General features: G+C 47.5%; 170 protein-coding genes and 1 other annotated feature (1 of these 171 only partly in view). Of the genes, 128 read left to right on the top strand and 42 right to left on the bottom strand.

All coding sequences use genetic code 11. The features are described 5' to 3' along the window. Positions 1 to 295 precede the first annotated feature (295 nt). From GUA98_RS01085 to infC, 5 genes are all read left to right on the top strand, one after another. Positions 296 to 1,303 (top strand): LLM class flavin-dependent oxidoreductase, encoded by a 1,008-nt coding sequence (locus tag GUA98_RS01085; protein ID WP_095287568.1) that lies wholly within the window; start codon positions 296 to 298, stop codon positions 1,301 to 1,303. 68 nt (positions 1,304 to 1,371) lie between these two features. Continuing rightward, positions 1,372 to 2,145, top strand: a complete 774-nt coding sequence (locus tag GUA98_RS01080; RefSeq protein ID WP_227779328.1) for a metallophosphoesterase family protein — start codon at positions 1,372 to 1,374, stop codon at positions 2,143 to 2,145. 107 nt (positions 2,146 to 2,252) lie between these two features. Continuing rightward, the gene (locus tag GUA98_RS01075; RefSeq protein ID WP_153980669.1) at positions 2,253 to 2,576 is read left to right on the top strand and encodes a (2Fe-2S) ferredoxin domain-containing protein; all 324 of its coding nucleotides are present in this window, start codon (positions 2,253 to 2,255) and stop codon (positions 2,574 to 2,576) included. 169 nt (positions 2,577 to 2,745) lie between these two features. Then, positions 2,746 to 3,678 carry a manganese-dependent inorganic pyrophosphatase gene (locus tag GUA98_RS01070; protein ID WP_153978149.1) on the top strand — a complete coding sequence of 311 codons (933 nt, stop codon included), beginning with the start codon at positions 2,746 to 2,748 and terminating at the stop codon, positions 3,676 to 3,678. Between the two features lie 97 nt (positions 3,679 to 3,775). After that, on the top strand, positions 3,776 to 4,267 hold the full coding sequence (gene infC / locus GUA98_RS01065; RefSeq protein ID WP_193721804.1) for a translation initiation factor IF-3: 492 nt from the start codon (positions 3,776 to 3,778) through the stop codon (positions 4,265 to 4,267). 172 nt (positions 4,268 to 4,439) lie between these two features. Here infC and GUA98_RS01060 read toward each other — a convergent pair whose 3' ends face one another. Next, a complete protein-coding gene (locus tag GUA98_RS01060) occupies positions 4,440 to 5,270 on the bottom strand; it encodes a protein-glutamine gamma-glutamyltransferase (protein ID WP_193721803.1) in 831 nt (276 codons plus the stop codon). Between the two features lie 283 nt (positions 5,271 to 5,553). Between GUA98_RS01060 and GUA98_RS01055 the strand changes: the two genes are divergently transcribed. Then, positions 5,554 to 8,295, top strand: coding sequence for a PAS domain S-box protein (locus GUA98_RS01055; RefSeq protein WP_193721802.1), 2,742 nt, complete (start codon positions 5,554 to 5,556; stop codon positions 8,293 to 8,295). Positions 8,296 to 8,400: 105 nt separating this feature from the next. Here the strand turns inward: GUA98_RS01055 and GUA98_RS01050 are convergent, their stop codons facing one another. Both GUA98_RS01050 and GUA98_RS01045 read right to left on the bottom strand, forming a co-directional pair. Further along, positions 8,401 to 8,613, bottom strand: a complete 213-nt coding sequence (locus GUA98_RS01050) for a hypothetical protein (protein WP_095358458.1) — start codon at positions 8,611 to 8,613, stop codon at positions 8,401 to 8,403. Between the two features lie 136 nt (positions 8,614 to 8,749). After that, positions 8,750 to 9,490 carry a hypothetical protein gene (locus GUA98_RS01045; RefSeq protein WP_193721801.1) on the bottom strand — a complete coding sequence of 247 codons (741 nt, stop codon included), beginning with the start codon at positions 9,488 to 9,490 and terminating at the stop codon, positions 8,750 to 8,752. 707 nt (positions 9,491 to 10,197) lie between these two features. On the opposite strand from GUA98_RS01045, the gene GUA98_RS01040 reads away from it, so the two are divergent. The 15 genes from GUA98_RS01040 (at position 10,198) to GUA98_RS00970 (ending at position 30,555) form a co-directional block, all read left to right on the top strand. Then, positions 10,198 to 11,892 (top strand): M3 family oligoendopeptidase, encoded by a 1,695-nt coding sequence (locus tag GUA98_RS01040; protein WP_193721800.1) that lies wholly within the window; start codon positions 10,198 to 10,200, stop codon positions 11,890 to 11,892. A gap of 285 nt (positions 11,893 to 12,177) precedes the next feature. Continuing rightward, positions 12,178 to 13,329, top strand: a complete 1,152-nt coding sequence (locus GUA98_RS01035; protein WP_193721799.1) for an iron-containing alcohol dehydrogenase — start codon at positions 12,178 to 12,180, stop codon at positions 13,327 to 13,329. Between the two features lie 555 nt (positions 13,330 to 13,884). Continuing rightward, a complete protein-coding gene (locus tag GUA98_RS01030; RefSeq protein ID WP_193721798.1) occupies positions 13,885 to 15,054 on the top strand; it encodes a glucose-1-phosphate adenylyltransferase in 1,170 nt (389 codons plus the stop codon). A gap of 26 nt (positions 15,055 to 15,080) precedes the next feature. Further along, positions 15,081 to 16,184: a glucose-1-phosphate adenylyltransferase subunit GlgD gene (glgD, locus tag GUA98_RS01025; RefSeq protein WP_153978155.1), complete on the top strand. Its 1,104-nt coding sequence runs from the start codon at positions 15,081 to 15,083 to the stop codon at positions 16,182 to 16,184. A 298-nt stretch (positions 16,185 to 16,482) separates the two neighbouring features. Further along, on the top strand, positions 16,483 to 18,915 hold the full coding sequence (locus GUA98_RS01020) for a glycogen/starch/alpha-glucan phosphorylase (protein WP_193721797.1): 2,433 nt from the start codon (positions 16,483 to 16,485) through the stop codon (positions 18,913 to 18,915). Positions 18,916 to 19,094: 179 nt separating this feature from the next. Further along, positions 19,095 to 19,961, top strand: a complete 867-nt coding sequence (locus GUA98_RS01015; RefSeq protein ID WP_193721796.1) for an AraC family transcriptional regulator — start codon at positions 19,095 to 19,097, stop codon at positions 19,959 to 19,961. Positions 19,962 to 20,002: 41 nt separating this feature from the next. After that, on the top strand, positions 20,003 to 20,464 hold the full coding sequence (locus tag GUA98_RS01010) for a VanZ family protein (protein ID WP_193721795.1): 462 nt from the start codon (positions 20,003 to 20,005) through the stop codon (positions 20,462 to 20,464). Positions 20,465 to 20,636: 172 nt separating this feature from the next. After that, positions 20,637 to 22,346, top strand: a complete 1,710-nt coding sequence (locus tag GUA98_RS01005) for a glycoside hydrolase family 13 protein (protein WP_227779341.1) — start codon at positions 20,637 to 20,639, stop codon at positions 22,344 to 22,346. Positions 22,347 to 22,475: 129 nt separating this feature from the next. Continuing rightward, positions 22,476 to 23,168, top strand: a complete 693-nt coding sequence (locus GUA98_RS01000; protein WP_153978159.1) for a metal-dependent hydrolase — start codon at positions 22,476 to 22,478, stop codon at positions 23,166 to 23,168. Between the two features lie 357 nt (positions 23,169 to 23,525). Continuing rightward, a complete protein-coding gene (locus tag GUA98_RS00995; RefSeq protein ID WP_227779326.1) occupies positions 23,526 to 24,809 on the top strand; it encodes a cation:dicarboxylate symporter family transporter in 1,284 nt (427 codons plus the stop codon). 317 nt (positions 24,810 to 25,126) lie between these two features. Continuing rightward, a complete protein-coding gene (gene treC / locus GUA98_RS00990; RefSeq protein WP_193721794.1) occupies positions 25,127 to 26,848 on the top strand; it encodes an alpha,alpha-phosphotrehalase in 1,722 nt (573 codons plus the stop codon). Between the two features lie 29 nt (positions 26,849 to 26,877). Continuing rightward, a complete protein-coding gene (gene treP, locus GUA98_RS00985) occupies positions 26,878 to 28,893 on the top strand; it encodes a PTS system trehalose-specific EIIBC component (protein WP_153978162.1) in 2,016 nt (671 codons plus the stop codon). Positions 28,894 to 29,120: 227 nt separating this feature from the next. After that, complete coding sequence (locus tag GUA98_RS00980) at positions 29,121 to 29,972, top strand: chemotaxis protein (protein ID WP_193721793.1); 852 nt, start codon at positions 29,121 to 29,123, stop codon at positions 29,970 to 29,972. Between the two features lie 42 nt (positions 29,973 to 30,014). After that, entirely contained in the window at positions 30,015 to 30,275 is a 261-nt protein-coding gene (locus GUA98_RS00975; RefSeq protein ID WP_095287548.1) for a YkgJ family cysteine cluster protein, read from the top strand. A gap of 67 nt (positions 30,276 to 30,342) precedes the next feature. Next, positions 30,343 to 30,555, top strand: a complete 213-nt coding sequence (locus tag GUA98_RS00970) for a hypothetical protein (protein ID WP_193721792.1) — start codon at positions 30,343 to 30,345, stop codon at positions 30,553 to 30,555. A 111-nt stretch (positions 30,556 to 30,666) separates the two neighbouring features. On the opposite strand, the gene GUA98_RS00965 is transcribed toward GUA98_RS00970, so the two are convergent. The 3 genes from GUA98_RS00965 to GUA98_RS00955 form a co-directional block, all read right to left on the bottom strand. Continuing rightward, positions 30,667 to 31,788, bottom strand: coding sequence for an AbrB family transcriptional regulator (locus GUA98_RS00965; protein WP_227779325.1), 1,122 nt, complete (start codon positions 31,786 to 31,788; stop codon positions 30,667 to 30,669). A gap of 163 nt (positions 31,789 to 31,951) precedes the next feature. Further along, a complete protein-coding gene (locus GUA98_RS00960; RefSeq protein WP_193721791.1) occupies positions 31,952 to 33,280 on the bottom strand; it encodes an MFS transporter in 1,329 nt (442 codons plus the stop codon). 76 nt (positions 33,281 to 33,356) lie between these two features. Then, entirely contained in the window at positions 33,357 to 34,046 is a 690-nt protein-coding gene (locus GUA98_RS00955) for an O-methyltransferase (protein ID WP_193721790.1), read from the bottom strand. 138 nt (positions 34,047 to 34,184) lie between these two features. On the opposite strand from GUA98_RS00955, the gene GUA98_RS00950 reads away from it, so the two are divergent. Then, complete coding sequence (locus GUA98_RS00950; RefSeq protein ID WP_193721789.1) at positions 34,185 to 35,096, top strand: LysR family transcriptional regulator; 912 nt, start codon at positions 34,185 to 34,187, stop codon at positions 35,094 to 35,096. 91 nt (positions 35,097 to 35,187) lie between these two features. On the opposite strand, the gene GUA98_RS00945 is transcribed toward GUA98_RS00950, so the two are convergent. Together GUA98_RS00945 and GUA98_RS00940 are read right to left on the bottom strand one after the other, a co-directional pair. Next, positions 35,188 to 35,904 carry a YoaK family protein gene (locus tag GUA98_RS00945; RefSeq protein ID WP_193721788.1) on the bottom strand — a complete coding sequence of 239 codons (717 nt, stop codon included), beginning with the start codon at positions 35,902 to 35,904 and terminating at the stop codon, positions 35,188 to 35,190. Positions 35,905 to 35,996: 92 nt separating this feature from the next. Next, positions 35,997 to 36,869, bottom strand: coding sequence for an alpha/beta hydrolase family protein (locus tag GUA98_RS00940; RefSeq protein WP_227779323.1), 873 nt, complete (start codon positions 36,867 to 36,869; stop codon positions 35,997 to 35,999). Between the two features lie 243 nt (positions 36,870 to 37,112). Here GUA98_RS00940 and GUA98_RS00935 point away from each other — a divergent pair, with 243 nt between their 5' ends. Both GUA98_RS00935 and GUA98_RS00930 read left to right on the top strand, forming a co-directional pair. Next, on the top strand, positions 37,113 to 37,859 hold the full coding sequence (locus GUA98_RS00935; RefSeq protein ID WP_095287774.1) for a GTP pyrophosphokinase family protein: 747 nt from the start codon (positions 37,113 to 37,115) through the stop codon (positions 37,857 to 37,859). 42 nt (positions 37,860 to 37,901) lie between these two features. Then, positions 37,902 to 39,128 (top strand): multidrug effflux MFS transporter, encoded by a 1,227-nt coding sequence (locus tag GUA98_RS00930; protein WP_193721787.1) that lies wholly within the window; start codon positions 37,902 to 37,904, stop codon positions 39,126 to 39,128. A gap of 54 nt (positions 39,129 to 39,182) precedes the next feature. Here the strand turns inward: GUA98_RS00930 and GUA98_RS00925 are convergent, their stop codons facing one another. Then, positions 39,183 to 39,773: a hypothetical protein gene (locus tag GUA98_RS00925; protein ID WP_193721786.1), complete on the bottom strand. Its 591-nt coding sequence runs from the start codon at positions 39,771 to 39,773 to the stop codon at positions 39,183 to 39,185. 249 nt (positions 39,774 to 40,022) lie between these two features. Between GUA98_RS00925 and GUA98_RS00920 the strand changes: the two genes are divergently transcribed. The 4 genes from GUA98_RS00920 to GUA98_RS00905 all read left to right on the top strand — a co-directional run bounded on the left by GUA98_RS00920 (position 40,023) and on the right by GUA98_RS00905 (position 45,581). Next, on the top strand, positions 40,023 to 41,024 hold the full coding sequence (locus tag GUA98_RS00920; RefSeq protein WP_321573817.1) for an iron-hydroxamate ABC transporter substrate-binding protein: 1,002 nt from the start codon (positions 40,023 to 40,025) through the stop codon (positions 41,022 to 41,024). Between the two features lie 166 nt (positions 41,025 to 41,190). After that, complete coding sequence (locus GUA98_RS00915; protein WP_193721813.1) at positions 41,191 to 41,808, top strand: flavin reductase family protein; 618 nt, start codon at positions 41,191 to 41,193, stop codon at positions 41,806 to 41,808. 257 nt (positions 41,809 to 42,065) lie between these two features. Then, positions 42,066 to 44,264, top strand: a complete 2,199-nt coding sequence (locus GUA98_RS00910) for an MMPL family transporter (RefSeq protein WP_153978172.1) — start codon at positions 42,066 to 42,068, stop codon at positions 44,262 to 44,264. Between the two features lie 297 nt (positions 44,265 to 44,561). Further along, positions 44,562 to 45,581, top strand: coding sequence for an alpha/beta hydrolase family protein (locus GUA98_RS00905; RefSeq protein ID WP_193721784.1), 1,020 nt, complete (start codon positions 44,562 to 44,564; stop codon positions 45,579 to 45,581). Between the two features lie 114 nt (positions 45,582 to 45,695). Here the strand turns inward: GUA98_RS00905 and mnhG are convergent, their stop codons facing one another. The 6 genes from mnhG to GUA98_RS00875 are packed head-to-tail and all read right to left on the bottom strand — an operon-like array spanning position 45,696 to position 51,601. After that, the gene (gene mnhG / locus GUA98_RS00900) at positions 45,696 to 46,088 is read right to left on the bottom strand and encodes a monovalent cation/H(+) antiporter subunit G (RefSeq protein WP_110822468.1); all 393 of its coding nucleotides are present in this window, start codon (positions 46,086 to 46,088) and stop codon (positions 45,696 to 45,698) included. Further along, positions 46,072 to 46,356, bottom strand: a complete 285-nt coding sequence (locus tag GUA98_RS00895) for a Na(+)/H(+) antiporter subunit F1 (protein WP_095287537.1) — start codon at positions 46,354 to 46,356, stop codon at positions 46,072 to 46,074. Before GUA98_RS00895 ends, mnhG begins: the two co-directional genes overlap by 17 nt. Further along, on the bottom strand, positions 46,356 to 46,832 hold the full coding sequence (locus GUA98_RS00890; RefSeq protein ID WP_095287536.1) for a Na+/H+ antiporter subunit E: 477 nt from the start codon (positions 46,830 to 46,832) through the stop codon (positions 46,356 to 46,358). Before GUA98_RS00890 ends, GUA98_RS00895 begins: the two co-directional genes overlap by 1 nt. A gap of 6 nt (positions 46,833 to 46,838) precedes the next feature. Beyond that, on the bottom strand, positions 46,839 to 48,317 hold the full coding sequence (locus GUA98_RS00885) for a Na+/H+ antiporter subunit D (protein ID WP_193721783.1): 1,479 nt from the start codon (positions 48,315 to 48,317) through the stop codon (positions 46,839 to 46,841). Next, entirely contained in the window at positions 48,310 to 48,648 is a 339-nt protein-coding gene (locus tag GUA98_RS00880; protein WP_095358434.1) for a Na(+)/H(+) antiporter subunit C, read from the bottom strand. Before GUA98_RS00880 ends, GUA98_RS00885 begins: the two co-directional genes overlap by 8 nt. Position 48,649: 1 nt before the next feature. Next, positions 48,650 to 51,601, bottom strand: coding sequence for a Na+/H+ antiporter subunit A (locus tag GUA98_RS00875; protein WP_193721782.1), 2,952 nt, complete (start codon positions 51,599 to 51,601; stop codon positions 48,650 to 48,652). Between the two features lie 269 nt (positions 51,602 to 51,870). Between GUA98_RS00875 and GUA98_RS00870 the strand changes: the two genes are divergently transcribed. Beyond that, positions 51,871 to 53,586 carry a diguanylate cyclase domain-containing protein gene (locus GUA98_RS00870; RefSeq protein WP_227779322.1) on the top strand — a complete coding sequence of 572 codons (1,716 nt, stop codon included), beginning with the start codon at positions 51,871 to 51,873 and terminating at the stop codon, positions 53,584 to 53,586. 27 nt (positions 53,587 to 53,613) lie between these two features. After that, the gene (locus tag GUA98_RS00865) at positions 53,614 to 54,135 is read left to right on the top strand and encodes a hypothetical protein (protein WP_193721780.1); all 522 of its coding nucleotides are present in this window, start codon (positions 53,614 to 53,616) and stop codon (positions 54,133 to 54,135) included. A gap of 86 nt (positions 54,136 to 54,221) precedes the next feature. Here GUA98_RS00865 and GUA98_RS00860 read toward each other — a convergent pair whose 3' ends face one another. Continuing rightward, positions 54,222 to 55,346 carry a GGDEF domain-containing protein gene (locus tag GUA98_RS00860; RefSeq protein ID WP_227779321.1) on the bottom strand — a complete coding sequence of 375 codons (1,125 nt, stop codon included), beginning with the start codon at positions 55,344 to 55,346 and terminating at the stop codon, positions 54,222 to 54,224. Between the two features lie 231 nt (positions 55,347 to 55,577). Here GUA98_RS00860 and GUA98_RS00855 point away from each other — a divergent pair, with 231 nt between their 5' ends. The 7 genes from GUA98_RS00855 (at position 55,578) to GUA98_RS00825 (ending at position 67,414) form a co-directional block, all read left to right on the top strand. Continuing rightward, complete coding sequence (locus GUA98_RS00855; protein WP_193721811.1) at positions 55,578 to 62,288, top strand: DUF11 domain-containing protein; 6,711 nt, start codon at positions 55,578 to 55,580, stop codon at positions 62,286 to 62,288. Then, positions 62,285 to 63,976, top strand: coding sequence for a DUF11 domain-containing protein (locus tag GUA98_RS00850; RefSeq protein ID WP_193721779.1), 1,692 nt, complete (start codon positions 62,285 to 62,287; stop codon positions 63,974 to 63,976). The genes GUA98_RS00855 and GUA98_RS00850 overlap by 4 nt, the downstream gene beginning before the upstream one ends. 156 nt (positions 63,977 to 64,132) lie before the next feature. Next, on the top strand, positions 64,133 to 64,390 hold the full coding sequence (locus GUA98_RS00845; RefSeq protein WP_095287528.1) for a YolD-like family protein: 258 nt from the start codon (positions 64,133 to 64,135) through the stop codon (positions 64,388 to 64,390). 93 nt (positions 64,391 to 64,483) lie between these two features. Further along, positions 64,484 to 64,603, top strand: coding sequence for a hypothetical protein (locus GUA98_RS00840; protein WP_017688846.1), 120 nt, complete (start codon positions 64,484 to 64,486; stop codon positions 64,601 to 64,603). A 191-nt stretch (positions 64,604 to 64,794) separates the two neighbouring features. Next, a complete protein-coding gene (locus GUA98_RS00835) occupies positions 64,795 to 65,298 on the top strand; it encodes a ferritin (protein WP_095287527.1) in 504 nt (167 codons plus the stop codon). A 390-nt stretch (positions 65,299 to 65,688) separates the two neighbouring features. Further along, complete coding sequence (locus tag GUA98_RS00830) at positions 65,689 to 66,429, top strand: polysaccharide deacetylase family protein (protein ID WP_193721778.1); 741 nt, start codon at positions 65,689 to 65,691, stop codon at positions 66,427 to 66,429. A gap of 73 nt (positions 66,430 to 66,502) precedes the next feature. Continuing rightward, positions 66,503 to 67,414 (top strand): hypothetical protein, encoded by a 912-nt coding sequence (locus tag GUA98_RS00825; RefSeq protein ID WP_193721777.1) that lies wholly within the window; start codon positions 66,503 to 66,505, stop codon positions 67,412 to 67,414. An 84-nt stretch (positions 67,415 to 67,498) separates the two neighbouring features. Here the strand turns inward: GUA98_RS00825 and GUA98_RS00820 are convergent, their stop codons facing one another. The 3 genes from GUA98_RS00820 to GUA98_RS00810 form a co-directional block, all read right to left on the bottom strand. Next, complete coding sequence (locus tag GUA98_RS00820) at positions 67,499 to 68,098, bottom strand: response regulator transcription factor (RefSeq protein WP_153978182.1); 600 nt, start codon at positions 68,096 to 68,098, stop codon at positions 67,499 to 67,501. A gap of 2 nt (positions 68,099 to 68,100) precedes the next feature. Beyond that, entirely contained in the window at positions 68,101 to 69,231 is a 1,131-nt protein-coding gene (locus tag GUA98_RS00815; protein ID WP_193721776.1) for a sensor histidine kinase, read from the bottom strand. A gap of 111 nt (positions 69,232 to 69,342) precedes the next feature. Beyond that, positions 69,343 to 70,401 (bottom strand): fatty acid desaturase, encoded by a 1,059-nt coding sequence (locus tag GUA98_RS00810; protein WP_193721775.1) that lies wholly within the window; start codon positions 70,399 to 70,401, stop codon positions 69,343 to 69,345. Positions 70,402 to 70,777: 376 nt separating this feature from the next. Between GUA98_RS00810 and GUA98_RS00805 the strand changes: the two genes are divergently transcribed. Next, positions 70,778 to 71,617 (top strand): YitT family protein, encoded by an 840-nt coding sequence (locus tag GUA98_RS00805; protein WP_095358422.1) that lies wholly within the window; start codon positions 70,778 to 70,780, stop codon positions 71,615 to 71,617. Positions 71,618 to 71,981: 364 nt separating this feature from the next. Here GUA98_RS00805 and GUA98_RS00800 read toward each other — a convergent pair whose 3' ends face one another. Together GUA98_RS00800 and GUA98_RS00795 are read right to left on the bottom strand one after the other, a co-directional pair. Then, complete coding sequence (locus tag GUA98_RS00800) at positions 71,982 to 72,569, bottom strand: AAA family ATPase (RefSeq protein ID WP_193721774.1); 588 nt, start codon at positions 72,567 to 72,569, stop codon at positions 71,982 to 71,984. 100 nt (positions 72,570 to 72,669) lie between these two features. Further along, on the bottom strand, positions 72,670 to 74,400 hold the full coding sequence (locus GUA98_RS00795; protein WP_193721773.1) for an ABC transporter substrate-binding protein: 1,731 nt from the start codon (positions 74,398 to 74,400) through the stop codon (positions 72,670 to 72,672). Between the two features lie 136 nt (positions 74,401 to 74,536). Between GUA98_RS00795 and GUA98_RS00790 the strand changes: the two genes are divergently transcribed. The 3 genes from GUA98_RS00790 (at position 74,537) to yidC (ending at position 77,411) form a co-directional block, all read left to right on the top strand. Next, the gene (locus GUA98_RS00790; protein ID WP_193721772.1) at positions 74,537 to 76,162 is read left to right on the top strand and encodes a DUF4153 domain-containing protein; all 1,626 of its coding nucleotides are present in this window, start codon (positions 74,537 to 74,539) and stop codon (positions 76,160 to 76,162) included. A gap of 92 nt (positions 76,163 to 76,254) precedes the next feature. Then, positions 76,255 to 76,605 (top strand): hypothetical protein, encoded by a 351-nt coding sequence (locus GUA98_RS00785; RefSeq protein WP_193721771.1) that lies wholly within the window; start codon positions 76,255 to 76,257, stop codon positions 76,603 to 76,605. Continuing rightward, positions 76,542 to 77,411 (top strand): membrane protein insertase YidC, encoded by an 870-nt coding sequence (yidC, locus tag GUA98_RS00780; protein ID WP_193721770.1) that lies wholly within the window; start codon positions 76,542 to 76,544, stop codon positions 77,409 to 77,411. Before GUA98_RS00785 ends, yidC begins: the two co-directional genes overlap by 64 nt. A gap of 123 nt (positions 77,412 to 77,534) precedes the next feature. Here yidC and GUA98_RS00775 read toward each other — a convergent pair whose 3' ends face one another. Then, the gene (locus GUA98_RS00775; protein WP_193721769.1) at positions 77,535 to 78,641 is read right to left on the bottom strand and encodes a helix-turn-helix transcriptional regulator; all 1,107 of its coding nucleotides are present in this window, start codon (positions 78,639 to 78,641) and stop codon (positions 77,535 to 77,537) included. Positions 78,642 to 78,769: 128 nt separating this feature from the next. Between GUA98_RS00775 and GUA98_RS00770 the strand changes: the two genes are divergently transcribed. The 8 genes from GUA98_RS00770 to GUA98_RS00735 all read left to right on the top strand — a co-directional run bounded on the left by GUA98_RS00770 (position 78,770) and on the right by GUA98_RS00735 (position 86,784). Next, positions 78,770 to 79,480, top strand: coding sequence for a class I SAM-dependent methyltransferase (locus GUA98_RS00770; protein WP_193721768.1), 711 nt, complete (start codon positions 78,770 to 78,772; stop codon positions 79,478 to 79,480). Beyond that, complete coding sequence (locus GUA98_RS00765) at positions 79,464 to 80,561, top strand: saccharopine dehydrogenase family protein (protein ID WP_193721767.1); 1,098 nt, start codon at positions 79,464 to 79,466, stop codon at positions 80,559 to 80,561. The genes GUA98_RS00770 and GUA98_RS00765 overlap by 17 nt, the downstream gene beginning before the upstream one ends. A gap of 225 nt (positions 80,562 to 80,786) precedes the next feature. Then, positions 80,787 to 81,080 (top strand): hypothetical protein, encoded by a 294-nt coding sequence (locus GUA98_RS00760; protein ID WP_153978194.1) that lies wholly within the window; start codon positions 80,787 to 80,789, stop codon positions 81,078 to 81,080. Positions 81,081 to 81,157: 77 nt separating this feature from the next. After that, a complete protein-coding gene (locus GUA98_RS00755) occupies positions 81,158 to 82,450 on the top strand; it encodes an amidohydrolase (RefSeq protein WP_193721766.1) in 1,293 nt (430 codons plus the stop codon). 307 nt (positions 82,451 to 82,757) lie between these two features. Next, positions 82,758 to 84,593: a UbiD family decarboxylase gene (locus GUA98_RS00750; protein ID WP_193721765.1), complete on the top strand. Its 1,836-nt coding sequence runs from the start codon at positions 82,758 to 82,760 to the stop codon at positions 84,591 to 84,593. A gap of 276 nt (positions 84,594 to 84,869) precedes the next feature. After that, a complete protein-coding gene (locus GUA98_RS00745; protein ID WP_153978197.1) occupies positions 84,870 to 85,973 on the top strand; it encodes an HD-GYP domain-containing protein in 1,104 nt (367 codons plus the stop codon). Positions 85,974 to 86,127: 154 nt separating this feature from the next. After that, positions 86,128 to 86,589, top strand: a complete 462-nt coding sequence (locus GUA98_RS00740) for an SRPBCC family protein (RefSeq protein WP_321573819.1) — start codon at positions 86,128 to 86,130, stop codon at positions 86,587 to 86,589. Positions 86,590 to 86,622: 33 nt separating this feature from the next. Beyond that, entirely contained in the window at positions 86,623 to 86,784 is a 162-nt protein-coding gene (locus tag GUA98_RS00735) for a hypothetical protein (RefSeq protein ID WP_167301695.1), read from the top strand. A 1-nt stretch (position 86,785) separates the two neighbouring features. On the opposite strand, the gene GUA98_RS00730 is transcribed toward GUA98_RS00735, so the two are convergent. Beyond that, on the bottom strand, positions 86,786 to 88,039 hold the full coding sequence (locus GUA98_RS00730) for an MFS transporter (RefSeq protein ID WP_193721763.1): 1,254 nt from the start codon (positions 88,037 to 88,039) through the stop codon (positions 86,786 to 86,788). Between the two features lie 222 nt (positions 88,040 to 88,261). Between GUA98_RS00730 and GUA98_RS00725 the strand changes: the two genes are divergently transcribed. The 4 genes from GUA98_RS00725 to GUA98_RS00710 all read left to right on the top strand — a co-directional run bounded on the left by GUA98_RS00725 (position 88,262) and on the right by GUA98_RS00710 (position 91,415). Next, positions 88,262 to 88,855, top strand: a complete 594-nt coding sequence (locus tag GUA98_RS00725) for a TetR/AcrR family transcriptional regulator (RefSeq protein ID WP_193721762.1) — start codon at positions 88,262 to 88,264, stop codon at positions 88,853 to 88,855. Then, positions 88,852 to 89,940, top strand: coding sequence for a hypothetical protein (locus GUA98_RS00720; protein WP_193721761.1), 1,089 nt, complete (start codon positions 88,852 to 88,854; stop codon positions 89,938 to 89,940). The genes GUA98_RS00725 and GUA98_RS00720 overlap by 4 nt, the downstream gene beginning before the upstream one ends. A 118-nt stretch (positions 89,941 to 90,058) precedes the next feature. Beyond that, entirely contained in the window at positions 90,059 to 90,316 is a 258-nt protein-coding gene (locus tag GUA98_RS00715) for a hypothetical protein (RefSeq protein WP_193721760.1), read from the top strand. A gap of 124 nt (positions 90,317 to 90,440) precedes the next feature. Continuing rightward, positions 90,441 to 91,415, top strand: coding sequence for a D-2-hydroxyacid dehydrogenase family protein (locus GUA98_RS00710; protein ID WP_227779320.1), 975 nt, complete (start codon positions 90,441 to 90,443; stop codon positions 91,413 to 91,415). A gap of 141 nt (positions 91,416 to 91,556) precedes the next feature. Here GUA98_RS00710 and GUA98_RS00705 read toward each other — a convergent pair whose 3' ends face one another. Then, the gene (locus GUA98_RS00705; protein WP_193721758.1) at positions 91,557 to 92,588 is read right to left on the bottom strand and encodes a LacI family DNA-binding transcriptional regulator; all 1,032 of its coding nucleotides are present in this window, start codon (positions 92,586 to 92,588) and stop codon (positions 91,557 to 91,559) included. Between the two features lie 352 nt (positions 92,589 to 92,940). Here GUA98_RS00705 and GUA98_RS00700 point away from each other — a divergent pair, with 352 nt between their 5' ends. From GUA98_RS00700 to GUA98_RS00640, 13 genes are all read left to right on the top strand, one after another. Next, positions 92,941 to 93,990, top strand: a complete 1,050-nt coding sequence (locus GUA98_RS00700) for a 2,3-butanediol dehydrogenase (protein ID WP_153978204.1) — start codon at positions 92,941 to 92,943, stop codon at positions 93,988 to 93,990. A gap of 215 nt (positions 93,991 to 94,205) precedes the next feature. Then, entirely contained in the window at positions 94,206 to 95,519 is a 1,314-nt protein-coding gene (locus GUA98_RS00695; protein WP_193721757.1) for a hypothetical protein, read from the top strand. Between the two features lie 263 nt (positions 95,520 to 95,782). Then, positions 95,783 to 96,886 (top strand): NADH:flavin oxidoreductase, encoded by a 1,104-nt coding sequence (locus GUA98_RS00690; RefSeq protein WP_193721756.1) that lies wholly within the window; start codon positions 95,783 to 95,785, stop codon positions 96,884 to 96,886. Between the two features lie 457 nt (positions 96,887 to 97,343). Beyond that, positions 97,344 to 98,639 (top strand): beta-N-acetylhexosaminidase, encoded by a 1,296-nt coding sequence (gene nagZ, locus GUA98_RS00685; protein ID WP_193721810.1) that lies wholly within the window; start codon positions 97,344 to 97,346, stop codon positions 98,637 to 98,639. A 78-nt stretch (positions 98,640 to 98,717) separates the two neighbouring features. Continuing rightward, positions 98,718 to 99,422 (top strand): response regulator transcription factor, encoded by a 705-nt coding sequence (locus tag GUA98_RS00680; RefSeq protein ID WP_153978207.1) that lies wholly within the window; start codon positions 98,718 to 98,720, stop codon positions 99,420 to 99,422. Continuing rightward, complete coding sequence (locus GUA98_RS00675; RefSeq protein WP_193721755.1) at positions 99,419 to 100,402, top strand: sensor histidine kinase; 984 nt, start codon at positions 99,419 to 99,421, stop codon at positions 100,400 to 100,402. The genes GUA98_RS00680 and GUA98_RS00675 overlap by 4 nt, the downstream gene beginning before the upstream one ends. 276 nt (positions 100,403 to 100,678) lie before the next feature. Further along, positions 100,679 to 101,449, top strand: coding sequence for an ABC transporter ATP-binding protein (locus GUA98_RS00670; protein WP_193721754.1), 771 nt, complete (start codon positions 100,679 to 100,681; stop codon positions 101,447 to 101,449). After that, positions 101,424 to 103,385, top strand: a complete 1,962-nt coding sequence (locus GUA98_RS00665) for an FtsX-like permease family protein (protein WP_193721753.1) — start codon at positions 101,424 to 101,426, stop codon at positions 103,383 to 103,385. Before GUA98_RS00670 ends, GUA98_RS00665 begins: the two co-directional genes overlap by 26 nt. A 191-nt stretch (positions 103,386 to 103,576) precedes the next feature. Continuing rightward, positions 103,577 to 105,016, top strand: a complete 1,440-nt coding sequence (locus tag GUA98_RS00660; protein WP_193721752.1) for a 4-hydroxyphenylacetate 3-hydroxylase family protein — start codon at positions 103,577 to 103,579, stop codon at positions 105,014 to 105,016. Positions 105,017 to 105,203: 187 nt separating this feature from the next. Further along, positions 105,204 to 105,911 (top strand): response regulator transcription factor, encoded by a 708-nt coding sequence (locus GUA98_RS00655; RefSeq protein ID WP_154893420.1) that lies wholly within the window; start codon positions 105,204 to 105,206, stop codon positions 105,909 to 105,911. Further along, positions 105,889 to 107,328, top strand: a complete 1,440-nt coding sequence (locus GUA98_RS00650; protein ID WP_193721751.1) for a sensor histidine kinase — start codon at positions 105,889 to 105,891, stop codon at positions 107,326 to 107,328. The genes GUA98_RS00655 and GUA98_RS00650 overlap by 23 nt, the downstream gene beginning before the upstream one ends. Positions 107,329 to 107,421: 93 nt before the next feature. Next, positions 107,422 to 108,501, top strand: coding sequence for an AI-2E family transporter (locus GUA98_RS00645; RefSeq protein WP_193721750.1), 1,080 nt, complete (start codon positions 107,422 to 107,424; stop codon positions 108,499 to 108,501). Between the two features lie 234 nt (positions 108,502 to 108,735). Then, on the top strand, positions 108,736 to 109,134 hold the full coding sequence (locus GUA98_RS00640) for an Asp23/Gls24 family envelope stress response protein (RefSeq protein ID WP_095358391.1): 399 nt from the start codon (positions 108,736 to 108,738) through the stop codon (positions 109,132 to 109,134). A gap of 95 nt (positions 109,135 to 109,229) precedes the next feature. Here GUA98_RS00640 and GUA98_RS00635 read toward each other — a convergent pair whose 3' ends face one another. After that, a complete protein-coding gene (locus GUA98_RS00635; RefSeq protein WP_193721749.1) occupies positions 109,230 to 110,072 on the bottom strand; it encodes an AraC family transcriptional regulator in 843 nt (280 codons plus the stop codon). Between the two features lie 202 nt (positions 110,073 to 110,274). Here GUA98_RS00635 and GUA98_RS00630 point away from each other — a divergent pair, with 202 nt between their 5' ends. The 3 genes from GUA98_RS00630 (at position 110,275) to GUA98_RS00620 (ending at position 114,357) form a co-directional block, all read left to right on the top strand. Beyond that, entirely contained in the window at positions 110,275 to 111,279 is a 1,005-nt protein-coding gene (locus GUA98_RS00630; RefSeq protein WP_193721748.1) for an aldo/keto reductase, read from the top strand. A gap of 181 nt (positions 111,280 to 111,460) precedes the next feature. After that, entirely contained in the window at positions 111,461 to 113,071 is a 1,611-nt protein-coding gene (locus tag GUA98_RS00625) for an acyl-CoA synthetase (RefSeq protein ID WP_193721747.1), read from the top strand. A 41-nt stretch (positions 113,072 to 113,112) separates the two neighbouring features. Beyond that, positions 113,113 to 114,357, top strand: coding sequence for an aminopeptidase (locus tag GUA98_RS00620; protein ID WP_153978218.1), 1,245 nt, complete (start codon positions 113,113 to 113,115; stop codon positions 114,355 to 114,357). 76 nt (positions 114,358 to 114,433) lie between these two features. On the opposite strand, the gene GUA98_RS00615 is transcribed toward GUA98_RS00620, so the two are convergent. Further along, positions 114,434 to 114,892, bottom strand: coding sequence for an AraC family transcriptional regulator (locus GUA98_RS00615; RefSeq protein ID WP_193721746.1), 459 nt, complete (start codon positions 114,890 to 114,892; stop codon positions 114,434 to 114,436). Positions 114,893 to 115,036: 144 nt separating this feature from the next. Between GUA98_RS00615 and GUA98_RS00610 the strand changes: the two genes are divergently transcribed. Further along, on the top strand, positions 115,037 to 115,228 hold the full coding sequence (locus GUA98_RS00610) for a hypothetical protein (protein WP_193721745.1): 192 nt from the start codon (positions 115,037 to 115,039) through the stop codon (positions 115,226 to 115,228). Positions 115,229 to 115,272: 44 nt separating this feature from the next. Here the strand turns inward: GUA98_RS00610 and GUA98_RS00605 are convergent, their stop codons facing one another. Beyond that, positions 115,273 to 115,887 (bottom strand): nitroreductase family protein, encoded by a 615-nt coding sequence (locus tag GUA98_RS00605; protein ID WP_227779319.1) that lies wholly within the window; start codon positions 115,885 to 115,887, stop codon positions 115,273 to 115,275. Positions 115,888 to 116,037: 150 nt separating this feature from the next. Here GUA98_RS00605 and GUA98_RS00600 point away from each other — a divergent pair, with 150 nt between their 5' ends. Continuing rightward, positions 116,038 to 116,277, top strand: a complete 240-nt coding sequence (locus GUA98_RS00600) for a hypothetical protein (protein WP_127536043.1) — start codon at positions 116,038 to 116,040, stop codon at positions 116,275 to 116,277. Positions 116,278 to 116,424: 147 nt separating this feature from the next. Here GUA98_RS00600 and GUA98_RS00595 read toward each other — a convergent pair whose 3' ends face one another. After that, positions 116,425 to 117,201, bottom strand: a complete 777-nt coding sequence (locus tag GUA98_RS00595; RefSeq protein WP_095287482.1) for a D-alanyl-D-alanine carboxypeptidase family protein — start codon at positions 117,199 to 117,201, stop codon at positions 116,425 to 116,427. 260 nt (positions 117,202 to 117,461) lie between these two features. Continuing rightward, complete coding sequence (locus tag GUA98_RS00590; RefSeq protein ID WP_193721743.1) at positions 117,462 to 117,824, bottom strand: iron-sulfur cluster biosynthesis family protein; 363 nt, start codon at positions 117,822 to 117,824, stop codon at positions 117,462 to 117,464. Positions 117,825 to 117,991: 167 nt separating this feature from the next. Between GUA98_RS00590 and GUA98_RS00585 the strand changes: the two genes are divergently transcribed. The 7 genes from GUA98_RS00585 to GUA98_RS00555 all read left to right on the top strand — a co-directional run bounded on the left by GUA98_RS00585 (position 117,992) and on the right by GUA98_RS00555 (position 124,761). Next, entirely contained in the window at positions 117,992 to 118,576 is a 585-nt protein-coding gene (locus GUA98_RS00585) for a TetR/AcrR family transcriptional regulator (protein WP_193721742.1), read from the top strand. Positions 118,577 to 118,678: 102 nt separating this feature from the next. Further along, on the top strand, positions 118,679 to 119,110 hold the full coding sequence (locus GUA98_RS00580) for a nuclear transport factor 2 family protein (protein ID WP_193721741.1): 432 nt from the start codon (positions 118,679 to 118,681) through the stop codon (positions 119,108 to 119,110). Between the two features lie 46 nt (positions 119,111 to 119,156). Beyond that, positions 119,157 to 120,008, top strand: coding sequence for an NmrA family NAD(P)-binding protein (locus GUA98_RS00575; protein WP_227779318.1), 852 nt, complete (start codon positions 119,157 to 119,159; stop codon positions 120,006 to 120,008). 214 nt (positions 120,009 to 120,222) lie between these two features. Next, positions 120,223 to 121,233 (top strand): ABC transporter ATP-binding protein, encoded by a 1,011-nt coding sequence (locus GUA98_RS00570; RefSeq protein ID WP_193721740.1) that lies wholly within the window; start codon positions 120,223 to 120,225, stop codon positions 121,231 to 121,233. Beyond that, entirely contained in the window at positions 121,226 to 122,740 is a 1,515-nt protein-coding gene (opuFB, locus tag GUA98_RS00565; protein WP_193721739.1) for an osmoprotectant update ABC transporter permease/substrate-binding subunit OpuFB, read from the top strand. Before GUA98_RS00570 ends, opuFB begins: the two co-directional genes overlap by 8 nt. Before the next feature lie 36 nt (positions 122,741 to 122,776). Next, positions 122,777 to 124,120 (top strand): dihydrolipoyl dehydrogenase family protein, encoded by a 1,344-nt coding sequence (locus tag GUA98_RS00560; protein WP_193721738.1) that lies wholly within the window; start codon positions 122,777 to 122,779, stop codon positions 124,118 to 124,120. A 29-nt stretch (positions 124,121 to 124,149) separates the two neighbouring features. Beyond that, entirely contained in the window at positions 124,150 to 124,761 is a 612-nt protein-coding gene (locus tag GUA98_RS00555; protein WP_193721737.1) for a DUF1349 domain-containing protein, read from the top strand. 180 nt (positions 124,762 to 124,941) lie between these two features. Here the strand turns inward: GUA98_RS00555 and GUA98_RS00550 are convergent, their stop codons facing one another. Next, positions 124,942 to 125,394 carry an SET domain-containing protein gene (locus tag GUA98_RS00550; protein ID WP_153978227.1) on the bottom strand — a complete coding sequence of 151 codons (453 nt, stop codon included), beginning with the start codon at positions 125,392 to 125,394 and terminating at the stop codon, positions 124,942 to 124,944. A gap of 160 nt (positions 125,395 to 125,554) precedes the next feature. On the opposite strand from GUA98_RS00550, the gene GUA98_RS00545 reads away from it, so the two are divergent. The 6 genes from GUA98_RS00545 (at position 125,555) to GUA98_RS00520 (ending at position 137,665) form a co-directional block, all read left to right on the top strand. Beyond that, positions 125,555 to 127,111 carry an ABC-F family ATP-binding cassette domain-containing protein gene (locus GUA98_RS00545; protein ID WP_193721736.1) on the top strand — a complete coding sequence of 519 codons (1,557 nt, stop codon included), beginning with the start codon at positions 125,555 to 125,557 and terminating at the stop codon, positions 127,109 to 127,111. A 487-nt stretch (positions 127,112 to 127,598) separates the two neighbouring features. Next, positions 127,599 to 131,666 carry a fibronectin type III domain-containing protein gene (locus tag GUA98_RS00540; RefSeq protein WP_193721735.1) on the top strand — a complete coding sequence of 1,356 codons (4,068 nt, stop codon included), beginning with the start codon at positions 127,599 to 127,601 and terminating at the stop codon, positions 131,664 to 131,666. 9 nt (positions 131,667 to 131,675) lie between these two features. Next, entirely contained in the window at positions 131,676 to 132,797 is a 1,122-nt protein-coding gene (locus tag GUA98_RS00535) for an S-layer homology domain-containing protein (protein ID WP_193721734.1), read from the top strand. A 254-nt stretch (positions 132,798 to 133,051) separates the two neighbouring features. Further along, positions 133,052 to 134,887, top strand: coding sequence for an assimilatory sulfite reductase (NADPH) flavoprotein subunit (locus tag GUA98_RS00530; protein WP_193721733.1), 1,836 nt, complete (start codon positions 133,052 to 133,054; stop codon positions 134,885 to 134,887). 50 nt (positions 134,888 to 134,937) lie between these two features. Next, positions 134,938 to 136,659, top strand: coding sequence for an assimilatory sulfite reductase (NADPH) hemoprotein subunit (gene cysI, locus GUA98_RS00525; protein WP_193721732.1), 1,722 nt, complete (start codon positions 134,938 to 134,940; stop codon positions 136,657 to 136,659). A 289-nt stretch (positions 136,660 to 136,948) separates the two neighbouring features. Then, positions 136,949 to 137,665: a YebC/PmpR family DNA-binding transcriptional regulator gene (locus tag GUA98_RS00520; protein ID WP_095287765.1), complete on the top strand. Its 717-nt coding sequence runs from the start codon at positions 136,949 to 136,951 to the stop codon at positions 137,663 to 137,665. A gap of 90 nt (positions 137,666 to 137,755) precedes the next feature. On the opposite strand, the gene GUA98_RS00515 is transcribed toward GUA98_RS00520, so the two are convergent. The 4 genes from GUA98_RS00515 to GUA98_RS00500 all read right to left on the bottom strand — a co-directional run bounded on the left by GUA98_RS00515 (position 137,756) and on the right by GUA98_RS00500 (position 140,477). Next, a complete protein-coding gene (locus GUA98_RS00515) occupies positions 137,756 to 138,241 on the bottom strand; it encodes a DMT family transporter (RefSeq protein ID WP_193721808.1) in 486 nt (161 codons plus the stop codon). A gap of 17 nt (positions 138,242 to 138,258) precedes the next feature. After that, positions 138,259 to 138,957: a Crp/Fnr family transcriptional regulator gene (locus GUA98_RS00510; RefSeq protein ID WP_193721731.1), complete on the bottom strand. Its 699-nt coding sequence runs from the start codon at positions 138,955 to 138,957 to the stop codon at positions 138,259 to 138,261. A gap of 43 nt (positions 138,958 to 139,000) precedes the next feature. Further along, positions 139,001 to 139,426: a DMT family transporter gene (locus GUA98_RS00505; protein ID WP_110822416.1), complete on the bottom strand. Its 426-nt coding sequence runs from the start codon at positions 139,424 to 139,426 to the stop codon at positions 139,001 to 139,003. 253 nt (positions 139,427 to 139,679) lie between these two features. After that, the gene (locus GUA98_RS00500) at positions 139,680 to 140,477 is read right to left on the bottom strand and encodes a Nif3-like dinuclear metal center hexameric protein (protein ID WP_193721730.1); all 798 of its coding nucleotides are present in this window, start codon (positions 140,475 to 140,477) and stop codon (positions 139,680 to 139,682) included. A 416-nt stretch (positions 140,478 to 140,893) separates the two neighbouring features. Here GUA98_RS00500 and GUA98_RS00495 point away from each other — a divergent pair, with 416 nt between their 5' ends. The 14 genes from GUA98_RS00495 to GUA98_RS00430 all read left to right on the top strand — a co-directional run bounded on the left by GUA98_RS00495 (position 140,894) and on the right by GUA98_RS00430 (position 160,790). Continuing rightward, positions 140,894 to 141,487, top strand: coding sequence for a biliverdin-producing heme oxygenase (locus GUA98_RS00495; RefSeq protein WP_193721729.1), 594 nt, complete (start codon positions 140,894 to 140,896; stop codon positions 141,485 to 141,487). Positions 141,488 to 141,586: 99 nt separating this feature from the next. Then, complete coding sequence (locus GUA98_RS00490; protein ID WP_193721728.1) at positions 141,587 to 144,127, top strand: diguanylate cyclase domain-containing protein; 2,541 nt, start codon at positions 141,587 to 141,589, stop codon at positions 144,125 to 144,127. Positions 144,128 to 144,333: 206 nt separating this feature from the next. Beyond that, on the top strand, positions 144,334 to 145,923 hold the full coding sequence (locus GUA98_RS00485) for a TerB N-terminal domain-containing protein (RefSeq protein ID WP_193721727.1): 1,590 nt from the start codon (positions 144,334 to 144,336) through the stop codon (positions 145,921 to 145,923). A gap of 7 nt (positions 145,924 to 145,930) precedes the next feature. Continuing rightward, positions 145,931 to 147,274 carry an ATP-binding protein gene (locus GUA98_RS00480; RefSeq protein ID WP_193721726.1) on the top strand — a complete coding sequence of 448 codons (1,344 nt, stop codon included), beginning with the start codon at positions 145,931 to 145,933 and terminating at the stop codon, positions 147,272 to 147,274. Next, positions 147,271 to 149,478, top strand: coding sequence for a DEAD/DEAH box helicase (locus GUA98_RS00475; protein WP_193721725.1), 2,208 nt, complete (start codon positions 147,271 to 147,273; stop codon positions 149,476 to 149,478). The genes GUA98_RS00480 and GUA98_RS00475 overlap by 4 nt, the downstream gene beginning before the upstream one ends. Before the next feature lie 346 nt (positions 149,479 to 149,824). Next, the gene (locus GUA98_RS00470) at positions 149,825 to 150,778 is read left to right on the top strand and encodes an EamA family transporter (protein ID WP_193721724.1); all 954 of its coding nucleotides are present in this window, start codon (positions 149,825 to 149,827) and stop codon (positions 150,776 to 150,778) included. Positions 150,779 to 151,008: 230 nt separating this feature from the next. Continuing rightward, a complete protein-coding gene (locus GUA98_RS00465; RefSeq protein ID WP_193721723.1) occupies positions 151,009 to 151,434 on the top strand; it encodes a cupredoxin domain-containing protein in 426 nt (141 codons plus the stop codon). A 97-nt stretch (positions 151,435 to 151,531) separates the two neighbouring features. Beyond that, positions 151,532 to 152,548: an SDR family oxidoreductase gene (locus tag GUA98_RS00460; protein ID WP_153978240.1), complete on the top strand. Its 1,017-nt coding sequence runs from the start codon at positions 151,532 to 151,534 to the stop codon at positions 152,546 to 152,548. A gap of 16 nt (positions 152,549 to 152,564) precedes the next feature. Continuing rightward, entirely contained in the window at positions 152,565 to 153,218 is a 654-nt protein-coding gene (locus GUA98_RS00455) for a prolyl oligopeptidase family serine peptidase (RefSeq protein WP_193721722.1), read from the top strand. A gap of 112 nt (positions 153,219 to 153,330) precedes the next feature. Further along, entirely contained in the window at positions 153,331 to 154,041 is a 711-nt protein-coding gene (gene treR / locus GUA98_RS00450; RefSeq protein WP_193721721.1) for a trehalose operon repressor, read from the top strand. Positions 154,042 to 154,314: 273 nt separating this feature from the next. Further along, entirely contained in the window at positions 154,315 to 155,295 is a 981-nt protein-coding gene (locus tag GUA98_RS00445; protein WP_193721720.1) for a glycoside hydrolase family 5 protein, read from the top strand. 256 nt (positions 155,296 to 155,551) lie between these two features. Then, complete coding sequence (locus GUA98_RS00440) at positions 155,552 to 157,621, top strand: bifunctional aldolase/short-chain dehydrogenase (protein ID WP_193721719.1); 2,070 nt, start codon at positions 155,552 to 155,554, stop codon at positions 157,619 to 157,621. 17 nt (positions 157,622 to 157,638) lie between these two features. Then, positions 157,639 to 158,910 (top strand): L-rhamnose isomerase, encoded by a 1,272-nt coding sequence (gene rhaA / locus GUA98_RS00435; RefSeq protein ID WP_153978243.1) that lies wholly within the window; start codon positions 157,639 to 157,641, stop codon positions 158,908 to 158,910. Positions 158,911 to 159,116: 206 nt separating this feature from the next. Next, positions 159,117 to 160,790: a ribonuclease J gene (locus GUA98_RS00430; RefSeq protein ID WP_193721718.1), complete on the top strand. Its 1,674-nt coding sequence runs from the start codon at positions 159,117 to 159,119 to the stop codon at positions 160,788 to 160,790. Between the two features lie 124 nt (positions 160,791 to 160,914). Here the strand turns inward: GUA98_RS00430 and GUA98_RS00425 are convergent, their stop codons facing one another. Next, the gene (locus tag GUA98_RS00425) at positions 160,915 to 161,994 is read right to left on the bottom strand and encodes a bifunctional 3-deoxy-7-phosphoheptulonate synthase/chorismate mutase (protein WP_153978245.1); all 1,080 of its coding nucleotides are present in this window, start codon (positions 161,992 to 161,994) and stop codon (positions 160,915 to 160,917) included. 558 nt (positions 161,995 to 162,552) lie between these two features. Between GUA98_RS00425 and GUA98_RS00420 the strand changes: the two genes are divergently transcribed. The 3 genes from GUA98_RS00420 (at position 162,553) to GUA98_RS00410 (ending at position 167,169) form a co-directional block, all read left to right on the top strand. Beyond that, on the top strand, positions 162,553 to 163,542 hold the full coding sequence (locus tag GUA98_RS00420) for a LacI family DNA-binding transcriptional regulator (protein WP_153978246.1): 990 nt from the start codon (positions 162,553 to 162,555) through the stop codon (positions 163,540 to 163,542). A 160-nt stretch (positions 163,543 to 163,702) separates the two neighbouring features. Beyond that, positions 163,703 to 165,178: a glycoside hydrolase family 32 protein gene (locus GUA98_RS00415; protein ID WP_193721717.1), complete on the top strand. Its 1,476-nt coding sequence runs from the start codon at positions 163,703 to 163,705 to the stop codon at positions 165,176 to 165,178. Positions 165,179 to 165,204: 26 nt separating this feature from the next. After that, on the top strand, positions 165,205 to 167,169 hold the full coding sequence (locus GUA98_RS00410; protein WP_193721716.1) for a sucrose-specific PTS transporter subunit IIBC: 1,965 nt from the start codon (positions 165,205 to 165,207) through the stop codon (positions 167,167 to 167,169). A gap of 84 nt (positions 167,170 to 167,253) precedes the next feature. On the opposite strand, the gene GUA98_RS00405 is transcribed toward GUA98_RS00410, so the two are convergent. Continuing rightward, entirely contained in the window at positions 167,254 to 167,559 is a 306-nt protein-coding gene (locus GUA98_RS00405; RefSeq protein WP_193721715.1) for a hypothetical protein, read from the bottom strand. 562 nt (positions 167,560 to 168,121) lie between these two features. Here GUA98_RS00405 and GUA98_RS00400 point away from each other — a divergent pair. Then, positions 168,122 to 168,511, top strand: coding sequence for a hypothetical protein (locus GUA98_RS00400; RefSeq protein WP_193721714.1), 390 nt, complete (start codon positions 168,122 to 168,124; stop codon positions 168,509 to 168,511). A gap of 71 nt (positions 168,512 to 168,582) precedes the next feature. On the opposite strand, the gene GUA98_RS00395 is transcribed toward GUA98_RS00400, so the two are convergent. Beyond that, on the bottom strand, positions 168,583 to 169,482 hold the full coding sequence (locus GUA98_RS00395) for a manganese catalase family protein (RefSeq protein WP_095358352.1): 900 nt from the start codon (positions 169,480 to 169,482) through the stop codon (positions 168,583 to 168,585). 127 nt (positions 169,483 to 169,609) lie between these two features. Beyond that, positions 169,610 to 171,334 carry a cellulase family glycosylhydrolase gene (locus GUA98_RS00390; protein WP_193721713.1) on the bottom strand — a complete coding sequence of 575 codons (1,725 nt, stop codon included), beginning with the start codon at positions 171,332 to 171,334 and terminating at the stop codon, positions 169,610 to 169,612. Between the two features lie 448 nt (positions 171,335 to 171,782). Between GUA98_RS00390 and GUA98_RS00385 the strand changes: the two genes are divergently transcribed. The 6 genes from GUA98_RS00385 to GUA98_RS00355 all read left to right on the top strand — a co-directional run bounded on the left by GUA98_RS00385 (position 171,783) and on the right by GUA98_RS00355 (position 180,107). After that, the gene (locus GUA98_RS00385) at positions 171,783 to 173,585 is read left to right on the top strand and encodes a sensor histidine kinase (protein ID WP_153978252.1); all 1,803 of its coding nucleotides are present in this window, start codon (positions 171,783 to 171,785) and stop codon (positions 173,583 to 173,585) included. Positions 173,586 to 173,603: 18 nt separating this feature from the next. After that, the gene (locus GUA98_RS00380) at positions 173,604 to 174,365 is read left to right on the top strand and encodes a response regulator (RefSeq protein WP_153978253.1); all 762 of its coding nucleotides are present in this window, start codon (positions 173,604 to 173,606) and stop codon (positions 174,363 to 174,365) included. A 153-nt stretch (positions 174,366 to 174,518) separates the two neighbouring features. After that, a complete protein-coding gene (locus tag GUA98_RS00375) occupies positions 174,519 to 175,832 on the top strand; it encodes an ABC transporter substrate-binding protein (protein ID WP_321573818.1) in 1,314 nt (437 codons plus the stop codon). A gap of 264 nt (positions 175,833 to 176,096) precedes the next feature. Next, positions 176,097 to 176,978 (top strand): carbohydrate ABC transporter permease, encoded by an 882-nt coding sequence (locus tag GUA98_RS00365; protein WP_153978254.1) that lies wholly within the window; start codon positions 176,097 to 176,099, stop codon positions 176,976 to 176,978. A gap of 22 nt (positions 176,979 to 177,000) precedes the next feature. After that, entirely contained in the window at positions 177,001 to 177,846 is an 846-nt protein-coding gene (locus GUA98_RS00360; protein ID WP_153978255.1) for a carbohydrate ABC transporter permease, read from the top strand. 5 nt (positions 177,847 to 177,851) lie between these two features. Next, positions 177,852 to 180,107, top strand: a complete 2,256-nt coding sequence (locus GUA98_RS00355; RefSeq protein WP_153978256.1) for an FAD-dependent oxidoreductase — start codon at positions 177,852 to 177,854, stop codon at positions 180,105 to 180,107. 236 nt (positions 180,108 to 180,343) lie between these two features. Here GUA98_RS00355 and GUA98_RS00350 read toward each other — a convergent pair whose 3' ends face one another. Beyond that, positions 180,344 to 180,934: a biotin transporter BioY gene (locus tag GUA98_RS00350; RefSeq protein WP_153978257.1), complete on the bottom strand. Its 591-nt coding sequence runs from the start codon at positions 180,932 to 180,934 to the stop codon at positions 180,344 to 180,346. Between the two features lie 113 nt (positions 180,935 to 181,047). Here GUA98_RS00350 and GUA98_RS00345 point away from each other — a divergent pair, with 113 nt between their 5' ends. The 7 genes from GUA98_RS00345 (at position 181,048) to GUA98_RS00315 (ending at position 186,063) form a co-directional block, all read left to right on the top strand. Next, positions 181,048 to 181,893 (top strand): energy-coupling factor ABC transporter ATP-binding protein, encoded by an 846-nt coding sequence (locus GUA98_RS00345; protein WP_153978258.1) that lies wholly within the window; start codon positions 181,048 to 181,050, stop codon positions 181,891 to 181,893. Continuing rightward, a complete protein-coding gene (locus GUA98_RS00340; RefSeq protein ID WP_153978259.1) occupies positions 181,890 to 183,620 on the top strand; it encodes an ATP-binding cassette domain-containing protein in 1,731 nt (576 codons plus the stop codon). Before GUA98_RS00345 ends, GUA98_RS00340 begins: the two co-directional genes overlap by 4 nt. A 143-nt stretch (positions 183,621 to 183,763) precedes the next feature. Beyond that, positions 183,764 to 184,057 carry a hypothetical protein gene (locus GUA98_RS00335; protein WP_153978260.1) on the top strand — a complete coding sequence of 98 codons (294 nt, stop codon included), beginning with the start codon at positions 183,764 to 183,766 and terminating at the stop codon, positions 184,055 to 184,057. Between the two features lie 182 nt (positions 184,058 to 184,239). Next, positions 184,240 to 184,815, top strand: coding sequence for a GNAT family N-acetyltransferase (locus GUA98_RS00330; protein WP_153978261.1), 576 nt, complete (start codon positions 184,240 to 184,242; stop codon positions 184,813 to 184,815). Then, on the top strand, positions 184,812 to 185,162 hold the full coding sequence (locus GUA98_RS00325) for a VOC family protein (protein WP_153978262.1): 351 nt from the start codon (positions 184,812 to 184,814) through the stop codon (positions 185,160 to 185,162). The genes GUA98_RS00330 and GUA98_RS00325 overlap by 4 nt, the downstream gene beginning before the upstream one ends. 40 nt (positions 185,163 to 185,202) lie before the next feature. Beyond that, positions 185,203 to 185,754 (top strand): hypothetical protein, encoded by a 552-nt coding sequence (locus GUA98_RS00320; RefSeq protein ID WP_153978263.1) that lies wholly within the window; start codon positions 185,203 to 185,205, stop codon positions 185,752 to 185,754. 27 nt (positions 185,755 to 185,781) lie between these two features. Next, positions 185,782 to 186,063, top strand: coding sequence for a hypothetical protein (locus GUA98_RS00315; protein WP_153978264.1), 282 nt, complete (start codon positions 185,782 to 185,784; stop codon positions 186,061 to 186,063). Positions 186,064 to 186,120: 57 nt separating this feature from the next. Here GUA98_RS00315 and GUA98_RS00310 read toward each other — a convergent pair whose 3' ends face one another. Continuing rightward, positions 186,121 to 187,668 (bottom strand): sensor histidine kinase, encoded by a 1,548-nt coding sequence (locus tag GUA98_RS00310; RefSeq protein WP_153978265.1) that lies wholly within the window; start codon positions 187,666 to 187,668, stop codon positions 186,121 to 186,123. Beyond that, complete coding sequence (locus tag GUA98_RS00305; protein ID WP_153978266.1) at positions 187,668 to 188,351, bottom strand: response regulator transcription factor; 684 nt, start codon at positions 188,349 to 188,351, stop codon at positions 187,668 to 187,670. The genes GUA98_RS00310 and GUA98_RS00305 overlap by 1 nt, the downstream gene beginning before the upstream one ends. A 196-nt stretch (positions 188,352 to 188,547) precedes the next feature. On the opposite strand from GUA98_RS00305, the gene GUA98_RS00300 reads away from it, so the two are divergent. From GUA98_RS00300 to GUA98_RS00275, 6 genes are all read left to right on the top strand, one after another. Continuing rightward, positions 188,548 to 190,797, top strand: a complete 2,250-nt coding sequence (locus GUA98_RS00300) for a glycosyltransferase family 39 protein (protein ID WP_415752987.1) — start codon at positions 188,548 to 188,550, stop codon at positions 190,795 to 190,797. 46 nt (positions 190,798 to 190,843) lie between these two features. Next, entirely contained in the window at positions 190,844 to 191,830 is a 987-nt protein-coding gene (locus tag GUA98_RS00295) for a glycosyltransferase family 2 protein (protein WP_153978267.1), read from the top strand. Further along, positions 191,823 to 192,260 (top strand): GtrA family protein, encoded by a 438-nt coding sequence (locus GUA98_RS00290; RefSeq protein WP_193721711.1) that lies wholly within the window; start codon positions 191,823 to 191,825, stop codon positions 192,258 to 192,260. Before GUA98_RS00295 ends, GUA98_RS00290 begins: the two co-directional genes overlap by 8 nt. 1 nt (position 192,261) lies before the next feature. Further along, positions 192,262 to 193,134, top strand: a complete 873-nt coding sequence (gene galU, locus GUA98_RS00285; RefSeq protein WP_193721710.1) for a UTP--glucose-1-phosphate uridylyltransferase GalU — start codon at positions 192,262 to 192,264, stop codon at positions 193,132 to 193,134. Positions 193,135 to 193,318: 184 nt separating this feature from the next. Next, positions 193,319 to 193,589 (top strand) — a binding site (T-box leader). Between the two features lie 168 nt (positions 193,590 to 193,757). Then, a complete protein-coding gene (asd, locus tag GUA98_RS00280) occupies positions 193,758 to 194,843 on the top strand; it encodes an aspartate-semialdehyde dehydrogenase (protein ID WP_127535993.1) in 1,086 nt (361 codons plus the stop codon). A 140-nt stretch (positions 194,844 to 194,983) separates the two neighbouring features. Further along, complete coding sequence (locus tag GUA98_RS00275; RefSeq protein ID WP_193721709.1) at positions 194,984 to 195,655, top strand: SGNH/GDSL hydrolase family protein; 672 nt, start codon at positions 194,984 to 194,986, stop codon at positions 195,653 to 195,655. A 108-nt stretch (positions 195,656 to 195,763) separates the two neighbouring features. On the opposite strand, the gene GUA98_RS00270 is transcribed toward GUA98_RS00275, so the two are convergent. Continuing rightward, positions 195,764 to 196,732 (bottom strand): bile acid:sodium symporter family protein, encoded by a 969-nt coding sequence (locus GUA98_RS00270; RefSeq protein WP_153978271.1) that lies wholly within the window; start codon positions 196,730 to 196,732, stop codon positions 195,764 to 195,766. A 142-nt stretch (positions 196,733 to 196,874) separates the two neighbouring features. Here GUA98_RS00270 and GUA98_RS00265 point away from each other — a divergent pair, with 142 nt between their 5' ends. The 7 genes from GUA98_RS00265 to GUA98_RS00235 form a co-directional block, all read left to right on the top strand. Further along, positions 196,875 to 197,345, top strand: coding sequence for a DUF6376 family protein (locus GUA98_RS00265; RefSeq protein WP_193721708.1), 471 nt, complete (start codon positions 196,875 to 196,877; stop codon positions 197,343 to 197,345). A gap of 447 nt (positions 197,346 to 197,792) precedes the next feature. Then, positions 197,793 to 198,590: a sulfite exporter TauE/SafE family protein gene (locus GUA98_RS00260; RefSeq protein ID WP_153978273.1), complete on the top strand. Its 798-nt coding sequence runs from the start codon at positions 197,793 to 197,795 to the stop codon at positions 198,588 to 198,590. A 189-nt stretch (positions 198,591 to 198,779) separates the two neighbouring features. Further along, a complete protein-coding gene (locus GUA98_RS00255) occupies positions 198,780 to 201,164 on the top strand; it encodes a polyprenyl synthetase family protein (protein ID WP_153978274.1) in 2,385 nt (794 codons plus the stop codon). A gap of 275 nt (positions 201,165 to 201,439) precedes the next feature. Further along, entirely contained in the window at positions 201,440 to 204,073 is a 2,634-nt protein-coding gene (locus tag GUA98_RS00250) for a PAS domain S-box protein (protein ID WP_193721707.1), read from the top strand. A 196-nt stretch (positions 204,074 to 204,269) separates the two neighbouring features. Then, positions 204,270 to 205,097 carry a copper amine oxidase N-terminal domain-containing protein gene (locus tag GUA98_RS00245; protein WP_193721706.1) on the top strand — a complete coding sequence of 276 codons (828 nt, stop codon included), beginning with the start codon at positions 204,270 to 204,272 and terminating at the stop codon, positions 205,095 to 205,097. Between the two features lie 444 nt (positions 205,098 to 205,541). Next, positions 205,542 to 206,273 carry a Stf0 family sulfotransferase gene (locus tag GUA98_RS00240; protein ID WP_193721705.1) on the top strand — a complete coding sequence of 244 codons (732 nt, stop codon included), beginning with the start codon at positions 205,542 to 205,544 and terminating at the stop codon, positions 206,271 to 206,273. A 140-nt stretch (positions 206,274 to 206,413) separates the two neighbouring features. Beyond that, on the top strand, positions 206,414 to 207,998 hold the 5' portion of the coding sequence (locus GUA98_RS00235; RefSeq protein WP_193721704.1) for an ABC transporter ATP-binding protein. It continues 161 nt past the right edge of the window; the window shows 1,585 of its 1,746 coding nt (coding positions 1-1,585); its start codon is at positions 206,414 to 206,416; its stop codon lies off the right edge, out of view.

Below are 207,998 nucleotides of genomic sequence, written 5' to 3'. Positions count from 1 at the left end.
AAGCCACCGATGAAAATGCCTTTTGCGAAAGTCGAACCGCTTTGTACAGGATATTGATCTTCTGCTTTATTCATGTCTAATCACTCCCCAGCGGCTGCTGGTGGCACTTTTTTATTCACTGTAAACGGGACCGTGTATATTAAGGAAGAAAGAGAACATGTATCTAATTGCAATTCCACAGATACGAATAAAGAGATTTTGAAACTGTAATTAATAATGTTACAATGAAGTGTGTGTTAATTTTGCATTCGAAAAATATGGCCAGCAGCCCATTCGACGAGAGGAATGAATATAGATGAAACTTAGTGTACTCGAACATGGACATATCAATGAAGGACGCAGTGTACAGGACACACTGCAGGAGACTGTGACGTTAGCGAAGCATGCCGATGAACTGGGGTACTCCAGATTCTGGATGTCCGAGCATCATGGCGGCGGAGCATTGTCCTTCTCCAGTCCGGAGGTTATGATCGCTCATGTCGCAGCTCATACCGATCGGATTCGGGTTGGTTCCGGTGGTGTTATGCTGCCTCATTACAGCGCCTACAAAGTCGCGGAGAACTTCCGTCTGCTGGAGGCACTGCACCCTGGACGGATTGACCTCGGCATTGGCAGAGCACCAGGCGGCATGCCGATTGCGAGCCGGGCTCTGAATGAGGGCAAGGCTTCCAATGTACAATTTTTCCCGCAGCAAATTGCTGACCTGGGCGGTTATTTCCACGAGCAGCTGCCAGAGGATCACCGTTTTGCATCCCTGGTAGCCGGCCCGTCTGTACCAACGGTGCCTGAAGTATGGCTGCTGGGCTCCAGTTCGGAAGGTGCCCGGATTGCGGCAGCACAGGGAACGTCCTATGCATTTGCACAGTTTTTCGGAACACCTGGCGGGGAAGAAGCGATGAAATACTATCGTAGACATTTCAAACCATCGATTCTGAATGACAAACCTCATTCCATGATTGCCGTAGCGGCCTTCTGTGCAGAGACGGAGGAGGAAGCAGCAGAGCTGGCCCGTAGTAATGAACTGTTCTTTTTGCGTCTGGGCAGAGGATTAGAGCAGAGTTCATTTCCTTCGCTGGAAACAGTGCACAATTATCCTTATACAGCGATGGAAATGGAACAGATTCGCCAGCGCCGCTCCTTCTCCATTATTGGTACACCGGATCAAGTGAAGGACAAAATTACGGCCATGGCAGAACGTCATGAAGCAGACGAGGTCATTATTGCATCAGCCATTCATTCGTTTGATGCACGCCTACGCTCTTTTGGCCTTATTGCTGAAGCTTTTGGTCTCAAGAAGGATTAGAGCCGGTTGAACTGGAATTTATATTCTAAGGGGTTGGAGTCCCGCTATGCGGGGCTTCAATTGTATTCTTGTGTAAGCAGAGAGGAGGAATTCACATTCGCAGATGTATCATAAGTGATATTCATGGCTGTTATGATGAATTCAATGCGCTGCTTCGTCAAGTACATGTTGACCTCAATCAGGATGAACTGATTCTCCTTGGAGATTATGTGGACCGGGGACCGAAAAGCCGGCAGGTGGTTGAGCAGATCATGGAACTTAGGGAGAAGCATGGTGTAGTGGTGATCAAGGGAAATCATGATGCGATGATGGTCAAAGCTCTGATGAATGACGTGGAGGAGTATGATCTGCACTGGATTCGCAATGGCGGATTGCAGACACTGGGCAGTTATGTGGAGATTGATTTTGATGAACAAGAGATCGATTGGACTGCCTACACGGAAGCCAAGCAATGGATTCGCAGCCAATACGAACATCATCTCCGTTTTCTGAATGAACTCCCCCTTGTTCATGAAGTACCCGGTTATATCTTTGTGCATGCAGGAATTAATCCGGATGTAGAGGATTGGCGCAGCCAGCCTGAACGGGACTTTATTTGGATTCGGGAGGACTTTTACTCCAGGCCCACATCCATCCCGGATACGGTGGTATTCGGACACACACCAGTGAAGCACCTGCATGAGCGTGCAGATATCTGGTTTGACCCTAGTGGTGACAAGATCGGCATAGATGGCGGATGCGCGTACGGTGAGCAATTGAACCTGCTTGAGATCGGTGAGGATGGCCGTTTACAGACGTTTCATGTGAAAAGGGGAGAGACTGGAGAAGGCTTGGCAGATTAATATTTGCATTGCGTATCCAGGTTCCGTGTGCTACTTTATATTTTTATGAAAGATACCTGATTATCAATCAATACATATCATAGAAGTCGAGGGGAATGAACTGAGTTTTGGCTATTTATAATCTGGATCAACTTCAGCACCACATCCTGCTCTGCAACGGTGGTACTTGCATGCGGAACGAAGGAGAGGAAGTCACTCAGGCTGTACGGGATGAAATTCAGAAGCAGCAGGCCGGTGGATTTATTCATACAACACGAACACGCTGTAACGGGCAGTGTGACGATGCTTGCGTGACGATCGTGTATCCGCAGGGAGACTGGTATGGCAAAATGACCCCGGAATCCGGCCGTGCATTGGTACAGGCGCTCTGTGAAGGGGAGAAGCTGGAGAGTCACCTGATTGCGAACGTGGCTCAACCGTCTTCCAAATAGTACTGCAGGCTTTCTTCCTTTTACAGTGATGAAGCAGACCTTGAGAACGAATTTCAATCAATTCGCTGTTAAGGGTTTGGAATTAAGTCTTATTGACGCTATAATCAGTAAGGTATGATTTGAATTATGACATGATTATTCTAATCACAATTGACGGAGGGCTATAAATATGGAAAAAGCGTTAATCTTTGGTCACAAAAATCCTGACACGGATACGATCTGTTCTGCAATTGCGTATGCGGATCTCAAAACTAAACTGGGACAGGACGTTGAAGCTGTGCGTCTTGGTGAAGTGAACGGTGAAACCCAGTTTGCACTGGATCATTTCAAGGTGGAAGCTCCACGCCTGATCAAAACGGCTGCGAACGAAGTAAACAAGGTTATTCTGGTCGATCACAATGAGCGTCAGCAAAGTGTAAGCGATATTGAGGAAGTGACTGTTGCTGAAGTTATTGACCATCACCGCATTGCTAACTTCGAAACAAGCCAGCCTCTGTATTTCCGTGCAGAACCAGTAGGCTGCACAGCAACCATTTTGAATAAATTGTACAAAGAAAATGGCGTTGAAATTAGCGCACCGATTGCAGGACTGATGTTGTCCGCGATCATTTCGGATTCCCTGTTGTTCAAATCCCCAACTTGCACAGAGCAGGATGTAGCAGCAGCACGTGAGCTGGCTGCCATTGCAGGTGTGGATGCTGACAGCTATGGTTTGGATATGTTGAAAGCCGGTGCGGATCTGAGCCAGAAAACCATTGCAGAACTGATCTCCCTGGATGCCAAAGAGTTTGCCATGGGACAAGCCAAAGTGGAAATTGCACAAGTAAACGCCGTTGACGTTAACGATGTGCTTGTAAAACAACCGGAACTTGAAGCAGCGATTGAAGCGATTATTTCAAGTAAAGGGCTGGATCTGTTCCTATTCGTCGTAACGGACATTCTGAATAATGATTCCGTTGCACTGGCTTATGGTAAGTCTACCAAAGCGGTTGAACAAGCATACAATGTGACACTTTCCGATAGTAAGGCATTGCTGAAAGGCGTCGTGTCTCGCAAATCGCAAATCGTCCCTGTTCTGACCGAAGCATTCAATAACCTGTAATTGAACCATCCGGCACGAACATAGCAATAGTCTGATCCAAGCCTGCTCTGATCTGTCATAGGTCAGGACAGGCTTTTGCCGTAAAGGAGGATACACCATGATCAAGAACGAAAAGATCAAAGCATCCGAGATTGAACTGACCGGACTGAACGGTGAAGATCTCGGTATTATGTCCACAAAAGAAGCTTTGGCACTTGCCAAGCAGCATAAAGTGGATCTGGTATGCCTGTCCCTGATGACAAGCCCGCCACCCTGCAAACTCATCCGTGCTGGAGCAGCGAAAGAGGAAGCTCAGCAGGAGAAGAAAAAATCCGGTAAATCGCCGGACAAACGCAAGGTTAAGGAGATTCGTCTCAATTTGCAGATGGAAGACCATGACCGGGATACAAAACAAGCTCAGGCGGAGCGTATCTTGAAAAAAGGGGACTCGGTTAAGCTGGTCATACAGGTACACGGAAGCAAAGAAGGCGCCGCAGGTAAGGAGTGGGCAGAGCAGCTAAGCAAGTCGCTGGCTGAATATGGAACGAAAACAACAGGTATTCAGGTAAGTGGTAAGCAGGTTGTTGTCCAGTTGGACCCAAACACATAATAACAGGTTGATTTATGCCTGGCATGCGTAAAAATGGAAAGCCCGTGAGGTTTCCCAATAAGTTTACGCGAAGAAGCCCAATGAAAAGGCAGTGAATCTGCTTTTCCATTGGGCTTTATTTATGTTGTGGTCAGACGTTTTTCTATTCTCAGAATCCTCGTTAACCAAACGTTCAGCTTCCTGTTCGGAGATACCGACTGCCGCCAATCCGTACATATAATTGTCCGGGCAATACAGGCGTCGTTCCTGCAGGTGCATTCAGATCACTATTTTCGGCAAATCGGGAGAGATAATAAAAATCGGGATAAATCACATTATCCATCAAGTACGCTGAAACTTGGCTTCCGGGAGTACGAAATTGATTCAAAGTGCGAATAATCTGTCCCCCGGAGGCAATACCGATGCCATGACCATAATACAGATTTTCACGGAGCATAATCGTATTTTCCCCTTGCCACTCTGGCGTTTCTGAAGAGACATCCGGGTTTTTGAAATAAAGTACATCGCCGGGAAGTGCGTTATGGCTGCCGTTCTTCTCGGTTAATCGTAGATCGCTGTCATAGTGCCAATCGAAGAGCAGTAAGTCGCGAAAGAGTGAATTGAAGGCCTCCTCGCGAATACTTTCGAGTACTCCTCCGTACAGTACAATGACGGTTGCAGTTGCGCATTCAAATGCATACAGGGAGCCATTCCTCCAAATATCCCGAATGCCCTCAGCCGGAGTTACGTTCGGTTTGAGTTCAAATCCTCCCTCATTGTTGAGATTCCAGTAGGCGGGATTACATCTTGATTTCTCAAATGAAGCAAAGCTGACTCCGCTGGCATTCAATCCCTCAGCTGCATGAACCAGAGAGGCGCGAAGCTTCCATTCGAATTGCAGATGATCCAGGGTCTGATAGGAATATAGGGTCGGTCTGTTCTGAAGCTGCTGCAACCAATGCCATTCAAAAGCAGACCACTGAGAAGGTACCAAATCAAGCGGTTGATTCGCAACGATGATCATAGATGACAACCTCCGTTTCGTTAGGTGTTCAGGCTTGTGTGAACGGAACCTTACGTGTATCTTTTCATCTATATGACGATTGGTACCCGGAATTGTTCTCGGTTTGAACAATCCTTGTGTGAAAGCACACATAAAATGTCGATTCATGCAAAAGATTTCAGTCGATATCGTTTAATCAACATCCTATTTGGGGTACTACTCTATAGATGAAGTTATGTACAGCACAGGCTGTTAATTACGAATAAAATGGATTAAGAATAATTTGAAAAAAGGAGGATAAGCGGTGTCGAATCCAATTACAGAGAGCCGCTCTCTGTTTGAGCAACTATACAAATATGCACCAATCGGCATTGCTGTTGCTTCACATGTGAACGGACGTTGGCTTCAGCTAAATCCTGCGTTTTGTGAAATGCTGGGATTCAGTGAAGATGAGCTAATCGACTCACCGATTGAACATTTGATCCATGATATAGATCAGGAGATGGAGAGATTCAGGTCCAACTTCTGGGATATGACGAATGGGGTAAGCCAGATGTATGAGACGGAAGTCCGGTTAAAGCGTAAGGACGGTTCTCTTCTGTGGTCGAGCATACGGGCCTGCATTGTTAGGGATGAGGAGAACAACAATCCCCTTTATTTGCTTGTACAGGCAGCCGATATTACGAGACAAAAGGATGCGGAGCAGCACTTGATTGAACAGCGCAGACAGTTGGAAGAAAGTACCCGAATCTCTCGTATCCTTACGGAATCTTCTCTCGATCTTATTGCCATACATCACGCTGATCAGGAACGTACCTTCAAGTATGTGTCACCCGCCAGTCTGGGGATGCTGGGGTACAGGCCTGAAGAAATCGTGGGTCAATCCGGACTGTTCTGCATTCACCCGAACGATATTCCATTCGTGGAAGCGTATGTTGCAGGACAGATGCAGGGTCTGGCACCAGACCGTATTAACTACCGTCTGCTGCATAAGGATGGTTCAGTGGTGTGGGCTGATACAATCACTCACTACATCTATGACAAGCAGGGAAATCTGCAGGAGATGATTGCAGTGACCCGAGATATTACGGCGAGCAAAAAGCAGGAGCAGAGTCTACAGGAGTATCAATCACTCTTTGACTGTAACCCGTTAGGCGTAGCTTCGCTTGATTTGGATGGGAATTTGCTGAAGGCGAATGTCAGTCAAGAGCATCTGACGGGACATTCCAAGGCTGAGCTGCTTAGCCAATCTTTTGATCATCTCATAGATCCGGTGGATCTGGCCAAGACCCGATACCATTTTGAACAATCCGTCAAAGGTGAAGCTCAGAGTTATGAGATCGGACTCATTCACCAGGACGGACGCCGAATTGAAACCAGAGTGATCAACGTTCCTATTATTCTTGAGGATCGAGTTGTCGGTGTGTACGGCATTACAAGTGATATCACGGAGTCCAAGAGATATGTAGAAGAAATCGAGAATCTAAGCTACGAACGTGCCCTGATTCTGAATGCGATGTCTGAAGGTGTAATTGGACTGGATCCAAACGGAACATTGATATTTGCCAACCCGGCTGCAGCTGAGATGATGGGTTTCTGTCCAACCGAGATGAATGGGGTACATTTCGAGCAGATTATTCTGCAGATGCAAAACGAAGCAATCCCTTACCCGGTCAATGAATCACCGATTGTAAAGGCAGTACGGGAAGGTCGCAGTCTGCCTAGATCGCAATCTGTTTTCTGGAGGCAGGATGGTTCAAGCTTCCTCGCGGAATTTCAGCTCAAACCGATTATGGATCAAGGAAATACCCGCGGAGGAGTGCTGGTGTTTCGGGATATGACTTCGGTGAATGATATCATTCGTGCCAAGGAGCTCGCTGAACAGGCGGACCGTGCCAAATCCGAATTTCTCGCGATTATGAGCCATGAGCTGCGCACTCCACTGAATGGGATTATGGGCATGGCCCATCTTTTAAAAGAAACAGAGCTTGATGAAGAGCAATCCGGCTTCGCTGAGATCATCATTGATAGTGGGGAGTCACTGCTTCACATTCTCAACGAGATACTTGATTTCAGTAAAATTGAGGCTGGTAAGATGGATCTGTCACGCGACGCCGTGGATATCCAGGACATGCTGGCGAGTGTGGTTGAGCTGTTTGCCCTGAAAGCAGCCGAGAAAAATATAGAGCTGTATTGTGAGATGTCTGACCAGGTTCCTGAGCGTGTCAGAGGGGACGAAACCCGAATTCGTCAGATTCTGATCAATCTTGTGGGCAACGCGGTTAAATTTACGGAGAAAGGCAGCATTCAAATTCGTGTGAGTGTGAATGTCCCCGAAGATGGTGATCCGAACAAACTCCAGCTCTCTTTTGTCGTAAAGGATACGGGAATCGGCATCGCCATGGACAAACAGCATCAATTGTTCCAGTCCTTCTCCCAGCTTGACCCGGCCATTAACCGCAAATATGGTGGTACCGGTCTTGGACTTGCGATCAGCAAGAAGCTGGTTGAATTAATGGATGGTGCGATTGGGGTGCATAGTGAAATGGGCAAGGGAGCCGAGTTTCATTTTACCCTGCTGCTTGAGAAATGGCAGGACGAGTCTGGTGACGGAATGGAAGCTTCAGACCATACTTGGGTTGAAGATGATCAATCCCTGCTCGCAGCAAATATTCGCATCCTGATTGCGGAGGATCAGGCGGTGAACAGCCACCTGATGGAGGAGCTGCTGCGCAAGCTGGGAGGCGTCTGTGATATCGTTGAGAACGGAGAGGAAGCGGTACGCGCACTCGAAAGGGAATCTTACGATATCGTCTTCATGGATATCAAAATGCCCATCATGGACGGGATTGAAGCAACCTGCAAAATAAGACAAAGCCATCCTGAGATTCCGGTCATCGCAGCAATAACAGCATTTGCGGGTGAGAGTGATCGTGAAGCATGCCTGGAATGCGGAATGCAGGATTTTATTAGCAAGCCGTTCAGCTCATCCGAAATTACCCGTGTTCTTCGCACCTGGGTACCTTATATCCGGGCTCATCGGTAAATGCTGGATACATGAAAGCGTAAGATGAAACCTCAAAAAAACCTGCTCCCGATTAAAGGGGCAGGTTTTTTGAGGTCTATAACCGTAGTCCATGACCAAACAGGATCAGGACCATCCTCCGATCAACCCGGAGAGGGTTACGCATTCATCATCTTCCAGTTCCGCAATCAATGTAAGTTCTTCGTGATCACTTGGATCAACAGAGAACAATTCGCGGCGTCCATCTTCGTGTTTAATAATAACCAGTTGGTTGCCGCTTTTTGTATCAAACTGGTACTTAACTCCGATACCAGGCAGTGGGCATTCCCGGATATTCATGAAACCTGTCACCTCTTTAGCTATGCCATAATGAATTTAACCGTTCACACAGTACGGATGTATTCTACTATCCATAATACGGTTTGGCAAGTCAAACATCCAATTATACTCCAGTATTCACATTAAACGGCTGAAGTTATCCCTTGTGGCGGCGTCTTGTCCGTCTGCGGTGGACAAAAAACCAGATAAGCAGTGCAGCGACGGCAATTAAAGCGATGACTCCGGTAATGATAATGTTACGAATATTTGGTACCTGTACCGTCAAGTCCAGTGTATTCGAATTGAGGGGAGAAATGTGCCAGGTCAGTGTCTTCCCCTGATCTTCAACCAGGTCCGCGTTGGAATCTTGCGCTTTGATTGGCAAACTCAGTTTAAAGTCGAAGTTCACATCTTTGAGCAGCAGGTTCTTAAGAAAGCTTGGCACCTTGTTGATCTGATCCTTAATCTCCCCATCCGGCATGGATTCCATCAGGTCAGCGGTGGCAGTAACATGGAATCTGGAAGTGAAGAAGCCTGGCTCCGTGGACTGCTCGACCTGGATGCCTTTTGGAAGCTTGGACAGATCGAAGCTAGCGGCGGTATTGCTTTTCTCATAGTGGGTTGTTGCCGAGAGCTGCTTCCGTTCTCCTTCGTCTACGACCTCGGCCTGAAAGTTGTTTTTCTTCAGGGCTTCTTCGAGGAGGGGCATCAGATTGTCCTGTCCAATCTTTCCGAGCGCGGATTCGGTTACACCGAGACGGATATCCAGGTCGGTTGAACCATCCATATTGACGGTCAGATGGGCTTCTCCATCGGCACAAGCGGATAGAATGATCAGCATGAGGCCAAGCATAAATGTAAGAAATAGATGGCGTAAGGGAATACGAGTCGACGACATTGATTTCAACCTTTCTACGTAAGCGATTTGCATAAGTCCATGCTACAAGCTGCATTCAAACCATTACTTAATAAATAGATTTATAGTATACACCGGAAATATGTCAGATGAAACTTCTGGTAAGTCATCCTGACTTGATAACCATTTCGATACGACGAATGGGATGCAGATCGAATCGTTGTGCAATACTAGTTTATGTAAAAATTAAAGATGTCGTATTTTTGTCAATGTTGGGACAATTCAAAAGGCGTTTCACCGTGTAAACTGTAAATAGTATGTTGATCAATCGGATGCAGGGAGGGGTACATTCATGACATACATCATTATTCTAATTGCAGTAATGGTTGTGGGAATGATCGGAATGGGCTGGTTCTTTCAGATTCTTGACAAAGACAATAGCTAAACCATAAAAGACATGGATGACATGGACATGAGACAAGCCATAAGCTTGCTTCGCGCGTTTGCGAGGCAGGTTTATTTGTTTTGGAAAGATGTTATCCTGATGTTCTGTACAATACATCACTTACATATCAGTTTGTACCTTACATAAGCACGTAATATATATAACGAAAGGTGTCGCACAATTTGACCGATGGACAAATATTTTTCGTAAAGATGGGATTTTTAGGCTGCTCTTTTGTATAATAGGGATTAGTCCAACTCGGGATATTTCCCGAAATATGCCTAACAGGAAAGGGTGTACATAAATGAAATTTAGTGAATATACGTATACACGTCCCGATCTGGAAAAAATCAAAACTTCTTTCCGTGAGCTGTTGAAAGGTTTCGAAGCTGCGGCTACGGTGGATGAGCAGAGCGGATTTATGGATCAGATTAACGCATTGCGCAGTGATTTTGAGACTATGGCGCAGCTGGTCTATATCCGTCATTCGATTGACACGAATGATACGTTCTACAAAGCAGAAAACGAATTTCTGGATGAAAGCTCCCCGATCATTCAAGAGTACATCACCGATTATTACCGGGCACTGGTGAATTCGAAATTCCGTGCGGAACTGGAGCAAAAATGGGGAACTCAGCTGTTCCAGCTGACAGAACAGTCCCTGAAAACCTTCAGCCCGGAAATTATCGAGGATCTTCAAAAAGAGAACAAGCTGTCCACAGAATATAATCAATTGATTGCTTCTGCAAAAATTCCGTTTGAAGGCGAAGAACGTACCCTGCCACAGCTGCATCCGTTTGAACTGTCTACAGATCGTTCCATGCGGGAACGCGCTTCCGAAGCAAGATATACATTCATGGCTGAGCACGAAGCGGAATTTGACCGCATTTACGATGAGCTTGTAAAAGTACGCACGCAAATTGCCAAAAAATTAGGCTATCCATCCTATGTGGAACTTGGTTATGATCGCATGAATCGTACCGATTATAACGCGGAGATGGTTGCCAATTTCAGAGCGCAGGTGCGTGATTATATTGTGCCTGTGGCTACGAAGCTCAGAGAGCGTCAGCGCAGCCGGATCGATGTAGATACGCTCTATTTTTATGACCAGGGCTTCAGCTTCAAGACAGGTAACCCGACTCCAAAAGGGGATCCGGACTGGATTATTGAGAATGGTAAAAAAATGTACGCTGAGCTGTCCCCTGAGACAGATACATTCTTCCAGATGATGACGGAGAACGAACTGATGGATTTGGTTAGTAAAAAAGGCAAGCAGGGCGGCGGATATTGTACCTTCCTGAATGATTATAAAGTACCGTTTATTTTCTCAAACTTTAACGGTACATCCGGAGATATCGATGTCCTGACACACGAAGCCGGTCACGCGTTCCAGGTTTATGAGAGCCGTCACTTTGAGGTGCCGGAATACAACTGGCCGACGTACGAGTCGGCAGAGATTCATTCCATGAGCATGGAATTTTTCACATGGCCGTGGATGGAATTGTTCTTCAAGGAAGATACGGACAAATACAAGTTTGATCACCTGTCCTCCGGTTTGCTCTTTATTCCTTACGGCGTTGCCGTGGATGAATTCCAGCACTTCGTCTATGCCAACCCGGATGCAACACCGACTGAGCGCAAGCAGGCATGGCGCAACATAGAGAAAACGTACCTGCCACACATCAACTACAAGGATAATGCCTATCTGGAGCAAGGTGGATTCTGGCACAAGCAGGGGCACATTTTCTCCTCGCCGTTCTATTATATCGACTACACGCTGGCTCAGATCTGTGCCTTCCAGTTCTGGAAACGCAGTAACGAGGATATGAAGTCTGCATGGGCCGACTATCTGACCCTGTGCAAAGCGGGAGGAAGCCTCTCCTTCACAGGATTGGTTGAACTGGCTGGTCTGAATTCTCCGTTTGAGGATGGCTGTGTCTCTTCTGTAATAGGTGATATTGAAGCATGGCTGGATGGGGTAGACGATAAAGCGCTGTAAGCAGGTTTTCTGCGAAAAGATAACAGATACTAATCGTTTCACACCATGTTGATGGTAAATGACAGGATGAAAACATTCATAAAAAGCGGCTTTGAAACCTCTGGTTTCAGGCCGTTTTTTTTGTACTCAGCTAACCTGTGAAATAAAGATGGAGAGGAGACTCGGCATCTGTAGAAAAGGGAAGTGTAACATTTCTGCACTGAATGTGATTTATTTCACTATATCTGAAAACGGATTCAGGTACAATGGAGACAGTAAATCAGGGGTTACAGGAGGCTGGTTCAGATGGCAACACATGCTTATTATGTTCCGCCCGTGAACTTGATGGGCAGAGGATGTTTACAGGAAGCAGGCAAGATGATTCAGGACATGGATATTCGTAAAGCACTGGTTGTCAGCGATCGGCAGCTGATCTCTTCCGGTGTAGCTGAGCAAGTACTGTCTATATTAAGAAAATCAGGGCTAGACTACGTGGTATATGATGACGTACAGCCCAATCCTACGTGTCAAAATGTGCATGAAGGTCTCCAAGTGTATCAGGAACATGACTGTGATGCCATTATATCGATCGGCGGAGGTTCGCCTCAGGACGCAGCGAAAGCCATCGGCATCGTCGCTACCAATGGAGGACATATTCGGGACTACGAAGGATTGCATCAATCGCATCATAAGTCTGTACCGCTTGTAGCGATCAATACAACTGCCGGTACATCGAGTGAGGTGACCATTAATTACGTGATTACAGATGAGGAACGCAAGGTAAAAATGGTAATGGTGGATCGAAACAGTCTGGTCTCTCTGTCAGTCAACGATCCGGAATTGATGCTCAGCAAGCCAGCCAGTCTGACAGCTGCAACAGGCATGGATGCTCTGACTCATGCGGTGGAAGCGATGGTGACGCCTGGCGGATTCACAGTGACCAGTGCGACCGCTGCAGCAGCGGTTGAACTGATCTTTGAATATTTGCCGCGAGCGGTCAGAGACGGGAGCGACCTTGAAGCCAGGGAGCACATGACCTATGCCTGCTTCCTGGGAGGGATGGCTTTTAATAATGCGGGTCTCGGCTATGTGCATGCCATGGCACATCAACTTGGAGGGGTGTACGATCTGCCGCACGGCGTATGTAACGCCATGCTGCTCCCTTATGTGGAGGAGATGAATGCGAAGCATGTTCCCGGCAAATTCAGGCATATCGCCAAAGCTATCGGCATGAATGTGAAGGATAAGAGTGATGAAGAGTGCTCCATGTATGTCATTGACGCTATTCGCCAGCTCTCCAGGGAAGTGGGCATTCCCGAGAAATTGTCCGAGCTGGGCGTAACGGATCCCGATCTTGAGCTGCTTGCAGATAATACGATGAAAGATGCCTGTGCCCCCGGCAATCCATATCAGCCTTCGAGAGAAGAAGTGATGGAGCTTTTCCGCAAAATTATATAGATACGAGTATCAACACGAGGAACAGTATTTCTTCACAAACGATAAATGAGCAGGCGAAGAGCCGGGTACAGTCCTGGCTTTTTGTCATGCCCCAAGGTGATAAGTTACTTATTTTTCCATTTTAATCAATCGTACAAAAGCAAAAGGATTTTGAATCCCTACAGCGAATACAATAATCTAATCACAGCAGCATCAAAAAGGAGTGATAACAGCCTGAACTTTTGTCTTACGTTTCCCAGCAAGATTCCCCAGCCCGTTTCGTGTTTAATGTTAATTAGGGATAATGGATTGCATTTCTCACGGGGTACATCTTAATTTCAATTCCACCAATCACCTCTGCACGGCAAGTCAAGGCTACTCTGTAATGATCATCCTACTCAGACATCACAATGAATGACGTTCCGCTACAGTCTCGGGCGAGATTGCGATATCAAAGGATATGGTTTGTCTGTACAGCGTGCTCCTAATCATGACAACGGCGTCCAAACAAACAGAATATTGGATTATGGGCTCTGAAATGTACCAGAAAGAATGCGCGTGGAGGAGGCTGTAATGATGGCAAAAAAAGAAGTTGTAGCGATGCTGCTCGCAGGTGGGCAAGGCAAAAGGTTAAAAGGGTTGACCAAATCACTGGCGAAGCCTGCTGTATATTTTGGCGGGACATACCGGATTATTGATTTTCCTCTAAGCAACTGCTCCAATTCAGGCATCGACACCGTTGGTGTACTGACACAATACGAACCTCTCGTACTGCACTCATACATCGGCATCGGCAGCGATTGGGATCTGGACCGCAAAAATGGCGGGGTATACGTTCTTCCACCGCATGAGCGTGAAGACGGGAGTAACTGGTACCGAGGCACAGCCGATGCGATTTACCGGAACCTGAATTTCATTGAACAATTCGATCCAGAGCATGTACTCATTCTTTCAGGGGACCACATTTACAAAATGGATTATGAAAAAATGCTCAGGTATCACAAGGAAAAGGACGCGGATTGCACCATATCGGTCATTGACGTTCCGCTCGAAGAAGCCAGCCGATTCGGGCTGCTTAACACCCACGATGATTACCGCATCTACGAATTCGAAGAAAAGCCTCCAGAACCCAAAAGCACACTTGCTTCCATGGGTATTTATCTCTTCAAGTGGGATGTACTGAAGCGTTTCCTGATTCAGGACGAACAAGAGGCATCCACCTCATACGACTTTGGCAAAGACATCATTCCCTTATTGCTTGAAAATGAAAAATCCTTATACGCGTATCCGTTTGAAGGCTATTGGAAAGACGTAGGAACCATTCACAGTTTGTGGGAGTCCAACATGGATCTGCTGGATGAGGAAACACCGCTCAACCTGAATGATCCCAATTGGCGCATTTACACCCGTAATCCGAATCAGCCTGCACAGTATATTTCACCTGCGGCGAAGGTGCGAAATTGCATTATAAGTGAAGGCAGCATCGTACACGGAGAGGTTAACCACTCCATACTGTTCTACGGGGTGGAGGTTGGAGAGCACAGTTCCGTCATAGATTCTGTCGTCATGCCACGGGTGAAGATCGGGAAGAATGTGCACATTCACAGAGTGATCATTGCGGAAGGCCTGGTCATTCCGGATGGAACCTACCTATCCCCTGCGCCTGAGGATGAAAGTGACGTATTGCTTGTGGACCATGAAGAATTGGAACGTCAGCTTCAACAGGGAATGACAACTAAAGTCTAATCTGAGCTCAAAGGACGGTGCATGCGATGAAACCATTAATCGGTGTTATTAACCTTGATCATGAACTTGAGGAATTGAAGGAATTGACGTACTTTCGCTGCGGAGCCGCGGTTCCTTACGCCGGGCGTTACCGTCTAATCGACTTTGTATTATCCAATATGATGAATGCGGGCATAGAGAGTATTGGGGTGTTTGTCCGCCGTAAATATCGTTCGTTAATGGATCACCTGAGTGACGGCAAACCCTGGGATCTGGATCGCAAGCATGGAGGCATGTTTATCTTGCCGCCGGACTGGAATGATCCAACGGATACGTCACAGGGGGATTTGCAGCATTTTCACAACAATCTTGATTTCTTTCACCGCGGTTCGGGTGAATATGTGGTTCATGCCGGTAGTCGGCATGTGACCAAAGTAGATCTGCAGGATGCCTATCAATATCATGTGAATAAGGGAGCAGACGTGACGCTGATTTGCAAAAGAGTGGACCAACTGCTGCCTGAGCACGATGCCTGTGTCAAAGTTGAACATGACGGGAACGGTAATGTGGTGGACATTCACCAAAGCGCCGATCACCCGAATATATATACAGAAATTTTCATCATGAAAAAGGAGTTGTTCCTGCGTCAGGTTCAGCGCTGCATTGATCATGGCGAGAGCCATTTCTTCCGTGATGTTATTCAGAAAAATCCGGATGGTTTAAATATTGCCGCATATGCTTATGAAGGCTACCATGCCGTGATTAATTCCATTGACAGTTATTATCGCAACAGTATGGAGCTGCTGAATACGGGGCTTTATGAACAACTTTTCAGAGAAGAACCCGTGCAGACCAAGATTAAATACGAGGCACCTGCGAAATACCTCGACTCGGCCGAGGTCAAACATTCCCTGCTTGCCAATGGATGTATTGTCGGCGGAGAAGTGGAGAACAGCATTTTGTTCAGGGGTGTGCAGGTAGCGAAGGGAGCCAGAATTAAAGGCTCAATTATCATGCAGAAATGTTACATCGGTGAAGATGCGGTACTGGAGAATGTCATTCTGGACAAAGACGTGAAACTGACAGGTGGACAGACGCTCATCGGGGACCCGTCGAACCCGTATATCTTGGCGAAGAGTACTATTATCTAATACCTGCTGTTAACCGATATCATCTATAAATAAAATATAAATTCTGAAGGATGGTTATACGCGCAATTACAATGCTCAAGCAGAAAGAGCAGAAGTAGTGAAGGGGACGAAGTCGATTCTGGAGAAGCAACGCGTTCGCATTTATCCCTGGATTTTCACCTTATTAATAGTTGAAAAAATCCAGGGATAACGGCGATCGGAAGAACGATTCGTAACCGGAACGGGCACTTGCTGGATTTGAGCAACGAAGCGTATGAAATAAACCATCCTGCAGAATTTCACCGGGAGGAACCTGCTTTTGTTTGACAACAAAGAAACATTCAAGAGTATTTTTGGACGGAATCTGGTCAGCAAATTGGGCAAACCACTTGAAGAAGCCACGAACGAAGACGTCTATCACGTTCTGGGCAGCATGATTCGCGAGTATGCGGGTCAGGACTGGGCAGCGTCGAATCAGGGATTCAAGCAGCGCCAGGATAAACAGGTATATTACTTCTCGCTGGAATTCCTGATTGGACGTCTGCTGGGCAACAATTTGTTGAACGTGAACGAACTGGAACTGGTACGCGACAGTCTCGCCGAGCTGGGCTTCTCATTGGAGGACATTGAGGAACAGGAATCGGATGCCGGGCTGGGGAATGGCGGATTGGGCCGTTTGGCGGCGTGCTTTCTGGACTCACTCGCATCCCTCGGCTATGCTGGCCATGGCTGTGGTATCCGGTATAAATACGGATTGTTTGAGCAAAAAATCATCGGTGGCAATCAGGTCGAACTTCCGGACAACTGGCTAGATAAGGGCAATGAATGGGAAGTTAGACGCCCGGACAAAAAGGTCGAGGTTCAGTTCTGGGGCCGGGTAGAGGCCTATGAGCAGGACGGACATTATCATTTTGTCACCAAGGATGCCGAATCCGTCGTAGCGGTACCCTACGATACTCCGGTTCTTGGATACGGTCAGCCGCATGTGAACACACTTCGCCTGTGGAGTGCAGAGCCGAAGAGGGAAACCTCGATGGATACCCCTTCGAACTATTACGGTTACCTGGATTACAGCCGGTCCGTGGAATCGATCTCCGAGTTTCTATACCCCGACGATTCCCAGTACGAGGGCAAGCTGCTTCGTTTGAAACAGCAATACTTCATGTGCTCTGCTGGCGTGCAGAGTGCATTGCGTACATTTAACAAGCTGGAACTATCATATGACCGTTTACCTGACAAGGTGGCATTCCACATCAATGATACCCACCCAACGCTGGTCATTCCGGAACTGATGCGGATTCTCATTGATGTGAAAGGTTATGGTTGGGATGATGCATGGGATATTACAACGCGTACCGTCTCCTATACCAATCATACAACGCTAAGTGAGGCGCTGGAGAAATGGCCGGTATCCATGATCAGCAAGCTGCTGCCACGCATTTATATGATCATTGAAGAGATTAACAAGCGATTCTGTGGCATGCTTCTGGATCGTTATCCGGGAGAGCAGGAGCGGATTCAGCATTTGGCTATCATTGCGAACGATCAGGTTCGTATGGCACATCTGGCGATTGTCGGCAGTCACAGCATTAATGGTGTCGCTGCATTGCATACCGAAATCCTGAAGGAGCGGGAGATGGCGCCGTTCTATGCCTTGTACCCGGAGCGTTTTAACAACAAAACGAACGGGATAACGCATCGTCGCTGGTTAATGCATGCAAATCCCAAACTGTCCAGTCTGATTACCGATACGATCGGTAGTGAATGGATCACAGAGCCAGGCAGATTGAATGAACTCGCCGAATTTGCTGGCGACGCGTCATTCCAGCAGCAGTTCAGGTCCATTAAACACGATAATAAGGAACGGCTCGCGGCATACATTCTGGATCATACCGGAACGGCAGTTAATCCGGATTCCATTTTTGATGTACAGGTGAAAAGGCTGCATGGCTACAAGCGCCAGCTTCTCAACATTTTACACGTCATGCACCTGTATAACCGTCTTAAAAATGACTCGTCATTCGATATCGTTCCACGCACCTTCATCTTTGGAGCGAAGGCTGCACCAAGTTATTATTTTGCGAAAAAAATCATCAAGCTGATCAACACGGTTGCGGATACCGTGAACAAGGATAAGGCGGTAAATGACCGGCTGAAGGTATTTTTCCTCGAAAATTATTCCGTCTCTCTGGCAGAAAAAATCATCCCGGCCGCAGACGTCAGTGAACAGATCTCCACTGCAGGGAAGGAAGCTTCGGGTACGGGCAATATGAAGTTTATGATGAACGGCGCATTAACCATTGGTACGATGGATGGGGCTAATGTGGAGATGGCTGAGCAGGTTGGAGAAGAGAATATGTTTATCTTCGGTCTGCGTGCGGATGAAGTGATGGATTATTATCGTTCGGGCAGCTATCGTCCTAACGAAATTGTGCAGCAGGATGAGCGCATTCGCGAAGTAGTGGAACAGCTGGTTCATCCAGGACCGTTCTGTTGTCGGGAAGGCGAATTCTGGGATATTTATGATTCATTGCTGGCACATGGAGATGAGTATTTTGTACTGCGTGACTTTGCTGCCTATGCCGATGCCCACGCGGCCATTGATAAGGCTTATCGTGATGTGCCCGGCTGGTCACATAAAGCGATTCTGAATACGGCTCAATCCGGTATCTTCTCCAGTGACCGTACCATTAGCGAATATGCTACCGATATCTGGGGCATTCATCCGGTTTCGGGACACTGGAAAGGCTGAGGTAAATAAGTCAGAAGATGAAGTCCCCTTGATGCAAGGGGACTTTGTTGTGTTATTTTTATTGGAAAAGAGTTTAATACCGCACGCAATATCAAAAAAATAAACTTCCGTTAAGTGATAATCAAATCAAGGAGACGGTGTTCATCTCCATTTTTATGAAGAAAGGGAAATTACTCGTTATGGATCATTACTCGCAAATACAACGGGCTATTGGATATCTTGAAGAGCATTTGCAAGATGAATTTAACATGAGGGAGGCAGCGGCAGCCGCGGGTTTTTCCGCGTTTCATTTTCAGCGTTTATTCCAGGCGATCACCGGGTTTACCGTACTTGAATATGTGCGCAAGCGCAGGCTGACAGAAGCAGCTCGGCAATTGCTGGACTCGGCAGATGGCATCCTCCATGTGGCCTTGAAGTGGGGATATCATTCGCAGGAAGCTTTCACCAGGGCATTCACTGCCCATTGGGGGACGACACCAGCTCGCTTTCGCAAGCTGAATGAGCTGCCCGCTTCTGCTAAGATTCAGCAGAGTATTGACTTTAATGACTATCGTACCCGGCTGGGAGGAGAGTTTATCATGAACAAACCACGCCTTGTTACCATGAAGGCCATCCAGATCATAGGTTACGCGTACCACACGAATTTGAATAACGACCAGCACTATAACGAAATTCCGGGATTCTATCATGATTTTGGTGCAGAACAGAAATTTATGAATATCCCTGAACGAGCACGTCCTGATTTGGCCTATGGCGTCGCCTGTCAATTTGAGGATGATGGTGCATTCACATTTCTTGTTGGTGAGGAAACTTCATCTGACGAGGCACTGCTTCAACCAGGTTATACAGCATTTGAGATCCCGGGTGGATTGTACGCCGAATTCACCGTGGATGGTTCCGGACAGGATATTCGCAAGATGATTTATGGCAGCTGGCTGCCCCAATCCAATTATGAACGCAGGGAAGGTCCTGATTTTGAGATAACCGATGTGTGGAAATCGACCCCTGAGCAGTTGGACATGAAGATCTATATTCCGGTAAAATAAGGGAGCCGTGCTGCGGTAATCATTCCCGGAGGAATACAGTCATGCAAAAAGGTAGGGGAATATACAAGCCCTGGGTCGTGCTCCTGGTTGCCGTTTTTGCAATAGCATACCTATGGATTATGGGGGATTTGTTATTTATCCATGGAAGGGTCACAGGGGAGCGTTATCAATACAATCTTGTTCCGCTCGATACGATCGGACCCTTGTTACTAGAGAGGGAAAGATACAGTACGGAGGCTTGGGTGAAAAATCTGTTCGGTAATATTGTATTGTTTATCCCACTGGGCATATGGATTCCCTGGTTGTTCCGTTCATGCCGAACGGGGTTGAAATTTACATGGACCGTTATTTTGCTGCTGCTTGCCGTTGAATTGGCGCAGCTGCTTTTGCGTGTGGGTTCGTTTGACGTGGATGACATCATCCTCAATACCCTTGGTGCCTGGATCGGTTATATTGCATTTCGTCTGTTCATACAATTCATAATGAGAAGGAGATCGGAATAGAAGTCTGCCACTCAGGCGGGATTCATTTTGGTCTTTTTTTGTGTGCTTCGGGACACGTTTGTGTTTATACAGTCGGCATTTCGGATAAAACATATTAACGGGTTGTTCTGTACCTAAATGACCTATGTTCATGACAGATATCGGAATAAAGCGAATGTGCGGACAAAAATTAATGAAGAGCGGAAACGGGGTGATCCACATCGTGTGGTGGAAAGAGAGTGTTGTATATCAGATCTATCCCATCAGTTTCAAGGATTCGGATGGTGATGGTCACGGGGACTTGCAGGGCATTTATGAAAAGCTTGATTATTTGACGGATCTGGGGATCGACGTCATCTGGATCTGTCCCATTTATGAATCTCCCGGACATGATAACGGTTATGATATCAGTGATTACTATGCCATTATGCGCAAATTCGGTACGATGGAGGATTTTGACCGGTTGCTCGCAGCGGCTCACAGCAGAGGACTCAAAATCATGATGGATCTGGTACTGAATCACACATCGGATGAGCATGCTTGGTTTGCTGAATCCCGCTCCTCCAAGGTCAATCCCAAACGGGATTATTACATATGGCGATCAGGTAAGAACGGTCAAGTACCGAATAACTGGGAATCCTATTTCGGTGGGTCCGTGTGGAAGCATGATCCCGAAACGAACGAATACTATCTGCACTTGTACTCCGAGCATCAGCCTGATTTGAATTGGAACAATCCACAAATGGCCGAGGAGATGTACGAAATGGTGCATTGGTGGCTGCAAAAAGGGGTGGACGGGTTCCGTTTTGATGCGGTAGCCCATATTGCCAAGGCTGAAGGACTGCCCAGTGCACACAATCCTGACAATCAGCCGGTTGTCCCAGCATATCAGCTGTTCTCCAACCTGGAACAAGTCCATTCCATATTGAACAAGCTAAACGACATGATTCTGAAGCCGTATGGTCCCATGACCGTCGGAGAAACATCAGGTCTGGGCCCGGAGCAGGCCCTTGCTTACGTGGGAACAGATCGCAACGAGCTGAACATGGTGTTTCAGTTTGAGCATATGTTTGTGGACGCCAAATCTTCCGGGATAGGGAAGTGGAATTACAAGGAGTGGAAGCTGACCGAACTGAAAGAAATCATGAGCCGCTGGCAGACAGTCCTGCACGGTAGAGGCTGGAATGCCAACTATATGGGCAATCATGATCAGCCGCGTCCGGTTTCCCGTTTCGGAGACGATGGCCGTTACAGGGTTCGGTCTGCTCAGATGCTGGCTACCTGGATGCTTACCCTTGAAGGAACGCCTTACATCTATCAGGGTGAGGAGATCGGCATGACGAACGTTGCATTTCCCAATATCGAGCAGTATCGAGACATTGAAACGATGAATTATTACAGGCATTATATCGCCCAAGGGCGGGACAAAAATGACATTATGAAGGCGATCTGGCTGAAAAGCAGGGATAACGCACGTACACCCATGCAATGGGATGACACGAAGCATGCAGGGTTTACGGAAGGCGAGCCATGGATTCAGGTCAACGATAACTACACAGAGATCAATGTGGCTTCTGCTGAAAATGACCCCGGGTCCGTATTGCATTATTATCGCAAGCTGATTGCCCTCCGGAAGAAGAGCAAAGTGCTGATCTACGGTGAGTATGAACTGCTCTTGCCAGATGATCCGGACATCTATGCCTACACACGTACGCTGGATGACGAGAAGATGCTTATCATTCTTAATTTTCGAGGGCATGAACCAGAGATGCACTGGCCAGAAGGCTGGACAGAGGAACGTGCGAAGCTGGTCATCAGCAATGTGAAAAGACGGTATTCAACGGATGAAGGTACCATTTTACTGCAACCGTATGAAGCCAGAGTCTACCGTTTGCAATCCTGAAAGCGACATTTTGCTTCCCGCAAACAGTATGATTTATAATAAAGTAGGTAAATGCCATTATGATGGATGTGAACACAGCGGAACTTGAGAAATGAGGCTGCTCACATCCAATCGTCAGGAGGACTTAAGATGTTGAAAATAACGTACCATGGACACTCCAGCGTACAATTGGGTACGGAGGAGAAGTCTTTAATTATCGATCCGTTCCTGCGTGGCAATGAACTGGCCGTGACCAAGCCGGAAGACATCAAAACCGATGCCGTTTTGCTGACGCATGCACATATGGATCATATTCTCGACGCCGAACCGATTGCCAAGGCAAATAATGCCAAGGTCGTCGCCATCGTGGAGCTGGCTACATACATGTCCTGGAAAGGGCTGGACACCATTGGCATGAATATGGGCGGAACAGTAGATCTGGATTTTGCTCAGGCCAAAATGATTCAGGCGTTCCATTCTTCGGGGATTGTGCTTGAAGAGGAACAGCGAATCATGTATGCAGGAATGCCTGCAGGATTCATCATTAAAATAGGTGGTAAAACCATTCTGCATGCCGGAGATACAAGCTTGTTCAGCGATATGAAAATGATTGGTGACCGTCATCAGATCGACGTCGCTTTTCTGCCGATTGGCGGGCATTTCACAATGGGCCCAGAAGACGCACTGCAAGCTGCGGAGTGGTTTAATGCAGAACTGACCATTCCTGTGCACTATGATACATTCCCGTTGATCCGTCAGGATTCTGAGAACTTTGTACAGCAACTTGCTGCCAAAGGACTGAAAGGTCAGGTCCTTGCACCAGGCGAATCCATCACGCTTTAATTGAATGGAATGATTATTATGGTCAGCACGTAATGTCCCATTCCGTAATCGTTTTTGTACATGAACACTATTTTATAAAATTTAAATATACGGCCAAAGGCGAATATCACGTTATGATAACTGACGTGATATTCGCTTTTTTTCGGTTTCAGGTTCAAAAAGTGGACTTGCAGTTGGTAAATATCACAAAAATATTGATTTTTCATTGTTGCAGGCTGGTTGAGGATGTTATAAAAAACTACACGTAAACAACGTTCTGAATGGAACGGAAAATAGGGGGAACATTCATGTCATTTATGAAATCATTGTTTTTCCAAATTATTGTCGCGGTGATCATCGGGATAGGTGTTAGGTATCTTGTGGCCTGATTTGGGCAGCTTACTGCAACCGCTTGGAACAGGCTTCATCAAATTAATTAAAATGATCATTGCACCTCTTATTTTCATGGTGATCGTTACAGGTATTGCTAAAATTGGTGATTTGAAGTCGGTCGGGCGAATTGGACTCAAAGCGATTCTATGGTTTGAAATTGCAACGACCATTGCTCTCGTCCTTGGTCTCGGTACAGCCAACCTGCTCCGTCCCGGTGCAAGCATGAATGTTGATCCTTCAACACTTGATGCGAGCGGCGTTGAAGCCAAAACGAACGGATCCGAGCTGCCGCATGTGGTTGATTTTATCATGAACATCATTCCGACCAGTGTTGTGGACGCTTTCGCACAAAATGCATTGTTGCAAGTACTGCTTGTAGCCTGTCTGTTTGGAGTGGCACTGGCGGCAACCGAGAACAAAGCAAAGGAAAATGTGCTCACATTGATTGAGAATATACTGGGAATTCTGTTCCGGATTATTGGATACATTATGAAACTTGCTCCAATTGGAGCGTTTGGTGCCATGGCCTACACGGTTGGAGCGTATGGAGCCTCGACGCTCTCCTCATTCGGGATGCTTATTATTGCCTGCTATGGAGCGGCCTTGTTGTTCCTGGTGATGCTTGCACTTGCGGCTTGGTGGATCACCGGTCTTAATTTTTTACAATTTGTAAAATATACCCGTTCTGAAGTCATGCTGGCGATTGGAACGGGTTCATCCGAAGTAGTTATGCCGCGTATGATGGATAAGCTGACGAAAGCGGGATGTGACCGAGCCGTTGTTGGTCTCGTGGTTCCGACAGGGTACTCGTTCAATCTGGATGGTGCTTCAATCTATCTATCCCTTGCAACTGTATTTCTGGCTCAAGCTGTAGGCATCGACCTGACGCTTGGACAAGAGATCACGATCCTTCTTGTGTTGATGCTAAGCTCTAAGGGGATGGCTGGTGTTCCCGGTTCTGCCTTTCTTGCATTATCGGCTACTGCCGCTGCGCTCAATGCATTCCCGGTTGCAGCAGTTGCGCTGCTGCTTGGAGCAGATCGTTTCATGGACACGATGCGTGTCTTCACTAATCTGATGGGCAATTGCGTGGCCGCATTCGTCGTAGCGAAATGGGAAGGCCTGCTGGATCAGAAGCGCATGCGTGCCGTTCTTTCGGGTGAGATTAGCGCCGCCGAACTGGAACGTGAAGAACAGGCCTCGCTATCATCAAAGTCAGTAAGTAGGTCTGAACAAGGGAAAAGAGCTGTATCGCCCGAAATGCTTTAGAAAGGCCAGAGTCTTGATTCACAAGTATCTACCTTACAAGGGGGAACCTACCAACCATAAAGGCGTCTGTTTTTGCAGTGCAGTCACTGCGGAAGCAGACGTTTATTTGCGTTCACCAATACATGTATCAGGGAGTTGCCAAACGCAAACCTGCTATTTTATGTTACAGGGCGATTATTAATGGGGAATGTGTAGAAGAGGAATATTCTAGGTATGATGCAGTTTCAACTTGTATATACATGTTTACTTATGTAATATAGAAATGTAGTTAACTGAAATCTTGATCATGTGCAATACAACTTATTGGAGGCGTTAACATGAGTTCAAACGATACAACTTCCTCATCGTGGTGGAGAACCTCCACGGTGTATCAGGTATATCCCAAGAGCTTCAACGACACCACGGGTTCAGGTACCGGGGATATTCGGGGGCTGACCGAGAAGCTCGATTATTTGCAGCACCTCGGAATTGATATTGTGTGGCTGCAGCCGGTATATGTATCTCCGCAGAATGATAATGGTTACGACGTAGCGGACTATTACGAGATTAATCCGGACTTTGGTACGATGGAAGATTTTGATGAATTATTGAAGGGCCTGAAGGCTCGTGATATGAAACTGATGATTGATATTGTGGTGAACCACTCGTCCACGGAACATGAATGGTTCAAGCAAGCGCGTTCATCCAAGGATAATCCGTACCGGGATTATTACATTTGGAAAGATCCGGCTCCGGACGGCGGCGTACCGAACAACTGGCAGTCCAAATTCGGTGGACCGGCTTGGCAGTACGACGAGCAGACAGGGCAGTACTTCCTGACTTTGTTTGACAAAACCCAGGCCGATCTGAACTGGGAAAACGAACAGGTTCGCAAGGCGGTAAGGGACATGATCAAGTTTTGGGCAGAAAAGGGTGTAGATGGTTTCCGGATGGACGTCATTAACCTAATCTCCAAGGATCAGCGTTTTCCGAATGATGACGGCAGCGAAGGCCCAGGCGATGGACGCAAGTTCTATACGGACGGACCACGTGTTCATGAATATATCACCGAGATGTATGAGGAAGTATTTGGTCCTTACAACATGGTAACGGTTGGAGAGATGTCTTCCACAACACTGGAACATTGCATCCGCTACTCGAATCCGGCTTCCCGTGAATTTTCAATGACGTTCAATTTCCATCACCTGAAGGTGGATTACCCGAATGGGCAGAAGTGGGAATTGATGCCTTATGATTTTGAAGCGATGAAACGTTTGTTCAGTGAGTGGCAGACAGGAATGCAGGCAGGTGGCGGCTGGAATGCACTCTTCCTTAACAACCATGATCAGCCGAGAGCGTTGTCCCGTTTCGCGGATGATGGGGACTACCGTGCCGAGAGTGCCAAAATGCTGGCAACAACCATCCACGGCATGCAGGGTACGCCTTATGTCTATCAAGGTGAAGAGATCGGAATGCCGAATCCCGTCTGGAATGACGTAAGCGAATTCCGTGACATTGAATCCACGAATATGTATCGTTTGCTTCAGGAAGAACGCGGAAAGTCAGCGGAAGAAGCCTTTGCCATCGTGAAAGAGCGCTCCCGAGACAACTCCCGAACGCCGATGCAATGGGATGACAGCAAGAACGCCGGATTCACAACAGGTACACCTTGGATCAAAGTAGATGAACGTTACCCTTCGACAAATGTAGCTGAACAATTGGCTGATCCGAATTCGATCTACTATCACTATCGCAAGCTCATTGCGCTGCGCAAACAGATCCCCGTACTGACAGACGGTCTGTATGAGCGCCTGGATGATGCACATCCCGAAGTATTCGCTTATGCCCGGACAAATGGCAATGCAACATTGATCGTTGTGTCCAACTTCAGCGAGAGAGAAGTATCCTTCTCACTCCCAGCAGCGGTCTGGAATGATCATGTATCCGGTAAAATGGCTGAACTGCTTATTGGCAACACAGACGTGGCACCTGCTCTGGATCAAGTGATCTCACTTAGTCCGTACGCTTCTTATATGTGGCTTGTACCACAACAGGACTAAATTACATTATCTAAATAGGAAGTGACAACATGGCAATCGATAGAAAACAGGTTGAGGAGATCGTACGGGCAGTCGGTGGAAAAGAAAACATCGAAGCTGCGACGCACTGTGTCACACGACTCCGGTTCGCCTTGTATGATGAGAGTAAAGTGGATACTGAAGGTCTGGATCAGAATGACCTGGTCAAAGGGCAATTTTCATCGCAAGGACAATTCCAGGTTGTTATCGGACCTGGACTTGTCGATAAGGTATACGATGAGATGATCCAGATTACCGGCGGTGACCGTGCGTCCAAGGACGATGTGAAGGCAGCTGCCGGCAAAAAGCAAAATCCGATCCAACGCGCAATCAAAACGCTGTCAGACATTTTTATTCCGATCCTGCCTGCCATTATTACGGCAGGTCTCCTGCTCGGAATCAACAATATTTTGACAGGACCGGGCATATTTTTTGATGAACAATCGCTGGTTGATGTCTACCCGGCATGGAAGGACCTGGCGTCCATCATTAATACCATTGCAAGCACTGCCTTTACCTTCCTTCCTGCCTTAATTGGATGGGCAGCAGTAAAAAGATTCGGCGGAAGCCCGCTGCTGGGGATTGTGCTTGGGCTGATCCTGGTGCACCCTGATCTGCTGAGTGCTTACAGCTATGCGAATGCAGTAAATGAAGGTACCGTGCCGACCTGGAATCTCTTCGGCTGGCACATTGAGAAGATTGGTTATCAAGGCCAGGTTCTGCCGGTATTGGTTTCAGCTTACCTGCTGGCCAAAATTGAGATTTTCCTGAACAAAAGGGTGCATGACTCCGTCAAGCTGCTAGTCGTTGCCCCTATAACGTTACTTGTTACCGGATTCCTTGCATTTACCATCATTGGTCCCGTTACATTCGCCATTGCGAATGCGATTACATCTGGCCTGATTTATATTTATGAATCCTATGCGGCCCTTGGAGGTCTAATCTATGGTGGTCTGTATGCATTGCTGGTTATTACCGGTATGCACCATACGTTCCTGGCGGTCGATGTACAATTGATTGGTAGTCAGGGAGGTACATTCTTGTGGCCGATGCTGGCGCTGTCCAATATCGCCCAAGGCTCTGCAGCACTTGCGATGATGCTGGTTCTACGCGAACAGAAGATGCGCGGGCTTGCGGCTACTTCATCCGTATCAGCTTTCCTCGGTGTTACGGAGCCTGCCATCTTCGGGGTAAACATCCGTTATCGTTATCCGTTTATCTTCGGTATGGTAGGTTCAGCCATTGGTGGCGTTCTGTTGACCATGAATAATGTCCAGGCGACCTCCATCGGTGTAGGTGGAGTTCCCGGATTCCTGTCCATCTTCCCGAACAAATGGGGAGTGTTCTTCATTGGCATGGCGATTGTGCTCATCGTTCCATTCGTTCTGACGGTGATTTTCGGCAGAGCGAAGTTGAGAAAGCAAGATCGCAGCACTAACGCTGAAGCAGTAACCGGAAGCAAAACAACCGCAGTCTCTGCGAGCAATACAGCGGTTTCGGGTGAGGAAGCAGCCGCAGCCGAACGGACACGCACAAATGCACAAGTGGGAGACGAACCGGTGAACACGCTGGAAGTCATGGCCCCATTAACAGGAACAGCGGTTCCGCTGGACCAGGTACCGGATCCGGCTTTTGCCGAGAAACAGATGGGTGAAGGGGTAGCCATTGAACCTTCAGGCAATCGAGTGGTTGCCCCGTTTGATGCCCAGGTTGCACATGTTATCAAGAGCAAACATGCGGTCATTCTGGAACATGCAAGCGGCTTGCAAATTTTGATCCATGTTGGGATCAACACGGTATCACTGAAAGGCGAGGGCTTCAACATGCACGTCGAAGCTGGTGAACATGTTAGAGCCGGACAGACGCTGCTCGAATTTGATCGTAATGTCATTGAAGCTGCTGGACATCCGCTCATTACACCAATCATTATTCCGGATGGTCAGGATATGGTTGATCGGGTAGAAGTCACTACTGGTGACGTTTCATCGAATCGCAATGGTATACTAACCGTTCATTTGAAGGGATAATTACCCACCTGAGCTTTTAAAATATTTGCTTTCTTCTATTCAAAACGAACCAGTACAGGTCTGCGAGCCTGGAACTGGTTCGTTTTTCTTTGGGGTCATGATACACTATGTATAACTAAAATTTAAAATAGACTATCGTTGATCACCGCGTGTATGCATGTTACGGATGAATTATTCATATGGTTCTGAGGAGAGTTCCTAGTGCGAAGAACGATAGGAGGAGAGCCATGACGCGTGTAGCAGTGATGGTTATACATGGACTGGGTATGCAAAAGGATGATTATGCGGATAAATTGATTTCACGTTTGCATAAGGAATTTGACCAAGTGATGGTCATGCGTGGAGCAGCGGAGAAATATTTGGACATTGAGCCGGTCTTCTGGGCGGATGTCTTTGAAGAGAGGGAAGAGGCGCTGTTCCAACAGCTGGTAAGCTCTCAGCAGTTGAATTATCAGGTGCTGCGCAGATTTGTGATCCACTATCTGGCGGATGCTGTCGCCTATCAGCCAGTTGAGCATCAAGGCCATAATTATGACGCTGTACACAGGACCCTCAACCGAGCCATGCATGTACTCGCACAGCGCAACGGTCCCGAAACTCCGCTCTGCGTGATTGCTCATAGCCTGGGTGCTGTCATTGCCAGTAATTTTTTTTATGATCTCCAGTTTCCATCGAGCCGCGTTCCATCGATCGTGGATGTAACCTCTGCATTGGAGCGGGGAGATACATTAACCAATTTCTATTCGTTTGGAACGACGCTGCCACTCTGGAGTCTACGTTATCATGACTTTAGCAGTCCGATTCAGGTACCTTCCTCCATGGCTGCACAGCAGTACTTTCCCGGGCTGGAGGGGGAATGGGTTAATTTTTATGATCGGGACGATATTCTCGGATATCCATTACGACCTATCGATCCGGCTTATGAAGCCGCGGTCAAGGAAGATATAGAAATTAACTCAGGTGGTTTGATTGGGAGCTGGAATCCACTCAGTCATGGGGGATACTTCGTCAATCGTGCCATGAACCGCAGGATTGCCCAAGGACTGGCACGTACCTGGACTTGGGTGAATCGTGAATGATATCTATGTATTAGGATACAACTGTTGGAAGGGGGAGTTACTTTGGAATGCAGGACAGGCTGTGCCGCATGTTGTATCGCCATATCCATCTCTTCACCGATACCAGGCATGGAAGATGGTAAACCGGCAGGTGTACGGTGCGTACAACTGACAGCCGATAATCGATGCAGCATCTTTGGTCATCCGGATCGTCCGGCTGTTTGCAGTGGATTACAGGCTTCGGTTGATATGTGTGGAGATTCGGATCAGGAGGCTTTTCATATTTTGAAACGATTGGAAGAAGAAACGAAACCCGGATTCTAACGTGAAGTTGTTTTATTGAAAAAGGGTAATTATACTTATTATGGAAGTTATATGAGTAGAGAGGAGCATGGGATTAATGCATCTGGTCAAACAATTTCTGGTCATGACAGCGAATATGATCGCTGAACTGTGGATGGGATTCTATCGACGAAACTCGGACTTCTATGATAAGCAAACTTCTGGATCGAAAAGTAAAACGCGCTATTATGTTTTTGTTATTACTTCTGCAGTGGTTGCAGTAGGTGTGGTCAGCTGGATGTATAATCGTATGTACTCATAAGTGTCTAAGAAGAATGAACCCTGTACGAAACAAGTTCAACGTGTAAAATCAAACCAAAGAGTATCCATGGATAACAACCAAGGGATACTCTTTTTTTGGTGTGCTTGTCCCTCAGGATCTGGAGGAATGAGCACGCTCTTCTTTATTCTTCAGCATGTGTGTGAGAAGCAGCTTTAGCACGGAGGATACAATGAAGAAAATAAAAAGGATCCTGAACAGCTGATAGCCTGACACCACGGACAAGTTGGCATTTACTTCATGAGCCATGATACTCATCTGATCCATTCCACCTGGCGCCATGCTTAGCAGGGAGGTAGCGGCTGAAAGAGAAAACAGCTGCATCAGTACATAACTTAACCCAAGCGAGCCCGCAATGAGGAGAACACTGCTGAGCACAGCGAGGGTAATGGTCTGTGTTTTGCGCTGTAGATGCTGAGGCCTTAGCATGAGACCCACATGACTGCCAATCATCAGCTGCGAAACATTCAGCAAGGAGGAAGGCAAGGGTGATATTTGCATGGTTGTAGTCAGATGAATGACACACATAACAATCATTGGCCCGAGCATAAACGCTGTAGGAAAACGAAGCTTACGAGCAGCCCAGGCACCAGCTATACAGAGCGGACCATAGAGTAGAATCTCCGGAAAGAGATTCATCCATGACGCAGCCTGGGCCGCTTGAGGATCAGCTGCAGCGCTCGCCGCACCGCCAATCCATGGACTGAACACCAGGAAAGGCACACAGAATACAATCAAGATCAACCGAGTCACTTGCAAGAAGGTGACCAGCGTCAGATTAATGGACTTCATTTCTTCCGCAAGCGATACCATTTGGGACAACCCGCCTGGAATACTACCGACCAGGAGAGAAGGGAAGTCAAAATCAGTCAGCTTGGATGCGATGTATGCGGTTAGCGTACATAATCCAATCAACAGCAGGGTCATGAGCAGCATCACGGGAAGCTGGTGGAGAATGCCCTGTAATGCATCTGCTGTCAGAGACAACCCGATCGAATAACCGACGATCAGAATCCCATAATCCCGGATGGATGTAGGCCACAGGAGCGGCAGTTTAACGACCTGAGATCCAAGCAGCATAAATACCATGGGGCCGAGCAGCCAGGGAATCGGGGTGTGGATAGCAGTGAACAGAAGTCCGCCGAGTACCGAGACGCACAGACTAAGAATGAACCGGTAAAAGGCGGAGGGACTGAGCTTATGCATCAGTTCCATCCGCTTGGTCTTTCTGCTGGATCAGGTTGTATCGATAGTAAGTATGAGTCTGAACTAAGAGTATGAACCATGTGTGATCACTCCTGATGATAAAATACGTCCTCTGAAAGTTCACTATTTATGGACGGACTACGACATGTTAAGCGAACTTGCTACAGCTTGATTAGTTTAACCGAACACGTGCTGAAGGTTTGGGTTCTTTAAACATCATATAGTACATCAGCGAGGAAATCACGTATAAACCGCCCGTAATACTAAACGTAATGGCGTATCCCCAGTACGTGCCGTATGTGGTTACGAGGTAGGATTGGACAGGCCCCATCGTTGCCCACCCAATCATAAATGCAGTTTGCATCAGGGAATTGGCAATTCCGCGACGCTTGTCGGAAACTCTGTCTACCAGAATGGCAGATTGAATCGGATTCGCTGCATTCATCAAAGCTTGTCTGAACAAAAAGCTGACCGAAGCAATGAAAAGTACGTTAGTGAAACCGGTCAACAACAAAAATGGAAGGGAAAACACCTGAAATAGGACTACAGCTCGGACACTTCCGACTTTGGCGGCAAGCGTCGGCCCGATGAGCATGGAGACGATCGTCATAATTTGTCCAAGCGAAATAAGTAAGCTCATCGCACTTAGCGAAACGGAAAAGCGGTTGGTAAAATACAAATTCAGGTAAGGGACAACCAGCCCGGAGCCGAACCCAATCAGTAATTGAGTAATAACAAACTGACCAATCAGTCGGGAGTCATTCTTTTTGTCCGGTAATTTCCCAGGCTGTTCGGTAGCAGGCAGATTTTTATCCTCAGAGGCAACCACCGCAGGAACCGCACCAGTAGTGACAGTCTGTGCGGGAGTTTTATCATCGGATACAAACAGCATCGGAATAAATGCGGCCAGAGTTGCTGCACCCCCAATGAACAATACGGTTTGCAGTCCAGTAACCTTGGCGATTCCCAGTGTGTGCAGAAGGTCGGCAAACACCCCACCGCCTAGACTTCCAAGCACCTGCGAGGCAAGCACAAGGGAGGAGTAGTAGCTGAACATCTTCAACCGCTGACTCTTCTTCACATTTTCGGCGAGAAAAGGAATGGCCAGGACCTGAAATACGCCTGCGAATAGTCCTGAAAATACAGCGAACCAGATCAGGCCGCTCGCCGAATAATCAAACGACCGGCCGATAAGAAAGATTCCGCTGAATAAAGCCCCTGCGATTAGCAGTCTTTTTCGGCTGAAACGATCACCACCAAGTCCGATAGGTACAAACATGATCGCTGTGGCTAACGATTGAATACTTACGATCTGGCCGTTCATTGTATCATTGTAGCCTAGACCCTGAATGTACAGATTGTACAAAACCGAGAACATGCCATTTCCGATCTGATACAGGATGCTTGCCAGAAAAAAGAGTTGAATATTTCGGGACCAACCCCGAATCTCAGCATGAATCTGTCGTAAAACTCTCAATTGTAATCCCCCAGTCGTTACCATTGCAGTGATTCCAGTGTAACAGGAAAGGGGGATTTGCGGAAGAATTGACCACTGTTTATTTTGTCATAAGACAGAATTACGCAATGACACGAGCGATGACCAATCCATCATACCCTTTGCTGCCTACCGTTTGCAGTGCAGTTGCTTCAAGACGAGGGTGATCGGCGATCAGCTTCAGGAACTGACGTACGCCCTGAACTCTGGGGTCTGCACTCTCTGCATGGATCACTTCGCCATCTCTGACGATGTTATCCCCGATAATCAGACTTCCCGGCCGGGACAGACGGAGCGCCCACCGGAGGTAATCGGGATTGCTCGGTTTGTCTGCATCAATGAAGATCAGATCAAAAGGCTCTCTGTAGTCTTCTTGAACGTCAGGAAGGGTTGTTAATGCAGGTCCAATTCTCAGATCAACCTTGTCGATCAGCCCGGCCTGCACCAGATTGGTGCGTGCGATTTCCGCATGATGTGGATCAGCTTCTAGCGTAACGACTTTTCCGTGCTCAGGCAGTGCTCTTGCCATCCAGATCGTGCTGTAGGCACCCAGCGTACCTATTTCAAGCACACGTGCTGATCCATGGATTTGAAGCAGCAGTTGAAGGAATTTACCTTGGTTAGGGGCAACATCATGGGCTGGCAATCCGGCTTCCGTGTTCCTGCGAAGCGTTTGTTCCAGCAGAGGATCCGAGGGAATAAGCAATTGATTCAAATAGTCGTCGACCTGACTCCAAGTGTGCTCAAGAGAAGAATGTTCAGTGTTTTTCATAAAGGCTTCTTCCTTTCCAAAAACGATAGTTTGAATTTCATAATTCAACTATAATGATTACAAATGTATAAATAAAATATATATAATATATGAAAACATAAATTAAACTTATGTATCGAAGACATAGGAGTGACGGAAATGAATTTGCACGGACTACGACTATTCCATGCCATCGTAAGATATGGCGGCGTTACCCGCGCCGCAGAAGAACTGAATATTAGCCAGCCTGCGGTCTCGTCACAGGTGAAGAAATTTGAACATGAGCTGGGCATTCGTTTATTTGTTTCAGAGGGTAGACGACTGGTGCTTACCGATGTGGGTGTGCAGTTAAAAGAATACGCAGAACGTCTGTTTTTGCTTGAACAGGATGTGGAAAACTTTGTGCAGGATATGCGGGAAGGGAAAAAAGGCATCATTCGATTAACGGCAACGTACTTGCCTTCTAATTTTTTGCTGCCTGGGTGGATTGCGAAGTTCAAGCAAACGCACGAAGATGTAGAACTTGTGGTCAGTACGACCAATACCCGGATGGCTTTTGATCAACTGCTGCGATATGAGGCTGAGATTGCCGTATACGGTGGAAGCGGAGTTACACATCAAGGGGTACATTGGGATGAATTGTTTGAGGATGACATGTGGTTTGTCGTGCATCCAGCGCATCCGTATGCGGATCGGGAAGTAGACTTGGCCCAGATGGTAGCAGAACCCTTCATCATGCGTGAAGAAGGCAGTGCGACGCGTGAGCGGCTAATCTCACTATGCAGTATGAACAACGTGGCTGCTCCTCGGATTGCGCTGCAGTTCAACGGGTTGAATGAAACGATCAGTGCGGTAAAGGCCGGTTACGGAGCCAATTTTATATCCTCATTGGTCGTAAAGGAAGATGTGCGTGAGGGCCGTCTTTCACGTGTATATGTCCGAGGAATTCATCTGAAAAATAAGATTGCCGTGTGTACCCGAGCTGGTGAGGTGTTATCACCTGCAGCGCAGCATCTGGTACAGCTAATTCGGAAGGAGGCATCCCGAATAACCGGAGATGGTAACCGATAAACGAATGGAGAATATCTGAAATGAATACTAATACTCCATGCCTCCCAGAATGTTTCGTATGAAGATTGACATGTCAGATCAAACTCGAATGTTAACGTTCTGCTGTACCATCTTGCTGATCGTTAAACCGGTCTAGGGCAAGCAAAGTCACGCCTCCAACCACGACAACAGGTATCCAGACCGCAATCATAGGAATGTTATGAAACATAAGCGCCGCGACAATGACACCAATCAGATAAATGATTACGGCAAACACCCGCAAGTACGAGTCATTGGATAAAGCCTTCATCAGTGAACCTATACTCGTGTGCCGGAGACGCTGCATAATGCTTACGGCATCTTCGACGACTGCGGCAAGATTGTTTGTCAGCACAGTGGTGGAGATCCCGGCGATACCGATCCGCCGTGCAGCTGTAGTCTGCATTCCCATAGCAGCAGCTAGTATGGCGATTAACAGATAGGCAAGCTGTTCTGAATAAGGGCTGACCATAACGATCGCGAATATCAGAAGCAGGATGCTTTCGACAACAAAAACACGGGTTACACGGGGTGACCATCCGTTTTTGGTATGGTTGGTACCGATCATGCGTGCGGCAATGGCATTGCCGGCAATGAAGCCCGCCAGAGCAATAAGGGAACGCAGCACGATAAACTCCTGCGCACGGGCTATCGCGATTCCAAGCAGTACGATATTGCCGGTCATATTCGCGGTAAGTACATGCCCCAGTCCCAGATATCCAATGACATCGACCATTCCGGCCGCTAGACATAGAAGCAGAAGTGAATACTTTTGCAGAGGTTGCTGCATGGTGAATCCGTCCTTTCAAGAAATGCTCAACCCCTCAAGTATACAGCATCATCTCATAAAATAAAGACGGTACGTTCACTTATGGTGTGGAATTAAGGTGAAGCAAGCCAATCAAACATGTTGTTTACCGCGGCTGCATGGATACGGTCATGGAACAAGTGATTCTGTCCCGCATAGGCATGAAAGGTCACTTCGATTCCTCTTCGCTTCAACCAATGATACATCCGGGTTCCATGACTATAGTTGACTTGAGTATCTTCTGTACCATGCATGATCAATACGGGACAGCGAAGCTTGGAGGCGGCAGCCAGCGGAGAACGGGCAAGATAGGCTTCGGGAACAGCACGGGGCGATCCGCCCAGAATCCGTTTCAATGTGCGTCTTAGGTCGGTTCGTTCCTGATATGTCCGTTCGACATCGGCAACTCCGCTCCACAACACAAGTTTATGTACATGGTGGGGGCCTTCGTTGAAAAAGGTAGCTGTATGCACGGCATTGATGGCCCCGCGGGAGAATCCCATAAGCGAAATACGCGAGGAATCGGCATATGGAAGTGCTTGTACTAGCCGGTATACGGCTCGCACGTCTTCAATATCATGTCCACCATACTCGTCCCGCCCTTCGCTGCCCTCATTCCCGCGATAGGAGGGAGCGAACACGATGTACCCTTTGTGCGCAAACTGCTCCACCCAGGCCGTTTTTACACCGCCATAGTTGCCAAAGCCTCCGCGACAATAGATAAGAACAGGCCAACTTTCTTGCTTAAGGTTATTGATTTGCGTTGGAGGATAACGAGTTGCCAGCAGCCGGAATTTCACATCATGTAATAAGTCCGTGCTGCATGCTTCAATATGTTCCTTCGTCTCTTGCTTGTGGCAAGAAGAAGAGATTATACAGCCTTCGGGCAGATACATATACGCTTTAACCCGGAATTCATTAGAGGAATAGGTCACTTGATACAGCAAAAAAAATCAGCCTCTTTCATGGTCAATAGATGTAGATATGACAAGGTATAGAGCATGGAATACCATGTAGCATGTGTCAAAAATCTGATCCCATACCTCTTGTTCATGCTAACTGCCCACGTGACACAAATTCGTTTATTGGCTCCATATGTTTTATAATGAATCAGAGACAGGTGCGGGCCGCCTGAATTCTTATATCTGTAAATTACTCAAGTGTGCATAAAAGAAAGGAAGAAAACGATGATGAACGCTCCACATCCGATTGACCAATTCAAGAAATTCAAATACGAAATTACCAGATTCATGATGATTTATAAATTTGCTCTCGATCAGATGGAAACCAAAATTGAAGTTTTAAAGGAAGAGTTTCAGTCCTTGCATGATTACAGCCCGATTGAGCATACGAAATCCAGGTTGAAGTCTCCCGAAAGTATCATGAACAAGATGTTTCGCAAAAATCACGAGCTGACCTTCGAAAGCATCAAGAAAAACATCAAGGACATTGCCGGCGTTCGTATCACATGCTCCTTTATCTCGGACATCTATCGGATCAAGGATATGCTGTGCAATCAAAGTGATCTGCGTGTGCTTGAAGTGAAGGACTATATCCAGAATCCGAAGCCCAATGGCTATCAAAGCTTGCACCTTTTGGTGGATGTGCCTGTTTATATGTCCAATGGTGAAGAGCGTGCCTGCGTTGAGATTCAGATCCGTACCATTGCCATGGATTTCTGGGCGAGCCTTGAACATAAAATCTTTTATAAATACAATAAGGACGTTCCTGAACGTCTGACCAAGGAATTAAAAAGTGCAGCAGATTCCGCCAATGCGCTTGATCAACAGATGGAGAGGCTTCATCGGGAGATACAAGAGATCAAGGATGCAGAGAATGAACGGGATGAGGAGGAGCTGCGCCGCATTATCATTAACAATCAGCAGTTTACACTGCCATCCAACCTGCTTCGGCTGCTTGGAGATGGAGAACACTAAGTAAACAGGAAACATCGTAAGGAAAGGAACAGTTTAATCCCTATGAATAGTTCATCAGCATCCTTAAATAACCAATCATCATCACGTGTGCGTATGGCATTAATATTGGGGACACTGTCGGCCTTCGGTCCGTTGTCCTTGGATATGTATCTGCCCGCACTGCCTACACTGGCTGAGAATTTCAATTCCTCTCCTTCGTATGCACAGCTCAGCTTAACAGCCTGTATGGTCGGGCTTGCTGCCGGGCAGCTGCTGGCAGGTCCCCTTAGTGATGTACGAGGACGTCGTACGCCGCTCATTGCAGGACTTGTGCTATATACGATTGCTTCTATACTATGTCTGGTGAGTCCGACAATGGGTTCTTTTGTTGTGCTGCGTTTTATTCAGGGGGCTGCAGGCGCAGCCGGAATTGTTATATCCCGGGCAGTGGTAAGAGATGTGTATTCGGGTCCGGAGTTAACCCGGTTCTTCTCCCTGCTGATGCTTATTAACGGGGTAGCGCCTATCGCAGCACCGATTATCGGTGGACAGCTGCTTGCTTATACTTCATGGCGTGGTGTCTTTATCTTATTAAGTCTTATTGGGGTGCTTACGTTACTGGCCGTTATTTTTGGACTTGGAGAGACCCTGCCGTCCGAACGAAGATCCAGCGGAGGGTTGAAGCAGACTCTGGTCACATTCCGGCAGATCGCAGCGGACCGTCTGTTCATGGGATATGCATTGACTCAAGGATTTGTAGCAGCGGGAATGTTTGCGTACATATCGGGTTCACCATTTGTACTGCAAAAGATTTACGGCGTCTCTCCGCAAATGTTCAGTATCTGCTTCGCCGTTAATGGTCTCGGAATCATTCTGGCAAGCCAGATTGCTGGTAGATTGGCGGGGAAAGTGTCCGAAACGCGTTTGCTCATAGCAGGCCTCGTGGCCGCTGCTGTGGGAGGCACATCTCTGCTCATTGCGATCCTAATGGGAGGCAATCTGATCTCCATCCTGGTTCCGTTATTTCTTGTCGTTTCCAGTGTAGGTCTCGTCAACACGGCTTCCTTCGCGCTGGCCATGGCTAACCAGGAGAAGTCAGCTGGCAGTGCCTCTGCACTTATCGGGGTCATGACATTCCTGTTTGGCGGGATCGTAGCTCCCCTCGTCGGTTTGGGAGGAGAGGGAACCGCCGTACCAATGGGGATCGTTATCGCATGTGCGGATCTTGGTGCCTTACTGATCTATTTGGTTATGGTCGGTAAGCGTGGGCACCCTCAGCAGACCCAATAAACAATTTAAGTGCCCCATTCGAAGCTCAATACTTCGGGTGGGGCGCTTTGTGTGCTAGCAAAGAGCGAACAAGATTTGTGTATTAAGCAGAATGCCAGGGGTCAGGAACGGATAGAAGTAACCGACGACAAAACCAAAGATATTAGTGACAGGCCACATAAGAAAGACGTCATTGGTTGTGAATACAAGGGACCACCGGTTGTAACAGAAATTCGGCAGTACACGCTGATTCTGATCCCTTGGGGCAGTTACGCCTGTTTGGGCGAATTGCACAGCCTGGGTCAAATTCTGTGGTTGCTGCTGGATAAACAATGGCAGAAGACCGGGGCTGCTTTTGATCAGATTATATAGAAATACCATCTCAGCTGGTGGCTGCCCAACCGGACGTGGATAGGCGCTTAACAAGGTGGGCAGATTGCCTTGCGACAACTGTGCGGGAACGCCTGGAACCGTACCTTGGCCTCCTCCTGGAAAGAACGGCGGCTGTCCGCCGGTGGTTCCACCTGGAAAGTATGGGGGAAACGATCCCTGTCCACCGGGGATTCCTTGAATAGGCTGCCCTCCCTGGCTGCCACCCGGGAATAATGGAAATTGAACAGAGCGGTCTTCTCCGTAACCTGCATAAGTATGATTGATGTAATCCATCTATGAACATCCTTCCTGTCGTCATATTCTGAAAACATCATATGGCGGCATTCGCCCAAAGGTGAATGGAGCACGAGATAATGAACGTGGTAATGGTAAAACCGGATTGACAACTCAGTTGATAACAATTATCATTGTCAATGGAAATGGACAAGTACATACAGGGATTATATACCGAAGGGTATAGGGCTCTTTTACATTGCCATACCAGCTCATATTGAGGTGTTCATCATGAAAGGGGATAATCACGTGTTGAAGAACAATAGAAAAGGGATCATGCTGCTAATCACGATTATGGTCATGTCATTGTGGCTGGCTGCATGCGGAACGAAATCTGCAGATAATGGAACTGCAGCAGGAGAGACGAATACAACATCGGAGACGGAGACACAGACAGAAGCTCCAACAGAACGCACTGTAAAAGATGCACAGGGTCATGATGTGACGATTCCAGCTAATCCACAGCGCATTATCGCTTCCTATCTGGAAGATCATCTGGTAACACTTGGCGTTAAGCCAGCTGCTCAGTGGTCAGCACGTGATGGCAGCAGTGTGCAGGATTATCTTCAAGGAACTCTGAATGGAGTCCCTACTATTGCAAGCGAACTTCCTTTTGAAGCTGTTGCCAGCTTCTCGCCGGATCTAATCATTATGGGTTCGGAGAGTACAGTAGAAGGGGAGAAGTACGAACAATACAATAAAATTGCCCCAACGTATGTACTTGGTGATGATGTGAACAAGGATTGGCGTCAGGCCCTATTGAAAATAGGTGAGCTGTTGAACAAATCAGATGAAGCTCAAAAAGCGCTTGACGATTATGATGCAAAAGCAAAAGAAATTAAGGAAAAGGTGGCTGCCGCAACAGGTGGTACGAAAACTGCAGCAGCACTCTGGCTCTTCAATAACAAGTTTTATGTGGTTAGTAACAATGTCTCCAGTGGTGAAGTCATGTACAATGAGCTCGGACTGCAGCAGCCAGAAGTTGTGAAGGAAATATCGGCAAAAGCAACAGGGAACTGGTCCGAGGTTTCCTTGGAAAGAATCGCAGATATGAATGCTGACTATCTCTTCCTGGTTAACAGTGATAAGGGAACAGGAGCAGAAGCGTTGAAGGATGCAGTCTGGCAAAGTATTCCTGCTGTGAAAAACGGAGAAGTATACGAGTTTGAGAGCACAAGCAGCTGGTTGTATAGCGGAGTGCAAGCAAACACGCAAATTCTGGAAGATATCCAGAAGAGCATTGTTAAATAAATGAAATGGCACATGATATGTGCTGCATATCATCTTACAACTCTCTGGTGTCCATGGGCATCAGAGAGTTTTTTGTTTTTTTAGTATGACCCGATATATACTTACGAAGTAACAGTGTCCGTAGGGGAACCATCCGTTCCCGATTAAGAAAGGGGATAGGTCGATGATGTATACATTGAATCCAAATGATCTGACGAGCAGGGATAATTATAAATTAATGAGTGGTTCGGTCGTTCCGCGACCGATTGCTTTTGTGACAACCATTTCAGAGGACGGCAGCGTCGTGAATGCAGCTCCGTTCAGTTTCTTTAATGTCGTTAGCTCCGATCCGCCACTGTTGTCCATTTCTATTAACCGTAAGGATGGAGTGATGAAAGATACCGCCCGCAATGCGATTACAGGGCAAGAGCTGGTCGTACATATCTGCGATGAATCGATTGTTAACGATATGAACGAGACAGCAGCACTGCTTGAGCCGCATGAGAGCGAGCTGGAGCGAACCAGCCTGACCACGGTGCCCAGTTCAGTTGTGGCGGTTCCCGGAATACAGGAACTGATCCGCATGGAATGCCGTCTGTATCAGCATATTCCGGTGTCTAATGACGAAGGAAAACCTGTAACGGATCTGCTTCTCGTTCGCATCGTACAGTATCACTTTAATGAAAAAGTGTATGACCCCGCGCATCACTACATTTTGATGGATCATCTTAAGCCTGTAAGCCGGCTTGCGGGCAATGATTACGCTAAACTTGGTGAGCGATTTACGGTAGTTCGGCCTGTATAAGGTATTCACTTGGTGATTCACTTTTCATCTTTTCATATGGGATCCCTCATGTTAATTATCTAAATCGATTAATCAAGACGGACAACCTGTGCGAACGTGCAGGTCTTGTCCGTCTTTCCTTGTTTGCTGAACATAAACTCATTCTGGGTTGAATAGACTTGTACTATTCTGGTGTGTTACTTGATTGTATTGTACGGCCCTGCTAGCCATCATAAATGATGAATGAAATGCCAATCTGATAGAAGAGGAGCTTGGATATGGTTTATCGCAGCCTTGCTTACCTCATAGGCCGATATCCACGGTTCATCATGATCAGCTGGGTTTTTATTATCGGGGTATCCGCCGTATGGGCATGGAATCTGCCCGGTGTTCTTCAGGATCATGGGTTGAAACGGATTCATGGAGATGCACAGCATATTGAACGTATTCTCAAGGAAGACTTCGGAATTCCGGATGATCCGATTATTGTCGTTTATGAAAAACAGACAGGCACTTCTCCAGCAGAATTTCGGAATTGGGTCAACCGACATTTACAGGAGGTAGCCACGCTGCCCCATATTACAACCATAATCTCTCCGCTTGAGGCTGGAAGAAGCGCAATGATGCGGGATGGCACGGCATATGCACTCCTGGATTTTGATGTACCGGCGCACCGGATGAATGCTCCCACCCAGCAGCTTCGTTCCCTGAATACAGCAGGTGACCAAGGAAAGATTCGTTTAACCGGCAAACCTGTCGTTCAGCAGGATGTGAATCAATTGAGCTTTTGGGATCTGGAGCGTGCGGAAATCGTTGGCTTACCCATTGCCCTGGTTATTCTGTTTTTTGCTTTTCGAGGTTTATATGCAGCCCTTGCTGCTGTATTTATGGGTATCGTCGGTGTGGTCACAGCCATGGGTATGACCTCTCTCATGGGGCATTACGTGGAACTTTCGAATTTCGTTATTAATGTCATACCGATGGTGGGAATGGCGTTAAGCATCGATTTTGCACTGATCATTCTAAGCAGATTCAGGGATGAGATGCAGTTGTCTCCGCATGATCATGGACATGGTTCGTATGAGATTATCCAGAGGACACTGCGTACAGCCGGAAGGGCTGTTTTATTTTCTGCTGCTTGTGTGCTGCTTGGTCTGTTGTCCCTCGTCTGGATCAGACTTCCCATGTTTTTGAGTGTCTCGCTTGGTGCCATGACGGTGCTGATGATATCCGTGTTAATCAATGTGACCTTGCTGCCAGCCATTCTTACCCTCTATGCCCAGCGGATCTTTAAACGAAAAAAGCAATTTTCAAACCGTACGCCGCTGCGTAAGCCCTCCATATGGTTTCGATGGTTTGGCACAGTGATGAAACGACCGATACGGATGACCTTGTTGGGTACAGGTATTCTGCTGTTCTGTGTGCTTCCGGTTAGGCAGTTGGAGATGGCGATTCCGGACGCAACCTCACTACCAGCAACCATAGAATCCAGACAAGCTGCTGAGAGGATGCAGCAGGTTTTCGCTCAAAAGGACATCGCTTCGGTTGACATCCTCATCGGAGGAACGGGAGAGAGGTTAACCGCATCACACTGGAACATGGCACTTCGAAAGGTAAGGGAATTGCAAAAGGATGAGAATGTTCTTCAGATTGAATCCGTCTGGGGAACGGATCAGAAGTACAGGTCAGGACAAAACAGAACCTCGCCGATTGGAGGAGCGAGTAGCGAGCTGATCTTGCACGATTCGCTTCTCTCCTCATATGTATCGGAGGATGCTATTCGATTGGTGGTGACCATTAAGGGAGCAGCCGGATCGGAACAGGCTGCAGACTGGCTGAACATGATGAAGGAACGGGACGCGCAACAAGGTGCTCAGGGGATACCTATTCGTTATGGCGGAGAAGCTGCTTCCCAAGTTGAGATTATGCAGGAAATTTTGGGACAGCTGCCCAAGGTGCTGGTTTTCGTAATTGTATCTAATTACATGGTACTGCTGATGGCATTTCGTTCGCTGCTGATTCCAATCAAAGCAATACTGATGAATATACTCAGCCTGACAGCTTCTTTTGGAGTGTTGGTGCTGGTCTTCAATCAGGGTCATCTGGGAATGGAGCCCTCGGCGATTGCTATCATGATTCCAGTGTTTATCGCTGGACTTGTCTTCGGTATTTCGATGGACTATGGCGTATTTATGCTCAGCCGGATACAGGAGCTGTATCGTCTGACAGGAGATAGTGACCAGGCGGTCATGCAGGGACTTGCTTCAACAGGTCGTCTGATTACATCGGCTGCTGCTATTCTGCTTGCTGTGACAATACCTTTTGCCTTTGGAGATGTGGAAGGAGTGAAGCAGCTTGGCGTTGGCATTACTGCTGCGGTGTTCATTGATGTCACAGTTATTCGTTTGCTGCTCGTGCCAGCACTAATGAAGCTGATGGGAAGATGGAATTGGTGGCTCCCAGGACAAAAAACATAACGCTTGGTCAACATGGATCTGATTCCCCGGCATGCAAAATGTTCCTAGTTTCTATAAGGTAGCTACTTTATGATAAAGGGAGATTCCTGAAGTCTGCATTGCAGGCTAGGGGAATGTCTCTTTTTTTATAAGAATAGCAGGGTTTCGGGGTAATGCGGCATGAATATTCAATTCATGGGCCATGGGCTTGAACTATAATGTACTGGAAAATAGTACGGATGTTGATCCATTAGTTCATCTAGTATGTTCTAATTCATATGGATTGGTGCAGCGAATGAACCAGGAGGTATACCATTCATGACTGCGATTGAATCTTATCTGGTACAACAAACGACTGAGCGCGGACGTTATGCATATCAGGCAGGAAAGCCTTTGGAACAATGGAGTGGACAGCTGCGTTCGGCAATACGTGCACGACTTGGTGGTTTCCCGGCTGATGATGCAGAGTTGAATGCTGTCGTGCTGGAGCGTATTGCCTGCGAGGGTTACGTGAGGGAACGCGTGGAAATTACGACCTATGCAGGCTTGCGCATGCCAATATACGTATTGATTCCTAATGAGGTAAGTAACACAAATACACCTGTGCCTGCCATGATTGCCTGTCATGGACATGGTTATGGGAGCCGGGAGATATGCGGCATGGAGCCTGACGGCTCACCGCGAGCCGCCGCGCCGGGATTGCATAAGGATTTTGCCGTATCCCTGGTCCAGCGAGGGTACATGGTTGCCGCACCAGAATTGCTCGGATTCGGTGATCGAAGACTAGATGAGGACAAGGATGAAGCGCCAGGAATCAGCTCCTGCACGAAGATTGCAGCTCATCTGCTCATGGCCGGACGGACACTGGCCGGACATCGTGTCTACGAGACGATGAGGGTACTCGATTATTTGTCTACCCGCCCCGAAGTTGATGCAGATAGGATTGGAATCATGGGCATTTCGGGTGGAGGGCTCGTTGCTGCCTTTACGGCTGCGCTGGATGTAAGATTCCGGGCGGCGATAATCAGCGGATATGCCAGTACCTTTCAAGCAAGTATTTTGGACCGAAATCACTGTCTTGATAATTACATTCCAGGTATCTTGCGGGAAGCGGAGCTGCCGGATATCATCGGTCTGATCGTGCCAAGACCATTATTCATTGAAGCAGGAACAGACGACCGGGTATTTCCGCAGGCCGCGGCCAGAGAAGCATTCACCAGATTGGAGAAGATCTATGCGCAAGAGGGTGCGCTGGATGTCCTGGGTGCCGACTTCTTTTCAGGCGGGCACGAAATCAGCGGTGCCAAGGCGTATGATTGGCTGGACAGGTTTTTATAATTTAGCCGCGTCACTGAAGCCGAAAACAACCCCGTAACAACACGACCTTGTGCGGTTGCTGCGGGGTTGTTTTTGATTTTTTTAATAGGAATTGAAGTGGTCTTCATCATTTCATTATTCCATCATATCCTTGGCTTCATGGTTGACTTTTTTACCTTTGAGCAGCGGTTCAAGCTCATCCTGTACGCTCTGTTCCCAGAGTGGAACGTCTGTCCGATAGGCTGCGCGTGCATTTAGATGCCCGGCAACCGGAGCGGTAATAAAGACAAACACAATGCCAAGAAGTACGCGCGCACTAATGTAGTTGTCGAAGTACCAGAAGAAGAAAAATGTTCCGATGAGTACGCAAAACACACCGAGTGTTGTACTTTTAGTCGCAGCATGCGCACGCAGGTAAACGTCTGGTAATCGTATGAGTCCAAAGGCGCTAAGTGCACTCAGTAAAGCTCCGCACAGAACAATCAGACCGATAGCAATTTCGGCGGTTCCATTAACGATCTCCTTCATTTTTGAATACCGCCCCCCGTTCAATGTAACGTGCGAATGCGACTGTACTGAGAAAAGCAAGAATACCAATCAGCAGAATGATATCCAGATAGGCTTGCGTGTGAAGCATCATGGACAGCACAGCTACAATGGCGATGACGTTAATGCCGATGGTATCCAGGGCCGTAATCCGGTCAGCCATGGAAGGACCGCGCAGCACACGGTACAAGCAACCCAGGATGGCCAAGGACAGTACAAGCAGGGATATAAATAACATTGAGGATAGCATTATCGCGTCACCTCCATAATGGCTTTTTCAAACGTATTTTTGATATCATCCCTCATTTTTTGTTCATCCTTGATATCCAGTGCATGAATGAACAGCTTCCGTTGGTTCCCAGATATCTCAAGTGGTAACGATCCTGGTGTCAGCGAGATGAGCAGGCATAAAAAGGTAACCTCCCAGTCGGAGGACAATTGAGTCCGGTAGGTAAAAATGCCAGGACGAATTTCAAGCCTGGGCTTGATAATCTGGCGAATAACCTCAATACTGGCTCGTATTAATTCCTTGAACAGCAGATAGAGCAGCTTCATGATGGCCCAGACTCGAACGATATAGAAGCGCTGGGGGAAGAACCGCCGCATACTTCCGATTAACAGCAGACCGAGCAGGTAACCAATAAGAAAACCAACGCCATTCCAGGCATTGTTCAGAAACATCCATACAAAGGCAATGATAAGATTCAGTATGATCTGAAAGGCCATAAGCATCTACTCCTTCAATACTGCATCAATATAAATATTGGGATGCAGTAGAATGTCGCCTGCGCGGGAGGTTAGCTGAAACATTCCTTCAGCCCCCAAGCCCATGACGATAATAAATACGAACAGGATGCCGGCAGGGATCAAGAGTCCGTTTACCGCGTAAGGCCGTCTAACGATACCTGCTGGCGGTTCGCCCCAGAAGGCCTGAATGAAAATACGCAGGACCGAGTAGAGCATCAGCAGGCTGGAGAGCACCGCAATTCCCGTAAGACCGTAAAGGCCAGCCTGCAAGCCACCCTCGAAGAGCAGCAGCTTACCCGGGAAACCACTGAATGGAGGAATACCTGCCAGTGCAAGTGCGCTGATGAAGAACATCCATCCAAGCAGTGGATAACGATGGAGCAAGCCACCCATGTTCTCAAGTTTGGATGTACCCGCAACGGCGATCAGGGCACCTCCCAGCAGGAAGAGCAGCGTTTTGATCAACATGTCATGCAGCATGTAGAAGAGCAGCCCTTCCAGAGCCTGACGACTCGCAGCGGCCATGCCGAAGGCCACAAACCCGACACCTGCAACCACGTTATAAACCAAAATTTTGTTCACGTCACGATAGGAGATGGCGCCAATAACCCCGAGAATCATGGTTGCACCAGCCATCCAGCCGATTAGGGCATTGAAGAAATCCGGATCATGATAAAAAATGAGCGTGAATGTGCGCACAATCGCATACAGGCCTACTTTGGTCAGCAATCCGGCGAACAAAGCCGTTACCACTGCAGGAGGAGCTGCATACGAACCTGATAGCCAGAAGAAAAGGAATAGGCCGGCCTTGATGCTGAACACAATGAGAAACAGGACTGCAATCAGTGTAATTACACCACTCTGACCCACCTCGGAAATCCGATTGGACAAGTCCGCCATATTCAGTGTGCCTGTTATCGAATAGAGGAAGCCGATGGAAGCGACAAACAAGGCGGAAGAAACAATGTTGATCAGGACATACTTAATCGTTTCGCGAAGCTGTCTTTCCGTTCCTCCCAGCACAATTAGCGCATAGGAAGAGATCAGCATCAGTTCAAAACAGACAAAGAGATTGAACAGGTCGCCTGTCAGAAAAGAACCGTTCACGCCTGCAATCAGAAAGTGAAAGAAAACGTAAAAATGATGTTCTTCTCTCTCTTTGTTAATGCTTCGAAAAGCATACAGCAGACATGCCAGAGCAATGATGGAAGCAGCCACAACAAGCAGGGCAGATACCATATCCGCTACCAGAACGATACCGTATGGCGGGGCCCAGCCGCCCATATTAAGGGTTTGTACGCCCGAGCTTGCGACCTGTGTAATTAATACGGTTGATGCAGCAGCAGTCAAAAGCGTCCCCATGACACTAACCGTGCGCTGAATGCGGACATTACGGAAGAACAAAATGGTAATAACACTAGTGATCAGCGGCAGCAGCAAAGGTAGAACCACAAGATTATTCATATGGACGCCCCCTTACTTCTTCCATGTCGTCTGTTCTCAATTTCAGATAAGAGCGGTAGGACAGAACAAAGAAGAAAGCGGTTAGCCCGAAATTGATGACAATGGAAGTCAAAATCAGCGCTTGGGGCAGCGGATCGACATAGCTTTCTGCATTTTCTCCCAGCAAGGGAGGAGCACCAGTCTTCAGACGTGACATTGTAATCAGCAGCAGATGCACCCCATGCGTGAGGATGGACATGCCTAGTACGATTCGGAGCAGGCTCCGTGACAAGATTAAAAAGACGGCGACGGCAAACAGTATGCCAACGGCAACGCACATCAATATTTCCATATCAGCGATCCTCCCCGATCTGTAGAATGATGGTCATGGTGACACCAAGGACAGCGATATACACGCCGAGATCGAACAGCATCGCGGTAGCAAGCTCGGTCTCTCCCAGCAAAGGAAGTTCGAAATAACCGAAGGTCTGGCTGAGGAAGGGAACCCCAAATAAAAAGGAGCCGGCCCCCGTCAACAGGGCAATAACTAATCCAATGGCCGTCAACATACGAAAATCAATGGGCAGCGCCTTGCGTACCGTATCGGTACTGAATGCAAGAGCAATCAAAACCAGAGCAGCGGCTGTGACCAATCCACCAATGAAACCGCCGCCGGGGTTATGATGTCCTGCGAAGAACAAATGCAGCGCAAACGTCAAAATGATAAAGACTACGACTTTGGTTGTCGTTTGCAGCAGCACATCGTTACTCTGTAAGGGAACGGTATCCCAAGTGGAGGAGCTGCGTTCCTGATTGCCATATTTTTTCGTATTATCTGCTTCTTCATCCAGATTATCGTTATCTTTGGTTTCTTCTTTTTTGCGGAATTTCAATCGCGCTCCAAGATCCCTGGCTTCAAGATTCAGATTAATCATGGAATAGATGGATAGTGAGGCTACCCCCAGCACCATGATTTCCAGAATCGTATCGAATCCCCGGAAGTCTACGAGCAGTACATTGACGACGTTTTTACCGCCTGCAAGGTCATAGCTCTCCTGAATGAAGAAATTGGAGATGCTCTCCAGCGAGGCTGTTCCACTTGCGGCAAGAGCTACGAAAGTCATTACAATACCCACTGCGATGGCGACAATCATGTTAACACTGAGATACCTGCGGCTGGACCGTCCACGTCGAAGCTCAGGCAGATGGTAGAAGCACAGCAGGAACAGCGCAACCGATACGGTCTCCACGATCATCTGGGTCAATGCCAGATCGGGTGCACGGAACAATACGAATAGCAATGTGACCAGATACCCGACAGCACCCGTCATAATGACCGCAGAGAGTCTGTTTTTCGCAAAAGGAATGGAGACTGCAGCAGCAATCAGGGCGACAAGCAGGGCTGCTTCATAGAATGAGAAGGGAGCATGCCCTTTGAAATTCCAGGTAATATTCTCGCCTGAGCGGAAAAAGGCATATCCAAGCAGTGCAACCGTGAACGAGAAGATGTACACCAGATAATTGCGGACAGATCCGTTCATGTAAGCTTCTGTCCATTTGCGGGCATAATGCTGCACATTATCCAGAATGATGTGATACATATTGTTAATGGTCAGGCCCTGCGGGTAATGTTCATACACATTTCTCCAGCGAGGTAATAGTTTATACAACGTGATACCCAGAATAATGACACCGATGGTCATGATTAATTCCGGTGTGATTCCGTGCCATAAGGAGAAGTGAACATCAAAATGCTCGTTTCCGTCCAGCAGCGCTGGAAGCACGGAGGCCATTGCAGGCTCAATAAGCGATCCAGCCAGCATATCCGGGAAAAGTCCGAATGTAATGACAAGTACACCGAGGATTACCGGAGGAATCAGCATACCAACCGGCGCTTCATGCAGCTTCTCCGCCGGAAGCTCCGTGCGGCGGTTACCGAGGAACGTTTTGAACACGATGATCAGTGCATAGATTAAAGTAAATACGCTGGCGAGCCAGGCGAGTACAGGCAGCAGGATGCTCCACGAGCCAAGTCCGAAGATGCGCAGATGTGTCACTTCAACCATGGCTTGGAAGAACAGCTCTTTACTCAAGAAACCGTTGAAAGGCGGAATACCCGCCATGGCAAGTGCTCCTACAAGCGCTACAGTGAACGTGATTGGCATAAAGGAAGCCAATCCTCCGAGCTTGCGAATATCGCGGGTCCCTGTTTCATGATCGACAATGCCGACGACCATAAATAGTGCTGCCTTGAAGGTTGCGTGATTGAAGAGATGAAGCAGGGCCGCTGTGATGGCAACGGTATAAACGGCAGAAGACTCGCCATATCCGAAGTAGAGTGCAGCGGAGCCGACGCCAAGCAGGGACATGATTAATCCAAGTTGTGAGATCGTGGAATAGGCGAGAATGGCCTTCAGGTCGTTCTTTTTCACAGCAAGGAACGATCCGTAACACAAGGTCAGAAGACCTACGCCAGTGACCAGCCAAAACCAGGTTCCCTCTCCCCCAAAGATGGGCGTGAAGCGGGCTATAACGTACAAGCCAGCCTTAACCATTGTGGCCGAATGCAGATATGCACTGACGGGAGTTGGAGCTTCCATCGCATCCGGCAGCCAGATGTGGAAGGGAAACTGCGCGGATTTGGTAAATGCACCGATCAGGATCAGCACCAATGCAGGCAAAAATAATGCACTATCCTGAATCTGTCCCCATTCCGTAATGGTTGCACGGATACTAAACGTTCCAGTCATCAAGTACATCATCATAAATCCCGCTAACATGGCAAACCCGCCAAACACGGTTATCAAAAATGACTTTTGTGCGCCTGAAGTGGAAGCCTTGCGTTTGTAATGAAACGCGATCAGCAAGAATGACGTGATACTTGTAAGTTCCCAGAATCCGTACAATACAATCATGTTATCGGACAGTACAACGCCCAGCATGGCCCCCATAAACATGAGCAAATACAGATAGAAGCGGTTCAAATCTTCTTTTTTGTCCATGTAGTAGATGGAGTAAAACACCACCAGAACCCCGATTCCGGTAATAAGTAGTGTTAGCAGCAGACTTAAGCCATCCAGATATAGATTAAATCCGATGTCCAGTGACGGAATCCAGGGCACATAGCCGGATATCATATTTCGCTGAGACACGGAAGGTATGAGGCTTGCAAAATAACCGAACAACAGCACCGGAACGATAAGAACCGGCCACCCCATATGTATTCTACGGAAAAAGCGGTTCAGCATCATAAGCAAAATCCCCATGGCAAAAGGGAAAATAACAGCAAGATGAAGCAGGCTCAATATTACACCCCCAATTTCTAGTTGAAGTTCTCTCTGTGCGACAGACATGCTGAATGTTCATCTCATCATTGGATGATATGCTTGCTCTCTATATTCATAACCCAAGTATGTATATACAGAATCGTGACTATTCTTTGAATGGAAGAAACACAGTAATATGGACGGAGCATATGGAATCGAAAGATGCATAAGGCATGTATAATAAAACAAGTCATTATTTCCGATAAAGATGAAAACGAATAGGTGACATCGCGTGTGCCCTTTACAGCATGTTTCGTGTTAAAGAAGCAGGATGGTTTCACCGATTATTGGAGGCCAACATGTCTTACAAACTCAGAACCATACTTACCGTGACCTTCGCTATATTGTCTTTGCTGGTGACATTAACGATCGGTTATATTTTCAGTCAAAAATCAGCAGTCGCTGTTGAAACCGAGATCGGTCATTCACTAACCGGCACGGCTTCTCAAACAACAGACAAGCTGGATCGCTTCATGTGGGCGCGTTCCGGAGAACTGGAACTGCTTGGCCAGATGGCTGCACTTAAAGATCGCTTCGAGCCAGCTGAGATCCAGATGCTGCTGGATCAGCTACAAAATAGCTTTCCCTCATTCTCCTGGGTTGGATTCATGGATCCGAAAGGAAAAGTGTTAGCCTCAACGGATGGTATATTGCACGGTGAAAATTTATCCGAACGGCCTGTGTATCAGGAAGGCATCAAGGGTAAGTTTATTGGAGACGTACATAACGCAGTGCTGCTAGCCAATCTGCTTCCGAATCCAACAGGAGAACCACTGCAATTTGTCGATATCAGCTTTCCTTTGAAATATAAAAATGGTGAGGTTGCAGGTGTACTGGCTGCGCATTTAAGCTGGGAATGGGCTAAAGAAGTGGAGAAAGGCGTCTTGGAGCCTTTGAAATACCGGGAGAAGGACATTGAATTGTTCATTGTAAGCAAGAGAGAGCATACGGTGCTGCTTGGTCCTGACGAATGGGTTGGCAAACCGTTGAAGTTGTCCGGAATGGAAACAGCGGAGATCAACAAGACGAGCTGGTTCATAGAGAAGTGGGCTGACGGAAAGGAATACGTTACTGGACTCGCATACAGCCAGGGTCATCTGGATTATCCGGGTCTTGGCTGGACTGTTGTTGTTCGCCAGGTCAAATCAACGGCTTTTGCTTCCGTATCCGACATGTTATGGTTTAACGTGTGGGCTGGGCTTGCCGTTACCGTGTTGTTTGCGCTCATTGGATGGCTGGTTTCTCGCCTAATCTCATCGCCAATCACCCGATTAACCAAAGTGGCAAACCAACTTCGTGAAGGTGATCAGGTACAGATTCCTGAGAACAAGGGGATTAAGGAAATTGAAGTGTTGTCCCGCTCGCTGGGGGGCATGCTAACTGCGCTTACCAATAAAGACTCGGAACTTGTTTTCATGCAGAACTTGGCCCATTACGATCAACTGACAGGTTTGCCGAACCGGACAGCGCTCGAAGTTTATCTGGAGGAATCACTTGAGACGGAGAGTACGGATCACACATTGACTTTCCTCTATCTGGATTTGGATGGATTCAAAAGTGTGAATGATACCCTTGGACACCAAACCGGAGACGTCCTGCTGCAAAAAGTGGCCCAGCGTCTGATGGCCCTCAGCCACGACAAGGGAATTACGGTTCGTTTGGGCGGCGATGAATTTCTCATTGTACTCCGCTCCATTGGGCCTAATCCCAAAGAAGAGGCAAGAGCATATGCGCATGAGATTATCCAGAGCTTGAATAAACCATTTATCATTGAGTATGAGCGCATCCACATTGGATGCAGTATCGGTGGTGCCGAGTATCCGACAAACAGCGGCAATCCGAGTGAAATTATCCGTATGGCTGATGAAGCCTTGTATGAATCGAAGCGTTCGGGCAAGAATAAAATGACATTCTATGTGGATTTGAACAAGGATCAGGATGAGCAGGATACCCAAAGCAAATAAGCATTTATAACGGACTGGAGGAAGATCATGTCTGCAAATTATACAACGGTTCCTTACGGTTACGAACCCCCTGCAGCAAGCCGGAAAGGGACACTGATTTTCTACGATTCATTCGAGCATGTGACCGATGAACAGCTTCAACATGCAGCAGTCACTTCAGATACGCGCGCATTTACACAGTTGGTCCTTTATCCGCTGCATGAGAACACGGTTAAGCGTATGAGCAAGGAAGGGGTACAGCCGTATTATAAGAGAGAGGACCGCTTGCATGAGTGGAAGCGAGATCATACGGTGTACCGCATTAAGGTGGAGGGACTGGAAGGCAAGAGGAAGAAGTACACACCAATGGATTCGGCTCTGCGTCATCTGACGGCTGAATATCCGGCGCCTCATTTTCTGTACCTCACCTCTGAAATGGCGAATCTGTTTGCATCGTTCGACTCGTTCAAGGACTGGATTACGAAACTTCGTCTGCTTATTGATGGCCAGCCGGGTACACTTCATCCCAAGTTGGAGCAGTATGCCCATCGCTGGGAATGGGCCGAGTAACACGAATATTCTGGATGTAAAAAGAGTTGCACTGCACAACCGAATTCGGTGTGCGGTACAACTTTTTTTGATGTCTCTACTATTTACTAAACCTCAACGAGGTCAAGGGAAGTCACGGTTTTGTTTTTACCGGTCCGTTTGGCAGCGTATAGACAGGCATCCACCTCTTCAAACAGCTTTTCTTTGGTCAGCCGGGCATTGAAACTTTTGAGTCCCACACTGACCGTGATGGAATTTCCCCCCAGTTCCAGATGGCCCATCAACGCTATTTTCTGACGAATCTGTTCCACGAGCGCGTAAGCCTGATCGAAGGACTGTTCAAACATAAGCAATGCGAATTCCTCACCGCCATAACGGGCTGCAATATCACTTGAAGTGATGTTCTCCTGAATGACGTGCGAAACTTTCTCCAGAATGATATCACCTACCCGATGTCCATAGGTGTCATTAATTGATTTGAAATCATCAATATCAATGAGAGCCAAATGTAGGCTCATACCGCTCTTGGCATACTCATATGCTTTATCGTAATAGTCTTTGAATGAGCTCTGGTTATACAGATTAGTAAGCCCATCCGTTTTGGACTGTTTGGTCATAATGGCATTTCGTACAATCAGTTCCTGCTTGGCCAACATGCTGTCCTTGAGATCATCCAATACCTCAACACCACTTGTGACAATGACCTGAGCTACATATGTACCGACAATGAGAAAGGCTGGGATGGAGACCATGTCAAAGGAAGTCAGATAGGAGCGATAGCCTGAATCAAACAGAACCAAAACATAACCCGTCGTTTGCATCAAACATGCGGTCCAAACCCGTTTTCTGCTAAAAAACAAAACCGACGTGAAGATGGGCAGCAGACTGATCGCTTGAATAATTCGAATGTCATAATTGACATGAATGATCGTCCAGGCAACAACTGTGCTGGCTGCTGACATGGCATAGAACGAAAGGGCACTGAAGTGCCGGTCAATCCAGCTGGCAATCAAAATGGAAGCAACACCTGAGGCTGTCGGCCAGATTAGAACATGAATGATAAAATCCTCAGGAGTGCGATCATAGTCCAGGAATAGGAAACAGCCGATCTGAACAACGAAATGTGTGATTACAACAACCCAATAAGCATGAAGCATTTTTTTGATCCACTTGGAATGCTTGAATTCATATTCTGTTGGAATATGGTTGCTAGGTGTAGACAAACTCTTCATATATCACCGCTGACTGCATCATAATGGTACGACAGAATGACTCTCGTATTAGTTGATTATAAAACAGATTGTGCAAAACGCAAATGTTAATTAAATGGGTGAAAACAAAGTGACATAAACGCAGAACCCAAGCAGAAACTTTTCACAGGGACAAACAAATTTCGGAATGAACCTCATAGACTGATACAAGGCTCCGCCCTTATACGATGATTACAATCCTTGATGAAGGAGGTGATCTCTATTCCTCTTGTCGTTCGTTCAACCGTCAACGCTACGGGAGCAATTACGTTTACAGGCAATACACTTGGTTTGAGTCGTTCTGAAACGGCAGGGGTACCCGGAACACTGGACAGTATTGGGGCATTCACAACGACCAATACGGCATTGACTTATGGGACATATCCAGCAGGGACGACAAGCTTATATCAGAGCAACAGCTCAGCTGCAATACTTGTCCTTCCTGCAGGCAGTACCGTTCTATACGCAGAGTTGATCTGGGGCGGAAGCTATATTAATGGCAATGTGAACCTGAGTGCGGCCATCAACAATCCGGTCACATTTATCACCCCGGCAGGGACATCCAGCGTTACTCCTGACCCGGCGACATACAATCAATTCGATCTGGGGAACGGCGCTGCCGGATATGTGCGTTCGGCCAATGTTACAACGCTGGTGCAAAATGGGGGAGCGGGTACATACATCACCGGTGCGGTCGTCGGAACGATCGTTATCAACAATGATTCCACGGCCAACCATGCAGGCTGGACACTAGGCGTCATTTATCAAAATCCGGCCCTGCCTTTCCGTAACATGTCACTCCGGGCTGGCGGGGTGCTCGTCCAAGCGTCTTCAGCGCCGGTAGTGACCACACTGACCGGATTTGCGACTCCAATCTCTGGCACGCTCGGAGGAAGAGCGCTTTTCAGTGCGCAGGAAGGAGACGCGAATCGGACCGGAGACCAGGCTTTGTTTGGACCTACGTCGGCGACTTCGGTTGCCTTATCAGGGCCTAACAACCTGGCTGCCAACTTTTTTGCATCCCAAATCAACGGAGACACCGGAGCACTTAACACGACAGGAACTTTCGGAACCCGGAACCAAATCAACGGTGCACCAGGCTCCAACATTTCTGGTGGACGACAGGGTTGGGACATCACCAATGTGGATGTGTCAGCCAGACTGATTAACAATCAATCTTCAGCCGTGTTGACATTAACCACATCGGGAGACGCCTACATCGTCAACGGCAATGCCATTCAGGTCGATATTAACGCACCAAGAATTACCGTATCGAAGGGATCAACGGCCACTGGTGCGGTAGCAGGGGATAGTATTCTCTATACAGTTACCGTTGCCAATGCAGGTACGGCCAGCGCCGCCAGTGTGGTGCTATCGGACTCATTGCCTGCAGGGCTTACTTTTATTCCAGGAAGTGTCACCGTTGCAGGTGTATCCCGTCCAACACTGGATATAACGGCAGGTGTTCCGCTGGGTTCATTAAACCTGTCCAGCAGTATTGTTGTAACCTACCGGGCGCTTATCGGACAGGATGCAAGCATCCTGCAGCTTGTGAATTCGGCCAATGCGGCTTTTACGTTTCAGAGTGTGGCGGGAGGTCCGACCATAACAGGTGTGATTCCCTCCAACAACTCCACACTTCCTGTATATTCACCGAACCTGTCCATTGTGAAGTCGGGGAGTACCACCAATGCCACGGTGGGTGACACGGTAACGTACACGCTTCAGGTCAATAACGGAGGGAATGTTGCGGCGAACGTCACATTGACTGATAACATCCCTAGTGGCAGTTCGTATGTAGCAGGCAGCTTCCGCCTGAACGGAAATGTCATTGCAGGTGCCAATCCGGCGACGGGTGTGAATTTGGGCAGCCTTGCTGCAGGCAGCGCGAATACCGTCACCTTTCAAGTGCTTGTCACAAGCTTGCCTACACCGCCAACCCTTGTGGATCAGGCTACCGCTTCATATTCGTTCAGCTCGCCTGACGGACGGACCATAACAGGAACAGTAGCATCGAACACCTTGACGATCCCGGTGACATTGCCCAATGTAACCGCGGTTAAATCCGCTTCCGTCATTGACGTAGCCGTAGGGGAGACATTCACCTACACCGTGGTTACCATGAACGGTGGCATTCAGCCGATTAACAATGTAATTCTGACGGATGCTCTCCCTGCAGGAACCATATTTGTTCCAGGGAGTGTGACCGTAAGAGGCACTGTCGTTGCATCGGCTAATCCCAATAGTGGCATATCTGTTGGAACATTGACTGCGGGAAGTTCCGCGACGGTGACGTTTCAGGTTACGGTTCAATCCTTGCCTTCATCAGGCTCGCTGCTTAATCGCGCTTCTGTGTCCTATAGTTCGGGTGCCTTTACGGGCATTTCCAACTCCAATTCAATTACTACACCTGTGTACCAGCCGATCATTGCGATTAACAAGTCAGCGAGTCAAACGAATGCAACGCTGGGAGATCAGCTTGCATATACACTGGTGGTGACAAACAGCGGTAACATAGCAGCTCAAGTTACGGTAACCGATACCATCCCGGCAGGACTGACATTTGTTCCGAATTCGGTAACCGTGAATGGTACTGCGCGTCCAGGAACCAGCCCCTTAACGGGAATAACGCTGGGCAGTCTTTCGGCAGGAGCCACGGCAACGGTCGTGTTTCGCGCAACACTGAATACACTTCCATCTCCGCCAACACTGGAGAATCAGGGTACCGCAGCTTATACGTACCAGCTTCCGAGCGGACGGAATCTCTCAGGCTCAAGTCAATCCAATATCGTTCGCATACCTGCATCGGCTCCTAATATCTCGATTAGCAAAACGGTAAACACACCTGACGCGACTGTAGGTGACATCCTTACCTATACCGTTATTGCGACCAATGCTGGAAGTAGTGCGGTCCAAAATTTGGTGATTTCAGATACGCCGACCGGCTCGGAGTTTGTGCCTGGCAGTGTCACCATTAACGGAACAGCTTCCGGAAGTGCAAGTCCGGTCTCAGGTATTGTTGTCGGAACCTTGAACAGCTCAAGCAGCGTCACCGTGACCTATCAGACCAGAGTGACGTCTGTTCCTTCGACAGGATCAGTTACCAACCGTGCCAGCGCCGCCTTTACGTCAGGCAGTTTTAATGGTGTCTCTTCATCGGTTACGGTTAGTACACCCATATTTCAGCCCGTCATTCAAGTGGTGAAATCAGCAAGTACAACCAATCTGACGGTGGGAGATACCTTTAATTACAGCATTCAGATTAACAACACAGGTAATATCGCGGCTTCGGTTACCTTGACGGATCCGATTCCTGCGGGAGCTGTTTTCAGTACGAACAGTGTCATCATTAATGGTGTACCTACACCAGGTGTAAGTCCGGCAGCAGGTATTAGCTTGGGATCCATTGCAGCGAACTCAAGTACAACCGTTACTTTTGTCGCAACGGTCACAAGTTTGCCTGATTCAAGACAGTTGACTAACCAGGCGGTTGCTTCATTCTCCTACACACTTCCAAGTGGAAGAACAATTGCCGGCTTCTCGTCATCCAACACCATCACGATTCCTGTCTCTCTGCCCAATGTAACGATTGTTAACAGTGACAATGTAGAATATGGCGTAGTCGGGGATGTCATCAGGTACACATCTGTTATTCGCAACAACGGAACCGTAGCCGTTAACAATGTGGTATATGTCAACCCTCTTCCTCCGAATACCCCATTTGTACCCGGAAGCGTCATTGTGAACGGGACTTCATTCCCGCTCTCCAATCCGACCGCCGGCATTCCAATCGGTACTTTGGCTCCAGGAGCTGAGGTTACCGTAACTTTTGAGGTGACGATTACCATGCCGATCCCTTCGCAGATTAACAATCAGTCGACGGTCAGTTTCACATCCGGTTCGTTTTCGGGGTCATCTTCGTCCAATACAACACAGACTCCGGTTATCCAACCGCAGATTTCACTCGTCAAAACGGCCAATACAGTCAATGCAACCGTAGGTGATACAGTTGTATACACGGTGACTGTCAGCAATACCGGAAATTTGCAGGCCAATGTTACGGTTACAGATACCATTCCTGCTGCGACTTCTTTTGTAGCCAACAGTGTTGTGGTATCAGGTGTACCGCAGCCGGGAGCGACGCCGGGAGCAGGTATTCCGGTAGGCATTGTTGCAGCTGGAGCAACCGCAGTTGTTACGTTTGCTGTGGTTGTGGATACACTTCCGTCTCCGCAGCAGCTCAGCAACTTTGCAACGTCCACCTTTACCTTTACACCTCCTGACGGACGTACGTTGACAGGAACAGCCACCTCAAATACGCTGACGTTTCCGGTTTCTTCTCCTAACGTTGCTGTCGTTAAAAGTACACCTTCCACTGCGGCAGCGGTAGGCGATACCGTCACGTACTCCGTTCAGGTAACGAACAGCGGTATAGCTCCTGTAAACAATATTCAGTTTTCGGACCCGATTCCTGCCGGTGCCTCCTTTGTCACAGGAAGTGTGACCGTGAATGGAGTGCCACAACCTACAGCCAACCCGGCAGGGGGGATATCACTCGGCACACTCGCTCCAGGAGCGTCCGCAACCGTAACTTTCAGCATCCGTGTGGATGCTATACCGCCAAGCGGCCAGCTGAGTAATCGATCGACAGTCAGTTTCACTTCAGGGGCATTCTCAAGCACGACGTTTTCCAATACGGTGGTCACGCCGGTATTCCAGGCCATTCTCTCTGCAACCAAGACGGCAAGCACACAGAACGCTACCGTAGGCGATACCGTTAGCTACACTGTCACTGTCTCCAACACAGGTAACTATGGGGCCCAGATTAACCTGACGGACAATATCCCGGCAGGAACCATACTCGTTCCGAACAGTGTCATTGTGAATGGCCAGCCGCTGCCAGCCGCCAATCCAGCCACTGGCATTTCGGCAGGCACTGTCGGTGCCGGTGCGACAACAACCATTACTTTTTCCGTGGTTATTGATACCTTGCCGTCTCCACAGCAGCTGGTGAATCAGGCTTCGGTCGCTCTGTCCTTCATATTGCCGGACGGCCGGACGATTACAGGCTCTGTTCTGTCCAATGTACTTACCATCACCGTGTCGGCTCCGGATGTCGATGTAGTGAAATCGACTACATCAACATCGGTATCGGTTGGTGATATTGTGACATACAGCGTAGCAGTGACAAATAACGGAATTGCGACGGTCAATAATGTAGTCTTCACGGACCCGATTCCGGCAAGCACCGTTCTTGCACCGACCGGCGTATTTGTGGATGGGGTTCTCCGACCAGGTGCTAACCCTTCAACAGGGATTACCATTGGTTCCATCGCACCTGGGGCTACCGTCACCGTTGTATTTAGTGTGCAGGTTACAGCTCTTCCGGCAAGTGCAGTTTTGAACAATCAATCCACGGTCAGCTTTACATCAGGGGCGTTCTCGGCCACCACGTTCTCCAATACGGTTACAACGCCTGTGTTCCAGCCGATTCTGACGGCGGTCAAAACGGGAGATCAGGCGATTGCCACGGTAGGGGATACCGTAGTGTACAGCATCGCCATCTCCAATGCCGGGAACTACGGGGCCACCGTTACGTTGACCGATACGATCCCTGCCGGAACCGAACTTGTACCCAATAGCGTTATCGTCAATGGTGCATCTGTACCGGGTGCCGATCCGGCTTCGGGCATTCCGCTGGGCGTCGTTTCAACAACAACCATGGTTATGTTCTCGGTTGTCATCGTCACTCTTCCGTTGAGCCAATCCATTACGAATCAGGCTTCTGCTACATTTACGTATACACTGCCCGATGGAAGAACACTGGGAGGCAGTCTAACATCCAATACCCTTAATATTCAGGTATCCGCTCCAGATGTGAGTGTAACGAAGACAACAACATCGGTAGATGCAGTGGTTGGTGACACGATTGTATATCAGATGGTTGTGACCAATAATGGAATCGATCCTGTTAACAATGTCGTACTAACTGATCCCATCGATCCAGCCACCACATTTGTCGCCGGTAGTGTTCTGGTGGATGGTGTTCCGCGTACCTCGGCTAACCCGGCACTGGGTATCGCCATTGGATCACTGGCTCCGGGTGCCTCAGCAGCAATATCCTATGCAGTGCGAGTCAATACGCTGCCTACACCACCTGTTGTGAGCAGTCAGTCTGCTGTAAGCTTCACATCGGGTGTTTTCTCGGGTGCTTCATATTCGAATATTGTAGTAACCCCGATCTATCAACCGATCATAGCTGTAACAAAGACGGCCAATACATCCAATGCAACGATTGGCGACACCATCGTATACTCTTTCTCCATCAACAACAGCGGAAATCTGGCTGCCAATCTGACCTTGACGGATGACATTCCAGATTGGGCTGTGCTTCTTCCAAACAGTGTATTGATTGATGGTGTTCCGCAGCCAGGAGCCAATCCCGAAACAGGCATTGTTGTAGGGACCATACCACCAGGAGGATCAGTTAATGTGACTGTCACCCTCGAGGTTACGGTGGATTCGCTGCCGCAGAATCAGCGGTTGACCAACCAAGCCGTGGCCAATTATACATTTAGTCCACCGGATGGCCGTCAGTTGACGGGTACGGTGTCTTCCAACGTTCTGGTCATTCCAGTATCTGCACCTAACGTGACGGTTGTCAAAAGTACAGACGCCATTGATGCTGTTGTTGGTGATGTCATCACTTATACGGTTGTTGTTACAAACGCTGGTATTGAAGTGGTCAATAATGTGGTTATGGTTGACCCTGTACCGGTAGGAACGGTGTTTGTACCGGGAAGTGTAACGGTAGATGGAGTGGCAAGACCAACTGGCAATCCGAATACGGGAATCACGCTTGGATCGATTGCTGCTGGTGCTTCCGTTACGGTTACATTCAGAGTAGAGGTCGTGGTGATATGAGCCAATCCTCCGGTCCGTTGTCCCACTGGCTACAGAATCAGTCCCTGGTTCGGTTCAGCTCGGGTACGACTGAACTGGAACAGGTGGCCTACTCGAATACCGTTGTTACACCATGGGTTGGACCCAGACTTGCAGTAAGAAAGGAAGCCAATGTCACAGTTGCTGCACTGGGACAGTCGATAACTTACCAGATTGAGATTATGAATTCCGGTAATCGAACCGCCATCGTGTACGTATTAGATCCGCTCTCGGAAGATACGTCACTGCTTCTGAATAGTGTACTTCGTGATGGCGTTCCATTACCCGGTGCATCACCTCAGCTTGGGCTGCCTCCTGCAGAGGTTACGCCGGGAGCTACACTGCGCTACCACTTTCAAGTTGCCATCGTGCGTTTACCTCCGACATTGAAGCTGCTCAATCAGGCACAGGTTAACTATGAATTTCTAACACCGGAAGGCAGGACGGTTACAGGCCGAGAACTATCCAATACGGTTGAGGTCACTCTGGCCTCATCCCGTCTGGAGGTTGCCCTTCAGTCGGACCATATCCCGACCTTTTCAGGGGATATTGTTTTGTACAGTGTGGTTGTGAGCAATCCAGGATTTTTGACAGCTACAGGTGCCAAGGTGACCATCGCTTTGCCTGCTGGCCTTGGGTTTATTCCGGCAAGTGTTGTAATCAATGGAATGTTTGCCCCCCAGATGACCCCGGATTCTGGAATAGAGATCGGTGACATTGAGCCCGGAAGTACGGTAACCATTCAATATCGGGTACAGGTTGTTTCGGTAAAAGATGCTGAAAGCATTCCAAGTCAGGCGGTGCTGGAGTATACTTCTGCAGGCAAGCAGGAGATCGTGTATTCCAACGAAGTTACACTTGAAGTCATTCAGCCTTTGATTTCGATCCAAAAGAGGGTATATCCAGTAGTCGCTGCAGTCAATGACACCATACGATATGACATTACCATAGCGAATGAAAGCAATTATGCGGTGGATGCCAAGGTGTCTGATTCATTGCCAGCCGGCATGACTTTTGTGGAGGGGAGCCTAAGCTGGAATGGAGTCAAGCGGCCCGGGGCCAATCCGGTCAAAGGCGTTAGCCTGGGAACATTGACTGCAAGGTCTGTCATTAACCTTCAGTTTGAAGCCCAAATTAATGAACACGGGGCCGCAATGCCTGAATCATTCGAGCTGGTTAACCAGGCGCGTCTCTTGTATACGTATCGATTGCCTGATTCACGTACGGTGCAGCGCATGGCCGCTTCCAACGAAGCAACAGTCTACCTGAAGAGCCCAATGATTAAGGTCCATGTTGAAGTAAATCCCAATTTAGTCGAGCAGGGGGGATCCGTCATTTTTCAGGTCCGCGTCGAGAATACAGGCTCTCTGTCTGCTCGTGTACAGTTGACAGGCGTTCTTCCACCAGGAGCCAAATGGCGCGGTCAAGCCGAAGGTCAAGTTCAATGGAACATACCGGAATACTCTTCGCCAAGGTATCTGCATCTGGGAGAGCTGGCCCCGGGTGCAGAGAAAAACATCTCTTATGTAGCGCAGCTATCGCCAGAGGAGACGGGAACGCTGAATGGTTTCCTGACGGCCCTGTACACCTATGAACTGAACGGACAGAGAAGAAGCGGGGAAGCGCGATCGAACGAGTACACGATTGTGATCGAATACCGTGATGAATAACGTCAATCCACCTACCGTGATGAATTGGGAAATTTGCTCCAAATGACTTCCATGACATTACACGAACGCAAATGAATGGTATACTAATTGAATATGCCCTCGGCAAACAACCCGTGGAATCGGGACGTCGGATTAGCTGTAGAGGAGGCCTCCACATTGGCAAAAGCAAAAGTTGCAAAAAGACCTACCCGGGATGAATTTGAGCTGGAAGAGCTGGGGAATCAATTGGTTGAAGCGTACCATGAGCGTTCGGAAGTGCTGTTGACGGTATGGGGGAAAGAAGAGCAAGTGCAAGGGGTTATTGTGAAGCTGGATTCCCGTACTCGGCTGGTACATGTAGAACACACCGAAGAGGAGTTCATGGCAAAAGTACCTTTTCTCGATATCATGCGGGTGGAATCTCCCCGTTATTAAGAAGTGCAATTTTAAATAATAGGGCATTCGCCCGGTCAAACCCGTTCTTCCTGCATAAGATATCCCATACCTGTTGCAGAGGAGGTACGGTCAATGAGCGAAGTATTAGGTGGAGAAACAAGAGGCTACGGATACGGAGGTTTCACTTCTGTAGGTGCCATTCTGGTTCTGTTCATCCTGTTGGTTATCATCTCCAAAGCGTTCTTGGTATAATTCATTTCTCCAAATGAATGAAGAGAGCTCTGCCATTCCGGCAGAGCTTTCTTTTATTCTGATTCGCTGCACATCTCATATGAAGAACATAAATTCATTCATTAGCTGATTAGGTAGATAATCCATGTCAGTCCAACGTTCATTATGATAGAATAGGACCATTCCTAGAGAAAGCATGAGGTGTGTCGAGCATGAGTAAAGAGCTAACACAAGCATTGAACCAACAGATGAACTTTGAATTTTATTCTGCCCATGTATACCTCGCGATGGCAGCATACTGTTCCAGTGAAAGTCTGGACGGCTTCGCGAATTTCTTCATTGTACAGGCTGAAGAAGAACGATTCCATGGCATGAAAATATACAAGTTCCTGAATGATCGCGGACAACGCGCGACGCTGGAAGCTCTGCCAGAACCGAAAAATGAGTATACTTCCATGCTGGATGTGTTCGAGCACGGATACGCACATGAACAGCAAAACACCAAAAAATTCTACAATCTGGCTGACCTTGCCTTGAATGAACGCGAGCATGCCACAATGTATTTCCTGAAATGGTTCATTGATGAGCAGGTAGAGGAAGAAGCGTTGTTTGACAGCATCATTCAGAAGCTGCGCCGAATTGAAAAAGACAGCAATGCCTTCTACATGCTGGACGCTGAGTTCGGTAAACGTTCATTCACCGCTCCTGCAGAGTGATAGCGAGTTCATAACGTATTCCATGTTCATGGAGTATACCGGTCTACATATGAAAAGTCTGCCTTTGTGCAGGCTTTTTTTTGCTGTCTTTTTTAGTTCTAATGGATCAAAGAAGAAACAACTTCTAACTTGAATCTATCAAATCATTCATAATAGGTTAATGAAACATATGTCAAAAAAGATCTATCCTGACGGGCATGATTTTCACTGCAAATCTATCAATTTCGTTTTATTTCCATGGCTAATCTGACAAAAGTGTAACTCGAACGTAGCATTTGAAGCGAGAATGAGGCGTGTTCTTTTTGTTAGTATTAGGATTATCGCCAAGGGATGCAATGAGAGATTCGAAGACACCCGGGGAAATACGAGACACAAGGGAGATTTATATTTATGCTACATATTCGCAAGTCATTTATTGCTGCACTCGCCATCTTACTTATGATTCCACTCCTGCTGCCTCAGTCGGCATCTGCGAAGCCAAGTGCTTCAAGCTCTGCTGGAGCAAAAGCGAATGCGAAGATCATATATCTTACTTTCGACGATGGGCCTACAGCTCATACAGGACAACTGCTGGATATCCTGGATCAGTATCATGCCAAAGCGACATTCTTTATGCTCGGACCAGAAATGAAGCAATTTCAAAAAGCGACGAAACGTATTGTTGCGGATGGGCATGGCCTGGGACTTCATGGTGTGACACACGTTCCCAGCAAGTTTTATCAATCGGCATATAGCGGCTTAAAGGAAATGCAGCAGGCCAATATGACGCTGAACCAAGTTGCTGGAGTGAAAACAAGTCTGGTTCGTACACCTTATGGCAGTAAGCCATATCTCAAATCATCTTACCGTAAAGTACTGCTTTCTCAGGGTGGATTCCACCTCTGGGATTGGAATGTGGACTCTGAGGATTGGAAATACAAGAAAGATCACCAAAAGGTCTACAACAGTGTAATGAAACAGATCCACACGGTCCAAAAGAGCGGTACAACACCGGTTGTACTCATGCATGATCAGGAAGCGACGTTAAAAGTGCTTCCGCAATTGTTGAAAACATTGAAAGCAGAAGGATACCAGTTCAAAGTTTTGACCAAAAAAGTACAGCCGGTTAACTTCTGGAACGATAAACGTTAATCCAGTTACACTTTATGCAACTTGTAATGAAACTTAATTCACTGGAAATAAAGACATCAAGGAGGCTATCATCATGAAAAAGCAAAAACGTTGGGTTATCATTCCTGTTACCACTGCTGTGTTACTGGCGCTAGCAGGTTGTGGAGGGCAGGATAACAATACGTCAGAGGCAAGCAATACGCCTACCTCGACTTCAGGAGAGCAAACTCAGTCTGGAAGCGGTGGGGCTGATTTTTCGAACACTTCAGAAGGAAACAATGCGGCGGCAGGTACGGCTAATAGTGAAAATAGCTCAGAGGGTACCACCAGTACTTCTGGGGGTGAAACAACCGGAACACAAGGGCAGTCCGGCGTGAACGATGTCCTTCAGGAAATTCGCAGCCAGCTCAAGATGAAGGATGCTGTTCTGCCGACTTCATTCGCCCTGGATAAAGGTAAACATCTGGCAGCTGCCATTCCTGTCAATTCGTCAGATGCTTTCAAAGTAAATTTCTATTCCGTAGATCAATCTATTCCCGTCAATGATGCTTCATTGACGTCTTCCAACAACTCACCAGATGTGCTCGCATCCTATGAAGTGAAAACCTATAAGGATCCGGATAGTTCAGGGATTTTCCCGGATACGGATCTGGATAACATTCCCGATGACATGTCAGTTGATCTGGGACATGGAATCAAAGGCATGGCCGAAGGAGCCGCAGGGAGCCAGTATCTAACCTGGAAGGAAGGCAGATGGACGCTGCAGATCCAATCGGTTTCCGAAGATAAGATGAACAATCCGGGAATTGCCAAGAAAATGGTCGAGTACCTGGAATCACATACCCTACCTGCTCCCAAGGATAAAGGCTTCGTAAACGTAGAATATCCGAGTGGCGGGAAAACAGTGAATGTCACGATCTCATGGCAGGAAGGCAAGCAGATCCATCAGCTGCAAACGAACCAGGTGCCGAATGAAGCATTAGGTATGGTTGCGTCGGTCAAATAATATACGTAAATGAAATAGCTTGGCTGGGAGTGAAAGCTCCTGACCAAGCTATTATTTGTGTCGTAATGGGTTGAAGCGGTACTTTCATTTGAACCAGCCCTTCTCCTTGGAACGGGTGATGGCTTCAATCCGATTGCTTGCATTTAATTTGTTCAAAATGATGGAGATATAGTTGCGGACGGTACCGGTTGTAATAAAGAGGTGTTTGGCAATTTCCTTCGTGTTCTTACCATCAGCCATGAGGCCGAGAACGGCATTCTCTCGCTCCGTAAGCGGATTTTCCTCTACATAGGCCTCGTCCACCAGATCAGGGGCGAAGATCCGGCGTCCGTTCATGACCTGGCGAATGGCTTCAGCCAATTCCTCGATCGGACTATCCTTTAACAGGTAACCTCTTACCCCACCTTTTAGTGCACGTTCGAAATACCCTGTGCGAGCAAAGGTCGTTAAGATAATAACCTTGCAGTTCATTCCTTTCAGTTCCTCTGCTGCTTCCAGACCACTTTTGATTGGCATTTCAATATCCATAAGGCATATATCCGGTGTATGCTCCTGGACGAGTTCAAGCGCCTCCTGCCCATTGCTTGCCCGTCCAACCACTTCCATGTCTTCTTCCAGATTAAGCAGGGAGGAGAGGGCACCCAGCATCATGCGTTGGTCTTCGGCGATGACGATTCTGATCATGTTTATTCCTCCTTGATTGGTTTGCGAACCAGCTTCGGTACCTGAATCATAAGCTGCGTTCCGTCTATATTTGTTCCCGAGCGAATATCCAGACAACCATTAACAAATTCCAGTCGTTCCTTCATGCCAAGAATTCCTGTACCGCGGCGTTCCTTGTTATTACTGTGTTCCATGCCAATTCCGTTGTCATGAACAGTCAATATGTTATCGGAAGGTGTTTCTTTCAGGCTGATGGTACATAGGGTTGCCTGGCTATGCTTGACCACATTTGTAACGGCCTCTTTCAGACACATCCCCATCACATTTTCGTTAAGCTGAGAGGTGTCCTGCAGCTTGGGGTTGCCATCCAGCTTGAACTCGATTGCAGCAGCCTTCAGGATCTGCTCGGCACGGTACAATTCATCAACCAGCTGTGTTCCGCGCATGGTCGTAACCATTTCCCGAACTTCCTTGAGTGCTGTGCTTGCCGTTTGACGCAAGTCGTTTAGCTCCATCTCGGCTTGCTCGGGATTGACACGAAGCAGGCGTTTCGCCAGATCGGTTTTGAGGCCGATCAAGGAGAGTTTCTGTCCAAGGGTATCGTGCAGATCACGAGCGATTCGCTGGCGTTCTTCCATTTTGACCAGATCATCCAGTCGTTTGTTGGCATTCTCCAGCTGTCCCTCCAACTGCTCCCGTTTGTTTTTGTTATAGGTGCTTACCGGAAGAAGAATGGATGCCATCAGACTGATGAATACAAAAGGGAATTGACTAAGCAGCCGGGAGCTCTGAATGATAAACCCGTAATTTATGGTCAGAAAACTGGCCGCCAAATTGACCGTATAGAGCGTAATGAAGCCAGCTTTGTTTTTAATATTTCCAATGAAAAAAGCAAGAAACAGCGAGAAATACGCATAATCATAGGCGATCGTCATGGTAATCGAAATGGCAATCAGAAAACCGATCCACATATATACCTGCCAGCCCTTGGTGATGAAGGCGAGTAAATAACAGACAAAGAAGACTAGAATGATCACAATTCCGGTCACCAGAGTCCACAGTTTCGAGTATTGCGAAATATAATAGAAGGGCAGGATGAAAAAGACGAGCCACACGTACGGATTCAATCCTGTATTTTTATAAAAGAGCTGCATCCACTTTTGAATGAAAATTCTCCTCCTTGCACGACAAAGCGCTGTATTCCAACTTTAGCCTGACTGTAGCACGACTTCAGCCTGAATACAAGAAAACGAATCCGACAGAGTTTAAGGCTTCTCTGTCAGACCCGCTTGATTGGTTACGCGTATAGGTGGCTGAGTATAAGGTTTACGGTATAGCGATTTGATTTCCTTGAAGCTGATAAATCGTTTGGATTCCTCATCCCACAGACGGAAGCGAAGGGCTGCCAGACTGGAACGAAGGGTAATGGTCGTTGCCTTTTGCAGCGGTGGTGTCGCATTATGTGCCTCTTCCAGGTAATAGTTCGGTACACGCGGACTCAGGTGATGCACATGGTGAAATCCGATATTACCGCTGATCCATTGCAGCAGCTTCGGCAGCTTGTAGTATGAACTGCCTTCAACAGCAGCCTTGACGTAACTCCATTCATCCTCATGCTCGAAGTAGGTGTCTTCAAACTGATGCTGAACGTAGAACAGCCAGATGCCGAAGAAGCCGGAGAAGAAAAAGACGGGTGCCTGCACCATAACAAAGGCCTGCCATCCAACCAACCAGGACATGAATGCATAAAGTGCAACGATCAATACCGTAGTCAGATGTGTGTTGATGCGTTCTTTGCGACGAGCAGCCTTGCGGTTAAAACGATATGCAAGCAGGAATACATAGATTGGACCGAGTCCAAACATGACAGCCGGATTACGATAGATGCGATACCACAGCCGTCCCCAAGGGGATGCTGCCTTGTATTCTTCAACTGTCATGACCCAGATATCGCCTACTCCACGTTTGTCGAGATTGCTGCTGGTGGCATGGTGGATGGAATGCTCCGCTTTCCATTGTTGGTACGGAGTAAGGGTCAAGACGCCCGTAATGGTACCCAGAATGTCATTGGCCCGTTTGTTTTTGAAAAAGGAACCGTGACAGCAGTCATGAAAAATAATAAAGGTTCGAAGTACAAATCCGGATGCGACCAAGGCAATCGGGAAGGTTAGCCAATACGAAACGGATAAGCTGTAATAAGCGGCGGCCCACAATAAGAAGAGTGGAAGGATCGTATTTATAATTTGTCGGATACTTAATCGTAGATCGTTTTTCTCGTAAGGGGTAACTTCTTTTTTCAGTGCCATCTCTTTTGCTCTGCTCATGAATGATAGTCCTCCTTCAGTCGTTATAACCAAGCACGGCTATAACCCGGCGTTTCCCCTGATGTATCTTGGAGGGAAGCGTTTTTATCATTGTAAAAGAATCCATTTCATCCGGTAAGTCATAAACGTCAGCCATGTGTAATGATGAATATCAAGGATGGCACATGACATTTGTCATGGTTAGAATCTAGTTCGAGCTCCGGATTTAGCTGCCCAGAAGGCAATTTACCGAATCCTTTGCACATTTCGTGCAACAATTTGTATTATGTATACAAATTTCGCTGGTGACATGGTAGAATCTATCATTGTGAGTGCATATGACAACTTATGAGCCTGCTGGATAGGTTGATTTCTGAAGGATTGGAAGGAATACATGATGAAGAAACGAATAACGGATATTTTATTTATTATGGCGGGGGCATTTTTATTTGCCCTGGCGGTGAATCTGTTCGTCATTCCAAATGATCTTGCTGAGGGTGGCGTAACGGGGATCACCATTATTTTGTATTATCTGTTCGAATGGTCACCAGGTTTAATGAACTTGATTCTGAATGGGATTTTGTTAATTGTGGGTTACCGGTTTCTGGATAAGACCACAACGGTATATACCATTATTGCAGTGGTATTCAATTCCTTGTTCCTGCATCTGACCGAGAGCTGGACAATTGATTCGCATGAGCTGTGGATCAATACGATTTTTGGGGGACTATTTGCCGGTCTCGGGATTGGTTTGATTGTGAGAGTTGGCGGCACAACCGCGGGAACCGTCATCTTGGCGAGACTCGCCAATAAGTATCTGGATTGGAACATCAGCTATGGACTTCTGTTTTTTGATCTGATCGTGGCGTTCTCCTCTTTCTTCATTATCGGGGCACAGGGACTCATGTGTACGATTGTCATGCTGTTTGTTGGAACCAAAACGATGGAGTTTATTATAGAAGGGCTGAATCCAAAAAAGGCGGTTACCATCATCTCGACAAAGCAGGATGCGATTGCGAAGCAGGTCATCGAGAAAATGGATCGCGGTGTAACGGTTCTGTCGGGCCATGGTTACTATACGAAAACACCTAAAGAAATTCTCTATATTGTCATTAGCAAACAGGAAGTTCCCATGTTGAAGAAAATTGTACGTGCTGAGGATGAGATCGCGTTTATCACGATTCACGATGTTCGCGATGTGTTCGGTGAAGGATTTATCGAACTATCCAAAACCTAATATCATGTGGAAGAAAAACCGGAGGCATCATGCCCCCGGTTTTTTTGGTACTAAGAAAGCCCTTCTCCATCGAGAAGGGCGGAAGGCTGGTATTAATGATGATTTCTTTTTCGGATTACACCATATTTAACAGTAACATGACAGTGCTTTTTAACCTTGGTGGGAACATATTTGATTTTAGTTACACAAGTTTTGGTGATCTTTTTGTAATAGCATTTCGTTACGGGTGGATGACATCTATGCTTCTTTCTATTCATTGCGACCCCTCCTGACTAGTGATAGTTCATTCTATGTAAGGGTCATCATTTCGGAAACATATAAACGTCTAAAAGAGTATAAAAAAGTTTACGAGAAATGTATGGCTCTAGTTACCGTACAAGTGTCTCTCAACTTCGGATAGAGCCACATTCACATCTTCCTCTGAATTATCGATATAAACGACGGACGAAGCAGGCAGCGGCCAGGCCACTTGCTTGCGGGCAAGGGAAGCCGTAAAGCTGTCCCAGTTAGCCAGCTTATATTCATCAAGAGGAGATTGTCTTGCCACAATCCGCTTGTGATACAACTCTTCGTTTGCCAAATAAATGTACGCTACGCGAACATCCGTATCTTCCAACGAACGTCCGATTCGGCTGAGCTCTTGCTCAATCCAATTCGTTGTTTCGGTTTCTTTGGTAAACGGTCCGACGACCACGGTATCAATTCCTAATTGAACGTTATCCAGTGCCGCATCCATTGTAATGCGATATCCCAGATCACGACATAAGCGTTTGTATTCAGGTGAATCCCTGTCAGATGGATCCAGTCCCTGAAGCGTCATGATTGCCTCGGCTGCCGGGCGGAGCAGGATATCCATATCTAAGAAGGCTGCCTTATATTTGCGGGAAAGGGCTTTGGCCAGGGTCGTTTTGCCGCTGCCGGCACCGCCGAGAAAGAAAATCAGTTTGCTCATGAGAGTCACCCTCCTTAATAGGGTTATTTTATCACAAAGCAGATGAAACGATGGGTAGACAGAAAAGGACTACTCACGTAATTGTAGTCAAATCATTAGATTAATACCCTGCAACGTCGATAGAGGTGTCAGACTGCGGAAACCAGATATGGCGCAAGTTGACCCAGCCCTGACTATTAAACGAAAGGCCGCGCACAGAAGGCAAATAGGCGGTTTCCACAGGTTTCTCAGATAAATGAAACATCAGATGATGATCCAGCAAAAATTGTTCAATCCGGTCAAGGCCTGCAGTTCGTTCTGTCATTAATGGTGACTCGATAACGGTTTGCAGCATCATCTGCACACGCCATTGTGAGGATTCATCCAGATGCTCCGACAGGGTTAGATAGAGGTCTGTCCTCCGCAATTCTTCATCCTGATCCCGGATCAGGGAGAATAATATGAGATCGGACTCCAGCCGCAGTTGACCTTTGAATTGTTCCATCGTTGCCGTATGAATCTTGCAAGTATATCCGCATTGTTCGAGTTTGGCTGCGATGACAGCAGCATCCTTGCGATATTGTGGAATGGTAGCCAGCTGTAAAGGAATTGACTGATCCTTGACCAAGGGATTATCAGAGGATTGAATCAAGCCAGAGATACATTCGTATAGATGAGTACGTACAGCCGGATCGCTTAGCGGTCCGGTTTTTTGCGTGTTACAAGTGAGCAGCTTGTTCACCATGACACCTGCACTAATCTGTGTCCAGTCAGCCCCCTTAGCGGCAGCTGGATTCGGAACAAGATGGAAGAAAGGCGTTTCCGCTTCGGCATGTTCTCCCCATTCGGTCTCGGCACTCCAGGGAATCTGCAGAATATCCACCCGGTCCAGATGGGCTCTTCCTTGAAAGTAGGCCGGGAATGCTTCCAGTCTGCACAGGTGTTCATCCCATAAGGTCACCTTGAAGGGGCCTGTTCCTACAGGCTTTTGCATGGACGTGGATTCAGCTGACTTGTCATCACCAGGCTTCATGGTGCTGTTCGAAGGGACTATGACTGCACGGCTTGTGGCTAGAAAGGACAGGAATAATTCATGCGGTGCTTTGAGGCGGAAAACTACGGTGAGCGTGTTCAGGGCTTCGACAGACAGAATCTGTTTGCTCACATCCCGATACAATGTCCGTCGCTCGGTAGCCTGCAGCCTGGCAAACGTATGCACCACATCTCCTGCAGTCAATTGTCCTCCATGGTGAAACAAGACACCTTTTCGCAAATGAAAAAGCCAGGTTTTCCGATCTGGGCTAACATCCCAAGTGTGGGCAAGACATGGAACGATGTCCCCTTGCTCATTACGCTGAACCAGCCCATCAAACACATGACTGGTGACAAAGGACTCGGCAAGCAGGTTAATATACAGCGGATCAAGAGCATGAAGCTGCTGCTGCAGTGGCAGTCTCAACGTATCAATTCGTTCGTTATGCTCACCTGCTTCCGTATGATGGCCTGAGTAACCGAGCAGCCAGTGGTTTAAATGCTCCCGCATCATGGTCGAGGTGGAGAAGGCGCGCACCTGTTCAGCGGCTTGATGCAATTCCCGGCGATTGAGGGCTTGCATCATATATTCCGCTGCGATCTGTTCGGCAGGTACGAGCAGCGTGAGTGTTGACCTGCGACCTCGGCCACGCTGGGAGATCCAGCGAATCCAATCGCAGGCCGCCATTTTTTTGACAATGGTAAGCGTATTTCGATGTGTGCAATCGAGCAGTTCTGCGAGCTCGGAGAGTGTAGCTTCATGCTCGGACATATCACCAAAGCGGTTATGTAGCAGCAAATATTGTTGATGCAGTTTCACGATTTCAAGCCTCCTCGGGAAAAGAGCTGTTGGTGCAACCGGACTAAAATAAGAAATTTTATCTCCTATAATTTCTCTTTATCTTCTTATTTTATCATTTAGAATAAAGTCTAGAAAGATAATGGAGGTTTTTCCCATGATTCAGAAAATACTGAATTCACCGAATCGCGCTTTGATTACGCTGTTGTCTGCCTTGATACTGGCGGTTGTTCATCAGTATTTGTTTTATGGAAGAGAGCCAGGCGTATCGTATCTGCTCTTTGTGCTTCTCTTTTATGCATTTATGTATGTGTTTGCGAGGGATCGAATCCGGACATTAACCCTGATTGACGCATGGATGGCTGCAGTCGTACTCATGCTCGCGCTAACCTTTTTACTTTTTGACAATGAACTTCTGCGCGTTCTCAATTTACTGTTCGTCCCCGGTTTGATTATTTTACATATGACTTATTTGGCAGGACGAAAGCGGAAGCAGTGGTGGGATCTCCGAATTATCGGTACCTCCCTGGATCATTTGCTGCCACAATCGATTCGCCACTGGGGGACCATCGGGGGCATTGTGGTAAAAGCGGGGGGACGTGGGATGGAGAAGTCCCAGAGAGCAGTTCTGGTCAAAGTTCTTATTGGACTGGCCGCATCATTCCCGATCCTGATTGTGGTGGTTGCATTGCTGACTTCCGCAGATGGTGTATTCAATCAATATTTGTCCGGTTTTCCGGAATGGTTGAACCATCTGACTCTAACACCCGGATTTCCGAGAATGATCTGGATTATCATAGGCGGCATTTTGCTGTTTAGTTATGTATGGGGATTCGTTCAACCTATGGAGTACGAAGCCGAGAAGAGGGAGAACGCACATTGGAAAAATGAAGCCTTGTTATCACCTGCAGCAGTGAAGGACACCGATCATGTCCATGCAGGCCAGCAGAATACGGAAACTGAATCGAGCAAGACGGGTGAAGCCAAAACCCATGTGCAAGCCATCCGTACCGGCAGGGAGACAGTGAAGCTGGATCCCATCATCGTGGGTACCATGCTGTTCGTTATAAACTGTGTGTATGTGCTGTTTGTTTTTGTACAATTTTCCTACCTGTTTGGAGCAGGGAGTGGGCATCTTCCCTCTGACCTGTCATACGCAGAATATGCCCGCAGTGGCTTTGCCGAACTTGTGCTGGTCACCAGTATTAACTTTTTGATATTGATTGTTGCACTCCAATGTACTAGACCTAGCGGGAGAAGAGCTTCGATTATTCATCAGCTGCTTCTGCTTATTCTTGTGGGATGCACAGCCATCATGCTGTATTCTGCGTTTATGCGTCTTCATCTGTACGAACAGGCTTACGGGTACACGTATATTCGATTCTTGGTACATGCATTCATGATTTTTCTGGCATTGCTGCTTCTCATCGCTGGTTTACGCATTCGATATACATCCATTCCGCTGCTTCGCTGGTACATTGTACTGTCAATTACAGCTTATACAGCCGTCAATTATGTGGGTATGGATAACCGAATCGCCGAGTTGAACGTGGAACGTTACCATAAGACAGGCAGCATTGATACAGCTTATCTGGCGAATTTGTCAGCGGATGCAATTCCGCAGTTACGGAAGTTTGCGCAAGAGGAATTTCCGGCGCTGAAGGATCATTTATTGGAGCGTGAAGCTTACATGAATGAGAGAGAAAACAGCAGTTCCTGGCCCTCTTATAACGTGGCAAGACATCGGGCTGCGAAGGAATTGTCCAAATTGAGAACGGAATAGTGATGGATTATAACATCTGAGCCGTGAATTTATGCAAAACAGATATGTAAGTGTTATAATATAAAAATGAACCTATAAAGGGGGTGAATCCCTTGTTTGAACTTCAGGAGTTATTACCTTATTTATTCTCAATAGGGCTTATTTTCACCGTGAGCTATGCCTACATTGCCCATCTGCACTGTGGATTGACAGAGTACTGGATGGAAGGCGGAGGCGGAGACGGCGTTGAACCCGGACTCCCAACACTGACGCTGGATGGACAGCATAGACCTGAAGATTTAACCAGGATGATCAGACGTAGAGAAGCACCGGATGAAGATGAGCCAGATTGTACATCCTCGTTGGACACATGGAAACCCAATCAACGAGGAGGATATATATGGAACATAAGACAAGCAAGGGGTTCACTTTTACATCTGGCAAGGGACGGATCTATGGGCTGATTGCCATTTTATTTGCAGTCATGCTTTTGGCCGGATGCAGTAACAATGTATCGGAGATTAACGCTTCAACACCTGGATTCTTCAATCACTATATTGTATTTCCGCTGTCGTATCTGATTCAGCACATTGCAACCATCTTTGGTGGAAGTTACGGCGTCTCCATTATCGTGATTACTTTGGTCATTCGGCTTGCGCTGCTGCCTTTGATGATGCGGCAGGCCAAATCCCAGCAGGGGACCCGAGTGATCATGAATGCCATGAAGCCTGAGATGGATGCACTCAAGAAAAAATACGAGGGCAAGAATGACGCAGCAGATCGTCAGAAGCTCTCCCAAGAGACGATGGAGCTGTACAAAAAGCATAATTTTAATCCACTGAATATCGGCTGCTTGCCGATGCTGATTCAGCTGCCAATCCTGTCGGGGATATACACAGCGATTCGGCTAACGCCCGAGTTATCTTCACATTCTTTTTTGTGGTTCAAACTCGGGGCACCCGATTATGTGCTTGCTGTTGTGGTTGCGGTGATCTACCTGATTCAGGCAAAAGTTTCACAGGCCAATATGGCACCTGAACAGCGAAAACAGTTTGCAATTATGGGGTACATTTCACCGCTGATGATGGCCTTTTTCTCTCTGACAGCACCCGCTGCCATGCCGCTCTATTGGACGGTTGGCGGTTCATTCCTTGTCCTTCAGACATTATTGTTCCGTAAACTGTATCCGGTGGAACATCCTCAGGAAACAGTAATTCTGCAGGAGAAGAAGATCAAACCAGCCAAAGGAACCAATCCCGCAAAATCATAGGTATCACTTATCGATAAAAACGCTATGAGAAGCGTATGATGGTAAGGTGTACTTAAGCGAATAGAACAAAAGAAGCGTAATCCATAGATGGATTACGCTTCTTTTATTGTTCTCCGTCATTTCTTAAATGGCACGATCATCCTTAAGTTGGAATCGGGATACGAAATACCATATGAGCTCCCGGCGTGAGTATACGCTTGTCTTGGCGAAAATGGATTTTAAATGATCCTGGACTGTATACGCGGATATATTCATCGCTGCTGCGATTTCTTTGGAAGAGTAGCTCCGCAGCACATATCCGAGCAATTCCCGTTCACGCGCGGATAAACCGTGACTTTCCGCAAGCAGGGGCAGCAAATCCTGCGGCATGGCCTGTTCAAGTCTGACGGCGATCTGATCCGGACCAGTCATCTGCTGCATGCGGCTTGCGTGCAGCACAAGATATCGACCATCCAGGAGCTGTATGCAGACTTTGGAAGGTGACTTTGCTGACAACTCCGAAGATACAGCCGATGATAGCGTCTGGCTCAACAAATGAGAACTAACTGCGCGTACCGGACGAGGCAGAATGTCCGGGCCTACTGACTCAAGCTGCTGCAATTGGGTTAGCCAATATTGTGCTGATTCATTGGATGACAATAACTGAAAGGTATCGGTTATCATTATAAGTCCCGGATCGGCTGGACTTCCTTGTTTGATCTCATCCATAAGTGACAGACTGGTCCTTTTCAACATTCTGGCTATGGAGGTGATCCATTGTTCAATCCATTGCCCTTCCTCTTCCGAGAAGAAAGGCTGATCTGCCTTTCGATAGAGGGTGAGGTAACCCCAACACGTCTCGTCACAGATCAGGACGGCTCGAAGCTCATCCCCGAAACCAGCAGGCTGCAAGATCGAACGATATCGCAAACTTCGTGCGGGCATAGCATGGATCGATGCCTGTAGAAGGGCGATAGGCTTGTTGCTGCGAATCAAGTTTGCATATTTATGTACATCATCTTCCGTATATTCGTTAATGAACAGCCGATCATGTATCGCTTCAATGCCGTTTTCCGTCACAGCACCAGTGGATAACAGGGTCTGTGGGTCCACTGTCGTAAAACAGTATGCATCAAAGGGGACCACGGCTTGGATTGCTTTCAGTACGGCTTCCCTATAGGTTCGGGAGGTCCAGGATCCTTTTTCGAGAGACGTTATGGATGTTCTGCCTTTCTCTAATGCTGACTTCATATCAGGAGTCTCCTTTCCCGCGGGGATATCCCATTGTTCTGGGATTGTAGGCTCATCGTACTCTTTTATAATGAAATTAGACGAATCAGGAGTCAAGTCTAACTTCAACACAGAAGGAGTGTGGCACCATGAACGCAGATCACTCATCCCTGATGAGCTGGAAGACAGCAGATGAAAATCGTTATGAGCAATCCATTTCCCTGAAGATTCCGGGATATTCTCATATGCATGATCTGATGGAGAGGCTGCTGGCTGCATCGTTAACGGATAACAACGAATCTAAGATACTCATTGCCGGTGCCGGAGGAGGGAAAGAGATTACATTGCTGGCAGATAGACACTCAGGGTGGACGTTTACCGGCGTTGATCCTTCCGGGCCCATGCTTCAGTTAGCGAAGCGAAGGGTTGCTGAAACAGGAGCAGATCCAAGAGTGAAACTGGAAGGCATAACGGTGGAAGAATTGCCACTGGATGAGCTATACGACGGGGCAACAAGCATGCTGATGCTGCATTTCCTTCAGGGCATGGAGGCAAAGAGGAAATTTATGACCAGCCTCGCTGAGAGGCTTAAATCCGGAGGACCACTGGTTCTTGCTGCTGTCAACGCTGACCTGAATTCACCTGCCTATAAGGTCATGATGAATGCATGGAGGGAGCACATGTTATGTGCGGGAGTAACAGGGGAAGAATGGGATCGGTTTGCGGCATCCCTGGGAAGGGAGTCTGATCCGATCTCGTCCGAGCAGACCGTGGCGCTGCTCTCTGAATGTGGTTTTACTCATATTACACGCTATTTCGGAGCATTTTGGGTGGAGGGTTATTATGCAATTCGAATCTAATGTTAAGGCAAATAAAGACCAGATCTGGGTCGTAGGCGGTTATGGCCAAGTAGGACAAATGATATGTACCCAGCTCGGGAAATGGTTTCCGGGTAAGGTGTGGGCGGCGGGAACTCGAATGAATCGAGCCGAGGAATTCAGTCGCTCTACAGGGGGGACTGTGAAGCCGCTGCAGCTGGATGTGAGGCAAGCCATTGATCCGGCCATGCTGGAATCCGTCAAGCTGGTTATCATGTGTGTGGACCAATCGGATACACGGTTTGTGAAAGCATGCGCACAATCAGGAACGGATTATATGGATATATCGGCCAAGGTGGATTTTCTTGCTCAAGTAGAAACATTACATAAGAAAATGCAGCGCCATAAGGCAACAGCCATGCTGAGTGTGGGCCTGTCACCTGGCGTGACGAATCTGCTTGTACGTGAAGCGGCTGCTCTATTGGATCAGGTAGATGAAGCAGATATTACCGTCATGCTGGGACTGGGGGAGAAGCACGGAAAGGCAGCGGTGGAGTGGACGGTTGATCAGATGAATGCAACTTATACTGTGATGAAGGGTGGTAAGCCAACTGAGGTCCGAAGTTTCCAGGATGGGAAATGGATTAATTTTGGACCAAAGCTGGGACGCAGAATGGCATATCGGTTTAACTTCTCAGATCAACATGCAGTTGCCCACACGCTGCATATTCCAACCGTGTCTACTCGCCTATGCCTGGATTCCCGCTGGATTACAAGATCCATGGCGATTACAAAGAGAGCGGGGGTGTTCAGCTTGCTGCGTTACCCTTCCATTCGAAACGGAACCGTCAAGGCATTCGCTCTCATTCCCGGCGGAGAAGAGATGTTTGCAGTCAAGGTGGATGCAGCTGGATGGAAACAGGGCAAGCCGGTTCGAGTTGAGCACTTGTTAGTGGGTGAGCGCGAAGCCGATGCGACGGCAGCAGTGGCTGCAGCCGTTGCGGAACGAATGTACCGGACTGAACTGCCCCACGGCGTCTTACATATTGAACAATGTCTCACCCTGCTCGATGTTCAGCATACGCTCCCTTCTCTGCTAAACGTCATGACCGTTATCAAGTGAGCATTCTGCATAGTTCCCATAAGCGACATCCATCTTTTATATAAGAATAGGCAATGCTCTAATCCCCTAATCCCCTATGAAAATATCCCGGAATGAGTGGAAAAGAAAGATGCAAACTAAAACTACAGAACTCTCTTCTTGATCATAATTCAAGTTGATTATTTTGGCTCACCTCTCCAATCTGCTATGATGGAACCAGAATCACGACAAGAGCGGAGGGGGATCATGACCTGTATTGCAGTGCTGCCATACTATAAAGTCCAGAGGGAAGTGACAGGTCTCGCGCAAGAGATCAAGTCGAACGAACGATCCATGATCCTGTACTCGGACAAAATTGTAACGAAATATCGAGAGTTTCATATCAAGGATGTATTCGATATGTCCTTTCGAAGAATGGGCAATGAGGGGGGGTTTTTCTACCTCCATACAAGCACCGGGGTGTATCCCTACATGGTGAAAATTGACCCCAAACCTTTCATTCAAAGCTATCGAAAGATCACGATACAGAAATATTCATGACTTGACCTTTACGTTACGTGAAGGCTTAACCTTTGGATCTGAGTTATTTATTTGAATCCAGAGGAGTTGTGAAACGAATGGGCATATTGATTCAGCAAGCGATGATTTTATCGATGAAAGACGGAGAGGCTCCCTTCCTGGGGGATATCCGTATTGAAGGAGACCGGATTGCCGAGATCTCGCAGCACCTTGCCGCTAAACCGGGTGACGACATTATGAACGGAAAAAACATGCTTGCCATGCCGGGGCTGATTAATGCACATCAGCATTCCCCCATGAGTCTGCTTCGGGGGTTCTCGGATGATCTGAAGTTAATGGACTGGCTGGACCGCAAAATGCTGCCTGCTGAAGCACAAATGACGCCTGAAGACATCTATTGGGGAGCCCAATTGTCCATGGCCGAGATGATTCGATCGGGTACCACAGCCTATGCAGATATGTATATCCACATGAATGAGATCGCTGAAGCCGTATCCAAAACGGGCATGCGTGCATCTCTCACGCGCGGAATGGTACTCATGGAGGATGACGGAGGCCGTAGGATGCAGGAAGCCATTGATCTCGTTCAACGCTGGTCAGGCAAGGCGGATGGAAGGATTACAACGATGTATGGGCCACACTCGCCATACACCTGTCCCATGGAACCGCTAATGGAGGTTATTGCCCTGGCTGAACAGGATGATATACCTCTTCATACCCATCTGGCCGAAACGAAGGAAGAAGTTGCGAAGATTCGCGAACGTTACGGTATGACCCCAACGCAATACCTTGAGGAAGCAGGTATGTTCGAGAACGCACATGTGCTGCTTGCCCATGGAGTGCACCTCAATCGCAGAGATATCGGCAGGCTAAAAGGCATGCGTGGAGGCATAGCCCACAATCCGGTCAGCAACCTGAAGCTGGGTTGCGGCATTGCTCCCATTACGGACATGATTGCACAGGAGATCCATGTCGGACTCGGAACAGATGGAGCGGGTAGTGCGACGACTGTCGATATGTTCGAAGAGATCAAAGCTGCAACATGGCTGCAAAAGCTCGATTACGGAGATCCGACTCGCTTGCCGGCAAGGCAAGTGCTGCAGATGGCGACTCGGGGCAGCGCGGGTCTGCTTAAGCTTGAGGAGGATGTAGGTATGCTGGAGGCAGGGCGCAAGGCGGATCTGATTCTGATCGATCTGGAGAAGCCCCATCTTCAGCCTGTACATGAGGTGGAGTCTCTCCTTGCATACAGCGTAAATGGTGCGGACGTCGATACGACGATTGTAAACGGACAGGTTCTGATGAGAGGCAGGAGGCTCTTAACGATCGATGAAGATGAACTTTATCGTGAGGTGAAAGTTAGAGCGAAGCGGATTGTTGAGGGAATTTAATATTCTCTTACGTATGAGGGATAAGGAGGCCAGCTTGGGACCGAGGTTCTTGGCTGGCATTCTTGCATATACAAGGAAGTGTAATGTTCGGGATTTCCATCTTTAGCTCTAGTCAATGAGGATAATATATATATTTTTTGTTTACTAGCAGATCATTTGATAAAATAGAAGAGACGCGAAGAGTGATCTTTTAGAATGAAGTAGATTAGGACGTGGACTCAGGCAGCTGGTTCAAAATTCTTGTTTGCGCGTCCATGTGAATATATGAACATAAATATATATTATATCAAAAGAATGGAGCCATCCCATGAAATATCGCAATATGGAAGATTGCATCAACGATCTGGAGCAGCATGGACATCTGATCCGGATTAAAGAAGAAGTAGATCCGAATCTGGAAATGGCCGCAATACATATGAAGGTGCATGAGGCGAAAGGCCCGGCGCTGTTGTTTGAAAATGTGAAAGGTTCGAAGTTCCAGGCGGTATCCAATCTGTTTGGCACACTCGAACGCTGCAAATTCATGTTCCGTAACACGCTCGAAGGCGTACAACGGGTCATGGCCGTACGGGATGATCCAATGAAGGCGCTCAAGACGCCTTTTCAGCACATCAGCACAGGTCTTGCAGCGTGGCAGGCTCTGCCCAAACAGAAGTCGATCAGTCTGCCCGTGTCGGCTCAGGAAATTCAAATCTCGGATCTGCCGCTGATCAAGCATTGGCCAATGGATGGGGGTGCCTTTGTAACGTTGCCGCAGGTTTATTCAGAGGACCCGGACAAACCGGGGATCATGAACTCCAATTTGGGTATGTACCGTGTGCAGCTGAGCGGCAATGATTATGCGATGAACAAGGAAATCGGGCTCCACTATCAGATTCATCGCGGGATCGGTATACATCAGGCGAAGGCTGTCAAAAAGGGAGAGCCGCTCAAAGTCAGTATCTTTATCGGTGGTCCTCCAGCTCATACCCTGTCTGCCGTGATGCCTTTACCTGAAGGTCTCAGTGAGCTGACCTTTGCCGGTCTACTCGCTGGTCGTCGTTTCCGTTATAGCTACAAGGATGGATACTGTATTAGCAATGACGCTGATTTTGTCATTACCGGAGATATTTATCCAGGTGAAACAAAACCGGAAGGACCGTTTGGTGATCATCTGGGCTATTACAGTTTGACGCATGAGTTCCCGCTGATGAAAGTGCACAAGGTGTATGCGAAGCCTAATGCAATCTGGCCATTTACGGTAGTTGGTCGTCCTCCGCAGGAGGATACGGCATTTGGTGATCTGATCCATGAAATTACGGGCGATGCGATCAAACAGGAGATTCCGGGTGTCAAAGAAGTACATGCCGTAGACGCTGCCGGGGTGCACCCTCTGTTGTTCGCAATTGGAAGTGAGCGTTACACGCCATATCAGACGGTGAAGCAGCCGACCGAATTGTTGACCATTGCGAACCGAATTCTGGGTACGGGGCAGCTGAGTTTGGCAAAGTATCTGTTTATTACAGCTGAGGATCAGCAGCCGCTGGATACCCACCGCGAAGTGGAATTCCTGACCTATATTCTGGAGCGCATGAATTTGCAGCGGGATATCCATTTTCATACCAATACAACCATCGATACACTGGATTACTCAGGAACCGGGTTAAATACCGGCAGTAAGGTCGTTTTTGCAGCGTACGGTGAGAAGATTCGGGAGCTGTGCACCGAAGTGCCGGATACTTTGAAGAATATTCGTGGTTATACGAATGCACAGCTGATTATGCCTGGGATCGTATCGATTCAGACGTCAGCTTTTACGAGTTATGAAGAGACGGCGCGGGAAATGCAGCAATTTACGGATATGCTGAAGGAACAAGGAGGACTTGATTCCTGCCCATTGATCATTCTGTGCGATGACAGCTCTTTCCTGAGTGCGAGCCTCAGCAACTTCCTATGGGCTACATTTACGCGCAGCAATCCATCACACGACATGTATGGGGTAAACAGCAGCTATACGCATAAGCACTGGGGCTGCGATCAGATCATTATAGATGCCCGGGTGAAGCCGCATCAAGCACCTCCGCTTATTCCTGATCCAGCGGTTGAGAAAGGCATTGAACGTTTATTCGTCAGTGGAGCCAGTCTGGCATCGGTCAAAATTTAGCGTAATAGGAAGGGCCCAAACAGAAGTTTGGGCTCTTTACTGTTCTCCATTCCAACGAAACATAACATTCGATGTTCCTTATTCGGCAAAACCGGGATTATTTTAGAAATATGAATGAGAAGAAAGTCTTACTCGTTCGTATTTCCTTTTGCGATTAAGGTCGTTTGAACTATGCAGAAAATCAAGAAAATGATCGATATAAAGAAGTATAGGTATTTTGGGGACCCAATCCATCGGGTACTGTTACTATAATGAATTGTTCAGGGGGAATACCGATTGAGAATCCATATTATGAACCTGCAAGACGGAGACCGTCTGACTGCGGATACATTTAGCGATGCGGGGTTGCACATTCTCGGGAAAGGGACTGTAATCAAAAGTGAGGATATTTCCTTGCTCATGCAGCACCGTGTGGACTATGTAGATATTGAATCACGTGAAGAAGAAATAACAGAAGCTGAGTTTTTTGCTGCTGCAGCCAAATTTGCAGCCGGTTCGAGTATGGCAGCTGGTTCGAGTATTAAGGAAGAACCGCCTGAAGAAGAAATGAAATCCCAATTTATACAGACTGTACATAACTACCAAAATGCATTTCTCGAAGCACTTACTGTGGGTAAATTCAATGCTACCATGGTGGACGATGCACTGCAGCCGATGGTGGATGGACTGGACGAGCAAAAGGATGTCGTACATCTCCTGATGATGCTGGAACGTGATGATGTAAATAACTATACACACTCCATTCAGGTTGGATTGCTGTCCTTCTATATTGCCAGTTGGATGGGTTATTCCCAGAAGGAAAGCTATCAGATCAGCCGCGGCGGCTATCTGCATGATATAGGCAAATGCAGAGTATCCCATCGGATTCGTAACAAAATGGAACCATTAACGGCGGATGAACAGCTTGAAATGCAGCGTCATACCATTTATGGCCATGATATCATCAAGAGTTCCATGACCGATGAGGCTACTGCGCTTGTAGCGCTTCAGCACCATGAACGTGAGGATGGCTCAGGGTATCCAATGCAAATGGATAAAAGTGAAATTCATCCCTATACGCAGATCGTGTCTGTGGCTGACGTATACATTGGTATGAGATCCGGCATTCATGGCGGCAGCAATCCGAACCTGATCAACAATCTGCGTGACATCTATGCGATGGGGTTTGGCAAGCTGAATGAAAAGCCGGTTCAGGCTCTAATGCAGCATCTTCTTCCGAACTTTATCGGTAAGCAAGTGCTTCTGAGCAATGGTGAAAAAGGGGTAATCATCATGAATAATACATCGGACATCTTCAATCCACTGGTCAAGGTCGAGTCCGAGCAGTATCGTGACTTGTCCAAAGAACGCAGCATTGCCATTAAAGAACTGATTATTTAAGGTTATAAAAGTTTAGAGTACAAACAGGTCTCCTGCATCATGGCAGGGGACCTGTTTCTGTGTAACGGCTTTTGGTGCATTGTTCTCTTAGGAGGGCAAGCGTATACTGGGTACAAAATCCATTGTACCTGAGGAGTGATAAACCTTGATTGAAGTGGTAACCGAAATTACGATACGTGCCCCAATTGAAAAATGTTTTGATTATGCCCGGGATATTGATGTTCATACACAGACGGTATGGAAACATACACGGGAACGAGCTGTTTCGGGCGTAACCTCTGGCAGGATAGGTGCCGGCGAAACGGTGACGTTTCAGGCAACTCATTTTGGCATCCGGCAGAAACTGACGTCCCGCATCGTGCAATATGAACGTCCGCATGTGTTTGTTGATCAAATGGTAAAAGGGGCATTCCAGAGCATGCGTCACGAACATCATTTTAGCAGGATCGATGACCAAACCACTTGCATGAGGGACATGCTGAAATTTGAAGCACCACTCGGTGTGTTGGGAAGACTGGCGGAGCGGCTCGTCTTGAAGAATTATATGCATGCTTTTATCCAAAGCCGCAATACGAAGCTGAAAGCTATACTGGAACAGACAAACGAACAGGTCTGACGACCAATTACTTGTGATAAGGAGTGATGAGTGATGGATAACGAATATTTTGTTGGTTGGGGCACCCTTGCGTTAATCAATGCCGGACTTGCTCAAGGGAAAAACAGAAGTGGGCTTAACTGGTTTCTGATCTCCCTCTTGTGTGGTCCGCTTGCTACGCTGTTCATCGTTGTATGGAATAAGTTGGAGAAATAATTCAGTTTCCTTTATGTTGTGTCGGAGCACAAGAGGAATGGATTATATTCCGTTGTAGGTAACGGTCAACAGCCCAGAACAGAAATGCAGCTGCACTTACACCAGCTCCCAACCAGCACACGGCCCTCCATCCTGCCCAGGCGTACATCATGGTTGAAGCAATAGATCCGACTGCACTGCCCACTGAGTAAAATATCATGTATGCAGCAGTAAGACGGCTCTGTGCTTCAGGACGAACCTGATAGATCAGGCTCTGATTGGTGACGTGGACTGCCTGTACAGCGAGGTCGAGAACGATGACGCCAACGATCAGAAACCATAACGATTGATGAACGAAGCCGATCGGCAGCCAGGACAGAAGGAGAAGCAGAAGAGCGAATCCAGTCGTGTGCTGTCCAAGACCCCGATCAGCGAGTTTGCCGGCACGGGCGGCAGCCAATGCACCCGCGGCACCTGCCAAACCAAAAGCACCGATGGCTGTATGGGACAACGAGAATGGAGGTGCGCTAAGAGGAAGGACCATGGCAGTCCATAAAATGCTGAAAGCAGTAAAAATCAGCATGCCCAGCACGCCACGAATTCGAAGTATAGGCAGCTCCCGATAGAGTTGTATTACCGAAATAAGCAATTGAGCATAATTTAATTTTGCTCGTTCTGGCTCATGCTTCGGCAGAAGAAGGAGCAGGGCGACTACTCCGAGTAATGTTAGCGATGCGGAGAACAGGTAAACCGCCCTCCAGCCGATCCAATCATTCAGGGTGCCCGCAACCGTTCGAGCGAGCAATATGCCAATCACGATTCCGCTAGTCACAAGGCCTACAATCCGTCCCCGCTCCGAAGGGGTAGCGAGTGCTGCGGCAAAGGCAACGAGCGCTTGAGTATTAACCGCCAGTATTCCGACGAGTGCCATTGCTATGAAAAAGATAAAACTGGATGATGTGGTGCCAACGACTAGCAGAGCCGCGACGGAGAAGAACATCTGCACAATGATCAGTTTTCGCCTATTAATCAGGTCACCGAGAGGAACAAGAAAAAAGAGTCCAAGGGCGTAACAGACTTGGGTCACTGTAATGATTACGCCGATATGTGAGTGGGAGATCCGGAAATCCCTGGCCATGGCATCCAGAAGGGGCTGAGCATAATAAATGCTGGCTACGGAAAGTCCGCTGCACAGAGCGAAGAGGAGCGCAACAAGTCGGGACATGCCAGCATGAGTTTTTGAAGAGGGGCGTACCTGTTGAATCGGAGTATTCATGAGAGTCACCTTTCAAGAATGGATTTTTAAATTTTTTATACTGATCAGTACATAATATTTCTGAATTAACATACTGTATATATCATCCAAATGTCAATTTTATATTTTTGAAATATTCATGTGCCATTAATTCAATGATTTATTTAAGGGTTACAATTGACATCATGATGGATGATAGCTACGATATAATATATCGATTGGTACATAAAAAGGAGAAAGAATATGGTGAGACTACGGGAGTTTGATACCGATAAAGTGCTTGATGCTGCCATGCGCATATTTTGGGATAAAGGATTTGAAGCCACGTCATTGACTGACCTGACATCCGCAATGGGCATTCAGCGTCCAAGCTTGTATGCGGCCTTCGGGGACAAAAAAGAGTTATTTGAGATGGCGCTGCGCAGATATACCACTTTGCATGCCGCACAAATCAGATCGAGGCTTCTGCATGAAGGGTCTGTAAAACAGGCATTTCGTGCGCTGTTTGAGCACATTGGGGCGGAGGGGGATGTGTCCAAGCCGAGCCACGGTTGTTTTTGTATTAATACGATGGTTGAACTGGCTCCGCACGATTCGAAATTCGCCATTTTAACCCGAGAGCATCAGATGTATCTGGCAGTGATTTTTCAGGAGACGATCGAACGGGGGCAGCGGTCCGGAGAATTGTCTAGTGAGCTGAATGCGAGTGCAGTTGCAAAATCTTTGGTTGTTTCAATGATTGGACTTACTGTGTTAATGAAATCGGGGCCAGAACGTTCGTTTGTAGAGCAAAGTATTGAGGCGGCGTTATTGATTATTGGAGAAAAATTGATATGATACAGCCCACCGAAACATTGCTGGAATGGTTTCATTCGGGTCGTCCTCTGGATCTGGGTGTGCTTCAGTCCTATTGCCGAGTTATTTCGAGGTATGGGGACCGGGAGGACGCAGCGGTCTTGCTCCAGTTATATTTGGAGCATTCGGAGGACTACCGATATGTACTGCTGCTTGAAGTCGTCATGCGTTGCGGTGATATGGAGCTTGCCCGGCAGCTTTATCAATGTAGTTTTGACAAAGGAATGCTAAAAGAGGGGGTACCCGGGGACGTTCTGCATGTCCTGGCTTACATGGGATATCCACTCAGCACCGAATATCTGGTGGATTGTGTAATGACAGATGATTGGTATTTGTCCAAAGATGCTTGTTTGGCCTTGCTGCATATGCCTTGTGAGGATCAACATCAGCGATTGAGAGATAAATTCGAGCAGGTATACGGAAATGCTATTTTCCCGGAGATCCTCCCTGCATTATGTGCAAAATGGGCTCCTGCTGATAAGATGGTGCCGAAGCTTCTGGCATGGGGAGAACAGGCGTCAGTGGACTGCAATGGCGGGCTGGTGTGGGGTATTGCGATGTACGGAATATCCCAGAAGGAACAACTTCGAAATGTGTTATGGAACCCGAATTGGGAACTGTGCGCTAATGGAACAGGCAGTCATTGGTGGGCCTACATGGCGATGCCCATGGTCGGATTAACATTCTCGGATTTGATCAGAGATCTGAAGCACGAAGAAGGCATAGCTGCATTTACAGATAAAGCGAGTAGTGTGCAGACTTCCCAAGCAGGCTTAACAAGAAGTGCGGCTGCGGAGCATCGATTTCAAGTATTCCACGACTTGCTCCAGTTGAAACTCGAATCCGTCTCACACCCGCTTAGATATGTTAAGGAGAGCCAAGAATCAATGTTGAACCTGTATCATCAGCTGTTTAGCTGGAGTACACCACATGTGGATGATTCCATATTAGGTGTGATTGCGCGAGCACTCGGAATGGATCATGTGTTGGTGGAACGTTATAATCAATTGAGATCCAGGATGGAGCTATATGTGAGTCATGAAATTGAACTGGATGCGCTGCGTTAAGAGTGGGGTGCACGTCAAACCCCAGTATCGTAAATTGATAGGAAAATATTGATTTATATGAGACGATATGTAAAGTGAAACGTAAAAATAGTAACATCCAATTCCAAGGAGGAATTCCATGGCACTTACAACATATTGGCGATTGTATCTTACTATCTTTTATGTCATAGGTGTATCAATAACGACTCTTGGTGGAGTAGGCATCATAACATTCAGTCTCATCATGTTTGGAGTATTGGCTCTGGCCGCGATAGAAGCATCCCTCTTTACCAATGATCAGGGAAAATTAGATCGGTTTGTATTCAAAGTTCGGGGGTTGTCAAAGGTCACGGTTGCGATTATCATTACGGCGCTAATTTTTAAAATGTTGATATGAATGGAAGAGGCGGAACTGACTTCCGGCTCTTTTTTTATGTCTAAGGACATTGGGCAGACCGATGTCGAATTGGTACAATACGGGTAGGTGTAGGATACAACGCATTCTGAAGGAGGGGAACATCTTGCAAACGAAATTACGTTGCGCCATATTGGACGATTACCAGAACGTCGCCCTGTCATTGGCTGATTGGAGTTTAGTCCAGGATCGGGTTGAGGTGCAGACCTTTAATCATTACATGGGCTCGGAAGAAAAGGTCATCCAGGAGCTGCAGGATGTGGATATCGTTATTCTGATGCGTGAGCGTACGCCGTTTCCTGAATCGGTTATATCCAGGCTTCCCAAGCTGAAGCTGCTCATTACAACAGGGATGCGAAATGCCTCAATTGATCTTAAGGCTGCGGAACGCCATGGAGTCACGGTGTGTGGGACAGAGGGCAGCTCCAATCCACCAACGGAACTAACCTGGGCGCTTATTTTGGGACTGTCCCGGCAGCTGGTTACCGAAAATAATGCACTGAAATCCAATCGCAACTGGCAGAGTACGGTCGGTATGGATTTGTACGGTAAGACGCTCGGGCTGCTCGGGTTAGGCAAAATCGGTTCCCGAATGGCCGCGATCGCGAAGGCTTTTGGCATGAACGTCATGGCCTGGAGTCAGCATCTGACACCTGGACAAGCTGGAGAACAAGGCGTAATCTGGTGCGAAACAAAGGAAGAGCTGCTGGAGCAAAGTGATATCGTGTCCATTCATCTGGTGCTAAGTGAACGTACTCGTCATCTGATCGGACAGGCTGAATTCCAGCGGATGAAAAAGACAGCATTGCTGATCAATACTTCCCGTGCGGGAATTGTGGATCAGGGGGCAATGGTAGAGGCATTGCAAAGCGGTCTGATCGCCGGGGCAGGACTCGATGTCTTTGAACAGGAGCCTTTGCCCGTTAATCATATCATGCGAACCTTGCCCAATGTGCTGGCAACACCGCATTTGGGTTATGTCACCCGAGGAAATTATGAAATCTATTACAATCATGCGGTAGAGAACATCGATATGTTTCTAAAAGGGAGCCCGATTAGACAGTTGATCGTGAAGGAGTAACCAACCATGCTAAAGTTCTCGTCAATTCAGCAATAAATCGATACAGACCACAAAAAGGTGACCCTCAGGCCGTGATTAATGGCTGCGCGGTCACCTTTTTTGCTTGTGATTTTCATCATTTCACCCATCTATTATGAGCCATTAGGAACGTGATGAAGAGGGGCGAATCATCGCTACACTTGATTCGCGTACGATAAGTCTGGGTTCAAACTGGATATGCTCATAGTCGGTAGTGCTCATCTCGCGGATTCGTTTGAGCAGCAATTCGGTCGCCAGTCTGGCAACCTCTTCGCCCATAATGGAAACCGAGCTAATCTGCGGGGAAGAGACGGTAGTCCATTGATTGTTATCCACTCCAACCACAGCGACATCTTCCGGTACACGGATACCCAATTCCTTGAACCGGTTAACCAATCCAATGGCTACCATGTCATTGATGGCGTAGACTGCGTCTGGCATATGGGTCAGTCCATGGAAGTAATCGGCAGCGTTGGCTCCGGTGTTCAGGGAGAAATCTTCTCCGAAATAGACAAGTGAAATATCGACATGAGGCAGCGCTTGTTCATACGCCCGATAACGCTCTTCAATGATGTCCTTGGGGGCACCTGCATAGGCAATCCGGGTTCGTCCGATTTTAATCAGATGTTCCATCACTAGCTTTCCCTCAGGCTGGGATAGAGAGACAATATCTGCCTTAATGCAGGGTTCAAGCCTTTTGCCGTAGTTAATCATGGAGATGGGAAGAGGAGCCTTATCGATCAAGCCCGGCAGTGTTTTGGGATAAGCGAGCGGCATGAATATGAGACCGTCCACATGCAGCTTTTTAATATTTCGAATGGTTTCCAGTTCGGTGCGGGCATTCCCCGCCGTATTAATCTGCACCACGTGATAACCGTGCTGTTTGGCGGTTTGTTCCACAGACCAGGAGATCTCTGGAATGATCGCATTTCGTATATCCGGAACAACCAGGGCAATTTGGTGGGTCTGGCGTATTTTAAGACTCTGAGCGGATGTGTTGGGAACAAAACCGAGCTCTTCAATGGCCTGCATGACCTTATCTCTGGTTTTGCTGCTGATCCCCTCAGAATTATTAATGGCTCTTGAGACGGTAGCTATGCCTACTCCCGCTAACTCCGCCACATCCTTGATGGTGACTTTTTGTTCTTTGCTCACGTTTGGGTAACCTCACTTCACCGGAAACGATTCCGAATCTATAGTAATTTCGTGTTGAATTCATGTATATACTCTGATTATAACACTTTTTTGTAAGTCAATAGACTTTCCATGACCTATAACCGTAAGCAAGGTGTTAACATATTCCATACGTTCTTGAGCGTATAATCTGCAAATCATTGGATGCAGGTAATCACTGCGGGTTTTATCATGCTGCATGTATAGGCAAAAAATTCATGAATTCGACTTATTTATGGGAAAATGTGTTTGACAGACTATCTAAACTGTGACATATTTAACTACGGAAACGTTTCCGGTTTTATTCAAACCTATGATCTGGGAGATGAAATGAATGAAAGCATTACGTTGGCATGGAGTTAAAGATTTGCGTCTCGAACATATCGATGAACCTAGCCCGGCGCAGGGGAAAGTTAAAATAAAAGTAGAGTGGTGCGGAATTTGCGGCAGTGACCTGCATGAATACACAGCAGGACCGATTTTCATTCCAGCTCAAGCACCACATCCGCTAACAGGCGAACAAGCACCTGTTGTGATGGGACACGAGTTCTCGGGACAAGTCGTTGAAGTGGGTGAAGGGGTTACCCGTTTTCAAGCTGGAGACCGTGTTGTCGTTGAACCTATCTATGCATGCGGACATTGTGAAGCCTGCAAACAGGGAAAATACAATCTGTGCGACCAGATGGGATTCCTCGGTCTCGCTGGAGGAGGCGGAGGTTTCTCCGAATACGTAACAGCTGAAGAGTATATGGTACACGCCATCCCTGACTCCATTTCCTACGAACAGGGTGCTTTGGTGGAACCGTCTGCGGTTGCGCTGCATGCTGTGCGTCAAAGCAAGCTGAAAGTAGGCGATACTGCAGCTGTGTTTGGTGCAGGTCCAATCGGTTTGCTCGTTATTGAAGCATTGAAAGCATCCGGCGCCTCCGACATTTATGTAGTAGAGTTGTCTGAAGAGCGTAAAGCGAAAGCCGAAGAGCTTGGCGCCATCGTTATTGATCCAACCCAGTACAATGTTGTGGAAGAGATTCACAGACGTACGCAAGGCGGCGTAAACGTTGCTTATGAAGTGACAGGTGTTCCACCTGTGCTGCAGCAGGCGATCGATTCGACACGTATTGGCGGAGAGCTGATGATCGTCAGCATTTTTGAGCAAGCGGCTCCGATTCTGCCTAACTCTATCGTCATGAAAGAACGTACAGTGAACGGTATTATTGGTTATCGGGATGTCTTCCCGGCCGTGATTAGTCTGATGGATAAAGGATTCTTCCCGGCAGACAAGCTGGTGACCAAACGTATTTCGCTGGATGAAGTCGTGGATCAAGGATTCGAAGCGCTTCTGAAAGAGAAAAATCAGGTGAAAATCCTGGTCAAAGCCGAGTAGTCACAACCAGAAATCTTCTCAATTCAATAAACGAAGTCATTATGACTAAATAGAGTACTTGCATAGGCAGCTCATCTTCGGATGCAGCTGTCTATTTTTATTGAAAAGGGCGGAATGTATTGCATGCTTGTTCTATTTTACATAATATAAAAAGATACAATTTGTATCGTTTATATGAAAAGGCATTCAATATTATAACGAAGGAGGAAGCGGGCATGCATAACAACACGAAATGGGCAGCTCTAATTTTGACCATCGTTGCAAGCGTAGGCTGGATGCTTACAGGGAGTGCCAAGCCCAAAAGCAGTGACAAGGCCGAGGGCAAGCCAACTGTGGAACGGGCTATGGCGAAGGTATCCAATGTACCCATCAATTCTGCGGATGTGACAAGCAAGATTGAGCTGCTTGGACGACCTTTTGCCAAAACGCCTTACGCCAATAATGTGTGGGATATGCAGTTGTACAGAGACAAAATCTATTTGGGCCATGGCAACAGCAGCAATATGGGGGTAGCGCCGAACTCGGGTCCCATCCCGGTTATTTATTTCGATACAGCAACCTCATCGTTTAATAGGCAGGCAGTCAGCAACAGCAATCCTGGAATTGTCCCATCAACCAAAATGGTTGTGGATGAAGAGCAGATTGATATCTACAAGGTGCTGGACGATAAACTCTATATTCCGGGTAATGATTCTGACGGAGAGCAATGGAATTTCGGAAACTTTTATCGGCTGGATGGGGACGTATGGACGAAATACCGCAACCTTCCCCTTGGAGTACACGTTTATGACCTTGCTCTGTATCAAGGCAAAATGTTTGCTGCCCTGGGAACAGAGGATAAGCCAACGATTCTGATTTCACATGATATGGGCGTAAGCTGGCAGAAGTTTGCAAACATTAATACGTTCGGGCTTAGGGCATATACGCTGTTTGAGCTTGGGGGCAAGCTGTATGCATCCGGCATGATGTATCCTGCCAATAAAATCTGGAATGACAAGACCAATTTCCTGGAAATTAATGCGAATCTGGAGAAGAAAGACGTTGTAATCTACGGAAACAAAATCCTGCCGGGACTGACCTATCAACAGGGAACGGTTCCGTATAACAAGATTGGGAAAAATGTTAACTTTGATAACAAGTTAGTCTATATCGCTGGTGGCGTATTCAATGACGGTCAATTGCTTCCCAAATCCTTGAATGTCATGACTGCCATTAACCAGGCCAGACGCGTGATTTTACCAGATACCAAAGCTCTGCCAACAGACTTGCTTCTGCGCAACGGAAAAGTATATGTACTCACCTACACGTTCCAAAACAAAAACCTGTATATTAACCGGGTGTATCAAACCACGGATCTGATCAATTGGCATGAAATCCTCCGGTTTAGCCAGGATACGTATGCGAAGTCATTTGAAGAGCATGAAGGGGATTTCTATTTCGGTTTGGGCACGGATCCGGACGTCGTCTCACCTTCATCAGGCAAAATCCTCAGAGTTCATCGCAATGACATTCCTGTGAATTCGGATTAAGGGGAACGAACAGAAAGAGTTAGGAGTATACACTATGACTCATATCTATTTTTGGCTATCATTTAAAATGAAAAAGACGTAAACACAGAGCGTACACGTGCAGCAGCGTAATTGTATTGCCACTTGCTGCGGGGATGCTCTATTTTTTTTATGTTACATAAATAGATAGCTTCATTAACGAGTTTGAAAATAAAACTCACAAACTATAAAATGGAAAGGTAATTGGGTTCTGACATTCCACAAGATAAAGGAGCTATAAACAAATGAATATACCTTCAGCGTTGTTTACACCCTTCACTTCAGACAAGCTTACATTGTCCAATCGGATCGTCATGGCACCCATGACTCGCGGTTTTTCTCCAGAGGGAGTACCCGGGCCGGAAGTTGCTGAATATTACAGACGCAGAGCAGCTGGCGGTGTAGGGCTCATTATTACAGAAGGGACAGGAATTAACCATCCTTCCTCTGTAAGCGGTGCGAGTATCCCGTTATTTCATGGAGATGAATCCCTTCTGGGCTGGTCGAATGTGGTTCAAGCCGTCCACGAGGCCGGCGGTAAAATCATGCCTCAATTGTGGCATGTGGGGACTGCAAGGCGTACGGGTGATCTGCCTCATGCAGAAGCGGAGCCTGTAAGCCCCTCTGGCATCAGCATGGCAGGGGAAGAGAACAGGGAACCTTTGACGGAAGAAGAGATCCAGGGCCTGGTACAAGCGTTCGCACAAGCAGCTGCAGATGCGAAGCGGATCGGGTTCGATGGCATAGAATTGCATGGCGCTCACGGATACCTGATTGATCAGTTTTTCTGGGAGCATACCAATCGTCGTACAGACAAATATGGCGGTGACTTGATCAAACGCACACAATTCGCAGTTGAGGTTATTGAAGCATGCCGCAAGGCGGTTGGACCGGATTTTCCGATTGTACTTCGTTTCTCGCAATGGAAAATGGGCAATTATGATGCTCGCCTGGTGGATACCCCGGAACAGCTGGAGCAATTTCTTGCGCCGCTGGCTGCGGCCGGCGTAGATATCTTCCATTGCTCGACTCGTCGCTTCTGGCTGCCGGAATTCGAAGGTTCCGAATTGAACCTTGCCGGCTGGACTCAAAAATTAAGCGGAAAACCTGCAATATCCGTTGGGTCCGTTGGTCTGGAAGCCGAATTCGTGGACCGATCAACCGAGAATCAGGGAACTGGCGATGCTCACTTGGACCAATTGAATACGATGTTAGAGAACAAGGAGTTTGAACTCATCGCTCTGGGGCGTGTTCTGCTAAGCGATCCGGAGTGGCCTGCAAAAGTGCGTGAAGGACGCCAGTCCGAGATCATTCCATTTACAACTGAAGTGCTGAAAACATTGAATTAGTGAATAGTATTCAGCATTTTTCTGCATATTTACCTACAAGGAAGACAAAAACGAGCAGTCAAGGAAAACAAAAACGAGCAATCCGCAACAACCTTATGCCGCCGAAAGGCGGCTTTTTCAACTTACTATAATAATAATTTCAACATATGAAAAATTCACAACAGAAAACCGCTTCTCGCCCGCAATTACGCTCCCTGTTGGCCATACTACACCCACGCCCTTCGGTTGAAAAAAACAATTAGAAACCAGACTACAACGCTCAATTGCAAACATTTTTTTGGCTAATCAGTCACATATCTCACTCTTTTAATTACAGCAGGTGATTTTGAAAAAAGTGCTGCTTATGTTAATGTAATGCCTGAACATTACGGTACACATTCCAACATGAATTAGGAGGTTGCTTTCCTTGTATGTACATAACGATTCTATAAGAAGTAAACGAAGACACTCGTTTCAAATGTTATTTCTGATGATTGCAGTCCTTATGCTCATTACCGCATGTGGAGAAACGCAAAAGCCAGGCTCCACAGCGAATTCCTCTGCAGGCTCTACTACCGAACAACAAGCTGCACCGGAAGGCAGTGCTAATTCCGATGCGGAGCAAGCTGAGGAGAACAACGAGCAGAATAATGCTTCCCCTCAGGTAGAGGCAGATCCGGTTCAGGAGCAGTTAGACCAGCTCTCGCTGGATGAAAAGATTGGACAGATGATTTTGGCTGGTGTACAGGGGACTGCTTTGGATGATCAGGCTAAACAAATGATTGCGGACCAAAAGGTTGGAGGCATCATTTTCTATGGGAATAACGTGACGACTTTGCAGGGAACAGCGGATTTTGTGCAGTCCATCAAAGAGGCAAACCGTGACAATCCGGTGCCCATCTTCATGAGTGTGGATCAGGAGGGTGGCAAAGTCAGTCGAATGCCGGATGAAGTGGAGAGTATCCCGTCCAATGGTAAAGTGGGTGCGACTAAAGACGCCGAACTGGCAGAGACCATGGGTAAGTTGCTGGCAAGACAGATCCAACTTGCAGGCTTCAATGTGGATTTTGCTCCGGTATTGGACGTCAACAGCAATCCGAACAATCCGGTGATTGGTGACCGTTCCTTTGGCAGTTCGGCTGATCTCGTGTCTCGTCTCGGCGTCGCTGAGATGAAAGGTCTGCGCAGTGAGGGAATGATTCCGGTCGTGAAGCATTTTCCCGGTCATGGGGATACATCGGTGGACTCCCATCTGGATCTTCCCGTGGTGAATAAAACAGAGAAGCAGCTGGCTGAGCTGGAGTGGATTCCGTTTCAGGCTGCGGTGAAAGAGCATGTGGAAGCCGTAATGGTGGCTCACATTTTATTCCCCAAGCTGGATCCCGATCATCCTGCTTCTTTATCGGAAGTCATTATTGGTGAACATCTGCGGGGCAAATTCAATTATGATGGCGTCGTCATTACTGATGATCTCAGCATGGGTGCAATCGCCAAAAATTATAAGCTGAATGAAGCTGCAATCGCGACCGTTCAGGCAGGCAGTGATATTTTGCTCGTGGCTCACAGCTATGAAAGTGCCAAAACGATATTTGATACATTGAAAAATGCGGTGAAAACTGGAAAAATTACCGAGTCTCGCATTGATGAAGGCGTGTATCGCATTCTGGCATTGAAGCAGTCGTACAAGCTCTCTGATGAGCAGCAGCCATCTGGTGACCTCAAGCAATTGAACGCAGACATAGTGCAGTGGCGCAAACAGGTTCATGCCGAATAATCCATCCTGTGTTATGATTTTGGAATAAGAGAGAACATATTACATTTCATTATTACAGGTTAGGGGTGCGGCCCATTTATGTATACCATAATGATCGTTGAAGATGATCCCAAAATTGCAGGACTGCTGAAATCCCATATTGAACGTTATGGGGACAGAGCCGTTCTGGTGGAGGATTTTGAGCGGGTGTTACAGCAATTTGAGCAGATCCAGCCACATGTAGTTCTTCTGGATATCAACTTGCCCAGCTATGACGGGTTCTACTGGTGTCGTCAGATTCGTACGATGTCCACGTGTCCAATTTTGTTTATTTCTGCCCGGAGCGGCAAGATGGATCAGGTGATGGCGCTGGAGAACGGAGCGGATGATTATATAACGAAGCCGTTCGAACATGAAATCGTGATGGCCAAAATCAAAAGTCAGCTGCGGCGTGTGTATGGAGATTACGCAGCCCGTGACGAGGAACGCAAGGTCGAGCTGGAAGGGTTAACAGTATACCTGGAAAGACTGGAGATTCAGCTCGGTGAACGCAGAGTGCAGCTGACGAAGAAGGAAACGATACTGCTGGAAACGCTCCTTCGTCGGAGTCCGAAGCTCGTGAGCAGGGAGACGATTCTGGAGAAACTGTGGGATGACTCCTTTGTAGACGATAATACCCTCAGTGTCAATGTAACCCGTGTACGCAAGCGATTGGCCGAAATAGGCATAATTGACGCTTTGGAAACGGTGAGAGGTTCCGGTTATCGGTTAAACGCAAACTGGAATACGGCTTCACCATCATGAAGCTGTTTATGAGAGAACACCTTGCTTTGACTTGTTGGGTGGTCGTCATCTTGATTACCGTCGTTGGCGTATTTTGGTATGACGGTTACGATCATATGCTGACAGCTGTCTATGCCGTATCTCTGGGGTTATTTTTATATGCAGGTTACCTGACGTACCGTTATATGTCTCACAGAGCGTTCTATACCCGAATGACACAGCCCATGAATTCGCTTAATGAATTTGTTCCGCTCGAAGAGATGGTTCCCTTATCCGTAGCGCTGGAGAAGCTGCTGGACTCACAATATGGTCATTATCATGCCCATCTTCACCGTCTGGAGCAGCGTCAGCAGGAGTATCTCACATTTATGAATCAGTGGGTACACCAGATGAAGACACCTTTATCCGTGATTGAACTGACCGTGCAGGACGAGGAAGACGATGACCCACGTCTCAGGAGTATTCGTGAGGAAACAGATCAGATGAGACGCGGATTGGAAACGGTGCTGTACGTAGCGCGTTTGGACACATTTGAACAGGACTTCAGTGTTGAACCGGTCACACTCAAGGCAGCAGGCGAAGAGGCCATTCATGAGCTGAAACGTTTCTTCATTCGCAATCATGTCTATCCGGAGATTCAGATGGATGCTTCGCTAATTGTGCAATCAGACGCCAAATGGATTCGTTTTGTCATCGTCCAGCTGCTCTCCAATGCCATCAAATACTCCTCTGGTAACGGACAGAAGATATACCTGCGTGCATATAAAGCAGACCGGTCCATAATTCTTGAAGTTCAAGATCAGGGTGCCGGTATCCCGAAGTCAGATCTGAACAGGGTGTTCCAGCCTTTCTTTACAGGAGAGAATGGTCGTCATTTCAAGGAGTCAACGGGTATGGGGCTGTACATCGTGAAAGAGGTCCTGACCCGAATGAATCATCGAATCGATCTGGAATCGGTATATGGTGAAGGGACAACGGTCAGGATTACATTTAGTGTCTAGTGACTGTATATTGATTTTCTACATTGTTTTTCAAGAGGTTGGTTCAAGAGATCGACGTCTGTTACCCCGTGGTAATGGCGTCTTTTTTGTTTTATATAGAAGAACCTTACAACTTTGTCATGCAGGTGAAAGGTTAAGCCATAGGAGAATAGCCGAAACTTCGGTAAACTAAAGTCAGAAGTCAGGGCATAAAGGGTGCCAATGAATAACCAAAGAATAAATAGACGCAAGTTGGTCATGGTTGATCTATGTCCAACGTAAAAAGGAGTGGTACATATGGAAATATGCTCGGTAAAACAGATCAGCAAAATCTATAAAGGGATCGTCTCCTACGAAGCATTATCGGGGATTGACCTCAGTATACAGGAAGGCGAATTTGTAGGAATCATGGGTCCATCCGGCAGCGGCAAAACGACACTGCTCAACATGATCTCCACGATCGACCATCCGACATCGGGAGAACTGCGCATTGCCGGGAAAAATCCGTTTGAGCTGAACCCGGATGAGCTTGCGCTGTTCCGGCGCAAAGAACTGGGATTTGTATTTCAGTCGTTCAATCTGTTGAATACTCTTACGGTAAAGGAGAACATTGTGCTGCCGCTGACGCTCGATGGAACACCGCTGGGGGAGATGAACGCTCGTGTGGAAAGGCTCGCAAGCAAGCTTGGGATTGAGGGGATTCTTGACAAGCGGACCTATGAGATTTCAGGTGGACAGGCACAGAGAACGGCCATTGCCAGAGCATTGATCCATTCCCCGAAACTAATATTGGCGGATGAGCCAACAGGCAACCTGGATTCGAAGGCGGCACGTGACGTCATGGAGATGCTGGAGCTTCGCAATCAGGAGGATCAGGCGACGATGCTGCTGGTTACACATGATGCAGTAGCAGCGAGCTACTGCAGCCGGGTCGTCTTCATCAAGGACGGCAAACTTTATAATGAGATTCACTACGGCGATAACCGGGCTGCTTTTTATCAAAAGATTATTAATGTGTTATCCCTAATGGGAGGGTCAGGACATGAATTTTCGCCAGTTCGCCATTAACAATGTGGTTCGCAACAAACGGATTTATTTGGCTCATTTTCTGAGCAGCACATTTTCCGTCATGATATTTTTCACGTACGCACTGCTTCTGTTTCACCCGGATTTGAAGGATGGCTTGAGGGGATCAAGTGAAACGGTTACTCTGCTGGCCAATCAGGGCTTTATGATTGCAGAGTTCATTATTTTCATCTTTTCGTTTCTGTTCTTGCTGTACTCGGTCGGTTCTTTTCTAAAAACACGCAAGAAGGAATTCGGTATCTTCCTGATCATTGGGATGACACGCAAGCAGATGAATCGGCTCCTGTTTATGGAGAACATGTGTATCGGGATCGCCGCCATTGCAGCGGGGGTTGGACTAGGGATAATCTTCGGTAAACTGATCCTGCTCATCTGCGGTTCCCTGCTGGCTGTGGAGAACAGTCTTCGATTTTATTTTCCATTAAAAGCAATCGCTCTGACAGCTGTCGCATTCCTTATTCTGTTTGCTGTCATTGCACTGTCTTCTTCTCTGCTTATCCGCAAGGGAACGCTGATTGATCTGGTGAAATCGGAGGAAAAGCCGAAGCCGGAGCCGAAGGCATCACGCTTGCTCGCGTTTCTATCCGTGTTGTCGATTGGCGGTGGTTATGCAGGCGTGTTCACTTTTGTGTGGGTGACGTACTCCTTCCCGCTGCTCCTGGGGAGTGTCATTATGGTAATCGCAGGTACATACCTGCTGTTCACACAGCTCAGTGTGTATGTCATTCGGGCATTAAAACGAAATCAGCGTTTGTTTTTCCGTAAAACCAATGTACTGTTTCTATCCGAGCTTACGTATCGCATGAAAGACAATGCTGTCATGTTTTTCATGGTTAGTGTTATTTCAGCCTCGGCATTTACCGGCATTGGCACCATGCTGGCGATCGCTGATCCAGGGTTGTCGTCGATGACGAACCCGTATGCATTTACTTACACGAATTCATGGGATACACCTGAGGCAGAGGGGGATATCAGACAGATTGAGGAAACGCTTGTTGACCATGAGGTCCCCTATGTAAAAGGCAGCTATACCCAGCTGTATGAGAATAACACTGGCAGCAATATCATCAAATTGAGTGAATACAACCATCTGGCCAAGGCCCTTGGTTACGAAGAACGCACGTTGGATACGGAAAATGGGGCCTTTATGACTCCATCGAATTTGGCAGCACGCAAAGAGCTGCGTAAACAAGTGGAGCAGGGGTTCTCACCAACACAGGTCGATCTTGAAATTGATAATTATCATCAACAGGTTGAGCTGTCTCCTCCAGCTACCGAAATCGTTATTCCTGTTGATTTCAAAGTGGACATCTACGTCATTTCCGATGAATTGTTTGAAAAGATGAAGCGAGCGTACAATGAATTCCTAGAATTGAGTGAAGATTACTATTCCAATAAAGTGACTCAATTTGTGGTGGAGGATTGGATGGGCACGCGGGCCTTCGCCCCTGAACTGGTTAATTCGATTCAGGATCGGCCGCGTACGAAAGGTTACTTCATGTTCAGCGCTCTCGTTGTGGACTGGCTGAATTCGAAACAAACCAATGGGATCATTTTGATCCTGAGCGGTCTGATCGGTATTGTCTTCTTTACCTTTGCGGCAAGCTTTACCTATTTTAGACTCTACGCGGATCTGGAAAGGGATGAGGCACAGTATCGCATGATTGGCAAGATGGGACTTAGTCGTCCTGAACTTCGTAAAATTGTAACTCAGCAGCTGCTGCTCATGTTTTTCCTGCCCTTACTCATTGCTTTGATTCATAGCTCGGTAGCATTTGTGGCGCTGCAGCAGTTGGTCGATTTTTCGGTTATGGGATACAGCCTGCGTATCTTCTGCGTTTTTGCCTCCATGCAGATCCTATACTTTGCGCTTGTGCGCTGGCGGTATTTACGCCATATGTACTCCAAATTAATCTAAACCGGCATGACCTAGGCAAACATCGGACGCTTCGTTCGGTGTTTGTTGACTTTTCTATCCTGGACACAGTACTATTTCAATAGATACAAATTGTATCACGGTGTGTATCATACATATTTTCAGCAGATAGACAATTGTACTTTGAGATTGGTAGCCATAGCAGGCTTTTTGCCTGAGAGGGAGGATGTATCATGAGCATCACGATGTCTTGCGGACAAGCTTACATACACCGATTGAATGATGAGCGAAACGTATGGCTGGATGGCAAGCGTGTCCGGGTAACCGAACATCCCGCCTTTCAGGGAACACTGCAGACGATTGAGAACTTGTTCAATTTGGTGGATGATCCGGATACACGAGAAAAAGTGGCATATTGGGATCAAGAGACGGGAAGTTATGTGCATCAGGCTTTTCGGGTGCCACTCGCTTCTCAAGATGTCAGCAGTAGAGCGGCAGCATTTCGGCTCTGGTCGGATCGAACCTATGGAGTCATGAGCAGACTGTCGGATTATGCCCGCTCGCGTCTTGTCGGATGGTATGCCACACGTCAGGATATGGCACGACATGATCCCACGTATTCAGATAAGATAGCGGCCTACTATCAGGAGGCCAAACGAAAAGATGCGTTCCTGACGATTGTCCAGCGTGACCCGCAGATCAATCGCTCCCTGCCTGTTGGGGAAGATGAAGATGCCATGCTGCGGATTGTGAAAACCAACTCGGAAGGGATTATTGTTCGGGGGGCCAAAATGGTGGCGACCGCAGCTCCTTATGCAGATGATATCATTGCGTATCCGATTCAGCGGATTCCGGGGCATCTGCCGGAACTGGCACATATGGTGATTGTTGCTGTGGGAAGTCCGGGTTTACATCTGATTTGCCGTGAATCTTTTGCCGCTCCACAGCTGGATGCTGCTCATCCTCTTAGTGCCCGTTATGATGAGATGGACGCTGTATTATTTTTTGATGATGTATTGGTTCCATGGGAGCGTGTGCTGCTGCATAACAATCCGGAAGCCGTGTGGCAGGTTCGCTGTAACGCAGCCTCTTCCAGTCTGGCCTACCATCAGAGCATCATTCGGCTGCACTCCAAGCTGGAATTCATCACCGCCGTCACAGCAGCCATTGCGCAGGAGATCGGTGTGGATTCATTCCTGAATGTTCAGGAACAGCTCGGAGAGATGATCAGCCAGATGCAGACCATTGAGGGCTTGATCGTGGCTTCAGAGGCCCAGGCTCAACCAGATGCGCATGGCAACTGGCTCCCGTCATTCAAATACATTGAGACAGCTCGTAATCTGGGCAGCCGATATTACCCAAGAGCAGTTGAAATTCTGAAAACCGTTGCAGCTGGTGGACTGATTCAGATCCCGTCGGGCCGATTCGATCTGGATGAAACGGTAGGACCATTGATGGCCAAATATCTTGGTGGAGTGACACTGCAAGCGCCAGAGAAAATCCGTCTGTTTCAGCTGGCTTGGGATCTGACCGGAAGTGCACTTGGTGCGAGGCATGATCTCTATGAGCGGTACTACGCCGGTGATCCAGTTCGCAACCGTGCAGGCCAGTATATACAATATGATAAGGAAAGTTTGAATAAAAAGGTTGAGCCTTGGCTCCATATGAAGTAGTCATTGAAGCTTCAGCAGCATGGAAATCATGGATAGAATTACGAGCCCGGGCACATGCCAGGGCTTTTATTTAGGTTATCTTTAGGTTTGATTTAGGTGGATTTAAGGGACGTGGTATATAGTAGTAAGATACATGTAGAAGAATACACAGCCGATGATAGAGGAATGAAGAAATGAGAGGAATAACATGAGATACACCGTATTGATTGCAGATGATGAACCAGAGATCGTGGAACTGCTTCAACTGTACCTTGAAAAGGACTATGACATCAGGACTGCCGCGAATGGAGCGGAGGCGCTGGAATGCATTCGTTCTGTACCGGTCGATCTTGTCATTTTGGATATTATGATGCCTGTAATGGATGGACTTCAGTTAATCAAGCAAATCAGGGCAACCCATCATATGCCCGTCCTGTTTCTATCCGCCAAAAGCCAGGACCATGACAAGATTCTCGGACTTGGACTCGGTGCGGATGATTATATTTCGAAGCCGTTTAATCCGCTGGAGATTGTTGCTCGTGTAGAAGCTTTGTTAAGACGTGTGAATCAATTTGACGCCCATGAATCCGCCGCACCCCAGGAGACCAATCTTGTTCTCGGTGAACTTATGCTGGATCGCTCCAAATGTGTGCTTTTTCGATCAGGCAAACCGGTAACCCTAACCTCCACGGAATACAAAATTGTGGATCTGCTGCTGGAGCAGCCTGGCCGGGTATTTACACGCAAGAAAATCTACGAGGCGGTATGGGGGGACTATTACGCGCATGAAGATAGCACCATTATGGTGCACATCAGCAACATACGCGAGAAGATCGAACGCGACTCCAGACAACCGGAATATTTAAAAACGATAAGGGGACTCGGATACAAAATTGAAGCGCCAACGGAAAGCTAGAGAAAAGCGACTTTTGCAAACCTCCCTGACACTGGACTTCCTGCTGTTCAACTTCTTTTTGCTGCTGCTCGTCTTGATTGTGTATCTCATGGTTTCGCTGGATGTCGTGGATTTCCGCATTTCGGATCAGGTGGTTGATCCTGATCTGAACGTCGAGGCGCATGTCTATGCAGCCGAATTGAACAAGAGGCTTGAGGATGACTCTTCAATCATGGAAATACAGCGTCTAATGGATAGCGGAGGGTGGATCGAAATTCTGGATGCAGATCGTTCGGTCATTCGCCAGATCGGTGTCAAGCAGGATGCAGTTACATATTACAGTGAGTCGGAGTTGTATGCCGGACTGGAGAATCGAAGCGATAGCACATATTATTATTCCATTTCTCCATACACAGCAGAGAGAGATGCGAAGTATGTCCTGCTGAAAATACCGCGTGATCTGGTGAGTATTCGCATGAATGAAAATCTGCTGATTACCAATCTGAAGCATCCTTTGTCATTTTACATCATGATCGGAGTTGGCTTCGTTCTGCTCCTGATATTCGTATACAGCTATTGGGTCGCACGTCGTATCAAAAAACCACTGAGTATTTTATCACTGGGGCTTACACAGATGATTCAGGGAAATTACAGTACACGCTTGTCCATCTCGGCAGAGAAGGAATTTGTCCAGATTGGCGAGACGTTTAATTATATGGCAGATGTCATCGAGAATACCTCGGCTGAAAAGCGCTATGCGGAAGAGAGCAAGCAGCGGCTAATCGTGGATCTGTCGCATGATCTGAAAACACCAATTACCTCCATACAGGGATATGCTCAGGCTCTCGTGGAGGGACGGGTAGAAAACCAGGAAAGGCAGCAGCGTTATCTGGGATATATCTATAACAAATCCGTTCAGGTGGCACGAATGATACAGAATATGCTCGAACTGCTCAAGGTGGACTCTCCCGATTATCACATGCAGATCCAGAAGAGAGAGATCGGGGAATTCGTGCGTGAAGTCATGGCGGATACCTATGGAGAGATTGAGCAGAAACAATTTGTGCTTCATGTGCTGGTACCTGATCAGGAGATATACGCTAGATACGATCCTGAATTACTGTCACGGGTAATTCAAAACCTCATTACCAATGCGCTGTCCTACAATCCGAAGGGAACGGAGCTGCGGGTGGAATTGATTCCGCTGGGTACGCATGTAGTCATTGAGGTTGCTGACACGGGGGTCGGTATTCCCCAGGAACTGTGGAGCACCATTTTTGATCCATTTGTACGAGGAGATGAAGCACGCACCGGTACCGGAGGAACCGGACTTGGACTCGCGATTGCCCGGCGAAATACAGAGAAGATGGGCGGACGACTGATCCTGTCCCAGCGAGGCAAGGAGACTACCGTGTTTACCATTCAAATTCCAAACTGATGCGTTGAATATACATTTATACGGGTAACGAAGAGGGCAGAAAAAACCTGTAAAAAAATCCCAAATAGAAAAGGTTATGTGGAGGGGAACATTTTGTTTAAAGCAAGTTCGTTTGTCCGGTTCAGCATTGCGCTGGCTCTGGTGCTCGTCAATATCTACCTGTTATCACGCGTCAGCTTTATCTTTCAGCCGCTGGTGACCATGATTACAGTTATCACAGTGCCGATGATGCTGTCCGTATTCTTTTATTATCTGCTAAGGCCACTCGTGAACTACATGGAACGAAAGAAGCTGAACCGAACACTCAGCATATTACTGATCTATCTGGTCTTCGGTGTGCTGCTCGTCCTGTTCATTGTGGGGTTATGGCCGTCCTTGCGTGAGCAGCTGATCAATCTGGTGGACAATGCACCGAATTTGATTAATTCACTCAGTATACAGTTGAGAGAACTGGAGCAGAACGGAGCGATCACGGCATTATTCCCAGAGGGATCCACACCGTTTTCTCAGCTTACGGACTATATTAATAAAGGGTTTACCTTCGTGACCAACTATGTGAGTGGATTGTTCTCGCTCATTTCCAGCTTTGCGATCATTCTGTTTACGTTCCCAATCATCTTGTTCTACATGCTGAAACAGGGAGAGAAATTCGGCCGCAAACTGGTGCATATCGCGCCTAAACGGTTCCAAAAAGACAGCCGTGAGGTTGTTCTTGAGATCGATCAGGCCCTGAGTGGATTTATTGTCGGAAGAGTACTCGTTAACCTGGCTCTTGGCGTACTGATGTATATTGGTTTCCTGATCATTGGTCTGCCGTATGCACTGCTGCTTACCGTCGTTGCCGTAATTATGAACTTTGTTCCATTTATCGGTGCTATCGTGTCGTCCATCCCTATTGTCATTATCGGTCTGATTCAGTCGCCATCGGTGGCGATCTGGTCGCTGATTATTATTCTGGTGGCCCAGCAAATTCAGGACAATCTGGTCGCTCCGTATGTGTTTGGCAAAAAGCTCGACATTCATCCGCTGACCACCATTATATTGGTGCTGGGTGCAGGGGATCTCGGCGGCATTATTGCCATCTTGATCATCATCCCTGTCTACATGATCGTTAAAATTATTCTGGTCAGGGTCTACCAGCTGTTCTTCAAGGAGAAATGGCAGAATGCCTGATTATAGGATTTAAAACGACTAGTCTGTTACACTCAGTCACTCCGATTGCAGTACCATCTTCCGATCGCTGTTATCCCCGAGTTTCTTGGATTCCCCTTATAAGGGGGAAACTCTGGTGATAAAGGCGAACGCTTCGCTTCTCCAGATTGGTACTGCACTCTCCGTTAACGTGTAAAAATTTTATTTGCATTTTATATCTTAATCATTCAATTAACCATAGAAGGAGTGGGAACCATGTCTGAAATCATCCCTAAAGAATATATCGAACCCGAATACATCGAACCTCAAGCCGTCCGGATGGGCGCCATTCACATCTCTAATGATGTCGTATCCAAGATTGTGGGAATAGCAGCACAGGCCACCTCTGGTATCTCTTCCATGTCAGTAGGATTGACCGAAGGCATTGCGAAGAGCATCAGCGGCAAGAGTCTGCAAAAAGGCATTGACGTTGATGTGAAAGATGACCAGGCCTCCATTCAGCTGCGTATCAATGTGCAGTACGGGTTCAAGATGCATCAAGTGTGCAAAGAACTTCAACACAATGTTCAGCAGGCCGTGGAGCAGATGACAGGCATTCTGGTCAATGAAATTAAAGTGCACGTCGTCGGTGTATCCATGCAGGAGCAAGTGTAGCTTAAACAGTCTCTTCCGGAAAAAGAATGATGATTAGCGATGGACAGGTTATGCTGTCTGAGCTTATGTGTAAGTAAAAGAACAGCACCCTCCCGTTAACTGCTTAACCGGGAAGGTGCTGTTTTGTGTTTACGGTAATGGGTGGGTGCTTCGCCCATCACCTTTTTGAACATTTTGGAGAAGAGAAGCTGATCGGAATATCCGACAGAGCGGGAGATATCGCCAATGGTCAACCCGGTATCTAGAGTCAATTCGGCAGCCTTGCGCATCCGGTAGTTGACCAAATACGATTGAATGCTGGTGCCCATCCGGTCTTTGAACAGGGAGCACAGATAGCTGCGCTGCAAGCCGATATGAGAAGCAATGGATTGTACTGTGATGGGATTCGCATAGTTCATCTCCACAAAGTCCATGACCTGGGTGACATACGTTTCCTTGGAGAACTCTTGCTCGGGTGGACGGATGTCTTCGTTTGCATGATCAATCAGAATGGAGAAAAATTGATATAACCATCCGGTCATGCTAATCTCCCATCCTTTGTGTGTATTTCGGGAACGGATCATGCGATGCAGACAGGAACGCATCTCATCGTCATTTTCCAGTTCGAAGATCGGATGCTGCTCCGTCAGGCAGGCCTGCTGTAATAGTGAATGGGAGGCATTTCCTTGAAAAGCAACCCAGCTGTATTCCCATGGATCTTCCAGATCAGCCTTGTAGTGCACGACGGAATGCGGGACGATGAGGAAGCCTTGGCCCTTATGCAGCTCATAGGTTTTGCCCCCGACTTCGAAAGTACCCTTGCCATCCAAAATATAATGGATTTTGTAATGATCCCGCATGGCTGGGCCGAAGTGGTGACCCGGTGTGCAGGGTTCGGTTCCATAATGAAGGAGCTGCAGATCCTGGAACGGATTGTTTTTGAACATATATGTAATCAAGGCATTCACTCCTGTGCAGTTCATTTCATCTTGCATTTTAACATGTTTTCTGTATGGGGATATGAATTATAGATGTGATTCAAAGAATAGACAACAAGTATTATTCCATACGGTTATAGCGATATGCCATATCGTTTTGGACCGAAACTGACTAAGATGAAAGGGTATTCACCCACTTTAACAAGAAATGAGAGAAAATGATATGCCTTATACTGCGAATGAACAGCGTTACGATGAGATGAAGTATGCACGCTCCGGCAAATCGGGAATCAGACTGCCGCAAATTGCGCTTGGCCTGTGGCAGAACTTTGGCGGAAACCGCACGCTGGATATTCAGGAAGAGATGATTCTGCGTTCATTTGATCTGGGAATTAACCATTTTGATCTGGCGAACAACTACGGACCACCTCCAGGATCGGCCGAGGAGAACTTTGGTCTCCTGTTCAAAAAACATCTGCGCCCATACCGGGATGAACTCTTGATCTCGACGAAAGCTGGATATTACATGTGGAAAGGTCCCTATGGCGAGTGGGGCTCCCGCAAAAACCTGATAGCCAGCCTGGATCAGAGCCTTGGACGGATGGGGCTTGAGTATGTGGACATTTTCTATCATCACCGTCCGGATCCGAATACACCGCTGGAGGAAACGATGGCTGCGCTGGATCATATCGTAAGACAGGGCAAAGCGCTGTACGTCGGATTATCTAACTATGATGCGGAGCAGACAAGAGAGGCGGTCGCCATTTTGCGTAATCTGGGAACGCCTTGCCTCGTGCACCAACCGAACTATTCCATGCTTAACCGCTGGATCGAAGACGGATTACAGGATGTACTGGATGAGCAGGGCGTAGGCTCCATTGCATTCTGTCCTCTGGGGCGAGGTCAACTGACGAACAAATACGTGGACAAGCTCAAGGAAGAACGTGCGAGCCCGACAGGCAATATGAAAACAGAAGCCTTTACAGACGAACGGATTGCCAAATTTGAAGCTCTTCAGGCCGTTGCTGAGCGCAGGGAACAAACCATTTCCCAACTGGCACTGAATTGGATACTCCGAGACAACCGCGTTACCTCTGCATTGATTGGCGCAAGCCGTGTTTCACAGATCGAGGAGAATGTTGCCGCATTGAAGGCACCTGGCCTGACCACCGAAGAATTAAATGAGATTGAAGGCATTCTGAACGGGATTGGAAATTACGCCTGGTAAACTAAATGGAACGAAAAATGTTCAGAGATCACGAGTAAAATAGTTAGAATAAACACAAGTCAGTTGTAATGAGAGTTCATTATAATTGACCTGTGTTTATTTTTTTTCAAAAAGGTGTTCATATCATAGCACCTGGTCCTAGGATTTAGGGTATAATATATAGATGCTATACATTTGAAATATGAAGGAGAGGCTCCATTTGAATTTTGAACAGTGGATTTCGCCTGAAACCTATAACCTGACATCCGAGATGGAGAATCACCCGTCAGACCGGATTGCACTTAGATGGCTCAGCGATCAAAATGAATTGGAAGAGATTACGTACGGAGAGTTGTTTAAGCAGGCTAACCGCTTTGCCGGGGGCTTGCGTGATTTGGGCTTGGAAAAGGGTGATCGGGTACTGGTCATGGTACCACGCCGTATCATTGCCTATGTCATTTATATCGCTTGTCTGAAACTAGGGATTGCCGTGATTCCTTCGTCCGAAATGCTGCGTGCCAAGGACTTGGAGTATCGCCTGCGGCATTCCGAGGCGCGAGCGGTCATTGTATGGTCCGAGACAACAGCTGAAGTGGAGAAAATGGATGCGGACCTGCCTGCACTGGCCCATCGCATCGTGGCATCACCATCTGGCGACAGCAGCGTTCCCGCTGATGGCTGGGTTAACGTACATCAGCTGATGGAAGGGCAGTCGGACGAAATGAATGCCGTTGAGACACACCGTGATGATATCGCCATACTGGCTTACACTTCCGGCACAACCGGAAATCCAAAAGGAGTTGTACATAGCCATGGCTGGGGATATGCCCACCTGCGTATCGCTTCCACGTTATGGCTGGATATTCAGCCATCAGATATCGTATGGGCCACTGCCGCGCCGGGATGGCAAAAATGGATCTGGAGCCCGTTCCTTTCCGTACTCGGAAGAGGAGCGACAGGTCTCGTTTATAACGGATCATTCCAGCCAAAGCGCTATTTGGAGCTAATGCAGGAGCATGGCATTAACGTATTATGCTGTACGCCAACGGAATATCGTCTGATGGCAAAAGCGGATGACCTCGGTCACTATGATCTGTCCAAACTTCGCAGTGCAGTGTCAGCTGGTGAACCCTTGAATCAGGAAGTGATTGAGATCTTCCAGCGTCACTTCGACCTGACCATTCGTGATGGATACGGCCAGACCGAAAGTACATTGCTGATCGGCAGTCTGAAAGATGCGCCAGTACGGATCGGGTCCATGGGACAATCGATTACGCCGGGCCTCATCGAGATTGTTAACGAGGACGGACAACCTCAGCCTGCAGGAGTAGTGGGTGATATCGCCGTTCATCAGGATATGCCTGCCTTGTTCCGTACGTATTATAAGGATGCAGGACGGAAAGAAGCGAATCAGCGTGGGGAATATTTCGTAACAGGAGACCGCGCACGCAGGGACGAAGAAGGATACTTCTGGTTTGAAGGCCGCAGCGACGACATTATCATCAGCTCTGGATATACGATAGGACCGTTTGAAGTGGAAGAGGCGCTGATGAAACACGCCAGCGTGAAGGAATGTGCTGTTGTTGCCAGTCCGGATGAAATTCGGGGCCATGTGGTCAAGGCCTTTGTTGTGCTGAGAGACGAGTCTCTTGCTTCGCCAGAACTGGTGCGTGAGCTGCAACATCACGTCAAGGAATGGACCGCACCATACAAGTATCCGCGCAAAATTGAATTTGTGTCGGATTTGCCTAAGACGAATTCGGGCAAGATCCGCCGGATTGAACTGCGCGAGCAGGAAAAGAAAAACGCGTAAAATATGAATTAATTTTATATGAACCAGGAGTGAATGGACCTATGAGTAATTTCGAGCAAACGTTTGAGCAATCGTTGGAACAATATGCAGAACTGGTGGTCAAAGTAGGCGTGAACATTCAAAAAGGACAGGATCTGCTTGTTACAGCTCCTATTGAAACGCTTGAGTTTACTCGCCTGATCGTAGCGAAGGCATATGCAGCCGGGGCCAAGTATGTACAGGTGGATTTTGAAGACGATCAAATTACACGCAGTCGTTTCCAGCAAGGTTCTGACGACAGCTTCGATTACTATCCGGCATGGAAAGGCGACATGATGGAGAGATTTGCAGAGGCTGGCGGCGCTACCTTGACGATCAAAGTACCGGACCCGGAACTGTATAACGGAATTGATTCCGACAAGGTTTCACGTGCGACCAAGGCGGCTGCCCAGGCACGCCGCGGTTATTCGAAATATACGCGCAACCATGAAATCAGCTGGTGCCTGATCAAGGCTCCGACCAAGGCGTGGGCGAATAAGGTATTTGCCGACATACCTGAGGAAGACCGCATCAATGTGATGTGGGACACCATCTTCCAAATGAATCGTGTGGATGGCGGTGATGCCATTCAGAACTGGAGACAGCATCTGGATACCCTGAACACGAAGAGTGATCAGCTGAATCAGAAAAATTATAAGAGCTTGCACTACCGCGCACCAGGAACGGACTTGAAAATTGAGCTGGTAGACAATCACATCTGGGGTGGCGGCGGAAGTGAGAACAAAGCGGGTGTGTATACCGTTGCGAACATGCCAACCGAAGAAGTATTTACCATGCCGAAGCGCAGCGGTGTTAATGGATATGTCAGCAGTACGATGCCTCTGAACTTGAACGGACAGCTGGTAGATCAGATGAGAATAACGTTTAAGGACGGTCAGGTTGTGGCTTTCACAGCGGCTTCCGGTGAAGAGCATCTGAAGAACCTGTTCGCTACGGATGAAGGAGCGCGTTATCTGGGTGAGGTGGCACTTGTGCCGCATGATTCACCTATCTCGAACCTGAATCGTATTTTCTATAATACCGGTATTGATGAGAATGCATCCTGCCATCTGGCTGTAGGCAGCGCATATCCGTTTAATATGAAGGACGGCACAACGATGTCTAACGAGGAATTGCTTAAACATGAGTGCAATGTGAGTTTGACTCACGTCGACTTCATGATTGGATCGGCTGAACTGGACATTGACGGCGAGCTGCAGGATGGCACAATTGAACCAGTATTCCGCAAAGGCAACTGGGCATTTTAATATTTTACAGCGTAGACTAGTGAAAAAGTGACTTCAATGATGAAGTCACTTTTTTTGTGCTGTCCAACGGATTAGATTAGACCTGTTTCACAGGCACACAAATTTCGCACTCATGCTGTTCGAGGAGATCCCATCGATATCGCTCCAGAACCGGTTGTTGACCCATGATATAACGGTTGTTTTGCAAGTAAGGAATTATTTCATTCCATGCTTGCTGAATACCTTCTGGTGTGTGTCTAACCTTGCAGATGAGATAATTCCCGCCCTGGAGCTCTCCAATCTCAATCGAGTCATCTCCCGGGAGTTCAAGTTCATGGAGCACGATTGCGGCATCGTATCTGCAGTGGAGCGGTGGTGTCGTTGTTGGATCATCCTGTGGTATGCCATATAAAACGGCAGCTTCAGTGAGTAAACGTTTCTCGTTTGCCCATCGTTTCAACTGGTTCATAGCTTGGACATTAGCAGAACCATAAGGACCAACCTGCCTTACATAAGCAATACGACATGCCGCCAGATGTTCCATATACATTTCCATTTTCGATCTTCCCTTCTCAGGAGGAATTCACTTACTTGATGGATGTTAACATGGTATAAAAAAATTTGCATAACTCTTTTCGAACAAGGAGAGTTGCAGGAGGGGGATTCCGGATAAGGATATTCGCTTGCTGAACAAGCACTAGTGTTCATCGCCGAAGTGCATCCGGATGAGGATGTATCAGAACTGGTTTTGGCAGATGTGGAATTTCAGGACTGTGAGGTTTTCAGGCTTGGGTATGACGCGGGTGATACACCAGCAGGCCGAATGTACATCTATGCGGAGTTCGATGAGAACCTACAATTGTCGGAGCAGCTGATCTATGAAATGTATTAAAGCCACGGAACCGTGGCTTTTTTGGTATAGCTATTCGAATGGATTTACTCGGCATGCATTTTATTAAAGCTGACGTATTCGTTGATGGGTTTGCGATAGCCGCGTGGGCGTTGTTTGGCTTCTGACTTTTTACCGATTGTAATCATCATGACAGGAACGTAATGTTCGGGAACATTCAGACTGCTCTGCAGTTCATCGGCGTCAAAACCAATCATCGGACACGTATCCCATCCCATATCCTGTGCAATCAGCATCAGCTGCATCGCCGACAGGCTGGCATTACGGATGGCGTCTTCACGCTGAAACACACTGCCACGGGCTTCGTAGAAGTCAAAAACACTTTGGGACTCCTGTTCATATTCAAACGGATTGAGCACACCCAAATGCAGTAAACCTTCGTTAATTGTGCGGATGTGGTGGTGAGCCTTGATATCACCCAGAACAACGATGACGGCCGAGGCTGTTTTTACTTTGTATTGCTGTGAAGCTTCGTATGCTTTTTCTTTTTGGGTCGGGTCGGTCAAGACCAGGTAGTGGGTATGCTGAAGGTTAAAGGCGGATGGGGCAAATTTGTTTAATGCAAACATCTGCTGCAAATCGGCTTCCGGGATTTCGATGCCTTCTTCAAAAATAACGGCGGATCTACGGTTTTTGACCAAGTTTTTCCAGTGCACTCATGGTGGTTTACCTCGCTTATGTATAAAGTATAAATTGACTATAACACGCTTGGTTACTTTTGGTAAGTATTATTTTCGAATAAGACAAGACCAAAGGGCCATAACCTTTAATAAAAACAGTAGAGGTGAAAGATGAGGACGTTCATCACCAGGTTCAGGAGGGAGAGCTCGTATCACGAATTCAAGGTATATGTCATTCAATCCTCCACATTGAAGCGATTTTTGGTCATGGAGATCATCGTTGGTACGCTTGCCTACCATGCTGCATTTTATTTGTGTCACAATGCACTTCTGGCAGGAGCAGGTTCCTGGGCGGGAACTGAAGGTTTGAAACGACTGCCTCTAGCGGTCAAAAGAATGGTCAGTTTTTGATCATTAAAAATGTTGCTGCAAAAACGTATGATGTCTTAACCATAGCACCATGCAGTTATCGTCGTGGAGAATGCAGGAGCAGAATGCCCTGTTCCGGGCACCGGCTCCTGGTTTCTTTCATTTCCTTAGTGTACAGCAACCTCTTCGTTATTTGGCACGCTCCAGATATTGTTCCAGAGTAAGTTTCTGACTTGTAATTTCTCCAGCGATATAGACCCCAACGTAACGCACATGCCAAGGTTCATAAGAGTAACCTGTCAACTTCTCCTGATCCTTGCCATATCGAATGATGAATCCATACTTGTGGGCATTGGCCTTCAGCCATTTGCCTTCTTTGGTGTTGCCGAAGCTCTGCTGCAGATCGTAGCCTACGGATGCACTGGAAATATCCATGGCAAGCCCGGTTTGATGTTCACTTTGACCTGGGCGAGCACTTGTTTTGTTGGCTACAGCTTCACCTTTGATACTAGCATTGCGTTCGAAGATCGATTTCTGTGTCGAATAGGAACGGTAACCTGATACGGCTTTGATATCAATGCCGTCTTTTTTGGCTGCTGCAAACAGCTTTTCGATCGCGGTAGCAGCGACCTTACGCATCTGTTTCTTCGGACTGGAGCCGGAGAAGCTGAATGGAATATTCGGTACAACCAAATCTTTGGGTGCATAGGTGGAAGGCAGATTTCTTTTTTTGTTCACGAGTACCACGGTGCTGGACAGATTCGTTACCGTTGCGAGACCGCTGCTACTTGTTTTAATGGTGCGGCTTGGTGCGTTATCATGTAAAAATTGAGTGAAGCTGGAGCTTGCAGCCGATGCGACTGGCGTCATGGATGGTACAAAGGGAAAGGCAGTGAAGGCAGCGCCTGCTACGACTGAGCCTATGAGTAGAGTGGAAATGATAGATTTGCGTGTGAATGATTTCATGATGTTCCTCCTCGGGTTAATGAATCTCTGGCATGCTGCATCTGATCGATACCAGTCATGCTTTTCTATATACCGAGTATACTAGAGGATTATATCCATAGGTTCTCCAATTGTTTCCGAGTTGTAAACAAATCATGCGAGATTCATAGTTTCGGTCATTTGGCCAAAAGAAACACAAAAAAAGACTCTGCATTCAGTGCAGAGTCTTTTCTTATCGGATATATAATGTTCAACGATTGTTTGAGATCATGGATTATTGTTTACAGCATGCATGCATCAGGTGCACTGGATTTTCCCGCACTTACAGCTCGCGTATCCCTAACCCGAACGTTGCTGCTAAGTACACCGGAATCACTGCTCAATGTGAAGGAAGGATAGTTTTCCTCCGTATCCAGCTTCATATGCTGTTCGAGATTTAATTGTTGTTTCGGATCAACATAGAATGGAACCAGGTTGGTTTCGATCTGCTCATCCAGTGCAGCAGGTTCATCTACGATCAAGAGGACCAGAATTCCGTTGCAGCCACAGCCTTCAGTGTCATAGAACACTTTTAAGTAGCCAGGTTGGTCATTCAAGCTCTCGGTTAATCTCGCTGCAGCCAAATCTGTAATTTGAATATGCATCGTGCTCACTCCTTATATGTTGAAAATAATCCTGAAATGTAAATGATGTAAAATTGAATCTACTTTCATTATACCACCTGGCTTTCAACTCAACGCAAAATATTTTCTTGACTGATTGGTCTGGAAAATGTATTCTATTCTCATGAAGAGGGAGGTGAGGTCGGGATTTGGGAAGAGCCAAGGAATTTGATACGGAATTTGTTCTTCGAAAAGCGACGTCTGTATTCGGGTCGTACGGCTATGAGGGGACTTCCTTGTCGGTGCTGCTGAAAGAACTGGGCATCGCTCGTCAGAGCTTATACGACACCTATGGAACGAAGCATGAACTGTTTGTCTCTGCACTCAAGTTTTATGTTCAGCAGAAAACCGATGCCAGCATCGAATTTCTGAATGAATGCTCGAATATTCGCCAGGGTGTGGAAGAGATGCTTAACGAAGCGGTTCGTGTTCTTTCGGATGATGAGCGCCGCAATGAGTGTTTTATCATCAACAGTGCCGTCGAACAGGCACCGCAAAACCACGAAATTGCTGCATTTATTCAGGAGAACAACAAACAGATGGAGGATGTGTTCCTTGCAGCACTAATCCGGGGGAGAAATAATGGTGAACTTCGTCATGCAGAGGAGGAATTGCCTGGTCTTGCCCGGTTTCTGAACTATTCTCGTTTGTCGCTGACGTTTACAGCCAAATGTGGTGCTGATTCAGAAGTCCTGCAGGATCTGGTACGCACAACCTTAAAGGTATTGGATTAAAGTTGGATTTAGAGAATGAACGCGTAACGCGTTTATTTTTTCACAATTCTAGACTGAATGGTCTGAAAAAATACAAACTCATTTTTGAGGAGGACATCAGATATGAATGATACGAACAAGCAAGTGGAGAAGAACGTGGCCGAGCACATTATGCATGGATTTACTCAACTGTTGTTGGAACGTAAGCTGGATCAATGGGCAGAGCTGTTTGCAGCAAAAGCCGTTTTTGAATTTCCATATTCCCCGAAAGGATATCCGCAGCTATTGAATGGCAGCGCAGCAATCTCGGAGCATATTCATACTCTTTTCGAACAAATGGAGATTCAGGAGTTCTCTGAGCCGGTAATCATGGCTTCACAGGATACGAATCAATTCGTAGCTGAGTTCACTTGCAAAGGTCGCTCGCTCATCACGAACAAGCCATATCACCAGGCCTACATATCGGTTGTCACTTATGACGATAACGGCAAGATTACACATTACAAGGACTATTGGAATCCCCTGGTGGTACTTGAGTCTATTGAAACAGAGTGAGCCAGTAAGAAAGTATAAAATTTATTAAAATTGAGGAGGAATTCATATGATTAACGATAAACCCTTAACGCTTATTACGGGAGCAAGCGGCAAGACAGGCAGCCGGATTGCGGCTATGCTTCAGAACCAAGACTATCCTGTTCGCCTCGCTGTTCGCAAGAAGTCTGCTTCCGATTTGGATGATAACCAGGTCCATTTTGATTGGTACGATTCTTCCACGTATGCAGCTGCACTGAAAAACGTGGATCATGTATACCTCGTTGTACCGATCCTGGATATGAATCCGGAGGACGTCATGATTCCATTCATTAAGGAAGCGGTCTGGGGAGGAGTGAAACGTCTGGTGCTGCTTGGCAGTGCTTCTGTAGGTGAAGATGGTCCTGTATTCGGGAAGGTTCATCAGACGTTGAAGCAGCTTGCTCCGGAGTGGGCCGTGCTTCAACCATCGTACTTCATGGAGAACTTTACCGAGGGACCACACCGGATGACGATGGAGCAGCATGGAGAAATTTACAGTGCTACAGGTGAGGGTAGAGTTGGCTTTGTTAGCGCGGATGACATTGCTGCTGTAGCTTTTCATGCTCTCACTGATAAGGAATCCCATAATACAGAGCATATTATTACAGGGCCGGAGGCCTTATCCTACGGGCAGGTCGCAGATATCTTCAGTCGAGTATTACAAAAGACCATACACTATCGTCCACTAACGGACGAAGCATTAACAAGAGGTATGTTGAAATCAGGAATGCCGACGGAATATGCTACCTTCCTTGCCGGACTGGACAGACGGATCCGGGAAGAAGGGACAGAAGACCAAACGACAGATACAGTGAAAAATGTGACCGGACGTGATCCGATTTCACTGGAGCAGTTGATTACGATGCATGTACAGGTATGAAATGAATAAGTCCGGAACAGCTCTGCATGTTTTGGAGGACGGTGCTTCATGCTCCGTCCTTTTTGTGTTGGACTTTTTCATATTCAAGATGCATTGAATAGTGGCAACAACCCTCCGTTAAGCAGAGGTACTCAAACAACAGTAATGATTATGGGGGGGGTCTTTTGGGGAAATAGATGAGAATGAAAGGTTAATAAAGGAGAGACGCGTGCGGATGATTGAATTCGAAAATGTATCCAAGCAATACCCTGATGGGACACAGGCGCTTCATCAGGTTAATCTCAAGATTAATAAAGGCGAACTATTGGTCATGATTGGGCCTAGCGGCTGCGGCAAAACGACGATGCTCAAAATGATAAATCGCCTGATAGAACGAACGGGTGGAACGATTCGTATCCAGGAGCGGCCAATCGATGAATTTAACATTCACGAATTGCGCTGGAATATCGGGTATGTCCTGCAGCAGATCGCCTTGTTTCCGCACATGACGATTGCCGAAAATATCGCTGTTGTTCCTGAATTGAAAAAATGGAAGCCTGCCCAGATTCATGAACGGGTACATAACCTGCTTGATATGGTGGGATTAAACGGGGAGACCTACAGTGATCGCAAACCAGCAGAACTGTCGGGTGGACAGCAGCAAAGAATTGGCGTACTGCGGGCATTGGCGGCAGATCCCGAGATTGTACTTATGGACGAACCGTTCAGTGCACTCGACCCAATGAGCAGAGAGAAATTGCAGGACGATATTCTGGAGATTCAACGTAAGATGAAGAAAACAATTGTATTTGTTACGCATGACATACAAGAAGCCATGAAGCTGGGTGATCGCATATGTATTTTGAAGGATGGACAAGTACTGCAGGTGGGAACACCTGAAGAGCTGTTACAGAACCCCGTGAATGAATTTGTGCATCATTTTGTCGGAAGTCCTGGTACAGATGTGAATCAAGATCAAGATCATAGCATGCACTTGTCTTCTCATACTCAGACGAATTTCAATCTTGAATCGATTATGACACCTATTGCACCAGGCCATGTTCCGAAGTCTGCCAAGACAGCAGTCCCGATTTCTATGACATTGACGGATTTATTGGATGTCTTGGATGCATACGATACCTTACTGGTCGAGAAGAATCATCAGATTGTAGGACAAGTGAGCAGGACGGATATGCTGAGGTACTGGTCTGGTCAACTGCAAGAGCGGGGTGAGACCCATGAGTAAGTTCTCAGAGGTATTTACTGAGCGCAAAGGGCAGCTGTTAACCGCTCTTCTGGAGCATGTTCAGATTTCTTTTATCGCCCTGTTTCTCGCCGTTCTCATTGCAATTCCACTCGGCATTTATCTAACCCGAAAACCCAAAGTTGCTGAACCGATCATCGGTGTTACGGCTATCCTGCAGACCATTCCATCACTTGCTCTTCTTGGGTTGCTCATTCCGCTGTTCGGCATCGGTACAGTACCAGCGATTATTGCTCTAGTGGTGTATGCCCTGCTTCCGATCCTCCGTAATACGTATACAGGGATAACCGAAGTGGACCCTTCCATGATTGAAGCCGCCAATGCGATGGGTATGAATAGTCGACAGCGTTTGAGCAAAGTGGAGCTTCCGCTTGCAATGCCTGTCATTATGGCAGGCATTCGTACGGCAATGGTTCTTATCGTGGGTACCGCAACTCTTGCAGCATTAATAGGCGCAGGTGGCCTCGGTGATCTGATTTTGCTCGGGATTGATCGTAATGATACAGCACTTATTATGTTGGGGGCGATACCGGCAGCACTGCTGGCAATATTGTTTGATGTGCTGCTTCGGCAATTTCAGCGGATGTCATTCCGTAAAACGGTGGGTACGCTCAGTACACTCGCTTTGATCGCTATACTCGTGATAACCCTCCCGCTATTATTTCGCGGAGGACAGAAGGACCTGGTCATTGCGGGCAAGCTGGGCGCAGAACCTGAGATTCTCATTAACATGTACAAGCTGCTGATTGAGGAGCATACAGATCTTACGGTTGAATTAAAACCTGGTTTGGGGAAAACTCCCTTTTTGTTTAATGCTCTTCGCTCCGGCGACATCGATATCTACCCCGAATTCACGGGGACAGCAATATCAGAATTCCTGAAGGAAACAGCTGTCAGTACGGATCGTAAGGAAGTCTATGAACAGGCAAGAGACGGAATGGATGCCAAGTTTAATATGGTGCTATTGAACCCGATGGATTACAACAACACATACACACTCGCAGTCCCGCAGGAGGTTGCTGACCAATTTGACCTGAAAACCATATCAGACCTCAAATCTGCTCAGCAGCAGATTAAGGCTGGATTCACACTGGAATTCTCAGACCGTGAGGACGGCTATCTGGGAATACAGAAGAAATATGGCATTCGGTTTCCTAACGTTGCCACGATGGAACCCAAACTTCGATATGCAGCTCTTCAGCGAGGCGATATTAATCTGGTTGATGCCTATTCCACGGACAGTGAGCTAAGGCAGTATAATCTCGTGGTGCTTGAAGATGATCAGAAGCTGTTCCCGCCATATCAGGGAGCTCCGCTGCTGCGCAAGGAGACGGCGGATGCCTATCCTCAGCTCATCGAGATACTGAATCAGCTGGCGGGACGCATTACAGACAATGAGATGCGTCAGATGAATTATGAGGTGAATGAGAATGGAGCCCGTCCGGAGCAGGTAGCGTCCGACTATTTACAGAAGGCGGGTTTACTATAAAATTCAATGGGGAAAAGGGAAGAGGAGGAGCCAGTTATGACACAAGTATACGATCTAATTGCAATAGGAACCGGTAGTGCAGCGAATTCAGTTGTAACTCGCTGTGCTGAAGCTGGTTGGAAAATAGCCGTGGTTGATGAGCGTGAATTTGGCGGAACTTGCGCCCTGCGAGGGTGCGATCCGAAGAAAGTATTGGCAGGAGCTGCTGAACTGATCGACTGGAATGAACGAATGCTGGGGAAGGGTGTTCAGGGAAGAACGACCATAAACTGGCCGGAACTTATGGCTTTCAAACGAACATTTACGGCGAGCATTCCGAGAGCCAGCGAGGATAAATTCAAACAGGCGGGGATGGATACTTTCCATGGCAAGGCTTCTTTTGTAGATGAAGATCACATTCGTGTGGGAGATGAAGTGCTGCAGGGAAAACATATTCTGATTGCAACAGGCGCGCAGCCGGCACCGCTCCCTATAGATGGTTCAGAACATCTTCTTAACAGCGATGATTTTCTGGAACTGGATCAGCTTCCGGATCAACTGGTTTTGGTGGGCGGAGGTTACATTGCATTTGAATTTGCTCACATCGCTGCAAGAGCAGGAAGCGAGGTGCACATTATCCACCGTGGAGAGCGGCCGTTGGAGCAGTTTGATCCGGAGCTTGTTGACTTGCTGGTTCAAAAATCGGAAGAGATCGGTATTCACGTTCATCTGAATGCGGAAGTGAAGTCTGTTCGGAAACAGGGGGAGACCTTCGTGGTCAGTGGTACCCGGAACGGAGCCGACCACCAGTGGCATGGTGGACGGGTCGTGCATGGAGCGGGACGTATCCCTAACGTGGATGGATTGGAACTGGAAGAGGGGAAGGTCAGCTATAGTGAGAAGGGTATTATCGTGAATGAGTATCTACAAAGCACCAGCAACCCCAAGGTATACGCTGCCGGTGACGTTGCTGCAACGAAAGGGCTTCCCCTAACGCCTCTGGCCGGTCAGGAATCACGAGCTGTCGCCTTGAATTTGCTGAAGGGCAACCATACGGTGCCGAACTACTACGTTATGCCGTCCATCGTGTTTACTGTACCATCGCTTGGCTCTGTTGGTCTTAGCGCGAATCAAGCACAGGAGGAAGGCTATGAGGTGAAGGTAAATGACATGTCGCAATGGTATACTTATAAACGGACAAATGAGAAGTATGCCAAGGCCAAAGTTGTGATCGACAACAACTCAGGTCGCATTCTGGGGGCCCATGTACTGGGCAGCGAGACCGAAGAGCTGATGAACCTGTTTGCCATGGCCATTCAGTTCGAACTGACAGCCGATCAGTTAAGCACCATGAATTTTGCATATCCTACGGCTGCATCGGATTTGGGCTCTTTGATTTGATGTTTTGATTAGGGGAGGGTGTTGAAAAAATGTCTGCAGCACAATTTCTGGGTACATTAGATGCCAAATGGACCACTGAACCGGTTGCAACCCGTACCGAGGGAGACCGTTTCATCGTGGAGGCACAGGAAGGCAGTGATTTTTGGGAGAACACGTTCTACGGATTCAGGCACCAAAATGGACATGCCCTTCTGACGCCTTGGGACGGTAATGAAGCCGTCGAAATTACGTTTGATCTAAGTTCTTTTACTGAACTCTATGATCAGGCAGGTTTAATGCTCTGGCACAGTCGTGAACAATGGATCAAGGCTGGCGTGGAAGTAAACGATGGGGTCGTTCATATCGGCGCTGTGGTAACGGATCACTTCTCGGACTGGTCGTTATCTCCCGTTCCGGAATGGGGAGGACGTAAGGTTACCATTCGAGCTTCCTACCACAATGAAGCGGTAGTCATTCGGGCGCGTACAGACGAACATCCGTGGAGAACCATTCGGGTTGCGCGTTTTGCCTATCCGGCGAACAAGCAGGCGGGTCCATTCCTGTGTTCTCCCAAGCGTGCAGGGTTTGAAGTGGCATTCACGAAGTGGAGAAAAACGACACCTGACGAGGATTTGCACACCGATCCGCCCATACTGGATTGAGAACGGTGGCACGCGTTGAACGGTTCTTTCCATGCCAAACAAGCAAGTCCTTCCTGTATGGAAGGCTTGCTTGTTTACGTTGTGAGAAGGGAGCAGCCGGAGTGCTCAACAGGATTTCAGCGAAATGTAACGCTGCGATTTTTTAAACCTGTCCCTGGAATGCTCTTTTTTTTACCAAGATTAATTAGCTTCGTTGTTCTCACCATTCTCTTCGTTACGTTCCTCAGCTTCGTTCAGCTCACGCATCCGTTCTTCATAATCGTCCAGGAACCATAGCGGGTCCATGTTGTCTTCTTCGCCATTGTAATTGATCAGGATCTCTTCGCCCGCTTTGATATCTGTATAAGCATAGAAGTCAAATGTATGGTTTTCAAAGTTGATATCATAGGTTGCGTTGGGCTCGTACGAATGATTGATCAAGCTGCCGTATCCCAGCAAAATGGCGGTGTGGTTGGCACCATACTCAAATACGTAATCCTCCAGGATCGTTTTTTCGACATGTTCGTGGTCTTCGTTGGGATAAGGGACAACCGGGGCCTGATGGATCAATTGGCCTTTGGGAATATCCACTGTGGCAAAAACCCCTCGGTTAAATTCGCCATCACCCAATTTGGATTGTTTTACTTCAATCATAATGTTCACCTGATGCTCGCCTGAGAGAGCTCCGTTCTATAGTAGTTTAAGGCCAAATTTTAACCGATTCATACATATAAGGCAAATATGGCGTTGAGTTGTGCAGGTTATAACGATTATAATATACAGGAATGAAGTCTATATAGAAAAGGTGTCATGAATGAGCATATTAAATGTGGAAAAATTAAGTCACGGTTTTGGTGACCGTGCTATCTTTAACGACGTATCTTTCCGCCTGTTGAAAGGCGAACACATTGGACTGATCGGGGCCAATGGTGAAGGTAAATCCACCTTCATGAACATTATTACTGGCAAGCTCCAGCCTGATGAAGGCAAAGTCGAGTGGTCCAAGCGTATGCGCGTGGGATATCTCGATCAGCATGCCGTGCTGAACAAGGGACAATCCATTCGTGATGTCCTGCGCAGTGCGTTCCAATACCTGTTCGACATGGAGCAGGAAATGAACGAGATGTATGGCAAGATGGGAGACGTGACTCCCGAGGAACTGGAACAGCTGCTTGAGGATGTCGGAACCATCCAGGATACCCTAACCAACCAGGACTTTTATATGATTGATGCAAAAGTGGACGAGACTGCACGCGGTCTGGGTCTGACGGATATCGGTCTTGATAAGGATGTTAACGATCTGAGCGGTGGTCAACGGACCAAAGTGCTGCTCGCCAAGCTGTTGCTTGAAAAGCCGGATATTCTGCTCCTCGACGAGCCGACGAACTATCTGGATGAACAGCATATTGAATGGCTGAAGCGTTATTTGCAAGAGTATGAGAATGCATTTATTCTGATCTCGCATGACATTCCATTCCTGAACAGTGTCATTAACTTGATCTACCACATGGAAAATCAGGATCTGACTCGTTACGTGGGTGATTATGATCACTTCCAGGAAGTTTATGAAATGAAAAAGCAGCAGCTGGAATCGGCCTACAAGCGTCAGCAGCAGGAAATTGCCGATCTGAAGGATTTTGTTGCACGTAATAAGGCCAGTGTGGCGACACGCAACATGGCGATGTCCAGGCAGAAGAAGCTCGACAAAATGGATGTGATTGAACTCGCCAAGGAGAAACCGAAGCCACAGTTCAACTTCCGGGATGCCAGAACATCCGGCAAGCTTATTTTTGAAACCAAAGGACTGGTGATCGGGTACAACGAGCCATTGTCCAGACCGCTGGATCTGCGTATGGAGCGTGGTCAGAAGATTGCACTCGTGGGTGCTAACGGAATCGGTAAAACGACCCTGATGCGCAGCATTTTGGGTGAAATTCCGGCCCTGGAAGGAACAGTTCAGCGCGGGGAGCATCTGGAAATCGGGTACTTCCAGCAGGAAATGAAGGATGCGAACTACAATACCTGTATCGAAGAGATCTGGCAGGAGTTCCCGTCCTATACCCAATTCGAGGTTCGTGCTGCCCTTGCGAAATGTGGACTGACCACGAAACACATTGAGAGTAAGGTTGCTGTGCTGAGTGGTGGAGAAAAGGCTAAAGTGCGTCTGTGCAAACTGATCAACAACGAAACCAACCTGCTTGTACTCGATGAGCCGACGAACCATCTGGATGTGGATGCCAAGGATGAGCTGAAACGCGCGCTCAAAGCCTACAAAGGCAGCATTCTGTTGATCTCGCACGAACCGGAATTCTATCGTGATGTTGTGACGGAAACGTGGAACTGCGAATCGTGGACAACCAAAGTATTCTAAATTGATGTCGAAATGAAGAGGTGAGACTTGTCGCAATCAGAGAATAATTTGTTCAGGCCTCATTGGAATGGGTGTCGTACAAGCTGAATTGCGAGTAAGCTCGAACCAATGATCAAAAACACGTATTTTGCTTGCGGAAGCAGACAGGATGCGTGTTTTTTTGCGTGGTTCTGCGAAAAATGTTCGAGCTGTGATGCGGTTGACAGCGTCAATAAGGCGATAATATAATGCGAGAAAGCACTTACATTCACATGACATAAGCAAACCTGTTTCACGACTTAGGGCAAAGAAGACACGGTAATCCGTATTGGGATCATTGCACTTAGCGGGGGAGACAGGTCTTTTTTTGCCCTCCAATGAAACCGATTTCATTAAACGAAGGAGGTGAAACGCTTACTGCGCGCTGGATACACAGGTAACGCCTAATAACAGCACCGTGTGATCAGGACCATGCTTTCATTTTCCGAGGCAAAGGAGAGAATGGATATTGGATAAACTCAGAAAGCCGCTCATATTCATGTTATCTGCTACGCTCGTGTTATCTTCCGGACCTTTGATGCTGCCAGGCAAGACATATGCTGATCCTTACAGCATGCCTGTTACACTGCTGCAGGACGATTTTTCGGATGGGGATTACTCGGCTTCACCCGCATGGAACGTAAGCTCAGGTCTATGGGAGGTAAGCTCAGATCCTGCAGACGCATCGAACCAGACGCTTTTTCAGAGCGATACCGGGGAAGGTATTATCTCCACCGGCGACATTATGTCCGACATGACCGTATCCATGCGCTTTTACACAGGTGATGGTCAGGGACATCCGGGAATACTGCCGCGGTTTCAGGATAAGAGCAATTTTTATTATTTTCAAATGCAGGTTCCAGCCAATAAACTCGTTTTTTCCAAGCGGGTGAATGGAGCGGATACACCCTTAAAGTCAGTGGATTATTCTTTTGCCAAACACACATGGTATACCCTGAAAATCGTGCTGTCAGGACCTTCCATTCGCGGGTACATCGTCGAAAACGGAGCAAATCGCTTGGTATTCGATCTGAACGATACGACATTCAGTCAAGGCAGCATCGGCATACGAAATCGCTGGCAATCTGTTCATGCAGATGACGTAATCATCGCCGAGCCGCCGCCAGGAAATGATGCTGTACTCACAGCCGATGGGCAGACGTCATCCTCGGTTTCACTGCAGTGGAACGAGACAGCAGGTGCGATCAGCTATCGCCTGTATCGTTCCACCTCGCCAGAAGCGGGATATTCCTTGGTGGCGGATACCGAATCCCTGGGTTATGTAGACGATGATTTAATCACCGATACGGTCTATTATTACAAGCTCGCCTATGAATACGGGGGAATGACGGAATCGTTATGGTCGGCACCACTCGAGGTTCGGACAGCAGCAACCGCACCGCAGGCTCCAGGAGAATTGAAAGCTCTGGCCCTGAATACATCCAGTGTGAAATTGTCTTGGCCAGCTGTGGATAAGGCAACCGGATACCGTATCGTCCGTTCAGAGGCGGGCAGTGAGCAGTATGAGCAGGTGTACGAAGGCCAGGCACTCACTTACACAGACCAAGGTCTTGCATCCGGCCAAGGCTACAGCTATCGCGTAACGGCGTACAATGCAGCCGGAGAGTCCGAATACGCAGCTGCAGAGGTAACAACGTACCTGATGGATTCCCCAGCCGAATTTACCGTTTCGGACGTGACCAGTACGTCGATTACCCTTGGGTGGAATGCGCTCCCCGGCTCGGATGTGACCTATTCCGTATCCAGATCCACGAGTGCAGGCGGGACGTATCAAGAGGTCTATAGCGGCGGGGCTGACACGTTTAACGATAGCGGCCTGACAATGGGCACAGGATATTATTATGTTCTTCAGGCAACTGTGGATGGTGTTCCTTCTCCTGCATCTGCACCGCTGAGTGCTGCCACAATACGCACGAGCTTTACACCGGGCCAGTTATGGCCGGATCTTGGCGGTAAGCCCATCGATGCCCATGGGGCGGGCTTTTTCTACGATGAGCAGACAGAAAAGTACTACTGGTATGGGGAATATCATACGGGAGGCTGGCCGGCCGTTGGCATCCGCGTGTATTCATCGACAGATCTGCTGAACTGGACGGATGAAGGCATGGCACTCACGATGATTCAGTCCATGGATGATTTCGAGAATGATGCGCTTATTTCCGAATTGTATGCCGGGCGTGAAGATAGAGTGGACATTTGGGCCGATATCCGTAGAGGGCGGATTATTGAACGTCCGAAGGTGATCTATAACGACAAAACTAAAAAGTACGTCATGTGGGCTCACATGGATGGAGACAAGGATCCCTACAACAATAGTGCCAATTACGGAAAAGCACAGGCTGGTTATGCCATTAGCGATTCGCCAACAGGGCCGTTCGTTTACCAGAAGAGCTACCGGATGGACAGAGCTCCTGAAGGGGAGAAAGATTACTTTCCAAGCGATCGGGGCATGGCACGTGACATGACATTATTCAAGGACGATGACGGTACGGCATACCTGATCTATTCCAGTGAGGAAAATCTGACCCTGTATATTTCCAAATTGAACGAAGATTACAGCGATGTGACAGGTTGGCATAAGCAAGGTCTCACGGATGAGAATGGCAATCCGGTACGAGACTCCACCTATCAGGCGGAATATGGTGTCGATTACGTGAGAGTATTCCCGGGTGGACAACGCGAGGCACCCGCCGTGTTTAAATATCAAGGCAAATATTACATTTTGACCTCCGGTGCGTCAGGATGGTCCCCGAACGAAAACAAGGTAACTGTGGCGGATAACATTTTTGGTCCATGGTCCACAATGACGAATCCATTCATACGTACACTGCCGAGCGATCCTGATCCAGGCAAGGCATTCGGCACGCAGACTACATCCGTCATTCCTGTTGACCCGGAAAAAGGGAAATTCATTTATGTGGGGGATACGTGGAACGGCGGTAATTTCTCCAATGATGGAGCTAAATACGTGTTCTTGCCGATTGAGTTTGGCATGGGCTCCGATATTGCAATTCGATGGCACGACAGCTGGACCCCTGATCTGCTGAATTCCATGGGCAAGGTGGACATCGCCGACCCGCTGCCTGAGGCTGTGCCTCTCGGGAAAGTGCCTTCTCTGCCAGCAACAGTGAACGTGCGGGATGGAGGGTCGCTTGTGCCAACACCAGCAGTATGGACAGTGGATAACCGGGCGATGACTGCAGGTGATTTTGCCAAACCGGGACCGGTCACGCTGCAGGTAACGACACCGGAGTACGGCAACAAAAAACAGGCAGTTCGTGTATATGTCATACCGGAGAACGCACTTTATTTCGTGAACAGCGGAGGCTATGAAACGGCTGATTACAAACTAATGGGTGAATATATGAAAGGTTCGCTAGTCAATCCGGGAACGGCTGACCAGCAGTATGCCCCGGCAGAAGGACGAAATTGGGGATATCTTAGTGCTGATGCACTGCCATCCGGTTCAGCTGGCGGGGATATCTACTCTACCGTGCGTTATTTGAACGGTGGCAATGTGAGCAATTCACCCAAGGGCAGCGATCTTACCTATACCTTTGAAGTGCCGAATGGAACTTATGATGTGTACGCAGGATTTAACGATCCGTGGACCAATACGTCCCGCAGAGCAAACTTCCTGATTAACGGCAATAACACGGGGCCGGTGACGTATACGCCTGCTAATGTCAGATCTCATACAGGTATTGCCGTTACGGAGAATAAGCTTGAACTGACGGTGCGCAATACGGCATCACAGGACCCGCTTATCAGCTGGATCGTCATCGCCAAGCCGGATGCACCACCACCGAGGGATAACACGGCCGGGCTGAATGCTGAAATAGCCGATGCAGCGAGTGTTACGCTTCGCTGGGATGCCCAGCTAGGTGCAGCAAGCTACAAGCTCTACCGTTCGAACAAGGAACAGGGGGAGTATAATGTCGTTTACAGCGGTAGTCTTCGGGAATACACCGACAGCGGGCTGCGTCTTGGCACGGATTACTATTATAAAGTGGAGGCCTTTGACGCTTCGGGGCGCACCATTCGCGGTTTATCTACTGCTTATCTAGTGCGTACCGCTGAAGAGGCTGCTGCTGATGTGGCTGCACGCATTACAACCTTGGAGCAGCCTTCTGCAGGTGCCAAGCAGTTAAAACTGCCGGTCGTACCGCAAGGCTTTACAGTAAAGATCGCTGCAAGCTCGTTACCGTCCGTCATTCAAACCGATGGAACAATCGTGCCGCCATCCAAGGAAACTGCGGTAACATTGGAACTGGAGGTCACTCGAACCTCGGATGACAGCAAAGCCATGACCCAGCCGTTAACGGTGCACGTACCTGGGTATACGCCTTCCCCGGGCGGATCCGGCTCCGATGGTTCAGGTGGAAGTTCTAATGGAGGCTCGAGCAATTCCGGAGGACAACCGGGGTCTGGTACTCCAACACCAGGGAATTCTTCGCCAAAACCTGAATCACAAAAAGATCGTTCCATTCTTGAGTTACAAGGGGTGACAGATTAGGATGGGATTGTGCAGACGAAAGTGGATGCTTCTGTAATCCAAGAAGCCTTGCAAGCTGCGCCTCTTGCAGGCACGGGTCTCCGTCAGGTTGAACTTCGGCAGAAACCTGTCTCAGGTGCAAGCACTTATGAAGTGTCCCTGCCAGCCTCGGCATTGGCTGACCAAGGTGAATCGCGCGTATTCCAAATCGTTACGGAACTGGGAACACTAGAACTTCCTGCGACACTGTCAACAGAAGACTTGGCAGGCCACGAACTGGCTAAGGTACGATTCATTCGCATGGAGCTGCCAAAAACAGTCGCAGATCAACTCGGAACGCAGCATGGAGTACGCCTTGAACTCGTTATGGATGGCGATGCTTGGCCAGATACACATGGGCTGAAGCTTCACCTGCCTTACCTACCGCTGTCAGGTGCAGAGCGAGATCGAATCGTAGCGTTCGCGTTAAATGCGAGCCATGTGGCAACTCCGTTGCCGAAAAGCCGTTACGATCAAGAGAAGAGGGAGGTAGCATTCCCTGTATCGTCGGCAGCAGGAAATTATGCAGCCGTATCTGTGCAGCAGAAATTCACAGATATTGCCGATGTGCCATGGGCCAAGAATGCATTGGAGGCACTGGCTGTCCGCGACATCGTGGATGCAGCTGAAAACGGCAGCGAACGTCAATTACATCCGAAACAGGAGATGACGCGCGGTCAATACGTGCAGTGGCTGATTACAGCACTCGGCTTGAATGGTGCGTCTTCCATTCCGTTCTCGGATGTAAGTACTGACGCTTCGTATTACGAAGCTGTTAATGCCGCTCGTTCGCTTGGCATTACTGACGGCTCGGGAGATGGGCAATTTAAGCCCGAAGCCACCATCACCCGTCAGGAAATGATCACGCTGACGGTAAGAGCACTGCAGGTTGCAGGATTCGTCGAACCCGAATCGGTTTCCACGGATAACCTCGCTCGCTTCCGCGACGCTTCTGTAATCCGTTCATATGCTCGGGACAGTGTGGCCATTTTAGTGGATCTGGGTATCGTTAGCGGGTACAACGGCGAGGTCAAGCCGCTTGCCGAAGCGACCCGTGCTGAATCGGCTGCGCTTGTGTACGCAATGATGGACAAATTGGTGTGGCCCAACTGACGAAAACAATATAATGAAGTAGAAGAAGAGAAGGCTTACTAAGACCTGGATTAATGGTCTTAGTAAGCTTTTTTTGCTTGACCATAAATGAAGTGAGTTCGTTCATATTGTTCCTTTATCAGCGAAACTGATAAATGTTATAAAATGATTGAAATTGACCCCCAACACCCGGTGTGTTAGGTTCTAGAGAGTAGAATTAAATTTGATCATTTTAGTAGGAATTAAAATTGAAGCAATGCGCGAGGTGGCAAATGGTGGAACTTCAAGTGACAAACAGCCCATTTAATCAGGAACAGGTTGAGCTGCTCAACCGTCTTATTCCTACATTGAACGGTTCACAAAAGACTTGGCTTAGCGGATATTTAACAGCTATTCAAGGGATCGCAGCGGTAGCGGCCGGAACAGGTGCAGCACCGAACGTACAGGCGGAAGCGGTAGCGGCTGTCAGTGTACCTCCAGCTTCCCGGGAAGTGACGGTACTCTACGGATCCCAAACAGGGAACTCTAGCGGATTATCGAAGAAGCTGGCTAAAAAATTGGAAGAGCAAGGTCTTCAGGTGACGTTATCATCCATGGGAGATTTCAAACCGAACGGACTGAAAAAAATTGAGAATCTGCTCATTGTTGTCAGTACTCACGGTGAAGGCGAACCGCCGGATAATGCGATTCCGCTTCATGAGTTCCTGAACAGCAAACGCGCTCCGAAGCTTGATGGATTAAAATATTCCGTGCTGGCGCTGGGCGATACGTCGTACGAGTTCTTCTGCCAAACTGGCAAGGATTTCGACCAGCGTCTGCAGGAGCTTGGTGGTACGCCAATTGTTCCTCGTGTAGACTGTGACGTTGATTTTGACGAAGCGGCTGCGGAATGGATGAATGACGTTCTTGCCTCCCTTAGCAGCACGCCAGCGACGGCGGGCACCCTATCCAGCGAAGCTGTTGTCGCTGCGGTGAGTGGCGGGGAATCCGAATACAATCGGACCAACCCATTCAAGGCAGAAGTGCTGGAGAATCTTAATCTGAACGGCAGGGGATCAGACCGGGAGACTCGTCATATCGAATTGTCCCTGGAAGGTTCCAACCTGGACTACGAGCCGGGAGACAGCCTGGGTGTATTCCCGGAAAATCATCCTCGCCTGGTAGATGAGCTGATTTCAGCCATGGGATGGAATGCCGATGAACGTGTAACGGTGAACAAATCCGGTGAGCAGGTATCGGTATATGAAGCGTTGCTGCGCTATTTCGAAATTACTGCTGTGACCAAACCCGTAGTCCAGGAGCTTGCAAAACTAAGTCCTGACAGTGGACTTGCCGATTTGCTTGCAAATGACGCCGAGTTCCGCAATGTTATGAACAGCTGTGATCTGCTCGATCTGGTACAGGATTATAATCTGAAGGGCATACCGGCGGGAGAATTTGTTGCCGTTCTTCGTAAAATCCCTGCACGCTTATATTCCATCGCCAGCAGTTCGAAATCATTCCCGGATGAAGTACATCTTACGGTGCGTACGGTGCGTTACGAAGCGCGCGGAAGAGAGCGTTATGGAGTTTGTTCAGTTCATCTCGCAGAGCGGATTGAGGCAGGAGACAGCCTACCCGTGTACATTCAGCATAACCCGAACTTCAAATTGCCGGAGAACCCGGATGCTCCAATCATCATGATAGGTCCTGGAACGGGAGTAGCCCCATTCAGATCGTTCCTGGGTGAGCGTGAAGAAACGGGTGCGCAGGGCAAAACGTGGTTGTTTTACGGGGATCAACATTTCCTCACGGATTTCCTATATCAAACGGAATGGCAGCGCTGGCTCAAAGATGGCGTTCTCACCAAGATGGATGTGGCCTTCTCTCGGGATACGGAGCATAAGGTATATGTTCAGCACCGGATGCTGGAGAACAGCAAAGAGCTGTATCAATGGCTTCAGGAGGGCGCAGTCATCTATGTGTGCGGTGATGAGAAGAAAATGGCACATGATGTTCATGGCGCACTTGCTACCATTCTTGAACAAGAGGGCGGTTTGACTTCTGAGCAGGCCTCGGAGTATCTGACTAGGTTGCAACAGGAAAAACGTTATCAGCGGGACGTGTATTAATTCGGAAATACCGGATGAAAACACCCGCAGAGACGAGAGGAGAAAGCAGCATGGCTTATAATAACTTACTGAATCCGCAGCGCGCCAATAGTGATGTGGAAGATATAAAGATCAAAAGTAATTACTTGCGCGGCAGTCTCACCGAAACACTGGCGGACCGCATTAGCGGTTCGATTCCGGAGGATGACAACCGGCTGATGAAGCATCACGGAAGCTATATGCAGGATGATCGTGATCTGCGCAACGAACGAAACAAGTCGAAGCTTGAGCCAGCCTACCAGTTCATGCTGCGTGTACGAGCTGCGGGCGGAATTGTAACTCCTGAGCAATGGCTCATGATGGACCGAGTCGCCCATAAATATGCGAACGGAACCATTCGCTTGACTACACGTCAGTCTTTCCAGCTTCATGGTGTACTGAAATGGGATCTCAAAAACACGATTCGTGAGGTGAACGATTCCCTGCTGAGCACACTTGCAGCATGTGGAGACGTGAACCGGAACGTGATGTGTAATCCGAACCCGAATCAGTCGGATGTGCACGCAGAAGTGTATGAGTGGGCTTGTCAGGTGAGCAACCATCTGGATCCACGTACTCGCGCATATCATGAGTTGTGGCTGGATGGAGAGAAAGTCATCGATACCGGAGCGAGTGACGAGGAAGTGGAACCAATCTACGGCAAAGTATATTTGCCGCGGAAGTTCAAGATCGGGATTGCGGTTCCTCCATCCAATGATGTCGATGTATTCTCACAGGATCTTGGATTTATCGCCATCGTCGAGAACGGCAAGCTGCAGGGATTCAACGTGTCGGTCGGCGGCGGAATGGGGATGTCGCATGGTGATCCGAAGACATACCCACAAGTATCCAAAGTCATCGGCTTCTGCACACCGGAGCAAATGATTGATGTTGCGGAGAAAACGGTCATGATTCAGCGGGACTATGGAGATCGTGCCGTACGCAAGCACGCACGTTTCAAATATACCATCGATGACCGCGGGCTCGCCTGGTTCGTAGACGAGTTGACGAACCGCCTGGGCTGGAGCTTGGAAGCAGCGCGTGCTTACCATTTTGATCATAACGGAGATCGTTACGGCTGGGTCAAAGGCAGCAATGGTAAATGGCATTATACGTTGTTTATCCAAAACGGACGGGTAAAAGATATCGACGGCTATCCGCTTATGACGGGATTGCGTGAAATTGCGAAGATTCATAACGGCGATTTCCGGCTGACAGCCAACCAAAACCTGATTATCGGGAACATCAGCAGTCAGAAGAAGAAAAAAATCGAAGCACTGATTCAGCAGTATAATCTTACGGATGGCGCTCACTATTCGGCTCTGCGCCGGAGCTCCATGGCGTGTGTGGCACTTCCTACCTGTGGTCTGGCCATGGCAGAGTCTGAGCGCTACCTGCCGTCCCTGATCGACAAGCTGGAACCTGTTTTGGATGAAGCAGGGCTGAGAGACGAAGAGATCGTCATTCGTATGACTGGATGCCCGAATGGTTGTGCGCGCCCAATGCTCGCCGAGGTTTCATTTATCGGGAAGGCTCCGGGTAAATACAATATGTATCTGGGCGGCAGTTTTACGGGTCATCGTCTGAACAAGCTTTACAAAGAAAATATTGGTGAAGCAGAGATCCTGGATACGTTGACTCCGATGGTGCATCAGTATGCGAGAGAACGTCATGAAGGGGAACATTTCGGTGATTTTGTTATTCGTGCCGGTTATGTGCCTGAAGTGCTGGACGGCCAGCAGTTTCATGCCTGATTGAATTGCGTTCGTTAGAAGAGCATTCCTGCGGGAATGCTCTTTGTGCTAGATTCGTTGATTGAACTGGTATTCGTCGAAGCTCGTAATACATTAGGAAATCGAAGTATATTTGGGAGAGAGCCGAACGGTTAATGAAAGGCCGAATGACGTTTCAGACTTCATCTGATAACCGTTTGCTATGAAACATTACCATTATTTCGTCATACTGAACTTGTTGAAGCAGTCTCAACAAGATATAATAACTAGGTAGAATGCAGATTACATGTTGAAAGTGAGCGGAAACGATATGGGTCGTAAGTGGAATAATATTAAGGAAAAAAAAGCTTCAAAAGATGCAAATACAAGCCGGGTTTATGCCAAGTTCGGCGTTGAGATTTATGTAGCTGCCAAGAAGGGTGAACCAGACCCGGAGGCAAACCGCGCACTGAAAGTCGTGCTGGAACGTGCGAAAACGTATAACGTACCAAAAGCGATTATCGATCGCGCGATGGAAAAGGCTAAAGGCAGCGGGGACGAGAACTATGAAGAGCTGCGTTATGAAGGCTTCGGACCAAATGGTGCGATGGTCATCGTGGATGCACTCACCAACAATGTGAACCGGACTGCGCCTGAAGTTCGCTCCGCATTCAACAAAAACGGCGGGAACATGGGTGTCAGCGGTTCGGTTGCTTACATGTTTGATCCAACTGCGGTCATCGGCGTAGAGGGTAAAAACTCTGAAGAAGTACTGGAAATCCTGCTCGAAGCAGACGTGGATGTACGGGATATCGTGGATGAGGATGAATCCGTGATTGTTTACGCGGAGCCAGACCAATTCCATGCCGTACAGGAAGCTTTCAAAGCTGCTGGTGTTACCGAGTTCACTGTAGCCGAGCTGACAATGCTGGCGCAAAACCATATTGAACTTCCTGAGGATGCACAGGCTCAATTCGAAAAACTGATTGATGCCCTGGAAGACCTTGAAGATGTTCAGCAAGTGTACCACAACGTAGAATTTGTATAAGATTACTTGCATGCATACCTTAAGCCTATAAGAAAAAGAGTGTCCAATCCATCTTGCTGATGGCCAGACACTCTTTTTTTACATGTGTAATTATGAATCAGACCGCAGAGCACGGCGAGGTTTCTCCGCTGTATTGCTTTTACTGCCGCCAAATTTGAACAGTACAATTCCCCCCACGATGACAAGCACCCCGAGCAGCTGATTCCAGGAGAAGGGGATCTTCTCCAGCCCAAGCCAACCCATCGAATCAAACAAGAGAGCAAAACTCAGCTGGGAGGTCAGGACAATGGAGATGGCAAAGGTAGGCCCGAGCAGCTTCATGCCCTGAACGAGACAGAATACGACACCTACCCCGATTGCACCACTTACCCAGTACCATGGCTGCATATGCTGGAAACTAAACGTGTTTTTGCCTTCCACCAGCAGCGAAATCAGGAATGAGGCAAGAAATCCGGTGAAAAGTACCATCGTTGTCGTGGACCATGACCCGGTCTTTTCATTGACTTTACTATTAAAAACGGTTTGCAGACTGACGAGTGAACCTGCAAGTAATGCGAGCAAAATACCCGTAACAATCATGAGCTGTAATCTCCTTATTCATAGATGTTGTGACCTGCAATTTGACGCAAACCGGCTCGATCCTTGACCTGAATAAAACCTTGGTTGCGTTCAATGAACCCGTCCGTACATAGCTTCTGAATGACCCGATTTAGATGCCGATAGCTTGTGCCGATCAGATTGGCAATGTCCGTCAGATTGAACGAATCCAGCCCCTCATGTACGACCGCACCTGCTTCCTCGGTGGAGATGGACAGCAGGTAGCTGGCTAACCGCACCTCAACCGGGTACATCAGGTTGAAGCTTGAGAAGTTTGAATCGATGTAGAACTTATGAGAAATGATCTTCAGCAAGAATTTGAGCAAAGGGGCATAGTCGCCTGTATGTTCGGCCAGATGCCGGTAGTGGATACGCAGCATGACTACAGGTGTGACAGCCTGAACGGTATTGATGATATGACTTTCCCGGACATACTCCACGTCCCCAACAACTTCAAGTGGGGTTTTGAAGCAGAGCACGAGTGTTTTGTCCTGGGCAGACGTCGTAAAAATCTTGATTTTGCCTTCAACCAGCACATATAAGAATTCGGATGCTTCGCCTTGGCAGCAGATCAATTCACATTTTTCAAAATGACATATGGTCATCAATGGACGCAGGGGCTCGGGGAATACGGTTTCGAGCTGGTACTGCTTCAAGTGGTGCAACAATTGATTTTCATCATGGACTTCTTCCATAAAGTACTTCGCCCCCGACCTGTTCTTGTGCAAACTAAAAAAACTATAGTTTCATAATAATAACACCCGTAATCATGAGTGCTATGCCTAGAAATTGCGGCAGCTTCATCTTCTGCTTCACAACACCAAACCACCCGTTGCTGTCGACCAGAAAAGTCAGGAACAGCTGTGCAATCAGCAGGGCAGAGATGGTGAAGGTAACCCCAATTTGTTGAATGGCAGACACTTCACTGAAAATAATAACCGCACCGAAAGCTCCTCCGGCGAGATATAGCGGTTTGACTTGTTTTAATCCCTGAAGATTGACATCCCGGACAAACATCAGAATGATGGCTGCCAAGATAAAGCCGGTAAACTGTGTAATGGTGGCGGCTTGCCATGTACCCATGTCCGTACTAATTCGGGTGTTGGCCACACCTTGCAGCGTAATGCAGGCACCGCCGAGTAATGCAAAAATAATTCCTTTCATGCTGTACGCTCCTTATCACTGTGTTACTTCGACTTCTATTAAATGATAGAAGTGCCCCGAACGCCAAGGACAAATGTCCTGAACTCCAAAACCATAGCCATCAGCGTACAACATTGGAGCATAAAAATCCACATGTGAGCAAAGTAGAAATCGTACAATCTAAACTCAATCAGTCAGACAGCAGCTAAAAATCTTTTGCAGGAAAATAAAAAGAAACCCTCTTTGCAGAGGGCGGCGATCAAGTCAAAATCAATTAAAGCACGTTATATATAGGCTGTTCTCCAACAAAGGTTACAGTTAATTCAGGATAGGCTTGATCCAGCCTCTTGGCAAGGAGTTTCATCCCCGAAGACTCACTTTCGGCATGACCGATCATGATAAGAGCCTGCTGCCTGCCTTGTTGTACAGCATCACGTATGTATTCCGGTGTTTCCCATTCGAAGCCCTCTCCTGCAATAATCAGGTTCAATCGTTCGTTATGCAGCAGGGGGATCGTTAGATTCCCATTACCGCGAAAACCGACCAACACAGCTGCACGCTGACAAGTCATCTCCAAGTTACCGGCAACGCGCACATATTCAATCTGAAGGGTATGTTTGATATGTTCTGCAATTTGCTGAACGGTCATACCTGGATCAAAGGAAAGAATATCTGCTTCCGGCTTCCTTTGCTCAAGGAAGGATGTCCATCCTAATGCTTCAACTAAACCTTCGGTGATGCCGTCGGGTTGAACTTGGTGAATGGAATCATGACAGCGATAAATGGCAATTCCAGCTTCATCAATGAGGTTACGCTTGGTCTGATAGACAGGATCCTCGGTTAGCCAATCCGTATGACTATGGTGGTTATAGAAGGGGGGCTCATGGGCAATGATCAGGTTGGCTCCCTGTTGTACTGCACGTTCAATGACCTGCTGAGTGGGCATGAATGCAACAACGACACCCGTGACGAGCTGATCCATCGATCCGCTAATTAACTGATCCACCGTGTTATCCTGCAATTCAACTTGAGCAGTCAAATGATCGATTATTTCTTGAACACGTACCTCCATGAATACGATACCTCCAATGACAGAATATATCCTCAGTGTATCATTTTGATGAAATGTCAGCATTAACCATTGTAGACTTGCTGCTTAATAGCACGTGTATTACACTGCTAGATTGACAATGTTAATAGCGGGTTTACGTTATTGCTGGCTTCATGCAAACGTGATGGTGGGGTCTATTTACCTCGTAATGTAAGGAGAATGAACTATACATACGAGAGGGAACGTACATTAACAACCCTATAAAACGCTCTAAACGTAACGGTTCTGGGTACAAGTAGTTTTCTTCTGCGAGAAAAAGTATACTAACATAGAATCTTTATCTGGATTAAGAAAGGCATCCATTACAACCTGCACTGAACATGTGATTCTTGTTTGGTTTGAATTATGATAAAGGAAGTAGAGAAAGGTGTGATTACATGACAGCAAGTACCATTATGGAACGTCTGAAGAGTGAGACAGCGCACTATCACAGACAAGTGGAACAGAACGACTATGCGAAGGCTATTATGAATCAAACCGTGAGCTTAGAAGAGTATAAGGAATACTTAGCGAAATTTTACGGTTTTTTGAAACCATTGGAAGAACATGCTCTTCAGCAGCCGTTTTGGGCGAATACAGGGCTTGATTACGGGATCCGGGGCAAAGCCATTTTGCTTGAAAACGACCTGCGTAATTTAGGTTCCAGTGATGAAGAGATCAAGCAGCTGCCAAGATGTGAGGAATTGCCGGATATATCTTCGCCTGAACGATTGTTCGGGTATCTGTACGTCATTGAAGGGTCTACTAACGGAGGGCAGATCATAACCAAACGTCTTTCTCAGTTTTTGCCGATTGAAGCGGGCCATGGACTTGAATATTTCAATGCTTATGGTTCGGAAACCAGAACAAGATGGGCAAAATTCATGGCACAGCTGGTTCAATTCGCTAAGAGCGAGGAAGATCAAAATGAAATGGTTCATACGGCTTCGGAAACTTTCCGGCTGCTTGACCAATGGATTAATACGAAATGAGATATATAAACTTGTAATGTAATTAGCAAATACTTGCAATGAAAGAATCCTTTTAATGTTGGTATATATTGAAATATATGAGAGGGGTTTTTTCAGTCCATGGCCGAATCGAAGTCGAGGAAAGATAATAATTTGCTGAACCGTACGCTGCTTCATCAAGGTACGTACACCAATGATCCGATAGATCTCAACAATTGTGATAAAGAACCGATTCATATTCCCGGCTTCATTCAGCCTCATGGTGTACTACTGGCTGTGAATACCCAGAGTGTCCCTACCATTGTACAATGCAGTCAGAATACAGAAGAGCTGCTCGGCCTTGAAACCGATAAAGTGCTCGGTCTGCCTCTCGAAAATCTGATTGGCAGAGAGAGTCTTCACCAGATTCTCGCACGCAGCTTCAGTGCTTCAGTTACCTCAGATCTGCAATATATGGATATTACTATCAACATCGCTGGACATGATCAGATGTTCACGTCGGTGATCCATGAGAGCGAAGGGTTGCTCATACTGGAGATGGAGCCTTTCAATGAGAGCAGAACGATGGAAGGCAATGATTTTGAGTGGATCTCACGCTTTTTCGGAAGGATCAAGAGCACGGACAGCCGAATTGAGGCCAGTCAGATTGCAGCGGAGCAAGTGAAGGAAATGCTTGGTTATGACCGGGTCATGATTTATGAATTTGACGAGCAATGGAACGGAAAGGTCATTGCCGAAGCGCGTGAGGAACAGCTGGAACCATTTCTCGGACATCATTATCCGGCTTCGGATATTCCTAAACAGGCACGTGAATTGTATTTGCGGAACTGGCTGCGTACCATCGTTAATGTCAATTACAAACCTGTAGAGATCATCCCTACATTGCAGCCCTTAACGGGTAAACCGCTCAATCTAAGTCTTTCGGTCCTGCGCAGTGTATCGCCACTGCATATTGAATATTTACAGAACATGGGCGTTGGAGCGACAGTAACGATCTCTCTGATCCATGACAATCAACTGTGGGGCCTCATTACATGCCATCATTATTCGGCCAGATATGTACCACATCGTGTACGGAACTTATGCAACTTCCTCGGTGCGTTTTTCTCCAGCGAATTGTTCCAGCGTCAACAGCTGGACGAATATCAGGCAGAGATCAGGTCGCGGGAAGCTGCTTCCCGGATTTCGAGCATATTTATCGGGAATACCAGCCCTGCCAGAATTATGGAAGAGCTTCAGAGTGAAGAGCAAACGTTACTTGGTCTTATGAGTGCTTCCGGGGCGGCCATCTGCTACCAGGACAAGTTAATGTTGTATGGGGATACACCGACACGTGAACAAGTGCGTGAGCTTGCCGCTTGGCTTGCGGGTAAATCAGAGGACTATAGTTACCATACATCCAAGCTGAGTTTGGAGTACGGACCTGCGTTAGCCTACAAGGAGAAAGTGTCTGGCGTAATCTATGTAGCGATCTCACCCGGGCAGCATCATTATATGATCTGGTTCCGGCCTGAGGTGATTCAGCTTGTCGATTGGGCAGGGGACCCGGCCAAAGCTGTACTTAAAACCGATGACGGAGTGCGTCTCTCTCCGCGTAAATCGTTTGAGAAGTGGCGAGAGGTTGTACAATCCACTTCCTATCCTTGGACAACAAAAGAATTGAGTGTGCTGCCTCTGCTCAAAAGCATTGTTCGTCGTCAAACGGAAAATCAGCTTGTTCAGGCCGAAGAGCAGGCACTGCAAAACGCACGAATTTTGCGGCAAAATGAACAACGCTATTTGCAGCTGATGGAGTTCTCACCTGTAGCCTTCTTTACGTTGACGGATGGCAAAATTATTTATTGCAACAACAGGGCGGCAGAACTGCTGGGTTATGAAAACTCGAAGCCTCTGAACGGCATGGACTTCAGCCAATTCGTGCCGGATAATGCAAGATCCGTCTTGCAGCAGCATCTGGAAGAGCTCCAATTGGAGGATACTCGTTTGTACACGCATCAGTCCTACTTCACAACAGCTGCAGGAGCTTCCCTGCTCCTGGAAGTTACACTTGCTTCGGTGACGCACGCAGGCAAACCTTCGGTCATGGTCGTTCTCAACAGTGGAGTATCCAACCACGAGCAGGAAGGTTATACGGAGACAACCAATCAGCTGCAAAACTATCTTAATACAGATCCATTAACGGAGATGCCGATTCAATCCATATTTAAATCGCAGCTTCAGGAAGATTGGGATGCGTGTTTGCAGGAAAAATGCAGTCTGGGACTGCTGATTATTGATATCGACGATTTCCGATCCTACAACGCTACCTACGGTCTTCAGGGCGGAGACCTCTGCCTGCAATGGATAGGCGAAGTGCTGGCTGTCGTTAGTGAGCAGAATGAAGCACTGATCTCCCGCCTGCGCGGAGGAACGTTCATGCTGAAACTCAAGGGTACAACGTCAGAACAGGCTGACCAGCTTGCAGAAGAGATCAGGCAGCATGTGCTTGCTCTGCAAATTCAGCGGGACCCGTCCAGCCCGCATGAAGTCGTTACCGTCAGTGTGGGCGGTGCTGTCATGGTGCCTGAAGAGAGTCTGGCCGTGTCTGGTTTAATTGAAAAGGCAACGCAGGCTCTGCTTCAATCGAAGAATGAAGGGAAAAATCGGATCACTATGGTCTGATATCCATAACGAATCAACAACTCATTTTATCAAGGCTGTGGATCAATGATAGGGTGGCGTTTGAACTGGAGACCAGTTTGAGCGCCATTCTTTCTTTTATTGAAAAATGCAATCTCATCGCCATTGTCACAGGACAAGTGCTATAATGAGGCATATGGATACACTTGTTCGCATTATGATTTATGGAGGATGGTGAAACAGTTTCAATGAAAGACCATTCAAGACAGTTGGAATTTATGGAGATTGATCTGACCGAAGAACCAGGAGCTTCGGCTGTTCCGGTGCCTGAACGTTCGACCATTCCCCACAGGCCATTTCATTCAAGCCAGGCACGCGGGAGCATATTGTCTTCGGAGAAGCGATTCGTGGAAGAGGCGCGGCAGCTTGAAGAAATGGAGGGAGATCCTGCTCCGTTTGTTCCCTTCATGAGCTACTGGCCGACTTATGGTGTCATGAACGAGTCCCAGCGCGAGTGGTACTTGTACTGGAGGTCGGAAGTAAGGCAAGGACGTTTCCCGAATACAGATCTATCCTACGTATTCGTTCATACGTATGAATTGATTAACGGAGTAGGGTGGAGTGATCCTCAAGCGGGCTTCGATCAACTGAAACAGTTATGGATACATTACCGTGCCCGGAATCCGCAGCTGGACATGTATATGCAGGAATGGCTCGTGGATTACACGCTGGTTCATCAACTGGATATGCCGTTGTCCGAGATTCTGAACATTTCAAGCGGATATCTTCCCGCTGAGATACAGGATATGGAGATGCAGCGGATTTTGCAGAATCGAATCTCCGACGTTTCGTTGAATCTGCTGCGGCGATATTATGACTATGACATTACGCTCAGCAAATTTTATAGGGATGGCGGCCAGGAGGTTCTGGAAGAGGTTATTCCCAAGGTTATGGTGCTCGTTGATTCCTATCTGCTGCGCACACGTCAGGCAGGGATCGCGGACCAGTTTATACAGGATAAGCCGAGAACAACGGAGCGGGTGCTCTTTCGTAAAGCGGTGTATGACGATACCCTCTATGGGAAAACGGTTCCCTTGTTCTATGTTCCGGTTGGAGAAAATTCGGATTTTGTTCAGTTGGTTACACGCATTTTTCGATGTACCGAGAATAAGTGCCGGGAACTGCTCGGTTTCAGAGGCCGATTGCGTGGAAAGACTCTGGAACCTGAACTCGCAGGCTTGATCGAACGGTATTTGGACAAGGTATATGCTGCTAGACAAGCAGAAGCTGCCGTGAAACCAATCATTCGAATTGATGCGGAGAAACTGACGGCATTACAGCAGGAGAGCGAATATGTCCGCCAGGCTTTAACGATTGAGGAAGATGTGGACAGTGGACAGGAAGCGACTCCCTTAGAACACCAGACTGACATTGAGGAAGAAGCGAACGACATCGTGAAATTCACGACTGAACTGAAACAGGATCATTCTCTCGAATCAGAGGCTGATGAGGCTTTAGTTGAACGTTCCGAAGCCGTCGCAACGAATGATACGCCAGTCGGTTTGCACTGGGAGGAAGCGATTGCCGGGGATGTGGATGACGAGTGGTTCCACTTGGCGGACCAGCTTGCTCCTCAGCATGTGCTGGCCATTCATGCTCTGCTCGGCGAGGAACCGGATACTGAACTGAACCGTGTGGCTGAACGATATGGAACAATGCCTGCACTTCTGCTTGATGAAATTAACGATCTGGCCATGGAAACCATTGGCGACCTGCTGATCGACAGTGACCGGATTGTTTCTGAATATATGAATGTATTTGAACATGTGAAGAGGTGAGAGGACAGTGACAGAACTAAAAATACCGAAACGGCTGACCACCGCGCTGGTGAATTCATTGACAGCAGGTGTGGTGCCGCGAATTGGACTGGAGCAGATTGCCGTCGGCCGCAAGCCTGAAGTGGACGCGATATTGCGTGATTTGGATAATATTGCCGAAGGCGGAGCTGCATTTAAACTGATTACAGGAAGGTACGGCAGCGGGAAAAGCTTTCTTTTACAGATGATTCGCAACTATGCGATGGACCGGGAGTTCGTTGTAGCAGATGCAGACCTGTCCCCAGAGCGAAGATTGGTTGGTACCAAAGGTCAGGGACTCGCAACGTACCGAGAACTGATGACCCGACTGTCCACGCGCACACGTCCGGATGGCGGAGCACTTGAACCGATCCTGCAAAAGTGGATTGCTGCCCTGCAGCAGCAAACAATGCAGAACCAGGGCTTGCGACCGGATGACCCTGCTCTGCCGTCCGAGGTGGAAAAGCAGATTTACGCGGTCACGAACGAAATGCAGAACCTGGTGCACGGCTTTGATTTTGCCAAAGTTCTTGCTTCGTACTGGAATGGATATAAGCTGGGAGATGATGATCGCAAACAGGCTGCGCTTCGCTGGCTCAGAGGGGAATATGCCACCAAGACAGAAGCCAAACAGGAACTTGCTGTCGGTGTGATCATCGATGATGACAACTGGTATGATTATTTCAAATTATGGTCGGAGTTTACGGCGCGTATAGGTTATAAAGGGTTGCTGCTCTTTATTGATGAAGCGGTGAATCTGTACAAAATCACAAATAGCATCTCTCGGCAAAGCAATTATGAGAAATTGCTGACCATGTTTAATGACACGATGCAGGGCAAGGCGGAGCACCTCGGCATCTTTGTTGGCGGTACGCCCCAATTTGTAGAGGATGAGCGACGCGGATTGTTTAGTTATGAGGCGCTTCGTTCCAGACTGATCGATGGTCGTTATGCTGCGAGAGAATATGCGAATTACACAGGACCTATTCTGAAGCTTGCGATGTTATCCCATGAAGAAATTCTCATCCTGCTGCAGAAGCTGCGTCAGATTCATGCCTTTCATTTTGGTTACCGTGCCAGCTTGACAGATGAAGATCTGGTTGATTTCATGCAAACGGCGGTGAACCGTCTCGGGGCCGATGAGCTGTTAACCACCCGTGAAGTAGTGCGTGATTTTATGGACGTACTGCACACGCTCCACCAGAATCCGGAAGTGACCTATGCCCAATTGCTTGGTGAGCGGGCAGTCGGGCCACAGGATGGCGGTAAAGGAACGGAAGCATGTTCTGCTCCGGATGAGATGGACGATTTTCTGGCGGAATTTGAATTATGAGCGACAATCCTTTTTACAGACTGGCGCCTTTTGTCCAGGAATTTATTTATAAAAAAAGATGGGACTCGCTCCGCCCTGCACAGATTGAGGCTTGTCATATTTGTTTCGATACCCCGCATCATATGCTGATCGCGGCAGGAACAGCTTCAGGCAAGACGGAAGCAGCCTTTTTTCCAGCATTGACGGAGTTATATGAGCGTCCTTCCAAATCGGTGGGCATTCTGTACATCGGACCTCTTAAGGCACTGATCAATGATCAATTCGAGCGGCTGAAGGATCTGCTATCTGAGGGCAACATACCGGTGTGGCACTGGCACGGGGATGTGCCTCAAGCAGAAAAAACACGTTTGGTGCGTAATCCGTCCGGCGTGCTCCAGATCACACCGGAATCGCTCGAGGGTTTGCTCATGAACCGTCCCAATGCCATACCAGCGCTGTTTCATGATTTGCGGTACGTTATTATTGATGAGGTCCATGCTTTTATGGGAGCAGATCGGGGAATTCAGGTATTAAGTGAACTGGCCCGGATTGAACGGATGGCTGGCTGCAGACCCCGCAGAGTTGGATTATCTGCGACGCTGAGTGATTATGAGGCAGCAACTTCATGGCTAGCGGCAGGAACACAGGAAGGGGTAGATGTCGTGTCTTCTCCAGGCGGCCGCAAGCTGCGCCTGCGGGTGGAGCATTTCTCTTTTCCGGATGCCCGGGATGAGGAGCAGGCCGAACATCTGCACAACGCACGCAAAGCCTATTATGATTTCATCTATGAGAGCACCCATCGCAAAAAGGCGCTAATCTTCACCAATAGCCGAACGGATGCCGAAGTGACCATCCTTGAAATGAGAAGAGTTGCTGTACGGCGGGAAGAAAGGGATGTATTTCATGTACATCACGGAAGCATATCAGCCATGCTTCGCGAAGAGACGGAGGCGGCCCTGCGGACCGGGGTGGGTCCGGCCGTAGCTGCGGCTACGGTAACATTGGAACTGGGGATTGACCTTGGTGAATTGGAACGGGTAGTGCAGCTCGGTGCCCCTTACAGCGCTTCGAGTTTTGTCCAGCGTCTCGGAAGGTCAGGAAGACGGGATGACATGGCTTCGGAAATGTTATTCGTTTGTCCGGAAGAAGAGGATGAAGAAGCGCAGCTTCCAGCTCGAATGCCATGGACGCTGCTTCGTGCCATTGCTGTCATAGAGCTGTATGTGAAGACCAAATGGGTCGAACCGCTTGAGGCTCGCAAAATGCCAATGGGCGTTCTCTACCATCAGACGATGAGCATGCTGAAAAGCATGGGGGAGGCAGAGCCACGCGAGCTCGCGTATGCCGTTCTGTCTCTTGCACCGTTCAGTCAGATCCGGGCCGATCAGTACCAGACGTTCTTAAATTATCTGATTGAAACCGATCATCTGCAGTGGACGGAAGAACAGACCTTAATCATTGGGCTAACTGGCGAGAAAACGGTGAATAATTATCGATTTTACGCGGTTTTCAAAGACGATGAGGAACACAAGGTGCTGAATGGTTCAGAGGAAATCGGTTCGATTACGACAGTTCCACCGCCTGGCTATTGCTTTTCACTTGCAGGAAAGCTGTGGAAAGTAGAAGAAGTGGATCATAAATACAAAGCCGTATATGTGAAGGCGGCTAAAGGCAAAGTGGACACCCTGTGGCTTGGAGCGGGGGGGGACATTCATACGCTGGTCGTTCAGAAAATGCGTGAGGTTCTGTCGGATTCAGTGATCTATCCTTATTTGTCTCCACAAGCGGTGAATCGTTTGGAGCGTGCACGCCGGTTAGCACGGGAGAGCGGATTGCTGAAGCAGGTGGTTATACCGGCTGGCGGTGATTCCCTGTACGTTCTCCCTTGGGTGGGAAGTAAGTCGTTTCGAACACTGGAACGATTGATGAAGCATAATCTGTCCGATCGATTTGCGCTGCGTTCCGTCGTGCCCATGGAGCCTTATTATTTTGTCGTCTCTGGTAAAGTGGATGCACGAACACTTCTGGCAGAGATTATGAGCGAATGCCGGACGGTTGAGGATGCTTCAGGACTGCTGGCGGAAGACGAGGCCCCGTATCTAGGCAAATATGATGAATTTGTGGCCCCGGCATTGATCCGGGAAGCTTTTGCCGTGGACGGTTTGGATCTGCAAGGTTTACAGGAGGGTTTGGAACAAACGCTGGCTTGGGAATCTCCTGAATGAGATGACACCGTGGATGATATCGTTTGATACTTATAGCTGTCCAATTTCATTTTCATTGGAATGATGGGGTTGACACCATCTCACCTGCCATGTAATATATGAAAAGTCGTCACATATATAACATCACAATCACAAAAGCATACTTCATTTCGTATAACCTCGCAGGCCAAAAGTGTACACAGGGCGAGGGTCTCTACGGGAAGCCTATACTTCCTAACTACGATGCCAGGAATTTCATGTATTCCTTGCTCGAAGTTAGGATTTTTTGCGTTTGGATGGCAGGTTGTGACCTTGGCATGGATTAGACATGCGGACGTATTATCGATCATCAGGAGGTTTATTCATAATGAAGTACTATTTGTCCGTTCTCGCTGGAGCGATGAGCTATGGCATCTTGTCCACTATAGTTGTGCTGGCATACGGTGAAGGATATCAACTCGGAGAGGTTGTTGGTTCACAGCTGGTGACGGGGTTCATCCTGTCCTGGTTGCTGGCACTATATACGAAATTTAAAACAAAACGCAGATCACAAACTAGCAAAACACCAGGGGCAGCGACGAGTGTGTTCACGCGACTGACATGGAAGCAGCGTCTGCTGTTAATGGCTGCCGGAACACCAACAGTTATAACCGGTCTGGTATACTATCAGTCATTACGTTACATTCCCGCATCACTCGCTATTATTCTCTTGTTTCAGTTTACCTGGATTAGCGTGTTGATTCAGGCGGTAAGTAAACGCCAACGTCCAGACAAAGTAACCTTCCTAACTCTGATTATCCTGTTCGGAGGTACACTCCTTGCAGCAGGGTTCCTGGAGCAGGGACTGAGCGAGTTTAACGGCCTGGGTATTGCACTCGGACTGTTGGCGGCAGTGAGTTATTCCCTGTTTGTACTGTTTAGCGGCAAAGCCGTTCCGTCAGCTCATCCTGCTTTTCGCAGCGCGTGGATGGTTACCGGCGGTTTGATTCTGCTCTGCATTCTGTTCCCGCCGACCTTCCTGTTTAACGGATTGATCTGGAGCCAGCTGCTTGTGTTCGGATTACTGCTCGGTTTCTTCGGTGCTTTCATTCCGCCAGTGTTGTTCGCCATTGGGGTTCCTCATATTGGGGGCGATATGGCAGGCATTCTGGGTGCAGTAGAGCTTCCGGTTGCGGTGTTGTTATCTTCCATTGTACTTCATGAGCATGTAAGTGGACGGCAGTGGTTTGGCGTCATTATCGTTCTGATCGGCGTTGCACTGCCAGAGTTATATAAGCTGAGGCTGAAACGGAGTCGAAGTGCTCCGCAGTATTCCTCTTAACGAACCCCAGTACACCGGGGATGCGCTAGAGTTATCATGGATATAAATATAAACTAGTAGATAAGCCTGAGTAATCAGGCTTTTTCTAATGAAACGAAGTTTTCAGTTGGATATCCAGCCCTCACTTGCTAAGTATGATCTGACATGGCCCATAGGAGCCATTTTCTTCTGCAGCGGGTTAAGGTATGATATAGGCTGTACTTTTATTTCAGGAAAAGAGGCATGCGGATATGAATAGCTCAATTAAGAAAATGTGGCCGTGGCTTACGCTTGGCCTTGCTGTTATTGTATTACTCGGATCATTTTTGGTTTATTTCATGGGCAAGGACATGTCTCCCGGTTCAGGAAGTTCGGTAACAGCACAAGCGAAGACGGCTGAAGAATTGGAAGGATATGAAGTCATTGATGTGAATGTGAGTAATGACGGGTTCGAGCCTGGGGTGATTGAAGTTAAAGCCGGAGTTCCCACTAAAATTAATTTTATTCTTACCCGGTCAGTCACCCATGTGAAATCGGTTGGTTCACAAGCTCTGGGAATGGATTTGTACATGCAAAAAGGAGACAACTACTACACCGTTGATGAAAATTTGCAGCCTGGAGAATATGAAATTCACTGCGGCATGTACATGATATACGGAACAATTAAGGTCGTTTAAACGTGAGGAGCAGAGTCAGTGACAAGCTGGCTTTGCTCCTCTTTTGCATGCGTGCTATCATGGACTTGTGAGACATTTCATCTGGAGGTGGCCTAATATGAAAGCGCTATTTATTGGAGGCACGGGTACAATCAGTACAGCAATTACGCAGCAGCTCGCCAGTCAGGGGTGTGAGCTTTATTTGATCAATCGCGGCAATCGTAATGATGATCTGCCCGCGGAAGTCAATGTGCTTCAGGCCGACATCAACGATGAAGTACGGGTTGCAGAACTCATTGCGGATCTTGAATTTGATGTCGTTGCAGACTTTATAGCTTTTGTCCCGTCACAGCTCGAGAGGGATTATCGTTTATTTAAAGACAAAACCAAACAATTCATATTTATAAGCTCGGCATCAGCCTATCAGACACCGCTTGCCGACTATCGCATTACGGAAGGTACACCATTGTCCAATCCCTACTGGGAGTATTCACGCAATAAGATCGCTTGTGAAGACTATTTGATGAAGCAGTACCGGGAGCATGGTTTTCCGGTGACGATTGTACGTCCAAGCCATACGTATGGTGACCTGTCAGTGCCTCTGGGCGTGCATGGTGCCAAAGGAAGCTGGCAGGTTCTCAAGCGGATTCGTGAAGGCAAACCTGTAATCATTCACGGTGACGGCACGTCGCTATGGACGATTACGCATAATAGTGATTTTGCCAAAGGTTTTATCGGTCTTATGGGGAATATCCATGCCATTGGTGAGTCTGTACATATTACCTCGGACGAGTCCGTGACGTGGAACCAGATCTATGAAATTATCGCAGGAGTACTTGGAGTCAAGCTGAATGCGGTTCATGTCCCTTCGGAATTTTTGGCTGCATGCAGTGATCAGGACCTTCGCGGCGGTTTGCTTGGAGATAAGGCCAACACGGTTGTATTTGACAATAGCAAACTGAAGAGGCTTGTACCTGAATTTGTAGCAACAACGAGAGCGGATCAGGGAATACGGAAAACGATCCATTATATGCTGGATCATCCAGAGCTGCAAACCGAAGATCCTGAATTTGATGCTTGGTGTGACAAGGTGGTTGGAGCTCTGGACGAAGCGTTGAAAAAGATTAAAGAATAGAAGTGAGGGGACAGTCATGACCCAGACGGGGCATCGAATCGTCAAGGAAATAACCAAAACATTGACATTGGACTACTTGCTGCACATTCCGGTTACGGAAGACCAGCCAGCAGATAAGAAGTGGCCTGTTATTCTGTTTCTTCACGGATCAGGCGAACGTGGCAGTGATTTAAATAAGGTGAAAGCAAACGGACTCCCGAACATTGTAGATCAGGATCATAGCTTTCCTTTTATCGTCATATCGCCTCAATGTCCGGAGGATGAATTCTGGGCCATGGAAAAGGAAGCTCTGCATGCCATTGTTGAACATGTGCTGGAGAACTACCCTGCAGATCCGAAGAGAGTATATCTTACCGGATTAAGCATGGGAGGTTACGGGGCCTGGCATCTGCCCATCGACTATCCCGATGTATTTGCTGCTGTAGCCCCCGTGTGCGGGGGAATCGATCCATCCAGAGCAGAAGCCTTGCGTGATGTGCCGATCTGGGCATTTCACGGTGCCAAGGACGATGTTGTTCCTCTCTCGGAATCACAAGGAATTGTGGATGCCCTTGAAGCGATCGAGGCAAACGTGAAGCTGACTGTCTATCCGGAAGGGAACCATAATGCTTGGGATGAGACATACAGCAATCCGGACCTGTACAAGTGGTTTCTGAGTCACTCCTTGTAAACTTTTATTTATCAGCCGTGCTGGTAGAACCACCAAGTGCATTAACCCTGCCAATAATGCTATAATAGGTTGCTAATATGATAAAAAGGGTAATGAACTATGGTGATGAATGATGAATAACAAGTTTATCCGAATCTATGAAGATATCGCAGCTCATATTCGGAATGGAGAGATCGAGGCTGGTTCGCTTCTGCCATCGGAGCTTGATTTGTCCGAAAGCTATCAGACGTCCAGAGAGACGATACGCAAAGCATTAAAAATGCTGTATGAAGAAGGTTACATTCAGAAAATTCAGGGCAAGGGATCCATTGTACTGGATATCCGCAAGATTGATTTTCCCATTTCGGGACTGGTCAGCTTCAAGGAACTGGCCAAAAAAATGGGACAGCGGGCCAGAACGCATGTTGAGGAATTAGAGGAACTGAAGGTTGATCAGGCCTTGTTTAAAACCATTCAATTTGGGATGGGCGAACAAGTGTGGAAAATCGTGCGTGTAAGAAATGTGGATGGAGAAAGTGTCATTCTGGACAAGGACTATATCAGTCAGCGTCTTGTCCCGGGATTAACCAAAGAGATATGCAATGATTCCATTTATGAGTACATGGAGGATCAGCTCGGTTTGTCCATTTCTTTTGCCAAGAAAGAGATCTTGGTGGAAGAGCCTACCGAAGAAGATCGAAGACTGATGGATCTGGAAGGCTTACACAATGTGGTCGTTGTACGAAGCCAGGTCTACCTGGAGGATGCGAGTCCTTTTCAGTTTACGGAATCCCGGCACCGTCCGGACAAATTCAAATTTGTTGATTTTGCAAGGCGTAAATAATTGTGTAATGGATTATAAGAAATGCCTGTCCGATTTTTTATCATTGGACGGGTGTTTCTTTTTTTTCCAAAAAGAGTTAAGAATGAGTTGGCTAGTAAGCGTTTTCATTTTATGATAATATCATAACTTAAACGATAAAGTAAATTTTAAACAAATCATCTAAAATTATTTGTTTTTATAACTTACTTTATTAGTTGATAAATTGATTTTAGTTAACTTATTGCCTTGTGCAGGGTTAATTGAAATATAAAAAAACTCAGGAGGTTATATGCCATGGCCAAGTTGCAAAAGGGTACAATCTTAACAGTCATTGCAGCACTGATGTTTGTCATTTTGGGGAGCGCGGCTCCAAAAGCCGCAGCAGCTTCAGGTTTTTACGTGAATGGAGGCAAATTGTACGATTCTACGGGTAAACCATTTTACATGAGGGGTATCAATCATGGGCACTCCTGGTTCAAAAATGATCTGAACACAGCTATCCCTGCAATCGCAAAAACGGGTGCCAATACAGTACGAATTGTTTTGTCAAACGGTACACAATACACCAAAGATGATCTGAATTCCGTAAAAAACATCATTAATGTTGTAAACGCAAACAAGATGATTGCTGTGCTTGAAGTACACGATGCCACTGGCAAAGATGACTACAATTCGTTGGACGCAGCGGTCAACTACTGGATCAGCATCAAGGAAGCACTGATCGGGAAGGAAGATCGGGTTATTGTAAACATTGCAAACGAGTGGTACGGAACATGGAACGGAAGTGCCTGGGCAGATGGGTACAAAAAAGCTATTCCGAAATTAAGAGATGCGGGTATTAAAAATACCTTGATTGTAGATGCAGCAGGCTGGGGTCAGTATCCTCAATCGATCGTCGATTACGGACAAAGCGTATTCGCAGCGGATTCACAGAAAAATACGGTGTTTTCCATTCACATGTATGAGTATGCAGGCAAGGATGCAGCCACCGTCAAAGCCAATATGGAAAATGTGCTGAACAAGGGGCTGGCCCTAATCATTGGGGAATTCGGAGGATATCACACGAATGGAGATGTCGATGAATATGCCATCATGAAATATGGTCAGGAAAAAGGGGTAGGATGGCTTGCATGGTCTTGGTACGGTAATAGCTCAGGATTAAACTATCTTGATTTGGCAACAGGACCTAACGGCAGCTTAACGAGCTATGGTAATACGGTGGTCAATGATACTTACGGAATTAAAAACACGTCCCAAAAAGCGGGAATCTTCTAATTCTATACCTACTTCAATCGATATTGTTCAGGTAAGTAGGGTTGAATTCTAAACGGCATGATAAAACTCTATTGGTTTTTCGCAGCATTCTTGACACTCTGACGGCATCGTCAGGGTGTCTTTTAATTCAACGCATTAGCAGGGAGTTTGATCTTTTGATTATTTCCGTTTATATTTAAAATCTTTTGTTTTCAAAACAAAACAAAGATGTTAAACTCTGATTAGGAATAAAACAAACATTATCGGAGGGAAATGAATGGTACAGAGTTTATGGAATTCTTCACAGGCATCTGAGCAAACGACGGGACTTGAGCAGCTGGTTTACCGATCCAATCTGATTGGTGCAGACCGGAGTGTATGCAACATTTATGGTGGAAATACGTCTACCAAAACAACAGTGAAGGATTTTCGTGGACGTGATGTAGAAGTCATGTACGTGAAAGGAAGCGGCTCCGATCTGGGCTCGATGCAAGCGAAGCATTTTACAGGCCTGGCTCTGGAAGACATTCGTCCCCTGATTGAACGTGAATCGATGACGGATGAAGAGATGGTTGAATATTTGGGTCATTGCATGATCGATTCCAAGCACCCGCGTGCCTCGATCGAGACCTTGCTGCATGCCTTTCTTCCATACAACCATGTGGACCACACGCATCCGGATGCAATTATCAGTCTATGTTGTGCCGATAACGGGAAAGAGTTGGCGAGAGAGATTTATGGAGATCGGTTTGTGTGGGTCCCGTATGTTCGCCCAGGATTTACGTTATCCAAGATGATTGCTGAAAGCGTATTCGCGAATCCGAATGCGGAACTGGTTCTGATGGAGAAGCACGGACTCGTCACTTGGGGAGAGACATCCGAGGAATGTTACGCCCAAACAATCAAGATTATCAATGAGGCGGAAGCGTTCATTGAAACTCGTGTGGATGAAGGAAGTTTGTTTGGTGGCGTTAAACATCCGGCACTTGCTGCGGAAGTACGGCGTGAGATTGTAGCCAAAATCATGCCAACGCTTCGCGGTGCCGTATCGGATAGCAAAAAAATGATTCTGTCCTATGACGATCAGGATGATGTACTTGCTTTTGTCGGTGGAGCCAATTCACCAGAGCTGTCACAGGTGGGAGCGGCTTGCCCGGATCATCTGGTACATACCAAAGTCGTTCCGTTATTCATCGACTGGACGCCGGATGCTGAGGATATTGATGGTCTGAAAGCGAAGCTGACCGAAGGCGTAGCTGCATACAAAGAGCAGTACAAACAGTATTTTGAAAGCAACAAAAACGAAGGCGATGTCATGTTCGAAGCAGCCCCTCGCGTTATTCTCATCCCCGGTGTGGGTATGATCAACACAGGCAAGAGCTGGGCATTATCCCAAGTAAGCGGAGCACTGTATCACCGTGCGATTGCCGTTATGCGGGGCGCGACGAGCCTGGGTAAATTCGTATCGCTAAGTGCAAATGAGTCCTACAATGTAGAATACTGGCCGCTTGAATTGTATAAATTGTCCCTTGCACCGGCTGAAACCGAATTTTCCCGGAAAGTGGCGTTTATTACAGGGGGGGCCGGCGGAATTGGCAGCGAGACTGCACGCAGGCTGGTATCCGAGGGGGCACACGTCGTTCTGGCAGACCTGAACCTGGAAGGCGCTCAAAAAGTAGCCCAGGAAATCAATGACCAATATGGTGCGAATCGCGCATATGCACTAAAAATGGATGTAACGGATGAGCAAGCCGTACAATCGGCGTACGCTGAAGTGGCTGTGCAATATGGCGGTGTGGACATTATCGTTAACAATGCGGGTCTTGCCACATCGAGTCCATTTGACGAAACCTCCCTGAAGGAATGGAACCTCAACATGAATGTGCTGGGTACCGGATATTTCCTCGTTGCCCGAGAAGCGTTCAAGCTGATGAAACAGCAGGGAATTGGCGGCAGTATGGTCTTCATCGGGTCCAAAAACTCGGTCTATGCCGGTAAAAGTGCATCGGCTTACAGCTCGGCAAAAGCGCTTGAAGCTCACCTTGCACGCTGTATTGCAGCTGAAGGCGGCGAATATGGTATTCGTGTCAATACGATACTCCCTGACGCGATTCTGCAAGGGTCTGCGATCTGGAATGGTTCCTGGAGAAACGAACGTGCGGCAGCGTATGGGATTGAGCACGATCAGCTGGAAGAGTACTATCGCAAGCGTACGACACTGCTCGTGAATATTTATCCAAAAGATATTGCGGAAGGTATTGCCTTCTTTGCTTCTTCCAAATCCGAGAAAACAACCGGATGCATGATGACCATCGATGGCGGTGTACCGGCAGCATTTACACGTTAAGAGGAGGGTTTCTGCGAATGGATAACCAAGTCAAGCAAGCGTATGAAGCAGCCAAATTGTTATATACCCAGCATGGAATTGATACGGATGAGGTATTGGAGAAGCTTGCAGAGATTAAGGTATCTGTGCATTGCTGGCAAGGTGATGATGTGAAAGGCTTTTTGAACCAGGATGGAGAGTTGACGGGAGGCATCTCCGTTACAGGTCAATATCCGGGAGCAGCAACCACTCCTGCAGAACTTCGGGCAGATCTGGAACAAGCCTTTTCGCTAATTCCAGGCAAGCATAAGGTTAATCTGCATGCAATCTATACCGATACGGATGAAAAAGTGGAGCTGGACCAGATCGAGCCCAAGCATTATGAGAAATGGGTGCAATGGGCCAAGGAGCAGGGGCTGGGTCTCGATTTTAACCCGACGTGCTTTTCCCATGAGAAATCTAGCGACGGATTCACACTGAGTCATCCTGATCCGGAGATTCGCCAGTTCTGGATTGATCACTGCAAGGCGTCTCGGCGCATCGGTGCTTATTTTGGCGAGCAATTGGGCCAGACATGCGTAACAAACGTTTGGGTTCCGGACGGGTTCAAGGATAATCCGGTTGATCGCATGACACCACGCAAACGTCTTAAGGATTCGTTGGATGAAGTATTTGCAGAGAAGCTTGATCCGAAGCATAATCTGGACGCGGTTGAGAGTAAACTGTTCGGCCTTGGTTCGGAAGCGTACGTGGTTGGATCACACGAATTCTATATGGGATACGGATTGCAAAATGATACCCTGATCTGCCTGGACGCAGGCCACTTCCATCCCACGGAGGTCATCTCCAACAAGCTGTCTTCCCTTGCGCTGTTTACTAGTGGCATTCTGCTGCATGTGAGCCGTCCAATGCGTTGGGATAGTGACCATGTCGTCATTATGGACGATGAGCTGTTGGAAATCGCACGGGAGCTTGTTCGTCACGACCTGCTGTCAACGACGCATGTGGGCCTCGATTTCTTTGATGCCAGCATCAATCGCGTAGCTGCCTGGGTTGTCGGTACACGCAACACGATCAAGGCTTTGCTGCGCGCCATGCTGGAACCGGTGGATGCACTTAAAGCCGCTGAACTGCAAGGTGATTATACGGTACGGTTGGCGCTGACTGAAGAATTCAAATCCTATCCATTTGGTGCCATCTGGGATTATTATTGTGCACAGCAGGGAGTGCCAGTTCGCGAGAAATGGATCTCCGAGATCAAAACCTATGAAGAAAATGTTTTGCTGCAGCGTGGTAAATCGCTTGTTTAACTTGTTCTTATAAAGGAATTTTGTATTGCTTATTTCATCCTAAACAGATCAAAGCCCGCCGTGGAGCCAGCGTTCCATTGCGGGCTTTTTGGCGTGCAACATTCAAGATGCATAAGTGAACCGAGAAACAACATACTACAAATACATAAACAGGCATATAGAATAGCCCAGCTACTGCAGCAAAGCGAAAAGGAGGATGCTTTAAATTGAATCTAGCCCACAATAAGTTGTATGTCGCTGCTTTTGGCGGCGTAAACGAAATTGGTAAGAACATGTATATTATTCAGTACAACAAGGATATTATCGTCATCGATTGTGGTTCCAAATTTCCGGATGAGACCTTGCCGGGCATCGATCTGATTATTCCGGACGTTTCTTACTTGCTGGAGAATCTGGATCAGGTGAGAGCCCTTGTGGTTACTCATGGACACGAAGATCACATTGGGGGCATACCCTATTTTCTGAAACAAATGAATATCCCCGTATATGCATCCAGGCTTACCCGAGGGTTGATTGAACTGAAGCTGAAAGAGCATAACATGCTGCGAACGGCTGATCTTCATACAATCGATGCTCACTCCACTGTAAAGCTGGGGGATATCGACGTTTCCTTTTTTGCAACGAGCCACAGCATCCCGGACTGCCTGGGCGTTTTCTTCCGTACACCTGGTGGAAATGTGGTACATACCGGCGATTTCAAGTTCGACATGTCACCTGTGAATGGGCCTTATCCTGATCTATATCGAATGGCTGAGATTGGTAAACAAGGTGTTCATCTGCTGCTGTCAGAAAGTACAAATGCTGAACGGCCTGGATTTACACCCTCCGAGCGAGTTGTAGGTGATCGCATTCTGGATGCATTTATTCGAGCGAGGCAAAAAATATTTATCTCCACCTTCGCTTCCAATGTCAGCCGGGTTCAGCAAATTGTGAATGCCACCTTTGAGACCGGGCGCAAACTGGCCTTGCTGGGCAGAAGCATGGTTAACGTCGTGTCGGTTGCCAGTGAACTGGGATACCTTGATGTTCCTGATGGCTTGCTGATTGAAGCGATTGATGTGGATCAGTTTCCTCCTGAACAAGTCGTTATTCTCTGTACGGGAAGCCAAGGTGAACCTATGGCCGCGCTGTCACGGCTCGCAACAGGTAAGCACCCTCATGTGAGAGTGGCAGCAGGTGACACTGTCATTATTGCGGCAGGAGCAATTCCGGGCAACGAACGCAATTTAGCCCACGTTATTGATAACCTGTATGTACTGGGAGCAAGAGTGTTATATGGTTCGAGCGGGTCCGGGGGCATGCATGTGTCGGGGCATGGCAGTCAGGAAGAGCTGAAGCTGATGCTGACACTGATGAAGCCGGATTATCTGGTGCCCATCCACGGCGAATTCCGCATGCTGTACCAGCACAGATTGCTGGCTGAATCGGTTGGCATAGACCCGGATCACGTCTTTATCGTTAATAATGGTGACATGATTCAGTACAAGGATGGCGTAGCATCACCGGGTCCCAAAATCGCTTCGGGCAACAGTCTGGTTGACGGCTTGATTATGGGGGATGTAGGTAATATTGTGCTTCGTGATCGCAGACAGTTATCGTCAGACGGTATGCTTGTCATTGTGACGACACTTAGCAAAACGGAGAAGCAAATGGTCACGTCTCCAGAGATCATTTCCAGAGGATTTGTGTTTGTGAAAGACTCGGAGGAATTTATGAAGGAGATTCACGGCCTGGTATTGTCCAGAATGGAAGAATTGACCGGAGCAGGAGTGAACCAATGGAATGTCATCAAAAGAAAGCTTAAGGACGAGATCGGACATTACATTTATGCCCAGACCAAACGAAGACCGATGATCCTGCCTATTATCATAGAGGTATGAAAAATGGTTAGAATAAGATAGAAAGCCTGAGGAATGCTCATTCATATTTAATGAATAGGCAGCTCCTTCAGGCTTTTTGCTTTTACTTACTTTGAAAAATTCTATTCATTTTCTTCCGTGATCATTAATCCTTTAATAAACCGGATTGTCTCACAGAGGAGAGAAACTGATGGAATTGTTCGATGTTCAGCTGCTGCGCACTATCAGATAGTGCGACCGCTGGATTCGGATGCACTTCCACCATAACACCGTCGGCACCTGCCGCCAGAGCAGCCTTGGCGCATGGAGCCAGAATATCTTTGCGTCCGGTAGAGTGGGTTACATCCACCAGAACGGGAAGATGGGTTTCCTGTTTTAGAATAGGCACGGCAGAGATATCAAGGGTATTGCGTGTAGCTTTTTCATAAGTGCGAATCCCTCGTTCAATCAGCATGACTTGTTTATTACCACGGGACACGACATATTCCGCAGCATGCACGAATTCATCAATGGTTGCTGCCAACCCTCGTTTAAGTAAGATCGGAATGCGAGCGTCGCCCGCTGCTTTGAGCAACTCAAAGTTTTGCATGTTTCGGGCACCGATCTGGATCACATCGATGTAATCCGCTGCCAGCTCGATATGGGCTGGATGCACAATCTCACTGATCGTTTGGAGACCGAACTCGTCAGCCACTTCCTTCAGAATTTTCAGCCCTTCAATCCCTAATCCCTGAAAATCATATGGGGAGGTACGTGGTTTAAACGCACCGCCGCGCATCACCGAAATCCCGGCTTCTTTCAAGGCCTTGGCAACCTCCCGGACTTGCTCGTAACTCTCGACGGAACAAGGTCCGGCAATCATGATTGGTTTGCCCGCGCCAACCTGAATGTCGCCAATGGAGACGATCGTATCCTCCTGCTGGTTTTTACGGCTAACGAGAAGCTGTTTTTTGTGTTCGTCGACCTGCAAATGCAGGGAAGCCTGAAAGATCTGCTTGAACAGCAGCTTGATGGCATCATCATGGAAAGGCCCAGGATTGGCTGCCGTCAATTCTTCCAGCATTTCTTTCTCACGAACGGGGTCAAACTTGGGAACGCCCTGTTTTTCCTTGATCTGACCGATTTCCTGTGTGATTTGCGCCCGCTCGGATAATAAGTGAAGCAGATCATGATTAATCTCATTCAATCGACTTCGTAATTGTTCCAAGGTGTTGTTCTCGTCCATTTACAACCACTCCTCCGTTACGTTGGATATGAATTCATTTTATTGAAAAACAAAAAAAGCCCTTCATCCGCAAGGGACGAAGAAGCCGTGGTACCACCCTAATTAGAAACGGTTCAGCCTGAATGAAGGCATGCCGAATCTCACTTTGACCTTTTAACGCAAGGAACGGATTGTCCTAGAAGCTGACTCTTGAAGAAGTCGCTTTTCAGCAATCGGCTCGGGAGTGAACTTCGGCGGATGGTTGTCTCGGGTGCTCTCAGTCTTTGGCCCCACGTCCCTGTAATCAACGCCAGATTCCGCTTACTCTTTCCGTCATAGCCTGTATATTGTTTATTGACCTGTAATTGTTTATTGATATGTTAATATTCCATCGTGCACGATATGAATTGAAGTTATACTAGCATGTACACCTTCTGCATGCAATGAATTGAAGTGATGCCGCACATCAATAACGCTGTACTGCAGCACAATGATATTCGCCACAACGACATCAACCAAGTATAATAAGAAGGGTGCATTATCCATTTTCATTTTAAGCTGTACACAAGAGGAGTAACTATGAACAAGACCATTTCTGATATCGCTCAACTGGCCGGCGTGGCCAAAAGCACCGTTTCCCGTTTTCTTAATGGCGGTTCGGTCAGTGAAGATACACGTCAGAAGATTGAGCGCATTATCAAGCAATATAATTACGTACCGAACACCTTTGCACAGAGCCTCAAAGCGAAGAAAACCAGTATTATCGGAACTGTCGTCCCCCGGCTGGACTCATTTGCAACTTCACAGACGCTTATCGGCATAGATGAGGAATTAAGAACCAATCAGTACCAGATGTTGATTGCCAACACAAGCCAGGATATGCACCGTGAGATCGACGCCATTTATGATTTTGCAAGGCAAAAGGTATCCGGCATTATTCTGCTTGCGGCTGAAGTGACTGAAGCACATCTGAAGGCAGTTGAAGAGATTGGCATTCCGGTGTTACTGGTGGGACAACAGCATGAACGTCTGCATAGTCTGGTTCACAACGATGACCAGGCCGGATACGATATGGGCAAATACGTGGTGGAGAAGGGGCATCGCCAGATTGTTTATATTGGAGTAACGGAGAGGGACCAGGCCGTCGGTATACATCGCAGACAGGGATTTCAGCGTGCCATCGCCGAATATGGCGGGGGCGGTTGTGATGTTACGTACTATGAGACAAGCTTCAAAATGTCCGAAGCGATCGTTACAGCAGAGGCCATTCTTCGGGACAATAAGCCGAGCATCATTGTAGGTGCCACGGATAACATCGCCCTTGGTGTAATGAAGACTGCTTTCTCTAACAAGATTCGAATACCTCATGAATTGTCGGTCGCCGGATTTGGCGGATACGATATCACGGAAATGATTCATCCGGCGCTGACAACAGTGAAATTTCATTATTTGCAGGCCGGTAAACTGGCTGCAAGCCATATGATTCGTCAGGTTACAGGTGAGCCGGTAGAGAAGCAAACTATACTTGATGTGGAATTGATTCCCCGAGAAAGCGTTGACAACGTATAAACTTATCCTTTATGATAATTCCATCGAACCGGTTCCATTCGTTTGAGATATTCGAATTGGAATAATGGTTTTGGCTGTATGCCGTGGAATTATTTTTTTAGTTGTGTTGGAACCGGTTCCTATTTGATGAAATATTTTAGGCAAGGTTAGGAGATATGTTATGAAAATGACCAGAGAGCAGCGCTACCGATTCATTGAGCAGGCGGAAGAAGGAGAGCTTGATAAGCTGAAAGCGTTGATTTCCGCTTGCTCGTGGAGACAATCCTATCACATTCAACCTGTTACGGGCTTGCTGAATGATCCTAACGGATTTTCATATTACCAAGGGCACTATCATCTTTTCTATCAGTGGTTTCCCCTGGGAACAGAGCATGGAATGAAATATTGGTATCATGTTCGCTCGACAGATCTGGTGAACTGGGAGCAGGTGGGCATCGGCATCCGTCCGGGTGATCCATTCGATTCGCACGGGGCTTACTCGGGGAGTGCTATTGTTAAGGATGACAAGCTGCACCTGCTCTATACAGGCAACACCAGGGATGAAGCATGGATCAGACATCCGTATCAATGCTTGGCGGTCATGGATGAAAGCGGTTCAGTTGTGAAAGCCGACCAGCCGGTTATATCGTCAGTACCGTCCGGGTACACAGAGCATTTCAGGGACCCGAAGGTTTGGCAGGATGGGGATACCTATTATTGTGTAATCGGAGCACAGCGGACAGACATGACAGGATGCGCGGTGTTGTACCGATCATCCAACCTCACGGCGTGGGAGTTTCTGGGTGAGATCCAGACACAACTCTCCCAATTCGGCTATATGTGGGAGTGTCCGGATTACTTTGAGATGAATGGCAGAGGCGTGCTTCTTTTTTCACCGCAGGGTATCGAAGGTGAAGGGGATTTATACAACAACATTTTTCAGTCAGGTTACCTGATGGGTGAGCCATTGAATCTACAGACGAGAGAGTTTGACCATGATTCTTTTCAGGAATTGGATCGCGGGTTCGATTTCTATGCGCCACAATCGATGGAAGCGCCGGACGGAAGACGCATATTGATTGGATGGATGGGACTTCCGGATGTGGAGTATCCAACTGATGCGAGCGGGTGGGCCCATTGCCTTACGATTCCGCGCCAGTTGTCGCTGAAAGGCAGCAAACTCATTCAGCAGCCTGTTGATGAGATGAAGAAGCTGCGTCAACAATCTGAGGGACACCGTTATCAAACGACACTTGTGAACAGATCTGAAAGTGTTGCTGCATTCAACGGGACTGCCTATGAGCTGGAATGTGAAATCAGTCATTTTGATGCTGAACGATTCGGGATTGAATTTCGAACAGGCGGTGAAGAAAAGACCGTTTTGCAATACGACCGTCTTCAGCAAAAGTTGATACTGGATCGAACCTCATCAGGTGCTCCAATGGGGGGCATGAATGGCACGGTACGCCAGTGCACGCTGAACGGAGATCGGATCAAGTTACAGCTGTTTGTAGATACGTCATCAGTTGAAATCTTTGTTAATGATGGGGAAGAGGTATTCACAAGCCGAATTTTTCCAAGCCCCGAAAGTACGGGAATTCGCTTTTTTGCAAGTGGAGGCAAGGCTGAGTTCAATGCGACCAAATGGGATTACTAGATATCAGGTGAGGGGAATGAAATACCATGTCGGATAACCAACAAATAGCCAAGGAAGTCATTCAAGCCATTGGGGGCAAAGGTAACATCGCATCATTTGCCCACTGCGCGACACGTCTACGCATTATGGTGAATGACAAAGAGAAAATCGATCAGAAGCAGGTCGAGAATATAGACAAGGTCAAGGGTGCTTTTTTCAATTCCGGACAGTATCAGATTATTTTTGGGACAGGTACCGTGAACCGGATCTTTGAAGAAGTCGAGAAGCTCGGAATCGAAGGTACCTCCAAGGAAGACGTGAAGAATCAGGGGAAAAAGGAAGGCAACGCATTTCAACGGGCAATCCGCACGTTCGGAGATGTGTTCGTACCTATTATTCCTGTACTGGTGGCTACAGGGTTGTTCATGGGGCTGCGCGGACTGCTTACCCAGAATGAAATTCTGTCCTTATTCGGTGCAACCCCTGAGGACATTTCGCCCAATTTCCTGTTGTTTACGCAGGTTCTGACGGACACGGCATTCGCATTCCTGCCTGCACTCGTGGCCTGGTCTGCATTCCGTGTATTTGGCGGCAGCCCTGTGCTCGGGATTGTACTCGGACTGATGCTTGTCAATCCGGCTCTGCCGAATGCTTATGCTGTGGCAGATGGATCGGCTCAAGCACTGCACATGTTCGGATTTATACCCGTTGTAGGCTATCAGGGGTCCGTTTTACCTGCATTTTTCGTGGGACTTATTGGAGCGAAGTTCGAAAAATTTCTGAGAAGACGTGTGCCGGAGGCGCTGGACCTGATCCTCACGCCTTTTATCACACTGACGGTGATGATCACATTGGGACTCTTTGCCATCGGTCCCGTCTTTCATTCGCTTGAAGAGTGGGTGCTGCATGGAACGACAGCTGTTCTGGACCTTCCATTCGGTATTGCCGGAATTATTATTGGTTTCTTCAATCAGATTATTGTCGTTACTGGTGTACATCATATCTTCAACTTCTTGGAAATCCAGCTGCTGGAGAAAACCGGTTATAATCCGTTCAACGCCATCGTAACTTCTGCAATGGCTGCACAAGGAGCGGCTTGTTTGGCGGTAGGATTAAAAACAAAGAATACAAAACTCAAGGCACTGGCGCTGCCATCGTCCTTATCCGCTTTTCTCGGGATTAGCGAACCTGCCATTTTTGGGGTAAACCTGCGCTTCATGAAACCGTTCATTATGGGACTGATTGGTGGCGGAGTCGGTGGTTTTCTCGCATCCTTGTTTCATCTGAAGGGTACAGGCATGGCCGTAACGGTGATTCCAGGTACATTGCTGTATCTGAACAGTCAGCTGCCTCTGTACATTCTTGTGAATGTGGTTGCTGTGGGTGTGGCCTTTGCGTTAACCTGGTTCTTCGGTTACAAGGATGAGCCACTTGCTGTAGAGGAGACAACGAAGAGTGGTAATGAGAGTGATGCTTCGGGTGACCAAACCGCAGGTATAGATGATCGTATCAATCAAACAGCGGTACATCGGCCCAAAGTGGAAATGTTGGAAATTGCTTCGCCGATGACCGGTACAGCGGTAGCTTTGGCCAACGTACCTGATCCTGCATTTTCAGAGAAACATATGGGTGAGGGGATTGCCATTGAGCCTACCGAGGGTAAGGTGTTCGCGCCTTTTGATGGCGTCGTAGCCCATGTGATGAACAAGAGCAAACACGCTGTCATTCTGGAGCATGAGACTGGCCTGCAGATGCTTGTTCACGTCGGAATCAATACCGTTGGTCTAAAGGGAGAGGGGTTTACCGCTCATGTCCAAAGCGGAGATGCAGTCACCGCTGGACAATTATTGATTGAGTTTGACATGAACGCCATTCAGGCTGCGGGGCTGCCACTCATCACTCCCGTTCTGATCCCGAACGGAAATGAAATCATAGAAGAAGTGCAGACGGCCAAGATTGGCAGTGTACAGGCGAATGGGGACAACATCCTTGTCGTGAAATTTAAACAATAATGAACAAAGCAGGCAGAGAGAGCTGATGAATTTGACCAGACTCATTGCCTGCTTTTTTGCTATTCATACAACGTAACATGTGTATTAAAACGAATAATAGGTGAGCGCATATTCCATCAAAAAAGAACGCACCTGTTCCTGGCTCATAGGTAAATTCCCGCCATTCTCCAGATTGAAGATCAGATTGTCCAGGCATTTTAGAAGAAAATGAGCACGGACCTCTCCCCACAGACTTTGGTGCTCGGTGATGTAATGGATAGCTTGCTTCGGTTCCAACCCTTTTAACCCTGCGAATACCGAAGCCCATTTGACCAGATCGGCGGGCTCTGAACCTCGCGGTACATCAAATTCTGCAAATCCGTGAATGCCTCCACATGAAATTTTGAACAATCCGCAGTAGCCGCCTGAATGTTCATGAGGGAGTAACGACAGCTTTCGCATATCGTACCGAATGATTTCCATGGAAGTAATCGTTTCATGGTTTATTGTTATTTGATTTATAAGTTCACAGCTCGGAAACACGCCACCAACCTCCATCGAATGAATGCAACTTTAAGTTCTTCAACCTTTGGTTTATGTTACGGCTGAGTGACGATGAAGTAAAATGCTCGGGATCTTTTATTTACCGCATTTAAGTACTTCCGGGTGAACATTTCCGTGATGTAAGCGATTAAATCGGGTTCAGTCTGCTATTTTTGCTGATTACATCCGTTTATTTCATTGGGGCATTTGCTCCACGGTAAACTGAAGCTAGAGGAAGCCAGGAGTAGATTATGGTTAAAAAGAACTTGAGTTTCGCCAGAAATGGTTGATTTACGCAGTAAATCGTTCCCTTACGGCCTTGCAGCCCTGCAAGTACAGGACTATGATTCGCTCATACCGTGCCAGAGGATATTTATTCTTGCTGGCTTGGAGACGAAGGTGAGGGAGTACGATGGTGGAAGACGCTGTAATGTTAGTTTCAACGGGACAGAGCTCAGCAGGATTGGAGTTTGTTCGTTTATTGCTGAAGAGGGGGATGGATGTAATCGTGCTTGTCCACAATGCAGAAGAGGAACAGCAGCTGACTGAATTGATCGGTAAAATCTCTGTGCATCGCCTCTATCCCACTGATTCGGCAGACAAGACGCCCGTTGCTATAGATTGTGCGGTGAAACATGCCTTTGTATTTGAAAGAAATCTGCCAGTGTGCTGTCAGGACATTCAATTATGCCATAGCTGGTGCCCGCAGCGGCTTTATGTAGTTACAAGCAGCCTGAATCCGGTGCAGCTGGTATACCGCGGGTTGGGAGCCTCATATGTCATACACAGCCGAAGCGGTGATATATCGTTTGTTTTATGATGGGACGGTCATGCAAAAATAACAAGCGGTGATCTCGAATAATGAGATGACCGCTTGACATATGTTCAGCACTACAATCCTGCTTGGCGCTTCAGCCGTTCTGCAATCTGTAACAGATCTTCCGCAGAGACGCCAGGGGCGAATTCTTCCGGCAGGTCCGGCAGATCGGGAATAGCACCACTGTGTCCGGGCAGTCCTGCAAATGCCTCCAGTTTTCCGCCATCTGTCGGATGTGTGCCTTTCCAGATCTGGGCGATATTCTGGTAGTCCTTGTCACTAAAGGTGTATAGCCTGCGATGTTCGCCCATGGCTTCCCATTTCCGGGTCGTGTCAAACACCTTATTGTCCAGGCGGGGAATAGGGAACATCTTGGTCACATCAACCCCGGTTGCAATCTGCAGCGCTTTGGCATAGGCAAGAATATGTACGCCACCACGGACGAGCAAATAACCGGTCATCTCTCTCGCAGTTGGATGATCCGTCATCTCGTACACTCTCATCTTGTGAGTACGCGCACCGCATTCGAGGAAAAAATTATGCAGCAGGTCGAAGATCAGATTGCCGCTGTTCACGACATAGGAGCCATTCCAGGGTCTGCCCATGGAATCAAAAGGAAGCGCGGTCTGAGCCGATTCAATGAAATGGGAAGTAATACGAGCATCCTTGCCTGCACGAAGCGGGGTAGTATCAGGGTCTCCCGGAGCAGTAGTGCCAACCAGCATCAGATTAATGGTATTGGCGACAAGCTCCACATGACCGAATTCTTCAGCCGTAATACTTGCCACAATGTCATAAAAGGCACGCAGCTTTTTTTTGCCCCGGAAGTTGAAGGACTGAAACATATAGTTGTTTAACGTGGACATTTCGCCGAACTTTCCACCAAGCAGTTCCTGGACTGCGCTTGCTCCATTGGGGTCCGGGTTATTGGAGATCGGCAGTTCAATTGCAAGGCGGTCTACCCGTTTAAACATGATTTTGCCTCCTCAAGCCAAATTACTGTAAAGGTATGAGGCATGACTTGTACGTTATTCGGACTTTGGTCAAAACAAAAACGTTCTGCCAGAGCCTTGCTCTGAACAGAACGTTCGCATGTGTGAATTAAGACGTTTGACCAACGACACTCGTGCCGTTCTTCGTAATTTTGTAGGTGAGCACCTCGCCACTCCAGAAGTGGAACTTGAGAATAACCTCACCATCATTCGTTTCGTTGAAGAAGTTTGGTTTCAATTCAATGATATTACGGCTATAATCCGGGCTAAAGGTGTAAGAGAACTCCTTGAAGGATGTCCAGTTTTGCGGACCTGCGTTACCTCCGGTGGCATAAGTCGCTTCCATCGTGGCCAGCTGGTTTCCGTTAAATGTGGTTGGAATTGCAAAAGAATCGGTAGTTCCTGTAACATCGCTCAGCACAGGTGTATCATACGTAATGATATTCAGGTGCCAGTCGGCGCCTTTATTGAATTTCGCTGTAAGCTTCGCATTGACACCAAGATTGCCGGAAGCGGTCAGTTTGCTTAACAGACTGGATTTAAGGGTCAGCACGTCATCCTTAATCGTGTAATCCTTGCCTTTAGACAGTTTCTTGTTACCGTTAGCGAGAGACTTGAAGGTGTTTCCATTCAGATTCAATCGGATCGTTTGATCTTGAACGGCCGCTCCTTTTTTGAGATGGACCAGATCGGATTCGGCTGTGGACGAACGACCTTTCCAGCTCGCTTTCATCGTGTTATAGAGATCAGGGTCAGACCAAGTATAGTTTGTACGACTGAAATGCTGCCCGTTATCCCACAGCATGGTGGTCATCTTCTTTTGACGCAGATACTGTCCCACGAATTCGAAGAATTTCAGCTTCTCACCCTGTTCGATGACACCCGTATGCTGATCGAAGCCCAGCAAGCCATATTCACCAACAATAACAGGAATGCCTTTGGCTACAAAAGCGTTGTATACACGATCGAATGTATCGGTGATGTCTTTTTGTACCTCTTCATTAAACTTGGTAAAACCAGCGATGTTCACACTAAATGGCCAGAAGCCATAATAGTGAACTGTAGCAATAATGTTAGGATCATTTAATTTCGTGATCGTCTCATTTAATGCATCCAGATCAGCTTGTGCGGATGAGGTATGCATCGTCGGGAGTACGAGTGGACGTGTCTTGTTGTTTCCGCCAGAAGACCTTACAATTTGATGAAAAGAAGTATTAAGCTCATCGAGCATACGGTACCCGACTGCGGCATCCGTTGTTCCACCTTCTGTGAAACGGGGCTCGTTAATACTTTCGAACATCAGCTTGGAAGGAGCATTTTTGAATTGGTTCGCAATCTGGGTCCATACGGAATTATAGCGTGCCAGCACAGGGTCATGATCCTTCTCCATGTAACTGACCCATCGCCAGGAATCATGGTGAATATTAAGCATGACATAGAGATTGGCATCGAGTGCCCAGTCCACAACTTCCTGTACACGGTTCATATACGCGGGATCAATGGTGTAGTTGGGTGCGTCGCCGATGTGGGCTTCCCAGGTCACAGGAATGCGAATGCTCTTATAACCTTGCTTCGCAATCTGCTTGATCAGTTCCTTGGTAATCCGCGGGTTACCCCAGGCCGTCTCATCTTCGCCCACAGCGTCGAGCGAATTACCCAGATTCCAGCCTGGTTCCATGGCGCTGACGTAGGACTGGATTTTGGTTGGCGCAGCAGGTTTACTAGGTTTACCTTTGTGATCAGGAGCTGCAGAGGCCATGGCAGAAGAGAACAGAGACAGAATCAGTGCGGTGACCAGTGTGAGGGATAGAACATGTTTACGATTTTTCTTCATTAACAGTGTCTCCTTCATTCTTGGAATAGTTGAACTGATGAATTAGGCTTGCTCAGATGGAGAAAAGCTCAGTTATAAAACAGTCCAGACAGGATTTACAAAGGAAGGATCACCTCCAGAATTTGTATTGAAAGCGTTTTCGTAGATGTTAATATAACATAGAATAGAAGAAGCGAATACCCTCATAATTGGAACAGAAATCAGTTGTAAATTAGCGATCCGTTTCACGATAATAGGATGATTAAACTTTTCGTATATGAAAGCATGAGTTTTCGAAGAGAAGTGGGCATTAATGTGTAGATATGTTCTATGCAATGAGAAATATGTTTCTATGACTGGAGTGCAGCCTTCTTTAAAATGAAGATATCGTTAGCAAAATCAGCCACCAGCTGCATGAACAGGGTGATATAATAAGTTCACCAGAGGGCAGCAAAAGGAGTCGGTTCATATGCGGAAGTGGCTGGGATGGATGATCCCCCACAAGCTCAAATACCGTTTGTTTGCAGGGTTCGCGCTTGTCATTCTGCTTCCATTCAGCATTCTCAATCTGTACAATTACGAAAAAATTGAATCGCTCGTGCAGCAGAAGATCAGTGAACAGAGTCACGAACAGCTGGATAACCTCCACCAGTCGCTGGAAGATCAGCTCAGTATCGCTTTCAAAACCTTGATCTTCCTGGAACAGGATTCCGAGGTTCGCCGTATTCTGCAAAACCCTGGCGAGCACAACGTCCTGGATAACAAGGAGCGTATGGAGGACAAATTCAAGGGTTTGAATAACAGCTTTTTTCTCTACAATCCATCCGTTTATTTTACACTGCTCGATGAAGACGGGAATATCTACACCTCATATCAGCCCAAGGTCCCGCTAGATTATGAAACTGTTGCCTCGGATCGTTCCTTTTTGGCCCTTCAGGACAGCGGAACCTCATATGTGTGGACATCGAATGATGAGAATTACGTATCTCGTGATGTGACCAGGAGCCCAACCCTGTTATCCTTGTACGCCAAACTGCGTGACCGGAATAACAATACATACGGACTGGCAAGAATCAGCATTGATTTCTCTTACTGGTTTCAGTCTGTATTGCAGAAGTCCGAGAGTGACCAGCTCTACTTTATCATGACGCGCCAGGGTGAAGTGATTGCTCGTTCCAACTCCGAATCTAAGCTGTCCGGTGAAGTTATTCGGGAGGTTTCCCGAGAGCCGAGTAATGGATACTGGACTGACAAATCCAGTGAGTCACTCATTAACTATAGTTATCTGCCTTCACTGGACTGGTATATGATAAACCGCATTCCCTTACAATTGTTGTTTGGTGAGATTGAAAGCCTCAAGAAGCATTATTTCGCAACGTTTTATGCCATTACGGCTCTTTTTATTGCTATTGCTTTCATGATTGCTTATACATTTACAAGGCCATTGTCCCGTCTACAGGTCAAGATGAAAGAAGCGGTTGGCAAGGATCTCCGCATTCGGCTGCCAGAGGAGAATCACAAGGGAGAGGTGCTGGATCTTACACGGACCTTCAATACGATGATGGTAGACATGAACCGACTGGTTCAACAGCTTCGTGCCGAAGAAAGGCAGAAGGATGCCGTGCATTTTCAGATGCTTCTGGCTCAGATGAATCCACATTTTCTGCTGAATACGCTCAATACACTGAAATGGATTGGACTGCGGAACGGGAATGAAGAAACGGTGGAAATATGCCTATCACTCGGTAAACTGCTGGAAACCAGTCTTAATTCAGATGTGGATCTCATTCTCCTTCGCGATGAAATGGATCTGACGCGAGCTTTTCTGTATATCCAGCAAGTCAGATATGGAAATGTGTTTGACATAGAGTTCAGTTATGACGAAGAGCTGCTGTATGCCCTGGTTCCCAAGCTCAGTCTGCAGCCCTTGATTGACAATGCGATTCGCCACGGGATTGGCAATATGACAGAGGGAGGGCGGATCCAGATCCGGATGTTTAGAAATGCAGCTGTGCCTGATCGGTTGACGCTGGAGGTTGAGGATAACGGGGTAGGGATGGATCATTCGAAGAATAACAGGGAGCAGGGTCGTCAGAGACCGAGTATTGGGCTGCAGAATATCAGGGAGCGACTAAGACTTCTGTTCAAGGACAAAGGTGAGCTCGAGGTGATCTCGTTGGAACAAGGCACATTGTGCCGGATTCATCTGCCTGTTTTGTTGTCCGAACCATATGCGAACCAAAACCTGGACAACAAGAATGACGAGGATTAACGGAATGGAGGGACTACGATGTGGAAAGTATTACTGGTGGAAGATGAGACATTCGTCCGGGAGTCCGTGAAGGAGATCATTCGTTGGGAGGACATGGGGTTCACGCTAGCAGGAGAAGCAAGCAATGGATTGGAAGCGTTACCAATGATTAAGCAGGATCCTCCGGATCTTGTTCTGTGTGACATTGTCATGCCGCAGATGGACGGATTAATGCTACTTCAGGAAACAAGGAAGGCTGGCATCCAATCCAAATTTGTCATGCTGACATGTATGGGTGATTTTGAATCCATGCGGCAGGCGATGGAATACGGAGCTTCCAATTACATTCTGAAGTTGTCGATGAGTGTGAAGGACTTGCGGGAGACCCTTGTTAAGGTGAGCAAGGAATTATCGAATAACGGGGTGCAAGTGCAACCAGAACGCGCCATTCGTCCTGCGTCCACAGCGACCAAGGAGAAAATCACACATCCGGAAGTGAATAAGATCATCCAATACATTGAACAGCATTATGATCAGGATATTACACTGAAGTTCCTCGCACGTTATGTCATGATGGGGGAAAACTATGTGAGTGCCCTGTTTAAAAAGAAGACCGGGGAGACGCTGATTCATTATTTGCATCGAACACGCATTAACAAAGCGATCGAATACCTGACGGATACCGATTGGCCTGTGAACCAGATTGGCCACCAGGTCGGTTTTATGAACGATAATTATTTTATCAAAATCTTCAAACGTATGACGGGTACAACCCCGAGTCAGTATCGTCATCAGAAATAGAACAAAATGACTTGATTGAGGGATGATAACGGTTTCAAATGTGTATTTCTGTTCCATGGCAATCATGATTCTGTTACTTACGACCATTCTCACTCATTTGCTATCCTTAAGTTGCAAACTTCAATCCAGAATTTACGAGGGGGTCGTCTCTTGGTGAGAAAAAAAGGCTTGGTAGCACGAATGGTATCACTTGTCCTTGTTGTGGGCATGATCGCAGGTTGTTCCAATGATTCAGGTTCCAATGCTCAGACCAGTGCGTCTGGCAATTCGGGTGATACAGTCAAATTGAAAATGTGGGGAGGCGTGCCGCCTGAAGCGGGGCCGCAGACAGTCATCGATGTGTGGAACAAGGAGCATCCCGAAACACAGATTGAATATGTGCGTTATGTGAATGATGACGAAGGCAATCTTAAATTGGATACCGCCATCATGACAGGTCAGGATGTGGATTTATTTGTGAACTATACGATTTCCCATACGGCCAAGAGGGTCGCATCCGGTGCTGCGGCTGATCTGAGTTCCTTCACCGACTACAACATCGACGAGAAAATGGGTCCTGATGCGGAGGGCTGGAAAATTGACGGAAAGTATTATGGTGTCCCTACTACGAAGAGCACTTACTTCGTGGCACTTAACAAGGAAGCACTCGATGCGGCCAATCTGCCTGTTCCGAAGGACTGGACCTGGGATGAGATGAGAGAATATGCGAAAAAGCTAAAAAAGGATAGTGGACATGGGTTCATTCAAAACACTGAACCGTTCGTTGATTCGATGGATTCCGTCCTGTCACAGGAAGGGTACACCAAGGCAGACGGAACATCCAACCTGGATCATCCCATGGTGAGAAAGTGGTTGGAAACCCTGAATGCCATGATGGCTGAGGATAAGACAACGCCGCCGCTTGGTGAGCAGCTGACGTCGAAAATGCCTGTGGAGCAGATGTTTCTGAGCGGGGAAGTCCCTATGCTTAACATTGGCGCATGGCTTCTCCGCAGCTCGAACAATTTTACCGATTACCCGCGGGATTTCACCATCGCCTTTGCACCGGTACCACGCTTGTCTGAAGATAAGGAAGGTTATGTTATGCGTGGTGGACTGGGAGATTACATCTCCATTAATGCCAAGTCGAAACATCAGGAGGCAGCCTGGGAATTTCTGAAGTGGTATGCGGATGGTGGCATGGCCCCAATGGCTGAGGGAGGACGATTCCCGGCTTCCAAGGATGCAGATCAGGATAAGGCGCTGGAGAGCATGCTTGGGGATAAAAAAGATACGTATGATCTGGAGTCACTCATGTATGTCATGTTTGATTATCAAACGCCAACCTATGTCCGAACTGTGCCTCAGGAAGTGATGGATTTGCGAGCGCAGGAGTACGAAAAGTATTTTCTGGGCGTACAGGATCTGGATACAACGATCTCCGCAATGGTCTCCAGACATAATGATTATCTCAAGACGGCCAAATAAAAAAAAGCAACATTATTTTTTGCAACAAAAGGGTTGATATATGGAGACTGCCCCAGATTTATGGTGGCAGTCTCTTTGTCTTGACAGCAGATGGATAGGCATTCGCAGCATAGAACAAATTGATGTTTTTGAAGGATTGGACCGCCTGTGGCAAAGCATTATTTGCATCATTCTGTTTTATGAACAAGGTGGATTTGTTACTTATGGGAACATTGCCGGGTTGGTAGACTTGGGTTATCCCTGGAAGAAACGAGGCGAAAAACAATGCATAACAACTGGATGAAAAGACAACGCATGCTGGGATATATTTTTGTCGGTCCAAACATGCTGGGCGTTCTGCTTTTTTTCCTGATCCCGGCCATCTACTCTTTTGGTCTCATGTTCACGGATTACAAATTTATGAACCCGGATATGACGTTTATAGGTTTGGACAATATCAAGCGACTGATGAAAGATCCACTGTTCTTTCTATCCTTGCGTAATACCCTGATATTTTTGCTCGCTGTGCCTGTCTCAATCGTGCTTGGTTTTATAGTAGCCGTTATCCTGAATCAAAAGATCTATCTGAAAAAGCTGCTGCGCGGGTTGTATTTTATGCCTTATATTACGAGCGGAGTGGCCGTGGCATTTGTCTGGATGCTGCTGTTTCAGCCAAATCAGGGCCCGATCAACGGTTTCTTGCGCAGTATTGGCGTAGATAACCCGCCGGGATGGCTTTCCACGACAACCTCTTCCATGTACGCCATCGATATCATCTGGATCTGGTTTATGCTGGGCTACAATATGATCATTTACCTTGCTGCTTTACAGGAAGTGTCATCAGAGCTGCTGGAAGCAGCCAAGATCGATGGAGCCAGACCGCTTCAGATTTTGCGCAGAATCATATGGCCTCTGGTCAGTCCGACCACATTTCTGCTGCTGATTACCGGACTGATCATGGCCATCAAAACGTTCGGAATTATCCAGGCCACGACGCAGGGGGGACCTGGTAATAGTACAACCATCCTGTCTCTGTATGTATACCAGAATGCGTTCCGTTATTACGATATGGGATACGCCGCTACGGTCTCCTGGGCACTGTTCGCCATTATTCTGCTGATTACTGTTCTTCAGTGGGTAGGGCAAAAACGCTGGGTCCATTATTAAATGATGAGGGGAGACCGAAGAAATGGAAATCAAAAAACGCCTATCCATCCTGCAACCAAGCAGTTTGTTCATCACCATAATCATGTTGGCGCTGGCTGTAGTCATGATTATTCCTTTTCTATGGATGATCAGCACCTCGCTGAAGACACCTGCTGAAGTATTTAAGTATCCGATTGAATGGATTCCATCCAATCTGACCTGGGAGCATCATCAAAAGGTATGGTCCGGCGCCAAAAGCTTCGGAACGTATTATTTGAATTCACTCAAGATATCCATCATCGGCATGGTAGGGGCGACATTTCTTTCCGCTTTTGCCGCATACGGATTCGCCCGGATTGATTTCAAAGGTCGAAATACGCTGTTTCTGCTCTATCTGTCGATGATGATGATTCCGCCGCAAGTACTTTTCGTTCCGAAGTTCATCATGTTTGAGTGGGCGGGAATCTATAATACACATCTGGCATTGATTCTGCCTGGTTTGTTCACGATTTTCGGCGTGTTCATGCTGCGTCAATTCTTCCTGTCCATTCCGAATGAAATATCGGAGTCAGCCTTTATTGATGGGGCGGGACACTTCCGCATATTCTTTCGTCTGATTCTTCCGCTTGCCAAGCCGGCGCTTGCGACACTGGCCATTATAGACTTTTCCTGGCAGTGGAACGACTATGAGAATGCACTTGTGTTTCTGATCGACGAGAATCTGTACACGGTACCTCTGGGATTGCAAAATTTCATATTGGAAAATACGGTGGATTATAATGGCATGATGGCTGCTGCTTCAGCGGGGATTATTCCCATGATCATTGTATTTGCTATAGGGCAGCGTTACATCATTCAGGGGTTGACCAACTCTGCCGTGAAAGGGTGATGAACATGAAAACGGAACAGATTACCAGTGACATAACGATTGTCGGGGCAGGGCTCTCGGGCATCTGTGCTGCCATCGCAGCCGCGAGACTGGGAAGTACGGTGTCCCTAATTAATAACCGGCCGGTGCTTGGCGGTAATTCAAGCAGTGAAGTAAGAGTGTGGGTTTGCGGAGCAACAGCACACGGAACGAATCGGTATGCCCGGGAGACGGGCATCATGGGCGAGCTGTTTCTGGAGAATCAGTACCGCAATCCGGAAGGCAATCCCTATTTATGGGACCTGGTTCTTATGGAAGCCGTTCGAGCAGAAGAGCGGATCAGCCTGTTTCTGAATACGGATGTACACGAGGTGGAAGCAGAAGGAACGGAGGAAGACCGCCAGATTCGATCGGTGACGGGGTGGATGATGGGATCGGAACGACGCATTCGCTTTGAAAGTCCGGTTTTTCTTGATTGTTCAGGAGACGGCTTAGTCGGATTTCTGGCAGGAGCTCGCTATCGTCTGGGCCGGGAGGCGGCACATGAATATGGAGAAGAGTGGGCGCCTGAGACGGCTGATCAGATAACGCTGGGAAGTACGCTGCTATTTTACACACAGGATGCCGGTAGACCTGTTCGTTTCGTGCCTCCGTCCTTTGCCAAAAACATTGAGGAAACGCCCATTCCAATCAAACGTGTCATTCGCAGTGGTGATTCGGGCTGTCACTATTGGTGGATCGAATGGGGTGGGGAGCTGGACACGGTTCACGAGAATGAACGGATTCGGGATGAGCTCTGGTCGGTCATTTATGGCATTTGGGATTATATTAAAAATTCAGGGCAGTTTGATGCAGAAACGATGACACTGGAGTGGGTGGGTTCCATTCCGGGGAAAAGGGAATATAGACGTTTTGTGGGAGATTATGTACTCAACCAAAATGATATTCTTGCTCAGGAGCCATTTGCCGACCGGATTGCATTTGGCGGCTGGTCCATTGATCTGCATCCACCGCAGGGCATGTACGCCGAAGCCAGCGGTTCCAAGCATATGCATGCCGACGGCATCTATCATATTCCTTATCGTTCACTGTACTCAGCGAATGTGTCGAACCTGCTCTTTGCGGGAAGAAATGTAAGTGCTTCACATGTGGCCTTCGGTACGACAAGAGTTATGGCTACCTGTGCAGTGATGGGTGAAGCAGCAGGAACGGCTGCTGCGCTCTGTGCAGCGAAAGGGGTATCGCCACAATTGATCCATAACCAGCATCTGGAGGAATTGCAGCAGACCCTGCTGCGACAGGATGCATCGGTCATCGGATTGCGAAATGAAGACAGGCAGGACCTTGCTCCAAAGGCTGTAGTCACTGCTTCAACAACGAGTAAGACCATTGCTATTGATCAACCGGCAGCGTCCTATCGTTTGGAGAGAGATATCGGAATTCTTTTTCCCGTTGATCCTTCGCTTCAGGGGATGGAGTTACTGATATCGGCAGAGGAAGACACAGAGCTGCAAGTAGAACTCTGGGATACAGGGCGGGAAGAGAACTACGTTCCAGCAAAACAGATTACCCAAGCGACCATTCGTGTAGCTAAGGGTGAAGAGCAATGGGTTCATGTCAGCATCCAATGGGAGCCTGCCCATTCGCAGAATGCATTTGTTGTTATCAAGCAGAATGACAGAATTAGACTCTATCAATCCAGTCAGCAAGTAACGGGTGTGTTGGCCTTTGAGAAGGGTGCTGCCCCGCACGCGGTCGCTTCCCTTGAGGATCACGATGAGTCTCAGCCCGTTGTTGCCTGGAGCATGAAGGCGCTGAACCGCAAGCCATTTTGTTTTAAAATGACAGGAACGACGGATGCCTATCTGCCGGAAAAAGTAATCGATGGCTATAAACGCCCTTATGGCGGTCCTCATTCCTGGATGTCTCTTCCTCTGAATGAGAACGAGAACGGGGAAGCCTGGGTGGAGCTGGAATGGGAGCATGGGGTGTCCATCCGTGAGATTCTTCTGACGTGGAATGATGATGTGAATGAAGATCTCATTAATTTGCATCATCACCGGACTCCGTTCGAGATCATTCCGGAGCTCGTAAAAGCGTACCGGATCGAGGCAGAGGTGGAAGGCAAATGGGTTCTGGTAGAATCCGTTAAGGACAATCGCAGGCGTACGAACCGTATTGCGTTGAAGCACTTTGTGCCAACAAGGAATTTACGAATCATTATTGAGGAGACAAATGGGGCTTCCTGTGCCGAGCTGATTGAAGTCCGTGTATATTCCTAAAAAAGGCAGCGCCGTTGGCGCTGCCCTTTCATTTTATATTGGTCTTGAATTGAATGGGTTTAAGCAGATTCGCTAACTGGTCGTTAGAACTGGGGAGCAAGAATCACCTTCATGATTCAATTCATTAGCTACGTTCCTGATTGAATTCAAAAAGTCGTGTCCTGCGCGGATGTAAGTACCTACATGCACGAAGAAAATACTTTTTAACTTGAACAACTTTTTATATTATGTGTTCCTTAGGATTCAGCCTTCACAATGGTCGAATTCAGATTACCTGTCAGTCGCTGCGGTGGAAATACCATACGAACTGGCGCGATAATGATCGCAGCAAAGATTGCTTTGATCAGATCTCCGATAATGTAAGGATAGAAACCTTGAATCATCGCTTCCGGAAGAGACATTTTATAGGCATAAGCCAGCCAAGGTACGCCCGAAACATAGATCAGCAGCGATCCGAACAGTTCAAACACGACAAATGCCAGTACATAACCGCCGATTCCTCTCAGCTTGATTCGAGCCAGCAGCAATCCAATGAGCAGGGCGGCGAAAGGCCACATGATGACGTATCCGCCGGTAGGACCGAGGAGTACGGCGAGGCCGCCGGCCCCGTGCAGAAGCGGAAAACCCAGAGCAGTCAAAATAACGACCAGAGCAATACTCAGAAAACCGTATAACGGGCCAAGTAAACCTCCTGCAAGCATGACGGCAAGCGTCTGCAGCGTAATAGGGACGGGTGAGAAACCGATGGGAATACTTATGTAACCAAAAAGAACAAGTATAGCTGCCATGAGTGCACTGAATACAATACCCCGCAAAGATAACTTCATGATTGAACAATCCTTTCGATTTTGGTAATCTTATTGTTAACCAAAACAGGAAACGGTGGTTAACGATTTGGATCGTACCACAAAAGAAGCAAAAGGGAAAGGACCAAATTTCGATGCAGGACGTTATACCTTTAATTAAACTGGAACAAGCACGGGTTCATTATGCGGCCGAATCCGGCCAAGTTCGCAAAGCGGTCGATGGTGTTTCCCTGAACGTAAATCCCGGGGAATGGATTAGTATTGTGGGAGCCAATGGCAGCGGGAAAAGTACACTGGCCGCAGTGCTGATCGGCTTCACACAACTATCAGGCGGAACAAGACAGGCCGCTCCTGAGCTTGCCGTTCGCGGAGTGCTTCAGCAGCCTGATGCGCAGGTGCTTGGAGATACGATTGAGGAAGAATTTCATTTCAGTCTATCGCCGTTCGTTGATTCCGTAGAGGAACAATTACGGCGTAGAGAAGACGCTTTACATATGGTTGGCCTTCCATATTCCCCGGACACAGCTATATCTCGTCTGTCTGGCGGCCAAAAGCAGCTGCTCAATATTGCGGTAGCCTTGGCCTCGAAGCCTGATGTTCTCGTTCTGGATGAACCTACAGCCATGCTGGATCCGGGAGCGAGAGAGCGGATTGAATCCATTGTGGAATCTGTCGTCCGGCAAGGAACTGCAGTTGTCTGGATTACACATCACTTGGAAGAAGCGACTTTAAGCAATCGAATTATGGCTATGGAACAAGGACAATGTATATATGATGGGGTACCATCATCATTTTTCTATGGAAGTACGGTCGGGACTCCCCCGGCAACCATGGCTGATGGACGTACACCCTGTGAGCAACTGAGACTGGACCCACCCTTTACAGTAAAAACAGCTCTCCTTCTCAAACAGCAAGGTTATCTGGATCATAACGCCACACCACTCCGTCCAGAACAACTGGTGAAGGAGGTCGCCCGATGAATATTGGACTGGATCACTTAACCGTAGAAGCACCTGAATCCGGAACGAGGGCACTTTTGCAGGACCTTTCCATCCAGTTTAACAGCGGTGAAATAACCCTGTTATTAGGCTGCACAGGATCGGGTAAAACCACTTTATTACAGACCATAGCAGGTCTCAAACCACCAAGTGCTGGTCACATTGCATTGAACGGTGAACCCTTCTGGCAAAATGGCAAGGTACCTCGGTCTATTTTGCTGCAGATGGGATTGGTGTTCCAGTTTCCCGAGCAGCAGCTGTTTGCCCGAAGCATTCAAAGGGAATTCTCGTACTCGCTTCGCCCGTACCCACTATCAGATGAACAAAAGAAACGCCAGATGACCAAGTCGCTTATCCAATGGGATCCGCCAACGGATCCAGATGAGATGAAGCAGCGCTTCAATCCGGATCGATCTCCTTTTGCGCTTAGCGGGGGTGAACGAAGAAGACTCGGCCTCGCACTCGGGACGGCCACGAAGCCTGAGTGGCTGCTGCTTGATGAACCGAGCGCCGGATTGGAAGCGCAGAGCGTTTTGCTTCTGCTTGATGTGCTTAAACGGCACCGGGAGGCAGGTAAGGGAGCCATTGTGGCCACGCACGACCTCGATACATTTTTGCCAATTGCGGATCGTGTTCTTTTGCTGCGAGAAGGGCAGTTGATTGCGGATCTTACACCGAGAGAACTTCATATGCAGCCTGAGCTGCTGGAGGAGGCGGAGATCGGGTTGCCGCCTTCCATGCGACTTGCCCAGCAGTTCAGAGCAGCTGGTATGGAATTGCCCACGGCATTAACGCCAGAGGAGATGGCTGCAAGTATTGCTCAGTCCTCATTTACTGCGTCGGATAAGCTTCACCAGCAGGTGAGGCAGACAAGTGTGCAAGAGACAAGTGAAGCGAGCCAGCAAGAGTCGGCAAGAATGGAGCGTACCATTGAAGCTCAAGAGGCGGTTCCACCCAATGACCTCTACCGTAACATGGACCCGCGTCTGAAATGGCTGCTGTATATTCTGCTCGTAACGGCAGCAATGCTGCAGCACCGCTGGATTGGGTTATCCCTCACACTGGTACCAGTCGTTTTGGCGCTAAGTATATTGCCCCGTCAGACTCTAGCAGGCTGCGTGAAGTTAATGAAGCCCTTATTGCTGTTCTTCATCATATCTACAGCGTTATCCGGGACCACGCTTAATACAGAGGCAGGGAGTCTACGCTTCGGTTTTTCCTTGCTACAGGCGGAGGCAACACTCCTGAATGTGTATCGTTTGTTTATCGTTACTTTGGCGAGTCTCTGGTTTTCGCTAACCACGCCGTATGGCCGAATGGTAGAAGGGCTAAACTGGGTGCTGGGCATAGGTAAAAAAATCAGGCTGCCTGTTGCTTCGTTTGCACTTGCCGTTTCATTGATCTTCCGGTTTATCCCGATGATCTGGAGCGAGTGGCAGCGCTTCTCCCTAATTGTTCGATCACGTGGTAAAGCTGCCCTGAAACCCAATACGGTTCGGGTCCGGGACATCGGACCAATGGTTATCCCCTTATTCATGTCGTTATTGCAGCGAGCCGAAGATATGACGATTGCTATGGAGATGCGGAAAGTGCGGGAAAATCCCATGCTTGGCGTACGTTCTACCCTGTTGGTATGGTCCAAAAGGGATACGATCATCTGCTGTATTGGACTTATTGTATTTGTTTTGTTTATATCGATACGTAAGTGATGACGAGAGAGCAAAGCGCAGATTTATTCTATGAATCAAGGCATGAAACGCAGTGTTTTCCAGGGATGATGCATAAATGGTAAGCTTTTCGCTCAAAATAGACGTGCTTTGGATACCTCAAGGCGGATATGGAGGGACGAACGATGAAGGACAAATTTTTGCACGAAGAACGGCGCGAATATACCGATCTGTCAACGGTGGAGTCGCAGCGGAATGATCTCGCACTGGAGGAGTTTCCGGAAGGACCTTACGGCTCATCGTTACTGTCAGAATCACTTGGAAAAAGTACGCCGTGGCGAGTGGATCAGCGATCCGCACATCGGTTTGACTATGAGAACCATGAGCTTCATGAAGGGGAAGTACGGGATTATCCAGGTCAGGATGTCTTCGACGAATCGGTCCCTGATCGCGTGACGAAGCCCCAATATTCCGAATAATCAGAGCGGTTCATCGTATACAATAATAAATCACAGTCTCCTGGCAGTATGATCTGCTTGGGGACTGTTTGGCGTTCATTTCAGTGAAAAAGAATCTACCACTCATTCCACAATTTGGGTTATCATAGGTTTAGTTCAACAGATGGTGAGTACAAGAACGGACGGGAAATGGGGATGAAGAAATGAGAGAGATTGACTATAGTCAGTACTTTTGGCAGGACGAACAGATTAGGCTGCGTGCTCTGCGCGAGGAAGATTGGGAAGCACATTATTATAATCGGTTTGATACACCTGCTCGACGTCTGCTCGAATGCGCAGTGGAACTGCCGCCGACGTCTGCCGAGGCCAAACATTTTACAGAAAGCTTCTCCAATTTCTCCAGTACACATGGACGCATCATGTTCTCCATTGAGGATTGGCATGGAGAGTACCTTGGGGGCGCTAACATAAACAGTATAGATGAGCGGAACGGCACATTTAGCATTGGGATTCAAGTGGATCGTGATCATCGGGGCAAAGGGGTTGGAACGCGAGCCGTTCGCATTCTGCTGAAGTATGCCTTTTTCGAGAGAAGACTGAATAAATTCAATGATAGTGTCCTTGAAGGGAACGAGCCTTCAGCTGCTATGATGAGAAAGCTGGGTTGCGTTCAGGAAGGCGTACGGCGCAAGGTTATCTATACGAACGGCAGGTACCATGACATGATCCTTTTCGGATTAACCAAGGACGAGTTCATGGAGAAGGAGGGAATGGTATGAGCCCGATATTAAATCAGATCGGTACCGTGTTTATTCCCGTCCGTGACATTGAGCGCGCACGAGATTGGTATTGTGACATCTTGGGTTTACCAGCGGATGGCGAGATCCTGTTTGGCCACTTATATATCATTCCAATGAACGGAACACGCATTGTACTGGACAGCAAAATTTATGCCGAAGAGCATACGTTCAAAACGCCTGCATTCCATTTTGATACGGAAAATATTGAGGAAGCCTATGCGTTTATGCAATCCAAGGATGTTCATATAACGACACCCATTGAGCATGATCATTGGTTTAACTTTCAGGATCTGGATGGAAACCTGTTAATGGTGTGCAAGTGTTAGCTCGTGAAATGAATAGAAGGCAAGGTGTAAAAGGGGTAGCATGAAGAAAATAATCTGGATAACCACCACCAGCCTGCTTGTGCTGATGATTGTAGGTCTCAGCCTTTTCTGGAATCGGATCTTCGGGTATCCAACCTTGGACCAGGCTGTCCAATCCAACTGGAAGACACCGGTGAAGATTGTGAATGTGGATCTGGAGAATCAGTTGGTTCTTTATCTGGACGAAACACAGTATGTATTCGCAGCCTATGAGCAGAAGCGTGGGAGATTTCATATAAATGCGGACAGCGAGTCGGGTTGGACGGCCAGTTCAGATCATGGTCCTGCGTTCCTCGTTGTGGCGGAGCCCAAAAACAATAGTGGGAATTTCATGTGGGGTGCCTTATATTCCGACATCTCCATTGCCAAGTTCCAAATTAAATATATCAATGGAGAGACCCACGATGTAAAAGCAATAAATAATACATTTATCATAAAAATGCCAGTAGCCTATCAAAACGAATCGGAGCTTAGCCTCATGGAGACGTTCGACAATATCCATGCCATTGATGCCAATCATCAGGTGATCCAGTCATGGAAACCGGAGAGTTAGAGTGGGATAGGGATGGTGGGAGATTAGATGACACTTAGTAAGAAACGATCAAGAAGGATACTCATCAATGAAGAGACATTCCGGTGGGGAATTTCACCTGATAGTGGCTATATGGTTTTCGTTGCAGAGCATGAATTTATTCAGGGACGAAAACTTGAAGTATACGTCGATAATATGACAATGAAGATTATACAACCTAGACATGTAAGGCGTTTCATTGTGCAAGCAATCGAAGCTGGTTGGGAATATAAGTTGGCCGGAAAGCCGACTGTGTTTGACTTGAAAAATGATCGGATAATCGTAAGATAATTCAAAGAAATAACCCTTTCACAGTCCCTAAAGAGCTGGAAAGGGTTATTGGTCATGCTAATGATCGAAATTTGCCTCAGATAAGTCAGACAAAGGCAATAAAATGGTAAAGGTTGTTCCGCTGCCTAACTTGCTGTTCACCGCAATACTTCCGCCATGCGCTTCCACAATGGAATGTGTAATGGCCAGACCAAGGCCGGCGCCGCCTTCCTTTCTGGAACGGGAAGAGCTGGTCCGGTAAAAGCGTTCAAAAATATGGGGAAGATGTTCCGGTTCAATCCCGGTGCCGTTGTCTTGTACGGTCAGTTCGGCCTTGTTATGAACAGCATATAGCGCCACAGTAATGGAACCGGATTCCGGGTGCGTATGCTGCACCGCATTGTGGAACAAATTGAGAATCACCTGCTTCAGCTTGTGCGGCTCAGCCATTATGGATAACCCGGCAGTCAGGTCGAAGTGTACATGGCGTTCCCGTGCCATCATGTTTAGCTGGGGCTGCATCTCCATCAGCAAATGATCCAGTTGAACAATCTCCTGCTCTTGCTTCGGAGCTTGATCTAGCTTGGTTAGCATAAGCAAATCTTCAACCAGTTTGTTAATTCGAACAGACTCCCCATACATGCTGTCCAGTGCCCTGTACAGTTGTTCATGATTGGACGCTGCGCCCCGCTGGAGAACTTCAATGAATCCGTGGATGGACGTCAATGGAGTCCGCAGTTCATGGGAAGCATCGGACAGGAAACGCTGCATCTGTTCCTTCGATTCACGTTCCGCTTCAAATGATTGCTCGAGTCTTTCGAGCATGCCGTTGAACGACTGCGCGAGCTGATCCACTTCCTGTTGACCCTGGGTGGCGGGAAGACGTTCTGCCAAGCTGCCAGCATCGATCCGCTGGACGGTATCGACCATACTGGATAGCGGAATCAGTGTGCGGCGGAGCGTTTTGGTATAGAGAATGAGACCCGCCACCATCGCCAGAATGGATAACATGATGAAGATGAGCAGCTGTTTAACCATGAGATCTCTTATCGGTTTCGTGGGGGTACCCATCTGAACCATGGTGAAATCCCGATTGCGCGGACCGGGCGAGGCAAAAACGATTAATTGCTCACTGCCTGTACGATCCGTCACGATCTGGTATGGAGCATGTCGTTTGTCCAATAATTGGTCCGTGATTGTTTTGTATTCAGCGGCAGTGAGTTGGGGAGCTGCCAGACCGTCTTCTTTACCGAAGATATCCTCGAATGTGCCATTTTGATCGAATAGGGCAAGTGAACGATCGGGAATGTAGAGCATCCTGTTACCCGACACGCGTGCATCCGTGCCTGCCTGTCCGGCAAATGGGTTGTTGAATGACTCATTCCGCGAGGATAAGCCGAGCCAGACAGGAGGCATGGACATCATCTGCTCTTCCATCGTTTTCGCCTGATTGCGATACAGAAAGCTCTCCATAATCCAGAACTGAAAAATGCCAATTAACAAAAATAAGGCTGCAAGAATAAACAGAGAACGTGCGAGCAGCTGAGAACGGAGCGAACGGGGCCAGATCAACCGCTGCAATTGTCCCAGAAGAGATTTGGTGGTTGGCTTCTTCGTATGACTCATCAGAGATCCACTCGATATCCAACACCTCGAAGAGTGCGAATGAGTTTGTGCTCTTTATCCCCAAGTTTGTCACGCAGTGATCGTATATAGACCTCGACAATATTTTCTTCTCCGCCAAAATCATACCCCCACACACGACTAAGAATGGTCGCCTTGCTTAGCACGATACCGTGGTTCAGCACAATGAACTTCAATAATTCATATTCGGTAGGGGACAACTCAAGAATCTGATCATGATAGGTAATCTCCTTGCGCTGATCGTCGATTCGGAAAGGACCATGTGTTACGGCCCCAATGAGCAATGGAAACTGATTACGCAGTCTTGCCTGAATCCGGGCGAGCAGCTCATCGAAGGCAAAGGGCTTGATCATATAATCATCAGCACCAAGCCACAGACCTTTAACACGGTTCTCGACTTCGTCCTTTGCTGTGAGCATGATGACTCCCATCTGGGCTCCAGTCTTGCGCAGACGTTCAACCACCTCGAATCCATCCATTTCCGGCATCATGACGTCCAATATGGCCATATGCGGACGGAACTCAAGTGCGAGTTCTAGCGCTGCAGCGCCATCCGGAGCCGTGCGTACATCGAAGCCCTCATTACTCAATCCAAGCTCCAAAAATTGCAAAATATGTGGTTCATCATCCGCCAAAAGGATTTTTATCCCTGTACTTAACTTCATAAGCGGGCATGCCTCCCTGTTAAATCCATCTATTGAATGCCTCAAAAAGCTGAGGGCTTTATGTTGTATTATCGCTTGCCAAGCTGAAAATTAGCTGAAAGGATTGGAACTTATCCTCAGTTAACATTCAGCGGGGACTCATCCCATTTTTATTTTGGCATGTCACAATACAATCATGAAGAAAGAGAAGGAGTGATTGACATTGAAACATGCCAAACGAAGGATTGATCTGGTCCTTCTGCCGATTGTCATATTGGCGGCAATTTTGAATGGATACGGGATTTGGAACGATCAATATGCCAATTCCTACTATACGACCGCCGTAGGGAGCATGCTGAGAAATTTCCACAATTTCTTCTATGCATCCCTTGATTCAGCTGGCTCCGTAACGGTAGATAAACCACCCGTCGTGTTTTGGATTCAGACGGCTTTTGCCTATGTTTTCGGATTGCATGGTTGGAGTGTTATTTTGCCGCAAGTGTTAGCGGGAATCGGTTCGGTACTGATCATTTATTTCATGGTTAAACCAACCTTTGGACTTGCTGCGGCACGTATTGCTGCTCTGGCCATGGCTACGGTTCCGGTTGTGGCGGCCGTAAGCCGTACCAACAATATTGACAGCATGCTGGTGTTTACACTTTTGCTCGGTTCCTGGTTTTTGTTCAATGGCACCAAGCAGGGCAGTCCGTGGCGGATTCTCGTAGCATTTGGCCTTATTGGACTGGCTTTTAACATGAAAATGCTTCAGGCCTACATGATTCTTCCGGCATTTTATATCTTCTATCTGCTTGCATTCCAGGCGAAATGGAGAAAGAAGATCCTTCTGCTTATTGGCAGTACCGCCGTACTGGCAGTGGTTTCCCTATCCTGGGCAGTGACAGTCGATTCTATACCGGAGAGTCAGCGGCCTTACATAGGAAGCAGCGAAACCAATTCGGTGCTGGAGCTTGCTTTTGGCTATAACGGTCTATCCCGTCTTACAGGTCAGCAGAACAGAACACCTGGCGCAGGCATGCCTAATATGGCAGATGATAGAAACCGTGACGATGCTTCAGCAGCAGCCTCGGATTCTGATTCATCAGACAACTCCGTTGCTGCAGGCAACCCATCCAGCGACGATTCAACGCGTGAGATGGGCCCAATGAACGGAATGAATTTCCCGCAAGGCGGTCAGATGCCGAATGGTGCTGAAATGCCAAACGGAAGAAATTTCGGCGGCAATGGTGGCGGAATGGGTGGCATGTTCGGCACAGGGGAGAAGGGTGTGCTTCGATTGTTCCAGACTGAGCTGTCCGGGCAGGCAAGTTGGCTTCTGCCAACGGTACTGCTGGGATGCGTTGCACTCTTTGCGGGGCTCAGACGGAGAAATATTACGATGAAACATAAGGAAGCTGCGTTTTGGCTGATCTGGTTGCTTCCGGTTGCAGCATTCTTCAGTGTGGCTGGTTTCTTCCACCAATATTATCTGATCATGCTCGCCCCGCCAATTGCAGCTTTGACCGGAGCCGGATTTGTAGCCATGTGGCAGGCTTATCGAGAGCGTAACGGCTGGCAAGCCTGGCTGCTTCCTCTTGCCGTTCTGCTTACGACGATCTTCGGCTGGTATATCATGCAGGTCTATGATGACACCATCGGTGCAGGCTGGTCGATCAGCGAACTCATTGCAGGTATTGCGATCACGCTCATCTTAATCGTTATGCTCCATCGTTCACACCAATGGAAGCAGGGAATTATCGTGGCAGGGTTTATGGTTATGCTTATTGGTCCAGTCTATTGGGCATTCACGCCAATTACCTACGGCGGTAACAGCATGATTCCTGCAGCAGGTCCTCCGGGTTCGAATGGAATGTTCGGCGGCATGGGCATGGCTATGGGAGGCAGACAAGGTGATCGAGATAGCGCGATGACTCCACCTAATACTGCAAGTAATACGGATCCAGCCTTACCTGGTGCTTCTGGCAGCGGAGATGCTGATGATAATTCAAGTACAGGAACACCTCCGGAATTTGGTGGAAACATGTTTGGCGGTGGTGGCATAGGAGCGGCTGGCGGACCAGGCGGAGCCGGAAACAGAAACGAAGGAGTAGATACAACAACACTGAATTATCTCAGAGAAAATAACACAGGAGAGACCTATCTTTTTGCAACGACAGATTATAACCAGGCAGCCCCATACATCATTGATGAGAACGAGGCTGTCATTACACTTGGAGGCTTCTCCGGTTCTGATCCGGTGTATACCACCGAGGAACTGGAAGAGCTCGTGAGGAGCGGACAAGTGAAATACTTCATGGTTGGCGGCATGGGCGGCCGAGGAGGCAATTCGGATATCAGCAGTTGGATCATGGAACATGGTACCGAAATTCCGACGTCAGAGTGGATGACAGGTACGGATAGCGGAGCTGGCTTCGGCGGACAGAGCACCCTATACGAAGTGAAGTTATAGAGATGGTCAAGTGGAACAACCGAAATTGAAAAGGGAGGGAACGAATATGGCCCAAAAGTGCCGTTACAGCATCATTATTCCGATGTACAACGAAGAGGCAGTCATTGAAGAAACCTATCGACGTGTGAAAAAGGTAATGGGCAGTACGGGAGAAACTTATGAACTGCTGTTTGTCAACGACGGTAGTGTCGACCGAAGTGCGCAGATGATCCGTGACTATGCACGTTGGGATGAAAGTGTAAAATTAATTGATTTTGCACGCAACTTCGGTCACCAGATCGCGATTACCGCAGGGATGGATTATGCAGCAGGTGATGCAGTAGTCATTATTGATGCGGACCTTCAGGACCCTCCCGAACTGATACTGGACATGATTGCCAAATGGAAAGAGGGCTATGATGTAGTGTATGCCCGCCGGACCAGACGAAGCGGGGAGACCCGCTTCAAGAAATGGTCTGCAAGCATGTTTTACCGCATACTCCGGGCATCAACCGATACGGATATTCCGGTGGATACAGGAGATTTTCGCTTAATCGATCGCAAAGTGTGCGATGAGATGAAACGTCTACCGGAAAAAAATCGATTCGTCCGTGGTTTGGTCAGTTGGGTTGGATTCAGACAAACAGCGATCGAATATGAACGGGATGAGCGTCTGGCAGGTGAGACCAAATATCCCCTGAAACGCATGCTGAAGCTGAGCCTGGATGGTATTACTTCCTTCTCGTATAAACCGCTCAAGCTTGCGGGTTACTTGGGAGCTATCCTCTCCTTAGGCGGATTCATCTACATGCTCAGCGTGATCATTTCTGCGATTTTTACCGATTCAACGATCAAAGGCTGGCCATCCATCGTCAGCATCATGCTGATATTTAATGGATTTATTCTCATTATGCTGGGCATTCTTGGGGAATACATTGGCCGCATCTATGATGAAACTAAGGCGAGACCCTTATACATTGTGCGTGACGTGTATCAATCGGAGAGTCAGACCGCACAAGTGCGGATGACAGGCAGAGTTGCTCACCATGATTAATCGATTGGCCACATTGATCAAATTTGGGATCGTGGGTGTGATGAATACGGCGGTGGATGCATTGGTGTTTACCATGCTTGACGCCCTGGGCACACCCGCGCTGATTGCCCAGGTCATTTCCTATAGCTGCGGCGTCTTGAACAGTTATTGGTGGAACGGACGATGGACATTTAGGGATGCACGAAGACAAGGTGCAAATAATGAATTGATGCGCTTTGTGATTACTAATTTGATCGTTCTCGCCTTGTCATCCTTAATACTGTTTCTCTCGGATAATATACTTGGCTTAACTCTGGTCATAAGCAAAGCAGCTGCAACCCTCTTGGGCATGATCCTGAACTATATCGCCAGTCGATATTGGGTTTTCCGTGCTGTGTCCGCGACAGCGGCCTATCCGAGTACAGATGCGAACGAAAGGAGTGTTTCATGATATGAGAATCAAAAAGGCAGTTATTCCGGCAGCCGGACTCGGAACACGCTTCCTGCCGGCAACCAAGGCTCAGCCGAAAGAAATGCTGCCCATTGTGGATAAACCCGCCATTCAATATATTGTTGAAGAAGCGGTACAATCGGGCATTGAAAACATTATCATTGTGACCGGACGCAACAAAAAATCGATCGAGGATCATTTTGACAAATCGGTGGAACTGGAGCACACCCTCTATGCCAAAGGCAAACAGGATTTGCTCGAACAGGTGCAGGCGATAAGTGATATGGCAAGCATTCATTTTATCCGTCAAAAAGAGCCACTGGGTCTTGGACATGCCATCGGATGCGCGCGTCAGTTTATGGGGGAGGATCCGTTCGCTGTGCTGCTGGGGGATGATATTATGGTGTCCGATCCGCCTGCACTTGCACAGATGATTCATTTGTATGAAAAAACCGGCAGTCAGGTCGTAGGAGTACGTCAAGTGCAGCCGGATGATGTAAGCAAATATGGAATTATTGATTCAGCGGGTGCGGAAGATCGGGTTCACCGAATTACGAATCTGGTGGAAAAGCCCTCAATGAAGGAGGCACCATCAAGAACGGCGGTAATGGGGCGTTATATTCTGAAACCATCGATATTTCCCATATTGGATCGGATCGAGAGAGGCGCAGGAGGAGAATATCAACTAACCGATGCGTTAAAAGAAGTGAGTCAGTTGGAGGAGCTGCTCGCTCTTGAGCTTGAGGGCCGCCGCTACGATATTGGCAATCAGTTCGGTTACATTCAGGCTATTTTGGAAATCGGACTTATGCGCAAGGAGCTGCAGCCGGTACTGACCCCATACCTCAAACAGCTCGCAACGCAGTGGGGATGAATTGCATAATGTTTAGGTGCATTAGTTAATAAGGTATAATATAGTATCTGAGTATAATGCAGTCTTGTCCTTCTGGTAATGAATGCTTTTGTCACTAAAACGTAGTAAATAAATATCCATTTGCAGCAAATTATAAAAAATATGTTTACTTCGCAATGGTAACTTTGATATTATAATCGCAATATCAAATGCGACGAAGAGACGAGTAAATAAAAGTATTCTTTCTCAGAGAGCCCCGGCAGCTGAAAAGGGGTAAAGAATTTTTATTGAATAAAGACTCAGAGCAGCACATCGGAACTTGCATATAGGGGATGGTGTGACAGGAGCTCCTGTTACAGAGCGGAGTATAGGCTGTTACAACTGATTAACAGTTGTATCCTTAACTCTAAGAGGCTGATATGGCGACATATGGGCGAATCTGGGTGGTACCACGAGTGTTCAATCTCGTCCCTGAGACTTCTGTCTTGGGGGTGGGATTTTTTTGGTTTTTCCGGGGTGCTCGCAACACGCTTTGGAATTACTTGAATAGTGTTTACTAAGGGAAGAATCATGAAGTCCCATCAACCGATGCAGGAATGAAAATAGCTATTATCGAACTCACACCGAAAGGAAATGATGATTATATGACAGCAAAATTGAAAGTCGGTATTGTCGGAGGAACAGGAATGGTAGGCCAGCGTTTTGTGGACCTGCTGGATGGCCATCCATGGTTTGAAGTAACAGCCATTTCAGCAAGTGCCAACTCTGCAGGTAAAACATACGAAGAATCCGTTCAGGGCAGATGGAAACTTGCAGTTCCTATCCCGGAAGCTGTGAAACAAATCGTTGTACAGGATGCCTCCCAGGTTGAAGCATTTGCCAGCCAGGTTGATTTTATCTTCTGTGCCGTAGATATGAAAAAGAATGAGATCCAAGCGCTTGAAGAAGCTTATGCCAAAACAGGCACTCCGGTTGTTTCCAACAACTCGGCTCATCGCTGGACTGCCGATGTACCTATGGTTATTCCAGAGATCAACCCAGGACACCTGGAAGTGATTGAAGCACAGCGTAAACGTCTGGGGACCAAAACTGGTTTCATCGCAGTTAAACCAAACTGCTCCATTCAGAGCTATGTACCTGCACTGCATGCGCTTCGTGAGTTCAACCCGACTCAAGTGGTTGCTTCCACGTATCAAGCCATTTCAGGAGCAGGCAAAAACTTCACGGATTGGCCTGAAATGCTGGATAATGTCATTCCATACATTGGTGGCGAAGAAGAGAAGAGTGAACAAGAGCCACTTCGCATCTGGGGAAGCGTACAAAACAACGAGATTGTGAAAGCATCGTCTCCACTCATCACGACGCAATGTATCCGTGTTCCGGTAACGGATGGGCATCTGGCTACGGTATTTGTCAACTTTGAGAAAAAACCTTCCAAAGATGAAATTCTGGAGCGTTGGTTGCAATTCAAAGGGCGTCCGCAAGAGCTGGAATTGCCAAGTGCACCGAAACAGTTTATTACGTATTTCGAGGAAGAAAACAGACCGCAAACGAAGCTTGATCGTGACATTGAACGCGGAATGGGCGTATCCACGGGAAGACTGCGCGAAGACTCGCTCTATGATTATAAATTCGTGGGATTGTCCCACAACACGCTCCGCGGAGCAGCAGGCGGTGCGGTTCTGATCGCGGAATTGCTTAAAGCTGAAGGATATATTCAACCGAAATAAACAATGTAAAAGTAAGTGTTAAAGATAAAGGCACCATCACATGCTGATGGTGTTTTTATTACACCCATCGGGAAAAAATGAAGATCCAAAGCCAGACAGGTTATGCGGACATATTTTAATGGGAAAAGAGGGATTTGGGTATGTTGCTGCAATCTGAGCGATATAAAGGACAAAAGGCAGTCTTTCTAGGAGATAGCATTACTTATGGTTATGGGCTGAGCGAAGGGGAGCATCCATATCCAGAGCTTGTCAGTAGAGCATTAGGTTTTCGATCCTATGAGAATCATGGAATCTCGGGGAGTAGTGTAGTCGATGGGGGGCTTGAGCCCATGTGCAATCGAATCGAACAACTGAATGCTTATGCAGATATCATTTTCTTTATGGGAGGAAGAAATGATTTTTCCAGCGGTACGACTGCATTTGGTAACATCAACACTTCCCCGAGCTCGACAGATACATTTTATGGGGCACTTAAGCATGTTGCAGAGGGCTTGATCCAGCGCTACCCGACCAAGCTGATTGTCTTTTTGACTCCTCCGCATGGATCAAGTACAGCTGTACCTGAATATTTGCCCAATCCGGTGACCGGACGAGTATATTCAGAGTATATTGCTGCGATCAAAGAGGTAGCATCATTGTACTCCATTCCAGTGTGTGATCTGTGGAACATTGCGGGTATACAGCCTTTATTGAAGGTACATAAAAATTTATATTTTACTGGCGAAAACGGTGTGCCTGACGGGCTTCATCCCAACCAGGCTGGACATTCGAGATTGGCGGCAAGAATCGTGGGCTTCCTTAATACGTTGTAACTTTAACTAAGAAGCGTCTTATGATTTATGTAGCTAATAAAAAAACAGCACGTACTCCATTTTTGATATTGGAGCGTTGCTGTTTTTTTATAGCAAACATTGCAAATGTTAGGCTGCAGACGTTTTGTCTGCATTTTGCAGCAGTTGTGACCGCCTTCCAAGCAGATAACCTGTCAGGGAAGCCAGCATTTGCTGAAATACCATCCCGAGAACAACCGGGACAGCAACGGGAGGTGGGAAATAGGATACGGCAAGCACCGCTCCTGCGCTGATATTGCGCATGCCTCCATTAAATACGAGCGCCACCTGGTCAGCCTCATTCCAACCCAGCAATCTTGCAATGAAATAACTGAGTGCATAGCCTAAGGAAGCCAGGAAAATGATGATTGCCGCCAGACCAGCCAGTCTCCAGTTGAAATCGGCCAGATAAGGAGCAACAACCGATCCGTTGATAGCGACCACTACCGCCATAAACAACTTGGAAAATGGATTCAGTCTTGGGCCCCATACCGGTACAATGGCTCCCTTGGTCCATTCATTCAGCAGCATGCCCACCAACGAAGGCACGACGATCATCCAAAACAGACTGCTCATGATCGCTCCCATATCCAGCGTAACGCTGGTGCCGATCAGGAGTGAAAGAACACCCGGAACGACGAATGGGGCCAGCATGGTATCAATCAAGATGATGGATAGCGTCAGTGCAATATTGCCACGGTAAATGCTAACCCAGATGAAGCTGCTTACACCAGTCGGAATTACGGCTGCCAGAACCAATCCGGTTATCGTATAAGCGTCCATCGGAAAAACCAGATGCCCCATACCGAGTGCGATCAAAGGCATCGCCAAATGTAATATGAACAGACAAACAAACAGAGGAAAAGGCTTTTTCAAAACATTCAGAAAATCCCTGAACCCTAGACTGATACTTCCTGCAAACGTCATAAATGCAAAAAGCCAAGGTGACAAAAAGGTGTACGAAGAAAGAAAGCTTCCGCAAAGTACGCCAATGATAATGCTGGTTGGAGTAATCAGTGGCATGATGCGGTTTAAGCGCTGATTCAAAGCCTGAAGCATAGTCAAGACATCCCTTTACCGTGTGATTCTTCCATTATACATGTTCAATCCGATGAGTGCAGACCGATTTGCATTCGGGTATCCGGAACAGCTATCATTCAATTAAGTAAATAACTTCTGATACAAGGAAGGGAAGATGCTCATGATTTTACGTAAACGAAGGCAAACACTGATCATGACAGGCTTTATTGCTGCAAGTATTTTTGTCATCTCGGCTTGTTCTGTTGTGGAGCAGGCAAACGAAAGTTTAAACTATGTTAGCGGAGCAACGGACTATATCGAGCAAATATCCAGTGCTGGCGCAGAGCTCCAACAGCTCGCAACGGATGCCGCCAACAATCCACAGATCACCGAGCAGATTCAAACCAAGATTGATCAGATTCAAGCGGAGGCTAGTGAATTCTCCCAGCTTACGGCTCCGGCCATCGGTGAGAGCATCCATGAAAATTTGGTCAGTTATAACAATCAGTTAACCGAAGTTGTGGGTCAATTCGAGACCACCATAGCAGAGCAAGGTTTTACTGCGGAAAACTGGGAAAAGACCGGAATCCCGGATCTGATCAATAATATCAACAATCTAAAAGATCCGTTGAGCGGACTAGGAAATGAATGAGCCAAATTTCAAATATGAAGTAAAAAAGGTGCCAAACGATGTAATTCGTTTAGCACCTTTTTATATTTGTACATGCTGGAGTATACGATTTCACTTGCTATCAGGGTTTACTGCTTATCGAGCCAGCGGAAAACGTGGTACAATGAGCAGGAATGTCTTTTATCATTTTGTGGTGTCATACACAATGCGTACACCGAGAGAGCAGTAGCTTTCTTCCTTATAATTGCACTGGCTGCACGTCTTGGTGGCGCAGAGCGAATCATTGCATACATGCAATTTTTCGTTGCAGTGAGGACATTTATTTTCAAAAAGAGTCTTGAACAGATTAAGCATGCTTAATCACTCATTTCTGATTAATTTACTTGGTTTTTATTATAGCCGATAAATATCGCTGCGTATACAGTTTTTTGACAAGGTTTTTCAAGCGCAAGAAAGGAAGAATTACCGATGGATGTTCTGCTTTTTATCATCATGTTTATACTGGGTCTGGTCGGTTCCTTCTTTTCCGGTTTACTGGGGATTGGTGGAGCTATTATTAACTACCCCATGCTGCTGTACGTTCCCTCTCTAATGGGTATTGACCCTTTTACTGCACATGAGGTTTCCTCCATTAGCATGTTCCAGGTATTCTTTTCCTCGTTGGCAGGTGTAGTCGCATTTCAGAGAAAGAAGAGGAAGGCCGGGGTCGGGCATGCTTTGGTGAATAGGACGCTTGTTGCATACATGGGCATCAGTATTCTCATCGGCAGCTTGATTGGAGGCATCCTATCCAGTCATCTGGATGGAGATGTCATTAACCTGATTTACGGCATATTGGCAGTTATCGCGATTGTCCTCATGTTGATTCCGGGAAGAGGTACAGACGATGCTTCAGATGTTGTGGAATTTAACCGATGGATTGCGGCAGGTTCGGCTCTGGCCGTGGGCGTTGTATCGGGAATTGTTGGCGCAGGCGGTGCTTTTATTCTGATTCCGATCATGCTGACGGTGCTTCGTATTCCTACGAGAACGACGATCGCCTCGTCCCTGGCCATCGTGTTTATATCCGCGATTGGTGGAGTCATCGGGAAAGTCAGTGGTGGAAGCATTCCGATTGAGCCAGTCATCTACACCGTTATAGGGAGTCTGATAGGGGCATCACTCGGCTCGAGGGTCAGTTCAATGATTAATGTGAATGTGCTTCGCTATGGTTTAATTGTTCTTATTGCCGTTACTGCCGTTAAAGTGTGGGCTTCTATTCTATAAAAACAAGGATCAGTGGATTGTCCATGACGATTACGTAACCAAACGGTTCAAGCGCCGTATAAAGGTTATGAACATGAGCTGGCGAATTTGATACAGCATGAATTCACAACAGTTTTCGTCCATGGAGCATCCTCAATCTCCTCTCATGGATACATGTTTAACATTAATAGAAGTTGAGGTATCCATCCTATGAATAACGCACTTATAGATCATGCCGAAGCAGGATATGAGTTAGCCGAGCATAAGGCAGCCCAGTACTTTGCTTCCCTTCATAACCAGCTAATAAATAACACATATACAACGGTTCTAAAGCAGGATTTTCATCTATGGCAAAAGAAACATATTCAGCGATTCTCATGGTTACCCTGGATATCACGAACTTCAAGAAAACCCGATTCCCGGGATGTATATAGATATATCCACTGGTTGAACGTGACCGGTAAACTGGATGAGTACCTCGATCGCAGTATTTCCTATATTTATATGAGAGATCTGGGCAAGGCGCTGGATACTCCCGAAACGCAGGCTCGTATTCAGCGGGTTGTGCAGGATACCAAGAAATACTTCATGCGTGCGGATGGAGCGAAACGACAGGGCCAGCCCGATTTTATCAGCCTGGCGGCATTGTATCGCTGGGCTCAGAAGGAAAACGTGGAGACTGCCGTAATCTGGCTGATACAGAAACTTGAAAACGTCGCTTCAAATATTCCGAAGGAGCTGGACGCAGAGCAGGCACAACGCAAGCTGATTAAGATCATTCTTGGCGTTGTCCTGCATGTGAATGATGAATTGGATGAAACGACACCCATTCCGGAACGTTCGAAGAGATTTGATGCAGCTATCAGATTGGGGTATTCATACGGGTTAACCTATCCATTTATAGACGATCTGTTGGATTCACAGGCCCTGACTTCCCAAGAGAAAGAACAGTATTCCCTCCTGATTCGAAAGGCGCTGCTTACAGGAATTGTACCTGACATTGGCGAGTGGAACGGAGACAATGAGGAAGTCATTCGCTATGTTCATTCAGAGCTGCGTGAGGCATTTGAATACATCAAGAATTATCAGCGACCTGAGATGCAGCGGACCTTTTTCGAGCAATCCTATGTGTTTTTTCAATCCCAAGAGCTGGACCGGGCGAAGAAACTTGCCAATGTGAGTTATACCAATGAAGAGCTCTATATCCCGATTATTATCAAGTCATCTTCATCCAGGCTGATTGTTCGTTCCGTCCTAAGCGCTTCGGAGGATGAAGGCTTTGATCTCCGCACGTTCTATTATGGAATTTACAATCAACTGGCCGATGATTTTGCAGATATGTTTGATGATTTGGAAGAGGGGGCAGTGACTCCGTACACGTATTATTTGAAATACCGGGATCTGCGTCCTGACTTAATTAATCCATATGAGCTCTATTGGACTGTAATCTCTCATTTGATCCACAGTGTGTATGACTCGGATGCCAAGACTCGTGAGGTCATATTGGATCGTGCGATCAATGGCCTCAAACGCAGCAGGGAACGACTGGGACCAGCGAAATATAATGAAATTATGGACATCTTTGCTTCGGGTCAGCCTGAATTTAACGATCTCATTCAACGAATGGTTCAAAAAGCGGATGACGTGGACTTTCTCGATAAATTGCTCAGGGATCAGGTTGTTGTCCATCTGAAGAATGACAAAAAGGAAAAAGAAGATTTTCTTCAAACGGTTCGAAACGTTCGTGAACGGATTAACATGGAAGTTCAAATCTCCAAACCAAATACAATTCTAGAAATGAAGGAAACGCTGATTGATGCAGCCAATTATAGCCTGCAGGGAAGCGGCAAACGGCTGAGGCCGATTTTAACCTGGGTAATGGGTGTGCGAGAGTATGGGCTGTCAGAAGCATCGATCGTTCCGCTGTTAAGGTCACTGGAGTATATGCATACCGCTTCCCTCATTTTTGATGATCTGCCAACGCAGGATAATGCTTCAACCAGGCGCGGCCGTTCAACCTTGCATCAGGTGCATAACAGCGCCACAGCTGAATTAACAGGCCTCTTTCTGATCCAGAAAGCCATTGGAGAACAATCCTCGCTTAGTCAATTCGATGCTTCAACGGTGCTAACCTTGATCCGATATTCGGCTGAAAAAGCAGAAGACATGTGTATGGGGCAGGCGATGGACCTCAACTCTAAAGGAAAAGCGCTGACGTTGGATCAGCTGAACACGATCTGCTTCTACAAAACAGGCATTGCCTTTGAAGCCGCGCTGGTGATGCCTGCTATTCTGGCACAGGTTAAGGATTCTGAAATTTCCTCCTTGAAGGCATTTGCCTATCATGCGGGTATCGCTTTTCAAATCAAGGATGATCTGCTGGATCTGGAAGGGAATGACTTGGTGCTTGGTAAACCAGCCGGGCAGGATGTCCGCAACAACAATTCAACCTTCGTTTCCATCCTTGGGGAGGATGGAGCGAAAAAAGCAATGTGGGAACATTATTGTCTCGCAACGGATGCACTTGCCGAAATGCCGAAGCACATCCCTTTTTTGAAACATTTGTTGGATTACATTGTTGGTCGTGAGCGCTGACAGATTTTACTCGCGATTTCGAGCACCATATGACTTATAATGAACATAAGCGACAAAGGTCGGGACTTCCATGTTGATGGAATCCAGGCCTTGTTTCCGTTTAAAAGACACAAATCATTTGGAAAGAGCTGTTTCAATCCCTATAATAATGGGTACTAAGCAGTTATTATGGTTTTAAAACGATTATTCCTTTTCGAGACGGACAAGTTAAAAGCGATAATTTGAAATTTCGACAACCCATTACTTGAGTATATATTTCAAAAGGAGATCTTAAAATGCAGGTTCAAAAGGTCGACCATCACGAATTGTTCGAGCAGATTTATAATCAAGCACCTATTGGAATTGCACTCGTCGCTCCGTCAGGTCAATGGTTAAAAGTAAACCCTGCATTTTGCAGCATGATGGGCTATACCAGTGATGAACTCATGAATCTCAGCTACCAGGATATTACACATCCGAACGACTGTCCGCAGGATGTAGTCTATGCTTGTGATTTGTTTGAAGGCAGATCGAAAGAGTATACGTACGAAAAGCGCTACATCCAAAAAAATGGGGACGTACTCTGGATTTCATTGCATATTTCCTTGGCCCGGGATGAAAGTACAGATGAGCCGCTATATTTCATTTGTCATATTGTAGATATAACAGATCGTAAGGTGTCCGAACAAAAACTGCTGCACAGTGAAGAGATGTTCAAACTGATTTCGGATAATGCACAGGAGATTATCTACATTGCCAATCTTGATGGAGTTTGTCGGTTCTGCTCACCTTCGGTTCGCGATCTGCTGGGTTACTCTCCAGAAGACATTATCGGCCAGAATAACAATGACTATTTTCATCCGTTTGATCTGGAACAGATCTCACAGATGGACTTGACTACCGGAAATATGCTGAATATCAGAGTTCGTCATAAAGATGGACATTATCTATGGTTTGAGACCACATACAAGATTATTGGGGATGCCGAGCAGGAACGGCAGATACTTACCATTGGACGAGACATATCTGAGCGAAAGAAACATGAAGAGATCAGTGCAGAGGCTGAACGTATTGCGATGATTGGTAGTTGGGAATGGGATATGGTCAATGACCAAATCGCCACTTCAGATCAGGTGCTTGAAATTTTCGAGCTTGAGCGCACACACAAACGCTACCGGGCAAGGGATGTTCTTCGGGTGATGAATCCCGCCGATGCAGCATCCTTGCAAGAAAAAATCAGAGAGACGAAGCAAGGAGAACCGCTTGATTTCGAATACAAACATATCCGTTCTGATGGGAGTGAGAAATATCTCCATTTGCGCGGGCTGATTACGTTTGATGAACACCAACAGCCAATACAATTGAACGGAACTTTGCAGGACATCACTGAACGGAAACTTATTGAATTTAAACTGCAGGAATCCGTGGAACGTTACACTTCACTTAAGAAATATAATCATGACGCCATTATCTCGTTTAACATGGACGGCAACATCATGAATGCGAACCCTGTAGCGGTGAAAATGACAGGTTGTCCTGTGTCGGTCATGATCGGCACGAGCATTAGCAGATTCATCGGAGCTGTCAATCTGGGAATGATCCTGCGCAGCAATTACGAATTGGCTGAGAAGGAAATTAACGCCGTTCGTCACACGGATGGTACTGAGACAGAAGTGTTAGCTACACTTGCTCCGATCATCATCAACAAGACCAATGTCGGATTCTATCTGATTGCGAAGGATATTACGGAACAGAAGAAGCTGCTTGTGGCCAAAGAGACTGCCGAGAGAATGAACAAGGCCAAAAGTGAATTTTTGGCAATGATGAGCCATGAAATTCGCACACCCATGAACGGTGTTATCGGGATGACAGATCTGCTTCTGGATACGCCGGGACTTAGTGAGGAGCAAAAGGAATATATTCAAATTATTCAGAAGAGTGGAGATTCCTTACTGGCCATCATTAATGATATCCTGGATTTCTCGAAAATAGAGTCAGGTAAAACGGATCTGGTCGATGATCCTTTTGATGTTGGGGAAATCGTGACAGAAACCGTGCAAATTGTGAAACCACTGGCTCGTGAAAAGGAGCTGGATATTCGTTTACGTCTGGATGAGGCCATACCGACTCCGCTCTATGGCGATGCTTACCGTTTGAAACAAGTACTTACCAACATTATCGGCAATGCGGTCAAATTTACGCCAGAAGGTAGTGTGGCAATTGAAGTCGGAGTTAAGGAGCAGTGCAGCAATAACATCCTTCTGCAATTTAAGGTGAAGGATTCGGGCATAGGGATTCCTGTTGAGAAAAGACAGCAATTGTTTGAGCCCTTCTACCAGTTAGAGAACTTTATGACCCGTAAACCTCAAGGGACTGGTCTGGGGTTAGCCATCAGTAAGAAGCTGGTAGAGCTCATGCAGGGCGATATCTGGATCGAGGAATCGGATGAACCTGGTACAACATTTATATTTACGGCTTCCTTCAAATTAAATAATGATGAAGGTAGCAGCCAGTTTGATCAACAGCAGAAAAAGAACAGAAGTACACCTCTGCGCATTCTCATTGCCGAAGACAATGAGGTTAATTTGCTTGTCCTTAGCCGGATGGTTGAGAAAAAGGGACATTTTGTAGATCGTGTAGCAGATGGTGTGGAGGCTGTTGAGAAGGTCAAACGTAGTGCATACGATATTGTTTTTATGGATGTGCATATGCCGCGGCTTGACGGATTTGAAGCCACCAGAGCGATTAAGGAACTTTCGGACCCCGAAGCATGTCCATATATTGTTGCGGTTACGGCAAATGCCGTCCGGGGCGATCGGGATAAATGCTTGAAGGCGGGCATGGATGATTATGTAAGCAAACCTATAAAGAGCGAGTCCATCATGCAAGTGATGGAGAGGTATTATCACAAGAAACAGATCCATCATTGACCTCGTAAAAAGGATCATTTCTGAACGAGTCAGCACCTGATGGGCAATAGAGCCGCTGCTTATCCTAGATAAGGGAGCGGTTTTTTGGCATCCTATCCAGCGTTTTTTTATGTGAAGTTCCAACTTTCAATGGTCAGATAACGTTAACTATTCCAGAAAGAATGGTTACGTTATTTGTTCCTTGGGAGGATGTCACATGAAATTAAAAAAATGGGTTATATCATTGCTGGCGATCTTGATGATTGCCTCATTTAATGCACCGACCTTTGCTGAAGAAGAAGCTATTGTAGAGGTTGAGGATGGAGTACTGTCCAATAATCGGGTTCTGATCCCTTTAAGAGTTGTATCCAGCAATCTAGGGGGGGATATAAAGTGGTATCCGGAAGATAGATATATACAGATTCACACAAAAGAGAAAGAGATTTTGCTGGCTGTTAACTTCAAAAATGCGCGTGTAAATGACACGATAATAACGATGGATTCGCCCGTGCTATTAATTGGAGGCGTGACGTATGTTCCCTTGAAATTTGTCAGTCAGGTTTTTGGAGCCAAGCTGACCTGGGATGGTGAGAACAAGCAGGCAACAATAAGGTCAAATGGTCAGACGGTAGTTGTGCATGTCCAGCGTGATGAATCCCGAATAACCAATTCTCTGAAAATAAGCCATGCCAGGTTAAATTTATTGTCGGAAAAATTGAACGAAACGTCCAAGCTGTCTGAGATTAAACATGTACAGACGTATTTCAAACCCTATTTTACAGAGAAGTTGATCGGTTCCATTGTTGGAGGGCAGGAGCTGCAAAATGAATGGATTCAGTATGATGTTCCTGAGAACTCCGTTTATTATACAAGTTCTACAACAGGAACATTATCTCAATCGTTCGTTCTTGGGAATACGCTAACAGGTGAATCACACTACGTCTATGATCGAAACATTGAACTTGTACACCGTGAAGGTGTATGGAAAGTCAATCAAATGAAGTTTGCCTACAGAACCATTCCTAATCTGGGGTATGATCGTTAAGCTTACCACATATGATGATCAACATGTAGGAAATAACAATTAAGACAAAATGTTCTTGACGTAATGTGGTGGAGCGCATACAATTAACAACAAATATGTGTAACGGGTGGGTAGATGAATATGTTCATGCCAATAAGGGATTTACATTCAATAACTGAATAAGCATGAGCATAGATACGATCTTAGGATGAATGTCAGTGTGTAGACAGTCGTGCTCAAGCAGCCCTGTCGTGGACACTATTCATTTTTGCGATGCAGAGGAGAAATCCGGAAACGATTTTGATTTCATATGGTTCTCTTGTTGATACAAAGCTGTAGATGAACATTAGTTCATCTATGGCTTTTTTGCATGCATCCCACCAATCGGTTCACATGGAAAGGAGATCTTTAGATATCTGGGCTTCAATTCATTTTATATCCTAAGGGAAGAAAGGTGGTAAAGGTATGAACAAACCTTCTCAAAGCTATACGATTTGGTTTTCCCAACGCACAGGCAGTACACTGCTCAGTGAAGCTTTAAGTTCAACAGGTGTTGCAGGTAAACCTGGTGAATGGCTGCATTTCCAGCATAAGAGCCCGGAAACATTGAAGCGTGCAGATCTGGAGCAAATCTGGGAGATGGGTACAACACCTAATGGGGTATTCGGCATCAAAATCAATTTTGAACAGCGCTGGATCAATGCGATTCGCGAACTGTATCAGCTGCCAACCGAAACGCCGAGGGCGGAAGTATGGAGTACAGGTTTCCCCAACTGTACGAAGCATATTTACATGACACGCAGAAACAAAGTGAGACTGGCAGTGTCTTGGTGGCGGGCTATTGTTTCAGGTGAGTGGCATCGTCAGCATGGTGCTCAGGCTGAAGAGAAAGATATTGCAGATCAATACCATTTTGATGCCATTAAACATTTGCTTGTTGAGAGCAGTATGTGTGAAGCTGCCATCGAGGATTTCCTTTCGGAGTCGGGCATCGTCCCTTTGACGATTGTATATGAGGATTTCGTACAAAATTACGAGGGGACCGTCCGAAAGGTACTGGAGTACTTGGATGTTTCGTCTGCTGACGTTACCGTTGCGCCCCCGGCTTTTGACCCTATCGCAGATGAGATATCCGAACAATGGGTTCAAAGGTTCCGGGAAGATTGCCAGAAGGGTTGGGAGAATACAAGATGGTAAAACTACAAGTCAATTTTGAAGTTTGGGTGCAAGAGATGGTATTTCATGTTGTTCTGCATGATTCGTCTTAGCTATCCGACATGAAAGGCATAATGAAGTTCATTGAAAAGTATTTAAATAGACGTAAAGGGGTGGGCAGCATGCCCAAACAAGAAAAAAGATCCATGACCTGGCTCTTCCGTTATCTGAAGCCTGTAAAAGGGCGACTCGCACTGCTGGTGGTAATGCTGCTGACTTCTACCGGTTTGCAGCTGCTGAATCCGCAGATCATCCAGCGGTTTATTGATACAGCCGCTAGCGGTGGAATGCTCACAAATCTGATTCAGCTCGCAGGCCTCTTTCTGGTCGTTGCTGTATGTAATCAGTTGATTACGGTGGCAGTCAGTTATTTTGGCAATGATGTGTCATGGCGCGCAACCAATCAGCTGCGGGGAGACCTGCTTAAACATTGTCTGAAACTGGATATGCGTTTTCACAATGTAAAAACACCCGGGGAAATGATTGAACGTGTGGATGGAGATGTAACGAGCATTTCCAACTTTTTCGCCATGTTTATTGTTCAGGTTATTGGGAGTTTTGTGTTGCTTGCCGGCATACTCGGTTTTATGTTCACGGTGAATGTACCTATTGCAATCGTCATGACCGTGTTTACGTTATTATCGATTTTATTTATGGTATTTATCCGGAATTTGGGCGTACAATCCTCCAAAAATGAGCGAGAAGCAAGTGCATCCCTGTTCGGCATGATCGAAGAGCGGATTGCCGGAATTGAGGATGTACAGGCAAACGGGCACGTGCCGTATGTCATGAGCCGTTTCTACAAATTAATGCGCACGGTATTCCTGAAAGGCCGGAGAGCCTGGATGCTCCGCGTAATTCCGTGGAATACCACCGTCATTTTATTCGCCATTGCTGTTACAGTGGTTCTCTTGCTGGGCGTTCATTATTTTATGCAAGGGGCGATTAGCATCGGAACCTTGTTTCTGATCTACCAATATACCCAGATGCTGAATGATCCGATTGAGATGCTGGGAGATCAGGTGCAGGAGTTTCAAAAAGCGAAATCCGGTATGCTTCGTTCCAGGGAACTGCTTGCCCTGAGCAGTGAAATCAAGGACGGAGACCAGGAACAGCTGCCGAATGGAGCGCTTGGTCTTGAATTTAATCATGTACACTTCAGCTATAACACCGATAAGCCTGTTTTACAGGATATTCATTTTAAGATTGAGCCTGGTCAGAGGCTTGGAATTATTGGTCGAACAGGCAGCGGAAAGTCTAGCCTGAGCCGGGTGCTGCTTCGTTTATATAATCTGGACCAGGGTGTTATCCGCGTTGGTGGCATGGATATTTCCAAGCTCAGCTTGAAGGCACTGTATAGACGGGTGGGCATGGTTACGCAGGATGTTCAGCTGTTCGATGGTACACTTCGGGATAACCTGACATTGTTCAATCAGGAGGTGCCCGATGACATGATCCTGGAAACGACGGATCGACTGGGTCTGCGTCAATGGATTGATACCCAGCCCAATGGGCTGGATACCCATTTGAACGCGGGTGGTTCATCCTTGTCCGCTGGAGAAGCGCAATTATTTGCTTTAACCCGGGTGTTTCTGACCGAGCCGAGTTTGGTCATTCTGGATGAACCTTCCTCACGTCTGGATGCGGCTACGGAACACTTGCTCCAGTCGGCTGTCAACCAGTTGATGCAGCAATGTACGGGAATTA

The sequence above is a fragment of the Paenibacillus sp. P13VS genome (assembly GCF_015143645.1).
GTDB lineage: Bacteria > Bacillota > Bacilli > Paenibacillales > Paenibacillaceae > Paenibacillus > Paenibacillus xylanilyticus_A.
The sequence above is the reverse complement of the archived record's forward strand: the minus strand, read 5'-3'. Positions and strand labels throughout refer to the sequence as shown.

Excerpts from the sequence above, each read along its gene's own strand:
- GUA98_RS00820 (WP_153978182.1), bottom strand. The coding sequence starts at position 68,098 with ATGATCAGAATCGTCATCGCCGAAGACCAACGCATGATGCTGGGTGCC.
- GUA98_RS00310 (WP_153978265.1), bottom strand. The coding sequence starts at position 187,668 with ATGAGTCATACGAAGAAGCCAACCACCAAATCTCTTCTGGGACAATTG.
- GUA98_RS00580 (WP_193721741.1), top strand. The coding sequence starts at position 118,679 with ATGAATGATACGAACAAGCAAGTGGAGAAGAACGTGGCCGAGCACATT.
- rhaA (WP_153978243.1), top strand. The coding sequence starts at position 157,639 with ATGGATAACCAAGTCAAGCAAGCGTATGAAGCAGCCAAATTGTTATAT.
- GUA98_RS00725 (WP_193721762.1), top strand. The coding sequence starts at position 88,262 with ATGGTGAGACTACGGGAGTTTGATACCGATAAAGTGCTTGATGCTGCC.
- GUA98_RS00810 (WP_193721775.1), bottom strand. The coding sequence starts at position 70,401 with ATGAGCAGAGCAAAAGAGATGGCACTGAAAAAAGAAGTTACCCCTTAC.
- nagZ (WP_193721810.1), top strand. The coding sequence starts at position 97,344 with ATGTTATTTCTGATGATTGCAGTCCTTATGCTCATTACCGCATGTGGA.
- GUA98_RS00895 (WP_095287537.1), bottom strand. The coding sequence starts at position 46,356 with ATGCTATCCTCAATGTTATTTATATCCCTGCTTGTACTGTCCTTGGCC.
- GUA98_RS01040 (WP_193721800.1), top strand. The coding sequence starts at position 10,198 with ATGAAATTTAGTGAATATACGTATACACGTCCCGATCTGGAAAAAATC.
- GUA98_RS00885 (WP_193721783.1), bottom strand. The coding sequence starts at position 48,317 with ATGAATAATCTTGTGGTTCTACCTTTGCTGCTGCCGCTGATCACTAGT.
- GUA98_RS00735 (WP_167301695.1), top strand. The coding sequence starts at position 86,623 with ATGGATAACGAATATTTTGTTGGTTGGGGCACCCTTGCGTTAATCAAT.
- galU (WP_193721710.1), top strand. The coding sequence starts at position 192,262 with ATGAGAATCAAAAAGGCAGTTATTCCGGCAGCCGGACTCGGAACACGC.
- GUA98_RS00445 (WP_193721720.1), top strand. The coding sequence starts at position 154,315 with ATGGCCAAGTTGCAAAAGGGTACAATCTTAACAGTCATTGCAGCACTG.
- GUA98_RS00630 (WP_193721748.1), top strand. The coding sequence starts at position 110,275 with ATGCCTTATACTGCGAATGAACAGCGTTACGATGAGATGAAGTATGCA.
- GUA98_RS00390 (WP_193721713.1), bottom strand. The coding sequence starts at position 171,334 with ATGAAGAAAAATCGTAAACATGTTCTATCCCTCACACTGGTCACCGCA.
- GUA98_RS00870 (WP_227779322.1), top strand. The coding sequence starts at position 51,871 with ATGTTTCGTGTTAAAGAAGCAGGATGGTTTCACCGATTATTGGAGGCC.
- GUA98_RS00750 (WP_193721765.1), top strand. The coding sequence starts at position 82,758 with ATGAAATATCGCAATATGGAAGATTGCATCAACGATCTGGAGCAGCAT.
- GUA98_RS00765 (WP_193721767.1), top strand. The coding sequence starts at position 79,464 with ATGCAATTCGAATCTAATGTTAAGGCAAATAAAGACCAGATCTGGGTC.
- GUA98_RS00360 (WP_153978255.1), top strand. The coding sequence starts at position 177,001 with ATGGAAATCAAAAAACGCCTATCCATCCTGCAACCAAGCAGTTTGTTC.
- GUA98_RS00415 (WP_193721717.1), top strand. The coding sequence starts at position 163,703 with ATGAAAATGACCAGAGAGCAGCGCTACCGATTCATTGAGCAGGCGGAA.
- GUA98_RS00455 (WP_193721722.1), top strand. The coding sequence starts at position 152,565 with ATGACCCAGACGGGGCATCGAATCGTCAAGGAAATAACCAAAACATTG.
- GUA98_RS01045 (WP_193721801.1), bottom strand. The coding sequence starts at position 9,490 with ATGTCGTCGACTCGTATTCCCTTACGCCATCTATTTCTTACATTTATG.
- GUA98_RS00575 (WP_227779318.1), top strand. The coding sequence starts at position 119,157 with ATGATTAACGATAAACCCTTAACGCTTATTACGGGAGCAAGCGGCAAG.
- GUA98_RS00355 (WP_153978256.1), top strand. The coding sequence starts at position 177,852 with ATGAAAACGGAACAGATTACCAGTGACATAACGATTGTCGGGGCAGGG.
- GUA98_RS00830 (WP_193721778.1), top strand. The coding sequence starts at position 65,689 with ATGCTACATATTCGCAAGTCATTTATTGCTGCACTCGCCATCTTACTT.
- GUA98_RS00420 (WP_153978246.1), top strand. The coding sequence starts at position 162,553 with ATGAACAAGACCATTTCTGATATCGCTCAACTGGCCGGCGTGGCCAAA.
- GUA98_RS00790 (WP_193721772.1), top strand. The coding sequence starts at position 74,537 with ATGATTCAGAAAATACTGAATTCACCGAATCGCGCTTTGATTACGCTG.
- GUA98_RS00680 (WP_153978207.1), top strand. The coding sequence starts at position 98,718 with ATGTATACCATAATGATCGTTGAAGATGATCCCAAAATTGCAGGACTG.
- GUA98_RS00545 (WP_193721736.1), top strand. The coding sequence starts at position 125,555 with ATGAGCATATTAAATGTGGAAAAATTAAGTCACGGTTTTGGTGACCGT.
- GUA98_RS00665 (WP_193721753.1), top strand. The coding sequence starts at position 101,424 with ATGAATTTTCGCCAGTTCGCCATTAACAATGTGGTTCGCAACAAACGG.
- GUA98_RS00965 (WP_227779325.1), bottom strand. The coding sequence starts at position 31,788 with ATGGAACTGATGCATAAGCTCAGTCCCTCCGCCTTTTACCGGTTCATT.
- GUA98_RS00295 (WP_153978267.1), top strand. The coding sequence starts at position 190,844 with ATGGCCCAAAAGTGCCGTTACAGCATCATTATTCCGATGTACAACGAA.
- mnhG (WP_110822468.1), bottom strand. The coding sequence starts at position 46,088 with ATGAAGGAGATCGTTAATGGAACCGCCGAAATTGCTATCGGTCTGATT.
- treR (WP_193721721.1), top strand. The coding sequence starts at position 153,331 with ATGAATAACAAGTTTATCCGAATCTATGAAGATATCGCAGCTCATATT.
- GUA98_RS00485 (WP_193721727.1), top strand. The coding sequence starts at position 144,334 with ATGAAAGACCATTCAAGACAGTTGGAATTTATGGAGATTGATCTGACC.
- GUA98_RS01085 (WP_095287568.1), top strand. The coding sequence starts at position 296 with ATGAAACTTAGTGTACTCGAACATGGACATATCAATGAAGGACGCAGT.
- GUA98_RS00915 (WP_193721813.1), top strand. The coding sequence starts at position 41,191 with ATGTATACATTGAATCCAAATGATCTGACGAGCAGGGATAATTATAAA.
- GUA98_RS00315 (WP_153978264.1), top strand. The coding sequence starts at position 185,782 with ATGACACTTAGTAAGAAACGATCAAGAAGGATACTCATCAATGAAGAG.
- GUA98_RS00410 (WP_193721716.1), top strand. The coding sequence starts at position 165,205 with ATGTCGGATAACCAACAAATAGCCAAGGAAGTCATTCAAGCCATTGGG.
- GUA98_RS00465 (WP_193721723.1), top strand. The coding sequence starts at position 151,009 with ATGAATAGCTCAATTAAGAAAATGTGGCCGTGGCTTACGCTTGGCCTT.
- GUA98_RS00730 (WP_193721763.1), bottom strand. The coding sequence starts at position 88,039 with ATGAATACTCCGATTCAACAGGTACGCCCCTCTTCAAAAACTCATGCT.
- cysI (WP_193721732.1), top strand. The coding sequence starts at position 134,938 with ATGGCTTATAATAACTTACTGAATCCGCAGCGCGCCAATAGTGATGTG.
- opuFB (WP_193721739.1), top strand. The coding sequence starts at position 121,226 with ATGAGTAAGTTCTCAGAGGTATTTACTGAGCGCAAAGGGCAGCTGTTA.
- GUA98_RS01030 (WP_193721798.1), top strand. The coding sequence starts at position 13,885 with ATGGCAAAAAAAGAAGTTGTAGCGATGCTGCTCGCAGGTGGGCAAGGC.
- GUA98_RS00555 (WP_193721737.1), top strand. The coding sequence starts at position 124,150 with ATGTCTGCAGCACAATTTCTGGGTACATTAGATGCCAAATGGACCACT.
- GUA98_RS00570 (WP_193721740.1), top strand. The coding sequence starts at position 120,223 with ATGATTGAATTCGAAAATGTATCCAAGCAATACCCTGATGGGACACAG.
- GUA98_RS00890 (WP_095287536.1), bottom strand. The coding sequence starts at position 46,832 with ATGGCCTTTCAGATCATACTGAATCTTATCATTGCCTTTGTATGGATG.
- GUA98_RS00910 (WP_153978172.1), top strand. The coding sequence starts at position 42,066 with ATGGTTTATCGCAGCCTTGCTTACCTCATAGGCCGATATCCACGGTTC.
- GUA98_RS00760 (WP_153978194.1), top strand. The coding sequence starts at position 80,787 with ATGACCTGTATTGCAGTGCTGCCATACTATAAAGTCCAGAGGGAAGTG.
- GUA98_RS00365 (WP_153978254.1), top strand. The coding sequence starts at position 176,097 with ATGCATAACAACTGGATGAAAAGACAACGCATGCTGGGATATATTTTT.
- GUA98_RS00385 (WP_153978252.1), top strand. The coding sequence starts at position 171,783 with ATGCGGAAGTGGCTGGGATGGATGATCCCCCACAAGCTCAAATACCGT.
- GUA98_RS00620 (WP_153978218.1), top strand. The coding sequence starts at position 113,113 with ATGAGTAATTTCGAGCAAACGTTTGAGCAATCGTTGGAACAATATGCA.
- GUA98_RS00395 (WP_095358352.1), bottom strand. The coding sequence starts at position 169,482 with ATGTTTAAACGGGTAGACCGCCTTGCAATTGAACTGCCGATCTCCAAT.
- GUA98_RS00345 (WP_153978258.1), top strand. The coding sequence starts at position 181,048 with ATGCAGGACGTTATACCTTTAATTAAACTGGAACAAGCACGGGTTCAT.
- GUA98_RS00865 (WP_193721780.1), top strand. The coding sequence starts at position 53,614 with ATGTCTGCAAATTATACAACGGTTCCTTACGGTTACGAACCCCCTGCA.
- GUA98_RS00290 (WP_193721711.1), top strand. The coding sequence starts at position 191,823 with ATGATTAATCGATTGGCCACATTGATCAAATTTGGGATCGTGGGTGTG.
- treC (WP_193721794.1), top strand. The coding sequence starts at position 25,127 with ATGAGTTCAAACGATACAACTTCCTCATCGTGGTGGAGAACCTCCACG.
- GUA98_RS00970 (WP_193721792.1), top strand. The coding sequence starts at position 30,343 with ATGGGATTAATGCATCTGGTCAAACAATTTCTGGTCATGACAGCGAAT.
- GUA98_RS00880 (WP_095358434.1), bottom strand. The coding sequence starts at position 48,648 with ATGGAAATATTGATGTGCGTTGCCGTTGGCATACTGTTTGCCGTCGCC.
- GUA98_RS00925 (WP_193721786.1), bottom strand. The coding sequence starts at position 39,773 with ATGGATTACATCAATCATACTTATGCAGGTTACGGAGAAGACCGCTCT.
- GUA98_RS00400 (WP_193721714.1), top strand. The coding sequence starts at position 168,122 with ATGTTAGTTTCAACGGGACAGAGCTCAGCAGGATTGGAGTTTGTTCGT.
- GUA98_RS00755 (WP_193721766.1), top strand. The coding sequence starts at position 81,158 with ATGGGCATATTGATTCAGCAAGCGATGATTTTATCGATGAAAGACGGA.
- GUA98_RS00770 (WP_193721768.1), top strand. The coding sequence starts at position 78,770 with ATGAACGCAGATCACTCATCCCTGATGAGCTGGAAGACAGCAGATGAA.
- GUA98_RS00850 (WP_193721779.1), top strand. The coding sequence starts at position 62,285 with ATGAGCCAATCCTCCGGTCCGTTGTCCCACTGGCTACAGAATCAGTCC.
- GUA98_RS00330 (WP_153978261.1), top strand. The coding sequence starts at position 184,240 with ATGAGAGAGATTGACTATAGTCAGTACTTTTGGCAGGACGAACAGATT.
- GUA98_RS01010 (WP_193721795.1), top strand. The coding sequence starts at position 20,003 with ATGCAAAAAGGTAGGGGAATATACAAGCCCTGGGTCGTGCTCCTGGTT.
- GUA98_RS00675 (WP_193721755.1), top strand. The coding sequence starts at position 99,419 with ATGAAGCTGTTTATGAGAGAACACCTTGCTTTGACTTGTTGGGTGGTC.
- GUA98_RS00670 (WP_193721754.1), top strand. The coding sequence starts at position 100,679 with ATGGAAATATGCTCGGTAAAACAGATCAGCAAAATCTATAAAGGGATC.
- GUA98_RS00490 (WP_193721728.1), top strand. The coding sequence starts at position 141,587 with ATGGCCGAATCGAAGTCGAGGAAAGATAATAATTTGCTGAACCGTACG.
- GUA98_RS00800 (WP_193721774.1), bottom strand. The coding sequence starts at position 72,569 with ATGAGCAAACTGATTTTCTTTCTCGGCGGTGCCGGCAGCGGCAAAACG.
- GUA98_RS00655 (WP_154893420.1), top strand. The coding sequence starts at position 105,204 with ATGAGATACACCGTATTGATTGCAGATGATGAACCAGAGATCGTGGAA.
- GUA98_RS00625 (WP_193721747.1), top strand. The coding sequence starts at position 111,461 with ATGAAGGAGAGGCTCCATTTGAATTTTGAACAGTGGATTTCGCCTGAA.
- GUA98_RS00595 (WP_095287482.1), bottom strand. The coding sequence starts at position 117,201 with ATGAAATCATTCACACGCAAATCTATCATTTCCACTCTACTCATAGGC.
- yidC (WP_193721770.1), top strand. The coding sequence starts at position 76,542 with ATGGAACATAAGACAAGCAAGGGGTTCACTTTTACATCTGGCAAGGGA.
- GUA98_RS00660 (WP_193721752.1), top strand. The coding sequence starts at position 103,577 with ATGAGCATCACGATGTCTTGCGGACAAGCTTACATACACCGATTGAAT.
- GUA98_RS00930 (WP_193721787.1), top strand. The coding sequence starts at position 37,902 with ATGAATAGTTCATCAGCATCCTTAAATAACCAATCATCATCACGTGTG.
- GUA98_RS01015 (WP_193721796.1), top strand. The coding sequence starts at position 19,095 with ATGGATCATTACTCGCAAATACAACGGGCTATTGGATATCTTGAAGAG.
- GUA98_RS00700 (WP_153978204.1), top strand. The coding sequence starts at position 92,941 with ATGAAAGCATTACGTTGGCATGGAGTTAAAGATTTGCGTCTCGAACAT.
- GUA98_RS00640 (WP_095358391.1), top strand. The coding sequence starts at position 108,736 with ATGTCTGAAATCATCCCTAAAGAATATATCGAACCCGAATACATCGAA.
- GUA98_RS00935 (WP_095287774.1), top strand. The coding sequence starts at position 37,113 with ATGAACGCTCCACATCCGATTGACCAATTCAAGAAATTCAAATACGAA.
- GUA98_RS01060 (WP_193721803.1), bottom strand. The coding sequence starts at position 5,270 with ATGATCATCGTTGCGAATCAACCGCTTGATTTGGTACCTTCTCAGTGG.
- GUA98_RS00560 (WP_193721738.1), top strand. The coding sequence starts at position 122,777 with ATGACACAAGTATACGATCTAATTGCAATAGGAACCGGTAGTGCAGCG.
- GUA98_RS00320 (WP_153978263.1), top strand. The coding sequence starts at position 185,203 with ATGAAGAAAATAATCTGGATAACCACCACCAGCCTGCTTGTGCTGATG.
- GUA98_RS00945 (WP_193721788.1), bottom strand. The coding sequence starts at position 35,904 with ATGCAGCAACCTCTGCAAAAGTATTCACTTCTGCTTCTATGTCTAGCG.
- GUA98_RS01005 (WP_227779341.1), top strand. The coding sequence starts at position 20,637 with ATGAAGAGCGGAAACGGGGTGATCCACATCGTGTGGTGGAAAGAGAGT.
- GUA98_RS00275 (WP_193721709.1), top strand. The coding sequence starts at position 194,984 with ATGTTGCTGCAATCTGAGCGATATAAAGGACAAAAGGCAGTCTTTCTA.
- GUA98_RS01070 (WP_153978149.1), top strand. The coding sequence starts at position 2,746 with ATGGAAAAAGCGTTAATCTTTGGTCACAAAAATCCTGACACGGATACG.
- GUA98_RS00250 (WP_193721707.1), top strand. The coding sequence starts at position 201,440 with ATGCAGGTTCAAAAGGTCGACCATCACGAATTGTTCGAGCAGATTTAT.
- GUA98_RS00350 (WP_153978257.1), bottom strand. The coding sequence starts at position 180,934 with ATGAAGTTATCTTTGCGGGGTATTGTATTCAGTGCACTCATGGCAGCT.
- GUA98_RS00715 (WP_193721760.1), top strand. The coding sequence starts at position 90,059 with ATGGCACTTACAACATATTGGCGATTGTATCTTACTATCTTTTATGTC.
- GUA98_RS00340 (WP_153978259.1), top strand. The coding sequence starts at position 181,890 with ATGAATATTGGACTGGATCACTTAACCGTAGAAGCACCTGAATCCGGA.
- GUA98_RS00240 (WP_193721705.1), top strand. The coding sequence starts at position 205,542 with ATGAACAAACCTTCTCAAAGCTATACGATTTGGTTTTCCCAACGCACA.
- GUA98_RS00505 (WP_110822416.1), bottom strand. The coding sequence starts at position 139,426 with ATGAAAGGAATTATTTTTGCATTACTCGGCGGTGCCTGCATTACGCTG.
- GUA98_RS00325 (WP_153978262.1), top strand. The coding sequence starts at position 184,812 with ATGAGCCCGATATTAAATCAGATCGGTACCGTGTTTATTCCCGTCCGT.
- GUA98_RS00690 (WP_193721756.1), top strand. The coding sequence starts at position 95,783 with ATGAATATACCTTCAGCGTTGTTTACACCCTTCACTTCAGACAAGCTT.
- GUA98_RS00600 (WP_127536043.1), top strand. The coding sequence starts at position 116,038 with ATGAGGACGTTCATCACCAGGTTCAGGAGGGAGAGCTCGTATCACGAA.
- GUA98_RS00805 (WP_095358422.1), top strand. The coding sequence starts at position 70,778 with ATGAAGAAACGAATAACGGATATTTTATTTATTATGGCGGGGGCATTT.
- GUA98_RS00775 (WP_193721769.1), bottom strand. The coding sequence starts at position 78,641 with ATGAAGTCAGCATTAGAGAAAGGCAGAACATCCATAACGTCTCTCGAA.
- GUA98_RS00815 (WP_193721776.1), bottom strand. The coding sequence starts at position 69,231 with ATGCAGCTCTTTTATAAAAATACAGGATTGAATCCGTACGTGTGGCTC.
- GUA98_RS00380 (WP_153978253.1), top strand. The coding sequence starts at position 173,604 with ATGTGGAAAGTATTACTGGTGGAAGATGAGACATTCGTCCGGGAGTCC.
- treP (WP_153978162.1), top strand. The coding sequence starts at position 26,878 with ATGGCAATCGATAGAAAACAGGTTGAGGAGATCGTACGGGCAGTCGGT.
- GUA98_RS00720 (WP_193721761.1), top strand. The coding sequence starts at position 88,852 with ATGATACAGCCCACCGAAACATTGCTGGAATGGTTTCATTCGGGTCGT.
- GUA98_RS00470 (WP_193721724.1), top strand. The coding sequence starts at position 149,825 with ATGAAGTACTATTTGTCCGTTCTCGCTGGAGCGATGAGCTATGGCATC.
- infC (WP_193721804.1), top strand. The coding sequence starts at position 3,776 with ATGATCAAGAACGAAAAGATCAAAGCATCCGAGATTGAACTGACCGGA.
- GUA98_RS00825 (WP_193721777.1), top strand. The coding sequence starts at position 66,503 with ATGAAAAAGCAAAAACGTTGGGTTATCATTCCTGTTACCACTGCTGTG.
- glgD (WP_153978155.1), top strand. The coding sequence starts at position 15,081 with ATGAAACCATTAATCGGTGTTATTAACCTTGATCATGAACTTGAGGAA.
- GUA98_RS00305 (WP_153978266.1), bottom strand. The coding sequence starts at position 188,351 with ATGAAGTTAAGTACAGGGATAAAAATCCTTTTGGCGGATGATGAACCA.
- GUA98_RS00835 (WP_095287527.1), top strand. The coding sequence starts at position 64,795 with ATGAGTAAAGAGCTAACACAAGCATTGAACCAACAGATGAACTTTGAA.
- GUA98_RS00955 (WP_193721790.1), bottom strand. The coding sequence starts at position 34,046 with ATGAAAAACACTGAACATTCTTCTCTTGAGCACACTTGGAGTCAGGTC.
- GUA98_RS00860 (WP_227779321.1), bottom strand. The coding sequence starts at position 55,346 with ATGAAGAGTTTGTCTACACCTAGCAACCATATTCCAACAGAATATGAA.
- GUA98_RS00270 (WP_153978271.1), bottom strand. The coding sequence starts at position 196,732 with ATGCTTCAGGCTTTGAATCAGCGCTTAAACCGCATCATGCCACTGATT.
- GUA98_RS00255 (WP_153978274.1), top strand. The coding sequence starts at position 198,780 with ATGAATAACGCACTTATAGATCATGCCGAAGCAGGATATGAGTTAGCC.
- GUA98_RS00550 (WP_153978227.1), bottom strand. The coding sequence starts at position 125,394 with ATGATTGAAGTAAAACAATCCAAATTGGGTGATGGCGAATTTAACCGA.
- GUA98_RS00510 (WP_193721731.1), bottom strand. The coding sequence starts at position 138,957 with ATGGAAGAAGTCCATGATGAAAATCAATTGTTGCACCACTTGAAGCAG.
- GUA98_RS00960 (WP_193721791.1), bottom strand. The coding sequence starts at position 33,280 with ATGGTAACGACTGGGGGATTACAATTGAGAGTTTTACGACAGATTCAT.
- GUA98_RS00950 (WP_193721789.1), top strand. The coding sequence starts at position 34,185 with ATGAATTTGCACGGACTACGACTATTCCATGCCATCGTAAGATATGGC.
- GUA98_RS00905 (WP_193721784.1), top strand. The coding sequence starts at position 44,562 with ATGACTGCGATTGAATCTTATCTGGTACAACAAACGACTGAGCGCGGA.
- GUA98_RS00245 (WP_193721706.1), top strand. The coding sequence starts at position 204,270 with ATGAAATTAAAAAAATGGGTTATATCATTGCTGGCGATCTTGATGATT.
- GUA98_RS01000 (WP_153978159.1), top strand. The coding sequence starts at position 22,476 with ATGTTGAAAATAACGTACCATGGACACTCCAGCGTACAATTGGGTACG.
- GUA98_RS00440 (WP_193721719.1), top strand. The coding sequence starts at position 155,552 with ATGGTACAGAGTTTATGGAATTCTTCACAGGCATCTGAGCAAACGACG.
- GUA98_RS00980 (WP_193721793.1), top strand. The coding sequence starts at position 29,121 with ATGACGCGTGTAGCAGTGATGGTTATACATGGACTGGGTATGCAAAAG.
- GUA98_RS00615 (WP_193721746.1), bottom strand. The coding sequence starts at position 114,892 with ATGGAAATGTATATGGAACATCTGGCGGCATGTCGTATTGCTTATGTA.
- GUA98_RS00590 (WP_193721743.1), bottom strand. The coding sequence starts at position 117,824 with ATGCATATTCAAATTACAGATTTGGCTGCAGCGAGATTAACCGAGAGC.
- GUA98_RS00500 (WP_193721730.1), bottom strand. The coding sequence starts at position 140,477 with ATGGAGGTACGTGTTCAAGAAATAATCGATCATTTGACTGCTCAAGTT.
- GUA98_RS00335 (WP_153978260.1), top strand. The coding sequence starts at position 183,764 with ATGAAGGACAAATTTTTGCACGAAGAACGGCGCGAATATACCGATCTG.
- GUA98_RS00520 (WP_095287765.1), top strand. The coding sequence starts at position 136,949 with ATGGGTCGTAAGTGGAATAATATTAAGGAAAAAAAAGCTTCAAAAGAT.
- GUA98_RS00840 (WP_017688846.1), top strand. The coding sequence starts at position 64,484 with ATGAGCGAAGTATTAGGTGGAGAAACAAGAGGCTACGGATACGGAGGT.
- GUA98_RS00695 (WP_193721757.1), top strand. The coding sequence starts at position 94,206 with ATGCATAACAACACGAAATGGGCAGCTCTAATTTTGACCATCGTTGCA.
- asd (WP_127535993.1), top strand. The coding sequence starts at position 193,758 with ATGACAGCAAAATTGAAAGTCGGTATTGTCGGAGGAACAGGAATGGTA.
- GUA98_RS00475 (WP_193721725.1), top strand. The coding sequence starts at position 147,271 with ATGAGCGACAATCCTTTTTACAGACTGGCGCCTTTTGTCCAGGAATTT.
- GUA98_RS01035 (WP_193721799.1), top strand. The coding sequence starts at position 12,178 with ATGGCAACACATGCTTATTATGTTCCGCCCGTGAACTTGATGGGCAGA.
- GUA98_RS00260 (WP_153978273.1), top strand. The coding sequence starts at position 197,793 with ATGGATGTTCTGCTTTTTATCATCATGTTTATACTGGGTCTGGTCGGT.
- GUA98_RS00425 (WP_153978245.1), bottom strand. The coding sequence starts at position 161,994 with ATGGACGAGAACAACACCTTGGAACAATTACGAAGTCGATTGAATGAG.
- GUA98_RS00265 (WP_193721708.1), top strand. The coding sequence starts at position 196,875 with ATGATTTTACGTAAACGAAGGCAAACACTGATCATGACAGGCTTTATT.
- GUA98_RS01050 (WP_095358458.1), bottom strand. The coding sequence starts at position 8,613 with ATGAATATCCGGGAATGCCCACTGCCTGGTATCGGAGTTAAGTACCAG.
- GUA98_RS00495 (WP_193721729.1), top strand. The coding sequence starts at position 140,894 with ATGACAGCAAGTACCATTATGGAACGTCTGAAGAGTGAGACAGCGCAC.
- GUA98_RS00460 (WP_153978240.1), top strand. The coding sequence starts at position 151,532 with ATGAAAGCGCTATTTATTGGAGGCACGGGTACAATCAGTACAGCAATT.